General features: G+C 61.4%; 175 protein-coding genes, 2 tRNA genes and 1 riboswitch (1 of these 178 cut by a window edge). Of the genes, 81 read left to right on the top strand and 96 right to left on the bottom strand.

What is annotated here, in order from left to right; genetic code table 11:
* The first annotated feature begins 264 nt into the window (after positions 1-264).
* Positions 265-1,614, top strand: a complete 1,350-nt coding sequence (locus tag ACU680_RS13265; protein ID WP_448179653.1) for an MATE family efflux transporter — start codon at positions 265-267, stop codon at positions 1,612-1,614.
* Here ACU680_RS13265 and ACU680_RS13260 read toward each other — a convergent pair.
* From ACU680_RS13260 to ACU680_RS13230, 7 genes are all read right to left on the bottom strand, one after another.
* Positions 1,608-2,483 carry an alpha/beta hydrolase gene (locus ACU680_RS13260; protein WP_448179652.1) on the bottom strand — a complete coding sequence of 292 codons (876 nt, stop codon included), beginning with the start codon at positions 2,481-2,483 and terminating at the stop codon, positions 1,608-1,610. The two genes, ACU680_RS13265 and ACU680_RS13260, sit on opposite strands and share 7 nt — an antisense overlap.
* A gap of 12 nt (positions 2,484-2,495) precedes the next feature.
* A complete protein-coding gene (locus ACU680_RS13255; RefSeq protein WP_448179651.1) occupies positions 2,496-3,290 on the bottom strand; it encodes a DUF4123 domain-containing protein in 795 nt (264 codons plus the stop codon).
* Positions 3,287-4,624: a contractile injection system protein, VgrG/Pvc8 family gene (locus ACU680_RS13250; protein WP_448179650.1), complete on the bottom strand. Its 1,338-nt coding sequence runs from the start codon at positions 4,622-4,624 to the stop codon at positions 3,287-3,289. Before ACU680_RS13250 ends, ACU680_RS13255 begins: the two co-directional genes overlap by 4 nt.
* Positions 4,625-4,854: 230 nt before the next feature.
* Positions 4,855-6,768: an arginine decarboxylase gene (gene speA / locus ACU680_RS13245; protein WP_007963030.1), complete on the bottom strand. Its 1,914-nt coding sequence runs from the start codon at positions 6,766-6,768 to the stop codon at positions 4,855-4,857.
* 219 nt (positions 6,769-6,987) lie between these two features.
* Positions 6,988-7,359, bottom strand: coding sequence for a translation initiation factor Sui1 (locus tag ACU680_RS13240; protein ID WP_007914613.1), 372 nt, complete (start codon positions 7,357-7,359; stop codon positions 6,988-6,990).
* 316 nt (positions 7,360-7,675) lie between these two features.
* Complete coding sequence (locus ACU680_RS13235; RefSeq protein ID WP_448179649.1) at positions 7,676-8,233, bottom strand: NUDIX hydrolase; 558 nt, start codon at positions 8,231-8,233, stop codon at positions 7,676-7,678.
* A gap of 3 nt (positions 8,234-8,236) precedes the next feature.
* Positions 8,237-9,304 carry a DUF2333 family protein gene (locus tag ACU680_RS13230; protein ID WP_007963034.1) on the bottom strand — a complete coding sequence of 356 codons (1,068 nt, stop codon included), beginning with the start codon at positions 9,302-9,304 and terminating at the stop codon, positions 8,237-8,239.
* Positions 9,305-9,730: 426 nt separating this feature from the next.
* On the opposite strand from ACU680_RS13230, the gene gcbA reads away from it, so the two are divergent.
* The 12 genes from gcbA (at position 9,731) to ACU680_RS13170 (ending at position 25,967) form a co-directional block, all read left to right on the top strand.
* The gene (gcbA, locus tag ACU680_RS13225) at positions 9,731-11,401 is read left to right on the top strand and encodes a diguanylate cyclase GcbA (protein WP_400760394.1); all 1,671 of its coding nucleotides are present in this window, start codon (positions 9,731-9,733) and stop codon (positions 11,399-11,401) included.
* 51 nt (positions 11,402-11,452) lie between these two features.
* Positions 11,453-13,399, top strand: coding sequence for a methyl-accepting chemotaxis protein (locus ACU680_RS13220; protein WP_448179648.1), 1,947 nt, complete (start codon positions 11,453-11,455; stop codon positions 13,397-13,399).
* A gap of 262 nt (positions 13,400-13,661) precedes the next feature.
* A complete protein-coding gene (gene aroQ, locus ACU680_RS13215; protein WP_025111759.1) occupies positions 13,662-14,114 on the top strand; it encodes a type II 3-dehydroquinate dehydratase in 453 nt (150 codons plus the stop codon).
* Positions 14,115-14,162: 48 nt separating this feature from the next.
* Positions 14,163-14,624 (top strand): acetyl-CoA carboxylase biotin carboxyl carrier protein, encoded by a 462-nt coding sequence (gene accB / locus ACU680_RS13210; RefSeq protein WP_027613594.1) that lies wholly within the window; start codon positions 14,163-14,165, stop codon positions 14,622-14,624.
* Between the two features lie 17 nt (positions 14,625-14,641).
* Positions 14,642-16,000: an acetyl-CoA carboxylase biotin carboxylase subunit gene (accC, locus tag ACU680_RS13205; protein WP_007961940.1), complete on the top strand. Its 1,359-nt coding sequence runs from the start codon at positions 14,642-14,644 to the stop codon at positions 15,998-16,000.
* 236 nt (positions 16,001-16,236) lie between these two features.
* Positions 16,237-17,115, top strand: a complete 879-nt coding sequence (gene prmA / locus ACU680_RS13200; RefSeq protein ID WP_027613592.1) for a 50S ribosomal protein L11 methyltransferase — start codon at positions 16,237-16,239, stop codon at positions 17,113-17,115.
* A 30-nt stretch (positions 17,116-17,145) separates the two neighbouring features.
* Entirely contained in the window at positions 17,146-18,438 is a 1,293-nt protein-coding gene (locus tag ACU680_RS13195; protein WP_448179647.1) for a DUF3426 domain-containing protein, read from the top strand.
* Between the two features lie 185 nt (positions 18,439-18,623).
* On the top strand, positions 18,624-19,634 hold the full coding sequence (dusB, locus tag ACU680_RS13190; RefSeq protein WP_400760381.1) for a tRNA dihydrouridine synthase DusB: 1,011 nt from the start codon (positions 18,624-18,626) through the stop codon (positions 19,632-19,634).
* The gene (gene fis, locus ACU680_RS13185; RefSeq protein WP_003221275.1) at positions 19,631-19,951 is read left to right on the top strand and encodes a DNA-binding transcriptional regulator Fis; all 321 of its coding nucleotides are present in this window, start codon (positions 19,631-19,633) and stop codon (positions 19,949-19,951) included. Before dusB ends, fis begins: the two co-directional genes overlap by 4 nt.
* Before the next feature lie 82 nt (positions 19,952-20,033).
* Complete coding sequence (purH, locus tag ACU680_RS13180) at positions 20,034-21,641, top strand: bifunctional phosphoribosylaminoimidazolecarboxamide formyltransferase/IMP cyclohydrolase (protein ID WP_448179646.1); 1,608 nt, start codon at positions 20,034-20,036, stop codon at positions 21,639-21,641.
* Between the two features lie 156 nt (positions 21,642-21,797).
* Positions 21,798-23,093: a phosphoribosylamine--glycine ligase gene (purD, locus tag ACU680_RS13175; protein WP_448179645.1), complete on the top strand. Its 1,296-nt coding sequence runs from the start codon at positions 21,798-21,800 to the stop codon at positions 23,091-23,093.
* Positions 23,094-23,192: 99 nt separating this feature from the next.
* Positions 23,193-25,967 carry a hybrid sensor histidine kinase/response regulator gene (locus ACU680_RS13170; RefSeq protein ID WP_448179644.1) on the top strand — a complete coding sequence of 925 codons (2,775 nt, stop codon included), beginning with the start codon at positions 23,193-23,195 and terminating at the stop codon, positions 25,965-25,967.
* 21 nt (positions 25,968-25,988) lie between these two features.
* Here the strand turns inward: ACU680_RS13170 and ACU680_RS13165 are convergent, their stop codons facing one another.
* Together ACU680_RS13165 and ACU680_RS13160 are read right to left on the bottom strand one after the other, a co-directional pair.
* Positions 25,989-26,714: a hypothetical protein gene (locus ACU680_RS13165; RefSeq protein WP_448179643.1), complete on the bottom strand. Its 726-nt coding sequence runs from the start codon at positions 26,712-26,714 to the stop codon at positions 25,989-25,991.
* 57 nt (positions 26,715-26,771) lie between these two features.
* Positions 26,772-27,563 carry a hypothetical protein gene (locus ACU680_RS13160; RefSeq protein WP_367082888.1) on the bottom strand — a complete coding sequence of 264 codons (792 nt, stop codon included), beginning with the start codon at positions 27,561-27,563 and terminating at the stop codon, positions 26,772-26,774.
* A 256-nt stretch (positions 27,564-27,819) separates the two neighbouring features.
* On the opposite strand from ACU680_RS13160, the gene ACU680_RS13155 reads away from it, so the two are divergent.
* Positions 27,820-28,416 carry a MarC family protein gene (locus ACU680_RS13155; protein ID WP_007961956.1) on the top strand — a complete coding sequence of 199 codons (597 nt, stop codon included), beginning with the start codon at positions 27,820-27,822 and terminating at the stop codon, positions 28,414-28,416.
* A gap of 99 nt (positions 28,417-28,515) precedes the next feature.
* On the opposite strand, the gene ACU680_RS13150 is transcribed toward ACU680_RS13155, so the two are convergent.
* The 6 genes from ACU680_RS13150 to ACU680_RS13125 all read right to left on the bottom strand — a co-directional run bounded on the left by ACU680_RS13150 (position 28,516) and on the right by ACU680_RS13125 (position 41,123).
* On the bottom strand, positions 28,516-35,571 hold the full coding sequence (locus tag ACU680_RS13150) for a TcdA/TcdB pore-forming domain-containing protein (protein WP_448179642.1): 7,056 nt from the start codon (positions 35,569-35,571) through the stop codon (positions 28,516-28,518).
* A gap of 406 nt (positions 35,572-35,977) precedes the next feature.
* Positions 35,978-37,678 (bottom strand): precorrin-3B C(17)-methyltransferase, encoded by a 1,701-nt coding sequence (gene cobJ / locus ACU680_RS13145; protein ID WP_448179641.1) that lies wholly within the window; start codon positions 37,676-37,678, stop codon positions 35,978-35,980.
* Positions 37,678-38,409, bottom strand: a complete 732-nt coding sequence (locus ACU680_RS13140; RefSeq protein WP_027613582.1) for a precorrin-2 C(20)-methyltransferase — start codon at positions 38,407-38,409, stop codon at positions 37,678-37,680. Before ACU680_RS13140 ends, cobJ begins: the two co-directional genes overlap by 1 nt.
* Positions 38,409-39,035: a precorrin-8X methylmutase gene (locus ACU680_RS13135; protein WP_102899398.1), complete on the bottom strand. Its 627-nt coding sequence runs from the start codon at positions 39,033-39,035 to the stop codon at positions 38,409-38,411. Before ACU680_RS13135 ends, ACU680_RS13140 begins: the two co-directional genes overlap by 1 nt.
* On the bottom strand, positions 39,028-40,326 hold the full coding sequence (gene cobG / locus ACU680_RS13130; protein ID WP_448179657.1) for a precorrin-3B synthase: 1,299 nt from the start codon (positions 40,324-40,326) through the stop codon (positions 39,028-39,030). Before cobG ends, ACU680_RS13135 begins: the two co-directional genes overlap by 8 nt.
* A 158-nt stretch (positions 40,327-40,484) precedes the next feature.
* A complete protein-coding gene (locus ACU680_RS13125) occupies positions 40,485-41,123 on the bottom strand; it encodes a hypothetical protein (protein ID WP_448179640.1) in 639 nt (212 codons plus the stop codon).
* Positions 41,124-41,389: 266 nt separating this feature from the next.
* Here ACU680_RS13125 and cbiE point away from each other — a divergent pair, with 266 nt between their 5' ends.
* The 25 genes from cbiE (at position 41,390) to ACU680_RS13000 (ending at position 67,285) form a co-directional block, all read left to right on the top strand.
* A complete protein-coding gene (cbiE, locus tag ACU680_RS13120; RefSeq protein ID WP_448179639.1) occupies positions 41,390-42,601 on the top strand; it encodes a precorrin-6y C5,15-methyltransferase (decarboxylating) subunit CbiE in 1,212 nt (403 codons plus the stop codon).
* Positions 42,594-43,691: a cobalt-precorrin-5B (C(1))-methyltransferase gene (locus ACU680_RS13115; protein ID WP_448179638.1), complete on the top strand. Its 1,098-nt coding sequence runs from the start codon at positions 42,594-42,596 to the stop codon at positions 43,689-43,691. The genes cbiE and ACU680_RS13115 overlap by 8 nt, the downstream gene beginning before the upstream one ends.
* On the top strand, positions 43,688-44,416 hold the full coding sequence (locus tag ACU680_RS13110) for a cobalt-precorrin-6A reductase (protein WP_448179637.1): 729 nt from the start codon (positions 43,688-43,690) through the stop codon (positions 44,414-44,416). The genes ACU680_RS13115 and ACU680_RS13110 overlap by 4 nt, the downstream gene beginning before the upstream one ends.
* Positions 44,417-44,671: 255 nt before the next feature.
* Positions 44,672-44,962 (top strand): addiction module antidote protein, encoded by a 291-nt coding sequence (locus ACU680_RS13105; protein WP_003221244.1) that lies wholly within the window; start codon positions 44,672-44,674, stop codon positions 44,960-44,962.
* 97 nt (positions 44,963-45,059) lie between these two features.
* On the top strand, positions 45,060-45,458 hold the full coding sequence (locus tag ACU680_RS13100; RefSeq protein ID WP_448179636.1) for a DUF2946 domain-containing protein: 399 nt from the start codon (positions 45,060-45,062) through the stop codon (positions 45,456-45,458).
* A 48-nt stretch (positions 45,459-45,506) separates the two neighbouring features.
* Positions 45,507-45,986 (top strand): copper chaperone PCu(A)C, encoded by a 480-nt coding sequence (locus tag ACU680_RS13095; protein WP_448179635.1) that lies wholly within the window; start codon positions 45,507-45,509, stop codon positions 45,984-45,986.
* Between the two features lie 21 nt (positions 45,987-46,007).
* Entirely contained in the window at positions 46,008-46,454 is a 447-nt protein-coding gene (locus tag ACU680_RS13090; RefSeq protein ID WP_448179634.1) for a DUF2946 domain-containing protein, read from the top strand.
* Positions 46,455-46,539: 85 nt separating this feature from the next.
* Positions 46,540-48,660 carry a TonB-dependent copper receptor gene (locus ACU680_RS13085; protein WP_448179633.1) on the top strand — a complete coding sequence of 707 codons (2,121 nt, stop codon included), beginning with the start codon at positions 46,540-46,542 and terminating at the stop codon, positions 48,658-48,660.
* 210 nt (positions 48,661-48,870) lie between these two features.
* Positions 48,871-50,244, top strand: coding sequence for a PepSY-associated TM helix domain-containing protein (locus ACU680_RS13080; protein WP_448179632.1), 1,374 nt, complete (start codon positions 48,871-48,873; stop codon positions 50,242-50,244).
* Between the two features lie 156 nt (positions 50,245-50,400).
* Positions 50,401-52,524 (top strand): TonB-dependent receptor, encoded by a 2,124-nt coding sequence (locus ACU680_RS13075; protein WP_448179631.1) that lies wholly within the window; start codon positions 50,401-50,403, stop codon positions 52,522-52,524.
* A 117-nt stretch (positions 52,525-52,641) separates the two neighbouring features.
* Positions 52,642-53,430: an ABC transporter ATP-binding protein gene (locus ACU680_RS13070; RefSeq protein ID WP_448179630.1), complete on the top strand. Its 789-nt coding sequence runs from the start codon at positions 52,642-52,644 to the stop codon at positions 53,428-53,430.
* Complete coding sequence (locus tag ACU680_RS13065; protein ID WP_448179629.1) at positions 53,427-54,374, top strand: ABC transporter substrate-binding protein; 948 nt, start codon at positions 53,427-53,429, stop codon at positions 54,372-54,374. Before ACU680_RS13070 ends, ACU680_RS13065 begins: the two co-directional genes overlap by 4 nt.
* Positions 54,371-55,381: a FecCD family ABC transporter permease gene (locus ACU680_RS13060; RefSeq protein ID WP_448179628.1), complete on the top strand. Its 1,011-nt coding sequence runs from the start codon at positions 54,371-54,373 to the stop codon at positions 55,379-55,381. Before ACU680_RS13065 ends, ACU680_RS13060 begins: the two co-directional genes overlap by 4 nt.
* Before the next feature lie 312 nt (positions 55,382-55,693).
* Positions 55,694-56,959, top strand: coding sequence for an urea ABC transporter substrate-binding protein (urtA, locus tag ACU680_RS13055; RefSeq protein ID WP_027613564.1), 1,266 nt, complete (start codon positions 55,694-55,696; stop codon positions 56,957-56,959).
* 209 nt (positions 56,960-57,168) lie between these two features.
* Positions 57,169-58,671 carry an urea ABC transporter permease subunit UrtB gene (gene urtB, locus ACU680_RS13050; protein ID WP_448179627.1) on the top strand — a complete coding sequence of 501 codons (1,503 nt, stop codon included), beginning with the start codon at positions 57,169-57,171 and terminating at the stop codon, positions 58,669-58,671.
* A complete protein-coding gene (gene urtC / locus ACU680_RS13045; RefSeq protein ID WP_448179626.1) occupies positions 58,671-59,750 on the top strand; it encodes an urea ABC transporter permease subunit UrtC in 1,080 nt (359 codons plus the stop codon). Before urtB ends, urtC begins: the two co-directional genes overlap by 1 nt.
* Entirely contained in the window at positions 59,747-60,616 is an 870-nt protein-coding gene (gene urtD, locus ACU680_RS13040; protein ID WP_400760322.1) for an urea ABC transporter ATP-binding protein UrtD, read from the top strand. The genes urtC and urtD overlap by 4 nt, the downstream gene beginning before the upstream one ends.
* Before the next feature lie 120 nt (positions 60,617-60,736).
* Positions 60,737-61,435 carry an urea ABC transporter ATP-binding subunit UrtE gene (gene urtE / locus ACU680_RS13035; protein WP_448179625.1) on the top strand — a complete coding sequence of 233 codons (699 nt, stop codon included), beginning with the start codon at positions 60,737-60,739 and terminating at the stop codon, positions 61,433-61,435.
* A gap of 30 nt (positions 61,436-61,465) precedes the next feature.
* Positions 61,466-62,305: an urease accessory protein UreD gene (locus ACU680_RS13030; protein ID WP_448179624.1), complete on the top strand. Its 840-nt coding sequence runs from the start codon at positions 61,466-61,468 to the stop codon at positions 62,303-62,305.
* Between the two features lie 140 nt (positions 62,306-62,445).
* On the top strand, positions 62,446-62,748 hold the full coding sequence (gene ureA, locus ACU680_RS13025) for an urease subunit gamma (RefSeq protein ID WP_003221215.1): 303 nt from the start codon (positions 62,446-62,448) through the stop codon (positions 62,746-62,748).
* A gap of 9 nt (positions 62,749-62,757) precedes the next feature.
* Positions 62,758-63,291: a GNAT family N-acetyltransferase gene (locus tag ACU680_RS13020; protein ID WP_047600616.1), complete on the top strand. Its 534-nt coding sequence runs from the start codon at positions 62,758-62,760 to the stop codon at positions 63,289-63,291.
* A gap of 6 nt (positions 63,292-63,297) precedes the next feature.
* Positions 63,298-63,834, top strand: a complete 537-nt coding sequence (locus ACU680_RS13015; RefSeq protein ID WP_367082861.1) for a GNAT family N-acetyltransferase — start codon at positions 63,298-63,300, stop codon at positions 63,832-63,834.
* Positions 63,831-64,139: an urease subunit beta gene (locus tag ACU680_RS13010; RefSeq protein WP_400760311.1), complete on the top strand. Its 309-nt coding sequence runs from the start codon at positions 63,831-63,833 to the stop codon at positions 64,137-64,139. The genes ACU680_RS13015 and ACU680_RS13010 overlap by 4 nt, the downstream gene beginning before the upstream one ends.
* 170 nt (positions 64,140-64,309) lie before the next feature.
* Entirely contained in the window at positions 64,310-66,010 is a 1,701-nt protein-coding gene (gene ureC, locus ACU680_RS13005; protein ID WP_448179623.1) for an urease subunit alpha, read from the top strand.
* 147 nt (positions 66,011-66,157) lie between these two features.
* On the top strand, positions 66,158-67,285 hold the full coding sequence (locus ACU680_RS13000; RefSeq protein WP_448179622.1) for an ATP-binding protein: 1,128 nt from the start codon (positions 66,158-66,160) through the stop codon (positions 67,283-67,285).
* A 138-nt stretch (positions 67,286-67,423) separates the two neighbouring features.
* Here the strand turns inward: ACU680_RS13000 and ACU680_RS12995 are convergent, their stop codons facing one another.
* Both ACU680_RS12995 and ACU680_RS12990 read right to left on the bottom strand, forming a co-directional pair.
* Positions 67,424-67,729 (bottom strand): chaperone modulator CbpM, encoded by a 306-nt coding sequence (locus ACU680_RS12995; RefSeq protein WP_003221201.1) that lies wholly within the window; start codon positions 67,727-67,729, stop codon positions 67,424-67,426.
* A 23-nt stretch (positions 67,730-67,752) separates the two neighbouring features.
* Entirely contained in the window at positions 67,753-68,703 is a 951-nt protein-coding gene (locus ACU680_RS12990) for a DnaJ C-terminal domain-containing protein (protein ID WP_448179621.1), read from the bottom strand.
* Between the two features lie 291 nt (positions 68,704-68,994).
* Between ACU680_RS12990 and ACU680_RS12985 the strand changes: the two genes are divergently transcribed.
* Positions 68,995-70,269, top strand: coding sequence for an Hsp70 family protein (locus tag ACU680_RS12985; protein WP_098966982.1), 1,275 nt, complete (start codon positions 68,995-68,997; stop codon positions 70,267-70,269).
* Positions 70,270-70,418: 149 nt separating this feature from the next.
* Here the strand turns inward: ACU680_RS12985 and ACU680_RS12980 are convergent, their stop codons facing one another.
* The 3 genes from ACU680_RS12980 to ACU680_RS12970 all read right to left on the bottom strand — a co-directional run bounded on the left by ACU680_RS12980 (position 70,419) and on the right by ACU680_RS12970 (position 72,793).
* On the bottom strand, positions 70,419-71,432 hold the full coding sequence (locus ACU680_RS12980) for an AI-2E family transporter (protein ID WP_027613551.1): 1,014 nt from the start codon (positions 71,430-71,432) through the stop codon (positions 70,419-70,421).
* A gap of 197 nt (positions 71,433-71,629) precedes the next feature.
* Complete coding sequence (locus ACU680_RS12975; RefSeq protein ID WP_007966973.1) at positions 71,630-71,935, bottom strand: PsiF family protein; 306 nt, start codon at positions 71,933-71,935, stop codon at positions 71,630-71,632.
* Between the two features lie 63 nt (positions 71,936-71,998).
* Complete coding sequence (locus tag ACU680_RS12970; RefSeq protein ID WP_448179620.1) at positions 71,999-72,793, bottom strand: AraC family transcriptional regulator; 795 nt, start codon at positions 72,791-72,793, stop codon at positions 71,999-72,001.
* Positions 72,794-72,889: 96 nt separating this feature from the next.
* On the opposite strand from ACU680_RS12970, the gene ACU680_RS12965 reads away from it, so the two are divergent.
* Positions 72,890-73,777 carry a DMT family transporter gene (locus tag ACU680_RS12965; RefSeq protein WP_003221189.1) on the top strand — a complete coding sequence of 296 codons (888 nt, stop codon included), beginning with the start codon at positions 72,890-72,892 and terminating at the stop codon, positions 73,775-73,777.
* Between the two features lie 113 nt (positions 73,778-73,890).
* Here ACU680_RS12965 and ACU680_RS12960 read toward each other — a convergent pair whose 3' ends face one another.
* From ACU680_RS12960 to ACU680_RS12950, 3 genes are all read right to left on the bottom strand, one after another.
* A complete protein-coding gene (locus tag ACU680_RS12960) occupies positions 73,891-74,781 on the bottom strand; it encodes an alpha/beta fold hydrolase (RefSeq protein WP_448179619.1) in 891 nt (296 codons plus the stop codon).
* A gap of 91 nt (positions 74,782-74,872) precedes the next feature.
* Entirely contained in the window at positions 74,873-75,178 is a 306-nt protein-coding gene (locus tag ACU680_RS12955) for a DMT family transporter (RefSeq protein ID WP_448179618.1), read from the bottom strand.
* Positions 75,179-75,817, bottom strand: coding sequence for an FMN-dependent NADH-azoreductase (locus ACU680_RS12950; protein WP_448179617.1), 639 nt, complete (start codon positions 75,815-75,817; stop codon positions 75,179-75,181). It lies immediately after the preceding gene.
* Positions 75,818-75,926: 109 nt separating this feature from the next.
* Between ACU680_RS12950 and ACU680_RS12945 the strand changes: the two genes are divergently transcribed.
* On the top strand, positions 75,927-76,883 hold the full coding sequence (locus ACU680_RS12945; protein ID WP_448179616.1) for a LysR substrate-binding domain-containing protein: 957 nt from the start codon (positions 75,927-75,929) through the stop codon (positions 76,881-76,883).
* A 94-nt stretch (positions 76,884-76,977) separates the two neighbouring features.
* Positions 76,978-77,511, top strand: a complete 534-nt coding sequence (locus ACU680_RS12940; protein WP_448179615.1) for a ferritin-like domain-containing protein — start codon at positions 76,978-76,980, stop codon at positions 77,509-77,511.
* A gap of 174 nt (positions 77,512-77,685) precedes the next feature.
* Here the strand turns inward: ACU680_RS12940 and ACU680_RS12935 are convergent, their stop codons facing one another.
* The gene (locus ACU680_RS12935; RefSeq protein ID WP_448179614.1) at positions 77,686-79,761 is read right to left on the bottom strand and encodes an AsmA family protein; all 2,076 of its coding nucleotides are present in this window, start codon (positions 79,759-79,761) and stop codon (positions 77,686-77,688) included.
* 385 nt (positions 79,762-80,146) lie between these two features.
* Here ACU680_RS12935 and ACU680_RS12930 point away from each other — a divergent pair, with 385 nt between their 5' ends.
* The 7 genes from ACU680_RS12930 to ACU680_RS12900 all read left to right on the top strand — a co-directional run bounded on the left by ACU680_RS12930 (position 80,147) and on the right by ACU680_RS12900 (position 85,534).
* Positions 80,147-80,653, top strand: a complete 507-nt coding sequence (locus tag ACU680_RS12930; protein ID WP_448179613.1) for a hypothetical protein — start codon at positions 80,147-80,149, stop codon at positions 80,651-80,653.
* A 175-nt stretch (positions 80,654-80,828) separates the two neighbouring features.
* Entirely contained in the window at positions 80,829-81,461 is a 633-nt protein-coding gene (locus ACU680_RS12925; RefSeq protein ID WP_007966952.1) for a TetR family transcriptional regulator, read from the top strand.
* Between the two features lie 245 nt (positions 81,462-81,706).
* Positions 81,707-82,207 (top strand): urease accessory protein UreE, encoded by a 501-nt coding sequence (gene ureE, locus ACU680_RS12920; RefSeq protein WP_448179612.1) that lies wholly within the window; start codon positions 81,707-81,709, stop codon positions 82,205-82,207.
* On the top strand, positions 82,204-82,878 hold the full coding sequence (locus ACU680_RS12915) for an urease accessory protein UreF (protein WP_448179611.1): 675 nt from the start codon (positions 82,204-82,206) through the stop codon (positions 82,876-82,878). Before ureE ends, ACU680_RS12915 begins: the two co-directional genes overlap by 4 nt.
* Before the next feature lie 23 nt (positions 82,879-82,901).
* A complete protein-coding gene (ureG, locus tag ACU680_RS12910; protein WP_448179610.1) occupies positions 82,902-83,516 on the top strand; it encodes an urease accessory protein UreG in 615 nt (204 codons plus the stop codon).
* A gap of 27 nt (positions 83,517-83,543) precedes the next feature.
* Positions 83,544-84,116: a HupE/UreJ family protein gene (locus ACU680_RS12905; protein ID WP_448179609.1), complete on the top strand. Its 573-nt coding sequence runs from the start codon at positions 83,544-83,546 to the stop codon at positions 84,114-84,116.
* A 284-nt stretch (positions 84,117-84,400) separates the two neighbouring features.
* A complete protein-coding gene (locus tag ACU680_RS12900; protein ID WP_448179608.1) occupies positions 84,401-85,534 on the top strand; it encodes an AGE family epimerase/isomerase in 1,134 nt (377 codons plus the stop codon).
* Between the two features lie 130 nt (positions 85,535-85,664).
* On the opposite strand, the gene ACU680_RS12895 is transcribed toward ACU680_RS12900, so the two are convergent.
* The 9 genes from ACU680_RS12895 to amaB form a co-directional block, all read right to left on the bottom strand.
* Positions 85,665-86,570 (bottom strand): cation diffusion facilitator family transporter, encoded by a 906-nt coding sequence (locus ACU680_RS12895; RefSeq protein ID WP_448179607.1) that lies wholly within the window; start codon positions 86,568-86,570, stop codon positions 85,665-85,667.
* Between the two features lie 198 nt (positions 86,571-86,768).
* On the bottom strand, positions 86,769-87,533 hold the full coding sequence (locus tag ACU680_RS12890) for an SDR family oxidoreductase (RefSeq protein WP_027613536.1): 765 nt from the start codon (positions 87,531-87,533) through the stop codon (positions 86,769-86,771).
* A 945-nt stretch (positions 87,534-88,478) separates the two neighbouring features.
* Positions 88,479-89,195, bottom strand: a complete 717-nt coding sequence (locus ACU680_RS12885; protein WP_007967489.1) for an ABC transporter ATP-binding protein — start codon at positions 89,193-89,195, stop codon at positions 88,479-88,481.
* Positions 89,192-90,064, bottom strand: a complete 873-nt coding sequence (locus tag ACU680_RS12880) for an ABC transporter ATP-binding protein (protein ID WP_007967487.1) — start codon at positions 90,062-90,064, stop codon at positions 89,192-89,194. The genes ACU680_RS12885 and ACU680_RS12880 overlap by 4 nt, the downstream gene beginning before the upstream one ends.
* Positions 90,061-91,362, bottom strand: a complete 1,302-nt coding sequence (gene livM, locus ACU680_RS12875; protein WP_003221162.1) for a high-affinity branched-chain amino acid ABC transporter permease LivM — start codon at positions 91,360-91,362, stop codon at positions 90,061-90,063. Before livM ends, ACU680_RS12880 begins: the two co-directional genes overlap by 4 nt.
* Before the next feature lie 3 nt (positions 91,363-91,365).
* Complete coding sequence (locus ACU680_RS12870; protein WP_027613532.1) at positions 91,366-92,280, bottom strand: ABC transporter permease subunit; 915 nt, start codon at positions 92,278-92,280, stop codon at positions 91,366-91,368.
* A gap of 242 nt (positions 92,281-92,522) precedes the next feature.
* A complete protein-coding gene (locus tag ACU680_RS12865; RefSeq protein WP_041065631.1) occupies positions 92,523-93,656 on the bottom strand; it encodes an ABC transporter substrate-binding protein in 1,134 nt (377 codons plus the stop codon).
* A gap of 368 nt (positions 93,657-94,024) precedes the next feature.
* Positions 94,025-95,308 carry an L-pipecolate oxidase gene (gene amaA / locus ACU680_RS12860; protein WP_400760266.1) on the bottom strand — a complete coding sequence of 428 codons (1,284 nt, stop codon included), beginning with the start codon at positions 95,306-95,308 and terminating at the stop codon, positions 94,025-94,027.
* Positions 95,309-95,451: 143 nt separating this feature from the next.
* On the bottom strand, positions 95,452-96,942 hold the full coding sequence (gene amaB, locus ACU680_RS12855; RefSeq protein WP_448179606.1) for an L-piperidine-6-carboxylate dehydrogenase: 1,491 nt from the start codon (positions 96,940-96,942) through the stop codon (positions 95,452-95,454).
* A gap of 165 nt (positions 96,943-97,107) precedes the next feature.
* On the opposite strand from amaB, the gene ACU680_RS12850 reads away from it, so the two are divergent.
* The 3 genes from ACU680_RS12850 (at position 97,108) to nadE (ending at position 100,330) form a co-directional block, all read left to right on the top strand.
* Positions 97,108-98,010 carry a LysR family transcriptional regulator gene (locus ACU680_RS12850; RefSeq protein WP_169842525.1) on the top strand — a complete coding sequence of 301 codons (903 nt, stop codon included), beginning with the start codon at positions 97,108-97,110 and terminating at the stop codon, positions 98,008-98,010.
* Positions 98,011-98,274: 264 nt separating this feature from the next.
* Positions 98,275-99,498, top strand: coding sequence for a nicotinate phosphoribosyltransferase (pncB, locus tag ACU680_RS12845; RefSeq protein ID WP_003221154.1), 1,224 nt, complete (start codon positions 98,275-98,277; stop codon positions 99,496-99,498).
* Positions 99,499-99,502: 4 nt separating this feature from the next.
* A complete protein-coding gene (gene nadE / locus ACU680_RS12840) occupies positions 99,503-100,330 on the top strand; it encodes an NAD(+) synthase (protein ID WP_367082822.1) in 828 nt (275 codons plus the stop codon).
* 166 nt (positions 100,331-100,496) lie between these two features.
* On the opposite strand, the gene azu is transcribed toward nadE, so the two are convergent.
* Positions 100,497-100,943 (bottom strand): azurin, encoded by a 447-nt coding sequence (azu, locus tag ACU680_RS12835; RefSeq protein WP_448179605.1) that lies wholly within the window; start codon positions 100,941-100,943, stop codon positions 100,497-100,499.
* A 339-nt stretch (positions 100,944-101,282) separates the two neighbouring features.
* Between azu and ACU680_RS12830 the strand changes: the two genes are divergently transcribed.
* Positions 101,283-101,870, top strand: coding sequence for a cytokinin riboside 5'-monophosphate phosphoribohydrolase (locus ACU680_RS12830; RefSeq protein ID WP_448179604.1), 588 nt, complete (start codon positions 101,283-101,285; stop codon positions 101,868-101,870).
* Between the two features lie 68 nt (positions 101,871-101,938).
* Positions 101,939-102,124, top strand: a complete 186-nt coding sequence (locus ACU680_RS12825; RefSeq protein WP_007967464.1) for a hypothetical protein — start codon at positions 101,939-101,941, stop codon at positions 102,122-102,124.
* 154 nt (positions 102,125-102,278) lie between these two features.
* On the opposite strand, the gene ACU680_RS12820 is transcribed toward ACU680_RS12825, so the two are convergent.
* The 11 genes from ACU680_RS12820 to rnr all read right to left on the bottom strand — a co-directional run bounded on the left by ACU680_RS12820 (position 102,279) and on the right by rnr (position 119,175).
* Positions 102,279-103,169, bottom strand: coding sequence for a transglutaminase family protein (locus ACU680_RS12820; protein ID WP_448179603.1), 891 nt, complete (start codon positions 103,167-103,169; stop codon positions 102,279-102,281).
* Complete coding sequence (locus ACU680_RS12815; protein WP_448179602.1) at positions 103,169-105,655, bottom strand: circularly permuted type 2 ATP-grasp protein; 2,487 nt, start codon at positions 105,653-105,655, stop codon at positions 103,169-103,171. The genes ACU680_RS12820 and ACU680_RS12815 overlap by 1 nt, the downstream gene beginning before the upstream one ends.
* Before the next feature lie 88 nt (positions 105,656-105,743).
* Positions 105,744-109,019: a transglutaminase family protein gene (locus ACU680_RS12810; protein ID WP_448179601.1), complete on the bottom strand. Its 3,276-nt coding sequence runs from the start codon at positions 109,017-109,019 to the stop codon at positions 105,744-105,746.
* Positions 109,020-109,383: 364 nt separating this feature from the next.
* Positions 109,384-111,687 (bottom strand): YgiQ family radical SAM protein, encoded by a 2,304-nt coding sequence (locus ACU680_RS12805; protein ID WP_007967456.1) that lies wholly within the window; start codon positions 111,685-111,687, stop codon positions 109,384-109,386.
* A 203-nt stretch (positions 111,688-111,890) separates the two neighbouring features.
* On the bottom strand, positions 111,891-113,288 hold the full coding sequence (gene dnaB / locus ACU680_RS12800) for a replicative DNA helicase (protein WP_007967455.1): 1,398 nt from the start codon (positions 113,286-113,288) through the stop codon (positions 111,891-111,893).
* A gap of 120 nt (positions 113,289-113,408) precedes the next feature.
* On the bottom strand, positions 113,409-113,855 hold the full coding sequence (gene rplI, locus ACU680_RS12795; protein WP_003221136.1) for a 50S ribosomal protein L9: 447 nt from the start codon (positions 113,853-113,855) through the stop codon (positions 113,409-113,411).
* Between the two features lie 19 nt (positions 113,856-113,874).
* Entirely contained in the window at positions 113,875-114,768 is an 894-nt protein-coding gene (locus ACU680_RS12790) for a hypothetical protein (protein WP_367082813.1), read from the bottom strand.
* A gap of 36 nt (positions 114,769-114,804) precedes the next feature.
* On the bottom strand, positions 114,805-115,035 hold the full coding sequence (gene rpsR / locus ACU680_RS12785; protein WP_002551829.1) for a 30S ribosomal protein S18: 231 nt from the start codon (positions 115,033-115,035) through the stop codon (positions 114,805-114,807).
* Positions 115,036-115,063: 28 nt separating this feature from the next.
* The gene (gene rpsF / locus ACU680_RS12780) at positions 115,064-115,486 is read right to left on the bottom strand and encodes a 30S ribosomal protein S6 (protein ID WP_003221133.1); all 423 of its coding nucleotides are present in this window, start codon (positions 115,484-115,486) and stop codon (positions 115,064-115,066) included.
* A 297-nt stretch (positions 115,487-115,783) separates the two neighbouring features.
* Positions 115,784-116,548, bottom strand: coding sequence for a 23S rRNA (guanosine(2251)-2'-O)-methyltransferase RlmB (gene rlmB / locus ACU680_RS12775; protein ID WP_448179600.1), 765 nt, complete (start codon positions 116,546-116,548; stop codon positions 115,784-115,786).
* Positions 116,545-119,175, bottom strand: coding sequence for a ribonuclease R (gene rnr / locus ACU680_RS12770; protein WP_448179599.1), 2,631 nt, complete (start codon positions 119,173-119,175; stop codon positions 116,545-116,547). The genes rlmB and rnr overlap by 4 nt, the downstream gene beginning before the upstream one ends.
* Positions 119,176-119,400: 225 nt before the next feature.
* Between rnr and ACU680_RS12765 the strand changes: the two genes are divergently transcribed.
* The 4 genes from ACU680_RS12765 (at position 119,401) to ACU680_RS12750 (ending at position 122,657) form a co-directional block, all read left to right on the top strand.
* Positions 119,401-119,487 (top strand) — tRNA-Leu (locus ACU680_RS12765).
* Positions 119,488-119,667: 180 nt separating this feature from the next.
* A tRNA-Leu gene (locus ACU680_RS12760) sits at positions 119,668-119,754 on the top strand.
* 327 nt (positions 119,755-120,081) lie between these two features.
* Positions 120,082-121,092, top strand: coding sequence for an extracellular solute-binding protein (locus ACU680_RS12755; RefSeq protein ID WP_367082810.1), 1,011 nt, complete (start codon positions 120,082-120,084; stop codon positions 121,090-121,092).
* Positions 121,092-122,657 carry an ABC transporter permease gene (locus tag ACU680_RS12750; protein WP_367082808.1) on the top strand — a complete coding sequence of 522 codons (1,566 nt, stop codon included), beginning with the start codon at positions 121,092-121,094 and terminating at the stop codon, positions 122,655-122,657. The genes ACU680_RS12755 and ACU680_RS12750 overlap by 1 nt, the downstream gene beginning before the upstream one ends.
* 79 nt (positions 122,658-122,736) lie before the next feature.
* Here the strand turns inward: ACU680_RS12750 and ACU680_RS12745 are convergent, their stop codons facing one another.
* The 12 genes from ACU680_RS12745 to ACU680_RS12690 form a co-directional block, all read right to left on the bottom strand.
* Positions 122,737-124,671, bottom strand: coding sequence for a methyl-accepting chemotaxis protein (locus ACU680_RS12745; RefSeq protein ID WP_007967441.1), 1,935 nt, complete (start codon positions 124,669-124,671; stop codon positions 122,737-122,739).
* Between the two features lie 136 nt (positions 124,672-124,807).
* Positions 124,808-126,100: an adenylosuccinate synthase gene (locus tag ACU680_RS12740; RefSeq protein ID WP_367082805.1), complete on the bottom strand. Its 1,293-nt coding sequence runs from the start codon at positions 126,098-126,100 to the stop codon at positions 124,808-124,810.
* Between the two features lie 54 nt (positions 126,101-126,154).
* Positions 126,155-127,342 (bottom strand): ATP phosphoribosyltransferase regulatory subunit, encoded by a 1,188-nt coding sequence (locus ACU680_RS12735; RefSeq protein WP_103522565.1) that lies wholly within the window; start codon positions 127,340-127,342, stop codon positions 126,155-126,157.
* 313 nt (positions 127,343-127,655) lie between these two features.
* Entirely contained in the window at positions 127,656-128,525 is an 870-nt protein-coding gene (gene hflC / locus ACU680_RS12730; RefSeq protein WP_007967437.1) for a protease modulator HflC, read from the bottom strand.
* On the bottom strand, positions 128,525-129,700 hold the full coding sequence (gene hflK / locus ACU680_RS12725; protein ID WP_108592146.1) for an FtsH protease activity modulator HflK: 1,176 nt from the start codon (positions 129,698-129,700) through the stop codon (positions 128,525-128,527). Before hflK ends, hflC begins: the two co-directional genes overlap by 1 nt.
* Before the next feature lie 96 nt (positions 129,701-129,796).
* Positions 129,797-131,098, bottom strand: a complete 1,302-nt coding sequence (gene hflX / locus ACU680_RS12720) for a ribosome rescue GTPase HflX (RefSeq protein WP_003221114.1) — start codon at positions 131,096-131,098, stop codon at positions 129,797-129,799.
* Positions 131,099-131,110: 12 nt separating this feature from the next.
* The gene (gene hfq, locus ACU680_RS12715; protein WP_003221112.1) at positions 131,111-131,371 is read right to left on the bottom strand and encodes an RNA chaperone Hfq; all 261 of its coding nucleotides are present in this window, start codon (positions 131,369-131,371) and stop codon (positions 131,111-131,113) included.
* Between the two features lie 94 nt (positions 131,372-131,465).
* The gene (gene miaA, locus ACU680_RS12710) at positions 131,466-132,437 is read right to left on the bottom strand and encodes a tRNA (adenosine(37)-N6)-dimethylallyltransferase MiaA (protein ID WP_367082803.1); all 972 of its coding nucleotides are present in this window, start codon (positions 132,435-132,437) and stop codon (positions 131,466-131,468) included.
* Positions 132,437-134,335: a DNA mismatch repair endonuclease MutL gene (gene mutL / locus ACU680_RS12705; RefSeq protein ID WP_225138893.1), complete on the bottom strand. Its 1,899-nt coding sequence runs from the start codon at positions 134,333-134,335 to the stop codon at positions 132,437-132,439. Before mutL ends, miaA begins: the two co-directional genes overlap by 1 nt.
* A gap of 5 nt (positions 134,336-134,340) precedes the next feature.
* Positions 134,341-135,720 carry an N-acetylmuramoyl-L-alanine amidase gene (locus tag ACU680_RS12700; protein ID WP_371260346.1) on the bottom strand — a complete coding sequence of 460 codons (1,380 nt, stop codon included), beginning with the start codon at positions 135,718-135,720 and terminating at the stop codon, positions 134,341-134,343.
* A 51-nt stretch (positions 135,721-135,771) separates the two neighbouring features.
* Entirely contained in the window at positions 135,772-136,242 is a 471-nt protein-coding gene (gene tsaE, locus ACU680_RS12695) for a tRNA (adenosine(37)-N6)-threonylcarbamoyltransferase complex ATPase subunit type 1 TsaE (protein WP_007967425.1), read from the bottom strand.
* Positions 136,230-137,738 carry an NAD(P)H-hydrate dehydratase gene (locus ACU680_RS12690; RefSeq protein WP_367082801.1) on the bottom strand — a complete coding sequence of 503 codons (1,509 nt, stop codon included), beginning with the start codon at positions 137,736-137,738 and terminating at the stop codon, positions 136,230-136,232. Before ACU680_RS12690 ends, tsaE begins: the two co-directional genes overlap by 13 nt.
* Positions 137,739-137,801: 63 nt before the next feature.
* Between ACU680_RS12690 and queG the strand changes: the two genes are divergently transcribed.
* On the top strand, positions 137,802-138,866 hold the full coding sequence (gene queG, locus ACU680_RS12685; RefSeq protein WP_367082799.1) for a tRNA epoxyqueuosine(34) reductase QueG: 1,065 nt from the start codon (positions 137,802-137,804) through the stop codon (positions 138,864-138,866).
* 105 nt (positions 138,867-138,971) lie between these two features.
* Here queG and ACU680_RS12680 read toward each other — a convergent pair whose 3' ends face one another.
* Both ACU680_RS12680 and orn read right to left on the bottom strand, forming a co-directional pair.
* Complete coding sequence (locus ACU680_RS12680; protein WP_047290974.1) at positions 138,972-139,583, bottom strand: trimeric intracellular cation channel family protein; 612 nt, start codon at positions 139,581-139,583, stop codon at positions 138,972-138,974.
* A gap of 187 nt (positions 139,584-139,770) precedes the next feature.
* Positions 139,771-140,313 carry an oligoribonuclease gene (gene orn, locus ACU680_RS12675; RefSeq protein ID WP_003221098.1) on the bottom strand — a complete coding sequence of 181 codons (543 nt, stop codon included), beginning with the start codon at positions 140,311-140,313 and terminating at the stop codon, positions 139,771-139,773.
* 107 nt (positions 140,314-140,420) lie between these two features.
* Here orn and rsgA point away from each other — a divergent pair, with 107 nt between their 5' ends.
* From rsgA to ACU680_RS12655, 4 genes are all read left to right on the top strand, one after another.
* The gene (gene rsgA, locus ACU680_RS12670; protein WP_448179598.1) at positions 140,421-141,452 is read left to right on the top strand and encodes a small ribosomal subunit biogenesis GTPase RsgA; all 1,032 of its coding nucleotides are present in this window, start codon (positions 140,421-140,423) and stop codon (positions 141,450-141,452) included.
* Between the two features lie 212 nt (positions 141,453-141,664).
* A complete protein-coding gene (locus ACU680_RS12665; protein WP_448179597.1) occupies positions 141,665-142,072 on the top strand; it encodes a TIR domain-containing protein in 408 nt (135 codons plus the stop codon).
* Positions 142,073-142,074: 2 nt separating this feature from the next.
* Positions 142,075-143,034: a caspase family protein gene (locus tag ACU680_RS12660; protein ID WP_448179596.1), complete on the top strand. Its 960-nt coding sequence runs from the start codon at positions 142,075-142,077 to the stop codon at positions 143,032-143,034.
* Entirely contained in the window at positions 143,034-143,519 is a 486-nt protein-coding gene (locus tag ACU680_RS12655; protein WP_007967414.1) for a toll/interleukin-1 receptor domain-containing protein, read from the top strand. Before ACU680_RS12660 ends, ACU680_RS12655 begins: the two co-directional genes overlap by 1 nt.
* Before the next feature lie 52 nt (positions 143,520-143,571).
* Here ACU680_RS12655 and motB read toward each other — a convergent pair whose 3' ends face one another.
* Together motB and motA are read right to left on the bottom strand one after the other, a co-directional pair.
* Positions 143,572-144,648, bottom strand: a complete 1,077-nt coding sequence (gene motB, locus ACU680_RS12650) for a flagellar motor protein MotB (RefSeq protein WP_367082792.1) — start codon at positions 144,646-144,648, stop codon at positions 143,572-143,574.
* Positions 144,649-144,651: 3 nt separating this feature from the next.
* Positions 144,652-145,503 (bottom strand): flagellar motor stator protein MotA, encoded by an 852-nt coding sequence (gene motA, locus ACU680_RS12645; RefSeq protein WP_007952169.1) that lies wholly within the window; start codon positions 145,501-145,503, stop codon positions 144,652-144,654.
* 166 nt (positions 145,504-145,669) lie between these two features.
* On the opposite strand from motA, the gene ACU680_RS12640 reads away from it, so the two are divergent.
* The 4 genes from ACU680_RS12640 to ACU680_RS12625 all read left to right on the top strand — a co-directional run bounded on the left by ACU680_RS12640 (position 145,670) and on the right by ACU680_RS12625 (position 150,839).
* Positions 145,670-147,208, top strand: coding sequence for an HDOD domain-containing protein (locus ACU680_RS12640; protein WP_448179595.1), 1,539 nt, complete (start codon positions 145,670-145,672; stop codon positions 147,206-147,208).
* A gap of 42 nt (positions 147,209-147,250) precedes the next feature.
* Positions 147,251-148,084, top strand: a complete 834-nt coding sequence (locus tag ACU680_RS12635) for a rhodanese-like domain-containing protein (RefSeq protein WP_448179594.1) — start codon at positions 147,251-147,253, stop codon at positions 148,082-148,084.
* A complete protein-coding gene (gene asd / locus ACU680_RS12630) occupies positions 148,084-148,944 on the top strand; it encodes an archaetidylserine decarboxylase (RefSeq protein ID WP_007967409.1) in 861 nt (286 codons plus the stop codon). Before ACU680_RS12635 ends, asd begins: the two co-directional genes overlap by 1 nt.
* Before the next feature lie 140 nt (positions 148,945-149,084).
* A complete protein-coding gene (locus ACU680_RS12625) occupies positions 149,085-150,839 on the top strand; it encodes a cyclic-di-GMP receptor FimW-related protein (RefSeq protein WP_448179593.1) in 1,755 nt (584 codons plus the stop codon).
* Between the two features lie 135 nt (positions 150,840-150,974).
* Here the strand turns inward: ACU680_RS12625 and serB are convergent, their stop codons facing one another.
* Positions 150,975-152,189: a phosphoserine phosphatase SerB gene (gene serB / locus ACU680_RS12620; RefSeq protein ID WP_007967407.1), complete on the bottom strand. Its 1,215-nt coding sequence runs from the start codon at positions 152,187-152,189 to the stop codon at positions 150,975-150,977.
* Positions 152,190-152,323: 134 nt separating this feature from the next.
* Between serB and ACU680_RS12615 the strand changes: the two genes are divergently transcribed.
* Positions 152,324-153,838: an AhpA/YtjB family protein gene (locus ACU680_RS12615; RefSeq protein WP_007967406.1), complete on the top strand. Its 1,515-nt coding sequence runs from the start codon at positions 152,324-152,326 to the stop codon at positions 153,836-153,838.
* A gap of 393 nt (positions 153,839-154,231) precedes the next feature.
* Here ACU680_RS12615 and ACU680_RS12610 read toward each other — a convergent pair whose 3' ends face one another.
* The 9 genes from ACU680_RS12610 to ACU680_RS12570 all read right to left on the bottom strand — a co-directional run bounded on the left by ACU680_RS12610 (position 154,232) and on the right by ACU680_RS12570 (position 163,685).
* Entirely contained in the window at positions 154,232-154,942 is a 711-nt protein-coding gene (locus ACU680_RS12610; RefSeq protein ID WP_123585498.1) for a PqiC family protein, read from the bottom strand.
* Positions 154,943-155,128: 186 nt separating this feature from the next.
* Positions 155,129-157,393: a DNA topoisomerase IV subunit A gene (gene parC, locus ACU680_RS12605; protein ID WP_096794754.1), complete on the bottom strand. Its 2,265-nt coding sequence runs from the start codon at positions 157,391-157,393 to the stop codon at positions 155,129-155,131.
* 7 nt (positions 157,394-157,400) lie between these two features.
* A complete protein-coding gene (locus tag ACU680_RS12600) occupies positions 157,401-157,925 on the bottom strand; it encodes a retropepsin-like aspartic protease family protein (protein ID WP_007967403.1) in 525 nt (174 codons plus the stop codon).
* Entirely contained in the window at positions 157,922-158,911 is a 990-nt protein-coding gene (locus tag ACU680_RS12595) for an esterase-like activity of phytase family protein (RefSeq protein WP_448179592.1), read from the bottom strand. The genes ACU680_RS12600 and ACU680_RS12595 overlap by 4 nt, the downstream gene beginning before the upstream one ends.
* Positions 158,911-160,818 (bottom strand): DNA topoisomerase IV subunit B, encoded by a 1,908-nt coding sequence (gene parE, locus ACU680_RS12590; protein ID WP_448179591.1) that lies wholly within the window; start codon positions 160,816-160,818, stop codon positions 158,911-158,913. Before parE ends, ACU680_RS12595 begins: the two co-directional genes overlap by 1 nt.
* Before the next feature lie 41 nt (positions 160,819-160,859).
* Entirely contained in the window at positions 160,860-161,468 is a 609-nt protein-coding gene (locus tag ACU680_RS12585; protein WP_367082781.1) for a YqiA/YcfP family alpha/beta fold hydrolase, read from the bottom strand.
* Between the two features lie 241 nt (positions 161,469-161,709).
* Positions 161,710-162,525, bottom strand: a complete 816-nt coding sequence (cpdA, locus tag ACU680_RS12580; protein ID WP_448179590.1) for a 3',5'-cyclic-AMP phosphodiesterase — start codon at positions 162,523-162,525, stop codon at positions 161,710-161,712.
* Positions 162,526-162,624: 99 nt separating this feature from the next.
* Entirely contained in the window at positions 162,625-163,077 is a 453-nt protein-coding gene (locus ACU680_RS12575; RefSeq protein ID WP_007967395.1) for a DUF1249 domain-containing protein, read from the bottom strand.
* Positions 163,068-163,685: an NUDIX domain-containing protein gene (locus ACU680_RS12570; RefSeq protein WP_027611392.1), complete on the bottom strand. Its 618-nt coding sequence runs from the start codon at positions 163,683-163,685 to the stop codon at positions 163,068-163,070. Before ACU680_RS12570 ends, ACU680_RS12575 begins: the two co-directional genes overlap by 10 nt.
* A 229-nt stretch (positions 163,686-163,914) precedes the next feature.
* Between ACU680_RS12570 and ACU680_RS12565 the strand changes: the two genes are divergently transcribed.
* Positions 163,915-164,661, top strand: coding sequence for an RsiV family protein (locus ACU680_RS12565; protein WP_448179589.1), 747 nt, complete (start codon positions 163,915-163,917; stop codon positions 164,659-164,661).
* Here ACU680_RS12565 and cytX read toward each other — a convergent pair.
* Together cytX and thiC are read right to left on the bottom strand one after the other, a co-directional pair.
* Positions 164,630-165,922 carry a putative hydroxymethylpyrimidine transporter CytX gene (cytX, locus tag ACU680_RS12560; RefSeq protein ID WP_448179588.1) on the bottom strand — a complete coding sequence of 431 codons (1,293 nt, stop codon included), beginning with the start codon at positions 165,920-165,922 and terminating at the stop codon, positions 164,630-164,632. The genes ACU680_RS12565 and cytX overlap by 32 nt on opposite strands.
* Before the next feature lie 220 nt (positions 165,923-166,142).
* The gene (gene thiC, locus ACU680_RS12555) at positions 166,143-168,032 is read right to left on the bottom strand and encodes a phosphomethylpyrimidine synthase ThiC (RefSeq protein ID WP_448179587.1); all 1,890 of its coding nucleotides are present in this window, start codon (positions 168,030-168,032) and stop codon (positions 166,143-166,145) included.
* Between the two features lie 146 nt (positions 168,033-168,178).
* Positions 168,179-168,284: riboswitch (TPP riboswitch) on the bottom strand.
* A 206-nt stretch (positions 168,285-168,490) separates the two neighbouring features.
* Here thiC and ACU680_RS12550 point away from each other — a divergent pair.
* A complete protein-coding gene (locus ACU680_RS12550) occupies positions 168,491-169,924 on the top strand; it encodes a TolC family outer membrane protein (protein ID WP_448179586.1) in 1,434 nt (477 codons plus the stop codon).
* Positions 169,925-170,071: 147 nt separating this feature from the next.
* Here the strand turns inward: ACU680_RS12550 and waaA are convergent, their stop codons facing one another.
* Both waaA and ACU680_RS12540 read right to left on the bottom strand, forming a co-directional pair.
* Positions 170,072-171,346 (bottom strand): lipid IV(A) 3-deoxy-D-manno-octulosonic acid transferase, encoded by a 1,275-nt coding sequence (gene waaA, locus ACU680_RS12545; RefSeq protein ID WP_448179585.1) that lies wholly within the window; start codon positions 171,344-171,346, stop codon positions 170,072-170,074.
* 11 nt (positions 171,347-171,357) lie between these two features.
* The gene (locus ACU680_RS12540) at positions 171,358-172,260 is read right to left on the bottom strand and encodes a LysR family transcriptional regulator (RefSeq protein ID WP_448179584.1); all 903 of its coding nucleotides are present in this window, start codon (positions 172,258-172,260) and stop codon (positions 171,358-171,360) included.
* A gap of 102 nt (positions 172,261-172,362) precedes the next feature.
* On the opposite strand from ACU680_RS12540, the gene ACU680_RS12535 reads away from it, so the two are divergent.
* From ACU680_RS12535 to ACU680_RS12520, 4 genes are all read left to right on the top strand, one after another.
* The gene (locus ACU680_RS12535) at positions 172,363-172,695 is read left to right on the top strand and encodes a DMT family transporter (protein ID WP_003221050.1); all 333 of its coding nucleotides are present in this window, start codon (positions 172,363-172,365) and stop codon (positions 172,693-172,695) included.
* 146 nt (positions 172,696-172,841) lie between these two features.
* Positions 172,842-174,017 (top strand): NAD(P)/FAD-dependent oxidoreductase, encoded by a 1,176-nt coding sequence (locus tag ACU680_RS12530; RefSeq protein WP_448179583.1) that lies wholly within the window; start codon positions 172,842-172,844, stop codon positions 174,015-174,017.
* A complete protein-coding gene (locus tag ACU680_RS12525; protein ID WP_448179582.1) occupies positions 174,014-174,826 on the top strand; it encodes an aldo/keto reductase in 813 nt (270 codons plus the stop codon). Before ACU680_RS12530 ends, ACU680_RS12525 begins: the two co-directional genes overlap by 4 nt.
* Positions 174,827-174,857: 31 nt before the next feature.
* Positions 174,858-175,826 carry a hypothetical protein gene (locus ACU680_RS12520; protein ID WP_007967378.1) on the top strand — a complete coding sequence of 323 codons (969 nt, stop codon included), beginning with the start codon at positions 174,858-174,860 and terminating at the stop codon, positions 175,824-175,826.
* An 85-nt stretch (positions 175,827-175,911) separates the two neighbouring features.
* Here the strand turns inward: ACU680_RS12520 and hldE are convergent, their stop codons facing one another.
* The 4 genes from hldE to msbA all read right to left on the bottom strand — a co-directional run bounded on the left by hldE (position 175,912) and on the right by msbA (position 180,718).
* Positions 175,912-177,333, bottom strand: a complete 1,422-nt coding sequence (hldE, locus tag ACU680_RS12515) for a bifunctional D-glycero-beta-D-manno-heptose-7-phosphate kinase/D-glycero-beta-D-manno-heptose 1-phosphate adenylyltransferase HldE (protein WP_007967376.1) — start codon at positions 177,331-177,333, stop codon at positions 175,912-175,914.
* A 102-nt stretch (positions 177,334-177,435) separates the two neighbouring features.
* On the bottom strand, positions 177,436-178,047 hold the full coding sequence (cysC, locus tag ACU680_RS12510; protein ID WP_448179581.1) for an adenylyl-sulfate kinase: 612 nt from the start codon (positions 178,045-178,047) through the stop codon (positions 177,436-177,438).
* Positions 178,040-178,744: a sulfotransferase family 2 domain-containing protein gene (locus tag ACU680_RS12505; protein ID WP_448179580.1), complete on the bottom strand. Its 705-nt coding sequence runs from the start codon at positions 178,742-178,744 to the stop codon at positions 178,040-178,042. The genes cysC and ACU680_RS12505 overlap by 8 nt, the downstream gene beginning before the upstream one ends.
* Before the next feature lie 171 nt (positions 178,745-178,915).
* On the bottom strand, positions 178,916-180,718 hold the full coding sequence (gene msbA, locus ACU680_RS12500) for a lipid A export permease/ATP-binding protein MsbA (protein WP_007967369.1): 1,803 nt from the start codon (positions 180,716-180,718) through the stop codon (positions 178,916-178,918).
* Positions 180,719-180,871: 153 nt separating this feature from the next.
* Between msbA and ACU680_RS12495 the strand changes: the two genes are divergently transcribed.
* Together ACU680_RS12495 and ACU680_RS12490 are read left to right on the top strand one after the other, a co-directional pair.
* Entirely contained in the window at positions 180,872-182,734 is a 1,863-nt protein-coding gene (locus ACU680_RS12495) for an O-antigen ligase family protein (RefSeq protein ID WP_448179579.1), read from the top strand.
* On the top strand, positions 182,734-183,951 hold the full coding sequence (locus ACU680_RS12490; RefSeq protein ID WP_367082762.1) for an acyltransferase family protein: 1,218 nt from the start codon (positions 182,734-182,736) through the stop codon (positions 183,949-183,951). Before ACU680_RS12495 ends, ACU680_RS12490 begins: the two co-directional genes overlap by 1 nt.
* 18 nt (positions 183,952-183,969) lie before the next feature.
* On the opposite strand, the gene ACU680_RS12485 is transcribed toward ACU680_RS12490, so the two are convergent.
* The 17 genes from ACU680_RS12485 to ACU680_RS12405 form a co-directional block, all read right to left on the bottom strand.
* The gene (locus tag ACU680_RS12485; RefSeq protein WP_424798764.1) at positions 183,970-184,854 is read right to left on the bottom strand and encodes a glycosyltransferase; all 885 of its coding nucleotides are present in this window, start codon (positions 184,852-184,854) and stop codon (positions 183,970-183,972) included.
* Positions 184,855-184,886: 32 nt separating this feature from the next.
* Complete coding sequence (locus tag ACU680_RS12480; protein ID WP_367082761.1) at positions 184,887-186,041, bottom strand: glycosyltransferase family 4 protein; 1,155 nt, start codon at positions 186,039-186,041, stop codon at positions 184,887-184,889.
* A complete protein-coding gene (locus ACU680_RS12475) occupies positions 186,038-187,474 on the bottom strand; it encodes a PIG-L deacetylase family protein (protein ID WP_448179578.1) in 1,437 nt (478 codons plus the stop codon). The genes ACU680_RS12480 and ACU680_RS12475 overlap by 4 nt, the downstream gene beginning before the upstream one ends.
* Positions 187,475-187,482: 8 nt before the next feature.
* Positions 187,483-188,379: an antimicrobial resistance protein Mig-14 gene (locus ACU680_RS12470; RefSeq protein WP_367082758.1), complete on the bottom strand. Its 897-nt coding sequence runs from the start codon at positions 188,377-188,379 to the stop codon at positions 187,483-187,485.
* Positions 188,379-189,509, bottom strand: coding sequence for a glycosyltransferase (locus ACU680_RS12465; protein WP_367082756.1), 1,131 nt, complete (start codon positions 189,507-189,509; stop codon positions 188,379-188,381). The genes ACU680_RS12470 and ACU680_RS12465 overlap by 1 nt, the downstream gene beginning before the upstream one ends.
* Entirely contained in the window at positions 189,493-191,250 is a 1,758-nt protein-coding gene (locus ACU680_RS12460) for a carbamoyltransferase family protein (RefSeq protein ID WP_007967355.1), read from the bottom strand. The genes ACU680_RS12465 and ACU680_RS12460 overlap by 17 nt, the downstream gene beginning before the upstream one ends.
* A 225-nt stretch (positions 191,251-191,475) precedes the next feature.
* Positions 191,476-192,330, bottom strand: coding sequence for a DUF3800 domain-containing protein (locus ACU680_RS12455; RefSeq protein ID WP_448179577.1), 855 nt, complete (start codon positions 192,328-192,330; stop codon positions 191,476-191,478).
* A 5-nt stretch (positions 192,331-192,335) separates the two neighbouring features.
* Positions 192,336-192,671, bottom strand: a complete 336-nt coding sequence (locus ACU680_RS12450) for a YceK/YidQ family lipoprotein (RefSeq protein WP_448179576.1) — start codon at positions 192,669-192,671, stop codon at positions 192,336-192,338.
* A 213-nt stretch (positions 192,672-192,884) separates the two neighbouring features.
* Positions 192,885-194,336, bottom strand: a complete 1,452-nt coding sequence (locus ACU680_RS12445; protein WP_448179575.1) for a lipopolysaccharide kinase InaA family protein — start codon at positions 194,334-194,336, stop codon at positions 192,885-192,887.
* Complete coding sequence (locus ACU680_RS12440; RefSeq protein WP_448179574.1) at positions 194,336-195,088, bottom strand: lipopolysaccharide kinase InaA family protein; 753 nt, start codon at positions 195,086-195,088, stop codon at positions 194,336-194,338. The genes ACU680_RS12445 and ACU680_RS12440 overlap by 1 nt, the downstream gene beginning before the upstream one ends.
* Positions 195,085-195,819, bottom strand: a complete 735-nt coding sequence (locus ACU680_RS12435; RefSeq protein ID WP_448179573.1) for a lipopolysaccharide kinase InaA family protein — start codon at positions 195,817-195,819, stop codon at positions 195,085-195,087. The genes ACU680_RS12440 and ACU680_RS12435 overlap by 4 nt, the downstream gene beginning before the upstream one ends.
* Positions 195,819-196,625 carry a lipopolysaccharide core heptose(I) kinase RfaP gene (gene rfaP, locus ACU680_RS12430; protein WP_448179572.1) on the bottom strand — a complete coding sequence of 269 codons (807 nt, stop codon included), beginning with the start codon at positions 196,623-196,625 and terminating at the stop codon, positions 195,819-195,821. The genes ACU680_RS12435 and rfaP overlap by 1 nt, the downstream gene beginning before the upstream one ends.
* Complete coding sequence (locus tag ACU680_RS12425; RefSeq protein ID WP_047600757.1) at positions 196,626-197,747, bottom strand: glycosyltransferase family 4 protein; 1,122 nt, start codon at positions 197,745-197,747, stop codon at positions 196,626-196,628. It lies immediately after the preceding gene.
* Positions 197,747-198,808 (bottom strand): lipopolysaccharide heptosyltransferase I, encoded by a 1,062-nt coding sequence (gene waaC / locus ACU680_RS12420; protein ID WP_329698901.1) that lies wholly within the window; start codon positions 198,806-198,808, stop codon positions 197,747-197,749. The genes ACU680_RS12425 and waaC overlap by 1 nt, the downstream gene beginning before the upstream one ends.
* A gap of 1 nt (position 198,809) precedes the next feature.
* Positions 198,810-199,844, bottom strand: a complete 1,035-nt coding sequence (waaF, locus tag ACU680_RS12415) for a lipopolysaccharide heptosyltransferase II (RefSeq protein ID WP_448179571.1) — start codon at positions 199,842-199,844, stop codon at positions 198,810-198,812.
* A 295-nt stretch (positions 199,845-200,139) separates the two neighbouring features.
* The gene (gene glnE / locus ACU680_RS12410) at positions 200,140-203,079 is read right to left on the bottom strand and encodes a bifunctional [glutamate--ammonia ligase]-adenylyl-L-tyrosine phosphorylase/[glutamate--ammonia-ligase] adenylyltransferase (protein ID WP_448179570.1); all 2,940 of its coding nucleotides are present in this window, start codon (positions 203,077-203,079) and stop codon (positions 200,140-200,142) included.
* The gene (locus ACU680_RS12405) at positions 203,076-203,201 is read right to left on the bottom strand and encodes a hypothetical protein (RefSeq protein WP_256198919.1); all 126 of its coding nucleotides are present in this window, start codon (positions 203,199-203,201) and stop codon (positions 203,076-203,078) included. Before ACU680_RS12405 ends, glnE begins: the two co-directional genes overlap by 4 nt.
* Positions 203,202-203,463: 262 nt before the next feature.
* Here ACU680_RS12405 and aceE point away from each other — a divergent pair, with 262 nt between their 5' ends.
* The 4 genes from aceE to ACU680_RS12385 form a co-directional block, all read left to right on the top strand.
* Positions 203,464-206,109 carry a pyruvate dehydrogenase (acetyl-transferring), homodimeric type gene (gene aceE, locus ACU680_RS12400; protein ID WP_003220999.1) on the top strand — a complete coding sequence of 882 codons (2,646 nt, stop codon included), beginning with the start codon at positions 203,464-203,466 and terminating at the stop codon, positions 206,107-206,109.
* An 11-nt stretch (positions 206,110-206,120) separates the two neighbouring features.
* Positions 206,121-208,088, top strand: coding sequence for a dihydrolipoyllysine-residue acetyltransferase (aceF, locus tag ACU680_RS12395; RefSeq protein WP_367082742.1), 1,968 nt, complete (start codon positions 206,121-206,123; stop codon positions 208,086-208,088).
* 280 nt (positions 208,089-208,368) lie between these two features.
* A complete protein-coding gene (locus ACU680_RS12390) occupies positions 208,369-209,766 on the top strand; it encodes an alkaline phosphatase D family protein (protein ID WP_448179569.1) in 1,398 nt (465 codons plus the stop codon).
* Positions 209,767-210,019: 253 nt separating this feature from the next.
* Positions 210,020-210,282 carry the 5' portion of a putative bifunctional diguanylate cyclase/phosphodiesterase gene (locus ACU680_RS12385; RefSeq protein ID WP_448179568.1) on the top strand. 2,434 nt of this gene lie beyond the right edge of the window, so only the first 263 of its 2,697 coding nucleotides appear in the window; the start codon lies at positions 210,020-210,022; the stop codon falls past the right edge of the window.

Below are 210,282 nucleotides of genomic sequence, written 5' to 3'. Positions count from 1 at the left end.
CGATGAATTCCTTATTGGCGCTTTGGGTAGAAGGGGCGGGACGAGAAGTCTCCCACGGTCTGTACTGGTCAGAGTCAGAATCGAGTCTGTAGTCCCGCCCACCCCTTCAAGTCTAAACATACAAGCGGGCTTGCTCGCGAAGGCGTCAGATCAGCCAAAACTGCTCTGAATGACACACCGCTGTCGCGAGCAGGCTCACTCCCACATTGGTTGCATCGCAGGCCGCACGAATCGCTACAATCCCCGCTCCCCCAAGGAGCCCGCATGTCCAACCTGATTGCCGACTGGCGCGACCGTCCGACTCACCGCAAGGTCTGGGCGCTCGCCGCGCCGATGATTCTTTCGAATATTTCCGTGCCGCTGGTGGCGCTGGTCGACAGCACCGTCATCGGTCACCTGCCCCACGCCCATCAATTGGGCGCGGTGGCGGTCGGCGCCAGCCTCTATACCTTTCTCGCCTGGGCCATGGGCTTTCTGCGCATGGGCACCACCGGGTTTGCCGCGCAGGCCGCCGGGCGCAGCGATGGCGCGGCGTTGCGGCAGATTCTGTTGCAGGGTTTGCTGCTGGCGCTGGGACTGGCGATCGTGTTCGGCACCCTCGGCGTGCCGTTGAGCGGCGTGGCCCTGCACTTCATGCAGCCCTCGGCCGAGCTCGATCAACTGACCCGCGAATTCTTCCACACCCGGTTATTCGGGCTGCCGGCAGCGTTAGCCAGTTACGCCCTGGTCGGCTGGTTTCTCGGCACCCAGAACGCCCGGGCGCCGCTGGCGATTCTGCTGAGCACCAACCTGATCAACATCGCTCTGAACCTGTGGTTCGTGATTGGCCTGGAATGGGGCGTGGTCGGCTCGGCCCGGGCCTCGGTGATCGCCGAGTGGAGCGGCGCCCTGCTCGGCCTGTGGCTGACCCGTGGCGCGTTGCGCGCCTATCCCGGGCACATCGTCTGGGGAGCGTTGAAGGTGTGGCGGAGCTGGCGCCCGTTGCTGGCGGTCAACCGCGATATTTTCATCCGCAGCCTGGCGCTGCAATCGGTGTTTTTCCTGATCACCGTGCAAGGTGCGCGCTTGGGCGATGCCACGGTGGCAGCCAACGCCCTGCTGCTCAACGGCTTGCTGTTGACCGCGCATGCACTGGACGGTCTGGCACATGCGGTTGAAGCGTTGTGCGGACACGCCATCGGCGCCCGCGACCGGCTCGCGCTGCGCCGTTCGCTGGTGGTGGCCGGCGGCTGGTCGTTGCTGGCCAGCCTCGGTTTTGCCGCGCTGTTTCTGTTAGGCGGGCATTTGTTTATTGAGATGCAGACCGACATCCAGAGCGTGCGCGACACCGCGTTCATCTATCTGCCGTATCTGGCGGTACTGCCGCTGATTGCGGTGTGGAGCTACTTGCTCGATGGCCTGTTCATCGGCGCCACCCGCGCCCGGGAGATGCGCAACGGCATGCTGCTGACCGTCGCCCTGCTGCTGCCGTTCGCCTGGGCATTGCAAGGGCTGGGCAATCATGGGCTGTGGATAACGTTCCTGCTGTTCATGGTCTTGCGCAGCCTGACCCTCGGCGCACTGGCCCTGTGGCTGCGGCGCAACGACGGCTGGTTCAGCGGCACCGCTCACTGAGCCGGCGTGTGTTTGACGAATGCGACGACTTGATCGAGTACCGGCGCCAAGCGCCGAAGCGGCCGCGACAGGGCCGCCACCAGCGTCACATGACTGGGCCGCGAGTAGTACAGATCCTGCACCGGCACACCGGCCTCGCGCAGTTTGCGCGCCAGGCCTGCGGTGTTGCGCGTCGGGTTGACCAGATTGTCCCTGGTCGCGGCGATCAGCAGCGCCGGAGGCTCGCCCTGCCTGACATGGTTGATCGGCTGCGATTGCGGCGGTGAGTCGGGCCAGAAAAACACAGGGCGCACCTGCGGATTCTCGATCGGCAGAAAATCATACGGCCCGGCCAGGCCGATCCAGCCGCTGAGGTCTTTGGGCGACATGCCCACCGCACCGAGCAGGCCAGGATCCAGCGCCAGCATCGCCGCGTTGTAAGCGCCGGAACTGTGGCCCATCAGGTACAACCGTTGCGGGTTGCCGGAGTATTCGCGGATATGCGCCCGGGTCCAGGCCACCGCCCGCACCGAGTCTTCAAGAAACAACGGATAGCGCACTTGCGGGTACAGCCGATAATCCGCCAGCACCGCGATAATCCCCCGCGACGCCAGCGCCTCGCCGACAAACGCGTAATCGCCGCGATCACCGCTGTTCCAGCTGCCGCCGTAGAAGAACACCACCACCGGCGCGCCCTCCAGCGAATGGCGTGGCACGTAGACGTCGAGCTTCTGTCGCGGATCATCGCCATAGGTTATTCCGACGGTTCTGTGGAACGTGTCGGCGGGGGTCAGTGCATTGAGCACCTTGACCGGAGAGCACCCGGTCAGCACCAGCAGCAGGAACCCGCCAAGCATTGCGCCGAACCGTTGCCACAGAGGGTTTGCCATAGATGCCGCACCTCAGGGTTGATCTGGCTGCCAGTGTTGTCGCACATGATCGAGGCGTTCCTGCTGGCTCAGCCCGTCCGGCACGCCGGGCAGTTGCGCCCGGGGATGCTGCAAGCGTAGCCACAACCAGCCATCCAGCACCGTGCGGTCGCTGAAATCCAGGCTCAGCCCCTCCTGCACATGGGAGGCCATGCGCGCGTAGTCGGTTCCCATTGATTGGCACCAGCGCCAGATGTGTTGTTCCAGCAGGCAGCTTTGCAAACGTTCGCGCTGACGATGGGTGAGGCTTTCGTCGATCCCCAGCGGCTCGACCACCCACTGCGGGTTGCGCAGTTGCTGCCAGCCCTGACTGCCGATGGCGAGGTCGGCCCAGGTGCCGCCGAACCAGCGCAGCAGGCGGATCGGCCCGAGCCAGCGACTCAAGTCGGCGGCATCGCAGGCATCGAAGAAATAACTCGCTGTCTGCTGGTTGTAGTAACCGAGCAAGGCGCGGTGATTGAGTCCGAACGAAACCGTCAGCATCCGCCGCAGGTGACGCAGCAGTATCGGTGGCGAGGCATCGCTGGCAAGCAGCAGACCACGCCAGGTCTGCGGATCGCGATGACACAGTGCAGCCAGTGCCGGGCTCTCGTGCAATTCGACCAACAGCGGCCCTTGATCGCTCACCGCCCGAAACTCGGTGCCCTCGAACAGCCGCGTGCAATGTACACCGGCGAAGCCCTGACGCAGTGTCGCCAGCGCCTGCTGTGTATCGGCGCCATCGAGCAACAGCCACTGTGCCTGCTGGGCAAACCCGACGCCGCTCAAGTGGCGGCGCCCTGATCCAGCGAGGCGACCAGCCGACAACTGCAGATCGACGCCGTGCAGTGGTTGTAACTGCCACCGCCGGGCATCAGGCACAACAGTAACAGCGGTTCGGCGGACTTGAGCCATTGCGCCAGACCTGCGCTCGGCAGCACGTCCGGCAGTGCCAATGCCTCTGCGCAGTCCTCGATCAGCACCGGTTCCTGCAGCACGCCACTGATCACTGGCTGATCCGGGTCGCCCTCATGAAAACTCACCACCACCTCGACACCTTCACGCAAGGATGCCAGCGACGCGTCGCTCAACGCCGCCGCGAGCGGTAGCCAACAGTGGCTGGCGGCAGCGCCTTCGCCCTGATAGACCCAGTCGAATTGCACGGCCACCGGCCGCTGATCGTCGGGCTGCGGTTCGTCGACCGTCACCACCCAGGCACGTTGCAGGCTGTGCATGCGCGGTCTGGCACAAGTGCTGGCCGGCATGGGCAGAGGCGCCTGGGCGCTGGCAACGATGCGGTTGCTGTAAGACGGCTCGCTGCCGGCGTCGGCACGATGTTCGATCCGGCTCAGCAACCAGCGGCGGTTGCACTCGGCCAGGGGATGCGCGGTCAGCGTCAGCCACTGTGCGCTGCGCAAGCTCGGCAGATCGCTGTGGCCATAAGCTTTGCGGGTGCCGACGGTCTGCACGTGCGCATCCGCGGCCTGCACCTCTATCTGCCAGCGTCTTACCGAAGGCGCGCTCGCGCCGGCGTCCACAGAGGCCACACCAGAAACCGGCAACCGTACCGGATCATCGGCGAAGACCAGACAGTGTCCGTTGGGACGATGTTCGAAGTAGTAATGAATCCGTGCCTGCGCGCACAGCCGCTGTACAAATTGCAGGTCCGATTCACGGTATTGCGTGCAAAAGGTCCGCACCGGGTAGTCGCCGTGCAAATCAAAGCGGCATTGCGTGCCAGTGATTCCATGCTCCTTGAGCACCTGCGCGAGGATCTGCGGCACACACTGACTGCTGAAAATCCGCTGACTGAAACGCAGTGCCAGACAACTCAGCTTCGGCTCCAGGGTCACCCGACACAATCGGCATCCCTCACCGTGCTCATGCTGGACCACACTCTGCAACTGTCCGCTCAAGCCATTTGGCAAGGGGCCGAACTGCAGGAACGCCGAGCGATACAGCAGACCGGCCAGATTCAATTGCGGATCATCGATCAACAGATCGATGGTAAAGACAAAGGGTTCGCTGATGCCCTCACTTCCGGTAAAGGCCAGCACCTCGAAGGGGTCGGGCAGCCCCGCTACATCGAGACGAAACGACGGCTCGTTGACTGATTCGAACATGGGCGGATCTCTACAGGAGGGGCGGCCGGGGATTCTCGCCGAGAGCCAGGGCCGAGTAGAGAGCTGAAGTACAACTTAGGAAATGACCTACGCGAAAAGCAGACCGTATGACTCTACGGACTGTGCCAGGCAGTCATTTCTCGGGAAATTTGGGAGATGTCCCACCGGGTCATCCGAATTTTCCACAGCCTGAGGGAAAATTTCAGACAACCCGGTGCAACAGACCTGACTCAGGAAGACAGGTAGGAGGAGCGGGTCAGACCCAGACGCAAGGCATCGAGGAACTGCGTGCGTTCGCTGGCACTGATGCGGGCACTGGCGCACTTGTCGCGGTAGTGGGTCATCAGTTCTTCCGGCGACAGGTGCACGTAACGCAGCATGTCTTCAATGGTGTCGTGGGTTTCGATACCGGCGTGGTACACGCTGCCATCGGCGTTCTGGTAGATGTTCACCGAGTCGGTGTCACCGAACAGGTTGTGCATGTCGCCGAGAATTTCCTGATAGGCGCCGACCAGGAACACGCCCAGCAGATAGTCTTCACCTTCATTCAGACCGTGTACCGGCAGGCTGGTCTCGATGCTCTGCTCGTCGACGTACTGGTTGATCTTGCCGTCGGAGTCGCAGGTCAGGTCTTGCAGCACGGCGCGACGCAGCGGCTCTTCGTCCAGACGATGCAGCGGGATGATCGGCAGCACCTGATCGATCGCCCAGGTGTCCGGCAGGCTCTGGAACACCGAGAAGTTGCAGATGTACTTGTCGGCCAGCTTGTCGTTGAGTTCGTCGAGCACCTGACGGTGCGAACGCTGACGCGCCTTCAACGAGTTGTGCAGGCGACGGCACACAGCGAAGTAGCACTGCTCGGCCAGGGCCTTTTCCGCCAGGGTCAGCTTGCCGTCGGCGTACTGCGAAGCCACGTCGCTCATGTAGTGCGTGGCGCGCCAGTAGGTTTCGGTGACCATTTCGATGTCGGTCGGGCCGAGCAGGTCCACCAGCCACTGCACGGTTTCCGGCAGCGCTTCCTTGTTTTCGATCTGCGGTACGTCGTCGTTGTGTTTCTCGACGTCGGTCACCTGCACCACCAGCATCGCGTGGTGTGCGGTCAGCGAGCGGCCGCTTTCGGAGAAGATGTGCGGATGCGGCAGGCTCTGCGCGTCGCAGAACTCCTTGAGCATGCCGACCACGACACCGGCGTAGTCGTCCATGTCATAGTTGATCGAACTGGCATTGCGCGAGTGGGTACCGTCGTAGTCGACACCCAGACCGCCGCCGACGTCGATGTGATCGACCGGCAGGCCCAGGTTGCGCAACTCGCCGTAGTAACGGATGGCTTCCTTGAAACCGTGCTGGTAGTCAGCCAGGTTGGCGATCTGCGAACCCATATGGAAGTGCAGCAGACGAATGCCCTGATCGAGGCCGGCGGCGCGGAAGCGCTCGACCACCGACAGCAGTTGCGCCGCCGACAGACCGAATTTGGATTTCTCGCCACCGGTGTCCGCCCACTTCGACGAGGCCAGCGACGACAGACGCACGCGCAGACCAACCTGCGGCTTGACCTTGAGCGAGGCGGCTTCTTCGATCACCAGACCGACTTCGGATTCTTTCTCGATGACGATGAACACGTTGTGGCCGAGCTTCTGCCCCATCAACGCCAGACGGATGAACTCGCGGTCCTTGTAACCGTTGCAGACGATGGTGCCGCCCTTCGGCGCCAGCGCCAGCACCGCCAGCAGCTCAGGCTTGGAGCCGGCTTCCAGACCGATGGAAACGTTCTGGGTGGCGATGATGTTTTCGATCACCGCCTCTTGCTGGTTGACCTTGATCGGGTACAGCGCGGTGTACTTGCTCTGGTATTCCAGGCGCTCGATGTTCGAGTCGAAAGCACCGGTCAGCTGACGGACACGGTCTTGCAGGATGTCGGGGAAACGCACCAGTAACGGCAAGGACAAGCCGCTCTTGCGCAGTTGGTCGACTTGTTCGAACAGGTCGATGGGCGAGCTGCTCGGGCCGTTCGGACGAACTTCGACGCGACCGGCGTCATTGATCGCGAAATACCCGGCCCCCCAATGGCGAATCCCGTAAACACTGCGGCTGTCCGCAACTGTCCATTGGCTGCCATCGTCTTTACGTGTGCGTCGTACGGACATCGAAGTCCCCTATAAAGAAGTCATAGTGCGTCGCCTGATCGCAGGCCGGCGCAGTCTAAAGAATGAAAATGACGGTTCGTCAGCGCGGCGGTAGACCGCGCTGACCGCGTGTAGTTTAGAAACCGGTCATGAACAGGCTCTGTGAAAACCATGGAGACGACGCCGGATCTGAACTGCTTCAGTGCCGGATCAAGCCGCAGATGGATTTCACAGAGGCTGCTAGCCGCCGGACTTCTTCGCTTTGAAACCGTGTTTGATCAGCTCTGCCAAGAGTAGCTCGACATGATCGCCCTGGATTTCGATGATCCCGTCCTTCAACGCCCCGCCGGTGCCGCAACGTTTCTTCAACGTTGTCGCCAATTCCTTGAGGGCGTCTTCGGCCAGTGGCACACCGGTGATGGTGGTCACCGTCTTGCCGCCACGGCCCTTGCTCTCGCGACGCACGCGGGCAATGCCGTCCCCGGCCGGGATCACGGTTTGTTTGCAGATACAGGCGTCCACCGGCTTGCTGCATTCCGGGCAATGACGACCTGCGTCGGTGGAAAATACCAGGCCACCAAGGGCGGCGAAGGATGCGGCTTTTTTGGCCACCGGCAATCCTCTTGGGAGGACAAAGACTGATCGCGACCTTGGGCAAGGTCATCGACCGCGAAGCCCCACTCAGGCAGGGGCAGCGCTACTGCACCGAAATCGTTGAACCGCTCGACTTCGACCTGTAGGAGCTGTCGAGTGAAACGAGGCTGCGATCTTTTGATCCTGGTCTTCAAAGATCAAAAGATCGCAGCCTTCGGCAGCTCCTACAGGCCCTTAATCGTTCAGGCCCACGTCAAACCATTCGGTGCAGCTTGAAAAGGTCGCGCAGTGTAACGGCAAAAAGCGCAATTGCTAAGAGCCAATCGGCGCCAATTTATGTGTTCTTTGCGACGTCGCTTTGCTGCGTCTTCAGATAGCGCTTCAAGGCTGCCAGAGAGTCCGGGCAATAAGGCTTTTGCTGGATTTCCAGCAATACCTGTTCGACCGGAATAAAGCGTGCTTCCAGCACTTCTTCCGGCTGCAGTTTCAGCGGGCCGTCCCACACCGCGGAAAACGCCGAGCACCACAGGCGATTGCCGGTGTCCTCGAAGAAGAAATGATCGTGGGCGGTCAGTTCCACCCCGCTCACGCCCAATTCCTCTTCCAGTTCGCGGGCCGCCGATTCGGCGTAGGTCTCATCGGCCTGCACCATGCCGCCGGCCGCCACATCCCAGTAACCGGGATAGATCGCCTTGCTGAGGGTGCGCCGGTGCACGCAGAGCTCACCGGCGCTGTTGAACAGCATGATGTAGGTGCCGCGACCGATCAGCCCGCGCTCGCGCAGATCGGCCCGCACCAGGGCGCCGAGCAGGTTGTCCTGCTCGTCGACCCAGGCGATCTGTTCAGCATCGGAGGCGGCGCGGTGCGCCGCCTCTTTGGCGCTATCGACCATGACTCAACCCTGATTGAGCAGTTGACGCAGATCGATCACCGCGGCGTTGGCCCGGGAAATGTAGTTGGCCATGACCAGCGAGTGGTTGGCCAGTACGCCGAAGCCGCTGCCATTGAGGATCATCGGGCTCCAGACCGGCTCCTGCGACGCTTCCAGCTCACGGATGATCTGACGCACGCTGACCGTGGCGTTCTTCTTCGCCAGCACATCGGCGAAGTCCACTTCGATGGCGCGCAACAGGTGCGACAGCGCCCAGGCCTGACCGCGTGCTTCGTAGAACACGTTGTCGATCTGCATCCACGGAGTCTCTACGACTTCCTCGTCAACTTGCGGTACTTCGCCAACCGCCGGCACTTCGGTTTTCAGCGCGGTGTTGAGTTTCACCCGGCCGACACTGGCGGACAGGCGTTGCGACAGCGAACCCAGACGGGTGCCGACATCGCCCAGCCAGTTGTTGAGGTTGTCGGCGCGGGCGTAGAACAAGGCGTTTTTCTGCGTTGGATCAGACAGACGCGCCTGATAACGGCTCAGGGAGTTGATGCCTTCCTGGTATTCCGATTCGCTCGACGGCAGGATCCAGCTCTTGTTGTCGAAGTTGAAACGCGGTTCGGCCTTGGCCAGATCAGCATCTTCAGCCGACTGCGACTGCGAGCGGGCGAAGTCTTTGCGCAGTGCCCGGGTCAGGTCACGCACCTGCACCAGCACGCCGTATTCCCAGCTTGGCGTGTTGTCCATCCACAGGCCAGGCGGGAAACGGTCGTTGGAAATGTAGCCGCCCGGTTTGTTCAGCAACGTACCGGCAACGGTCTTGAGGGTTTCGACCGTGGTGTAGCCGACGACCATTTGCTTGCCTTCTTTCTCGGCAGCCGCCTGGGCGTTTTGCGCCACCGGAAACAGCGCCGGCTCCTGGCTCCAGTACCAGCCCAGGCCGATGGTCACCAGCAGATAAATGCCGATCAGCGTGGCCAGCGCGCGGCTGAACAACAGCCCGCCCACATAGCTGCGGGTGGCCGACTTCGGCTCAGCGGCACGTTCAGGCGCGCTGCCCGCGCGGTTCTTCCAGTCCAGCATGGCGATATCCTTTCAATCACTTGGGTTCAACGGTTCGACCACAACCATACAACAACGTGCCAAGGCCGGCACCCGCCATTGAAGAGAAGCAGAAAATCCACCGAAGGCCCGACATCGAACTGCGAATTCTCTAGGGGTTTCCCTGATACACCGCTACCAATGTAGCCCCGAATCAGACATTTGCAGATCAGCGCGTGTGCGCAGCACAGCGTTGTGCACAAAGGCTTTTTCACCTATTGAGCAGCACGACACGCCCGGTTTTCGGGAGTCTCAGCGACGAACAGGTCCAATCCGAGACCACCCGGTCAGAAACTGAATTGTGCAGCGCCGCAGATTATTGATGCACGACACTCATATAAGGGAAAAGAGGTGCTAGCATAGAGCCACCAGTCGATCTCAGCATGCGCCCTAACTAGTAGTCAGGATATGACCGAGCCAGAAGACCCCAGCCGTGAGCGCCTCAAGCACCACTTTGCCCAGCGGGTAATTCATCAGGCACGTCAGATTCTTGAGATATGGCAGCGCCTGCAACGCAGTGAGTGGTCCACCGCCGACCTCGCCGAACTCAGCGAGGCCAACCTGCGCCTGCTGCGTTTTGCCGAGCGTTTCGAACAGCCCGAACACACGCAACTCGCGCGTCATATCGGCCAGTCGCTGGAAGCGGTGGACGCCAATCGCGGGCGCCTGAGCAGCGGCCTGATCACCGATCTCAATCGCTTGATGCAGCGCCTGTCGCGCACCGGTCTGCGCCATGGCGATCAACTCGACCAGACCTTCCTGCCGCCGCTGCGCAAACCGATCTACGTCATGTTGCAGGATCACGACCGCGCCGAGCGGCTGGCCAAGCAGCTGGAGTTTTTCGGCCTTACCGCGCAGGCACTGGACAGTGTCGCGGCATTTCGCTCCTCGATGGTCGAGCGCTTGCCCGCCGCGATCGTCATGGACGTGGACTTCAGCGGCGCAGGCGTCGGCTTGCAGCTGGCTGCCGAAGCCCAGGTCGGCCTGGAAGAACCGCTGCCGCTGCTGTTCTTCAGCCTGCACGAAACCGACACCCCGACCCGCCTCGCCGCCGTGCGCGCCGGCGGCCAGGAATTCCTCACCGGCACCCTCGAAGCGTCGAGCCTGCTGGAGAAGATCGAAGTCCTGACCTGCGTCGCCCAGTACGAACCTTATAAAGTGCTGATCATCGACGACTCCCGCGCCCAGGCCTTGCACACCGAGCGCCTGCTCAACAGCGCCGGAATCGTCACCCGCACGCTGATCGAACCGATCCAGGCAATGGCCGAACTGGCGGACTTCCAGCCGGATCTGATCATCCTCGACATGTACATGCCGGCCTGCACCGGTACCGAACTGGCCAAGGTCATCCGCCACAACGACCGCTACGTCAGCGTGCCGATCATTTACTTGTCGGCCGAGGACGATCTGGACAAGCAGCTCGACGCCATGAGCGAGGGCGGCGACGACTTCCTGACCAAACCGATCAAGCCGCGGCATCTGATTACGACTGTGCGCAACCGCGCCGCCCGTGCGCGCAACCTCAAGGCGCGGATGGTCCGCGACAGCCTCACCGGCCTGTACAACCACACGCACATCCTGCAATTGCTCGAAGACTGCTCGTTCCGCGCCCGCCGCGAGAACAAGCCGCTGAGCTTTGCCATGCTCGACATCGACCACTTCAAACGGGTCAACGACAGCCACGGCCATCCGATGGGCGACCGGGTGATCAAAAGCCTGGCGCTGTTCCTCAAGCAACGCCTGCGCAAGACCGACTTCATCGGTCGTTATGGTGGCGAAGAATTCGCCATCGTCATGCCCGACACTGATATAGAAGCGGCGCACAAAGTGCTCGACGAAATTCGCCAGCGCTTCGCCGAAATCCACTACCCGGCGCAGCCGCAGGATTTGTGGTGCACCTTCAGCGCCGGCGTGGTGGAAATGCACGATGATTCCGACAGCCTGATGATGGCCAGCCAGGCCGACGAGGCGCTGTACCGCGCCAAAGGTGCCGGACGCAACCGGGTGCAGACCGCGCGTGACTCAAAGCAAAGTGCCACTTTTTCATCGGAATCCACTGATTCGGTCATAACGCTGTAACAGAACCGCAATAAATTCAGGCGCTTACCATTTCTGCCGTTGGTAGCCGTCATGCGCCTGAAGTTGCTCACCAATCTCAATACTCTGCTGCTGGTCGCCGTTTGCGTGGCGCTCGGTGCGACGCTGTGGTGGTCGCAAAAAGCCCTGGAGCGCCCGTATCTGTTGATGGAGCGCTACCTCGGTCTGTCGCAGCAATTTCAGAATGACGTGGCACGCAATGTCGAGGACTACCTCGCCAGCGGCGACGCCCTGCGCCTGAGCAGCGCCAGCCAGGCCATCGACGGCCTGCAGAAGGAGCTCGGCGAACTGCCGCCGGCACTGGCCGAGACCCTGCGCCCGAGCCTGTCGAGCCTGGAAGAATTCAGCAAGACCGACCTGCTCGCGGCCGGCAAACTGGCCGGTGATCCGCAGGCATTGTTGCTGCAGGCCGAACGCGAGCTGAGCGCCAGCCTCGATCAACTGAGCACCTACGCCAACGGCAACGCGACGTACCTGACGCCGCTGCTCGCCGCCTCCCAGCATCTGGGCAAGCTGTCGCTGGCCCGCGACAAACTGGTCAGCAGCGGCCGCAGTGAACTGGCGGTCGACGTCGAGCGCGAAGTCGACAACATCCGCACCCAGGCTCAAGCCATCGACGCCCTGCCCCTGCTCGGCGTGGTCGCCACGAATGAATCCGGCAGTGATGATTTCGCCGCGATGATGGGCATCGAAAGCACAGAAAAAGCCGCCGCCGAAGACGCCGGGGTTGGCCTCAAGCGCGAACTCAACAGCCTGCTCGGTCGCTACCCGGCGGAGCTGGCACGTACCCGCGAGCAGATCCAGAAACGCACCGAGCTGAGCACCGCGACCCACCTGAAGATCGCTGCCGTGCAACAGGCGATCGCCGGACTGGAGCCGGTAGTGCGCGCGCAGCACGGGCAGATCCAGAGCGAAGTGCGCTTGATGCAAGGCGTGATGATCGGCCTGATTCTGCTGATCGCGCTGTTGATCGACACCTTGCAGCGGCGCCTGGCCCGGACCCTGACCAACCTTGCGCCGGCCCTGTCGACCTGGGCCGAAGGTGATTTCAGTCGCGACATTCAGTTGGGCAAGACCAACCGCGAACTGCATGACATCGAGGCTTCTCTGAACCGCCTGCGCGCGTATCTGGTGGATCTGGTCGGGACGATTCGCGGCAATGCCGAACAGGTCGCCGGCAGCAGCCGCACCCTGGCCGAACTGAGCAACGATCTGCACAGCGGTGCCGAACATCAGGCCGGCGACACTGCGCTGATCCGCGATTCACTGGGCGAACTGGAAGCCACCATTCAGCAGGTCGCTGGCGATGCACGGCAGGCCGCCGATGCCAGCCGCCATGCCGGGCTGGCCGTCGAGCACGGACAAACCGTGATCGGCCAGAGCCTCACCGGCCTGCACGCGCTGGTCGGCGAAGTGCAGGGCAACGCGCAGATGATCGAGCACCTGGCCGAAGAGTCGGCAACCATTGGTGGCGTGCTGACGGTGATCCGCTCGATTGCCGACCAGACCAACCTGCTGGCCCTGAACGCGGCGATCGAAGCGGCGCGGGCCGGGGAAATGGGCCGTGGTTTTGCAGTGGTGGCCGAAGAAGTGCGCTCACTGGCGCAACGCACGGCGGGCGCGACAGCGGAAATCCAGACGCTGATCGCCGGTCTGCAAAGCGCCGCCCGACAATCGGTCGAAGGCATGCGCGCGCAGGTCGAACACGCCGAAGCCACGGCCAATCAGGCACAAGCGGCGGACGGCGCGCTGGATAAAATCGTCGGCGCGATCCAGACCATTTCCGACACGGCGATCCGCATCGCTGATATCACCGCCCAGCAAAGCGGCGCGGTCAGCGAGATTCGCGATCACAGCGAGCGGATCCATCAACTGGGCGGCGATAACCTGCTGCGCATCGGCGAAGGTCGTGAACAGGGCGAGAACCTGCTGCTATTGGGCGGGCAACTGCATACCGCCGTGCAAGCCTTTCGCGTCTGATCAGGCCCCCTGTAGGAGCTGTCGAGTGAAACGAGGCTGCGATCTTTTGATCTTGCTTTTAAATACCAGGATCAAAAGATCGCAGCCTGCGGCAGCTCCTACACAGTTTGCCCTCAGTGACCGGATCAAATCACTCAGTCACAAATTTCGCGCAAACATCGGTCATCGTGCTGGCTATTGCAGAGAACTGGACAGTCACAAAGTCTTTGCGGCATAGTCGCCGGGTTCTGACGACTGCTCATTCATAACAAGGAACACGCAGATGGCAACGCTACTGGTGCTGCACGGCCCCAACCTGAACCTGCTCGGCACCCGCGAACCCGGCACCTACGGTTCAACGACCCTGGCGCAGATCAATCAGGATCTGGAGCGCCGCGCCCGTGAAGCCGGCCATCATCTGCTGCACCTGCAAAGCAACGCCGAGTACGAATTGATCGACCGCATCCACGCCGCTCGCGGTGAGGGCGTGGATTTCATTCTGATCAATCCAGCAGCTTTTACGCACACAAGCGTCGCATTACGTGACGCGCTGCTGGGAGTGAGCATCCCATTCATCGAAGTGCATTTGTCCAACGTGCACAAGCGCGAACCTTTCCGCCATCACTCTTACTTCTCCGATGTAGCGGTGGGAGTGATCTGCGGCCTTGGCGCCAGCGGTTACCGACTGGCCCTGGAGGCCGCACTAGAGCAGCTTGAAACACAGGCAACGACTTGAACCACAAGCGTTAAACGCCCCTGACCGACCCTTGGGAGTTGATGATTCATGGATATCCGTAAAGTTAAGAAACTGATCGAATTGCTGGAAGAGTCCGGCATCGACGAGCTCGAGATCAAGGAAGGCGAAGAGTCCGTACGCATCAGCCGTCACAGCAAGACCCCGGCTCAGCAGTATTACGCCCCGGCGCCGATGCAGGCTCCGGCCGCTGCACCTGCCGCTGCTGCGCCAGTGGCTGCTGCCGCTCCGGCTGCCGCTGCTGCTCCTGCACTGAACGGCACCGTGGCCCGCTCGCCAATGGTAGGCACCTTCTACCGTAAATCTTCGCCAACCTCGCCAGCCTTCGTTGAAGTCGGCCAGACCGTGAAGAAAGGCGACACCCTGTGCATCGTCGAAGCCATGAAGATGATGAACCACATCGAAGCTGAAACCAGCGGTGTGATCGAATCCATCCTCGTCGAAGACGGCCAGCCGGTTGAGTACGACCAACCGCTGTTCACCATCGTTTGAACTGCGGAGAGCCTTTGATGACTGCGAAGTTGGAAAAAGTTCTGATCGCTAACCGCGGTGAGATCGCCCTGCGGATTCTGCGTGCCTGCAAAGAGATGGGCATCAAGACCGTCGCCGTTTACTCCAAGGCCGACAAAGAGCTGATGCACCTGGGTCTGGCAGACGAATCCGTCTGCATCGGCCCGGCGTCCGCCGCTCAGTCCTACCTGCACATCCCGGCCATCATCGCTGCCGCTGAAGTGACTGGCGCTACCGCCATTCACCCAGGCTACGGTTTCCTCGCGGAAAACGCCGATTTCGCCGAGCAGGTCGAGAATTCCGGCTTCGCTTTCATCGGCCCGAAAGCCGAGACCATTCGCCTGATGGGCGACAAGGTATCGGCCAAGCACGCGATGATCGAAGCCGGTGTACCAACCGTTCCTGGTTCCGACGGCCCGCTGCCGGAAGACGAAGAAACGGCGCTGCGCATCGGTCGTGAAGTCGGCTACCCGGTGATCATCAAGGCCGCCGGCGGCGGTGGTGGTCGCGGCATGCGCGTGGTGCACAAGGAAGAAGACCTGATCGCCTCGGCGAAACTGACCCGCTCCGAAGCTGGCGCGGCGTTCGGCAACCCGATGGTCTATCTGGAAAAATTCCTGACCAACCCGCGTCACGTCGAAGTTCAGGTACTGTCCGACGGCCAGGGTCACGCCATCCATCTGGGCGACCGCGATTGCTCGCTGCAACGTCGTCACCAGAAGGTGCTTGAAGAAGCGCCGGCACCGGGCATCGACGAGCAGGCGCGCCAGGAAGTGCTGGCTCGTTGCGTCAAGGCGTGCATCGACATCGGCTACCGTGGCGCTGGTACCTTCGAGTTCCTGTACGAGAACGGTCGTTTCTACTTCATCGAAATGAACACCCGTGTTCAGGTGGAGCACCCGGTTTCGGAAATGGTCACCGGTATCGACATCGTCAAGGAGATGCTCAGCATCGCCGCTGGCAACAAGCTGTCGTTCACGCAGGATGACGTGGTGATCCGCGGTCACTCGCTGGAGTGCCGGATCAACGCCGAAGACCCGAAAACCTTCATGCCGAGCCCGGGCACGGTCAAGCATTTCCACGCCCCAGGCGGCAACGGCGTTCGCGTCGATTCGCACCTGTACAGCGGTTATGCAGTTCCGCCGAACTACGACTCGCTGATCGGCAAGCTGATCACTTACGGCGCCACCCGCGACGAAGCCATGGCGCGCATGCGTAATGCCCTGGACGAGATCGTGGTTGACGGGATCAAGACCAACATCCCGCTGCACCGTGATCTGACCCGCGACGAAGGCTTCTGCAAAGGGGGCGTGAACATTCACTACCTCGAGCACAAGCTGGCTGGCGAGAAGCACTAAGCTTCAAGTCCGCACCTGACAAGGCCGCCTTCGGGCGGCTTTGTTGTTTCTGCAGCAAAGTCAAAAGATCGCAGCCTGCGGCAGCTCCTACACTGGAATGCGTTCCTGTAGGAGCTGCCGCAGGCTGCGATCTTTTGCTTTTCAACCAAGTTCGTCTTCTGCTGCGCGCTCGCGTAAACTTGCGCGCTTCTCGCTGGCCGCTAGGCTGCAATCATATTTTTTCAAAGGTGCCCGCCATGCCTTGGCTGCAAGTACGTCTCGCCATCAGCCCGGAACAAGCCGAAACCTACGAAGACGCTTTCCTTGAAGTCGGCGCCGTTTCGGTGACCTTCATGGACGCCGAAGATCAGCCAATCTTCGAGCCGGAACTCAACACCACCCCACTGTGGGCGCACACGCACCTGCTGGCCCTGTTTGAGGGCGGCACCGAGCCTGCGCCGGTGCTCGCGCATCTGGAACTGCTGACCGGCAGTCCGCTGCCCGAGCATCACAGCGAAGTCATCGAAGACCAGGACTGGGAACGCAGCTGGATGGACGGTTTCCAGCCAATGCGTTTCGGCCAGCGCCTGTGGATCGTGCCGAGCTGGCACGCCGCGCCCGAGCCTGACGCGGTCAATTTGCTGCTGGATCCGGGCCTGGCGTTCGGCACTGGCACCCACCCGACCACCGCCCTGTGCCTGGAATGGCTCGACGGTCAGGACCTGAAAGACTGCAACGTGCTGGACTTCGGCTGCGGCTCGGGGATTCTGGCGATCGCCGCCCTGCTGCTCGGCGCCAAAGAAGCGGTCGGCACCGACATCGATGTGCAGGCGCTGGAAGCCTCGCGTGACAACGCCGGGCGCAACAACATTGCCGATGAGCTGTTCCCGCTGTACCTGCCGGAAGATCTGCCGCAGGTCAAAGCCGACGTGCTGGTCGCCAACATTCTGGCCGGCCCGCTGGTTTCCCTGGCGCCGCAATTGTCCGGCCTGGTGAAAACCGGCGGTCGCCTGGCGCTGTCAGGCATCCTCGCCGAACAAGGTGAAGAAGTCGCCGCCGCCTATGCGCAGGACTTTGATCTCGACCCAATCGCCAATCGCGATGGCTGGGTGCGTATCACCGGCCGTCGGCGCTAGAATGACCGCCTGCATAAACCGGATCGCCGCATGACCGACAGCTTCGTCACCCAGTGCCCGCATTGCCAAACCAGCTTCCGCGTCAGCCATGCCCAATTGAGCGTGGCCCGTGGGGTGGTTCGTTGTGGCTCCTGCCTGCAAGTGTTCAACGCCGCCAAACAGCTGCTGGAACAACATGCCGGCAAGGAAGCGGTGACGCCGGTGGCCCCAGCCATCGTCCAGCCAGCACAGGCTCAACCTGTGGTCAGCGAGCCACCGCCGGTGGTTGAAGCACCGGCCAGCGTCGAACCGACCGCACCGCGCGCCATCAGCCAGAAGCAATGGAGCGCCAGCGAGCTGGATCTGGACAGTCTTGATCTGGACGAAGAACTGGCCCGCCTCGAACAACGGGAAATCCAGCCGACCACCGAATTCGGTCGCCAGCGCGAAGAGTCTCTGAGCGCGCGTCGCGACAGCCAGGAAGCCGATGAATCGGAGTGGCGCGACAGCCTGTTCAGCGCCCGCGACGATGAGCACCTGCCCGAGCCCGAAGATGAAGTCGAGCCAGATGCCGTCGAACCTGAACCGCTGAAAACCGTGCGCACCGAGCCTTCGCTGTCGCTGGAGCCGGTGGATCTGGACGACGAGCCGCCGATCCCGCAACTGCGCCTGCACGACCCGATCGATCCGAATGCCCGTCGTGAACGCCTGTCCGCCAACGTCGAACCCGACGAAGATGACCTGCCCTCGGTCGAACCGCTGCGCAAAAAACGCGAGCGTGCCGAACCAGGCGTGCGCGCCGAAGTACTGCAGGATCTGACCGACGATCCGCTGCAACTGGACTGGCAGAAGCGCCGCTCGCCCTGGGGCCGACGCCTGCTCTGGGGCTTGCTGGTGCTGTTGGCCGCCGCCGGTCTGGCAGGTCAGTACATTGCCTATCATTTCGACGAACTGGCGCGCCAGGATCAGTACCGCCCATGGTTTCAGCAGTTCTGTCCGCAGATCGGCTGCACAGTGCCGTCCAAGGTCGACATCGGCAAAATCAAAAGCAGCAATCTGGTGGTGCGCAGCCATCCGGAATTCAGCGGGGCGCTGGTGGTGGATGCGATCATCTACAACCGCGCGACGTTCTCCCAGCCATTTCCGTTGCTGGAGCTACGCTTCGCTGACCTCAACGGTCATCTGATCGCCAGTCGTCGCTTCAAACCCGGCGAATACCTCAACGGCGACCTTGAGGGCATGGCGGAAATGCCGCCGCAGACGCCGATCCACATCGCGCTGGATATCCTCGATCCAGGACCCAAAGCGGTGAATTACAGCCTGAGTTTCCACTCGCCCGAGTGAATCGCTTCACCGCTTCAGGTTTGACGGCAGTTTTCTGACTGCGCCCGCGGCAACCAAACCGCTGGCAATAACAGAATAACTGTTCAGATTTTGTTCAATTCAGCCTTTATCCAGTCATCGAGAGCGGGTATCATGCCAACCCTTTTTCGAACTCTCATGATCCGGCCCCACTTCAGGGAAGTCCTATGTCGGCGGTACGCATCGGCCCATATACATTGCAGAACGGTTTGATTCTCGCCCCGATGGCGGGGGTCACCGACCAGCCCTTTCGTCAGCTGTGCAAGCGTTTGGGCGCAGGGCTTGTAGTCTCGGAAATGGTCACCAGTGACATGAGCCTGTGGAATACCCGCAAGTCGCGCATGCGCATGATCCACGAAGGCGATCCCGAGCCACGCTCGGTGCAGATTGCCGGTGGCGATGCGCAGATGCTGGCGGACGCGGCACGGGCCAACGTCGAACTGGGCGCACAGATTATTGATATCAACATGGGTTGCCCGGCAAAGAAGGTCTGCAACAAGGCCGCCGGCTCCGCGTTATTGAAAGACGAAGCACTGGTGACCGAGATCCTGCAGGCCGTCGTCGCTGCAGTGGATGTGCCGGTGACCCTGAAGATCCGCACCGGTTGGGATCGCGACAACAAGAACGGCCTGACCGTGGCGAAGATCGCCGAGCAGGCCGGGATCACCGCGCTGGCCGTGCATGGCCGCACGCGCGCCGATCTGTACACCGGCGAAGCCGAGTACGACACGATTGCCGCAATCAAGCAGGCGGTGTCGATGCCGGTGTTTGCCAATGGCGATATCGATTCGCCGGAAAAGGCCCGTTACGTGCTCGACGCGACCGGTGCCGATGGCCTGCTGATAGGCCGGGCTGCCCAGGGGCGGCCATGGATTTTTCGCGAGATCGAACACTTCCTGCGTACCGGCGAGAAATTGCCGGCGCCGGAGCTGATCGAAGTGGAACGCATCCTGCTGGAGCATCTGGCCGCACTTCACGCCTTCTATGGGGACGTGATGGGCGTGCGCATTGCCCGCAAGCATGTGGGCTGGTATCTCGCAACCTTGCCGGGCGCCAGGGAGTTTCGCGCCCACTTCAATCGTTTGGATGGTACGGAAACACAATGCGCCAACGTTCGGGAGTTCTTCGCCGAGCGTTACAAGAGCCTGACAGGGGACGAAGAAGGGGTGGCCGCATGACGATGATGACCGAGACTTTAGTGAGTGGAACAGCACCCGTGAGCGACAACGTGAATTTGAAACAGCACCTCAATACCCCGAGCGAAGAAGGTCAGACCCTTCGCGGGAGTGTCGAGAAGGCGCTGCACAATTATTTCGCCCACCTTGAGGGCGCGTCCGTCACGGATGTGTACAACCTGGTGCTCTCCGAAGTCGAGGCTCCCCTGCTCGAAAGCGTGATGAACTACGTCAAGGGCAACCAGACCAAGGCCAGTGAGCTGCTGGGACTCAACCGCGGCACGCTGCGCAAGAAACTCAAGCAGTACGATCTGCTGTAAGCATTCAATCAAACCAGAAAGGCGCCCGCGTAAAACCGGTCGCCTTTTTTGCTGACTTCCTTTGCTTTTGATGGAAATTGAGATGACCGACCAGACTACCCGCCTGCCGATCCGCCGCGCCTTGATCAGCGTTTCCGACAAGACCGGGATCCTCGAATTCGCCAAGGAGCTTGAAGCCCTCGGCGTCGAGATCCTCTCCACCGGCGGGACGTTCAAGCTGCTGCGCGACAACGGTGTTGCCGCAGTGGAAGTCGCGGATTACACCGGTTTCGCGGAAATGATGGACGGTCGGGTGAAAACCCTGCACCCGAAAATCCACGGCGGGATCCTCGGTCGTCGCGGTATCGACGACGCCATCATGAACGAGCACGGCATCAAGCCGATCGACCTGGTTGCGGTCAACCTGTACCCGTTCGAAGCCACCATCAACAAGCCAGGCTGCGACCTGCCGACCGCGATCGAGAACATCGACATCGGCGGCCCGACCATGGTCCGTTCGGCAGCGAAAAACCATAAAGACGTAGCGATCGTGGTGAATGCCAGCGATTACGCCAGCGTTCTGCAAAACCTCAAAGCCGGCGGCCTGACCTACGCTCAGCGTTTCGACCTGATGCTCAAGGCCTTCGAACACACCGCCGCCTACGACGGCATGATCGCCAACTACATGGGCACCGTGAATCAGGCTGCCGACGTGCTGAGCACCGAAGGTCGCAGCGAATTTCCGCGCACCTTCAACAGCCAGTTCATCAAGGCTCAGGAAATGCGCTACGGCGAGAACCCGCACCAGAGCGCGGCGTTCTACGTGGAAGCCAAGCCGGCCGAAGTCGGCATCGCCACCGCGACCCAACTGCAAGGCAAAGAGCTGTCGTACAACAACGTGGCCGACACCGACGCCGCGCTGGAATGCGTGAAGAGCTTCGTCAAGCCGGCCTGCGTGATCGTCAAGCACGCCAACCCGTGCGGCGTGGCCGTAAGCCCGGACGCCGAGGGCGGCATTCGTCAGGCCTACGAACTGGCCTACGCCACCGACACCGAATCGGCTTTCGGCGGCATCATCGCCTTCAACCGTGAACTGGATGCCGAGACTGCCAAGGCGATCGTCGAGCGTCAGTTCGTGGAAGTGATCATTGCCCCAAGCGTCAGCGCAGAAGCTCGCGCCATCGTCGCCGCCAAAGCCAACGTGCGCCTGCTGGCGTGCGGCGAGTGGTCGGCGGATCGCGTTCCGGCCTGGGACTACAAGCGCGTCAACGGTGGCCTGCTGGTGCAGAGCCGCGACATCGGCATGATCGGCGCCGACGACCTGAAAGTGGTGACCAAGCGCGCACCGACCGAACAGGAAATCCACGACCTGATCTTCGCCTGGAAAGTCGCCAAGTACGTCAAGTCCAACGCCATCGTCTACGCCAAGAACCGTCAGACCATCGGTGTCGGCGCCGGCCAGATGAGCCGCGTAAACTCCGCGCGTATCGCCGCGATCAAGGCTGAGCACGCCGGTCTGCAAGTGGCCGGTTCGGTGATGGCCTCGGACGCGTTCTTCCCGTTCCGCGACGGCCTGGACAACGCGGCCAAGGTCGGTATCACGGCGGTGATCCAGCCGGGCGGCTCAATGCGTGACGCTGAAGTGATTGCTGCAGCCGACGAGGCTGGCATCGCGATGGTCTTTACGGGCATGCGCCACTTCCGTCACTGATTCCACTCGATCCAAATGTGGGAGCTGGCTTGCCAGCGATAGCATCCCCTCGGTCCAACTGATGAACCGAGTCGCCTGCATCGCTGGCAAGCCAGCTCCCACAGAAAAGCGCCCTTGCAGCGCTCAACAGAATTAGCGTCATCCGAGGTTTTTGAAATGAATGTTTTGATCATTGGCAGCGGTGGCCGTGAACACGCCCTGGCTTGGAAAGTGGCTCAGGATCCGCGCGTACAGAAGGTTTTCGTCGCACCGGGCAACGCCGGTACCGCGATTGAAGCCAAGTGCGAGAACGTCGCCATCGACGTGCTGGCCCTTGAGCAACTGGCCGACTTTGCCGAGAAAAACGTTTCCCTGACCATCGTCGGCCCGGAAGTGCCGCTGGTGGCTGGCGTGGTCGATCTGTTCCGCTCCCGTGGCCTGGACTGCTTCGGCCCGACCGCCGGCGCTGCACAGCTGGAAGGCTCGAAAGCCTTCACCAAGGATTTCCTCGCGCGTCACAAGATCCCGACCGCCGACTACCAGAACTTCACTGAAATTGAGCCGGCCCTGGCTTATCTGCGTGAAAAAGGCGCACCGATCGTGATCAAGGCCGACGGCCTGGCCGCCGGTAAAGGCGTGATCGTTGCCATGACCCTGACCGAAGCCGAAGACGCCGTGCGCGACATGCTCGCCGGCAATGCGTTCGGCGATGCCGGTTCGCGCGTGGTCATCGAAGAATTCCTCGACGGCGAAGAAGCCTCGTTCATCGTCATGGTCGACGGCAAGAACGTCCTGCCGATGGCCACCAGCCAGGATCACAAACGTGTTGGCGACGGCGACAGTGGCCCGAACACCGGCGGCATGGGTGCCTACTCCCCTGCCCCGGTGGTCACCGCCGACGTGCACCAGCGCGTGATGGACCAGGTGATCTGGCCGACCGTGCGCGGCATGGCCGAAGAAGGCAACGTCTACACCGGCTTCCTGTACGCCGGTCTGATGATCGACAAGGCCGGTAACCCGAAAGTCATCGAGTTCAACTGCCGCTTCGGTGACCCGGAGACCCAACCGGTGATGCTGCGTCTGCAGTCGAGCCTGGTGCTGCTGGTCGAAGCCGCTCTGGCGCAAGCGCTGGACAAGGTGGAAGCCCAGTGGGATCCACGCCCGAGCGTCGGCATCGTGCTGGCCGCCGGCGGCTACCCGGGCGACTACGCCAAGGGCGCGGTGATCAACGGTCTGGACGCAGCCGCAGGCCTGGAAGGCAAAGTCTTCCACGCCGGTACTGCCCTGAAGGATGGCAAGGTGGTGACGGCCGGTGGTCGCGTACTCTGCGCCACCGCCATGGGCGCCAGCGTCAGCGAAGCGCAGCAGCAAGCTTACAAGCTGGCCGCCGCCATCGACTGGGAAGGCTGCTTCTACCGCAAGGACATTGGCTACCGCGCCATTGCCCGTGAACGTGGCGAAACCCAGGAATAAGCTGTCCTTCAAGTCCGGCGCGGGATGCCGTCCCTCGCCGGGCTGTTCCGCCGCCGCGCATCGTTATATTCTGGCATCAACCTACGAAGGGATTTCGCCGTGCGCTGGCTCAGGATTGCCATAAGCTTCACCGTCACGTTGCTGACCTTGCTCTGCATGCTTCCGGCTCTGGCCGCGCAAGGCAGTGGCTGGTCGGTATTGCTTGACGACCAGGGCAATCTGCAACTGAGCGACATCCGCTCGGCACGCTACACCAATCAATTCAGCCCTATCGAACTTGATCGCCTCACGGCGGCCGAGCCCGATGGTGCACTCTGGCTGCGCTTCAAACTGGCCCCGGGCAAGCACGAGCAGGTGCTGCGAATCTTCGCCCCGGACCTGTCCAACCTCAGCCTCTACGTGCTGGACGGCGACAAGCTGATCGAGCAACGCACCTCCGGCACCCGCCAGCCGCAGGTCGAACGGCCGCTCCCAAGCAGCGACTTCCTGCTGCCACTGCCGCAAAGTGACAAATCCCTCGACGTCTATCTGCGGATGGTTTCCGACCATCAGCTACGCCCGCACATCACCCTGCAATCGGCGGTGATGAGTGCCGCCAACCAGAACCAGACGCTGATCTTCGGCCTGCTGTTCGGCTGCCTCGGCATGTTGCTGCTGCACAATCTTGTGCGCTACGCCTACTCCCGCTCGCGCAGCAGCCTGTGGCTGGCGGTCTGCGAAGGCCTGCTGGGCCTGAGCCTGTTGCTGTTGCTCAACCTCGCCGGCCCGTGGTTGCCGAACTGGCACGCGATCCAGACCCCGGGCGCCTATCTGGCGTTGCTGCTGACCGCTCCGGCCGGGCTGATGTTCGCCCTGCGCTTCTTCGCCCCGCTCGGCCCGCACCCGCTGAACAAACTGTTGCTGGGCGACATTCTGTTCATCGTGATCTGCAGCCTGCTGCTGTTGTTCGTCAACACCCTGCCGCTGAACATCATCACCTACGCGCTGGTGGCGCTGGCCGGTCTGAGCATGCTGTTGGTCGGCTTCTATCACTGGCAAAAAGGTTATCGTCCGGCGCGGCTGTTCGTTGCCGGGATGGTGGTGTTCAACATCGGCACGCTGATCATTTTGCCGGCCCTGCTGGGGCTGACCCTGGTGGCGCCGCAAGGCCTGATCATGACCCTGATGGGTTTCATCTGCATCAGTGGCCTGCTGATGAGCATTGCCTTGGGTGAACGCCAGCGCAGCATCACCGAAAGCCGGTTCAGCATCAGCCGCGATCTTGCCGCGAGCAATGCCGAGATCAACGCCAAGGCCGAATTCCTCGCCAAGATCAGCCACGAAATCCGCACTCCGATGAACGGCGTGCTGGGCATGACCGAACTGCTGCTGGGTACGCCACTGTCGGTCAAGCAACGCGATTACGTGCAAACCATCCACAGCGCCGGCAACGAATTGCTGACATTGATCAACGAGATCCTCGACATCTCCAAGCTCGAGTCCGGGCAGATCGAACTGGACGATGTGCAGTTCGACCTCAACGCGCTGATCGACGACTGCCTGAGCATCTACCGGGCCAAGGCCGAACAGCAGAACGTCGAGCTGATCAGCTTCATTCAGCCGCAGGTGCCGCGCGTCATCAGCGGCGACCCGACCCGCTTGCGCCAGACCCTGCTGAGCCTGCTGGAAAACGCCCTGAAGAAAACCGACGAAGGCGAAGTGTTGATCGTCGTCGCCCTCGACGAGCGCAGCGTCAAACCGCGCCTGCGCATCGCCGTGCAGGACAGCGGCCAGCCGATGGAGGCGGAAGAGCGCGATGCGTTGCTGCACGCCGAACTGCACAGCAAACACTTCCTCTCGGCCAACCGTCTGGGCGGCAATCTCGGGCTGGTGATTGCCCGGCAACTGATCCGCCTGATGCACGGCGAGTTCGGGATCAAGAGCGGCACCAGTCAGGGCAGCACCTTGTGGCTGACCTTGCCACTGGACCCGGATCGCCTCGAACACCCGACCTCCGACCTCGACGGCCCGCTGCAAGGTGCGCGGGTGCTGGTGGTGGACGACAACGACACCTGCCGCAAGGTGCTGGTGCAGCAATGCAGCGCCTGGGGCCTGAACGTCAGCGCCGTACCATCGGGCAAGGAAGCGCTGGCGCTGCTGCGCACCAAGGCGCACCTGCGCGACTACTTCGATGTGGTGCTGCTGGACCAGAACATGCCCGGCATGACCGGCATGCAACTGGCGGCCAAGATCAAGGAAGACCCGAGCCTCAATCACGACATCCTGTTGATCATGCTCACCGGCATCAGCAACGCGCCGAGCAAGATCATCGCGCGCAATTCGGGGATCAAACGCATCCTCGCCAAACCGGTGGCCGGCTACACGCTCAAGACCACCCTCGCCGATGAGCTGAACCAGCGCAACAAGGGTCAGGTGGTGTTTCAGCCACAAGTGCTCACACCGGCCACGGCAGCCAAGGTGCCGAGCGACTTCCGCATCCTCGTCGCTGAGGACAACACGATTTCGACCAAAGTGATTCGTGGCATGCTCGGCAAACTCAACCTGCAACCGGACACCGCCAGCAACGGCGAAGAAGCCCTGCAGGCGATGAAGGCCCAGCGTTACGATCTGGTGCTGATGGACTGCGAAATGCCGATCCTCGACGGCTTCTCGGCGACCCAGCAATTGCGTGCCTGGGAAGTCAGCAATCAGCGCATCCGCACACCGATCGTCGCGCTGACCGCGCACATCCTCGCCGAACACAAGGAACGTGCGCGCCAGGCCGGAATGGACGGGCACATGGCCAAACCGGTGGAACTGTCGCAACTGCGCGAGCTGATCGAACATTGGGTAGCCCAGCGCGATCAGCAGAACCGCACGGCCTCGACCTTCTGAGAAGGCCTGCCCGGTTGCGCCTCAATCGGCTGCGCAAAGCTGCCTGACTGCCCCTTCATCGGGCAACGTCAACCGCACAACGTTGTCCTTCAACCTGTCCCTGATTTTCAGAGCAACGGCGGCGCGTGCCGGAGCATAGAGGGTCTCAGACAAGTAGGCGCCGGCGTAACGCATACACACGTCGCCGCGCACATCCTCGGCCTGAAACAGCTCGGCCAGGGGGTTGCCGCCAAGCACCCGATCAGTCGCAAGCTCAAGATAGACACTGGTCAAGGAGGTCGGCGTGTTCGCGACGACCACCAGCAGGCGCACAGCCGTGGCGGACGCAAGCCCATCTTCGGACTCGGACGCCAGGATGCTCTTCTGGATGTGCCTGCGCAGCAAAACCATGGCCGACTCGGTGCCGGACAGGCCTGCCAGACGTCGCAGCGCTACAGGTGCAGCGCCGCTGTTATCCACAGCGTCGCTGAACATCGCGGCGATGACCCAATCACCTAGCGACTCGACATTATCCTTTCCGATGGACCATTGCCGTCGAGTTCTGGAGTGGCGCAGCCAATAGTTATCCAGCAACTGCACATACGCGCCATACCAGTCGATCTCCGCCGTCTTTTCGATTTTTTTATTGGCCGCCAATTGCGCCAGCAACAGGCACTCGATCAAATCGTCATAGTGCGCCAGCTCATCCGTTGCCGGAATCAGCACTACGGCGCCGCCAACAATCAATACTGAATATTCGCCATTCATATCAACGCTCCCAATAACAAAAAAGGCAGCCGAACCCGGCTGCCTTTTTTTGATCAATCAAATTTCAATATCGACAATCTTGTCACTGTGAGCGATGAGTTTATTTTTAATATTTTCACGAACCAAGTCCGCTTTTAATGTGTTTTTGACAAATACCGTTTCGCCTCGATACAGGTTTACATTACGCACGTCGACGTCGACAAACAGCACTTTGGTAGACGTATTCTTGCGCTGGAAACGTACGGCGCCCAGGGCCATGATCGCCTCACCGTTGACTTCAACGCACGCACCCGCGGAAATTCCACCCACACCGTGTTGCAGCAGATTGCGCTCATAAACCGTCAGCGCAGCAGTATCACGCTTTTGCAGGGCGGCAATCGCATCTCCCGCCACCTTGAGCATCAACGCCGTAGCCGGGCCTGGCAGTGCAGCGCCGGCAATCACGGAGCCGAGAATTTCCAGTACCAGCTTATCCATACGCACGCTGGTGCCCGCGACGTCCAGGTTGCTGTAATACTTGGTGACTGGCGTCCAGCCGGCCTGGGTCATCACCTCACGAAAACGCAGATACCACTCCTTACCCTGCTCTTCGGCCGGGTATTGTTTGTTGGCTGCAAGCGTGGCAAAGAGGAAGGCGTTTTCCGCATCGGATCGGTTTTGGGCGCTGATTCCGCCCGCAAAGCCCAGCGAACCTTCTCCCACAACAGAACCCTTCGACGGTGCTTCTACGTCGTCCCCTACAGCCATCAGGGCGCGAGGACGAATAACCAACCGGTCGTCGATCTCACACTCTTCAATCGCTTTAACACAAGAAGCAATATAACTTTCACGAACAGCTTGATTATGCACAATAAAATCCTTATTAATTATCTGACAAGTTCCTCTTGAACTTGCGATAAAACAATAACCAAACAAACATACAACCACAAACCCGAATCTGTAACATCATATCCAAACAACAAAAACAACTAACAAACGACAACAACACAACGATCAAAATAAAATCCGGAAAAATGAGCTGCCGTGCGCAGCATCTTCTGCGCACACAAGCAACTAAGCGACTGATAGACTCGCTGCCACCCCTCTCCGGATGCGAGCCGCCCTCATGCTCCACGTGTTATTCAGCGTTTACCTGAAGATGCTGGTGCTCTACAGCCCGTTCTTCGTGTTGTCCTGCTTCATCAGCCTGACCCGTGGCTACTCGCGCAAGGAACAGCGGCGCCTGGCCTGGAAAGTGGCGATTGCCACGCTGGTCTCCAGCGTTCTGCTGTATCTGTTCGGACGGGTGATTTTCGATGTGTTCGGGATCACTGCGGACGCATTCCGCATCGGTGCCGGCAGCGTGCTGTTCATCTCGGCGCTAGGCATGGCCCAGGGTAAGCCGGTGGTGCAGAGTGACAACGTGCAGCAGGACGTAACGATCGTTCCGCTGACCATCCCGCTGACCGTCGGCCCCGGCACCATCGGTGCCCTGCTGGTGATGGGCGTCAGCCAGCCGCACTGGGACGACAAACTGACCGCGATCATGAGCATCACCCTGGCCAGTTTCACCGTCGGCGTGGTGCTGTATCTGTCCAATCACATCGAACGGGTTCTGGGCGATCAAGGCCTGCAGATCGTCAGCCGGCTGATGGGATTGTTCGTCTGTGCGCTGGCGGCGCAAATCATCTTTACCGGGATCAAGGGCTACCTGGTGTCCTGAGGGAAAGTCAGAAGGTGTAAACCTTATTCAGGACGAGACAGAATCAGGAAAAGGGCCTGTGCAGTAGTCTGCGCAGGCCTTTTCAGCTGCCCTTCTGTTTTACGCCGGCACAGCGCTCAGCAACTGCGCAAGCGTTGCACCACCGTCGGCATCATCGGCTCCGACGATTTCCCGCAGCCTCTGCACCAGACTCGATACCGCATGGGAACGCCCGCCCTCGAACCCGAGGAAGACGTCGCCACGCATCGCCGGATCCACCGAGCACACATCCCGCAGGATCAGGCTGTGCTGGCGATCCGGATCGACGATCAGCAAGTGCTCATCGACAAACGACAGTTGCAGTGTTTGCGGTGCGTCCAGCGCCCAGACCAACTTGCCGGGAATCGTCGGGACCTCGCCCAGCGGGTGACGGCAATCGACGATCACTGAATCCAGCCGCAGCCAGCAGGCCCTCGACAGGTGATACGTCACGCCGCCCTGCCCCAGGCGCAACACCAGACAGCTCACGTCATCCGCGATCAATGGCAACAGGTCTTCGACCTTGTTCTGGCCCTCGACCACCAGCACTTCGGCGTCGCGCCGCATGTATTCGAACGGGCCGATGCTTTGCTGACCGGGGTAGACGTGTACGCGGTGTGCCTGAAGCTCGTGCAACAGCACATGCCGATGACGGGTGCCGAGCAATTCGCAATCGTGCGGCAGGTCCTGGCCCGCTACCCGGATCAGTTGTGCATTCGCCACGTCGAACCATTGCAGGTTGCCCGCGCCGGACTCCACGACGATGTAAGGCTCATGCTCGGCGGTCTCCAGCAATGCCTGCAGAGACTGCGGCAAATGCGCCGCGTGCTCGCTTGCCCAGTGATGATCGACGCCAATGATCCGTTCAGCTTCCTGATATCGCAGCTTGAGTGACACGCCGTCGAACGAGGTCCCGCACAGACCGGAGCCGTCATTGCGCACGGCGCTGAACCGCCAGTCGTCCCACTCGGCCTGCGGTGCGGGCAGCACGTCGCTTGCCAGTAACTGTGCGCCGTCGCCGAACGCTGGCTCGAGTTGCCGGCTGTCGAAGAACCGCTGACTGCAAATCTCACCGCTGGCGACATCGAGCAGCCAGACCGCCTGGTTGTCCGGTGTGACCCCGAGCAGGCGCATTTCTTGTTCATGCCCGGGGTCACACAACAGCAGACGGTTATCCACATACCAGGCGCACAGGCTGCGATCACCGGCGGCGTTGCGCAGACCCAGAATGGCGAAACTGTTGACCGGGTACTTCGTCGCCAGCGATTCGAGTGCTTGCCACCAATGTGCACGTCCCTTGAGCCAGCGCTCACTCAAGCCACCCAGCAGCACTTCACCCTCTGCGCTCAGGTTGAAGAACAGACCGTCGTCGGTCAGGGCCAGATACCCGTCCTGTACCGGCACCACGTCATTGAGCCCATCAGGCTGCAGCCATTGATGCGTCCATTGCGCGGGCCAGCGCTCGCTGCCAGCGGGCCCGCGACGTTGCACCTTGCACAGTTTTTGCGCCCGCCGATCGTAGATGAAGAACAGCTCGTGCTCATCGTCGACCGGCAGCAGCAACAGTTCACCCAGATGCTTGATCGAATCGGCCCAGCCGCGGGTATGCCCGGACGAGGCAACCGGATGAATGCACAACAGGTCACGGCTGCGAATCCAGACCAGGTCGCGCTGGTCCGGATCGAACGCCCAGCAGACCGACACATAAGCGGCCGGCTGCCAGTCGACGGTGCTGACGCCTGCGCGCTCGGGCACTGGCGATAACTTGAAATATCGACCAAGCACCACCGACCAATCCGTCAAGGTCGGGTGGGCGAACACTCGGCGGCCCAGATCACGGTCAATCTCTCGGGTAACTGCCACCAGTTGCAGCAGGCCGTCATGGATGAGGTAGTTGAGCTGCGTGATTTGCTGATCGGGACCCAGCCATTGCTGTTCGATATGAAGCACGCCTTGGGCATCGACATCGATACGCCGAACGCTGCACTGCCCCTCCATCACCAGCAGCCGGTAACGGTATTTGAGCAGACCGCTGACAGCGTCGACCTGCCAGATATCGTAGTTGTGCACCTCGTAGAAAAACGCAGAATCGCCGACCACCGCCGCCAGCAGTGTTTCATCGGCCGCCAGTACCTCTTCACTGCGAATGTACAGAAAGCGATCACCGGCAGCGTCGTACCAGGCGGTGGTGTGACGCGGCTGCCCCTCGGGTTCGAAAGGAATCGGAAAGTGATGAACCGGTGTGTACGGCAGCACCAGCCGATGCTCCCGCGCCAGCATCTGGTAATGCGTGAGCAACGACTGCTCGTTCTCTCCGACTGGCGCGCTCTGCCCGACAATGTCCAGTCGCCTGTCACTGCGGTTGACCTTGAACAATTGCTGCCCATTCAGCTGGAGCATGACCTCATGCCGTCCTTTGCCGTCGAACGTCACCTGCACGCCAGCCACAGAAAGAACCCCGCCGACGCCGATCCGCACATCGCTCTCGGTGGCCCAGGTGGCTAGCAGATTCCAGCGGCACAGCTGCAGGCTGGGCGACTGCAACTGGATATTGACCCCGCGATTGAGGATCAGTGAACAGGCGCCGCCCGCACCTTCGATGCGGTACGACACCTTGTCGTGCCAGACGGGGGGCATTATTGGCACCGCCAGCGCACGTTCTCGGGCATCCAGCCGTACCTCGATCACGGTTGGCCGATACGACGGTGCCAGACGGTTGACGATGTAGTGCACGGGAAAGGAATAGAACGAAAACAGAAACCGCCACTGGCCAGCCGCATCCTTCTTCTCCAGCTTGCGGGCTGTATCGAAGCCGGTGTCGTGACGCAGTGTCGAGAATGGCAGCGCCTTGTATTCGTAACCGTAATACGTGGTCGGCGTGCACGGCAGGACAACCAGTTGCATGGGCGGTGGGTCAAAACGGATGTAACCGGGCAGACCCAGTTCACGCCGCAGATCGAGCGCTTGTTGATCATCCGGATTGAAGTCCGGCACCCCGAAATGATCGCGCAGCCGATACACCTTCGGACTGTCGAGCACCATCCTGGCGCGAGTGAAGTCCAGGCCATGGACGACCAGCGAGGGGTGAGCGACCCACGCCCCAAGCCCATCGTCATACCGATAACCGACACCCCGACAGGCCCGCTCCAGATCATCGAAAAACAGCCCGACCTCCTGCGCCTGCTCGGCGATCCTGGCAAACCCCTGGGCCAGGGCCGCCACCCCCACGGCCAATCCGCCCAGAATCACTCCGGCCCCGCCGAGCACGGCTGCCGCAGTCGCCGCGCCCGCCGTGGCGGCTCCCAGGCCACCGGCGGTCAACGCCAGACTGGCGGAGTCGAAGGCCAATTGGGTACCGAACTGCGCGCGCTCGATCTCATTGTCCGCGGTCGCCAATTGATAGATGTCGAAGCCGACATTGGCCAGCCCCAGCACCGCGCCCACGCCTTCGTTGGCAACATGTCCCAGCGCCTCGCCCACCACCGGCGCACAGGTACGGGCGATGATCTTCTCTTCATTGAGTGCGGTTTTGATCAGACTGATCAGGCCGGTGACGTCCGTGACATTGCCATGCACCAGTTGTGCGTAATTGACGTAAGCGTGCAACCGCACGGCGGTGGTCAAGGTACGGTCATCTCCCTCTCGTCCACGCAGGACGTTCATCAGTGCCTGAATCGTGAAACCGGTATTGAGGGTGTGAACGGCACCCGCCTCTGCCATCTGCGGCGCGGCTCGAGTGCCAAGTGCCGAAAACTGCTCCGACAGGTAATTTCTGATGCGCAGCAGACGATGATCGGTGCTGACCACCTGCACCACATGCTCGGCCTGCGACGGATCGATCAGATTGATCCGGTACTCGCCGGTGGGCGTTATCTCCAGGGTTTCGAAGACCGGCACCAGCGGTTTTGCCGAAGCATGCAAGGCCTGTAAAGCGTCAGTCGCCAGGGCAATCTGATGTCCCCACCAGTGACTGTCCAGCTCGCGCAGGCTGCGTCCCAGATGCGGATTGCTGACCAGCGAATGGCCGCGGGCACTGCTCAGGCGCCGACGGATCGGCCGTTGCGTCTGTTCCGACAGGACATTGTCGGACTCCAGCAGTTGCCCGACATGAAATCCGCCAGACAGGTTCAGAGCCGATATCTTTTGCCCCTGCAGCTCGATCAGATCAAACGTCGGGCGGGCGGCGTCGCCGTAGGCCGCATAGTATTTCGCCATGCCCTGCTTCTGGAACAGGTCGGTCAGTGCCCGCTGGAACTGGTCCGTCTGGCTGAACTCGAACACGCCGAAATTGGGATCATAGAAGTGATAGGTGGCGTGTTCACCCTTGAAGGTTTTCGCCACCAGCATGGCGTGGTTGTCCGAATTGAGCATCAGCGTGCGCGAGCTGGCGAACCCTTCCAGCGTTGCGCCAAGCTGCTGCAGTTCGACACGCCCCAGCGGCTTGCCGATGTCGTGCAATTGCACGTCGCGCAATTCCTCGAGTGCTTCCAGAAATACCATTGAATCGGGTTGATGCGGCTCGGCAGTGGTCAGGAAAAATCGCTCGCGCAAACGTCGCGACGCTGCATCGCCGTGCTCCAGAGCAGCGCTCATGATCAGCGCCAGCGGGTAACAGCGGCCACCGGGATCACCCGGCCCCTGGAGCAACAGATCCTGCGGCACCAGCTTGACGTCACTGGCCTCGATTTGCCCCAGTACCTGACCCAGCCGCAGGATCACCTGCTCACGATGCTCACGGGTGGCGATGGTCTGGATATGGGCAACATGACGCCCCCATTGAAACAGCGTATGCGCCTGCGACAGCGCGGCTCGCTTCAACGTCAACGCGCTGTCCGACGACACCATCGGTTGGTCGACATGGCTGGCGAGACCGGCCATGAATTGCGGCGCCCGATGCTGATACAGATGGCGTTCAATGGCCGCATAACGCACCGACGCTCCCACCTCGGCAACGCTGTTGGCGAGGTTTTCGAGTTCGGCGGCAAGTTGCGTGAAGCTTGAGTTATCCAGTGAACGTGCGCCGAGCAGCTGTCCCAACACCACCCGTTGCAAAGGGCTGACCTGAAAGAACTGCAGCGAACCCTCGGCAATACCGCTTAGCAGCTCATCCAGCGCCAGTCCCTGAATCCGCGTATCGCTGAGCGACGCCGGAGCTTGCAAGTTGACAGGCTGGGCCTTGATGGCCTGACGTTCATCGAAACCCAGCCCCGGCCCTGCGGGAAAAATCAGCGGACCGTTATGACCTTGCCTCATCGCCGCCAGGAACGGTGCACCGAGTCGGTCGATCATTCCTTGCAAGACCTCCGTCAGCAGCACCGGCCGCCCCTCGATGATCGGCCAACCCTCTTCGAACGTCACAGTCTGCTGCTTGAGCAAGGCTGCAACATCACCGTTGTAACGGACACTGAAGCGTCCTTGTCGCCAACGCTGCTGCTCGTCGATGACCCATTGTTCGTCAGCGCTGTCGTTGTCTTTCCAAGAGTGATCCTGCTCCTCCTCGGTCTTGTCATTGATCATCCAGAGCGGTTCTATGGCAGTCTCGAGGCGCACGGTCTCATCTTCACGCGGGACGAAGTTGTGCCGCTCATAATCGCGCATGCCAGCACGCATCGCGGTCGGGCCAGTCAGAAAAATCGTCCATTCGCTCTGCGGACGGATGCCGTCTTCAAAATGCCCGGCGACCGCCAGAATCAGTTCGTTAGCCGTAGCACCTTCGATCGAAGACAGAGCAGAAATGGGGCCGCAGTTTTCCTCGAATACCTCGCGCGCAAGCGTCGACATGCCGTGGAAATCGCTCAGCGCAACACCGCGCGTGGCCGCCAGTCGAGCCGTCAGGTCGATGAAGTCATAGTTGAAGCGAAACCGGTCGATCACGCTTTTGAGCATCGGCGATCGGGCATGGGCCATCAGAAAGGAATTGCTCAGAGAGCCCTGCACAGCAACTGCTCGCAAGTCCTGGGGGCGCACGAGCAACTCGGCTGGCGCCTGGAACACTTCATTCAGCGCCGGTTGCTGCCGGGCAAACGTCTCAAGCGCGGCGCGGTGTTGCTCGGGAATGCTTGCCAGATAATCAGTGTACTGGTGGCGCAGCGCCTCGCGTGCAGGCATCCAGTGCCGATTGTGATCGAGCAGCAGTTGCAGAACGCCAACGCGTGCCCGGGGGTCAAACCCGCTGATATCAACGCCGCCCAGGGTCTTGACCAGTGGCGGCAGATTATCAACATCGGCATAACCGCCGCCCTCATCGTACAGGGCCTCGGCGCGCACCACATCGGAAGCAGCGGCCAGATTGCCGCGCAACCGGATTTCGCGCTCGTAGATATCCTGCAACTGCAGCGGAGTATCCAGGGCGCTCAAATCGCGCAACTGCAGGTCGCCTCCTGCGAGCTCGAGCAGACTGCGGCGGTTTTGCTCGATCAACGTCTCCAGTTGTGCGGCGTCCTGCCCATAGGCGCGAGCCAACAGATCGATCCGTGCTTCATCGGCTGAAAGTCCCTGCGCCAATGCGGCATCGATGTGCATGGACATCTGTTGTTTAAGGACGATGGCCCGTTCTTCGTACAGCGTGCTCAGCTGGTCTGTGGAAACACTGTCGCTGCCATCCTGTTGCAGGGCGTCAGCCTTGGCCGCCTCGACGATCAGCTTGTTGGTTTGCCAGGCCAACAACGCGTCGCTGTCATACCAGAGATGCAGACTGTAACCTTGCCCGTTCAGCACCTGTTTCCAGAGGTTGAGGTAGTCACGCTGTATCTCGCCCACTCCACCACCGAGCCAGATAAAGTGCAGATTCCTGGGCACGGCAGTCGGGGTGCTCTTCGCGTAAGCCAAACTGTTTTGCAACCGGGTTTCGAAGGCTTGAATGCTGTCATAGATACGCAATAACCGTGCAGGCTGGCTATCAGGCTGGTGTTCACGTGGGGCACCAATCAACTGGCCGATCGACTGTTTGAGCAGTGCCAAGGGCTCGATCAGTCGTGGTGAATCGAGTAAGCCGATACAGGCAAAGTAATAACGCAACACTGACTGATAAGAATCACTATTGCGGTGCGCCGACATGGCCTGTTCCAGATCAGCCTGTTTGAACAAGTTGATGAATTTGACAAAACCGCTGGCGTCTTGAGGTCTTCGATCCTGCATGAAAGTTGCTCCTTTGCCCTGACCATTAACGAGTGCCCGCTGGCACCTGCATGGAGAGCAAACTAACTTCTGACAAATCGGAGCTCAAACTTCAAAACTTTCAACACATGTCAAAATCGACCACTAAAAAGCAACTGATAGCGCATGTAACAGCAACCAGTTATTTCGATAATCAATGTACAAATCAAACATACCTGAGCAGAACGCGACATTATCAGAACTGGAAATTCAGGTCTGTTTATCAGCATTCAAGATAAGTCGAACAGAATGTAACCAACGAGAATATTCCCACGCAAAAGCGGAGCCGATCCTACAAGTCCCGTTGAACAATATGACGCGGTCAGATCCGGAAACAATCGCGCGGAAAAATGCGCATGGCGAGAGAGGTTTCTCTCTCGCCACTCCTTCATGCCTGCGGTTTTTCGCCGTACCAGCGCGGCGTGTAGACCCACTCGCCACCTTCAGCCTTGGGAAAGGTGCACGTCGTCGAAGAACCAACCAGCACCATGGTGCGCATGTCCACCTGATCCGGGGTCAGTTGCCCCAGTGTCGTCACGCGCAGGGTCTGCCCCGGACGACCGATGTCGCGCCCCAACACCACGGGCGTCGCCGCAGTGCGATGTTGCGCGACGATTTCCAGCGCGCGCCCCAATTGCCAGGGACGCGCGCGGGAGATCGGGTTGTAGAAGGCCAGCGCCAGATCGGCCCCGGCCGCCAGCTCCAGACGTTTCTCGATGATCGACCACGGTTTGAGGTTGTCCGACAGCGACATCACGCAGAAGTCATGCCCCAGCGGTGCACCCGCTTGCGCAGCCGTGGCGAGCGAAGCGGACACCCCCGGCAGGATTTCCAGCTCGACGCTGTGCCAGGCTGGATCGGTCGACTCGTGCAATGCTTCGAGCACCGCTGCGGCCATGGCGAACACGCCGGGGTCGCCGGACGAGACCACGATCACCGAACGGCCCTCGGCCGCCAGCCGGAAGGCGTGGCGGGCACGCTGCATTTCTTCGCGATTGTCGGTGCAGTGCTGCACCTGATCATCGCGAAACGGGCCGGCCATGCGCACATAGGTTTCATAACCGAGCACATCGGTGGCCCGCGCCAGTTCCGCCTTGACCGCAGGCACCATCAATTCGGCAGCGCCAGGGCCGAGGCCGATCACCGCAAGGCGCCCACGTTGACGACCGATCTGCGCGACGTCCAGCGGCTGTTCGGCGCGCGCAATCACCAAGCCGTTGGCACTGCTGATCGAGGCCTGCGGCAGTGCCTGACGAGCCAACTCATTGAGGTCTTTTTGCGCCGCGACAAAGCGCAGCGGCACACCCAGTTCGAGGGCGGCTTCACGCAATTTTGCCGACGCCATTTCAGTATCAGCCGCCAGCAGACAGGCCAGCGACTGCTGCGCAACCCCGGCCTGCTGCAACGCGGCGCGCACGGCATGCGGCAGTTCGTCCGACTGCGCACTCACCGCCACGGCGACGCTGCGCGGATAGATCAGCAACTCGTTGGCGCTTGCAACACGCTCGGCACTGCCGACATGAATCGAGCGCTGCGCCTGCGGGTCTTGCGGCAACTGCGCCTGCGCAAGCCACGGCGCGGCACCTTCGATGCGCACGCTGTGCCCGGCCAGCAGATCGGACACGAAACGCTTGCCCAGCTCCAGATCAGCCAGCGCATAGCCGTTGGGTGGATTGAGCAGACAAGTGCCAAAGCGCAATTCGCCACTGGTGGTGATCGCCGCCGCGACTTGCAATGCGGCACCGATTTCCCGGGCCATGACGTTCACCCCGCCGAGGCCGCCGAGCAGCGGCACCACGGCGCTGCCGTCTTCGGCCACGGCGAGCACCGCAGGCTCGGCACCCTTCTCCAGCAGCACCGGCGCCAGGGTGCGGATGACAATGCCGGCCGCGCACAGGGCAATGATCGGCGTGTCCTGCTGATACAACTCACGCAGCGTCGCGCCGAACTCCTGATAGGTGCAGTCGGCGCCTTCAACGCGTCCGGCGAGGCCGTGGATCTGCGCCGTCGGATACAGCTGCTGGATCCGCCGCGCGGTGGCAAGCGCGCCCTGTCCGAGGATGACAATGGCCGGTGTGGATGGCGTCATCAACCTTGCCACCGTTCGCCCGGGACGATGATCAGCGAGAAGTACGGCGAGGACATCGGCTCGACCTGATCCAGCGGCACTATCTTCTGATTGGCCATGGTCGCGCGTTCGACGTACAGCGCCCGCTCGGCCAGACCGAGCTCTTCGAGCACCGCACGAACTTTGGGAAAGTTGCGCCCCAGCTTCATGATCACCGCCGCATCGGCGTCGGCCAGGCGTCGCTTCAGATCCTCGTGCGGCAGCACGCCGGAAAGCACCGACAGGCTCTGGTTGCGATACACCAGCGGCGCGCCGAGCACCGAGGCGCCGCCAAGCATCGAGCACACGCCCGGCACCACTTCGGCTTCATAGCGCGTGGACAACCGATCGTGCAGATACATATAGGAGCCGTAAAAGAACGGGTCGCCTTCGCAGATCACCGCCACATCACGGCCGGCGTCCAGATGCGCAGCCACGGTCTCGGCGGCTTCATCGTAGAAATCGCTGATCACTTGCTCGTAGGACAGCGGCGCCGGCAGCACTTCGGTGGTCACCGGGTACACCAGCGGCAGCAGATTCTGCGCGTCCTGCAGGTGCGCTTCGATGATGCCGAACGCGTTGCCCTTCTTGCCCTTGGCGACAAAGTACGCCACCACCGGCGACTCACGCAGCAGGCGCAGGGCTTTCACGGTAATCAGTTCCGGATCACCCGGGCCGACACCCAGGCCGATCAAACGTCCTTTGGCCTGCATTATTCGATCTCCGTGGCGAGGGCGTTCACGGCCGCAGCGGCCATGGCGCTGCCGCCGAGCCGACCTTGCATGATCACGAACGGTACGCCGCGACTGTCAGCCGCCAGCGCCGCTTTCGATTCGGCGGCGCCGACGAAGCCCACCGGGAAGCCTAGGATAAGCGCCGGTTTCGGTGCGCCGGCGTCGAGCATTTCCAGCAGATAAAACAGTGCGGTCGGCGCGTTGCCGATCACCACCACGCTGCCTTCCAAATGCGGACGCCACAGCTCCAGCGCCGCCGCCGAGCGGGTGTTGCCCAACTCACGGGCCAGCTCCGGCACGCTGTCGTCGCGCAGGGTGCAGATCACTTGATTGTTCGCCGGCAGACGGGCACGGGTCACGCCTTCGGAAACCATCCGCGCATCACACAGGATCGGCGCGCCGGCTGCCAGTGCATCGCGCCCGGCCTTGCCGGCACCTTCGGAGAATTGCAGACCGTCAATGGCCTCGACCATGCCGCAGGCGTGGATCACCCGCACCGCGAGTTTTTCCAGATCGGCCGGGATGCGCGCCAGATTGGCCTCGCTGCGAATGATCGCGAAGGAGTTGCGATAGATCTCCTGACCGTCGCGGATGTAATCAAGCATCAAGGGGGCTCCGTGAGCGGGCGTCGAGCAGGGTCGCGGCCGCTTCAATAGTAAGGTTGCGTGCGTGCAGCGCGCCGAAACCCGGCAGCGCTGCATCGCGAAAATAGAGGTCGTAATGACCGGGGCTGACCGCCAGCAATGTCGCCGGGGTGCGATGGGCTGCAGCGCAAGAGCGCGGGCAACCGGACAGGTGCACGTTCTGCGCCTGTGGCAACAGCGTCGCCAGCCGCCGGGCGTCGTGTTTGGTATCGGCCAGGCCTTTGCCGCAGCCACTGGAGCCGGTGCAGGCGATCAGCCGGGACAGCGGCTCGCTGACGTCGGTCAGCCAGTGCAATGGCGTCAGATTTTTCAGAACTTGCGCCGCGTCGGTGGGCTTCACGTTCGGCAACAGCAGACTTTGCCAAGGGGTGAAACGCAGGGTGCCGTCACCGTACTCGCGGGCCAGTCGGGCCGCGCCACGCAGCATGGCCGGATCGAGACGGCCGAGCGCCGGTACCGCGCCGACATACACCCTGTCGTCAGCATTTTGCCGGTGAACACCGATGTGCAGCGCATCCGCCAGCGGCGGGCGCTGTCGAGCAACGGCAGCTTTGATCGCTACGCGTTCGCGCAACTGTTCGAGAAAAGCCAGCCGCGGCAGCTCATCGAGCAAATGGCGCATGCGCGTCTGCTCCGGTCGAGCCCGCTCAAGGAACAACTCCAGCACCGCGACCACCAGCCCATGGCCGTGTTCCACGGTCACGGCACCGGCCGCACGATCGGTCGGGCAGCCGGCCAGACCGAACGCCAACAAGACTTCATCGTCACGTTCGAACGCCGACAGCCACAGATCATGCGGATGCTCGAGCATTGCCAACGCCTCCCCGCCGTCGAGTTGCACGGCGAACTTGGCGCTCAACTCGTGAAAGCGCGGATGCGTCTGCAGGGTCGCCAGAATCTGTTCGGCCAGTGGCCGGGTATCGAACAACAGTTGCCTATCGATCCCGGCACTCGGGCTGAGCATCAGATTGCGTACATCGTCACCCGCTGCAGTTTGCGGCCCCAGACCGGCGGCCAGCAAACTGTCGATCAATGCCGCTGACTGCTCGCCGATGCCGCGAATCTGCAGATTGGCGCGGTTGGTCGCCTCGATCGCGCCACTGGCAAAACGCTCGGCAGCATCAGCCACCGCGTCAGCCTGATCAGCAGTGATCGAGCCACCATTGAGCTTGATCCGGCAAATGCCGCCGTCCAGCGCCTGGACAATACGCAGCAACCCCGGACAAGCCGAGGGACGCAAAGCGGTGGACAGAGGACGTTCGTTCAAGGGATGACCGGCTGGCTGGCAGCGCTGTGGTGGGCGAAAGGTCGCCATTATGCCTGCTTTGCCCGAGCGCATGAAAATGCCTGCCGGTCGGAAACTACGCTGATGGCACTTTTTCAACGTAAAAGTGCTTCATCGCACGGAGTTCAAAGTTCGTAGTCTTCAAAATCGAATGCAACCCCCTCCAGGGCTTTCTGCACACTGAGGCGGCGGGCATCCATGACACGGCGGCTGATCACCACCTTGCGCACCATTACATCCAGTTGAGTCATGACTTGCGAAACATCCCAGAAAAAATACTCAGTATTCATACTCGATTTAATAAAGCGGATATTGGTGACGAGCAACTCCATATCGCCGTTGGGGTTATAGCTGACCGGCATGATCTTGAAATCAAATAGCTTGCCACTGAGGCCTTTGACTTTTTTCAAAAGTTCCACGTCCCTTTCCAGCGCAACCAGTCCACGGTCAACCCCGTCCACTTGATCACGACTGAGCAATGGCGATGCAACTTCCTCCCAGAGCCTGCGCACATTGCCATTGAACTGCGGCTGCACATGCTCTATCGGCCGATGATCGCGATTCCAGCCATGTGACCACAGGAGATCGGCGAAGTAATCGATCCAGCGTCCCGGTTGCGTCTCACTTTTGTAAGTGATATCTGCCTGGCGTTGTGCCAGATAAATACAGTTCAAGGCGAATTGGTAATCCTCGCGAGACTGTCCCTGAGTTCCGGCCAGCAATATGTCGCCGACTAAAGTCGCGTTATGTTTTATGTCATCCATGTTTTCCAACCTTATTGCAGGTGGACGCCAACAAGGCGTCCGTCAATTAGTTACCGAACACTTACGCACGGCTTACAAGTTTTTTCAGCTATAACTTTTCAAACTTGATAAAAACAAAATAACAAAGGAGCTCAATTCGCCAACCCGTTTTGAAACACATAACATTTCAACCGTTGCCAGCGTCTGCGACAAGGCGTCAGCGCCAGACAACAGAAGCCGCGCTATCATGCGCCGCTTTAGCGGGCACGAGCGATGTGAGGAACGGCATGACACCCTGGCTGACGGTAGTGGGAATCGGTGAAGAAGGCTTCAAGGGCCTGGGCAAAAATGCCCGGCGCGCCCTGATGGGCGCCTCGCGGATCATCGGCGGTCAGCGGCAACTGGACTTGCTGCCGGTGTGCATTCGCGGCGAACGCACTTTGTGGCCAAGCCCGTTTTCCCTCGCGCCGGTTTTGCAGCAACGCGGCGAAACCGTGTGCGTGCTGGCCAGTGGTGATCCGATGTTCTACGGCGTCGGTGCCAGCCTCGCGCGGCAGGTGCCGAGTGCCGAGATGCTGATCCTGCCCGCGCCATCCTCCTGTTCGCTGGCAGCCGCCCGCCTCGGCTGGCCGTTGCAGGATGTAGTGACATTGTCGCTGGTCGCGCGACCTTTGGCGGCACTCAATGCGCAGCTGTTCAGCGGGGTGCGCCTGTTGCTGTTGAGCAATGACCGGCAAAGTCCGGCGGCAGTCGCGGCGCTGCTGCGTGAGCGCGGTTTTGGCGGCAGTCGCCTGAGCGTTCTGGAGCACTTGGGGGGCGATGCCGAGCGGCGCATCGACGGTACAGCCGATGACTGGAGCGATCCAACGATTGCCGATCTGAATGTGATCGCCATCGAATGCCTGGGCGATGCGCAGGCACCACGCCTGTCGCGTCTTGCCGGGCTGCCCGACTCGGCATTCCAGCACGACGGTCAACTGACCAAACGCGATGTCCGCGCCATCACCCTCGCCCGCCTCGCACCGATCCCCGGCGAATTGCTGTGGGATGTCGGCGGCGGTTGCGGCTCGATCGGCATCGAATGGATGCGCACACACCCCAGCTGTCGGGCCATCGCCATCGAGGCGGATGAGGGCCGACAGGCGTTGATCGAACACAACCGCGACGCATTGGGCGTACCCGGCCTGCAACTGGTGCGGGGTCGCGCGCCACAAGCCCTCGCCGACCTCGAGCGCCCGGACGCGATCTTCATCGGCGGCGGCGTGACTCGCGAAGGCGTGTTCGAAACCTGCTGGGAACAACTCAAACCCGGAGGCCGCATGGTCGCCAACGCCGTGACCCTGCAAAGCGAAGTCACGCTGATGCACTGGCGCGAACGCCACGGCGGCGAACTGACGCGCATCCATGTCGCTCAGGCGCAACCACTGGGCGAGTTCGACACCTGGCGACAGGCGCTGCCGATCACCCTGCTGGATCTGGTCAAACCCCTCGATGCGTGACGAAACCGCCGAACAACCCGCCCCGCTGCGCAGCGGTCTGACCACTGGCAGCTGCGCCACTGCCACCAGCCTCGCCGCCGCGCGACTGCTGCTGGGCGGCACGTCGGCGGACGCCGTGCAGATCGTCCTGCCCAAGGGTAAGCAGGTGCAGATGCGTCTGGAATTCTGCCGCTTGACCGAGGATGGTGCCGAAGCCGGGACGATCAAGGACGCCGGCGACGACCCGGACGTGACCCACGGTGCGCTGCTCTATTCCCGCGTGCGCTTGCAGGCCGAACCGGGGATTCGCTTCATCGCAGGCGCAGGCGTCGGCACTGTCACCCGCCCGGGGCTGGTGCTCGGCGTCGGTGAGCCGGCGATCAATCCGGTGCCGCGAAAGATGATCAGCGACCACCTCAACCTGCTCGCCGCCGAAAGCGGATATGCCGGCGGTTTCGAGGTGACGGTCAACGTCGAGGGCGGCGAGGCGCTGGCGCTTAAAACCATGAATCCGCGTCTGGGCATTCTCGGCGGGCTGTCGATCCTCGGCACCAGCGGCATCGTCCGGCCGTTTTCCTGCGCGGCCTACATCGCCTCGATTCACCAAGGTATCGACGTGGCGAAAACCAACGGTTATCTGCACATTGCCGCGTGCACCGGCAATGCCAGCGAAGACACCATGCGCCGGGTCTACGACCTGCCGGAAATCGCCTTGATCGAAATGGGCGATTTTGTCGGCGCGGTGCTCAAGCACCTGCGCAAAGTGCCTGTGGATAAACTCAGCCTGTGTGGCGGCTTCGGCAAGATCAGCAAACTGGCGGCCGGGCACATGGATCTGCACTCACGGCATTCCAGTATCGACCTGCCGCAACTGGCTGAATGGGCAGCAGCGATTGGCGCCGATCAGGCGTTGCAGCAAAGCATTCGTGAAGCGAATACCAGTCAGCAGGCCTTGGCGATGGCCAGCGCGGCGGGCGTCGCCCTCGGCGATGAAGTCTGCCGCCATGCGCTGAATTTCGCCCGCAGCGTGGTGCCGGCGCAGGTAAAGGTCGAGGTGTTTGCGATTGATCGCCAGGGCGGCATTGTCGGCCATGCCGGAGGTTTTGCATGAAGCGGATCTTGTTGCTCGGCGGCGTCACTGAGGCGCTGGCCATCGCTCGCACGCTGGGGCCAGAACATATTTACAGTCTGGCCGGCGTGGGCCGGGTGCCGACCGACCTGACCTGCCAGGTGCGCGTCGGCGGCTACGGCGGGGCCGAAGGTCTGGCGCAATTCATTCGCGCTGAAGGCATCGAACTGCTACTCGACGCGACCCACCCTTACGCCGCACAAATCAGCCACAACGCCGCCCGCGCCGCGCAACTCGACGGCATTCCCTGCTGGGCCTTGCGCCGCCCCGCATGGCAGCCGCAGCCGGGCGACGACTGGCGAGAGGTCAGCGACTGGGCCGAACTGACCGCAGCCCTCAAACCGTTCCGCCGCCCGCTGTTCACCCTCGGCCGCGAACCGCTGCAACACCTCGACGAAATCCCTGCCAACCAGTTCTGGACCCTGCGCGCCCTCGACGTCTACCCCGGCAACGAACGCTGCGAAGTGATCGGCGCTCGAGGGCCATTTCTGCTTGAAGATGAACGCGCACTGTTCGAACGCCGGCAGATCGATGTGCTGATCAGCAAGAACAGCGGCAGCACCGCGACCGAGCCGAAGCTGGAAGTGGCGCGGGAGTTGGGGGTGCCGGTGATGGTGTTGAAGCGGCCGGAGTTGGCGGGGGTTGATCGGGAGTTTGTGACGACGGCTGAAGTCCTCGCTGCCCTTGCCTCCTTCACTCGACTTTAACCAAGCGCAGATCTCGAGTACGCCTTCGCGGGCAAGCCCGCTCCCACAGTGGTCGGCGGCGACCGCATAGTTTGTGTATGCCACGGATCCTGTGGGAGCGGGCTTGCCCGCGAAGGCGCCGGTACTGTAATCCTCTCTCCAGCGCCCTACAGCTAAACCGGATGCTACGTACAACCACTTAAAGAACCACTGACTGTCTGCACTAAATGCCTGGTTTTATGCTCACCGCTTTTGAGCCCAAAGGTGAACATTGCGATGACCGAAAAATTCACCCGTTTCGACGCCGCCGAATACCTCAAAACTCCCGAAGATATGGCGGCGTATCTGGACGCCTGCTTTGATGATGATGAAGGCGATGGCGTGCTCATCCGTGCAGCATTGAATGACATAGCCCGAGCTCAGGGCATGACACAGGTGGCACGTGATGCCGGCCTGGGTCGTGAAAGTCTCTATAAAGCGCTGAGCAGCACGGGTAACCCCGAATTCGCAACTATCATGAAGGTCATGAAGGCTTTGGGTTTGAGATTGCACGCCGTCGCGGTTTGATTGATCTGCGACACCAAACCGCACGACGCCTTTTTACTTATCGGCCCTGATCAGGCTAAATAGCCGCGCCTGATCGCCCACCCAACGGATCTGTCCCATGAACCGACACCGGCTCGCATTTGCCTGGATCGCCTGCTTCGCAGTGCTGTTCAACATGCTCGCCATGCCGATGACCGGGGCGATGGCGCAGGCGGCCAATTCACCGGCCGAACAGTTGCTGTGGAGCAGTTTCTGCACCGGCAGCGGGACGAAAATGGTGGCGATCAACATCGGCACCCCGGAGCAGAAAGCCCCGTCCAACGACAGCCATTCCAACATGCAGCATTGCTGGTGCTGCTCGGGTTCAGCGCCGCTGGTGGCGTTGCCGGGCCATACACCGCAGCTGTATTTCGCCCGCTACGCAAGCAATCGCAGCGTGGCGCCGCCCTCGTTGCAGACACCGACACCGCGCCAGCAATGGCCGAGCCTCAATCCCCGCGCCTCGCCTCTGGTTTGATTTGTTCTCGCAATTGACCTGCGTATCAAATCGTTCTGGAGAACTGCCATGTTGAACAAACTCTTTGTCATCGCTGCGCTGTTGCTGCCGGCGTGCTTCGCCCATGCCCACGAATACAAGGCCGGCGAGCTGGAAATCGCTCACCCGTGGTCGCAGGAGCTGCCGCCCAACGCGCCGACCGTTGCGGCTTATTTCGTGATCAGCAATCCCGGCAAGACCGACGACCGCCTGCTCAGCGTCGATTCGCCGATCACCGACCAAGCGCAACTGCATGAGCATGTGATGCAGGGCGACCTGATGAAAATGCAGCAGGTGCCCAACGTGGTGATTCCGGCCGGCGGCAAGGTGACGTTCGCGCCGATGGCCTATCACGTGATGCTGCTCAACCCGAAAGACCGCAGCCTGCTCAGCGACGGCAAACGCTTCCCGCTGGCCCTGCATTTCGAGAAGGCCGGTGACGTGACCGTCGAAGTCGCGGTGCAGAAGAAACCACCTCAAGACACCCAGGCACACGATCACGCCCAGTAACCGATCCGGCTGACCACGCCCGTGCGCCCGCAACGTGCCGGGGCCTCCCGCCTGCATCGCCAGAGCCAGACTCTGACCCGCGGTAGCTGGATCGCCCTGTTCGCCATGTTGATGATCTTCATCGGCCCGCTGATTTCTCAGTCGATGCCGATGGATCAGCACGTCTCGACTTCCATGCCGATGAGCATGGACATGGCGATGGACATGCCGGGCATGGATCATGCCGCGCACGGTGCACCATCGGCTGCCGAACACTGCCCGCCGCAATCCTCGCACCACGCCCTGTGGGAAAAATGCGGTTATTGCAGCCTGCTGTTCAATTGCCCGGCGCTGACCGGTGGCGGCACGTTCGCCACGTTCAGCATTGCCCACGTCAACACCTTCACCCCGCCCTCCCCGCGTCTGGGCCATGCCCGGCAGACCTTCTTCCCCGGCGCCCGCACCCGCGCCCCGCCCGTCAACGCGTAAACACCGCACCTTTGATTGCACACGGTTGAGAAGACAGCTTCAGGCTGCCGGCCGTGTCGTTTACGACTGTTTGATGGAAATTGTCATGTCCAGGTTTTCTGCTGTTCCACGCTCGGGTTCTGCCCAGGCGTCTTTCGCGCTGAGCGCATCGCGCATTGGTTTCTCGCACGCTACTGCCGTCCTTTGCGGCGTCCTGCTGTCGCCGCTGGTGCTGGCCGACGACCACGCCGGTCACGTTGATGAACTCAGTCCGACGGTGATCACTGCCATCGCTCCCAGCTCGCCACTGACGATCGTCACCAATCCCAAGGACCCACGCCAACCGGTGCCGGCCAGCGATGGCGGCGATTACCTGAAGACCATTCCCGGCTTCGCCCTGGTACGCAATGGCGGCACCAATGGCGATCCGGTGCTGCGCGGGATGTTCGGTTCGCGACTGAACATTCTCACCAACGGCAGCATGCTGCTCGGCGCCTGCCCGGGACGGATGGACGCGCCGACCTCGTACATCTCGCCGGAAACCTACGACAAACTCACGGTGATCAAAGGCCCGCAAACCGTACTTTGGGGGCCAGGCGCATCGGCCGGCACGATTCTCTTCGACCGTGAACCGGAAAGCTTCGGCGAACTCGGCACGCGGGTGAATGCCAGCGTGCTGGCCGGCTCCAACGGCCGCTTCGACAAGGTTGTCGACGCCGCTGCCGGTGGACCATTGGGCTACGTGCGGGTGATCGGCAATACCGCGCACTCCGACGACTATCGCGACGGCAACAACGACACCGTGCCGTCGCGCTACGACAAGTGGAACGGTGACATCGCCGTCGGCTGGACCCCGGACGCCGACACCCTGATTGAACTCACCGCCGGCAAGGGCGATGGCGAAGCGCGCTACGCCGGACGCGGCATGGACGGTTCGCAGTTCCTGCGCGAAAGCCTCGGGCTACGCTTCGAAAAATCCAACATCACCGACGTGCTGGAGAAACTCGAAGCGCAGGTCTACTACAACTACGCCGACCACGTGATGGACAACTACACCCTGCGCACACCGTCCGGCACCGGGATGATGGCCGGGCCCATGGCCTCCAACGTCGACCGGCGCACCCTCGGCGCGCGGATCAAGGCCACCTGGCGCTGGGCCGACATCCAGCTGATCACCGGTCTCGACGCGCAGACCAACGAGCATCGTCAGCGCAGCGGCATGGGCATCGACACCTATAAGGATCAGCCGTACACCAAGGACGCCGATTTCCATAACTACGGTGTGTTCAGCGAAATGACCTGGTACGCCGCCGACCGTGACCGACTGATCACCGGCGCCCGGCTCGACCGTGCCTCGGCCAGGGACTACCGGCAGAGCATTGGTTCGGGAATGATGAGCAGGCCAAATCCGACCGCCGACGAGACCCGCGCCGACACTCTGCCAAGCGGCTTCGTGCGTTACGAGCATGACCTCGCTGACAGCCCGGCAACGCTGTACGCCGGCCTCGGTCACGCGCAGCGCTTCCCGGATTACTGGGAGCTGTTTTCACCGAAGTCCGGCCCGGCCGGCTCGCTGAATGCGTTCGACTCGATCAAACCGGAGAAGACTACCCAGTTCGACTTCGGCGTGAACTACAAGACTGCCGAACTCGAAGCCTGGGCCTCGGGCTACATCGGTGTGGTGCGCGACTACATCCTGTTCGACTACACACCGACGATGATGGGCATGAGCACTTCGCGCGCGGAAAACATCGACGCGCGGATCATGGGTGGCGAGCTCGGTGCCGCCTACAAACTCACCGATAACTGGAAAGCCGACGCGACCCTGGCTTACGCCTGGGGCAAGAACAGCAGCGACGGCAAAGCCCTGCCGCAAATGCCGCCGCTGGATGCGCGCTTCGGCCTGACCTACAGCGAAGACAACTGGAGCGCCGGGGCGCTGTGGCGCGTGGTCGCGGCGCAAAACCGCATCGACCAGAACAAAGGCAACGTGGTCGGCAAGGACTACGACAAGAGCGGCGGCTTTGGCGTGTTCTCGCTCAACGGCGCCTACCGGATCAACAAAAACTGGAAGGTCAGCACCGGCGTCGACAACTTGTTCGGCAAGGCTTACGCCGAGCACTTGAACCTGGCCGGTAACGCCGGCTTCGGCTACCCGGCCAACGACCCGCAAGCGATCAATGAGCCGGGGCGCACGCTCTGGACCAAGGTCGATATGAGTTTCTAGAACACCGCGATTTTCCCGGTGTGAACACTGCCCTTGTGGCGAGGGAGCTTGTCGAGTCGTCGCACCGTCCCGCCGGGGCGCGCAGCGGCCCTTCTCTTTAGCTGAAAGAGTATGGGCCTGCTTCGCAGTCCAGCGGGAGCAAGCTCCCTCGCCACAGGTGTGCATGTCAGGCAAAACACTAAAAGATCCAAGCCAAGCGGAGCAAACGTGATGCAAAAGCCCAAACCGAATTTCTACAACCTGGCCTGGCGCTGGCATTTCTATGCCGGATTATTCGTCGCGCCGTTCATGGTGATGCTGGCCCTGACCGGCATCGTCTACCTGTTCAAACCGCAACTCGATTCGCTGATGTACAGCAGCCTGCTCAAGGTTCCGGCCGGGCATCACACGGTGCCGGCCGATGACCTGTTGCAACGGGTCAAGAACGCCTATCCACAAGGTCAGATCACCCAGTACCTGCCGCCGGCCAACGCCGAACGCAGCGCACAATTTGTCGTCAAGAATGCAGATCGCGAACTCAACGTGTTCATCGATCCGTACCACGGCGACATCCTCGGCGAGCAGGATGCCAAGCAGAATCTGCAAGCCATCGCCCGCGCCATTCACGGCGAGTTGATGATCGGCACGCTCGGTGACCGCCTGATCGAACTCGCCGCCGGTTGGGGCGTGGTGCTGGTGGTGTCGGGGGTGTTCCTGTGGTGGCCGCGCGGTCAGGCCGCCGGGATTTTGTGGCCACGGCTGAACAGTCGTGGTCGGGTGTTATGGCGAGATCTGCACGCGGTCACCGGGTTCTGGGGCGCCGCATTGCTGCTGGTGATGCTGCTCAGCGGCATGACCTGGACCGGCTTCTGGGGCAAGCAGTACGCCCAGGTCTGGAACGTATTCCCGGCTGCGATGTGGAACAGCGTGCCGACCTCCGACGTCGAGGCCGGCAGCCTCAACAACGCCGCGCGCCAGACCGTGCCATGGGCGATGGAAAACACGCCGATGCCGATGTCCGGCGACCACGCCGAACACATGGCTCACGGCGGCATGCAGCACGGTCCCGCCGCGCCTGCCATCAGCCTGCAGGATGTGCAGAACATCGCCGTCGAGCGCAAGGTCGAACCCGGCTACAGCATCACCTTGCCGACCACCGCGACCGGTGTGTTCACCATCGCCGTGTTCGCCGACGACCCGCGCAACGACGCGACCCTGCATGTCGATCAGTACACCGGCAAGGTCCTCGCCGATGTGCGTTTCGAGCAGTACGGCGCGGTGGCGCGGGCCACGGAAATCGGTGTGATGCTGCACGAAGGCAAGATGTTCGGCGCCTTCAATCAGATCATCGTGCTGCTGATCTGCCTGATGATTCTGCTCAGCGCCGTCAGCGGTGTGGTGATCTGGTGGAAGCGTCGCCCGCAGGGCAAGTTCGGCGTACCGCCGCTGCGTCATGACCTGCCGAAATGGAAAACCGGCGTGGCGATCATGCTGGTGCTGGCGGTGATTTTTCCGCTGGTGGGCGCTTCGCTGGTGCTGGTCTGGCTGCTTGATCGGCTGCTGTTGTCGCGTCTGGGCCGCCAAGCTGAATCTGCCTCAACTTGATCGTGAAGCAGGCGAGATGCGCGTTTCAGACAGATCTTTAAACTGCCGGGACTTAAACTCCGGCATTTTTTAGTGTTACTGTATAACGCAAATTTGCCGCTCTGCCCGCAACCACACGTTGCGGGCTTTCTTTTGAAGAAGTGATTCACCGTCCCGATGAACAAGTACCTCTTGTCCAGCCTCTGCCTGCTTGCCCTGAACAATGCCAACGCCGATGGCCAACCGTTGACGCTGCCCACCGGCACCATCTCCGCGCCTGCAGTTGACGAAGAAAGTGTCAGCCTGACCACGCCGACCTCCGCCGGCTCGCGCCTGAACCTGACGGCCATGGAAACTCCGGCCAGCGTCGAAAGCCTCAGCGGCGAGCAGGTGCGTGCCCGTGGCGATCGCAGCGTGCAGGACGCGGTGTCGCGCAGCACCGGCATCAGCCGCACCGGCACCCCAGGCGATGGCGGCACCTCGTTGCAGGCACGCGGTTTTACCGGGCAGAGTTCGGTAATGCAGTTGTATGACGGCAACCGCATGTACACCGGCATGGGCACCGTGACCTTTCCGGTCGACACCTGGTCGGTGCAGCGCGTCGACGTGCTGCGCGGCCCGGCCTCGGTGCTGTACGGCGAAGGCGCGACCGGCGCGGTGGTCAACGTGATTCCGAAGAAGCCGTTCGAGGGCGAAATCGAAAACCACCTGCGCCTCGGCTACGGTTCCTACGACAGCCAGCAGCAGGCGTTCGACAGCGGCGGTTCGCTGAGCGACACCCTGAGCTATCGCCTCAATCTCAATCGTCTGCGCAGCAACGGCTGGATCGATCGCGGTGACTCATCAAGCGACTTCATCAGCGCCGCGCTGCGCTGGCAGGCCACCGACGATCTGGCGTTCACCCTCGCCCACGACTACGGCGACCAGCGTCCGCAGAACTACTTCGGCACGCCACTGATCAACGGCCGATTGCGCGACAGTCTGCGCAACAAGAACTACAACGTGCGTGACGATCAGCAGCACTACAACGATCAGTGGACGCGCCTGACCACCGATTGGCAGATCAACGACGCCGTCAGTGCCAGCAACGAGCTGTACTACCTCAAGGCCCAGCGCCGCTGGCAGAACGCCGAAAACTACAACTTCGACCGCGACAGCCAGCAACTCAGCCGCAGTGGCTACTTCGGCATCGGCCACCAGCAGGAGCAGGTCGGCGACCGCCAGACCTTCACCTTCAAGCACTCGCTGTTCGGCCTCGACAGCCAGACCGTGACCGGCGTCGATTACAACCGCATCCGCTTCCAGCTCAACAGCAACTCGCCGTTCAACGATGTGCTACCGAATGGTCAGGCGCTGGATCTGTATCACCCGCAACCGGGCTATTTCGAAAGCGCCAACCCGTACCGCGACCAGTTCGACAGCACCACCAAACAGATGTCAGTGTTCGCTGAAAACCGCACGCAACTGAGCGAACGCTGGTCGCTGGTGACCGGCGTGCGCCGTGATTATGTGCATGTGGATCGCAACAACCTGGTCGATGACAGCCAGAGCGACAAGACCCTGACCGGCAACAACTGGAAGGCCGGACTGCTGTTTGCCCTGACGCCGCAGACCTCGTTTTACGGCCAAGTCGCGACCAGTACCGATGGCATCGGCGGCTTGATTTCCCTGAGTCCGAGCCAGCAGCAATACGACCTCTCGACCGCTCGCCAGACCGAGGTCGGCATGAAGCAGTTGTTCTGGGATCAGCGTGGCGAGTTCACCCTGTCGGCCTATCGCATCGTCAAAAAGAAGCTGCTGACCGACGATCCGGGCAACCCGACGCTCAAGCAGCAAGTCGGCCAGCAATCGTCCAATGGTCTGGAAGCCAGCCTCGACCTGCAACTGCCGCACGCCTGGCAACTGCAGGCCAACGCGGCGATTGTGAAGGCCAAGTACGATGACTTCTCCGAAGTGGTCAACGGGCAGACGCTGTCGTACAACGGTAATCGCCCGGTAGATGTGCCGCGTCGAACCGCCAATCTGTGGCTGAACAAAAACCTCAGCGATGATCTGAAGGCCGGCGCCGGCGTGCGTTATGTCGACGCGCGCTATGCCGACATGGCTAATCGTAATGAGCTTCCGAGTTACACCGTGGTCGATGCGACGCTGTCGTGGCAGGCCCTGCGCAACACCACGCTCGGTCTGCAGGTGAACAATCTGTTTGACCGCCGGTACGCGCAAAGCCAATACAATGAGGGCCAGCAATGGATTCTCGGCGAGCCGAGATCGTTCTTCGTCACCGCTGATTACACTTTCTAACCCAACCCCTGTAGGAGCTGCCGCAGGCTGCGATCTTTTGATCTTGATCTTTAAAAGCAACAGCAAAAGATCGCAGCCTTCGGCAGCTCCTACAGGGGCAAGCATCATGAGCATTTGATGACCTCGCTCACCCTCACCCACCTCGCCTGGACACCTCTGGGCCACGGCCACTGCCATCACCAGTTCCAACTGCGTGACGCCTCGTTGCAGGTGGCCGCCGGTGAGTTTGTCGGGCTGATCGGCCCGAACGGCAGCGGCAAGACCAGCCTGCTGCGCTGCGCATATCGCTTCAGTCAACCGGAAAGCGGTGAGGTCAGACTCGATCACCACAATGTGTGGAAACAGTCCTCACGCTGGTGCGCACAACGCATCGCCGTGGTCCTGCAGGAATTCCCCGATGCCTTTGGCCTGACCGTCGAGGAAGTGGTCGCCATGGGCCGCACGCCGCACAAAGGCCTGTTCGATGGCGACACGCTGGAAGATCGCAATCTGGCGACGCAAGCGCTCAAATCCGTCGGCCTCGACGGCTTCGAAGACCACGCGTTCGCCACCCTCTCCGGCGGTGAAAAACAGCGGGTGATCCTCGCCCGCGCCCTGGCCCAGCAACCGCAACTGCTGATCCTCGACGAACCGACCAACCACCTCGACCCGCGCTATCAGCTCGAACTGCTGCAACTGGTCAAACGCCTGCAGATCGGCACCCTCGCCAGCATCCACGACCTGAACCTGGCCGCCGCATTCTGTGACCGACTGTACGTGATCAACCACGGGCGCATCGTCGCCAGCGGCACGCCGCAAGATGTACTGACCACCGAGCTGTTGCGCGACGTGTTCGGCGTCGAGGCGTTGATCGACTCCCACCCTCTTCACGGCTACCCGCGAATCACCTGGATAACCCGACCATGACTGTGCGTTCCCTGCTTTGTGTCGCTCTTTTGTTGTGCAGTGCCCAGGCCTTCGCCGAAGCCACGAAATACCCGTTGACCATCCACAGCTGCAACCGCGAAGTGACCTTCAACGAAGCGCCGAAACACGCGGTCAGCCACGACATCAACATGACCCAGATGATGCTCGCCCTCGGCCTCAAATCGCGCATGGCCGGTTACAGCGGCGTCAGCGGCTGGAAGTCGGTGACGCCCGAGATGCAGTCGTTGCTCGACGGCTTGCCGGAGCTGGCTGCGAAATATCCATCGGTGGAAACCCTGCTCAACGCCAACGTCGATTTTTTCTTCGCCGGCTGGGATTACGGCATGCGCGTCGGTGGCGACCTCACGCCGCAGACCCTGCAACCGCTGGGCATCAACGTGTATGAGCTGACCGAATCCTGCGCCTTCGTGATGAAGCGTCCGGCGGCGACGCTGGACGACACCTACAACGACCTGCGCAATCTGGGGAAGATTTTCGACGTGCAGGATCGCGCCAACGCACTGATCGCCGACATGCAGAATCAGGTCGCCGAGATCCGCAAAGACCTGCCCGCCGACAAGCCGCGCGTGTTTCTCTACGACAGCGGCGAAGACCGCGCCATGACTTCCGGGCGTCTCGGCATGCCGCAGGCGCTGATTGATGCTGCAGGCGGGCGCAACATTCTCGACGACGTCGACGCGAGCTGGACGAGGGTCAACTGGGAGACCGTGGTCGAACGCAACCCGCAGGTGATCGTGATCGTCGACTACAGCGAAATCACTGCCGAGCAGAAGATCGAATTTCTGCTGAAAAACAAGGCGCTGCAATCGGTGGACGCGATCAAGAACCAGCGCTTCATCGTCATCCCTTACGTGCAGGCCACGCCGGGGATCGATAACGTGCTGGCGGTGGAAACCCTGGCCAAGGGGTTCCACGGCGAATGATCGACCGTCGCTACACCCTGCTGCTGATTGCCCTCGGTGCCGTGTTGCTGGTGTCGTGCGTGGTGTCGCTGGGCTTTGGTCCGGCGCGGGTGCCGGTGGACGTGGTGTGGCGGATTCTGCTGCACAAGTTGTTCGGCCTCGGCGTACCGGATTGGAGCGCTGGCCAGGAACACATCGTCTGGCTGATTCGCGTGCCGCGCATGTTGCTCGGTGCGCTGGTCGGGGCCGGGCTGGCATTGATCGGCGCGGTGTTGCAAGCGGTGACGCGCAATCCTCTTGCCGATCCGCACCTGCTCGGCGTCACCTCCGGCGCGACGTTGGGCGCGGTGATCGTGGTGCTGCACATCGGTGAGATCGTCGGCCTGCTGACCTTGCCGATTGCCGCGTTCATCGGTGCGCTGCTGAGCATGTTTCTCGTGCTGGGGATTGCCAACCGCCAGGGTCGCCTCGACAGCGATCGCCTGCTGCTGTGCGGCGTGGCAGTGTCGTTCGTGATGATGGCGATCGCCAACCTGCTGCTGTTCATGGGCGACCACCGCGCCAGTTCGGCGGTGATGTTCTGGATGCTCGGCGGCCTCGGTCTGGCGCGCTGGGAGCTGCTGACGATACCCGCGCTGAGCGTGCTGCTTGGCCTGGTTTTGCTGTTGGGCATGGCCCGGCCGCTGAACGCACTGATGGCCGGCGAACAGACCGCCGTGACCCTCGGCCTGAATGCCCGGGCGGTGCGCCTGCGGGTGTTTGTGATCGCCTCGTTGATGACCGGGGTGCTGGTGTCGATCAGTGGCTCAATCGGTTTCGTCGGGCTGATGGTGCCGCACATCGCCCGGCGTCTGGTCGGTGCCGAACACCGGCGATTGCTGCCGGCCTGCGTACTGCTCGGCAGCCTGTTCCTGGTGTGGGTCGATGTCGCCGCACGCACGATGATCGCCCCGGAAGACCTGCCCATCGGCGTCGCCACCGCAGCCATCGGCGGCCTCTTTTTCATAGGCCTGATGCGCCGCCGCTGACACAACACAATCCCCCTGTAGGAGCTGCCGAAGGCTGCGATCTCTTGATCTTGCTTTCGATCATTAAAAACCAAAGTCAAAAGATCGCAGCCTGCGGCAGCTCCTACAGGAATTGTGGGCGCCCCAATCTGGCGCGGTTGTCTGCACCAACGCTATGTGCGCGTGCCTTTGTGGTGCACCCCGCCAACGCACAACCGCTCTAAACCGACATTTCCCTGCCCGATCCCGACCGGGCACAGCCCTTGCAAAACACCCTTCAGTCGTCCGCATCTGCCAACCATAAAAAACTTTAACGTCCATGGAGATCGCACAATGAAGCGTCGCAGTTTGATCAAGGCTTTCACTCTCACGGCATCCATTGCCGCGATGGGCATGACCTGGACTGTCCAGGCTGCCGAGACCATCAAGGTCGGGATTCTGCATTCGTTGTCCGGGACCATGGCGATCTCCGAAACGTCGCTCAAAGACATGGCGCTGATGACCATCGACGAGATCAACGCCAAGGGCGGGGTCAACGGCAAGATGCTCGAACCGGTGGTGGTCGACCCGGCGTCGAACTGGCCGCTGTTCGCCGAAAAGGGTCGGCAGCTACTGACTCAGGACAAGGTCGCGGTGGTATTCGGTTGCTGGACCTCGGTGTCGCGCAAATCGGTGCTGCCGGTGTTCGAAGAACTCAACGGCCTGCTGTTCTACCCGGTGCAATACGAAGGCGAAGAGATGTCGCCGAACGTGTTCTACACCGGCGCCGCGCCGAACCAGCAAGCGATCCCGGCGGTGGAATACCTGATGAGCGAAGAAGGCGGCAGCGCCAAGCGCTTCTTCCTGCTCGGCACCGACTACGTCTACCCGCGCACCACCAACAAGATCCTGCGCTCGTTCCTGCACTCCAAAGGCGTGGCCGACAAGGACATCGAAGAGGTCTACACCCCGTTCGGTCACAGCGACTATCAAACCATCGTCGCCAACATCAAGAAATTCTCCGCCGGCGGCAAGACTGCGGTGATTTCCACGGTCAACGGCGACTCCAACGTGCCCTTCTACAAAGAGCTGGCCAACCAGGGCCTGAAGGCTACCGACGTACCGGTGGTGGCGTTCTCGGTGGGTGAAGAAGAGCTGCGCGGCATCGACACCAAACCGCTGGTGGGCAACCTTGCGGCGTGGAACTACTTCGAGTCCGTGGAGAACCCGGTGAACAAGAAGTTCGTCGCTGACTGGAAGGCTTACGCGAAGAAACACAACCTGCCGGGCGCCGACAAAGCGGTGACCAACGACCCGATGGAAGCCACTTACGTCGGCATCCACATGTGGGCGCAAGCAGCAGAAAAAGCCAAGTCCACCGACGTCGACAAGGTCCGCGAAGCACTGGCCGGCCAGACCTTCGCCGCGCCGTCCGGCTACACCCTGACCATGGACAAGACCAATCACCACCTGCACAAACCGGTGATGATCGGCGAGATCCAGAACGACGGTCAGTTCAATGTGGTCTGGCAGACAGAAGGCCCGATCCGCGCCCAGCCTTGGAGTCCGTTTATCGATGGCAACGACAAGAAGCCGGATTATGCGGTGAAGAGCAACTGAGCCATTGGGCTTGACGATTAATCAAGCCCGGTAACTGCCTGTTGAAATGGTTTTCTGTGGCGAGGGAGCTTGCTCCCGCTGGGTTGCGAAGCAGCCCCAAAACCGTCGACTGCGGTGTATCAGGTTACGACTGCTACGCAGCCGAGCGGGAGCAAGCTCCCTCGCCACAAAAGCCAGTCCTCACATAAAGTTCGCGCAAGGCCAAGCATATGCCCACCGCCCTTTTTCGCTTCATCCTGGCCCTGGCACTGCTGTTGCCGATGACTGCCTTTGCCGGCGACGCCGAAGACTTCGTCGCCGCCAACCCGGTGCAACAAGCCAAATTGCTCGAAGCCTGGGCCGCGCAGCCCGAGCCTGCCCGCATCGAGCTGATCAACACCCTGCAACAAGGCGAACTGACCGTCGACGGACAACCCAAAACCCTGCGCCTGAACAACCGCCTGCGGGGTCTGATCGACACCGCTCTGGCCAGCCACCAATTGCTCGCCGCCGACGCCAAAACCCGTCTGACTGCTGCGCAGCAATTGCAGAAAAGCGCGAAACCCGCGCAGCTGAAATTCCTCGACCAGCAACTGGCTGGCGAAAAAGACGAGAACGTCCACGCCGCACTGAGCCTGGCGCTGGCCAACCTGCAGCTGGTGGACAGCGACCCAGCGGTGCGTCTGGCCGCCGTGCGCCTGCTCGGTGAAACCGGCGATCCGCTGGCCCGCACCCGCCTGGAAGGACTGCTCGAACCCGGCGTTGAAAGCGATGCCGGCGTGCGCACCGCCGCCGAAACCAGCCTGGCTCAGGTCAAGCGCAAACTGCTGATCGGCGAAGTACTCGGTCAAGCCTTCAGCGGCATGTCGCTCGGCTCGATTCTGTTGCTCGCGGCCCTCGGTCTGGCGATCACCTTCGGCCTGCTCGGGGTGATCAACATGGCCCACGGCGAGATGTTGATGCTCGGCGCCTACTCGACCTACGTGGTGCAGCTGATGTTTCAGCGCTACGCACCGCAAGCCATCGAGTTCTATCCGCTGATCGCGCTGCCGGTGGCGTTCTTTGTCACAGCGGCGATCGGCATGGCGCTGGAACGCACGGTGATTCGTCATCTCTACGGCCGACCGCTGGAAACCCTGCTCGCCACCTGGGGCATCAGCCTGATGCTGATCCAGTTGGTGCGCCTGCTGTTCGGTGCGCAGAACGTCGAAGTGGCGAACCCGGCGTGGCTGTCCGGCGGCATTCAGGTGCTGCCCAATCTGGTGCTGCCGTATAACCGCATCGTGATCATCGCCTTCGCACTGTTTGTCGTGGTGTTGACCTGGCTGCTGCTGAACAAGACCCGCCTCGGCCTTAACGTGCGTGCGGTCACGCAGAACCGCAACATGGCCGCCTGCTGCGGCGTGCCCACCGGGCGCGTCGACATGCTCGCGTTCGGCCTCGGCTCGGGCATCGCCGGCCTCGGTGGCGTGGCGCTGAGCCAGATCGGCAACGTCGGCCCGGACCTCGGCCAGAGCTACATCATCGACTCGTTCCTGGTGGTGGTGCTCGGTGGCGTCGGTCAACTCGCCGGCAGCGTGCTCGCTGCGTTCGGGCTGGGCATCGCCAACAAGATTCTCGAACCGCAGATCGGTGCGGTACTGGGCAAGATCCTGATCCTCGCGCTGATCATTCTGTTCATCCAGAAACGTCCGCAAGGCCTCTTCGCACTAAAAGGACGGGTGATCGACTGATGAACCAGCCTCTACTTGTCACGGCCACGCAAAAGGCCGGCCCGAAACTCACCCTCGCCATCGGCGCGGTGATCCTCGCGCTGCTGATCGCCCTGCCGCTGCTCTCGCTGCTGGCGCCGGACAACGCGCTGCATGTGTCGGCGTATACGCTGACGCTGGTCGGCAAAATCCTCTGTTACGCCATCGTCGCCCTGGCGCTGGATCTGGTCTGGGGTTACGCCGGGCTGCTGTCGCTGGGTCACGGCCTGTTCTTCGCCCTCGGCGGTTATGCGATGGGCATGTACCTGATGCGTCAGGCCGCCGGCGATGGCTTGCCGGCGTTCATGACTTTTCTGTCTTGGACGGAGTTGCCGTGGTACTGGAGCGGCACCAGCAGTTTTATCTGGTCGATGTGTCTGGTGGTGCTGGCGCCGGGTCTGCTGGCGCTGGTGTTCGGCTTCTTCGCCTTTCGCTCGCGGATCAAGGGCGTGTATTTCTCGATCATGACCCAGGCCCTGACCTTCGCCGGCATGCTCCTGTTTTTCCGCAACGAGACCGGGTTTGGCGGCAACAACGGCTTCACCAATTTCCGCACGATTCTCGGTTTCGGCATCACTGAACCGGGTACTCGCGCGGTGCTGTTTCTGGCTACGGTGTTGCTGCTGGTGGCGAGCCTGTTCATCGGCTGGCGTCTGGCACAGAGCAAGTTCGGCCGGGTGCTGACGGCGCTGCGCGATGCGGAAAACCGCCTGATGTTCTGCGGTTACGACCCGCGTGGTTTCAAGCTGTTCGTCTGGGTCTTGAGCGCGGTGCTGTGTGGTCTGGCCGGGGCGTTGTATGTGCCGCAGGTCGGCATTATCAACCCCAGCGAAATGTCGCCGACCAACTCCATCGAAGCGGCGGTGTGGGTGGCTCTTGGCGGCCGTGGCACGTTGGTCGGGCCGCTGCTCGGCGCCGGTGTGGTCAACGGCATGAAGAGCTGGTTCACCGTGGCTTTCCCCGAATACTGGCTGTTCTTTCTCGGCGCGCTGTTCATCGTCGTGACGTTGTATCTGCCCAAAGGCGTGATCGGCCTGCTGAAGAAACGAGGTGAACAATGAGAGTCACTGCGAGTGCTGAATTCATGCTCGAACCGGCGTTTTTCCCCGTAGAACCGAACAAGGACGAAGGCACCAGCCGCGACTCGATCGGCCTCGGCCAACGCGCCGGCCCGGGCCTCGACATCCGCCACGGCACGATCCTGACTCTGGAAGACATCAGCGTCAGCTTCGACGGCTTCCGCGCCCTGAACAATCTGAACCTGTACATCGGCGTCGGCGAACTGCGCTGCATCATCGGCCCCAACGGCGCGGGCAAAACCACGCTGATGGACGTGATCACCGGCAAGACCCGCCCCAGCCACGGCAAGGCCTGGTTCGGCGAAACCCTCGACCTGACGCAGATGAGCGAAGTGCAGATTGCCCAGGCCGGGATCGGGCGCAAGTTCCAGAAGCCGACGGTGTTCGAAGCCCTCAGCGTGTTCGAAAACCTGGAGCTGGCGCAAAAAACCGACAAATCGGTGTGGGCCAGTTTGCGCGCACGCCTGAGCGGTGAGCAGCGTGATCGCATCAGCGAAGTGCTGGAGACCATTCGCCTGACGACGTCGGTCAATCGCCCAGCGGGCCTGTTGTCCCATGGGCAGAAGCAGTTTCTGGAGATCGGCATGCTGCTGATGCAGGACCCGCAACTGCTGCTGCTCGACGAACCGGTGGCGGGCATGACCGATGCCGAAACCGAATTCACCGCCGAGCTGTTCAAGTCGCTGGCCGGCAAACATTCGCTGATGGTGGTGGAGCACGACATGGGCTTCGTCGGCTCGATTGCCGACCACGTGACGGTGCTGCATCAGGGCAGCGTGCTGGCCGAAGGCTCGCTGGAGCAGGTGCAGGAAAACGAGCGGGTGATCGAGGTCTACCTCGGCCGCTGACGATCCATCCCCTGTAGGAGCTGCCGAAGGCTGCGATCTTTTGATCTTGTTTTTAAGATCAAGATCAAAAGATCGCAGCCTTCGGCAGCTCCTACACAGGGATTTGAGGAGATTTTGAGAATGCTGCAAGTCGACAAGCTGCACCAGTACTACGGCGGTAGCCACATCCTGCGCGGCCTGAGCTTTGACGTAAACGTCGGCGAAGTCACCTGCCTGCTCGGGCGCAACGGCGTGGGCAAGACCACCCTGCTCAAGTGCCTGATGGGCCTGCTGCCGGCCAGGGAAGGGGCGGTGAACTGGGAGGGCAAAGCGATCACCACGTTCAAGCCGCACCAGCGCGTACACGCCGGGATCGCCTATGTGCCGCAGGGCCGGGAAATCTTCGGCCGGCTCACGGTGGAAGAGAATCTGCTGATGGGTTTGTCGCGGTTTCCCGGCAGCGAAGCGAAAGAAGTCCCAAGTTTCATCTACGAATTGTTCCCGGTGCTGCTACAAATGAAGCAGCGCCGCGGCGGCGACCTGTCCGGCGGTCAGCAACAGCAGCTCGCAATCGGGCGCGCATTGGCCAGTCGTCCGCGTTTGCTGATCCTCGACGAACCCACCGAAGGCATCCAGCCCTCGGTGATCAAGGAGATCGGCGCGGTGATCAAGACCCTCGCGGCGCGCGGCGACATGGCGATTTTGCTGGTGGAACAGTTCTACGATTTCGCTGCGGAGCTGGCCGATCAGTACCTGGTGATGTCCCGGGGCGAGATCGTGCAGCAGGGTCGCGGTGAAAATATGGAGGCCGAGGGTGTACGAGGTCTGGTAACAATTTAATCTGTAGCTTCCTAACGATAATTACAAACCATGAACTTAGCGCTTCCCACTGCCCTGTTTACCCCGAGCTGGCACGCCGAGCTGGAGCTGGCCTACGCCCGCTTCGGCGAATGCACGCGCCCGGTTCAACGCCGGCATCTCGGCCCGCTGCGCGTGCAAAAGCATCTGTATGCCGAAGGCCCCGAGGTCTGCCAGCACATCATCGTCCACCCGCCGGGCGGGATCGCCGGCGGTGACCGGTTGAACATCAGCGCGCGCGTCGAACAGGACGCCTGGGCGCAGATCACCAGTCCTGGCGCGGCCAAGTGGTATCGCGCAGCGGGGCCGGCGTATCAGCAACTCGATCTGAAAATCGCGGCCGGCGCGACGCTGGAATGGCTGCCGCAGGAAACCATCGTCTACAGCGCCGCTCAGGCTGAACTCAGCACCTCGATCGAACTTGAAGGCGATGCGCGGCTGTTCTACTGGGACGTGGTGGCGCTGGGCCGACCGGCCAGTGGCGAGCGCTTCGACCTCGGACACTTTCAGGCGCATCTGGATATCCGCCGTGACGGGCGATTGCTCTGGCATGAGCGCCAGCGCATCAGCGGCAATGATGGTTTGCTCGATTCGCCAATCGGGCTGGATGGCAAACCGGTGTTCGCCACGCTGCTGGTCACCGGCGAGATTGATGCCGAGCTGCTGGAGCGGTGTCGTTCGCTGGGCCATGAGGTGCGCGGTGATCTGACCCAATTGCCGGGGCTTTTGGTCGCCCGTTGCCTGGCGAGCGAGGCACTACTGGCCCGCGCCTGGCTGATCGACCTGTGGCGCCTGCTGCGCCCGGCCCTGCTCGGCCGCGAAGCCCAGCCACCCCGAATCTGGAACACCTGAAATGCATTCCCCTGTAGGAGCTGCCGCAGGCTGCGATCTTTTGATGTTGATTTTTTACAGCAAGATCAAAAGATCGCAGCCTGCGGCAGCTCCTACAGGGTGTACGACTTAACTTTCTTCTGCCGAGACCTGAAAGACAAATGGACCTGACCCCACGCGAAAAAGACAAGCTGTTGATCTTCACCGCCGGCCTCGTCGCCGAGCGCCGACTGGCCCGTGGCGTGAAGCTCAACTACCCGGAAGCGATGGCCTACATCTCCGCCGCCCTGCTCGAAGGCGCCCGAGACGGCCAGACCGTGGCCGAGCTGATGCACTACGGCACTACCCTGCTGAGCCGTGAACAGGTGATGGAAGGCATCCCGGAAATGATCCCGGAGATCCAGGTCGAAGCCACGTTCCCCGACGGCACCAAACTGGTCACCGTCCACCAGCCAATCGTCTGAGGCCGCGCCATGACTTACACCATTCGCGATGCCCTGCATGCCGACCTGCCGGCGATCCGCGACATCTACAACGACGCGGTGCTCAACACCACGGCGATCTGGAACGAATCGGCGGTCGACCTCGGCAACCGCCAGGCGTGGTTCAGCGCCCGTCAGGCCCAGGCCTACCCGATTCTGGTGATCGTCGACGCCGACAACGTGGTGCTCGGCTACGCTTCCTTTGGCGACTGGCGGCCGTTCGACGGCTTCCGCCATACCGTCGAGCACTCGGTCTACGTGCGCAGCGACCAGCGCGGCAATGGCCTTGGCCCGCAATTGATGAGCGTGCTGATCGAGCGGGCCAAAGCCTGCGACAAGCACGTGATGGTCGCCGCCATCGAAAGTGGCAACGCCGCTTCCATTCGTCTGCATGAACGCGCCGGTTTCAGCATCACCGGGCAGATGCCGCAAGTCGGCACCAAGTTCGGTCGCTGGCTCGATCTGACCTTCATGCAACTGACCCTCAATCCTGGCGCCCAGCCGCCGGTCGCCAACAAGGAGTGACACGCGATGAACCCCGCCCAACTGCGACGCGTCAATGCGGAAAGTTTTGCGCACTATCGTCAGGGCCTGATTGATCTGCTGCTCGACGCCGTGGGTTATGGCGCCAGCGTCGGTTTCATGGCCGACCTCGATGCCGCGCAAGCCCGCGCCTATTTCGATGAAGTGCAGCAACAAGTGAACAAGGGCAACGTGTTGCTCTGGGTGGTGGTCAAGGATGAAGAGGTGCAGGCCAGCGTGCAGTTGGGTCTGTGCCAGAAGGCCAACGGCCTCAATCGTGCCGAGGTGCAAAAACTGCTGGTGCGCGAACAGGCGCGCCGACGCGGCCTCGGCCAGCAATTGATGAATGCGCTGGAACTTGAAGCAGCCAAGCACAAACGCGGCATGCTCTACCTCGACACCGAGGCCGGTTCGCCCGCCGAAGATTTCTACAAGGCCCTGGGTTACACCCGCGCCGGCGAAATTCCCGACTACGCCTGCGACCCGCATGGCACGTATCGACCGACAGCCCTCTACTACAAGATTCTGCAAGGAGCCCGGCCATGATTCCCGGCCAGTACCAGATTCAGCCTGGCGACATCGAACTGAATGTCGGCCGCCGCACCCTCAGCCTGAAAGTCGCCAACAGCGGCGACCGGCCGATCCAGGTCGGTTCGCACTATCACTTTTTCGAAACCAACGATGCGCTGACCTTCGATCGCGCGGCCAGCCGTGGCATGCGCCTGAACATCCCGGCCGGCACCGCCGTGCGCTTCGAACCGGGGCAGAGCCGCGAAATCGAGCTGGTGGAATACGCCGGGCATCGGCGGGTGTTCGGCTTTGCCGGGCGGGTGATGGGTGAGCTCGACTGACATGCGCACAATCCTGTGGCGAGGGAGCTTGCTCCCGCTCGAGTGCGTAGCACTCGCCAACCCGGGGAACGCGGTGTGTCTGTAAGAAATCATTGGCAGGTTTTGGGGCTGCTGCGCAGCCCAGCGGGAGCAAGCTCCCTCGCCACAATAAATTTTTGCAAGGAATTGAAATGAAGATTTCCCGGCAAGCCTACGCCGACATGTTCGGCCCCACCGTCGGCGACAAGGTGCGCCTGGCGGACACCGAGTTGTGGATCGAAGTCGAAAAGGACTTCACCACCTACGGCGAAGAAGTGAAGTTCGGCGGTGGCAAAGTCATTCGCGACGGCCAGGGCCAGAGCCAGTTGCTCGCCGCCGAAGTGGTCGACACGCTGATCACCAATGCGCTGATCATCGACCACTGGGGCATCGTCAAAGCCGACGTCGGCCTCAAGGACGGGCGCATCGCCGCGATCGGCAAGGCCGGCAACCCGGACGTGCAACCGAACGTGACCATCGCCATCGGCGCCAGCACCGAGGTCATCGCCGGTGAGGGCATGATCCTCACCGCCGGCGGCATCGACACGCACATCCATTTCATCTGCCCGCAGCAGATCGAAGAAGCACTGATGAGCGGCGTCACCACCATGATCGGCGGCGGCACCGGTCCGGCCACCGGCACCAACGCCACCACCTGCACCTCCGGCCCGTGGCACCTGGCGCGCATGCTCCAGGCCGCCGACGCGTTCCCGATGAACATCGGTCTCACTGGCAAGGGCAACGCCAGCCTGCCGGAGCCGTTGATCGAACAGGTCAAGGCCGGCGCCATCGGCCTCAAGCTGCACGAGGACTGGGGCACCACCCCGGCGAGCATCGACAACTGCCTGAGCGTCGCCGACCAGTACGACGTGCAAGTGGCGATCCACACCGACACCCTCAACGAATCGGGTTTCGTCGAAACCACCCTCGGCGCGTTCAAGGGCCGCACCATCCACACCTACCACACCGAGGGTGCCGGCGGCGGCCACGCGCCGGACATCATCAAGGCCTGCGGTTTCCCTAACGTGCTGCCGAGCTCGACCAACCCGACCCGACCGTTCACCCGCAACACCATCGACGAACACCTCGACATGCTGATGGTCTGCCACCACCTCGACCCAAGCATCGCCGAGGACGTGGCGTTCGCCGAAAGCCGTATCCGCCGCGAAACGATCGCCGCCGAAGACATCCTTCACGACCTCGGCGCGTTCTCGATGATCAGCTCCGACAGCCAGGCTATGGGCCGTGTCGGCGAAGTCATCACGCGCACCTGGCAGACCGCCGACAAGATGAAAAAGCAGCGCGGCCCGCTGCCCCAGGACGGCGCAGGCAACGACAACTTCCGCGCCAAGCGCTACATCGCCAAATACACGATCAACCCGGCGATCACCCATGGCATCAGCCATGAAGTGGGTTCGATCGAAGTCGGCAAATGGGCCGATCTGGTGCTCTGGCGTCCGGCGTTTTTCGGTGTGAAACCAACGCTGATCCTCAAGGGCGGAGCAATCGCTGCCAGCCTGATGGGCGACGCCAACGCTTCGATTCCAACCCCGCAACCGGTGCACTACCGCCCGATGTTCGCCAGCTACGGCGGCTCGCTGCACGCCACCAGCCTGACCTTCATCAGTCAGGCCGCGCAGGAGGCCGGGTTGCCTGAAGCGCTGGGTTTGAAGAAGAAAATCGGCGTGGTCAAAGGCTGCCGCGACGTGCAGAAAACCGACCTGATCCACAACGATTATCTGCCGAGCATCGACGTCGATCCGCAGACCTATCAGGTCAAGGCCGACGGTGTGTTGCTGTGGTGTGAACCGGCCGAGACCCTGCCGATGGCCCAGCGTTACTTCCTGTTCTGACGCACGGTAAAAGGCCCCGGGGTTGTGTCTTGCGCACGCTCCCGGGGCCTTTTTCATGGTGCTGGAAAAGCACCGTGCAAACGGTCGTGTATTTCCCGCCAAAGGGACTAATATTCGATTCGCTCCGCCTTTTTTCAGGAACTGCCCATGCGTCTTTCCGAGTTCATCGTGGCCAATATCGACCCTATCGTCGATGAGTGGGAACAGTTCGCCGCGACCATCACGCCGGCCGCCGACTATCTGGATTCCACTGCGCTGCGCGATCACGCCAGCGAGATTCTGCGGGCCGCCGCCCGCGACATGAACAAACCGCAAAGCCCCGCCGAACAGGCTGCCAAAGCCAAGGGCGAAGGCCCGGAAAAGACCCCGAGCCTGGACGAGGCCGGCGCCAGCCATGGCGAACTGCGCCACACCGTCGGTTTTGACCTGGTGCAGATGACCAGCGAATTCCGCCATTTGCGCGCCTGCGTGATTCGCCTGTGGGCCAACAGCCTTGAATCGCCGGACATGACCTATTTCCAGGACATGATCCGCTTCAATGAGGCCATCGACGAAGCCCTCGCCGAATCCACTGCGGCTTACGCCGAGCAGGTCAACCGCTCGCGGGACATTTTCCTCGCCATTCTTGGCCATGACCTGCGCGCGCCGCTGCAGGCGGTGAGCATGTCCACCGAACTGCTGCTGCGCAAATCCAGTCTTGAGGGCGATGCATTGGCCTGTGCTCTGCATATCAAGCGTGGCGCGCGGCACATGGCGGCGATGGTCAGTGATCTGCTGGAACTGGTGCGCAGTCGTCTGGGCCGTAGCCTGCCGATCGAGCCCGCCCCGATGGATCTGGCCGTTGCAGCGCGAGCGGCAATTGCCGAAGCCTGCGCCGGTCATCCGCAATCCGATCCCAGGCTCACGGTGCATGGTGACACCCGCGGGGTGTGGGACGCCGGGCGAATCGACCAGTTACTGCAGAACCTGATCGGCAATGCCTTGCAGCACGGTGCCAGCCAGCGTGACGTGACGCTCGATCTGCGTGGCGAGGGCGACTGTGTGTGCCTGTCGGTGCACAACTACGGCACACCGATTTCCGAAGAGGCTATCGGCACCATTTTCGACCCGTTGGTACGCAGCGCCGACGAAGAACTCGGGCAGCCGTCGACCAGCCTCGGATTGGGCTTGTTCATTGTCAAGGAAGTGGTGACCGCCCATGGCGGGACGATCGATGTCAGCTCGAGTGAGGCTGACGGGACGCTGTTCAGTGTGGTGTTGCCCAGAACGGTTTAAGCAGGGAAATCTACGGAGTATTCATCGCTGGCAAGCCAGCTCCCACAGGTCCGGCGTCGAATACAAACTTTGTGTACGACAGGGTTCCTTGTGGGAGCTGGCTTGCCAGCGATGAGGCCGGCCAATACCACCGATAACCTATTCGACCACCAGCCGCCCCAAGCGCTGCCTGAGCATGCGGTTCTCCGCCCGCAGCTCATGCACTTCCTCCAGCAGATTCAGTGCCAGCGCGACGCCCTCCCACTCCAGCTCCAGCTCGCGCCGCAACTTCGCGGCGCGCTTGGCCAGGCTCAGCTCGTAGTCGGTGAACCGCCATTCCCGGGGCTGCGCGCCCTGAGGTTCGAGGATGCCGTGTTCGACGATTTCGATCACGTAGACGTCCGACAGATCGGCCGCCTCACAGAATTCTGCCATGTCCAGTTGAACGATCAGGGGGCTGCTCATGATGGGCTACTCCGTCGTCGGGTTCAGAAGTTCTCTCGCGGGTTGAACGCGGCTTTCTTCGCCAGTTCCTGCCACAGCGCCTTGACCTCGTCGTCGGAGGTTTTCGGCATCACGGCCTTGAGCTGCACGAACAGGTAACCGCGCTCACCGGCCTTGTTTTTCAGACCATGACCCTTGGCGCGCATGCGCTGGCCGTTCTGGCTGCCGGCCGGAACCTTGAGGTTGATCTTGCCGGTCAGGGTCGGCACGGCGACTTCAGCGCCCAGCGCCAGCTCCCACGGTGCCAATGGCAAGGTGATGATCAGATTTTCGCCTTCGACATCGAATTTCGGGTGCGGCGCAAAGCGAATGGTCAGGTACAGATCGCCATTGGCCCCGCCACCGATGCCCGGTGCGCCCTGGCCTTTGAGGCGGATGCGCTCGCCGTCGGTCACGCCCGCCGGGATCTTCACGTTCAGGCTCTTGCTGGTGTTGCTGACGTGCTGACCGTTGGCGTTGTATTGCGGGACCTGAAAGCTGACCTTCTTCGATTCATTCGAGAGCGTTTCCTCGAGGAAGATCGGCAGTTCCATTTCCACGTCTTGCCCTCGGCGCCCTGCACTGCGTGATTGCCGACCCTCGCCGCCACCGAAACCGGGGCCGCGATTGCCGAAGATCGAACTGAAGAAGTCCGAGAAATCGCCGGTGTCGCCACCGCCGCCACCAAAGCCGCCACGGCTCTGCCAGCCCGGTGGGCCCTGGAACGGCTGACCGTGCTGGCCATAGCGGCGCAGGTCGTCGTATTCGGCGCGTTTGTCGGCGCTTTTCAGCGCTTCATAGGCTTCCGAGGCGTCCTTGAACTTGGCCTCGGCGTCTTTTTCCTTGCTGACATCGGGGTGGTATTTGCGCGCCAGCTTGCGATAGGCAGCCTTGATCGCCTTGTCGTCCGCTGTCGGCTCCACGCCGAGTATCTTGTAATAGTCTTTGAAGTCCATCGAAGGAATCACCATCCGTTATCGATTTCGCGCCGAGGCCAGCATGCGCTCATTCGCGCGTGCCGGGTTGACCGATCTCAACTTTGTGACCGGGTGGCGCAGCAGAAGTTTATCGGCAGTGGACGACGGTTCTTGCGACCGCCGGTATGTCTGCCGGCCCATGCCAGCAAGTTTGGGGCGAAGCTGCGACTTTCAAGAAGCTTAGTCGTGAAATAGCAGATGACCGGCCTTCGAATCTGCCGCGCACTGACATACACTGCGCGGCCGTTTTTTGACCGGAACCCGAAAGACATGAACAACGCCTCTCCAGCCCGTGCCTGCGGCATCGACTTCGGCACCTCCAACTCCACCGTCGGCTGGCTGCGCCCCGGCATGGAAACGATGATCGCGCTGGAAGACGACAAGATCACCCTGCCGTCGGTGGTGTTCTTCAACATCGAAGAGCGCCGTCCGGTGTACGGTCGCCTGGCCCTGCACGAATACCTGGAAGGCTACGAAGGCCGGTTGATGCGCTCGCTCAAGAGCCTGCTCGGTTCCAAGCTGATCAAGCACGACACCAGCGTGCTCGGCACCGCGATGCCGTTCAAGGACTTGCTGGGGCTGTTCATCGGTCAGCTCAAGAGCCGCGCAGAAACCGCCGCCGGTCGGGAATTCGAACAAGTGGTGCTGGGCCGCCCGGTGTTCTTCGTCGATGACGACCCGCTGGCCGACCAGGAAGCCGAAGACACGTTGGTGGAAGTGGCGCGCAAACTCGGCTTCAAAGACGTGTCGTTCCAGTACGAACCGATCGCTGCGGCATTCGACTACGAGTCGACCATCGAAAAAGAAGAGCTGGTGCTGATCGTCGACATCGGCGGTGGTACGTCCGACTTCTCGCTGGTGCGCCTGTCGCCCGAGCGTCGCGGCATGGACAACCGCCACGATGACATCCTCGCCACCGGCGGCGTGCACATCGGCGGGACCGACTTCGACAAACAGCTGAGCCTGCAAGGCCTGATGCCGCTGTTCGGCTACGGCAGCCGGATGAAGAGCGGCGCCTACATGCCGACCAGCCACCACATGAACCTGGCGACCTGGCACACCATCAACTCGGTGTACTCGCAGAAATCCACCCTGGCGCTGGGTAGCATGCGCTACGACATCGAAGACACCGGCGGTATCGACCGTCTGTTCAAGCTGATCGAGCAGCGCGCCGGGCACTGGCTGGCGATGGAAGTCGAAGAAACCAAGATCCAGCTGACCCACGCCGACAGCCGCCACGTGCCGCTGGACCGTATCGAGCCGGGCCTGAGCGTGGAACTGAGCCGCGCCCTGTTCGAATCGTCGATCGACGCCCTGCTTGAACGCGTGCGCGGCAGCGTCACGCAGCTGTTGAACGATGCCAACGTGTCGGTGGCTCAGGTCGATACGGTGTTCTTCACCGGTGGTTCGAGCGGCATTCCGGCGCTGCGCAACAGTGTTTCGGCGATGCTGCCGAATGCACGGCATGTGGAAGGGAATATCTTTGGCAGCATTGGCAGCGGTCTGGCGATTGAGGCGATGAAGCGTTACGGCTCGATGGCCTGATCACACAACCTGTAATGGTCTGATCACACACCTTGTGGCGAGGGAGCTTGCTCCCGCTGGACTGCGCAGCAGGCCCAGGCTTTTGATTCAAGGAGCGGGGGCGCTTCGCGCCCCAGCGGGAGCAAGCTCCCTCGCCACAGTGGATCGCCCTACACCATCCCGCCCAGCTTCAACTCACTCTTCAGATACGCGTAGTAAATCGGCCCCGCCACCACTCCCGGCAGGCCGAACGCGGCTTCGAACACCAGCATCGCCAGCAGCAATTCCCACGACTTGGCACTGATCTGCCCGCCGACGATGCGCGCGTTGAGGAAGTATTCGAGCTTGTGGATAAAGATCAGGTAACCCAGCGCCGCCACCGCCACCCAGATCGACAGCGACAGGCCGACGATGGTGATCAAGGTGTTCGACATCAGGTTGCCGATCACCGGCAGCAGGCCGAGCAGGAAGGTAAGGACGATCAGGGTCTTGGTCAGCGGCAGCTTGATGCCGAACAGCGGCAGGACCACCACCAGGAAAATCGCGGTAAAGAACGTGTTCAGCAGAGAAATCTTGATCTGCGCGAAGACGATGTTGCGAAAAGCTTGAACCACCAGGTGCAGACGGTCGAACAGGGCGGCGGCCAGCGGTTTGCGCTTGGTCAGGTCCGGTACTCGCTGCAGGGCAATGATCGCGCCGAGGACCATGCCGATCAGCAGGGTGACGAACATGTGCGCCGCGTCCTTGCCTACCAGTTGCAGCTCGGACAGATGCTTGCTCGCCCATTCGCCGATGGCCACGCGAAATTCCGCAGCGCTGGCCGGCAGGTAGGCATCAAGGAACGGCGGCAGTTGCCCGCGCGCGCGGTCCACCACACCCATGAATTTGTCGAGCGAGGCGCCGGGGTTTTCCGCTTCGTGCAGCAGGAAACTGATGGCGCCGGCAAAGATCAGCGCCAGCACACTGACCACCAGCGTGCCCAGCAGCGCCACCGCCAGCCAGCGCGCACGCCGGCCTTCGATCAGCCGTTGCAGTTGCGGGGTGAGCATGTTGACCAGCTCGAACACCAGCAGACCGGCCAGCAGGCTGGGCAACAAGCGCAGCGGCAACGCCAGCAGCAGACCGCCACAAATGATGATGCAACTGACCCAGAACACAACATGACGCTCAGAAAACGTTGGCATACAGCCTCAAAACGAACGGCGTAAAAGGATTGGCAGTCTGCCAGCGATCCGGGGAGAGCACTAGGGATATGCAGGGGCTATTGTCGCGCTCAATGGCCCCTTCGCGAGCAAGCTCGCTCCCACATTGGAATGCGCACTCCTGTGGGAGCGAGCTTGCTCGCGAAGACGCCAGCCCGCTCACCACAAGACTCAAGTGCTTACTTTTTCTTCAGGCAATCACTCATGAAGGTCTTGCGCGCATCGCCGGTCAGCGCCTTGGTTTTCGCGTCGGCGTTGCAGGTTTTCATTTTTTCCTGCTGCGGGGTCAGCACTTTTCCGTCATTGGCGGCCGGTGCAGCCTTGAGACAGGTGCTCATGAAAGTCTTGCGCTCGTCGCCCTTGAGGCTTTTGGCGGTAGCGTCAGCATTGCAGGTGGTCATTTTGTTCTGTTGCGCCGTGGCGGCGAAACCCTGGGAACACAGGAGCAGACCGATCATCAACAAAGGCACACGCAACATCTTCATGGAGTTTTCTCCTTGTCGCCGCATCGATGGATGCGACCTCCGCTGAAGTGTAGCCAAATCTTGTTACACCTTCCTGCCTTCCAGGTGGCTACGTCGGTATTGTTCCGGCGTACACCCGGCCTGCCGGGCAAACATGGCAATGAACGCCGAGCCGCTGCTGTAGCCGAGATCGAAGGCGATTTCCTGCACGCTGCGGGTACCTTCCAGCGCCTCGATGGCCGCGAGATAACGCAGGCGCTGACGCCATTCGCCGAAACTCAGTCCCAGTTCGCGCACGAACTGCCGGGCCAGCGTGCGTTCACTGACGTGTACCTGCGCCGCCCAGTGGGCCAGCGGCTGGTTGTTCCCTGGATCGGCCTGCAAGGCGTCGAGAATCGCCAGCAAGCCGGGATTGCTTGCGTACGGCAGATAACACTCATGCACCGGCGCCTGTTGCAGTTGATCGACCAGCACCTGGGCCAGACGCTGGTCAGCGTCGAGTTCGGGGATTTTCACGTCGCGGGCGGCGAAGTCCTTGAGAATCGCCTTGAGGATGTCGCTGATCGCCAGGGTGCAAGCGCGCGTCGGCAGATCGGCGCAGACCTTCGGATCAAGGCACACCGCACGATAGTTGACCGGCTGATGGCTGTAGAAACTGTGCTCGACCTGCGGCGGCACCCACACCGCGTAGTGCGGCGGCGACATGAAGCGACTGCCGTCGACGTCCATGTGCAGCACACCGTGGGCCGCGTACTCCAGCGTGCCCCACGGATGGCGGTGCGGCGCGGCGTATTCATGGGCGTTGAAGTCGGCATAGCGGAAGTACACCGCTGACGGCAGTTCGCTGAAATCCAGCAAATCGATGTGTTTACTGTTCATGCTGTCCGGTTGCAGAGGCAGGTTGTCCGGTTCGCAGTATAGGCCTGCATCCAGACAAGGGATAATCAGCGTTCATCAACGTTCTGGTTTTAACCCATGCAATACGCGTTTCCCCTGCTGGCGATTTTCATCTGGGCCGGCAATACCGTGATCAACAAACTGGCGGTCGGGGCGATCTTCCCCGCCGAGATCGGTTTCTACCGCTGGCTGCTCGCCGGCCTGTTGTTCACGCCTTTCATGCTCAAAGCGGTGATCGCGCACTGGCCGCAGATCCGCCCCAACCTGGGCAAGATCTTCATCCTCGGCGTGCTGGGCATGGCGGTCTATCAAAGCCTGGCCTACTTCGCCGCGACCCTGACCACCGCGACCAACATGGGCATCATCCTGTCGCTGATGCCACTGATGTCGCTGGCCATGGCGATCATCAGTCTCGGCCAGCGCCTGACCGCCGGGGCCTTGTTCGGCGCAGTGCTGTCGTTCGCCGGGGTGCTGGTGGTGGTGTCGTCCGGCAGCCTCGGCGCGCTGCTGCAACACGGGGTGAACCTGGGTGACGCGATGATGCTGATCGCCACCCTGGCCTACGCGATCTACAGCACCCTGCTGAAAAAATGGCAGCTGCGTTTGCCGCCGCTGGTGTTGCTGTACCTGCAGGTGCTGGTGGCGATTGTGGTGCTGTTTCCGCTGTACGCCGCCTCGCCGAAAACCGGCTTCACCGCGCAGAACATTCCGCTGGTGCTGTACGCGTGCCTGCTGGCGTCAATGCTTGCGCCGCTGGCGTGGATGCAGGCGGTGCAGCGTCTGGGGCCGAGCCGCACCACGTTGTTCTTTAACTTGCTGCCGCTGATCACCGCGCTGATTGCGGCGGTGGTGTTGAAGGAGCAGTTGGCGATGTATCACCTGGTGGGTGGGGTGTTGACGTTGGGTGGGGTGATTTTGTCTGAGCGCTGGACCACGGTGCTGGGCCGCCGGATCAGCGTTGCCTGACAAATTCCTGTGGCGAGGGAGCTTGCTCCCGCTGGGGCGCGAAGCGGCCCCTTTTAAAGCCGGGGCCTGCTGCGCAGTCCAGCGGGAGCAAGCTCCCTCGCCACAAGAGCAGGTTAAACGCCAGCAGCCTTGAGTCGCGCCGCATGCTCGACAAACAGCCGCACCGGATCCGCCCCTTTGCCCACCAGCCCCAGCGACTGATTGACGATGTCGAAGTGATCCAGCGGATAGTCATCGCCAATTACCGTGCCGAGGTGCGAGCTGTAGCGCCCGACCATCCCGTCACACTGCCCTGGCTCGCGCACGAAGGTTTTCGCGAACAAGCGGCAGCTGCGGTTGGTGCCGTCGAACAGGTTGCCACCGCGATCGGACTTGCCCGGTTGCAACGTCCCCGACCACGAGTAATAGCGCACGCCGTCGACCTCCTCCGGCCCGTGTCCGCCCCAGGTTTCGGGCAGGCCCTGTGGATAACGCTGATTGAACAGCGCCACCCCTTCGCTGGTGAGCGATTGATGCGAGGCGTGGATATCCACCGGCAGTTTCGGCCCGTGGTAACCGGTTTCCAGCAATGCCATCAGCCAGCCGACAACCCGCAGCAGCGCTTCGAGCAGACGCCCCTTGGCAGTGTTCGCCGGGTAGTGTTGCTGCAGATAGTCGGCCAGTTCCGAACCATGATTGGGCCCGGCCACGGACGTCACCGAAGCGACCAGATCCGGCCGTTTCGCGGCGGCATAACGCGCGGTCAGCGAGCCCTGGCTGTGGCCGAACAGATTGACCCTGGCAGCGCCGGTCTCGCGCAGAATCTCGTCGATGCGCGCCAGCAACTGCTCGCCACGCACCTCGGTGGAATTGAGCGGCGACACCTGCACCGCAATTACTGTCGCCCCGCCACGACGCAACGCCTTGATGATCCCGTACCAGTACGGATACAGCAGCAGCCGGATAAACCCGAGCATGCCCGGCACCAGCACCAGTGGATAACGTGTCGCCGAACCTTGTGACATGGGCAAACATCCTTGTGGTCGCTGAGTGGATGCCAGACGTGCAAAACGCCCGCCAAGCCTCCTCCCTGATGATGACAACTGCACCATCAGCCTACTTCAGGCCCACCACCCCCGCCACAATCAGCCCCACCGACAGCAGTTTGACCAGAGTCAGGCTCTCGCCGAGCAGGGCAAAACCGAGACACACCGTGCCCAGCGAGCCGATGGCCGTCCAGATCGGGTAGGCGATGCTCACCGGCAACTCGCGCAGCGCCAACGTCAGGAAGTAGATTCCGCCAATCGCCGCCACCACCGTGATCAGCGACGGCCACAGGCGGGTGAAGCCTTCGGCGTACTTCATGCCCATGGCGAAGGTCACCTCAAACCCGGCGGCGATCAGCAAGAACAGCCAGGCCATCTAGAACGCCCGGGCGAGGTCGAGCAAACGCTGCTCGGCCTCGGCCACCGACACTGCAAAGGTGCGCTCGGCAGACTCTTCGCCCTCGGCCGCGACCACGGTGACGTCGTTGATGCCGATGAACCCCAACGCCGTACGCAGCCATGGATCGGCGTGGTTCAGGGCCTCCAGCTCACCTCCCGGACCGAAGCCGAAACCGCCGCGACTGGTGACGATCAGCGCTTTCTTGCCCTGCAGCAGCGGGGTGTATTGGGCCACGCCGTTGTCCAGGGTGTGGTCGAATGTCAGGCCCAGACGCACAATCTGATCGACCCAGGCCTTGAGGCCGCTGGGCACGCTGAAGTTGTACATCGGCGTGGAAATCAGCAGCAGATCGTGTTCGAACAACTCGCCGACCAACTGATCGCTAAGCGCCAGATCGGCCTGCATCGACAGTGGACGCGCCTCGGGTTCAGGATGAAACGCAGCCGCGACAAAGGCTTCATTGACCGGCGGGATCAAGACGCGCCCGACTTCGCGGCGGGTGACCTGCGCCTGGGGATGGCGCACTTGCCAGGCGCTGAGAAAGCTTTCTGCCAGGCGCCGTGAATGCGAACGATCACCCCGTGGGCTGGCATGGATCGCAAGAATTTTGCTCATCTGTATTTCCTCCGGACTAGAATCAAACGGCTTGTGGCTTGCAGCTTGAAACGCGTGGCCGCGTCCATTCAAATGAGCAAAAATCAGTCGGGATGAATTCATTTCATCCATGGAGTTCTCAATGTTCGCCTCGTTGCCGCTGACCGCCCTGCGCGCCTTCGAATCCGCTTCGCGCCTGCTGAGCTTCAAGGCCGCCGCCGAGGAATTGTCGGTCACACCGACGGCGATTTCTCATCAGATTCGCGCGCTGGAAGACTGGCTCGGCGTGGCGCTGTTCGAACGCTTGCCACGTCAGGTGCGCCTGACGGAAGGTGGCGAGCGGCTGTTTCGCAGCCTGCACGGCGCGCTGCTGGAAGTGGCGCAAAGCGTCGACACCCTGCGTCCGCAACGCAGTGGCGCCAGCCTGACGTTATCGACCACCGCCGCGTTTGCCGCGCTGTGGCTGGTGCCGCGCCTCGGGCGTTTTTATGCGCAACACCCGAACATCAACGTGCGCCTCGATACCCACTGCGAAGTCATCGACCTGCATCAGGACGCCAGCGTCGATCTGGTGCTGCGCTACAGCCTCGACGATTACCCCAATCTCTACGGTCTGTGCCTGTTCGATGAGTCCTTCGGTGTATATGGCTCGCCGGAGCAGGTGGCGCTGGCCGCCCGACGCACGCCGGCGCTGATCAGCGTGCGCTGGCACAACTCGAAGCTATATGCCCACGGCTGGGAAGCCTGGTGCGCCCGCTCCGGCGAGTCGTGGCTGAATCAGCATCCGGCGATCCGTGAATACGACGAGGAACATTACGCCCTGCAAGCGGCGATTGCCGGGCAAGGTCTGGTGCTGGCGAGCAATATTCTGGTGTCGCAAAGCGTCGCCAGCGGGTTGCTGGTGCCGTACAAAGGGCAGGTGCAGGTCGATGGTGCCGGGTACAGCGCTTTGTGTGTGCCAGGGCGCGAGCGGCATCCGCCGGTGCGGGCGTTTTTTGCCTGGTTACAGGAGGAGGCCGTGTTGTCGGGGCTCACGCCAAGATCGCAGCCTTCGGCAGCGCCTGCAGGGGGGACGCTGGAAATCTGATAAAACTTTTTCGATCGCGCAGGACTCACAACCAGGGTATGCGATCACGCCTGAAGAGCGTGGCGCCCATTGGATTAGCCTCCTGGAGATCGAAATGAGCGATGACCTGCATTTGTCTGATGTTCAAACCCTGCGCGCACGCGCACGGCAACACGTCGAGAACGGCGCGGTAACCGAGGGATACAGCGCCGACCGTGACGAGGTGCTGCGCCTGCTCAATGAGTCGCTGGCCACCGAACTGGTCTGCGTGCTGCGTTACAAACGTCACTACTTCATGGCCAACGGCGTGAAGGCTCACGTGGCCGCCGAAGAATTCCTCGAACATGCAACCCAGGAAGCACAACACGCCGACCGTCTGGCCGAGCGCATCGTGCAACTGGGTGGCGAACCGGAGTTCAATCCGGACCTGCTGTCGAAAATGTCCCACGCCCAGTACGTGGCCGGGAACACCTTGAAGGAAATGGTCTACGAAGACCTGGTGGCCGAACGGATCGCCATCGACAGCTACCGCGAAATCATTCAGTACATCGGCGAAAAAGACCCGACTACCCGGCGCATCTTCGAAGACATCCTCGCCCAGGAAGAAGAGCATGCGGATGATATGGCCGACATTTTGAAAGACTTGTAAGCCTTCCAAAACCGCCTTCGCGAGCAAGCTCGCTCCCACACTGGAATCCATTTCAAATGTGGGAGCGATCCTGCTCGCGAAGGGGCCGCAACAGAAGCAAAAAGATCGCAGCCTGCGGCAGCTCATACAATCCACTGTAGGAGCTGCCGCAGGCTGCGATCTTTTGCTCTTGCCTTACTTGGTTGGCTTGACGGTCACGGGCGCCTTGCCCGCCTTCATCTGCTCAAGCAGCGGCGCGCACTGATTAGGCTCCCCACCGCTCGGCGCCACCAGCGCCAGCAGCCCCGCCGCGGGTGCGGCAATCACGCCCAGCGCGACCATCCCCGCCCCACGCAGCATCAACGGCACGGCCTTCACGCCAGCATCCGGCTTGATGAACTTGCCGCGCACGTACAACGGTGAACGCAGCGAAATCAGGCGCCAGCCCTTGGATTCCGGCGTTACGGTCAGGTCCAGTTGCTCGGTGGCCATGTTCGCCGTGCCGTCGATGTAGATGATGGCGTTCTCGGTGTCGAACACAAACAGCCGCGTGGTCGCCAGGCCAGTCTTGATGTCGAAGTCCGCCGCCGCGCAGTTGATCTTCACTTCCTTGTCGCCAAAGATCTTGCCGACCACATAGTTGCCGACGTTGAGACCGGCCAGTTCCATCAGCTCACGGCTGATCGCACCGTCGTTGATCAGCATCTTCAACTGGCCATTGGCGCCGCCGAGCAGCTTGGCCACCGAGTTGCCGCGACCGCTGATGTCGGCGTCGCCATTGAGTTCACCGAAGCTGGTTTTCATCGGCTCGAAGGTCGGGAACAACTGCTTGAGCTTGAAGCCGCGCGCGGTCAGTTTCGCCCGGCCTTCCAGCGGTTCGGCGCGACCATTGAGGCGGATCTGCGCGTCCAGATTGCCACCCGCCACACCGAAGCGCAGCGGCTCAAGGCTGAGTTCGCCATCGTTGAGTTTCAGGTGGGTATAGAGGTCGGTAAACGGCAGCTTCTCGCTGTGGACGATGCGCTTGCCGGTGAACTCGACGTCAGCGTCCATGGCGCGCCAGCGGTCGGTCTTGAACTCTTCCACCGGCAGCACTTTGTCCGTCGGTTGTTTGCTCTCGCCGCCGCGGGCCTTTTGCTTGTCATTGGAGTCGGCGCCAATCAGCGGCGCGAGGTCGGCGAACAGCAGTTGATTGGACAGCAGCGCACCGCTGAGCTTGGGCCGTGGCTGGCTGGCAACGTAGGTCAGATCACCATGAATATCGCTGCTGCCGATCTTGCCGTTGAACTGCTCGTAGGTGAATTTCGCCCCGGCGGCGTCATGCAATTTGGCGATCAAGTGACCGTCGGTGGAATACGGCGGCGTATCCGGCAGGGTCACGCCGGTCAGCGGATAGAGGTTGCCGAGGCTGGCGCCGGCCAGTTTCAGGCGCAGGTCGAGGGCACCGAGGTTGAGCGGGTCAGTGAGGGTGCCGGCCAGTTCGATGCTGGTGGCGCCGATCTTCGCCTGGGCCTGCAGCGGAAACGGTTTGTTCGCGTCCTGCAACGCCAGCAGCCCGCCGATCTTGCCCTGACCGGTGAGATTCTGGCCGTGGTACTGGCCTTTGACCTTCAGCGCAAATGCATAGTCCTGCGGCGCGGCGCCCTTGTCCTGGGCAGTCTTCGCGGCTTTGTCACCGACGATATCGCTGAACGGAATCGGCTTGCCCAGCGGATCAATCACCACGTCGAGGTTGGTTTTCAGCGTCTGGTCATCCAGGGTGACGTGGCCCTTGTCGAAGCCGATCGCCCCGATGTCCACCACCCAGTTTGACGGTTCGGCATTCGGGTCTTTCGGGTCGAACTTGAACGTCCAGTTGGCGCGGCCATCGGCCAGGCGTTGCAATTGCGCGTTGGGTTCGGTCAGGTCGATACGCGGGATCGTCACCCGTTGCGCCAGCAGGGCCAGCGGCGAGATGCGCAGTTCCACGCGTTTGAGCGTGACCATCTGCGGCTGCTTCGACCAGTCCGGGTTGCCCAGCGTCAGGTCCTCAGCCACCACGTGCGGCCACGGCACCCAGGCGCGCCAACCGCCCTCTTCCGGCTCGCGCTGCCAGATCACCGCGAGGTTGCCATTGATGGCGAACGGTCGATGCAGTTCTTCCGAGACTTTGGCGTTGAGCGGCGGTTTGATCCGGTTCCAGTCGAAGAACACGATGATCAGAACCAGTACCGCCAGCAGCAGTACGAGGATGGCGAGGGTCCAACTGAAGATTTTTCCGGTGCGCGTCATGCACAAAACTCCTGATGACGACCGCACGCCGACTTCGCGACGTACAGCTGAAACGGCGGGCCAAAGCGGCCCTCATGAAATCTACGACTGGCAAACAGTGCGCAGGTTTAATCGGAATATAGATTCCGCGGCAAAAAATCGCCCGAATGCTGACCGATTGGTCGAACAGCGTTACCGCTGCCCGCACATTTGCGAGGCGCGAGTGAGTCGAAAATACCCACTGCAGTGCAAAACCACCGTCCGCAAACGCCCGAGCTAGAGCGCCTCGGCAGAACAATCAATTCTGTTGATTATTACCATTGCGTTTATGAACTTTTATATCGACTTATCGAGAGTAGCATTGGCTTCGTACCCACTTTATCGCCCTCCCAAGGAGCAACCCATCATGAAACGCCAATTACTGCTCAGCCTTACCCTGTCGATGCTAGCCAGCACTGCTTTCGCCCTGCCCGCTGCCGATCAGGCTACCCCACAAGTGAAAGCCAGCCACTCGGTGTTCAGCCAGACTGTTGCTGCGGACGGCGGCGACCGTACTCCACAAGGTCAGACACTGGCTGAAAACGGCCGTAATCGTCTGGAAGAAAAAGGCCTGGTACAAGATGGCTACGACAAGACCCCACAAGGTCAAGCTGTAGCAAAAGGCGGCCGTGATCGCCTGGAAGAGAAAGGTCTGGTGCAAGACGGCTATGACAAGACGCCACAAGGTCAGACTCTGGCATCCGATGGCGGCGACCGCACTCCACAGGGCCAAACCCTCGCTGAAGGTGGCGGTGACCGTACCCCACAAGGTCAGACCCTCGCCGAAGACGGTTTCGATAAAACCCCACTGGGCCAGGCCGTTGCCGAAGGCGGTGGTGACCGTGTGATCGAACGCAACAGCGCTTTGAGCTAAGCCCATGGCGGCCTGGAAAAAAAGCCCAATCAGCGGATTGGGCTTTTGATTTTTTCAGCACTGCAATCCGCAAAAACCCGTTTCCCCGCTCACCTCCCTCCCCCTGCCGTTCGACGCCGGCAAAGCCGATTTGCTAGAGTGCGGCGCTTGTCCTGCCTAAGAAAACGCCTTTGCGATGCTGCCCCGCGCCGAACAGAAACAACAGACCCGCAACGCCCTGATGGACGCTGCCCGCCATTTGATGGAAAGCGGCCGAGGATTCGGCAGCCTGAGCCTGCGCGAAGTGACCAAGACCGCCGGCATCGTGCCCACCGGTTTCTACCGGCATTTCGCCGACATGGACGAACTCGGTCTGGTGCTGGTCAGTGAAGTCGGCCAGACCTTCCGCGAAACCATCCGCCTGGTCCGCCACAACGAATTCGTCATGGGCGGCATCATCGATGCCTCGGTGCGGATCTTCCTCGACGTGGTCAGCGCCAACCGTTCGCAATTCCTGTTTCTGGCGCGCGAGCAGTACGGCGGCTCGCTGCCGGTGCGTCAGGCGATTGGCCGTCTGCGCGAAAACATCAGCGCCGACCTTGCGGCCGACCTGACGCTGATGCCCAAGCTGCAACATCTGGATGCGGCCGGCCTGAGCGTGATCGCCGACCTGATCGTCAAGTCGGTATTCGCCACCCTGCCGGACATTATCGACCCACCCGCCGAAGCCTTGCCGGAGCATCTGACGCCACAGGCGAAGATCACTCAGCAGCTACGCTTCATCTTTATCGGCCTCAAGCACTGGCAAGGGCTGGGCAGTACCGAGTAAAAAACAAAAGATCGCAGCCTTCGGCAGCTCCTACACCCATTCCCTGTAGGAGCTGCCGAAGGCTGCGATCTTTTTTATGAGCCACAAATTGGTGCATGTAAAAATCTTCACGCACCAAAACCTTCCAAAATTCTGCAACATCTTGAAACATCCTCTACGCTCCGACAGGGATTTCCTACATCTGGTCCGGTTGGCAAGCCCCTTGCTCTAGCCCTATCTACAAGTCCACTGCTGGAAGCTTTCCGATGCTGGTGATTCATCGCAGAATCGACCCTCAACCTGTCTGGTCCGCCGAGTTGCACCTGACCTTCGAAGCGCGGAGCAAAAGCCGTCTGCGCTGTTTCAGTGCCGATGGCGAAGACGTCGGGTTGTTTCTGGAGCGCGGTCAGGCACCGTTATATGACGGCGAATGCCTGCAGGCCGAGGACGGCCGCATCGTCCGCGTCTGCGCCCGCCCCGAGCAACTGCTGCATGTCACCTGCGCCAATGCTTTCGAACTGACCCGCGCCGCCTATCATCTGGGTAACCGCCACGTCGCCTTGCAAGTCGGCGATGGCTGGCTGCGCCTGCTCGACGACTATGTGCTCAAGGCCATGCTCGAACAGCTTGGCGCACAGGTCGAGGCGATTGAAGCGCCGTTCCAGCCGGAACACGGGGCCTACGGCGGCGGCCATCATCATTCGCGGCATGGCGACGAAGATTTCAACTACGCGCCCAAACTCCATCAGTTCGGCGTACACCTGTGAATCCGGCCTGGGCGCTGTTGCGCCTGGCCAGTCCGCAACTGCCGATTGGCGGCTACAGCTATTCGCAAGGCCTGGAAATGGCGGTGGATAACGGCCGCGTGAACAACCCGGACAGCGCCCGCCGCTGGATCAGCGATCAGTTGCTGCTCAACCTCGCGCGCTTCGAAGCGCCGCTGCTGCTTGCCCATTGTCAGGCCGCTGCCGAGGAAAACTGGCCCGAGTTGGCGCGCATCTGCGAAACCCACCGGGCCAGCCGCGAGACCCGCGAGTTGCATCTGGAGAGCCGGCAGATGGGTTACTCGCTGCAGCAGTTGCTCAACGGTCTGCCGGAACTCGACGCGCCGGCCCGCAGTTTTCTTGAACAATGCGCCGAACCACACCTGGCCCTCGGCTGGGCACTCGCCGCCCGCGCCTGGCACATCAACCCGCAGGATGCGCTCGCCGCGTGGCTGTGGAGCTGGCTGGAAAACCAGCTCGCGGTATTGATGAAAACCCTGCCGCTGGGCCAGCAAGCCGCCCAGCGCCTGACCAGCGAACTGCTGCCGCTGCTGCAACAGGCGCAGCAGGACGCCACCCGCATCCATCCCGAACACATCGGCAGTGCCGCGTTCGGCCTGTCCCTGGCGTGCATGGCCCATGAGCGCCAGTACAGCCGTCTGTTTCGCTCTTAGAGCCTGTCATTTTGGAGAAGCACATGAACACACAACCCCTGCGCGTCGGCATCGGCGGCCCGGTCGGTTCCGGCAAGACCGCATTGACCCTGGCCCTGTGCCTGGCCCTGCGTGATCGCTACAACCTGGCTGTCGTCACCAACGACATCTACACCCGCGAAGACGCCGACTTTCTAGTGCGCAACCAAGCGCTGGCACCCGAGCGAATCATCGGCGTGGAAACCGGTGGCTGCCCGCACACGGCAATCCGCGAAGACGCCTCGATCAACCTCGAAGCGGTCGATCAACTGAACCGGCGCTTTCCGGGGCTGGACCTGATTCTGGTGGAATCCGGTGGCGACAACCTGTCGGCGACCTTCAGCCCCGAACTGTCGGACCTGACCATCTACGTGATCGACGTCTCCGCCGGCGACAAGCTGCCACGCAAGGGCGGGCCGGGGATCTGCAAGTCCGACCTGCTGGTGATCAACAAGATCGACCTGGCGCCGCTGGTCGGCGCCTCACTGGAGATGATGGATAGCGATACCAAACGCATGCGCAACGGCAAGCCATTCGTCTTCAGCAACCAGAAAACCGGTCAGGGCCTGGAAGAGATCATCGCCTTCATCGAACGCCAGGGCCTGCTGAACGCCGCCTGACTTTTTGACCAACAAGGAAGCTTATCCATGACACTCAAACGCATTCTCGGCGCCGTGGCGCTGCTGCTGACCCCGGCCCTCGCTTTCGCCCACCCGGGCCACGGCGACAGTGGGCTGGTCGCCGGTATCAGCCACCCGATCGGTGGCCTCGACCATTTGCTGGCGATGGTCGCGGTCGGCCTGTGGGCCGCGCAGCAACAAGGCGCGGCGCGCTGGGCGCTACCGTGCACGTTTGTCGGCACCATGCTGATCGGCGGCATGCTCGGCTTTGAAGGGCTGGAGCTGCCGGCGCTGGAAAGCGGGATTGCAGCTTCGGTACTGGCGCTGGGTCTGGCGGTGGCGCTGGCGGTGCGTCCGCCGCTGGTGATGGCGGTGGCCGCAACGGCGCTGTTTGCGCTGTTCCACGGTGTGGCCCATGGTCTGGAATTGCCGGACATGAGCAGCCCTTGGGCATATGCCGCCGGTTTTGTCGCGGCGACGGCGGTGCTGCATGCTGCGGGTTATGGCTTGGTGCGCGCGTTGCCTCAGGCTGCTGCGCCGCTGGTGCGAGTGGCAGGTGCTGCTTCGGCGGTGACTGGCGCGTGGTTGCTGGCTGGCTGATCTCTATCGCCTGAACCGGCCCCATCGCTGGCAAGCCAGCTCCCACAATTGGAATGCATCCTCCTGTAGGAGCTGCCGCAGGCTGCGATCTTTTGACTTTGGCGGTTACAAGCCAGATCAAAAGATCGCAGCCTGCGGCAGCTCCTACAGAATCAAGCCGCGAACCCGGTTCAACTTTGGGAACGAGCTTGCTCGCGAAGGCGGTCTGACAGACACCGCGTCTCTAAAGGACGCGGCTCTGCTACCATGTCGCGCAATCGCCCCAGCCGTGACGACGTCCGCCAATGCCCCATGCTTCCCGCTCCACCTCCCTGCCCGAATTGACCGCCCTGTTCAGCGACGTGCAACAGCACTTTCTGAACGTGATCGTGCCGCTCTGGCAAGGCCCGGGCTGGAATGCCGACATGGCGCTGCCCTATGAGGCACTCGACGCGGCGCATCAACCCTTGCCACCGCAACGCTATCGGGCGATGGCCTGCGCACGGCAGCTGTACCTGTTTTCCAGCCTGATCGGGGTTGTGGATAACGCCGACGTACGCGCCGCCGCGCTGTTCCGCTCGCTGCAACGGCATTTCCACGATGCCGAGCATGGTGGCTGGTTCTACAGCATCGACGCGCAAGGCAAGCCGCTGGATCAGCGCAAAGACCTCTACACCCACGCCTTCATCCTGTTCGCCTGCGCCCATTACTGGGCCAAGTCCCGGGAGCCGCTGGTGGAATCCACGCTCAACGCCGCACTGGAAATCATCGGTCGGCGTTTCGCCACCGGCGACGGGCTGTACGAAGCCTGCCTGGACCGCGACTGGATCACCCTGCAAACCGGCCCGCTGCAAAACCCGCTGATGCACCTGGCCGAAGCGTTCCTCGCCACCTTGGCGGTACGTGAAGACGCGGCGACGCAGCAAGCGCTGGTCGAGTTATGCACAGCCATGCACAAGCAGTTCGTCGATCCGCAACACGGGGTGTTGATGGAGAAACCGCTGGGGGCTGTGGATAACTGGTACGAACCGGGGCATCAGTTCGAGTGGTATTTCCTGCTTGAGTCTTCAGCCCTGCTGCGCGGCTCGAAACTGCACGCTGCGCTGGAGCGGGCGTTCGCTTTCACTGAGCAATTCGGGGTTGAACAGCCGTCCGGCGCCGTGCGGGCGATGCTCGATCTGCAACTGGACGGTCGCCCGAAGGATTCGACGCAACGGATCTGGGCGCAAGCGGAATACTTGCGCGCCCTGACCTTGCGCCCGGACAGCGAAGCCGCAGTGCTGCGCCAGTTGCAGGCGCTGCAGCAGCGGTTTCTGCATGCGGGCGGGTGGCATGAATGCCGGGATGAGCTGGGAGAGGTCAGCCGCAAGGACATGCCTTCGACGACGCCTTATCACTTGGCGACGTGCTACAGCGGGCTGGCTGAATACCTGAACTGATTGACTGAACTTATCCTGTGGCGAGGGAGCTTGCTCCCGCTTGAGTGCGCAGCACTTACAAAAATCCGGGGCCGCTTCGCAGCCCAGCGCGAGCAAGCTCGCTCGCCACAGGAAATTCAGCAGCCCAGAATCAGGCAATCCACTTCTTGTCACCGGTAAAGCTGATGGTCAACCAGCGCGCCGCATCCGGCTCACCTAACTGCGCCGAAATCTCCTCACGCAACGCATCCAGTTGCCCAACGCTCTGCAACCGGTAATCCGCCGGCAACACCACATGAATCTCGATGAACCGCGCCCGCCCATGCTTCTGCACGTAGGTCACGTAGTCGTCGAAACCATGCTCGACCTTTGCCGCTTCCATGACCTGACGCACCAGATCATTCAGGGTGTCCGGGGCAATACCCAGTACATCACGCAGCGCCGGGCCAAGGATCTTGAACGCCGGCGGCAACATGGTCAGGGCCAGCACGATCAGGATCAGCGGGTCGACAAACTTCGCCCACTCGTCAAAGCCCTGGGCCTTGAGCAGCAACGCGGCGAGAAAACTGATCAACAGGCCGACCGAAAGCATCGCGTCCACCAGCCAGCTGATGTTGTCGAACTGGATCAGGCTGGACTTGAGCTTGCGATTGCGCCGACGCACGTAGAAGAAATAGGCGAACTCAACGACGGTGAACACCGCCGCATAAATGATCACCAGCCCCAGCTCGATCTCGCGGCCACCGTTGATGATGCCGAACACGCCGTTGAGAAACGCATAGATGGCGATCAACAGCAGGAAGCTGCCTTCGATCAGCAGCACCATCGGCTCCAGATGCCAGAAGCCGAACTGAAAACGGTGATTGCTTTCTTTGGCGATCAGCCGCGCGGTGATCAGCATCAGCACTTTGATGAACGTTGCGATCAGCGAGAAAAAACCATCGAAAAGGATGGATTGCGAACCTGAAACAAAACCGGTGACGATCCCGGCAATCGACACCGCGAACATCAGGATGGTCGATTGTTTGAGCAGTGACTGCTCACCTCGGTTACTCACGTAGCCTCCTCTAAAAACCTTTGAACCGCGGGGTGCGGTGGGGTTTGTCGGAGTTGAGTTTACCTTATCGCCGGTTATGCCCGGTTTTGTGGCGAGGGAGCTTGCTCCCGCCGGGGTGCGGAGCGCCCCCGCTCTTCAGTTCAAAAAAGCGGGCCTGCTGCGCAGTCCAGCGGGAGCAAGCTCCCTCGCCACAGGGTCTTACGCCTTGTTACGCTCGATGGCAAAACCGGCCCAGGTCTGGCTCACCGGCATCAGCTCCAGGCTGTTGATGTTGATGTGCGCCGGGGCATTAAGCACCCAGAAAATGGTCTCGGCGATGTCCTGCGGCTGGATCGGCTCGGCACCGGCATAAGTGGCGTTGTAACGCTCTTGGTCACCGGCAAAGCGCACCAGCGAGAACTCGCTTTCGCACAGGCCCGGCTCGATGTTGCTGACGCGCACGCCGGTGCCCTGCAGGTCGCAACGCAGGTTCAGCGAGAACTGCTTGACGAACGCCTTGGTCGCGCCATACACGTGGCTTCCCGGATACGGGTAGTTGCCGGCAATGGAGCCGAGGTTGACGATGCCGGCGCCACGGCCGTGAGCGATCAACCGTGGCAACAGCAGGCGGGTGCTGTACATCAGGCCTTTGACGTTGGTGTCGACCATGGTGTCCCAGTCGTCGAGGTCGCATTTCGGTGCAGGGTCGACGCCCAGCGCCAGCCCGGCGTTGTTGATCAGGCCGCGCAGTTTGGCGAACGACGGCGGCAGATTGGCAATTGCCTCTTCCATCGCCTTGCGGTCACGCACGTCGAGTACCAGACCATGCACTTCGGTCTGCTTCGACAGTTCGGCGCACAGCGCGTCGAGACGTTCTGCACGACGGCCGGTCAACACCAGTTTCCAGCCAGCCTCGGCAAAACGACGGGCGCAGGCTTCACCAAAACCGGAGGTTGCGCCGGTAATAAACAGGGTGTTGGACATCGTGTTCTCCTTGCGTCGGCCACGAGTGCGGCCATTGGAATAGAAAATCAGCAGCCAGCATGCCCGGCCCGGCACGGACGAGCAACATCAACCCATGTAGGAGCTGCCGCAGGTTCGGGCCGCGTTCGGACGATCTTTTGACTTTTAGGGACAAGATCAAAAGATCGCAGCCTGCGGCAGCTCCTACATAAGCGCACTCCAGATCAAAAATTGATCAACCGTTGCTACGCCATGTGGGGCGTGGCCTGTAGCCATGTGCACGCACGTTATCCACAGTCCCTTCCACAGTTTCCGGGGGCAAGTGGAAACGCGCAAAGCCGCGCCACACAAGGCTTTGCGCAGGAAATAGAAAGTTTTTTGCTTGACCCTGAAGCGGCTGTTGTGCCGGAGATGGCATTTTGCACGACCTACCGGTCAGAGCAGTGATTGCGCGAGGCCAGTAATTACGGCCCTCAGCGCGGTCTTTCCAGAGTTTAATCACAGACTTATCCACAGGCTTGTTCACACCAATTTGTCACTGCAGTGCAGCCTAGAAAAAGGTTGACAACAGCGTCTTCAGCCTCCGCAAAAATGCCTGATCAATAATCAACCACCGGCCTGCAAGCCACGGTTAACAAGGGCTGCAGCCAGCTACTCCCACGTTATTCACAGCCAGCTCCACAGCAAACGGGGACAAGTCAAAACTGTGGAAAAACAGCCATTTGCAGCGTCTATATGTCGCGCTTTGGCAGCTATGGGAATTTGTTTTCCACAATTCTGCCGAAGGTCACAATTTTACCTGTGGGAGCTGGCTTGCCAGCGATGGCGGAGTCACTGCCAACATCATTGCTGAATGGCAAACCGCTTTCGCTGGCAAGCCAGCTCCCACAGGGGCCTTGGTGAATTTGAGGAATGAAAAAGCCCCGGTACTTTCGTCGCGGGGCTTTGTGGACAACTCAGGAAGAATCAGTGCCCGCCCAGATAAGCGTTACGCACCTCCTCATTCACCAGCAGCTCTTTACCGGTACCGGTCAGGCGAATCTCGCCATTGACCATCACGTACGCCCGGTCTGACAGTTTCAGCGCATGGTTGGCGTTCTGCTCGACGAGGAAAATGGTCATGCCGGTTTTCGCCAGTTCCCGCAGGGTGGCGAAGATCTGTTTCACCACGATCGGTGCCAACCCCAGGCTTGGCTCATCGAGCAGCAGCAATTTCGGCCGACTCATCAGGGCGCGGGCAATGGCGAGCATTTGCTGCTCGCCGCCGGACATGGTCATCGCCCGCTGGGTACGGCGCTCTTCGAGCCGCGGGAACAGCTCGAACATGCGCTGCATGTCCTCCTTGGCGTACTTGTCGCCAATCGGGATGGTGCCCATCAGCAGGTTTTCCTCGACGGTCATGTCGGGAAACACTCGCCGCCCTTCCGGCGACTGCGCAATGCCGTTGGAGGCGATGTAGTGCGAGGACTTGTGGGTAATGTCGACACCTTGATAGAGGATCTGCCCGCCCGCCGCCCGTGGCTGGCCGAAGATCGACATCAGCAGCGTCGATTTACCCGCGCCGTTGGAACCGATCAGGCTGACGGTCTCGCCTTCGTTGATCTCAAGCGACACGCCTTTGAGGGCCTGAATCGGGCCGTAGAACACGTCCAGATCTTTGAGTTCGAGGATCGGTTTGCTCATACCAGCTCCTCTTCGTCGGCGCCCAGGTAGGCGGCAATCACTTTCGGATCGTTGCGGATCGCCTCAGGCCCGCCCTCGGCGATGACAATGCCGTGGTCCAGCACCACGATGTGGTCGGAAATGCTCATCACCATGCCCATGTCGTGTTCGATCAGCACCACGGTCAGATCGTGCTCGTCGCGCAGCAGCCGGATCATCGCGCTCAGCGCTTCGGTTTCCTGAGGGTTGAGGCCGGCGGCCGGTTCGTCGAGGCAGATGATCTGCGGGCGGGTGCACATGGCCCGGGCGATCTCCAGACGACGTTGCTGACCGTAGGACAGCTCACCGGCCAGACGATTGGCGCAGTCCACCAGATCCACCACTTCGAGCCAGTAGAACGCGCAATCCAGCGCATCGCTTTCCGCTTTGCGGTAGCCCTTGGTGTTGAGGATGCCGGCCAGCATGTTGCGGTTGACCCACATGTGCTGCGCCACCAGCAGGTTTTCCAGCACCGACATTTCCTTGAACAGACGAATGTTCTGGAAGGTTCGGGCCAGGCCTGCGCGGTTCACCAGATGCGTGCCGCCGAACATCTTGTAGTACAGGCGACTGAGGAAGCTTTTCGGCGACACGAAGTCGGTCGGTTTGAACGACTCGCCCAGCAATTGAATGACGTTGGTCTGCTGGCCGCGCACGTTGAGTTCGATCTTGCCGCCGGATGCCTTGTAGAACCCGGTCAGGCAGTTGAACACCGTGGTCTTGCCGGCGCCGTTCGGCCCGATCAGGGCGAAGATCGAGTTGCGTTTGACCTTGAGGCTGACATCGCTCAGAGCCTTGATGCCACCGAAGTGCATCATCAGTTTTTCCACAGAGAGTACGACTTCACTCATGGCGCAGTCCTCTCATAGTGAATGGCACCTTTGCGTGGAGTGACCCCGGTACGGCTGATGCGAATCAGCCCGCGTGGTCGCCAGATCATCATCAACACCATCAGGATGCCGAACAGCAGCACGCGGTATTCGGCGAAGCCGCGCAGCAATTCCGGAGCTACCGTCAGCACGAACGCCGCGATCACCACGCCGATGGTCGAGCCCATGCCGCCGAGCACGACGATGGCGAGGATCAGCGCCGATTCGAAGAAGGTGAACGAGGTCGGGTTGACGAAGCCCTGGTAGGTGGCGAAAAACACCCCGGCCAGGCCCGCGGTCGACGCACCGATGGTGAACGCCGAGAGCTTGACCAACACGTGGTTCAGGCCCATCGAGCGGCAAGCGATTTCATCTTCGCGCAGGGCTTCCCAGGCGCGGCCCACCGGCATTTTCACCAGACGATGCTTGATGTACAGCACGGCCAGCACCACCAGGAACAACACCGCGTAGATGAAGTAATACTTCACGTCCGGGTTGTAGGCGATGCCGAAGAACTCATGGAACGGCACCCCGCCATCCTTGGCCCGCTTGCCGAATTCCAGGCCGAAGAACGTCGGCAGTGGCGCCGGCATCCCGTTCGGACCGCCGGTCAGCGACAGCCAGTTATTGAGGATCAGGCGGATGATTTCACCGAAGCCCAGGGTCACGATCGCCAGATAGTCACCGTGCAGACGCAGAACCGGGAAGCCGAGGATGCAGCCGGCCAGGCCAGCGGTGATCGCCGCCAGTGGCAGCACGGTCCAGAAGCCCAGCCCGAGGTATTGATAACCCAGCGCCAGACCGTAGGCGCCGATGGCGTAGAACGCCACGTAACCGAGGTCGAGCAGGCCGGCCAGACCGACCACGATGTTCAGCCCCAGCCCCAGCAGCACGTAGATCAACCCGAGGATGACCACGCCCAGCAGGTACGAGTTGGAGACAAACGGCACGATGACCGCGAGCACAATCAGCAGCGGGATGATCCAGCGCAGCGAGGATTTATGGTCGGCAGGCAGCACGTGCACACCGGAACCGGTGCTCTCGAAGCCGTCGAGAATCTTCAGGCCCCTGGGCGTCTGCAGAAACAGGCTCAAGGCAAAGCGGCCGATCATCACAATGCCGATAAGCCACGCGACGCGGGTCGGCTCAAGATTGAAGCTGTAGCCTTCGAGCACGACGCCGACAATCGGGCCGAACACGATCAGGGCAATGAGGCCGGCCAGAATCGCCTCAACCAGACTTTTTTTGATATCGATGGATTTTTGGGTGGTTGAAGACATCGCTTACACCTTCGACACAAGAGGACGGCCCAACAGGCCCTGAGGCCGGAAGACCAGAACAAGTACGAGCAGCGAGAAGCTGAACACGTCTTTGTAGTCGGAGTTGACCAGGCCCGAGAACAGCGACTCGGAGATCCCGAGAATGATCCCGCCGAGCATCGCGCCGGGCAGTGAGCCGATCCCGCCAAGCACGGCGGCGGTGAACGCCTTGATGCCGATGACGAAGCCTGCGTAGAAGTCGAACGTGCCGTAGTTCATGGTGATCAGCACGCCGGCCAGCGCCGCCATCGCTGCACCGATGATGAACACGTAGGAAATCACCCGGTCGGTGTTGATCCCGAGGATCGAAGCCATCTTGCGGTCTTGCTGGGTGGCGCGGCACATGCGGCCGAGCTTGGTGTACTTGATCACGTAGGTCAGCAGGCCCATGCCGACAAATGCGGCGACCAGAATGAAGATCTTGGTGTAGGTCAGTTGGACGAAACCGCTGCCAACGTCGATACGCCAGGCACCGGTGAGCAGCGTCGGAACACCCTGTTGGCGGGCGCCCTGGCTGATCTGGGCATAGTTTTGCAGGATCAGCGAGATACCGATGGCACTGATCAACGGTGCCAGTCGGGTGGAGTTGCGCAGAGGTTTGTAGGCGACGCGTTCGATTACCCAGCCATAAACGCCAGTGACGACGATGGTGAAGACCAGCGTGCCGAGCATCAACAGCGGGAAGGATTCGATACCGAAATAAGCCAGCAGAGCCAGACTGATTGCCGCGAGGTACGCGGAAATCATGTAAACCTCGCCGTGGGCGAAGTTGATCATGCCGATGATGCCGTAGACCATTGTGTAGCCGATGGCGATCAGGCCATAGACCGACCCGAGGGTCAGGCCGTTGACCAGTTGCTGCAGGAAAATACCATCCATAACGCAATCTCACGCAATGAGAACCTGCCCACCGGAGCGGGCGGTTCTTCCAGGGAAAATACAGATTTACGTCGGAGCAATGTCAGAGCGCGATCAGCCCATCCCCACCCAGGCTCCTGTGGGAGCTGGCTTGCCAGCGATAGCGGTGGATCAGCCAACCTGTGTGTCGACTGACCTGACGCCATCGCGGGCAAGCCCGCTCCCACAGGTATTGGTGGGGGTTAAGCGAATCGCGTCAGCCCTTACTTCTGTTTTTCCAGCTGATGGTATTTGCCGCTCGCGTCCCACTGGTAAACCACGTAGTCGGACACTTTCAGGTCGCCCTTCTTGTCCCAGGCTTTCTCGCCCATGACGGTTTTCACCGGGTTGGCCTTGAGCCACTCGGCGGCTTTTTCGCCACTGTTGGACTTGGCGCCGTTGAAGGCGGCCGCCAGGGTCTGAACCGACGCGTAGGCGTACAGGGTGTAGCCCTCAGGCTCGGTGCCGGCCTTGCGGAACGCATCCACTACCGTCTTGCTGTCTGGCAGCAGGCGTGGGTCCGCGCCGAAGGTCATCAGCACGCCGTCAACGTATTGCGGGCCACCGGCGGTGGTCACCAGTTCGTCAGTGACGATGCCGTCATCAGACATGAACTTGACGTCTTTCAGGCCTTCGGTACGCAGTTGCTTGACCAGCGGGCCGGCTTCCGGGTGCAGGCCGCCGAAGTAGACCACGTCGGCACCGGCTGCACGAATCTTGGTGACCACGGCGCTGAAGTCTTTCTCGCCGCGGGTCAGGCCTTCATACAGCACCGGCTTCACGCCACGTTTTTCCAGTTGAGCCTTGGTCGCATCGGCCAGGCCCTGACCGTAGGTGTCCTTGTCGTGCAGCACGGCGACTTTCTTGCCCTTGAGCACGTCGACGATGTAATCGCCCGCGACGATGCCTTGCTGGTCATCACGCCCGCACATACGGAACATGGCGCTCAGGCCGCGCTCGGTCACCTGCGGGTTGGTGGAACCCGGGGTGATCGCGATAACGCCGGCTTCGTCGTAGATTTCCGAGGCTGGAATGGTGGAAGAGGAGCAGAAGTGCCCGACCACGCCGGCGACTTTCTGGTTGACCAGGTCCTTGGCGACTGTCACTGCCTGCTTCGGTTCGCAGGCGTCATCGCCCTTGACCAGTACGATTTTCTCGCCATTGACGCCGCCCGCCGCATTGACCGCGTCCGCCGCTGCCTGTGCACCCTTCATGTACTGCTCGCCAAATGCCGCGTTGGCGCCAGTCATTGGACCCGCTACACCGATTTTCACATCAGCTTGAGCAAACGCAGAAACACCCAGCGCAGTAGCTACTGCGAGGGCCAGAAAGCCTTTCTTGTAAAACGTCTGGGACATGAGGTGGTGCTCCAAGGTTTTTTTTAGTTGGCACTGCGACTTCACTTCACTGAATGCTCTGAGCAAGCGCCGTGCCATCGGTTTTTTATTCTTCAAAAAGTCGCTGCTTTCTTGTTATTTCGACTGTTTCGTTCCCATTTTCATTGGGCGTGCAACCGTCTAAACCGCGGAAGGTGAAACCTTTTTAAACCTCAGGCGCAACCCGCTTGCGCCATCATTGCAACCGCGGCACCAAACGATGTGCAACCAGCCTGTAACAGCTCGCGTCACCGAACTGCACACTGCTGGTGCGGGACTGCTACAACCCGCACCATTACAGGCTAGTCGCTGCATCGAAAAGCGCCGCTTCCGGCAACATATTTCAACACTCAAATGACGATGCGCAGGCACTGGCCCGCGTGATACAGCGAGAACCCGGCCTCGTACAGGCAACTGCGCAGGCCGACGCCGGCCAGGGGCTGCATCGGTGCGAAGGGGATCGGCAGGGCTTGAGGATTTCCGTTACACAGATAGTCGGCGAAGGCTTTGCCGACCACGGTGCCGGTGGTCACGCCACGACCGTTGTAACCGGTGACCGCCACCAGTCCGGGTGCCGGCTCGAACAGTCGCATCAAATGATCGGGGGTGAAGGCGATGCGCCCGGTCCAGGTGCATTCCCATTCCACCGGTTTCAGGTTGGGGAAGTAATGCTGCTGCACCCGGTCGGCCCAGGCCTTGAGGAACCACGTCGGCTTCTGGTTGCCGTTGCCCAGACTGCCGAGCAACAGGCGGCCGTCCTTGTCGCGACGGATGCTGCTCAGCACCTGCCGCGTGTCCCACGAGCCCTGCCCGCCGGGGAGGATTTCATGGGCGGCGTCTTCGGTCAGCGGCACCGAGGCGACCTGATAGTAGTAACCGGGGAAGAAGTTGCGCTTGAGTTCGGTCCAGTCGCCCTCGGTGTAAGCGTTGGAGGCGATCACCACTTGTTCGGCGAGCACCGAACCCTGCTCGGTCTGTACCGACCATTGCTGGCCCACGCGTTCGAGTCGGGTCACTGGCGAGTGATCGAACATCTGCCCGCCCAGGCCTTTCACCGCGTTGGCCAGTCCGGTGACATAAGCCATCGGATTGAGCGTACCCGCGCGGCGGTCGAGCAATGCGGCGGCGATCTTCTGGGTGCCGGTGGCTTGCTCGCAGGCCTTGCCGGTGAGCAACTCGACCGGCGCGCCGCGACGCTTCCATTGTTGCTCGCGACTGCGCAGATCCGCCTCGCCCTTGGCGTTGTGCGCCATGTGCAGGGTGCCTTCGCGGCGCAGCTGGCAATCGATGTTGTATTTATCCACAAGGCTGAACACCAGCGCCGGCGCCGCCCCGAGCATGCGGTTGAGCTGACTGCCGACGGCTTCGCCGAATCCGGCCTCGATCTCGTCCGGCGGGATCCACATGCCGGCGTTGACCAGCCCGACGTTGCGCCCGGAACCGCCATGCCCGGCGCGATGCGCTTCGAGCACGCAGACGCTTTTGCCTTTTTCCAACAGATGCAGCGCCGCCGACAACCCGGTAAACCCGGCGCCGATCACGCAGACATCGACTTTGACTTCGCCTCTGAGCGCGGTGTTATCCGGGCGCTGCGGCGTGAGTTTTTCCCACAGACATTCTTCGCGTAACGGCATTGCCAGACTCCAACAGAAACCTAACCAATTGCGTTGTGGGCACTAAAAAGATCGCAGCCTTCGGCAGCTCCTACAAAACCGCAGCCAACCGCAGCCCTGTAGGAGCTGCCGAAGGCTGCGATCTTTTCAGCTTTTGCTCAATTTCAGTCGAAGGTGATGCCCTGCGCCAGCGGCAATTCCAGCGAGTAGTTCACCGTGTTGGTCTGGCGACGCATGTAGGCGCGCCAGGCGTCGGAGCCCGATTCACGACCGCCACCGGTCTCTTTCTCGCCACCGAATGCGCCGCCGATTTCCGCGCCGCTCGGGCCGATGTTGACGTTGGCGATGCCGCAGTCGCTGCCGACCGCCGACATGAACTGCTCGGCCTCGCGCACGTCGGTGGTGAAGATGCACGACGACAGACCTTGCGGCACCGCGTTGTTCAGGCGCAGCGCTTCCTGGAAGTCGCTGTAGCCGACCACGTAGAGAATCGGGGCGAAGGTTTCGCTGCAGACCACGTCGCTCTGCTCCGGCATTTCGACGATGGCTGGCGACACGTAGTAGGCATTCGGGAATTGGTCTTCCAGTTGGCGCTTGCCGCCAAACACCCGACCGCCCTCGCTCAGCGCCTGCTCCAGCGCGTCCTGCATGTTTTCGAAGCTGTGTTTGTCGATCAGCGGGCCGACCAGATTGCCTTCCAGCGGGTTACCAATACGCACTTTCGAATAGGCGGCTTTGAGGCGGGTGACGATTTCTTCCTTCACCGACTCATGGGCAATCAAGCGACGCAACGTGGTGCAACGCTGCCCGGCGGTACCGACCGCACTGAACAGGATGGCGCGCACGGCCATGTCCAGATCGGCGCTCGGGCCGAGGATCATCGCGTTGTTGCCACCCAGCTCCAGAATGCTGCGGGCAAAACGCGCGGCGATTTTCGGCGCCACCTCGCGGCCCATGCGGGTGCTGCCGGTAGCACTGATCAGCGCCACACGCGGGTCGTCCACCAGCGCTTCGCCGGCGTCACGGCCACCGATGATCACCTGGCACAGGTGCGCCGGCGCATCGCTGAAATTCTTCACCACACGGTCGAACAGTGCCTGGCAGGCCAGTGCGGTCAGCGGCGTCTTCTCCGACGGTTTCCACACCACCGGGTTGCCGCAGACCAACGCCAGCGTGGTGTTCCACGCCCACACCGCGACCGGGAAGTTGAACGCACTGATCACGCCGACCACGCCCAGCGGATGCCAGGTTTCACGCATGTGGTGGCCCGGGCGCTCGGAGGCGATGGTCAAACCGTACAACTGGCGGGACAGGCCGACAGCGAAGTCGCAGATGTCGATCATCTCCTGCACTTCACCGAGGCCTTCCTGAGTGATCTTGCCCGCTTCCCACGACACCAGCTCGCCGAGGTCAGCCTTGTATTCGCGCAACACTTCGCCGAACTGACGCACCAGTTCGCCGCGACGCGGGGCCGGCACCTTGCGCCACTGCTCGAACGCATGATCTGCGCGACTGATGTGCTGCTCGACTTCGGCCGGGCCTTCCCAGTTCACGGCGGCGATGCGGCTGCCGTCGATGGGCGAATGCACCGACACTTTGCCGTTCTGGTACAGGGCCGGGTTCACACCAAGACGATCAAGCAATGCGGCAACCATGGGTCACTCCTCAAGCGAAAAACTGAATGTGTGCGGCCGAACGTTCACGACCGGGCAGGCCTTTAGTTGTAGCTTCCCGAGGGCAAGGCAACAAACGACCTTTACGCGAGATATCATTCCGTTTATTCATGCTGCGCCTAGAAAGACAAGAAAAAGGGATCACCCATGCTGAACAAACGCCACTTGCCGTCGATCACCGCGCTGCAGTGCTTCGAAGCCGTGACCCGGCACCTGAGCTTCACCCGGGCCGCCGAAGAACTGAACCTGACCCAGAGCGCGGTCAGCAAACAGGTCGCGCAGCTTGAGGAACTGTTGCAGCACTTGTTGTTTCGCCGGGTGCGTCGGCGTTTGCAGATGACCCCGGCCGGGGATTTGTACCTGGTGGAAGTCCGAAAAATCCTCACGCAGGTGGAAATGTCCACGCATTACCTGCGTTCCTACGGCGGCGAGACCGAAGTCCTGCGCGTCTCCACGCCCTCGACCTTCGGCGCGCGCTGGCTGGTGCCCCGTCTGAAGGGCTGGCGCCTGCGCCATCCGTCGATCCATCTGGACCTGTGCAACGAGCAGGAGGCCGATGACTTGCTGCAGGGGCGCAGCGATCTGGCGTTCTATTTCGGCCAAGGCTCACGTCCCGGCACCGAATGCCTGAAGCTGTTCGGCGAAGAACTGGTGCCGGTCTGCGCGCCGGGCAGCCTGCCGGATCAGCCGTTCACCGACCCGACGCAACTGACCGATCTGGTGCTGCTGCAAAATGCCTCGCGCCCACAGGCCTGGCATGACTGGTTCGACAGTCAGGGCTACCACACCGAACACAGCTATCACGGGCCGCGTTTCGAAACCTTTTATATGTGCATCCGCGCCGCCCAGGTCGGCTGCGGCGTGGCGCTGCTGCCACGGTTTCTGGTGGAAGAGGAATTGGCCGACGGCAAACTGGTCATTCCCTGGCAGCATGCAATGCCCAGCTCCGACGCCTATTACCTGGCCTACCCGGAACATGCGGCGGAAGTGCCGAAGGTGCGGGATTTTGTGAAGTGGATGCTGGAGCAGATCGATAGCCCGGATGCGTAACCGAGGCACGTTTGCTATCTCTGTGGCGAGGGAGCTTGCTCCCGCTCGGCGGCGCAGCCGTCGTAAGGCGACAGACGCGTTGTAACTGACATTATCGGGGATATCGACATCGGGGCGGCTTCGCCACCCAGCGGGAGCAAGCTCCCTCGCCACAGTTGCCTTCATTCAGCGCAAAAATTGCTGGCAATCCCCACCATTGATATGCGCCACTAGCGTCATTGATTGATCCCGCGCAACCGCGCGGTGCACCTGGAGACCCCGTTTATGAGCGAGAGTGTATTTGCCGATCGCATCGTGCAGAACCTGCTCGACACCGACTTCTACAAACTGACGATGATGCAGGCGGTGCTGCACAACTACCCCAACGTCGAAGTCGAATGGGAGTTCCGTTGCCGTAACAGCGAGGATCTGCGGCCGTATCTGGCCGAGATTCGCTACCAGATCGAGCGCCTGGCCGAGCTGAGCCTGAGTGCCGACCAGTTGAGTTTTCTCGAGCGCATCACCTTCCTCAAGCCGGATTTCCTGCGCTTTCTCGGCCTGTTCCGCTTCAATTTGCGTTACTTGCACACTGGCATCGAGAACGGCGAACTGTTCATCCGTCTGCGCGGCCCGTGGCTGCATGTGATTCTCTACGAGGTGCCGCTGCTGGCGATCGTCAGCGAAGTGCGCAACCGCTATCGCTACCGGGAAATCGAACTGGTGCAGGCGCGGGAACAGCTGTATCGCAAGTTCGACTGGCTCAGCGCCAACGCTTCGGCCGACGAACTGGCGCAGTTGCAGGTCGCCGATTTCGGCACCCGCCGGCGCTTTTCGTATCGCGTGCAGGAAGAAGTGGTCAACGTGCTCAAGCACGATTTCCCCGGGCGCTTCGTAGGCACCAGCAACGTGCACCTGTCCCGGGAGCTGGACATGAAACCGCTGGGCACCATGGCCCATGAATGGATCATGGCCCACCAGCAACTCGGCCCACGGCTGATCGACAGCCAGATCGCCGCCCTCGACTGCTGGGTGCGCGAGTACCGTGGTTTGCTCGGGATTGCGCTCACCGATTGCATCACCACCGACGCCTTCCTCGGCGATTTCGACCTGTTCTTCGCCAAGCTCTTCGATGGCCTGCGCCACGATTCCGGGGATCCGGTGCAGTGGGGTGAAAAGTGCATCGCCCACTACCACAAGCTCGGCATCGACCCGATGAGCAAGACCCTGGTGTTCTCCGACAGCCTGACCCTGCCCAAGTCGCTGGAGATCTTCCGCGCGCTGCACGGACGAATCAACGTCAGCTTTGGCATTGGTACCAACCTGACCTGTGACATTCCGGGTGTCGAACCGATGAGCATCGTGCTTAAAATGACCGCCTGCAACGGCCAGCCGGTGGCGAAGATCTCCGACGAGCCCGGCAAGACCCACTGCAAAGATCCGAATTTCGTCGCCTATTTGCGACACGTGTTCCAGGTTCCTGCCGATTCCAGTCTATCTAGCAAGGAGTGAATTCATGCAAGCCGTACAGCGTGAGATTGCTGAACAGCTCAAGGTGCAACCGCCATTCGCCGGGCATCAGGCCCTCGAAGCGGAAGTCGCCCGGCGCATCACCTTTATCCAGGATTGCCTGGTCAATTCCGGACTCAAGACCCTGGTGCTGGGCATCAGCGGCGGTGTCGACTCGCTGACCGCCGGCCTGCTGGCACAGCGCGCCATGCGTGAACTGCGCGAGCGCACCGGCGACAGCAGCTACAAGTTCATCGCCGTGCGCCTGCCGTACGAAACCCAGTTCGATGAGCACGATGCGCAAGCGTCGGTGGATTTCATCGCCCCGGACGAACGCCACACCGTGAACATCGGCCCGGCGGTCAAATCCCTGGCCAGTGAAGTGGCGGCATTCGAAGGCAAACATGCGGTGTCGGTGGATTTCGTGCTCGGCAACACCAAGGCGCGGATGCGCATGGTCGCCCAGTACACCATCGCCGGCGCGGCGCACGGTTTGGTGATCGGCACCGACCACGCGGCGGAAGCGGTGATGGGCTTCTTCACCAAATTCGGTGACGGCGCCTGCGACCTGGCCCCGCTCAGCGGTCTGGTGAAAAACCAGGTCCGGGCGATCGCCCGCAGCTTCGGCGCACCGGAATCGCTGGTGGAAAAAGTGCCGACCGCGGATCTGGAAGACCTGTCACCGGGCAAACCGGACGAAGCCTCCCACGGCGTCACCTACGCCGAGATCGACGCCTTCCTGCACGGCGAGCCGGTGCGCCAGGAAGCGTTCGACATCATCGTCAACACCTACAACAAAACCCATCACAAGCGCGTGATGCCGTTCGCCCCGTAAGTTGAAAGCCGCTGTAGGAGCTGTCGAGTGAAACGAGGCTGCGATCTTTTGATCTGGCTTTGAAGATCAAGATCAAAAGATCGTCCGATCGCGGCCCGAGCCTGCGGCAGCTCCTACAGAAACGAAAAAAGCGTCCCGAGGGACGCTTTTTTTATGCCTGCAGCCATTACTTCACAGCAATGGTGCCTTTCATCATCGAGATGTGGCCCGGGAACGAGCAGAAGAAGCCGTAATCGGTACCTGCGGCCAACTTCGATACGTCGATGGTCAGCGTGTCTTTTTCGCCAGCGCCGATGATCTTGGTGTGAGCGATAACGCGCTCGTCGCCGTCTTTCAAGTAGTTCTTGTCGATGCCCGCGGCCAGGCCGTCGGTGGCGATCGGCTGCATGTCAGCGGTTTTGCTGATCACCAGGTTATGGCCCATGACGTTCTTCGGCAGGCTGCCGGAGTGGGTCAGTTCGACGGTGAAGGTCTTGCAGCTCTTGTCGATTTCGATGGCTTTGGTGTTGAAGGACATCTGGTCGGTGGAATCAACGGTGGTTTTGCACTCGGCAGCCATCAATTGGCTGCTGGCCAGCGCCAGCAGGGATACCGCAACAACTTTGGAAAACATGGTGAATCTCCAAGGCAGGGTTAACAAAAACACTAATGGTGGAAAGACTGCCTGAAATCTTCGCAAGTTCCTATGACTTGAGTCAAAAATTGTATACAACTTTCAGGCTATGGCACTCATCGAAACAATCTACCGGCCAGATTCCCTGGCCGGGCCTATGATCGGCGCATCTACTGAACGGAGTTCGTGTCATGTTCTTTAACGGTCTGTTGTGCAGTTTGCTCGCCGCCTACGCCTGTGGCGCCAGCGGTACCTTTGAATCGCCAGAACGCGAAGCTTAGCCCTTGGATCAAGGCGTGCCAGCCATTACCCTGTGACGGATTGACCCAGGAGGAAGGCATGTCTCTCACATCCGTTTGTGTATTTTGCGGTGCCAACGCCGGCACTGACCCGGCTTACACCGAAGCCGCCCAAGCCCTTGGCCGGGCTCTCGCCGAGCGCCGGCTGACGCTGGTTTACGGCGGTGGTGCCGTGGGATTGATGGGCCTTGTCGCCGACGCCGCACTGGCCGCTGGCGGCGAAGTGATCGGGATCATTCCGCAAAGCCTGATGGACAAGGAGATCGGCCACAAAAGCCTGAGCCGTATCGAAGTCGTCGATGGCATGCACGCGCGCAAGGCACGCATGGCCGAGCTGAGCGATGCGTTCATTGCGTTGCCCGGCGGTCTTGGCACGCTGGAAGAGCTGTTCGAAGTCTGGACCTGGGGCCAGCTCGGCTACCACGGCAAGCCGCTGGGGTTGCTGGAAGTGAACGATTTTTACAGCAAACTCACTGCATTTCTCGACCATATCGTCGGCGAAGGCTTCGTTCGCGCGCCACACCGTGACATGCTGCAAGTGAGCGAATCGCCACAAATCCTGCTCGACGCCCTGGACCAGTGGCAGCCGACCGTCACGCCCAAGTGGGTCGACCAAAAACCCGGCTAACCGCCGGGCACCGATACAGGGCAGAATACGCGCCGCTCAACCTCACCTTCGACCCCAGAGGATCGCCCATGGCCAAACCCAACTACTCCTTCGCCAAACGTCAACGAGACCTGGAAAAGGAAAAGAAGAAAGAGGAAAAGCTTCAGCGCAAGAAACAGCAGGCTGAAGAAGCGGCACTGAACCCAGACGGGGAAGTGGCGACTGACGACGATGTTGATGTTGATGCACCGAAAGACCAGGCGCCTGACGCCTGAGCTGATTGCTGATTCGCTCCCTGCGGGAGCGATCTGTGGTGAGGGAGCTTGCTCCCGCTGGGTTGCGCAGCGACCTCAAATTGTTTTGCGACTGCTTCGCAGTCGAGCGGGAGCAAGCTCCCTCGCCACATTGGCTCCCGCCAGTGAAATTTCCTTATTCCAATGGCATCACCGTGACCCGCACTTCCGGATCATGCGAACCGCCCCCCAGAATCACCCCGCGCAACGGCGACACATCGGAAAAATCCCGGCCCCACGCCAGGGTGATGTGCTCCAGCGCCGGCTGCACATTGTTGGTCGGATCGAAATCCACCCAGCCCAGCACCGGACAAAACACTGACACCCAGGCATGCGACGCATCGGCGCCGATCAGGCGTGGCTGCCCCGGTGGCGGCTGGGTCAGCAGATAGCCACTGATGTAGCGCGCCGCCAGCCCCCGTGAACGCACGCAAGCGAGCATCAAATGCGCGAAGTCCTGACACACGCCGCGCCGGCGCTCCAGCACCTCGACCAGCGGCGTCGCCACCTGCGTCGCCTCGGCATCGAAGGTAAACTCGCTGAAAATCTTCTGCATCAAGGCCTGCACACCGAGCAGCAACGGGCGGCCCGGCGGAAAACAGCTCTCGGAAAACTCGACGAAGCTGCGTTTCAGATGCACGTAGGGTGACTGAAAGCGATAGCGACAAGCCTCCAGCATTTCTGCGGACAACGGCTGGCTGCTGTAGGTCAGCGCATTGCGCGTCTGCTCCCACGCTGGGGACAGACTGAAATCCGCCAGTGGCCGCGCCAGCACCTCGACCGTGAGCCGGGCGTTGACCTGCAACTCATCGTGCGGGCGCTCGAAGGCCAGTCGAGTCAGCGGATTGCCGAACACATCCAGTTCATCCCGCCGCGTGGTCGGCTCCGGGCTGATCAGCAATTGCTGCTCGGTGCAGCGCTGCCATGTGCATTCACGCGGCCACAGGTGCGCCAACTGCTGTGCCAGCGACACCGGGCTGTCGTAGTGGTAACAGGTGTCGTGAAAGATCTGGTAATGCGAGCTCATCAGACGGACACCGTGCGCTGGCTGACATCATCGACATGGGCAAAGTGGCGCAGCGCCAGACGATCCGATACTTGCCCGCTGGCCTCGGCAATCTCTTGCAGCAGATCCGCCAGACCATCGAGCGCAGCACGCACGCTGTTCTCCCCGAACAGCGGGTTCTCCAGACACCCCAGATCAAACCGCGCCAGACGCTCGACCAGTTGCGGCAACCCGGCCTCGCGAGGCACGCCGAAATCATCATTCAATCGCTTGAGCGTGCGGGTCACCAGTTTCAACTGAAACAGCACCGCATGCGGGTTCTGCTCGTCCAGCAGCAACAGGTCGAGCACCGGAATCAACTGCGCCACCGCCAGATACCGCGAACGGTAGGTGATGCTGCTGTTGCCCAGTTCCAGCAGCCATTCCAGCCCGGCCTGATCGAACGCCCCGGCGCCGCGCAGAAACGCCGCCAGACTGCTGCTGAGAAACTGCAACCGCTCGATGCGCCGGCCGATCATCAGAAAGCGCCAGCCCTCGTCGCGAGTCATGTCGTCGAGCGCGAAACCCGAGAGCGCCGCCAGCGACATCACCAGCCGATTGAGGAAATCCAGCAACTCGCCGAAGTCCGGCTCTTCGGTGTCCAGTTCCAGCGCCTCGCGCTGCAACTCGACCAACGCCTGCCAGTTCTCCCGCGAAAGCTTGCCGCGCACCTGCGAGGCCGCCCACTGCAGGCGCTGCAGGTTGGAGCGCAGGCTGAACGACCAGTCCTCGCCGAGCAGCGCCGCCAGCAGCCGCTCCGGCAACTCGCCCTCCTCCGGCAGCAAATTCAGCCGCTCGCCCAGCTCCACGGCGGCCTGCAAGGCTTGCGGGTCATCGCCATCGACATACCGCGCAAGCATGATCCGCAGCAGTCGCGCACTGTCGTCGCAACGCTCGCAGTAACGGCCGAACCAGAACAGGTTCTCCACCACCCGCGAGGGCAGGTACGGATCGCGGCGCACCAGATCGTGCAAGCCGACATTGCGCTGGGTTTTCCATTGCTCGCCACTCGGCGCACGCTCGCCCAACACCCAGGTGTCCTTGCTCGCACCACCGCGCTGCATCGACACCACTTCGGCATCAGCCTCGGCGGCGACCCGGGTCAGCCCACCGGGCAATATGCGATAACCGTCTCCAGCGGCCACCGCGTACACGCGCATGCCGATCGCTCGCGGTTGCAGTTGGCCGTCTTCAGCCTGCCAGACTGGCGCCTGGGACAGCTGCGCCAGTTCTTGTGCGACATAGGCGTATGGCCGCGCCTGCATCCGCTCGGCGAGCGCCTGACGCTGTTGTTCGCTCAGATCGCGGCCGAACACCGGGGCGAAGCTTTGTGAGGGGAACGCCGGTTTGATCAGCAGCTCCGGAAGCTTTTCCAGCGCTTGCGCCAATACCGGCGCCTCGCCGCACCACCAAGTGGCGATGGACGGCAGCAGCAGTTCTTCGCCGAACAGGTACTGATTGATCTTCGGCAAAAATCCGAGCAATCCCGGCGACTCCAGCACGCCGCTGCCCAAGGCATTGGCCACCAGTACCCGACCCTGACGCACCGCTTCCAGCAAGCCGGGCACACCGAGTGCCGAGTCGGTGCGCAACTCCAGCGGATCGCAGAAGTCATCGTCGAGCCGGCGCATGATCGCGTGCACCCGGCGCAGACCGCTGAGGGTTTTCAGGTACACCGTGGCGTCGCGCACCGTCAGGTCCCCGCCCTCCACCAGTGGATAACCGAGCTGGCGCGCCAGATACAAATGTTCGAAGTAGCTTTCGTTGAAGCGCCCCGGCGTGAGCAACACCACCAGCGGCGCATCGTCGTCACACGGCGCCTGTCGCGCGAGGGTTTCCTGAAGGGTGCGGAAGAATCCCGCCAGGTGCTGCACTTTCAGATCCCGGTACAGCTCGGGAAACGCCCGCGAAACAATGGTGCGGTTTTCCAGCGCATAACCCGCCCCCGACGGTGCCTGGGTACGATCGGCCGTGACCCACCAGCGCCCGTCCGGCGCCCGCGCCAGATCCACGGCATACAGATGCAGAAAGGCATCCTCCGGTGGCGCGATGCCCTGACAAGGCCAGAGAAAATTGTTGTGGCCGAACACCAGCTCCGCCGGCAACAGCCCTTCGCTGATCAGCCGCTGCGGCCCGTACAGATCGGCCAGTACCGCGTTGAGCAGGCGTGCTCGCTGGGCAATTCCCGCCGACAGTTGCTGCCACTCATCAGCACCAATCACGTGCGGCAGCAGGTCCAGTTCCCACGGACGGTCAGCGCCCTTGGGATCGGCATAGACGTTGTAGGTCACGCCGTTTTCCTGAATCTGCCGGGCCAGCAACGCCTGCCGCTGCACCAGTTGCGCCGGGGTGCTGCGCTGCAATTGATCGAACAGCCGCCGCCAGTGCGGGCGCACTTCCCCGCTGTCGTTCAGCAGTTCGTGATAAGTGCCCGCCGTCAGCGGGTAGCGGTCTAGCAGGTCAGGCATGGAAAGCTCGGCAGACAGCAGGGAACGGTCAGACTAACGCAGGCACATGACGTGCGGATATACGAAAAATCCGCATGTCGTGCAGGACTTAGAAACGTCGCAAATCGAGCGTCATCGGCAGCTCGTCGGAGATTGTCAGGTTCGGTATCGGAAGTTTCCCCGGTGTATGTCCGATGCGGAAAAACCGCGCCATGCGCCGGCTCTCCGCCTCGTTGGCATTGACCGGCAGCGTCTCGTAATTACGCCCACCCGGGTGTGCAACGTGGTACTGGCAACCGCCCAGCGAACGCTGCATCCAGGTGTCGAGCAGGTCGAACACCAGCGGCGCATGCACCGGGATGGTTGGTTGCAGGCAGTTGGCCGGTTGCCAGGCCCGAAAGCGCACGCCGGCGACGAACTCACCGATGCGCCCGGTCGGTTGCAGCGGCAGCGGAATGCCGTTGCAGGTCAGCAGATAGCGCTGCGGCGGCAAGCCGCTGAGCTTGATCTGCAAACGCTCCAGCGACGAATCGACATAACGCACCGTGCCACCCGCCGTACACTCCTCGCCCAGCACATGCCAAGGTTCCAGCGCCTGGCGCAGCTCCATCTCGATGCCGCTGACCGCGTAATCGCCGATCTTGGGAAAACGGAACTGCAGATGCGCAGCGAACCACTCGGCGCGCAATGGATAACCGGCGTTGTTCAGTTCAACGATAACGTCGGCGAAATCCTGCTCGATAAAGTGCGGCAGCATGAAGCGGTCGTGCAGCTCGGTGCCCCAGCGCGCCAGTTTCGGCGGCGCATATGGCTCGCGCCAGAATCGCGCAACGAGTGCACGCAGCAACAACTGCTGAGCCAGGCTCATCCGCGCATGCGGCGGCATTTCGAAGGCGCGCAGCTCCAGCAGGCCAAGGCGCCCGGTAGCGCCATCCGGCGAATACAGTTTGTCGATGCAGAACTCGGCGCGGTGAGTGTTGCCGGTGACGTCGATCAGCAAATTGCGCAGCAGTCGATCCACCAGCCACGGCGCGCACGCCTCGCCCGGTTCAGGCATCTGCGCGAAGGCGATTTCCAGTTCGTACAGGGCGTCGTTGCGCGCTTCATCGACCCGCGGCGCCTGCGAGGTCGGGCCGATGAACAAGCCGGAAAACAGGTAGGACAGCGACGGATGGTTGTGCCAGTAGCTGATCAGGCTGCGCAGCAGATCCGGGCGACGCAGAAACGGTGAGTCCGCCGGGGTCGCACCACCGAGGACGAAATGGTTGCCGCCGCCGGTGCCGGTGTGGCGCCCGTCGATCATAAATTTCTCGGTGGTCAGCCGCGTCTGTCGCGCCTGTTCATAGAGAAACTCGGTGCGTTCGACCAGCTCGTCCCAGGTCGCGGACGGCTGCACGTTGACCTCGATCACGCCCGGATCCGGGGTGATGCGGAAGTTGCTCAGGCGCGGATCGCTCGGCGGCTCGTAACCTTCCAGCAGCACCGGGCAATGCAGCTCTTCGGCGGTGGCTTCGATCGCCGCCACCAGTTCCAGATAGGCTTCGACCCGCTCCAGCGGCGGCATGAACAGATACAGACGCCCTTCGCGGGCCTCGGCACAGAAGGCGGTGCGGGTCAGCCAGTCGGCTGACTCGTCGATTGTCGGCGCACGTTCGTCGGCCGCGGCGGGTTCGGCATGACTGTTGAGCTGCGTGGTATCCGGCAGCTCGGGGAAGTCCTGATTCGGATCGTTGGGATGAATGAACGGATACTCCGCCGCCTTCACCCACGGCTGCGAGCCGAGCGGCAGGCGATAACCTAGCGGCGAATCCCCCGGCACCAGCCGGCAATGCTCGTCGCGCAGATACCAGCGCCCGCTCTGCCATTGATCACCTTTGGCCGTGCGCGCCAGCGGCAGTACCTGGCCGATCACTTTATCCAGACCTTGAGCGAAAACCTTGCGCAACCGCGCACGCTCCAGCGGTTCTTCAAGACGCGAGTCTTCGGCGCTGACGTTGCTCGGCAATGCGCCTTCGCGCCAGAGGTAATAGAAATTGTCTTCGTAGGCCGGGAACACGAAACGTGCCGGCAGTTTCAGGCGTTCGGCAACACTCGCGAGAAAACGCCCGGCCAGTTCGCCATCGGCACCGTAGTCCCGCTGCTCATCGGCGATCAGCGCGCTGTTGTGCCAGATCGGCACGCCATCGCGGCGCCAGTAGCAGTTGAGCGACCAACGCGGCAATTGCTCGCCCGGGTACCACTTGCCCTGACCGAAATGCACCAGACCTTTCGGCGCATAGTGCTGGCGCATGCGTTGGAACAGTTCGGCGGACAGTCGGCGCTTGTCCGGCCCCAACGCCGCAGTGTTCCATTCGGCGCCATCGGGGTCGTCGATGGAGACGAAGGTCGGCTCGCCGCCCATGGTCAGGCGCACATCGTCTTTGAGCAGATCGGCGTCGATCTGTCGCCCCAGCGCCTGAATCGCCAGCCACTGCTCATCGGTGTAGGGCTTGGTCACCCGTGGCGCTTCCCAGACGCGCTCCACCGACATTTCGTGGCTGAACTGGCATTCGCACGGCTCGACCTGGCCACTGATCGGCGCGGCCGAAGACGGATCGGGACTGCAGGCCAGCGGGATATGCCCTTCACCGGCGAACAGCCCGGACGTGGCATCCAGACCGATCCAGCCAGCACCGGGCAAGTACACCTCGCACCAGGCATGCAGGTCGGTGAAATCCACCTCGGTACCGGATGGGCCGTCGAGACTCTTCACATCAGCGGTCAGTTGAATCAGGTAGCCAGAGACAAACCGCGCGGCCAACCCGAGGTTACGCAGCAGTTGCACCAGCAGCCACGCCGAGTCGCGACAGGAGCCGGACGCATGTTCGAGGGTATGTTCCGGAGTCTGCACGCCCGGTTCCATGCGAATCAGGTAACGGATGTCTTCGCTGAGGCGCTGGTTGAGCATCACCAGGAAATCCACGGCGGGCAGTGGCGTGCGGTCGATCCCGTCCAGATAGGCTTTGAATGCCGGGGTCAGCGGCAGGGTTTCGAGGTACGGCGCCAGCTCCTTGCGCTCATCGGCGGCGTAGGTGAAGGGGATTTTCTCGGCGTAGGGTTCGAGGAAGAAGTCGAACGGATTGAACACCGCCATCTCGGCCAGCAGGTCGACTTCGATGCGCAACTCGTCGGTTTTCTCGGGGAATACCAGACGCGCGAGGTAGTTGCCCTGCGGGTCTTGCTGCCAGTTGATGAAATGCTGCTCGGGCGAGACTTTCAACGCATAGGAGAGAATCCGCGTACGGCTATGGGCGGCCGGGCGCAGGCGAACGATCTGCGGGCCGAGTTCGACAGCGCGGTCGTAGCGGTAATGCGTGACGTGATGCAATGCGACATGAATCGACACGGCGTGCCTCCTGCGAGCCTAAGCGTATTCGAAAGCGCGCAAGACTTATGCCATGCAGGGGCTTGGGCGCTTTCCCGGAATGCTCAGGGCAGTACAGCACCAAAATCGGGCGATGCGGGGAAATGGTTCGAGGAAGTTGCGCCTAAATGTGGCGGGCAGTGATTGATGAGGTGATTGATCTGGCCCCATCGCTGGCAAGCCAGCTCCCACAAGGTTCCTCGGTGGCCACAGTTTTGTGAGCGACAGATAAACCTGTGGGAGCTGGCTTGCCAGCGATGAGGGCAGTGACTTCAGCAAATTTCCTGACACCTGAAATGCAAAACGCCAACCCGAAGGTTGGCGTTCTGTTGAAACAAAAAGCGGTTTAGCGCGGTACGACCGGCTTGCGAGCCGGTTTAGGCCCCTTGCCCTTGGCTGCTTCCTTGCGCTCCTTGGCCGCCTGCTGGTTGCGGGCAAACGCCGCAGCCTTGGCTTGCTCACGCTTGTCCCAAGGATTGCCACCGTCGCTGGCACGCGGTGGCAGGCCATTGTGCTGAGTGAGAATCTTGGTGGTCTTCTCTTTCGCGACCTTGTGGCTGCCGGCCGGCGTCGAGTTTTTGCGTCGAGCGCTCTGGTAGCTGTCGGTGGCCGGCTGATGCAGCGGAATCAACTGATCCTTGCCTGGACCGATCAGATCACCACGACCCATGCGGATCAACGCTTCACGCAGCATCGGCCAGCCTTTCGGATCGTGATAACGCAGGAACGCCTTGTGCAGGCGGCGCTGCTCTTCGCTCTTGACGATGGTCACGCCGTCGCTCTTGTAGGTGACCTTGCGCAGCGGGTTCTTGCCCGAGTGGTACATCGCGGTGGCGGTGGCCATCGGCGACGGGTAGAACGCCTGCACCTGGTCGGCACGGAAGCCGTTGCCCTTGAGCCACAGCGCCAGGTTCATCATGTCTTCGTCGGTGGTGCCCGGATGCGCGGCGATGAAGTACGGGATCAGGTACTGCTCTTTGCCTGCTTCCTTGGTGTACTTCTCGAACATGCGCTTGAACTTGTCATAGCTGCCAATGCCCGGTTTCATCATCTGGTTGAGCGGACCTTCCTCGGTATGTTCCGGGGCGATCTTCAGGTACCCGCCGACGTGGTGGGTCACCAGTTCTTTGACGTACTCCGGCGACTCGACCGCGAGGTCGTAACGCAGGCCGGAGGCGATCAGAATCTTCTTCACACCCGGCAAGGCACGGGCGCTGCGGTACAGCTGAATCAGCGACGAGTGGTCGGTGTTCAGGTTCGGGCAGATGCCGGGGAACACGCAGGACGGCTTGCGGCACGCGGACTCGATTTCCGGGCTCTTGCAGGCGATGCGGTACATGTTCGCGGTCGGGCCGCCGAGGTCGGAGATGACGCCGGTGAAGCCCGGGACCTTGTCGCGGATCTCTTCGATTTCGCGAATGATCGATTCTTCGGAACGGTTCTGGATGATCCGGCCTTCGTGCTCGGTGATCGAGCAGAAGGTGCAGCCGCCGAAGCAGCCACGCATGATGTTCACCGAGAAACGGATCATGTCGTAGGCCGGGATCTTTTCCTTGCCGTACGCCGGGTGCGGAACCCGTGCGTAAGGCATGCCGAACACGTAGTCCATTTCTTCAGTGGTCATCGGAATCGGCGGCGGATTGAACCAGACGTCGATCTCGCCATGCTTCTGCACCAGCGCGCGGGCGTTGCCCGGGTTGGTTTCCAGGTGCAGCACGCGGTTGGCGTGGGCGTACAGGACCGGATCGTTACGCACCTTTTCCATCGACGGCAAGCGGATCACGGTCTTGTCGCGGGTCATGCGCGGGCTGGCCAGGATCTGTACGACCTTGGCTTCCTCGGGATCATCCACCGGCCCCTTCTCTTGCTCGATGGCGCAGGCCTGGGTGTCCTGAGTGTTTACGTACGGGTTGATGATCTTGTCGACCTTGCCCGGACGGTCGATGCGCGTGGAATCGACTTCGTACCAGCCCTGCGGCGTGTCACGACGGATGAACGCGGTACCGCGCACGTCGGTGATGTCTTCGATCTTGTGCCCGTAGGACAGACGCTGGGCCACTTCGACGATGGCGCGCTCGGCGTTGCCGTACAGCAGAATATCGGCGCTGGCGTCGATCAGGATCGAGTTGCGCACGCGATCCTGCCAGTAGTCGTAGTGGGCGATGCGGCGCAGCGAAGCTTCGATGCCGCCGAGGACGATCGGCACATGTTTGTAAGCTTCCTTGCAGCGCTGGCTGTAGACCAGGCTCGCGCGATCCGGACGTTTGCCCGCCATGCCACCCGGGGTGTAGGCGTCGTCGGAACGGATTTTCTTGTCCGCAGTGTAGCGGTTGATCATCGAGTCCATGTTGCCGGCCGCGACGCCGAAGAACAGGTTCGGCTCGCCGAGCTTCATGAAGTCATCTTTGGACTGCCAGTTCGGCTGGGCAATGATCCCGACGCGGAAGCCCTGGGACTCCAGCAGCCGGCCGATGATCGCCATGCCGAATGAGGGGTGATCGACGTAGGCATCACCGGTGACGATGATGATGTCGCAGGAATCCCAGCCGAGCTGATCCATCTCCTCCCTGCTCATCGGCAGGAATGGCGCTGGCCCGAAACATTCGGCCCAGTACTTTGGATAGTCAAATAACGGCTTGGCTGCTTGCATGTCGATAACCGGTGTTGGCTTTCATTGAATTTCGCGGGCGCGGAATATAGCACAAATTTTGACCAATTCCGACGGCTGTGGTCGGAAATTGTGCTTTACCTGTGGCGAGGGAGCTTGCTCCCGATCGGCTGCGCAGCAGTCGAATTCCGGGGGCTGCTGCGCAACCCGGCGGGAACAAGCGCCCTCGCCACAAGTGCTCGACGTTACTCGTCGTCGTCGAAGTTGTAACTGCCCGGCGCGAGGTTTTCGAAGCGGGTGTACTTACCGATAAAAGCCAGGCGGATAAAGCCGATCGGGCCGTTCCGCTGCTTGCCGATGATGATTTCGGCGATGCCCTTGTGCTCGGTTTCCGGGTGATACACCTCGTCCCGGTACACGAACATGATGACGTCGGCGTCCTGCTCGATCGCTCCGGATTCCCGCAAGTCGGAGTTCACCGGACGCTTGTTGGGACGTTGTTCCAGGGAACGGTTGAGCTGCGACAGCGCCACCACCGGGCAGTTGAATTCCTTGGCCAGGGCTTTGAGGGATCGCGAGATCTCGGAAATCTCGTTGGTCCGGTTGTCACCGCTGGATCCGGGGATCTGCATCAGCTGCAGGTAGTCGATCATGATCAGGCCGATGTCGCCGTGCTCGCGCACCAGGCGCCGGGTCCGCGCGCGCATTTCCGACGGGCTGATGCCGGCGGTATCATCGATGAACAGCTTGCGATCGTTGAGCAGGTTGACCGCCGAGGTCAGGCGCGGCCAGTCGTCGTCTTCGAGCTGGCCGGAACGCACCTTGGTCTGGTCGATACGACCGAGAGACGAAAGCATACGCATGATCAGCGATTCGCCTGGCATCTCGAGGGAGTACACCAGCACCGCCTTGTCGCTGCGCAGTACGGCGTTTTCCACCAGGTTCATCGCGAAGGTGGTTTTACCCATCGACGGACGGCCGGCGACGATGATCAGGTCGGACGGCTGCAGCCCGCTGGTCTTCTCGTCGAGGTCGGTATAACCGGTGGACAGACCGGTGATTGCGTCGGCGGTGTTGAACAGGGTGTCGATGCGGTCGATGGCCTTGGTCAGCAGGTCATTCACGCCCACCGGGCCGCCGGTTTTTGGCCGGGCCTCGGCAATCGCGAAGATCTGCCGCTCGGCTTCGTCGAGGATTTCCTCGGCGGTGCGACCTTCGGGGTTGAAAGCGCTGTCGGCAATTTCAGTGCTGATGCCGATCAACTGACGCAACGTCGCCCGCTGGCGAACGATCTGCGCATAGGCCTTGATGTTGGCGACGGACGGCGTGTTTTTCGCCAGCTCGCCGAGGTAACCGAGGCCGCCGACCTGGGACGTCTGACCTTCCTTGTCCAGTTGTTCGGCAAGGGTCACGACGTCGATCGGCATGTTCTGATCGGCCAGTTTGGCGATCGCACGGAAGATCAGACGGTGGTCATGTCGGTAGAAATCGCCGTCGGAGACTTGATCGAGCACGCGTTCCCAGGCGTTGTTGTCCAGCATCAGACCACCGAGTACGGCCTGTTCGGCCTCGATGGAATGCGGCGGCACTTTCAGCGCGGCGGTTTGCAGATCGTATTGCTCGGGAGCGGTGATTTCGTTCATGGCCACTTGGAGTCAGGTTTGAAAACGGGATTACCAGAAAGACAAAGGGCACGACCTGTAAACAGGATCGTGCCCGATGTTACCGGCAAGCACCCGAGGGTGCCAGCCGACAAGTATTGCTTAAGCTGCTACCACGACAACGCGTACGGTGGCTTCAACTTCGGCGTGCAGGTGCACAGCCACGTCGAATTCACCCACGTTGCGGATGGTGCCGTTCGGCAGACGAACTTCGCTCTTCTGCACTTCAACGCCGGAAGCGGTCAGTGCGTCAGCGATGTCGTGAGTACCGATCGAACCGAACAGCTTGCCTTCGTCGCCAGCGGTGGCAGTGATGGTCACTTCCAGCTCGGCCAGTTGGGCAGCACGGCTTTCAGCCGATGCTTTACGGTCTGCGGCAGCTTTTTCCAGCTCGGCACGACGCTCTTCGAACGCAGCCAGGTTGGCAGCGGTCGCAGCGGTAGCTTTGCCGAAAGGCAGCAGGTAGTTACGGCCGTAACCGGCCTTAACGTTTACTTTGTCGCCCAGGTTGCCCAGGTTGGCGATTTTTTCCAGAAGGATCAGTTGCATGTGGAAATCCTCTTAACTTTTAACCTTCACCGTTCGCGTTATCGGTGCCTTTCGACACGTGACGACCGCGAAAATCAATCAGGCTGTCGACAATGGCCAGAACCACGAGCAACGGATAGAGCAGCTGCATGAACAGCAGCAGTGTCACGTACAACCCCACCAGCCAGAAACCGGCCAGTCGCTTCTGCCCGACCAGCCCGTGAATCAGGGCGAGTCCAGCGAACACCAGCGGTACACTGCACAACGGCGTCAACATGGCCATCTGTGCACCGAGATTCGGGCCCAGAAGCATCAACGCCAGCAGCAACATCGCCGGCCCCAGCGGGATCCGGATGGCGCGAAACTCGCGACCAAAACCACCCGGGTTGTACAACAACGCCTGCCAATGCCGCCCGACAATCAGGCTCAGCACGCTGACGATCTGCAACAAAGCCGCAATCAGTCCGGTCAGGACTGGTGCAATCAGGGACGCGAAGCGCGCTTGCTCATCGACCGACAATTGCTTGTAGGTTTCACCAAGAAGCGCCGGCATGACCTTTATCAAGGCCTGCGCGAGCATCTCGATCTGGGCCGCAAACGCTGCCCCGAGCACCACTGAAAACACCACTCCCATCACTACGCTGACCAGCAGCGTGCGAACCCAGGATTCGCTTGCGCGCAACACCAACGCAAGCCCCGAAGATCCCAGCAGCACCAGAAGCGCCCGTGGATCATCGGCATACAGCCACCAGATCAATGCCGGCAGCAATCCCAGCGACAGAACGCCCAGGGCGTCCGTCAGTCCGCGCCGCAGAAGCACCAGGCTCCCGGCGGCAGCACCCAACCAATACAACAACGGCAATGTTGCACACCCGGCCACTACGAGAGTGGCCTGCATGCGGCCGCGCATGATGAACTCAGCTAAGGCGCGCATGCATTCAATCCTTTGCTACTTGTCGACTGCCCGGTCTCAGCGGCCGTGGCTGTCGGTGTAGGCCAGCAGGGCCAGGAAGCGGGCGCGCTTGATAGCGGTGGCCAGCTGACGCTGATAACGAGCTTTGGTACCGGTGATGCGGCTTGGAACGATTTTGCCGGTCTCGGATACGTAGGCTTTCAGAGTGTTGAGATCTTTGTAATCGATCTCTTTCACGTCTTCAGCGGTGAAGCGGCAGAATTTACGACGACGGAAGAAACGTGCCATTTGATAGGCTCCTTAAAAGGTCCGTGGATTACTCGTCAGCGTTATCGCTGTTGTCGCTGTCATCACCCTCAACGCCATCAGCGTCGGAGTGCTCAGGACGGTCGCGACGCTCACGGCGCTCACTGCGGTTTTCTTCAGCCTTGAGCATCTCGGACTGGCCGGTAACGGCTTCGTCGCGACGGATGACCAGGTTACGGATCACTGCATCGTTGTAGCGGAAGTTGTCTTCCAGCTCGGCCAGGGCCTTGCCAGTGCACTCAACGTTCAGCATCACGTAGTGAGCCTTGTGAACATTGTTGATTGCGTAGGCCAGTTGACGACGGCCCCAGTCTTCCAGACGGTGGATTTTGCCGCCGTCTTCTTCGATCAGCTTGGTGTAACGCTCAACCATGCCGCCGACTTGCTCGCTCTGGTCAGGGTGGACCAGAAAGATGATTTCGTAATGACGCATGAATGCTCCTTACGGGTTGTAGCCTGCCGCTCAAAAACGGTCAGACAAGGAGTGAATGACACTTATGGACTTGCTGGCGCGGGGCACATGCGTGCCTGCCGTCACAGCAAGGGGCGCAATTGTAGAGAAGGGACTGCGCAGGCGCAAGGCAATTGGTGATTATTTGAACAATCACCGGGAGACACCTGTAGGAGCTGCCGAAGGCTGCGATCTTTTGACTTTGATTTTTTAAAAAACAAGATCAAAAGATCGCAGCCTCGTTTTACTCGACAGCTCCTACAAGCCACACAGCGAGGTTTACTTCTTGGCGGCTGCCTTGGCCTTGGCACCGCGCTGGCGCTGCGCTTCGAACAGGCACACACCGGTGGCCACGGACACGTTGAGGCTGCTGACGCTACCGGCCATCGGCAGGTTCACCAGGTAGTCGCAGTGCTCGCGGGTCAGGCGACGCATGCCTTTGCCTTCAGCGCCCATGATCAGGATGGTCGGGCCGGTCAGGTCCTGCTCATAAATGCTGACCTCGGCCTCACCCGCCGTGCCGACCACCCACAGACCGCGCTGCTGAAGCTTTTCCAGAGTGCGTGCCAGGTTGGTCACCGCCACCAGCGGAATCACTTCCGCCGCGCCGCAGGCCACTTTACGCACCACCGGCGTCAGGGTTGCCGACTTGTCCTTGGGCACGATCACCGCCAGCGCGCCGGCAGCATCCGCCGAACGCAGACAGGCGCCGAGGTTGTGTGGGTCGGTCACGCCGTCGAGCACCAGCAACAGCGGTGCGCCTTCGGTACGGTCGAGCAGCTCGTCGAGCATCGCCTCGCCCCAGACCTGGCTCGGACTGACGTCCGCCACCACGCCCTGATGCACACCCTCAACCCAGGCATCCATTTCGCGGCGCTCGGCCTGACCGATCTGCACCCGATTTTCGTTGGCCAGCTCGATCAGGGCCTGCACGCGCGGATCGTTGCGGCTTTCGGCCAGCCAGATCTGCTTGACGCGTTTGGGGTGGTGACGCAACAACGCTTCTACCGCGTGAACGCCGTAGATTTTTTCCAACTGACTCATGACTTCGCCTTCGGTTTACGCGACCCGCCACTTTTGGCTGGAGCCGAACCCGCTTTTGGCGGGCCTTTACGGTGTTTGCTCGGTTTGGCTGGCTTGCCGCCGACGGCCTTATCAGACGCCGACCGTCCGGTCTTTCCCCCAGACGCCGCTTTACCACCGCTTTTGGCTTCGGCCAGCAAGGCCTTCTTCAATTCACGGCTTTTGCGCAGCTCGGCGTTTTTCGCCACAGCATCGCTCGGGCGATAGGCTTCGACAGCCTTCTCTTTGGCCGGACGACGGCTGGCGGTTTTTGCCGGAGCCTTGTCTTCCACAGCCTTGCTCGCAGGTGCTGCGGTATCGGCGCCACGCTTCTTGCGGCCAATCGGCGCGCTGATGGTTTTTTCAGCCATCTCGAAGTCGATCTTGCGCTCGTCGAGGTCGACGCGCATCACGCGCACTTCAACGGTATCGCCGAGACGGAAGCTGCGACCGGTGCGCTCGCCCGCCAGGCGGTGATGCACAGGGTCGAAGTGGTAGTAGTCGCCCGGCAGCGCGGTGACGTGCACCAGGCCTTCGACGTAGATATCGGTCAGCTCGACGAACAGGCCAAAACCGGTCACGGCGGTGATCACACCCGGGAACGACTCGCCGACGCGATCCTTCATGAACTCGCACTTGAGCCAGTTCACCACGTCGCGGGTGGCTTCGTCGGCACGGCGCTCGCTCATCGAGCACTGCTCGCCGAGTTGCTCCAGCGCCGCTTCGTCGTACGGATAGATGCGCGCTTTCGGAATGGTCATCGCCCCGGCACGACGAACGTGCGGAGTGTCCTGTTTCGAATGGATCACGCTGCGGATGGCGCGGTGCGTGAGCAGGTCCGGGTAACGACGGATCGGCGACGTGAAGTGGGTATAGGCTTCGTAATTCAGGCCGAAGTGGCCTTCGTTCTGGGCGCTGTACACCGCCTGGCTCAGGGAGCGCAGCATCACGGTCTGGATCAGATGGAAATCCGGACGGTCCTTGATGCTTGCCAGCAGAGCCTGATAGTCCTTCGGCGACGGGCCGTCCTTGCCTTTGTGCAGGGACAGGCCGAGTTCGCCGAGGAACGCGCGCAGCTTTTCCAGACGCTCCGGTGGCGGGCCGTCGTGGACGCGGTACAGCGCAGGGATTTCGTGCTTCTTGAGGAATTCGGCAGTGGCCACGTTGGCGGCCAGCATGCATTCCTCGATCAGCTTGTGCGCATCGTTGCGGGTGGTCGGACGGATTTCGGCAATCTTGCGCTCGGAACCGAAGATGATCCGGGTTTCCTGAGTTTCGAAATCGATCGCGCCACGCACGTGACGGGCCGCCAGCAACACCTTGTACAGCGCATACAGCTGCTTGAGGTGCGGCACCACGTCGGTGTATTCGCCGCGAAGCTTGCGTGCTTCGGTGGCTTTCGGGGTTTCCAGCATCGCGCTGACCTTGTTGTAGGTCAGACGGGCGTGGGAATGGATCACCGCTTCATAGAAGCAGTAGTCGGTCATTTCGCCAGACTTGGAGATGGTCATCTCGCAAACCATGGCCAGACGATCGACGTGCGGGTTCAGTGAGCACAGGCCGTTGGACAGCTGCTCAGGCAGCATCGGCACCACGCGCTCGGGGAAGTACACCGAGTTGCCGCGCACCTGGGCTTCATTGTCCAGGGCCGAACCGATCTTCACGTAGCTGGAAACGTCGGCGATCGCCACGTACAACTTCCAGCCGCCGGAGAACAGGCGCAGCTTGCCGGGCTTGGCTTCGCAGTAGACCGCGTCGTCGAAGTCGCGGGCATCTTCGCCGTCGATGGTGACGAACGGCAGATGGCGCAGGTCGACACGCTTCTCTTTGTCTTTCTCTTCGACTTCCGGCTTGAGCTTGGCGGCTTCTTTCAGAACAGCTTCAGGCCAGACGTGCGGAATGTCGTAGGTGCGCAGCGCGACATCGATTTCCATGCCCGGCGCCATGTAGTTGCCGACCACTTCGACCACATCGCCTTGCGGCTGGAAGCGCGGCGTCGGCCAGTGGGTGATTTTCACCTCGACAAACTGACCGATCTGCGCGTTGGCGTTGCGGCCTGGCGTAACCAGCACTTCCTGCTGGATCTTCGGGTTGTCGGCAACGACGAAACCGATACCGCCCTCTTCGAAGTAGCGACCGACGATGGTTTCGTGGGCACGGGACACCACTTCGACGATCACGCCTTCACGGCGGCCACGACGGTCGAGACCGGAAACACGGGCCAGCGCACGGTCGCCATCGAACACCAGACGCATCTGCGCCGGGCTCATGAACAGGTCATCGCTACCGTCGTCCGGCACCAGGAAGCCGAAACCGTCGCGGTGACCGCTGATGCGGCCGAGGATCAGGTCGAGCTTGTCCACCGGCGCATAGGTGCCACGGCGGGTGTAGATCAATTGAGCGTCGCGCTCCATGGCGCGCAGGCGGCGGCGCAGGGCTTCGATCTGGTCTTCTGTGGTCAGACCAAACTCTTCGACCAGTTGCTCGCGGGCAGCAGGCGAACCCCGATCGGCGAGATGCGCCAGGATCAGTTCGCGGCTGGGAATAGGGTTTTCATATTTTTCCGCTTCACGAGCGGCCTCGGGATCGAGGGACTGCCAATCGGCCATTAGAGAGTTTTCACCTTGTCTATATGCGGGTTAGTTTGGCATAGGCGCCATCAAACGGGAAATTTCCGACTCTATAAGGCCCTTCTGGAGCCTTGTATCGACGCCTGAAAGCTTTTTTGAACACCGCTGGTAAAAAAATTCATTTTTTTTGCTGACAGGGGTTTACAGTTAAAAAGGCGCTCCGTATAGTGCGCGCCATCGACGACGTACACACGTTGACGAGATGCCCAGGTGGTGAAATTGGTAGACACGCCAGCTTCAGGTGCTGGTGACCTTACGGTCGTGGAAGTTCGAGTCTTCTCCTGGGCACCAATTTCGAGTTTGAGACTAGATCAGTTTCAAGACTCACACAAAACCCGCGAAAGCGGGTTTTTTGCATTCTAGGAAACGGGTTTGTTAAAACTGATTAATTAAAATTAAATCAGGGGTTTACAGATCAAAAAGCGCTCCGTATAGTGCGCCACATCAACAGCGGCAACGCTCGCGATGAATGCCCAGATGGTGAAATTGGTAGACACGCCAGCTTCAGGTGCTGGTGACCTTACGGTCGTGGAAGTTCGAGTCTTCTTCTGGGCACCAATTCAAACTCAAGGTTACGACGTTGAGTTTCCCGAAAACCCGCGAAAGCGGGTTTTTGCGTTTCTGGCCTTTAAAAACCTGCAAGCCTCTGTGGCGAGGGAGCTTGCTCCCGCTGGGATGCGCAGCATTCCTCGCTTTGACTTCAGTCATGCCCCTCTCAGGATTAACGACTGCTACGCAGCCGAGCGGGAGCAAGCTCCCTCGCCACAAATGATCACCAGATCATGCTCTAGCAAACCTCCGCCCTCCCCGCAAGGCGCACTTGAGAAACAATATCGTTTATCATTGTTGCAAGTTTTTGCAATGCGACAGTGAGGAACCCTGCGAATGATGTTTCGAAATACCCTGCGCCGCGGCTTGACCTTCACCCTGCTCGGCCTGGCACTCGCCACTCCCCTCACCCAGGCAGCCGAGGCGGTTTCCCTGACGCTCTACAACGGTCAACACAAGGAAGTCGGCGACGCTATCGCCAAGGCTTTCGAGGCCAAGACCGGCATTCACGTCAACGTACGCAAGGGCAGCAGCAACCAGCTCGCCAGCCAGGTCATCGAAGAAGGCGACCGCTCCCCCGCCGACGTGATCTACACCGAAGAATCTCCGCCGCTGAACAACCTCGGCGAGCAAGGCCTGCTGGCCAAGACCGACGACGCCACGCTGGCCGTGCTGCCCAAGCAATACGTCGCCGGCAACGGCACCTGGATCGGTGTCACCGCGCGGGTTCGCGTGGTTGCCTACAACCCGAAACTGGTCGATGAGAAAGACCTGCCGAAGTCGGTGATGGAATTCTCCGATCCAAAGTGGCAAGGCAAAGTCGGTTTCGTCCCGACCAGCGGCGCATTCCAGGAACAGGCCGTGGCGATCATCAAAATGCACGGTCGCGACGCCGCCGAAGAATGGCTGACCGGCCTGCGCGCTTTCGGCAAGACCTACAGCAACAACATGGTCGCCCTCAAAGCCGTGGAAAACGGCGAAGTCGCCACCGTGCTGGTGAACAACTACTACTGGTTCGCCCTGCAGCGCGAGAAAGGCAAGCTCGACTCGAAACTGCATTACTTTACCGGCGGCGACGTCGGCGGACTGATCACCGTGTCCAGTGCTGCCGTCCTCAAATCCAGTAAACATCCAAAAGAAGCCCAACAATTCCTTGCCTACATGGCCAGCGAAGAAGGTCAGCGCGTGATCACTCAGACCACCGCCGAGTATCCACTGCACAAAGGCATGGAATCGGATCGCGGGCTCAAGCCGTTCAGCGAACTGCAAGCGCCGAACGTGACCCCGGCCGATCTGGGCAACGCCGAAGAAGCGCTGGAGCTGGAACGTGAAGTTGGCCTGAACTGATGGCCGCATCGTTATCCGCCCCCGCCGCGCGCGGGGGTTACGTACCACGACGCAAGCGCCCGTCGATCTGGCTGGTGCTGCCGGTGTTATTGCTGGTGGTCATGAGCCTGTTGCCACTGGCCTATGTCGGCCTGAAAGCCTGGCAGGCCGGCTGGGCGGAGGCGCTGCACTTGCTGTGGCGCCCGTATGTCTTCGGTCTGCTGCGCAACACATTGGCGCTGATGGTTGGTGTAACGCTGACCTGCGGCGTAATCGGCCTGTCGCTGGCGTGGCTGCTGGAGCGCAGCAATCTGCCGGGACGACGCCTGTGGGGCGTTATTCTGTGCCTGCCGTTTGCGGTGCCGGCGTTTGTTAGCAGCTTCACCTGGGTGTCGTTGAGCGCGCAGTTCGAAGGCCTCGGCGGGGCGATTCTGGTGATGAGCCTGTCGAAGTATCCGCTGATCTTTCTGCCGGTCGCGGCGACCCTGCGCAACCTCGATCCGTCCCTTGAAGAGTCGGCTCGCACCTTGGGACAGAATCGCTGGGGGGTGTTTTTCCGCGTCACCCTGCCGCTGCTCTGGCCGTCGCTGCTGGCTGGCTCGCTGCTGATTGCCCTGCACATGCTGGTCGAGTTCGGCGCACTGTCGATCATCGGCCTGCAAACCTTCACCACCGCGATCTATCAGCAATTCGAACTGGAATTCAGCAACGCCAACGCGGCGATGCTCTCGGCGGTGCTGCTCGCGCTGTGTCTGATGCTGTTGTGGCTGGAGCTGCGGGTGCGCGGCAAGGGTCGGCATGTGCGCACTGGCCAGGGCGCGGCACGTCAGGCCGAGCAAGTACGGTTGGGGCCGTGGGCGGTTGTCGGGCAGCTGTATTGCCTGTTGCTGGCGATTATCGGCAGCGGGATTCCGCTGGGCATGCTCGCGTACTGGCTGGCGGTCGGCTCTTCGGCAGCCTTCCCGGTCGCGGCGATCACCGAAGCCCTGCTGTCGTCGCTGGCCTTGTCGCTGGGTGGCGCGGCGCTGTGCCTGCTGCTGGCGGTGCCGGTCGGGCTGCTGGTGGTGCGTTACAAAGGTCAACTGGCGATCTGGGCCGAACGCTTGCCGTATCTGCTCCACGCCTTGCCGGGCCTGGTGATCGCGCTGACGCTGGTGTATTTCGCCCTGCACTACGTGCCGGCGCTGTACCAGACCTCGGCGTTGCTGCTGATCGCTTATGCGCTGCTGTTTCTGCCGTTGGCGCAGGCACCGATTCGCACGGCGCTGAACAAGGCGGCGCCGCAACTGGAAGAAGCGGCCCGCACGCTGGGGGCTTCGTCGTTCACAGCGTTTTGCCGGGTGACCCTGCCGATCATCTTCCCGGCACTGGGCGCGGCGTTTGCGCTGGTGTTTCTGGATGCGATGAAGGAACTGACGGCGACGCTGTTGCTGAGTCCGACCGGGCTGAACACGCTGGCGACGGAAGTGTGGGCGCATACCGCGAATGTCGAGTTTGCGGCGGCAGCGCCTTATGCGGCGCTGTTGATTGTGGTCTCCGGGCTGCCGGTGTATCTGCTGACGACGCGGATGTACCTGAGCCGCTAAAAGATCGCAGCCTGCGGCAGCTTCTACAGGGAAATGCAAATCCCTATGTAGGAGCTGCCGCAGGCTGCGATCTTTTGATTTAAGCCCTGAACTGCCCCAGACTCGCCTTCAACTGCGCCGCCAGCCCATCCAGCACCTTGCCACTGGCCGTGGTCTCCACCACCGCTTGCGCCGCTTTCTCGGCCTGGGCATGAATCGTCTCGACCCGCCCACGCACCGCTTGCGCGCCCTGCGCCTGATGCGCCGCCGCCTGCGTTGCCAGACCGATCGCCGCGTGCACCTGCTCGACCGAAGCCTGCACCGACTGCTGCAACCGCGCGCTGTCGCGTAACACCAGCAGACCTTCGCTGGCCTGACGCCCAGCTTGGCCGATCGCTTCTACCGCCTCACGTGCGCCTTGCTGCAACGCGACGATGTGCGCCTGAATGTCACCGGTCGAGCTTTGCGTCTTGCTTGCCAGCGCACGAACCTCATCAGCGACCACCGCAAATCCGCGCCCGGTTTCACCAGCCCGAGCCGCTTCGATCGCCGCGTTCAGGGCCAGCAGGTTGGTCTGCTCGGCGATGCCGTGAATCACCGTCAGCACCACTTCAATCTGTTCGCTCTGCTGCGCCAGTCGCTCGATGACTTTCGCCCCGGTGTCGACCTGCCCGGCCAGCGCCTCGATCAGGCTGCCGACCTTGGCCGAGGTGCGGGTGTTTTCGTCGGTAGCCTGGCGAATATCCACCACCTGCTTCAACGCCGCCTGCATGGCATGGCTTTCCGACTGTGCCTCATCAGCCATTTGCGACAACGCACGCAAACTTTCCGCAACCTCGTCGCGTTGCATCCCGGCCGCCGCATCGGCACCGGCATTGCGCAGGGTCATGGCGCCGATTTCCACGCCGGTACGCTGGGCCACGTCGCCCGCCTCGCGCACGATCGGCTGCAACTTATCCACAAAGCGATTGACCGCCGAGGCCATGTCGCCGATTTCGTCCTTACTGTTGATCTGCACGCGCTTGGTCAGATCGCCCTCACCTGCCGCCAGATCGTCCATCGCCGCGTTGAGCATCTTCAGGCGATTGACCACCCGGTGCCCGAGCACCACGGCCAGCAACAACAGCACGCCGCAGCCGACCAGCGCCAGGCCCATGCCGATGCGCCAGCGCAAGGTTGCGGCGGCGTCCTGCACGGTGCTGGTGGTGTTGGCTTTCATTTCGGCAGCGGTGGATTGCGCCGACTGCAGGCGCGCACGCATCGCGCTGGCGCTGTCAGCAGCAGCACCCTTGAGGCTGTCGCCGACCAGTTGATCACTGCTGGCGATCAGCGCCGAGAAGCGCTGGTCGAGCGCGGCCAGATCGGTGTCCACCGAAGCGGTCGAGACGCCCATCAACACCTTGCCGATTTCCACGCCGTTGGGATTGATCGAGGCTTCGAGGTAGTAAACCGACGGATCGTTTTTCGCCGCGTCCAGCACCTTGTCCAGCGCGCGCTCGCCCTGGCCTTTTTCCAGCAAGGCCTTGTTGATCGGATTTTCGCGGTTGAGGTAACGCGTCAGGTGTTGACCGGTGGCATCGTCGTAAACCACGAACAACACGTTGGGATTGCGCTGGGCGCGGCGGGCGAACTCCGACAGGGTCGGTACGTCGCTGTCCCACATGGCGCGCGGCGCCACCGAAGCGAGCAACTGGGCCATGTCATTGGCCGAGTCCTTGAGGTCCTTTTCCAGTGTCGTACGCAATTGCGCCTGCTCTTCCTTCAGGCGGGAAGACAGGCCGGCGGTCAGACGCTGCCGGGTACTTGAGGAAAGGTTATCGAGGCTTGAGGTGACTTCACGCCCGGCCTGCTCCAGCTCGCCGGAGAGCTTTTGGCTGTCAGCGCCCAGACGAGTGCCGAGATCGGCTTCCAGCGCCGTGACCGTGCTTCGTGTCAGGGCGACTGCCACCAGCACTTGCACCAAAAGGGCGATACCAAGGGTAACGAACACGGGCCGCAACAAACGGCTTTGTAACAGTGAGAGAACGGCCGACACTGTGAATCCCTCTACTTCTGACGCCATTAATTTGATGGCACTCTTGTAGGAAGATTTACAGCAAAGGTCATGCCGTCCAACAGGCATAAACGACAAAGGCCCCGATTAAGGGGCCTTTGTTTTTTACATCAACGACTTATCCAGCGAACGGATGGCGCAGAACGATGGTTTCGTTGCGATCCGGGCCCGTCGAAATAATGTCGATCGGCGCGCCGATCAACTCTTCAACGCGTTTGATGTAGGCACGAGCGTTAGCTGGCAGCTCTTCCAGGGTTTTGGCACCCACGGTCGATTCGGTCCAGCCCGGCACTTCTTCGTACACAGGCTGCAGGCCCACGTAGCTGTCAGCGTCGGTCGGCGCCACGGCATTGCCTTGCGCGTCCTTGTAGCCGGTGCAGATGTTGATGGTTTCCAGGCCATCGAGGACGTCCAGCTTGGTCAGGCAGATGCCCGAGATGCTGTTCACATCGATCGCGCGACGCAGGATAACGGCGTCGAACCAGCCGCAACGACGGGCACGGCCGGTGGTAGCGCCGAACTCGTGACCTTGCTTGGCCAGGTGCGCACCCACGTCGTCGAACAACTCAGTCGGGAATGGACCCGAACCGACGCGAGTGGTGTAAGCCTTGGTGATGCCCAGGATGTAGTCGAGGAACATCGGACCAACGCCCGAACCGGTCGCCACGCCACCTGCGGTGGTGTTGGAGCTGGTCACGTACGGGTAGGTACCGTGGTCGATGTCGAGCAACGAACCCTGGGCGCCTTCGAACATGATGTCTTTGCCGGCGCGACGCAGGTCGTGCAGCTCGGCAGTCACATCGAGCATAAGCGGCTTGAGCAGCTCGGCGTATTCCTTGCACTCGGCCAAGGTCTTTTCGAACTCGATGGCCGGCTCTTTGTAGTAACCGACCAGCATGAAGTTGTGGTAATCCACCAGTTCACGCAGCTTGTCTTCGAAGCGCGGCATGTTCAGCAGGTCGCCCACGCGCAGACCACGGCGTGCAACCTTGTCTTCATAAGCCGGGCCGATGCCGCGACCGGTAGTACCGATCTTCAGCTCGCCGCGGGCTTTTTCACGAGCCTGGTCCAGCGCCACGTGGAAGGACAGGATCAGCGGGCAGGACGGGCTGATACGCAGGCGCTCGCGCACCGGTACGCCTTTCTCTTCCAGCTTGGTGATCTCACGCAGCAGGGCGTCAGGTGCAACCACCACGCCGTTGCCGATCAGGCACTGCACGCCTTCGCGCAGCACGCCCGACGGGATCAGGTGCAAGACGGTTTTCTCGCCGTCGATCACCAGGGTGTGGCCAGCGTTGTGGCCACCTTGGTAGCGCACTACGGCGGCAGCATGTTCGGTCAGCAGATCAACGATCTTGCCTTTGCCCTCATCACCCCATTGGGTGCCCAGGACTACGACATTCTTACCCATAACACTTGTCCTCATTCGCGCAAACTTGGTGCCGGCGATGGCCGGCAGGAAAACTCAAGAAGCCAGTGGCGATACTTGCCAAAGCCCGTTCTGCTGAATCAATTGCCGGTCGCAGTCCGCATCACGGGCGGCGGCCAAAGGTTGTCCAGGCAACGCCTGAACGACACGCTGACCCTCACTGCGCAACTGGCAAACCTGCTGCCAGAGTGCCGCATCCGTACTGTCAGGCATCCAGATACCGCCAGACGGTAGCTCGATCTCAGCACGCCCCAGGGTCACCAGGGTTTTCAAATCGGTAGAGAAGCCGGTCGCCGGACGGGCGCGACCGAAGTCGGCACCGATGTCGTCGTAACGACCGCCCTGAGCGATGGACTGGCCCACGCCCGGGACAAACACCGCGAACACCACACCGGTGTGGTAGTGGTAGCCGCGCAGCTCGCCAAGGTCGAAGTACAGCGGCAGCTCCGGGAAACGCGCCGCCAGACGATCGGCGATCTCCAGCAAATCTTCCAGCGCCGCCAGCACCGGCGCCGGCGCATTGGCCAGACGCTCACGAGCGGCGGTCAGCACTTCACGGCCGCCACACAGGTCGACCAGCGCCCGCAGCATGCCGGACAGATCGGCCGGCAGGCCTTCGGTCAGGGTAATGACCTCGTCGATGGCCTTGCGTTGCAATGCATCGAACAACTGCTGCTCGACTTCACCGGACAGACCGGCGGCACGCGCCAGACCACGGTAGATGCCGACATGGCCAAGGTCCATATGCACATCCGGCACATCGGCCAGTTGCAGCATGGCCAGCATCAGGCTGATGACTTCCACGTCGCTGCTCGGGCTGGCATCGCCGTACAGCTCGGCACCCAACTGGATCGGGCTGCGCGAGGACGACAGTGCACGCGGCTGGGCATGCAGCACGCTGCCGGCGTAGCACAGACGGCTCGGACCTTCGCGACGCAGGGTGTGCGCATCGATGCGCGCCACTTGCGGCGTGATGTCGGCACGGAACCCCATCTGCCGACCCGACTGTGGGTCGATGACCTTGAAGGTACGCAGATCCAGGTCCTGGCCCGCACCGGTCAGCAGGGATTCCAGGTACTCGATATGGGGAGTCACGACAAACTCGTAACCCCAGCTCTGGAACAGATCCAACACCTGACGACGCGCGACTTCAATGCGCGCCGCTTCCGGTGGCAGTACTTCTTCGATGCCATCTGGCAGCAGCCAGCGGTCTACCGTTGCCATTACGCCATTCCCCTTTGATCCGGGCGGCCAGCCTGCGGGCGAGCCTTGAGTGAAGCAGAAAATGACCGATCCGTTCAAAACGCACGCGCATGAACGACGCGGCGAAAGGCCTGTTACCGGCTTCGCCCATCACTTTCCTCGAAAAACGCTCGGGCCATTCAACCCGATGCCTGCAACAAAAAACAGCAATCAAACGTGCAGACGCAAAAAAGCCGGGAATTTCCCGGCTGCCGCATCATACACACGTTTTCCCAAAGGATCACCCCGCCCGAGGTTTTAGCCGCCGGGCGGAGTAATTCAGGTCAACGTCGTATCAAGGCTTGGACTTTTCCAGGTAATGGAAGAAGTCGCTGCTTGGGTCGAGAACCATGACGTCGGATTTGTTCGCGAAGCTTTCACGGTAGGCACGCAGGCTACGGTAAAAACCGTAGAACTCCTGATCCTGACCGTAGGCCTTGGAGTAGATCGCAGCGGCCTGGGCATCACCGTCACCGCGAATCTCTTCGGATTCACGATAGGCTTCAGCCAGCAGCACGCGGCGTTGACGATCGGCGTCGGCACGGATGCCTTCGGCCAGTTCGTTACCCTTGGCGCGGTGCTCGCGAGCCTCACGCTCACGTTCGGTGCTCATACGCTCGAACACGCTGCGGTTCACTTCCTTCGGCAGATCGATGGCCTTGACCCGAACATCGACCACTTCGATACCCAGCTCTTTTTCCGCCATCTTGTTCAGCGACGCGGTGATATCAGCCATCAATGCGTCACGCTCACCCGACACCACTTCGTGCAGGGTGCGCTTGCCGAACTGGTCACGCAGACCGGATTCCAGACGACGGGACAGACGCTCGTCGGCGATTTGCTTGAGGCCAGAAGTCGCGGTGTAGAAGCGCTCGGCATCTTTCACCCGCCACTTGGCGTAGGCATCGACCATCACGGCTTTCTTTTCCAGGGTCAGGAAGCGTTGTGTCGGTGCATCCAGCGTCATCAGACGTGCGTCAAATTTACGCACCTGGTTAACGTAAGGCACTTTCACATGCAGGCCCGGCTGGACATCAGCCTGAACCACCCGACCGAACTGCAGCAGCACCGCACGCTCGGTCTGAGCGACGATGTAGAAGCAGTTCCAGCCCACCAGCACCACGACAACGCCAACGATCAGGGCGATCAGCGATTTATTGCTCATCAGCGGGTCTCCCTTGTACGTGTCTGCGGCAGGTCAGTGACATGCGGCGTGACGTCCGTGTTGTTGCTGGCGGCAGCCGAACCGGTGACCGGTGCATTGCTGCCCGAACTGTTCTGGATCATTTTGTCCAACGGCAGGTAAAGCAGGTTGCTCTGGCCATTCTTGTTACCGGTCACGAGTACCTTGCTGGTGTTGCTGAAGACTTCCTGCATGGTGTCCAGATACAGACGCTGGCGGGTGACTTCAGGGGCCTTGCGATACTCGGCGACCAGTTTGGTAAAGCGATCCGCCTCACCCTTGGCGCGCGAGACCGTCTCGTCGCGGTAACCGTTGGCATCCTCGAGGATGCGCTGGGCCTGACCACGGGCTTCCGGCACCACGCCGTTGGCGTAGGTTTCCGCCTGGTTGCGCGAACGCTGCTCGTCTTCACGGGCGCGGATCACGTCGTCGAAGGCTTCCTGCACTTCACGCGGTGCCGCTGCGCTCTGTACGTTGACCTGGGTGACGGTGATACCGGTGCGATAGGTATCGAGGAAACGTTGCAGACGCTCCTTGATTTCGCTGGCCATCAATTCACGACCTTCGGTCAGCACCTGGTCCATGGCGGTCGAACCCACCACGTGGCGCAGGGCGCTGTCTGTCGCATGCTGCAGGCTGATTTCCGGCTGATCGACGTTCAGCACGAAGTCCTGCAGGTTGCTGATCTTGTACTGCACGGTCAGCGGCACTTCGACGATGTTCTCGTCTTCGGTCAGCATCTGGCCCTGCTTGGTGTAGGCACGCTCACGCGTGACGTTTTCCATGTACTTCTTGTCGATCGGCGGGAAGTAGATGTTCAGGCCGGGGCCGACAGTCTCGTAGTACTTGCCGAAGCGCAGCACCACGGCTTGCTCCTGCTCGTCGACCACATAGACCGCGCTGTACAGCCAGACAGCCGCCAGCACCACGAGGCCGATGCCGAGCAGACCGCCGAAGCCGCCACCACTCCTGCCCGAACCACCGCCGTCATCACCACCGCGTTTCTTACCACCACCGAACAACCCGTTCAGGCTTTCCTGCAGCTTTCGGAAGGCCTCGTCGAGATCCGGTGGCCCCTTGCGGTCGCCGTTATTGCGGCGCTTGCCACCCCAAGGATCCTGATTATTCGAGTTGCCACCCGGCTCATTCCAAGCCATAGCGCTCTCCATCTGATAAAGCAAAGACGCACCCACGGCGCGCCGACCAATGCTACAGAATGCCTGCCGTTACGGCACAACCGCTTTGCCAGGCTTTTATTGCAAAGTGTGTTGCTCGATGAATTCCATCGGCTGCAATCCTTCGCGGCTTACCAGTCGATTCAACTCGACCCGGGGCAAACGAACGGCCAGCAGGCAGATGCCTTCTTCGTCATGCTCTTCTTTCTGTACCGCACCGAGTTCGAAGAACTGCGCACGCAGTCGAGCGAACCGTTGCGGCAAGCGCAATGTGCCCACAAACAAATCACTGCCCAGCAACTCGGCAATGGCTTGTTCGAGCAGTTCCAGACCCGTGCCATCACGCGCCGACAGCCAGACCCGCTGCGGTTTGCCGTCGGCATCGCGCTGGATCTGTGGCTCAACGCCTTCAAGCAAATCGAGTTTGTTGTATACCTCAAGGATCGGCAAGTCCTGGGCTCCGATCTCGCCCAGCACCACCATCACCTGCTCGATCTGCAGCATGCGATCCGGTTCGGCCGCATCGATCACGTGCAACAGCAGGTCGGAATTGCTCGACTCTTCGAGCGTAGACCGAAATGCCTCGACCAGCTTGTGCGGCAAGTGCCGAATGAAACCTACCGTGTCAGCCAGCACGATCGGCCCCAGATCGTCCAGTTCCAGGCGGCGCAGGGTCGGGTCCAGGGTGGCGAACAACTGGTCGGCCGCGTACACCTCGGATTTGGTCACGTTATTGAACAGCGTGGATTTGCCGGCGTTGGTATAGCCCACCAGAGACACGGTAGGGATATCCGCACGGGAACGGCCGCGTCGCGATTGCTCGCGCTGGCTGCGCACTTTTTCCAGACGGCCCTTGATCTGACGCAGACGAACCCGCAGCAGACGCCGGTCGGTTTCGAGCTGGGTTTCACCCGGGCCACGCATGCCGATACCGCCACCCTGACGCTCAAGGTGAGTCCAGCCGCGAACCAGGCGGGTGCTCATGTGATCAAGCTGGGCCAGTTCTACCTGGAGCTTGCCTTCATGGGTACGGGCGCGCTGGGCGAAGATATCGAGAATCAGGCCGGTACGGTCGATCACGCGACACTCGAAAACACGTTCGAGGTTACGTTCCTGACTGGGCGTGAGAATGTGATTGAAAATCACCAGATCGGCCTTTTCGGCATGGACCAGGTCGCGTAATTCCTCGACCTTGCCGCTGCCAATCAGGAATTTGGCGGTTGGCCGATGACGCGGTACGTTAAAAAACGCAACGGTCTCGGCGCCCGCCGAATTAGCCAATTCCTGAAACTCCTGCGGATCTTCGCGCGCCTCAGGGTCCTGACCTTCCAAGTGAACGAGGATGACTCGCTCACCACCACCGTGGCGCTCAAAGAACAAAGGAGACTCCTATCAGGCGTTACCTGGCTCAGCGTCACCTGCATCGGATTCGGTTGCGCTAGGCAGACGAATTGGACGTACTGGCACGACTGTCGAGATAGCGTGTTTGTAAACCATCTGGCTGACGGTGTTTTTCAGCAGGATAACGAACTGGTCGAACGACTCGATCGTGCCTTGCAGTTTGATACCGTTGACCAGGTAGATGGAAACCCCAACTTTCTCTTTACGTAAAGTATTCAAGTAAGGGTCTTGTAGCGAATGCCCTTTTGACATGTGCCGCACTCCTTTAAGGATTCAATAATAAAAATAGGTAATTCAGATGGCTTTGGCCGCCACACCCCCAAGGATAGACGGCAATTGCAAGGACTCAGCTCAATATGGAGATGGTCCCAAGGTATTTCAAGGCGCGTGGCAGATTGTCGCAATCAAGACTGTCCAGCCAGTGCAGTTCTTCCCAGCTGCGCAGCCAGGTGAACTGGCGCTTGGCCAATTGACGCGTGGCAATGATGCCGCGTTCCTGCATTTCAGCTAACGACAGCTTGCCATCCAGGTAGTCCCAGACTTGGCGGTAGCCTACCGCACGTATAGACGGCAACCCGGAATGCAGGTCACTTCTTTTACGCAGGGCTACGACCTCGTCGATGAACCCCTGTTCCAGCATATTTGTGAATCTTTGTTTAATGCGCTCGTGCAGTACCTGGCGATTTGCCGGAGCAATGGCCAAGTTCGCGACAGTATAGGGCAATTGTTGCCGTCCCGAAGCGGCTGCTTCAGTACTTTGCGCAGATTGTTGCTGACGCAGGGCAGTCATGCTCTGACCGCTGACCCGATAAACCTCCAGCGCCCGACTCAGGCGCTGCGGATCGTTCGGGTGAATCCGTGCTGCCGACACCGGGTCGATGATCGCCAATTGATCGTGCAGGGCTTGCCAGCCAAGGCGTGCAGCTTCTTCTTCGATCTGCGCACGGACCTCGGGATCCGCCGCCGGCATGTCCGCCAGGCCTTCAACCAACGCCTTGTAATAAAGCATGGTGCCGCCCACCAGCAGCGGAATTTTCCCGCGTGCGGTGATCTCGGCCATGGCTTGCAGGGCATCACGACGGAAATCTGCTGCCGAATAGGCTTCAGCCGGATCGAGAATGTCGATCAGCCGGTGCGGAAACTCGGCCAGCAGTTCTTTCGATGGCTTGGCGGTACCGATGTCCATGCCGCGATAGACCAGCGCCGAGTCGACGCTGATCAACTCGCACGGCAGCACCTTGGTCAGCTCGATGGCCAGGTCGGTCTTGCCCGCAGCGGTCGGGCCCATCAGAAAAATCGCTGGAGGAAGCTGGCTCATCAACGACCGCGCAGGAACAGTTTGTCCAGATCGTCCAGGCCCAATTGGGTCCAGGTCGGTCGGCCATGGTTGCATTGACCGCTGCGCTCGGTGTTTTCCATGTCACGCAGCAGACCATTCATTTCCGGCAGGGCCAGGCGCCGGTTGGCGCGGATCGCGCCGTGGCAGGCCATGGTGCCGAGCAGCTCGTTCAGGTGCGCCTGAATCCGGTCGCTGGTGCCGTATTCCATCAAGTCCGACAGCACGTCACCCACCAGCCGATTGGCCTCGGCCTGCTTGAGCAGGGCCGGAATCTGGCGGATTGCCAATGTTTCCGGGCCCAGACGCTGCAGCTCGAAGCCCAGACGCTGGAACCATGCGGCATGTTCTTCGGCGCAATCGGCTTCACGCTGACTGACCGCCAGTGACTCCGGCACCAGCAACGGCTGGCCACTGAGACCTTCGCTGGCCATGGCGATTTTCAGGCGTTCGTACATGATCCGCTCGTGCGCGGCGTGCATGTCCACCAGCACCAGCCCCTGAGCGTTCTCGGACAGAATGTAGATGCCCTTGAGCTGCGCCAGCGCGTAACCGAGCGGCGGAATATCTTCCTGACCGGCCGGCAACGCATTGGCATTCGCTTCAGGCAACGGTGCGAAGAACTCGCGGTAAGCGGCTTGCGCCTCGGCGGCCGGTACAGCCGATTGCGGACGCGGTGTGTACTGATACTGATAAGCGCCGCCAGCGCTGGCGCCCGACGAAGTATTGAACGCCGGTTGCGCCTGCGGCTGCTCCAGCAGCGCGTTGGCCGCCAGACGCATTTCGCCCTGCGGGCCGAACTCGCCGGCCTCAATACCCGTTGGACGCACGACGGCAGTGGTGACAGAACCGGCCAGCTGATCTTCCGGACGCACATCGCCCAACGCGCGGTGCAACGTGCCGTAAAGGAAGTCATGCACCATGCGCCCATCACGGAAGCGCACTTCGTGTTTGGTAGGGTGCACGTTGACGTCCACCGCCGCCGGATCGACCTCGAAAAACAGCGCAAAGGTCGGATGACGACCGTTGAACAGCACATCGCGATAAGCCTGACGCACCGCGTGGGCCACCAGCTTGTCGCGCACCGCCCGGCCGTTCACGAAGAAATACTGCAAGTCCGCCTGGCTGCGGTTGAAGGTCGGCAACCCGACCCAGCCCCACAGGTGCAGACCATTGCGTTCGATCTCGATCGGCAGCGCCTGTTCAAGGAAGCCCGAACCGCAGATCGCCGCCACACGCCGGGCACGGGCCGCGTCATCGTGAGCCTCGTGCAGGCTGAGGATGGTCTTGCCGTTGTGGCGTAGATGGAAAGCTACGTCGAAACGCGCCAGCGCCAGACGCTTGATCACTTCTTGCAGGTGATCGAATTCGGTTTTTTCGGTCTTGAGAAACTTGCGCCGCGCCGGGGTGTTGAAGAACAGATCGCGCACTTCCACCGACGTACCGACCGGATGCGCCGCCGGCTGCACCCGAGGCGCCATGTCGCGACCTTCGGTTTCGACCTGCCAGGCCTGATCGGCGTCGCGGGTGCGCGAGGTCAGGGTCAGGCGTGCCACGGAGCTGATCGACGCCAGTGCTTCACCACGAAAGCCCAGGCTCATCACCTGCTCGAGGTCTTCGAGATTGCGAATCTTGCTGGTGGCGTGACGGGCCAGCGCCAACGGCAGGTCGTCGGCGGAAATGCCGCTGCCGTCGTCACGTACCCGCAGCAGCTTGACGCCGCCCTGCTCGACATCGACGTCGATGCGTTTTGCGCCGGAGTCGAGACTGTTTTCCAGCAACTCCTTGATCACCGAGGCCGGGCGCTCGACCACCTCGCCGGCGGCGATCTGGTTCGCCAGCCGCGGGCTGAGCAGTTCGATGCGTGCGGCGTTCAACACCTGGTTCATTCTTTGGACGCCAGTTCGGTGCCGGGAATGGTCAGGTGCTGGCCAATCTTCAGCTCATCGCTGCTGAGGTTGTTGGCACTGCGCAGCGTCGCGGGGGACACCTGATAACGCACGGCGATCATCGCCAGCGTCTCGCCCGGACTCACGCGGTGATCGCGCGGCCCCTGGGCAATCTTGCCGGAGTCACGCAGCCAGGCAATATAAGTGCCCGGTGGCGGGTTCTGCTGGAAGAACTGGCGCACGCCGCTGCTGATCGAACGCGCCAGCGCCTGCTGGTGGCTCGATGCCGAAAGCTTGTTCGCTTCGTTGGCGTTGGAGATAAATCCGGTTTCGACGAGGATCGACGGGATGTCCGGCGACTTCAGCACCATGAACCCGGCCTGCTCCACGCGCTGTTTGTGCAACGGGGTCACGCGACCAATGTTGGTCAGGACTTTCTGGCCGACGTTGAGGCTGGAGGTCAGCGAGGCGGTCATCGACAGGTCGAGCAGCACGCCGGCCAGCATGCGGTCCTTGTCGTCGAGGCTGACGTTGCCGGCACCACCGATCAGGTCGGAACGGTTTTCGCTGTCGGCCAGCCAACGGGCAGTCTCCGATGTCGCGCCGCGATCAGACAGAGCAAACACCGAGGCGCCGAAAGCTGCTGCAGACGGCGCGGCGTCGGCATGGATCGAAACGAACAGATCGGCGCCCTTTTTGCGGGCGATTTCGGTACGGCCGCGCAACGGGATGAAGTAGTCACCGGTACGGGTCAGCTCGGCGCGGAAACCTTTCATGCCGTTGACCTGACGCTGCAGCTCGCGGGCGATCTGCAGTACCACGTCTTTCTCACGCTGGCCGCGCGAGCCGGACGCACCCGGGTCTTCACCACCGTGACCGGCGTCGATCACCACAATGATGTCGCGCTTGCCGGCCGGGGCCGGTGGCAACTTGATCGCCGGTTCCGAAGGCGTTACCGGCACTGCTGGCACGGTGGCGACTGACGGTGTCGGGGCAGGCGGCGGCGCGGCATCGGCCGGGTTGTCGAACAGATCGACTACCAGACGGTTGCCGTATTGCGCGTTCGGCGCCAGCGAGAAACTTTTCGGGGTGACGGCTTTTTTCAGGTCGATGACCACCCGCAGGTCGGTCGGCGTGCGCTGGGCCGAGCGCATTGCGGTGATTGGCGTGTTGGCGGTCGAGACCTTCAATGGCGCACCCAGAGTGGCGCCGTTGATGTCGATCACCAGCCGATCCGGTGCGGTCAGGGTGAAGACGCTGTGCTGCACCGGGCCGCTCAGGTCGAAGACCAGTCGCGTGTTGTCCGGCGCCCGCCACAGGCGCACGCTGTTGACCTTTGTCTCGGCCACAGCGTTGACGGTCACTGCCATCAACATCAGTCCAACGGCAGCCACCAACGCGCGAAAGCGCATACCTAACCCCATCATTTAATTGGATTCCAATGCCAAAGCGGCACACCAGGCCTCGCCACGCGAGCCCTGGGATAAAATTTTCAGCGAACGCCCGCTGTCTTGCGGGCTAATGGTAATGGTCAGGTCAGGCTTTGGCAAAAAGCCTGCACCTTTATCGGGCCACTCGATCAGGCACAGGGCGTCGTCTTCGAAATAGTCGCGGATGCCGAGGAACTCCAGCTCCTCCGGATCGACCAGGCGATACAGGTCGAAGTGGAAGGCGCGCACGTCGCCGATCTCGTAGGGCTCGACCAGGGTGAAGGTCGGACTTTTTACCGCGCCGACATGCCCCAGCCCACGGATGATGCCCCGCGACAGGGTGGTTTTGCCCATGCCCAGGTTACCTTCGAGAAAAATCAGGCCGTGGCCTTGGGTAACGCGAGCGATCCGTGCGCCAAAGTCGCTCATGGCCTGTTCATCGGCCAGGTACAGGGTTACTTCAGACACGGTGCATGCTCCTCCAACAACTGACGAATGACTGGAATCAGATCACTGGCCGCCAGTCCACGGCCGAATTTACCTTGTTGCGCGCCGGCATTGGCGTGCAGCCAGACTGCCAGGCAGGCGGCATCGAAGCCGTCCATGCCCTGAGCCAGCAAAGCGCCGACCAATCCCGCGAGCACATCGCCCAGGCCAGCAGTGGCCATGGCCGGATGGCCCTGATGACACAGCGCCAGACGCCCATCAGGATGAGCGATCAGGCTGCCGGCGCCTTTCAGCACGACGACAGCCGAGTATTTTTTGCTCAATGCCCGCGCGGCGGCCGGGCGATCTGCCTGCACCTCAGCGGTACTGACGCCCAACAGGCGCGCTGCTTCGCCCGGATGCGGCGTGATCACGCAATCCTTGGGCAGGCTGACAAAACCACTTGCCAGCAGATTCAACGCGTCGGCGTCCCATACCTGCGGCAGCGGCGCATTGGCGGCAGCGGACAACAGCGCCCGGCCCCAGCTCGCCTGCCCGAGACCCGGACCAACCACCAGCACGGAAGCCTTTTCCAGCAGCCCCATCAACTGATTGGCCGACGACGTGCCGAGCACCATGACTTCCGGCATCCGCGTCAGCGCTGCCGGGACATGTTCAGGCCGGGTCGCCAGCGAAACCATGCCCGCGCCGCTACGCAGCGCACTTTCACTACTGAGCAGAATCGCCCCGCCAAACCCCTGATCGCCGCCGATCAACAGCAAATGCCCGAAGCGTCCTTTGTGTGCAGCGGGCGCACGCGGGGCCAATCGTGGAAGATTAGCCGCCGTGAGACGCAGAGCGCTGACAGGAATGTCACGGTAGATGTCGGCGGCGGCTTGCAGATCGTTAAACACCAACGCCCCGACCTGATCCGCTGCCGCCCCGGTGAACAGGCCGAGCTTCAAGCCGATAAAGGTCACGGTAAGGTCGGCATGAACCGCAACGCCGAGGACATGCCCGGTATCGGCAGACAGTCCGGAAGGAATATCCACCGCCACCACCGGCTGGCCACTGGCATTGATCGCCTTGATCGCCTTGATCGCAGCGGCATACGGCTCACGGACATCGCCGGCCAGCCCGGTGCCGAGCAAGGCATCGACAATCACCCCGCGCAGCTCGCTTTGCACGGCCCAGCCCTGCACGGCGACGCCATCGCTGATGGCCTGCGCATAAGCCTGCGCCGCGTCGCCCTGCAAGCGTTGCGGATCACCGACGGCCAGCACCCGCACCGCCCAACCGGCCCGGTGCGCCAGTGCGGCGATCAGAAAACCATCACCGGCGTTGTTGCCATGCCCGGCAAGTACAGTCATTTCGTTCGCCGATGGCCACTGCCGCACCAAGGCGCGCCAGGTCGCGTGCGCGGCGCGCTGCATCAATTCGGAGCCCGGCGTGCCCGCAGCGATCAGCCGCGCATCGAGTGCTCGCACCTGCGCAGCGCCATACAGCGCGTCGGGTAATTGATCTTTCGTGTGCGGCATGCGTCTTCGGGCTCCGATGTCTGGCAGAATTATACGCACCTCAGCTCCGGTTTCTCTCGCCTCATGTCCGCCATCACCACAGATCTGCCCGCCCTCGCCCAATCGATCAAGGATTGGGGCCGCGAGCTGGGCTTCCAGCAAGTCGGCATCAGCGGTCTGGACCTGGCCGAGCATGAGCAGCACCTGGAGCGCTGGCTCGCCGCCGGCTACCACGGCGAAATGGATTACATGGGCGCTCACGGCAGCAAACGCTCGCATCCGGAGGAACTGGTCCCGGGTACGTTGCGCGTGGTTTCGCTGCGCATGGACTACCTGCCCGGCGACACGCAAATGGCGCAAATGCTGGCGCAACCGGAGAAAGCCTACGTGTCGCGTTATGCCTTGGGCCGCGATTACCACAAATTGATCCGTAAACGTGTGCAGCAATTGGCCGACAAGATTCAATCGGAGATCGGCCCGTTCGGTTTCCGTGCCTTCGTCGACAGCGCCCCGGTGCTGGAAAAAGCCATCGCCGAGCAGGCCGGGCTGGGCTGGATCGGCAAAAACACGCTGGTACTGAACCGCAAGGCCGGCAGTTATTTCTTCCTGAGCGAACTGTTTGTCGATCTGCCGCTGCCGGTGGACGAACCGCACAGCAGCGAACATTGCGGGCGCTGCACGGCATGTCTGGATATCTGCCCGACCAACGCCTTCGTAGGCCCGTATGTGCTGGACGCCCGACGCTGCATCTCGTACCTGACCATCGAGCTGAAAAACGCCATTCCCGAAGACCTGCGCCCGCTGATCGGCAACCGCGTGTTCGGCTGCGACGACTGTCAGATCGTCTGCCCGTGGAACCGTTTCGCCCGACCCTCCGGGGAAAGCGATTTCAAGCCACGGCACAATCTGGACAACGCCGAACTGGCCGAGCTGTTCCTGTGGGACGAGGACAAATTTCTCAGCAGCACCGAAGGCTCGCCGCTGCGCCGCGCCGGTTACGAACGCTGGCTGCGCAATCTGGCGGTCGGGCTGGGCAACGCGCCGTCGAGCATTCCGGTGCTGGAGGCCTTGAAGGCGCGCCGTGATTACCCGTCCGATCTAGTCCGCGAACACGTCGAGTGGGCGCTGAAACAACACGGTCAATTGTAGGAGCTGCCGCAGGCTCGGGCCGCGATCGGACGATCTTTTGACTTTGATATTTAAAAGACTAGATCAAAGGATCGCAGCCTGCGGCAGCTCCTACAGGGGAATGCATTAATGCTCGTCGTTGTAGACGAACTTGGGCATTTCCCAGTGGAAACGGATGGCCAGCAACCGCAACAGAAAACCGCCGAACAAGGTGATCAGAATCGCCTGCTCGCTCGGCACATTCAGGTACAGGCAGAGCATGTAGCACCACGCGGCGGCGAACGAGACGCTGGCGTACAGTTCGCGGCGGAAGATCAGTGGGATGTCGTTGCAGAAGATGTCGCGCAGGATGCCGCCGAACACTCCGGTGATTACACCGCTGACCGAGGCCACCAGCATGCCGTGGCCCATTTCCAGAGCGGTCATGCAGCCGATCAGGGTGAAGGCCACCAGGCCGACCGCATCGAGCACCAGAAACAGCGATCGCAGGTGGCGCATCCAGCGGGCAGTGAACACAGTGAGCATTGCGGCGGCCGAAGTCAGCACCAGATATTCCGGGTGCTTGACCCAGGTCAGCGGGTAATGCCCGAGCAGCACATCGCGTACCGAACCGCCGCCCAATGCCGTAACGCAGGCGATCAGCACCACGCCGAACCAGTCCATGCCCCGCCGTCCGGCAGACAGCGCGCCGGTCATGGCTTCAGCGGTAATGGCGATCAGATAGAGCATCAGCAACATGGCGGCGGTCCTGGCAGGAAGGCGCGCAGTCTAGCCATTTCAGCGCCGCACCAGAAGGGGGCGCAAATACGACGCCCCCTTGTAGGAGCTGCCGCAGGCTGCGATCTTTTGATGTTGTTTTTAAAAGCAACATCAAAAGATCGTCCGATCGCGGCCCGAGCCTGCGGCAGCTCCTACAGGGACAGCCTCAGAACTTGATGAAATGCTTGCGGTAGTGCTGCAGCTCGGCGATTGATTCGCGGATGTCGTCCAGCGCCAGGTGGGTGCTGCCCTTCTTGAAGCTGTCGCGCACGTCCGGTGCCCAGCGTGCGGCCAGCTCTTTGAGCGTCGACACGTCGAGGTTGCGGTAGTGGAAGTAGCTTTCCAGTGCCTTCATGTGGGTATAAAGGAAGCGACGATCCTGGCAGATGCTGTTGCCGCAGATCGGCGACTTGCCCTTCGGTACCCATTTCTCGAGGAAAGCGATGGTTTCGGCCTCGGCCTCGGCCATGCTGATACGGCTGTCACGCACGCGCTGGGTCAGGCCCGAGTTGCCGTGGGTGCGAGTGTTCCACTCGTCCATACGGGCGAGCACTTCGTCACTGTGGTGAATGGCGATCACCGGGCCTTCGGCCAGGGTGTTCAGGTCACTGTCGGTGACGATGGTGGCCATTTCGATGATGACGTCGTTTTCCGGATCCAGACCGGTCATTTCCAGGTCGATCCAGATCAGGTTCTGCGGGTTTTGCATATTCGGGCTCCTAGGCAATGCTGCGCAGTTTAGCCTAGGCCGGTGCCCGGGCGTGCTAAACTCGCGGCCGTTTTACCTAATCGCTGCATTCTTCAGACGGAACACCCATGGCCAAACGCCAACTCAATCGTCGTCAAAACTGGCGCATCGAAAAGATTCAGGGCGAGCGCGCCGCGCGCGCTGCCAAACGCGAGTCCTCGGCGGTCGAAGCCCTCGAGGGCGGCGATCTGGGCCCAGAGCAACACGGCCTGGTGATCGCCCACTTCGGTGTGCAGGTCGAGGTCGAGGCCGTGGACGGTGAACAGGCCGGCCAGGTTTTCCGTTGCCACCTGCGGGCCAACCTGCCGGCGCTGGTCACCGGTGATCGGGTGGTCTGGCGTGCCGGCAACCAGGGCATCGGGGTGATTGTTGCGCAACTGCCGCGCACCACCGAACTGTGCCGTCCGGACAGCCGTGGCCAGCTCAAGCCGGTGGCGGCCAACGTCGACATGATCGTCATCGTCTTCGCGCCACTGCCCGAGCCGCATGCCAACCTGATCGACCGCTATCTGGTCGCCGCCGAACACGCCGGCATCCGTCCGTTGCTGCTGCTGAACAAGTTCGACCTGATCGACGAGCAGAACGCTCCAGCGCTCAATGCCTTGCTGGCGGTGTACCGTACGCTGGGTTATCCGGTGCTGGAAGTCTCGGCGCATCACGGCAACGGCATGGAACTGTTGCAGAGGCAGCTCGACGGGCGCATCAGCGTGTTCGTCGGCCAGTCCGGTGTCGGTAAGTCATCCTTGGTCAACAGCTTGCTGCCGGAAGTCGAAACCCGTGTCGGCCCGCTGTCGGAGTTGTCCGGTCAGGGCACGCACACCACGACCACCGCGCGCCTGTTCCACTTCCCTGGCGGCGGCGAGCTGATCGACTCCCCGGGTATCCGTGAGTTCGGCCTGGGCCACGTCAGCCGCGCCGACGTCGAAGCCGGTTTCATCGAGTTCAACGACCTGCTCGGCACCTGCCGCTTCCGCGACTGCAAACACGATCGCGAACCGGGTTGCGCACTGCTCAAGGCCCTGGAAGACGGCCGCGTGCAGCAGCAACGCATGAACAGCTACCGCTCGATCATCGCCAGTCTGCCGGAAAACGGCTACTAAACATCGGCACCGGCTGCCCCTCGTCCGAGGGCTGCCGGATGTCGGACCCCGTCGGACACCTTCCCCGCCCGCTTAAACGTCAGACCCGCCTGACAGGCTCTTTCGTGCCTGCTTGCAGGACATTTCTGTTTTCCCGCTCAGACCTTGCGGGCGCCCTTCAGATGCCTAGATTGGGTTGTTCCTTCGCACCTTCGCGACCTTCGAGGAACCCCATGCAGACCTACCATTTGTTCATCAGCCATTCGTGGAACTACGCCCACGCCCACGACAATCTGGTACGCCTGCTCGGCGCCAGACCGGATTTCACTTTCAAGAATTTTTCCGTGCCGCCGCACAACCCGATCATGGGCGCGCAAACCGACAGGCAGCTCGAAGATGCCATCGAAAACAAGATCCGTCCGTGCTCGGCGGTGCTGATCATGGCCGGGATGTATTCGACCTACAGCAAGTGGATCAACAAGGAAATCGAGATCGCCAGGCGCATGGGCAAAGTGATCATCGCGATCAAGCCGTTCGGCGCCGAGCGTATTGCCACGGTAGTACGTGAGGCGGCACACGCCGAGTGCGCGTGGAACACCAACAGCATCATCAGTGCGATTCGCCTGCACACGGCGGTGTAACCATGCGCAAGGGACTGTTTATCGGCATCAACCACTACGATTGCGTGTCGCCCCTCAGTGGCTGTAACAACGACGCCATGGCCATGGCATCGGTGCTGGAGCGCCACGCCAACGGGCGACCGAACTTCAGCAGCAAAGTGCTGACTTCAGCCGAAGAAAAGCTCACGCTCGGCCACATGAAACAGCAGATCCAGAGCCTGTTCTCAGGCGACTGTGACGTGGCCCTGCTGTATTTCGCCGGCCATGGTCAGTTCGACACCAGCATCGACGAAGGACTCCTGATTCCCCAGGATTATCAGCCAGGCGGAGACGGCATCCGCATCAGCGACATTCTGGAGTGGGCGGACAAGGCCCCGCATATCAAGAACAAAATCATCATTCTCGATTGCTGCCAGGCCGGCGCAGCAGGCGCCATGCGTAATCTGCGGGGCGGCAGCAGTGTGATCGGCGAAGGCGTGACCATTCTCACGGCCTGCAAGAAAGAACAGTACGCCCTGGAAAGTCGCGGTCATGGCGTATTCACGGATCTGTTGCTGCAAGCGCTGCACGGTGGCGCTGCCAACGTACTCGGCAAGGTCACCCCCGGTAGCGTTTACTCGTTTGTCGACAATGCGCTGGGGGCCTGGGAACAGCGTCCGGTATTCAAGACCAACGTCTCGCAGTTTGTGCCGCTGCGCGAGGTCGCGCCGCTGATCGTCGAGGAAACCCTGCGCAAGCTCAAGGACTGGTTCCCCGAGCCGAGTTTCGTTTTCAGGCTCGATCCCAGCTACGAGCCCACCGAAGCGCTGTTCGACCCCGAGCACGGCGACATCTTCAAGCAACTGCAAATGTGCAACCGCCACAGCCTGATCGAACCGGTGGATGCCGAGCACATGTACTACGCCGCGCTCCACTCCACCGGCTGCCGCCTCACCGCCCTCGGCGCCTATTACCGCGAACTCGCCATAAAAGGACACTTCTGATGCCCGTATTCATCAGCTACCGCCATATAGATCGCCCGCAGGCCATGGCGATCAATGCCCAATTGATGCAGGCCAATATCAAAACTTACCTCGATGTGCTCGACCCGGAATCGCAGACCACCGACGACATCACCGGGGTGATCACGCGCAATATCACCGAATGCACGCACCTGCTGGCGGTGGTGTCGGAGAAGACCGCGTTGTCGTGGTGGGTGCCGTTCGAAATCGGCGAAGCGACGATCAGCAACCGGCGGATCTGCTCGTTCCGCACCGGGCAGGCAAAGCTGCCGGAGTATCTGGACAAGTGGCCGAAACTGAGCACGGCCAGTGATCTGAATTTCTTCATCGATGCCTATCGCGAAGAGGTCTCGAGCAAGCGCTCGATAGCGCTGGATTCGAGCAACGAATCCTTCAGCGGCACCTATAAGCGCAACGCCGATCTTTTCCACGAACAACTGAAAAACCGGATTCGGCGCGGTTTCTGAGGCCAATCGACAGCCACAAAAAAGCCGACATCACTGTCGGCTTTTTTGTTGGTCACTGCTTCGGCGCGGGGGCCGGTGCAGCGGCGGGCGGAGCTGTTGGCGCTGGCGCCGCAGCCCCCGGCGCGGCCGGTTTCGGTGCGGCGTCGTCGAACAGGTTCAAACGTTCGCGCAACTCATGGGCCGGCACCGGTTGCTGATCCGCCGGCAGCGCGTTCGGATCGACCGGCGTCGCCGGAGCGGCGCCGTTCTGACCTTCGGCGGCAGGCTTGGCCGCATCGGCACCTTGCGAACCTTCGATGGCGGCCTGGGCCTTTTTGGTCAGGACCACAATGTCGATGCGCCGGTTGACCGGGTTGAACGGGTTTTCCTTGTCGAACAGCGCCGACGAGGCATAACCGACCACCCGCGCCACTTGCCCGTCCGGATAGCTGCCGGCCACCAGTGCCCGCCGCGCAGCGTTGGCACGGTTGGCCGAGAGTTCCCAGTTGCCGAAATCGCCGGTGCCGGTGTACGGCTTGGCGTCGGTATGGCCGCTGATGCTGATCTTGTTCGGCACCGCTTTGATGGTGTCGGCCATGGCCAGCAGGATGTCTTCGAAGTACGGCTTCAGACGCGCGGACCCGGAGTCGAACATCGGCCGGTTTTCGGCGTCCATGATCTGGATGCGCAAGCCGTTCGGGGTGATCTCGAACAGGATCTGATCCTTGAACTTCTGCAGCTGCGGGTTCTCGTCGACCTTGTTCTGCAGTTCTTGCAGCAACAGCTCCAGGCGTTCTTTCTCGACCTGCTCGGCCATGCCTTCGACCTGCTCGGTGTCGACCGTGACCTTGTCCGGTTGCGGCTGGGACTTCACCTCAGGGTTGAGGGTGTTTTCCGGCGCCAGGGTCGGCGTGCCGCCCAGATCGATGATGTACGGCGTGCCGCTTTCGGAGAAGCCGACCGGATCCTTGAAGTAACCGGCGATAGCGATCTTCTGCTCAGGCGTTGCAGTGGACAGCAGCCACAACACCAGGAAGAACGCCATCATCGCCGTGGCGAAGTCGGCGAAGGCGATTTTCCACGCCCCGCCGTGATGCCCACCGGCTATGCGCTTGACGCGCTTGATGATTATCGGCTGATTATTTTCCATGGCTTAGCGACCGCGAACGGCTTGTTCCAGCTCGGCAAAGCTTGGACGGTGCGCCGGGTACAGCACCTTGCGCCCGAATTCCACCGCCAGCGATGGAGGCATGCCGGAAGCCGAAGCCACCAGCGAGGCCTTGATGGCTTCGTAGACGTTCAGTTCTTCCTTGGCATCGTGGGCCAGGGAATGTGCCAGCGGCCCGAAGAAACCGTAGGCCGCGAGAATACCGAAGAAGGTACCGACCAGTGCCGCACCCACGTGCAGACCGATGGATTTCTGATCGCCTTCACCCAGCGATGCCATGGTCACCACGATACCCAGTACCGCCGCGACGATACCGAAACCGGGCATGGCGTCGGCGATGCCGTTCACCGCATGGGACGGGTGCTCGAGGTCTTCCTTGAGGCTGTAGAGTTCCATGTCGAACAGGCCTTCCAGCTCATGCGGAGCCATGTTGCCGGAGGACATGATGCGCAAGTAATCGCAGATGAACGCGGTCATGCGCTCGTCTTTGAGCACGGCCGGGTACTTGGCGAAGATCGGGCTCGCGGCGGCGTCTTCGATGTCGCCTTCGATGGCCATCATGCCTTCGCGGCGGCTCTTGTTGAGGATCTCGTAGATCAGGCCGAGCACTTCCAGATAGAACGTGTGGCTGAAGCGCGAGCTGAACATGCTCAGGGATTTCTTGAGCACGTGCATCGTCATGTAACCGGGGTTGGCCTGCAGGAATGCACCGAGGGCCGCACCACCGATGATCATCACCTCGAAGGGCTGGATCAGGGCGGCAATTTTGCCGTGGGAGAGCACGTATCCGCCGAGCACGCTCGCGAATACGACGATGATGCCGATAATTTTAGCCATAGGTAGAAAGTACTTATTTAAGTCGGGTTCAAGGTCATATTCGGAAGTTAAAAAATCTCTTCTTCTACTTATCGGCAAAACTGCGCCAGACTATAGCCAGTTCAGGCGAAAAGCCAATTTAGCCCATGCCGGGCGCGTCTACAGTCAGTGAAGATCTCGTCCAGACATGGCTAATGAAACGAACGTCCCACACGCAAAACCGACCACGCTCGAGGGCTGGGTCAAACTGCTCGATGGCGTGCGCCTGCCTGTGCCGCAAGAGGCGCACGACAAGGTGTGCCGGGCCATCCGTGACAACCGCAGCTCGCTGCGCGACATCGCCGACTTGATGCAGGACAGCCCGGCGCTGGCCTTGAGCATCATCCGTGAGGCCAATCGTCACACCCTCGGCACGATGACCGCGCCGGCAGAAAACCTTGAAGTCGCGATCAACCGTCTGGGCCTGGCACGGACTGAAGAATTGCTCGCGCGTCTGCCCGTCGAACCGCAGATGCAGATCCCCAAGGCGCTGCGCCAACTGCAAATGATCAGCCAGCACGCGACGCAACAGGCCAACGGTTTTTTCGCCAGTCGCCTGGCGCGGCTGTGGCAGGACATTCACTGGGGCAGCCTGCTGTTTCTCTCGCCGCTGTGGCCGCTGGCGCTGACGTTTCCCGAGTTGCTCGAAGAGTGGGAGCTGCGGGTTATCCACAAGGGCGAATCGGCGCGCACGGTCGAGAAGCAACTGTTTGGCGTACGCCTGCTGAAGATCGCCGAGGCGCTGGTGCAAGTCTGGCACCTGCCGATCTGGGTGCAGCAGGGCTATAAGCTGCTGCTCAGCGAACAGCGCGAACTGGTGAAAGTACTGCGCATCGCCCGCGACAGTGAACATCCGTTGCGCCAGCAGAATCGCCTCGACGACGATCCGACCCTGCGCCGCTGGCTCAACCAACCGGCCAACACCGTGTTGCTGGCCAACGGTCTGGCGCTGTCGGCGCAACAGGCCTGGGACAGCCCGCACAGTGAACGCTGGCAGTACCTGACCAGCCTTTATCTGCAGATCTCGATGGACGAAGTGCAGCAGCAGTTGCACCAGCAAGCCGCCAACAGTGCGCGCCAGCATGCCATGCCCGATCTGTGGCACCCGGCCGTTTCCTTATTATGGCCGTGGGGCACCCATCGCTTGCCGGCCGGGATGCTGCCGGCGGCGGCGCCGAATGCCGAGGACCTGACTCAATGGCGCCGGCAATGCGCCGAACTGCTGGCCGAGCCGAGCCGCTTCACCAATGCCATGAGCCTGACCGTCGCCGCCCGTGATGCGCTGGTCGCCAGCGGCATGCGTCGGGTGATGCTTCTGATGGCCGACCGCACGCAATCGAATCTGCGCGTGCACCAGACCTTCGGCCTGCCGAAGGAAGCCGCCGCGCTGAACTTCGTCGTCAGTCAGAGCAAAGTCTTGCAGCGCCTGCTCGCACAACAGGCACAGGTGCGGATCAACCCCGAGAACAACGCACAGTTTTCCGCATTGTTGCCGCCGGGCCTGCGTTCGCTGTTCCGGGGCGAGCATCTGTTCCTGCGCTCGCTGGTCAATAACGGTCGGGTGATCATGATCGTCGTGGCTGACCAGGGCGGTGGGCCGTTCGCCGACATCACCGTGCAGGCTTTCGGCAAAACCGCGCAGTGCATCGAAAAGGCCCTGCACAGCTTTAGCAGCCGTGGCCGATGAGGCTGCGCTACAATCCCCCCCTTTGTGCTCTGGAGACCTCACATGTCTGACTTCTCTGGCTTGGCGCTCGTCATCGAGCCGAGCGACCTGCTCCCGCGTCTCGATTCCCCTGAACTGATTCTGGTGGATCTGACCAGCCCTGCCCGTTATGCCGAAGGTCACCTTCCGGGCGCACGCTTTGTCGATCCCAAGCGCACCCAGCTCGGCCAGCCCCCGGCGCCGGGGCTGATGCCGCCCAAAGACAAGCTCGAAGAGTTGTTCGGTGAGCTGGGCCATCGCCCGGACGCGATCTACGTGGTCTACGACGACGAGGGCGGCGGCTGGGCCGGGCGCTTCATCTGGCTGCTCGACGTGATCGGTCACGACAAGTATCACTATCTCGACGGCGGTCTGCCGGCGTGGCTGGAAGCCGGCATGCCGATGTCGATCCAGATTCCTCCAGCGGTGGGTGGCCCGGTGGCGCTGACCCTGCACGAGGAGCCGACCGCCACTCGCGAATACCTGCAAAGCCGTCTCGGCGCCGCCGATCTGGCGATCTGGGATGCCCGTGGGCCGCTGGAATACTCGGGCGAGAAGATACTGGCCGCCAAGGGTGGACACATCCCCGGCGCGGTGAACTTCGAATGGACCGCCGGCATGGACAAGGCGCGTCAGCTGCGGATTCGCACGGACATGCCGCAGATCCTCGAGGATCTCGGGATCACCAAGGACAAAGAAATCATTACCCACTGCCAGACCCATCACCGGTCGGGCTTCACTTATCTGGTGGCCAAGTCCCTCGGTTATCCGCGGGTCAAGGGCTACGCCGGTTCCTGGGGCGAATGGGGCAACCACCCTGACACGCCTGTCGAGATTCAAGGTTCTAAGGACAACTAATGAAAGAGCGTCTGTTTATCCTCAGCCAGTACCTGCTGCCTCATCACCTGCTGTCGCGCCTGGCCGGTTGCGTCGCCGAGTGCCGCGTGCGCTGGTTCAAGAATGCCTTCACCCAGTGGTTCGCCAAGCGTTATCAGGTGGACATGTCGCAAGCGCTGGTCGAAGACCTCACCGCCTACGAGCACTTCAACGCGTTCTTCACCCGAGCCCTGAAAGACGGCGCGCGGCCACTGGACCAGACACCAGGCGCGATCCTCAGCCCGGCCGACGGTGCAGTCAGCCAGCTCGGCCCGATCGAACACGGTCGCGTGTTCCAGGCCAAGGGCCACAGCTTCAGCGTGCTGGAACTGCTGGGCGGTGACACGGCGAATGCCGCGCCGTTCATGGGCGGCGACTTCGCCACCATTTACCTGTCGCCGAAGGATTACCACCGCGTGCACATGCCGCTGGCCGGCACCCTGCGCGAAATGGTCTATATCCCGGGCCGGATCTTCTCGGTCAACCAGACCACCGCTGAGAACGTTCCGGAGCTGTTCGCCCGCAACGAGCGCGTGGCGTGCATTTTCGACACCGAGCGCGGGCCAATGGCCGTGGTGCTGGTCGGCGCAATGATCGTCGCGTCGATTGAAACCGTGTGGGCTGGTCTGGTCACCCCACCGAAGCGCGAGCTGAAAACCTTCCGCTACGACGAAGCCGCCCGTGCGCCGATCCATCTGGAAAAAGGTGCTGAACTGGGGCGCTTCAAACTGGGTTCGACCGCGATCGTGCTGTTTGGTCCGGATCAGGTGAAATGGGCTGAAACACTGGTCGCCGGTTCGCCAGTGCAAATGGGCCAGGCCCTGGCATTGCCAAACGCCTGATACAAGGCGCCCCTGTAGGAGCTGCCGCAGGCTGCGATCTTTTGACTTTGTTTTTAAAAACCAGGATCAAAAGATCGCAGCCTGCGGCAGCTCCTACCGGTTGAAGGCCGACAGCTTCATTTGCTGCTATGGTTTTTGGCATGAGCCAGACCATCTCCCCACCGCTGCTGAGCGCCCCGACCCCGACGCAAACGCGCCTGTCGTTCTGCGAAGCCACCCCGCGCGACCTCAAACGCTGGATCGCCGGCCTGCCCAAGGCCAACATCGGCGAAACCGCCCGCCAGTTGTATCAGGGCCTGGGCGAACTCAACCAATTGCTCACCCCCAGCGACAATCGCCTGCAACTGCTGGAGTTGCTGCGCCCCGAGGTGTACTTCGTCTGCCAGCATCTGGAGCGGCACTTCCTGCATCAGGCGATCCTGCTCGACGATCGTTCGCGCAAGATCAGCAACCTGTGCCAGGCGCTGCAAAGTCAGTTGGCCATCGGTTACAAGCAGATCGTTCTGCGCATTGCCCCCAAGTATCACAAGGACCGAGCGGCGCTGGTCAGCCAGGCTCTGCAACGGGCCGCACACGCGCTCAAGGGGCAACTGCTGCGGGCCACGCAGCTTTACAGCCCTGCGCCCGAGCATCTGTGGTTCGAGCTGCATCAGCTGTATCGCGTGGCCTGCGCCTTGCAGCTGCAACAGCGCCGGGTACATGACGAACTGGCGAGCCTGAGCAGCGAACTGAGCCTGGAACAGACCTACATCGCCGCCCTGCTGCTGGGCAGCGCCCGTTGCAATCAATTGCGGCAGAACCAGATCGCCCGGCTGGCCGAAGTGCTGGAGCCGTGGAGTGCCCTGCTCAAATTGCATCCCGGCAGTCCGCAGGATGGACTGTTCGCCATCAGCGCCGAACTGGACGCCGGCCCGCGTTACCGCAGCATGTTTCGCAAAGAACAACAGGGTGCATTGCTCGGTTTCGATCCACAACCGCTGGTGAACGTGATCGAAGCGCATTTACTGCAGCAGGAGACGTCGACGCCGTTGCCGATCCCGGCAGGACTGAGCCTCGACACCCTGCAGCATCTGCACGCCAGTTGGGGCCAGGCTGCCGAACGCAGTTTTCAGCGCACTGCCGGCCAGGGCAGCCTGACCGTGTGCGTCGGCATGAGCGCCCTGCACTTCTATCTGGGCGGCGAACGCAGCTTCAGCGAGCTGCTGAAACATCCCGGCGCCCGCGCGGCCAACTTCAGCCGCGCGGTGGTCAAGGGTGAAAAGGACAGCTGGAGCCAGGCCTTCGACGCCGCACCGCAGTCTGCGGCAGACGAGTTGCTGCCCTACGAGGAAATCCAGTACGACCATCTGGGCGAAGACGAAAGCGACCCCGACAGCACGCCGAACTACCCGACCTACACGTTGCCGGTGATCAACCACAGCCCCGGTGGTTATTGCCTGGGCTGGCCAAGTGAGGTGCCGGCCGAGTTACAGGCCGGGGAAATGGTCGGGATTCAGGACAGTTCCAATCAGGGCTGGAGCATTGCGGTGGTGCGCTGGATTCGCCAGGTACGCGGCAGCGGGCCGCAAATGGGCATAGAACTGGTCGCGCCACACGCCGAACCCTGCGGCTTGCAACTGGTGCGCTCGCGAGATGATCACAGTCAGTATTTGCGCGGTCTGCTGCTACCGGAGATCAGCGCCATCGACTTGCCCGCGACCTTGCTCGCCCCGCGCCTGCCGTTTCAGGAAGGTAATAAGGTGCTGATCAACACCCACGGCGAAGAACACCGCGCCGGGCTGGATCGACGGGTGGCGAGTACGCACAGTTTCAATCAGTTTGCCTATCGCTCGCTGGAGGCCGCGCAGAATGGCGGGAGCGAGGAGAATTTCGATTCGTTGTGGAAATCGCTTTGAATCCTTAAAGATACTGTGGCGAGGGAGCTTGCTCCCGCTGGACTGCGCAGCAGTCCCATTCTCTTGAATTAAAGAGTGGGGCCGCTTCGCGCCCCAGCGGGAGCAAGCTCCCTCGCCACAGAGGCCGCCTCAGGCTCAGAGCTGCCCATCACGATCGCGGAAGCCCAGCAAATACAGCACGCCATCCAGCCCAAGGGTGGAAATCGCCTGCTTCGCCGACTGTTTGACCAGCGGCTTGGCGCGGAACGCAACACCCAGCCCGGCAATCGCCAGCATTGGCAGGTCATTCGCGCCGTCGCCCACGGCGATGGTCTGCTCCAGACGCAAGCCTTCCTTGTGCGCCAGCTCCTTCAGCAGATCCGCCTTACGCTGCGCATCGACGATCGGCTCGATGGCCACGCCGGTGCACTTGCCGTCGACCACTTCCAGTTCGTTGGCGAACACGTAGTCGATACCGAGTTTGGCCTGCAGCTGCTTGGCGAAGTAAGTGAAGCCGCCGGACAGGATTGCGGTCTTGTAGCCCAGACGCTTGAGTTCGGCGAACAGGGTTTCGGCGCCTTCGGTCAGGCGCAGCGAGGCGCCGATAGAGTCCAGCACGCTGACATCCAGGCCCTTGAGCAGCGCCAGACGTTCCTTGAAGCTGGCACGGAAATCCAGTTCGCCGGCCATGGCGCGCTCGGTGATGGCCGAAACTTGCTCGCCCACGCCGGCAGCCTTGGCCAGTTCGTCGATGACTTCGGCTTCGATCAGCGTGGAGTCCATGTCGAACACCGCCAGACGGCGGTTGCGGCGGAACAGCGAATCTTCCTGGAAGGCGATGTCGACGTTCAGCTCCTGCGCGACGCTGAGGAATTCGGCACGCAGCGCCTGCGGATCAGCCGCTTCGCCACGCACGGAGAACTCGATGCAGCCCTTGCCCTTGTCGGCTGGAGTGTCCAGCGGCATGCGACCCGACAGACGGTCGATATGGTCGATGTTCAGGCCATATTTGGCGGTGATCGAGCTGACCGCCTGCAATTGGCCGGCGGTCACTTTGCGGGTCAACAGGGTGACGATGTGGCGTTTCTTGCCCTGATTGCCCACCCATTGCTGGTAATCCTCTTCGGACACCGGGGTGAAGCGCACCTGCTGGTCGAGCTCGTAGCCCTTGAACAGGATGTCCTTGAGCACGGCTTTGCCTTGCTCGGAGTCGGGAATCTCGACCAGGATGCCGAACGACAGGGTGTCGTGGATCACCGCCTGACCAATGTCGAGAATGTTCACACCACCTTGTGCCAGAACGCCGGTAATGGCCGCAGTCAGACCCGGACGGTCGACTCCCGTGATGTTAATCAGGACGATTTCGCGCAACGCGCACCCCCGCAACTGGAAAAAAACCGCATTCTACCCACTTTCAGTGACCATCGGGCACCGCGAGCGCTTTGCCGGTCTAGGGCCTGTCGCTATACTGCGCGTCAACTTCACGGACAAAAGAGCCGAGCTCAGTGAACCGGCCCACGCCAGTTAAAACCGATAACTTCTTCCTGCTGATCTTCCGTGCACTGCGCCATCGCCGTGTACCGATTGCATTGCGCATTGCCAGCCATAACGTGATCCTGGTCGCTCTGGCCCTGGTGATCTATGCCGGGGTGATGGGCTTGCAGTTCAAGCAGGCCATGCACGAGCAGGCCGATGCGCTGGGCGAAAGCCTGACCACGCAGACCGCCACCTCCGCCACTGAACTGCTGGTGTCCAACGACATCCTCAGCCTCAACGTGCTGCTCAACAACCTGACCAAGAACAAACTGGTGGCCCACGCGGCTATCTATAGCGTGGACAACCGTATCCTCGCCGAATCCGGTCAGCGCCCCAAGCACAGCCTGCTGGGCGAAGCCGAGGGCATGTATGAGAGCAAGATCACTTTCCAGGACGTGACCGCCGGGCAACTGCGCATCAGCCTGGACATGGATCAGTTCCAGCAGCCGATGACCATCAGCCTGCAAAGCATGGGCATTCTCAGTGCGATTCTGTTGGCGCTGTCGCTGGCCCTGAGCCTGCGCATGGGGCGCTATCTGTCGACGCCGTTGCTGCAACTGCGCGTCTGGCTGCGCAACATCGACGAATACACCCCGGGCACCGACCGGCAGGACGAGATCGGCGATCTGGCGCGGCAACTGCACGCCAACTTCGCTCCGGAGCCGGCGCCAAAACCCGAGCCCGAGCCGGAACCCGAGTTCGAAGAAGAGGATGAGCCGGAGTTCGAAGTGCGCAATCTGCGTGACCCGAGCTTTGACGAAACCCGCCCGATGGCTGCGCAAAAACCTGCGCCGCGCCATGTGGTCAGCACCGTTGAAGACGATGAAGACGACGACGCGTTTGCCGATCTGCGCGACGAGTCGCTGGATGCAGCGCCGCAACCGGTCGCGCGCAAGGCCACACCAAGCGTACCGCAGCACAGCGCGGTGCTGGCGATCCAGCTGGGTTCGCAAGAACAACTGCGGCGCCTGCCGCGTGCCCGCCTGGAAGAGTTGCTGGAGCGCTATCGCGACTGCCTCGATCAGGCCGCTTCGCTGTATCAGGGCGAGATCGAAACCCTGAACGATGGCAGCACACTGATGCTGTTCCACACCGAAGACAGCGGTGACGACTACCTGACCAACGCCATCTGCTGCGGCGAGTTGCTGCGGGCGCTGGGCCATCAGTTGCAGATCGAAGTCGCCGACAGCGGCATCACCCTGCAATTGCAGTTGGGCCTGACCCTGGGCGACGAGCTGTTCGGCCTGAGCCAGATCGACCTGCTGCTGACCGATTCGGCTCAGGATGCGCTGGCCCTGTCGCAACACAGCCGCAACCTGCTGCTGGTCGAGCGCAAGATCGGTGACGACAACCTGATTCGCCAGCGTGCGCGGATCCGCCCGATCGCCAGCCCCGAGGGGGCTTGCTGTGTCGAGCGCTTGATGGAGCCTTATCCGTCGATGCTTGAGCGGCAACTGGCGCGGATGCATGAGCGTCGGGCGTAAGGCTTAGGCCAGATGCACAGAAGCCCGCAGACGAGTGATTGTCTGCGGGCTTTTTTGTGGGCGATTGAAAAGCCCCTCACCCTAGCCCTCTCCCAGAGGGAGAGGGGACTCATTGGGGGATATTCCAGAGTTACACCGACCTGCACGTCCTGCTTTGAATCCATAATCGCCAAACTCTTTCAGGTCGACGGATGACACCAGACGCCTCGGTCGCCTCTGCTCTACCGAAGCCATAATCGCCAAGACCTTTCAGGTCGACGTATGACGCCAGACACCTCGGTCAGTCCCCTCTCCCTCCGGGAGAGGGCTAGGGTGAGGGGCTTTTGATCTTGCCAAACCCCAGACACAACAAAGCCCGCACAAGGCGGGCTCTGGTTTGACGCTGATTCAGCCTTAGAAGCGGAACACTTCCATATCCGTGCGAATCGGCGAAGCCATCGGAATCTTTGGCTGCTTCTCTGCATCCGCCGCCGGCGCTGCCGGTTTAGGCGCTGCCTTACGCGGTGCTTCGGCCACCGGAGGCTGGTTGGCCAATGGCTTGAGCGCTACCGACAACTGCTCGGCCAGACGCTGCAGCAGAATCCCCTGCGCCTGCACCTGCGAAGCCGTGGTGCCGGCATGCAGCTCCTGCAGATGAACTATGCGGTTGTCGCGCACCTGCCCACGACGGTCGATCAGACGCCATTGCGCATCGAGGATCGCCGGTTGTTTCTCACCGGAGTCCAGACGCGTGATGGTCAGCAATACCTGCACATCCGGGGCAAATCCCAGAGTGGCGGGTGCCAATACCACACGCTGGCTGTCCAGATGGCCGGCCACCTGACGCATCAGCAATTGATCGATATCCGACGAAAGGCTGCCAGCCCAGCGACCGTCGGTCGAGGCTTGCAGGCTGCCGTCCGGTTGACGTTGCAGCAAGGTTTCACGTTGCAGGTAATCAGCAATGACTACCGGACCCAACAAAACCGCCATGCCTGCGCTTTGCGCAGGCTGAGCCGGACTTCCGCTGTCCAGCTGATACAGCGACACCGGCTGGTGAACGCTGCAGCCCGCCAGGCCCAAAACGCCAGCGAGCAGAAAAATAAGGGGGCGCAGAGCAGTCATCATCCCGTCCAGGTGGCCGCCACAAGGCTGACCACAGTGAAAATACTCAATAAATATGAAGAACGCTCGGCCACGCCGGCGCTTGGAAAGGGCATATCATCCGTGAATATGCGTTCCGACTCCAGCGCCAAAGCGTCGATCTACGCGTTAAATCGTAGATCGACGCCTCTAGATGGGCGTTTTCGCCTAATTGAGGTTTTCGACGAGCAGCGCATCGACCCGCTGGAAGCCACGTGGAAGCTTGTTGCCACGCCGTCCGCGCTCACCTTTGTAGTGCTCGAGGTCTTCAGCTTTCAGTTTATAGGGACGTTTGCCTGCTTGCAGGATCAACGTAGCCCCCGCGGGGATAACCGCAATGTCCGTGACAAACTCTTCACGGCTGGCGACACGGTCACCCGGCACACCGATGATCTTGTTGCCTTTGCCCTTCGCCAACTGCGGCAAATCGCTGATATTGAAGACCAGCATTCGCCCTTCGCTGGTCACGGCGGCAAGCAAGTCATTCTCGCGATCAGTCACCGGACGCGGCGCGATCACCTTGGCGTTGTTCGGCAAGCTCAACAGGGCTTTACCGGCCTTGTTCTTGGCTTGCAGGTCTTCGCCTTTGACCACGAAACCGTAACCGGCGTCGGAGGCGATCACGTACAGCGCATCGTCTTCCGGCATCAGCACGCATTCGAAAGTCGCGCCCGGTGGCGGGGTCAGACGCCCGGTCAACGGTTCGCCCTGGCCGCGCGCCGACGGCAAGGTATGGGCGGCAACCGAATAGCTGCGGCCAGTGGAGTCAATCACCACGGCAGACTGGTTGGAACGCCCCGCCGCCGAGGTCTTGAAGCCGTCACCCGCCTTGTACGACAGGCCGGTGGCATCGATGTCATGGCCCTTGGCCGAACGAATCCAGCCTTTTTCCGACAGCACGACGGTAACTTTCTCGTTCGGCAGCAGATCGTGTTCGGTCAGCGCTTTCGCTTCAGCGCGCTCGACGATCGGCGAACGACGGTCATCGCCGTAGGTTTCAGCGTCTTTCAGCAGCTCGGTGCGCACCAGTTTCTTCAGCTTGGCTTCGCTGCCCAGCAGGGCTTGCAGCTTGGCTTGCTCCTTGAGCAGTTCGTCCTGCTCGTCGCGCAGCTTCATCTCTTCCAGACGCGCCAACTGCCGCAGACGGGTGTCGAGGATGTAGTCGGCCTGAATCTCGCTGAGGGCGAAACGCTCGATCAGCTTGGCTTTCGGGTGCTCCTCGGTACGGATGATGTGAATCACTTCATCCAGGTTGAGGTAGGCGATCAACAAACCGTCCAACAGGTGCAGACGACGTTCGACCTTGTCGAGGCGGAATTGCAGACGGCGACGCACGGTCAGCACGCGGAATTCCAGCCATTCGACCAGCAAGGCGCGCAGGTTTTTCAGCTGCGGCTTGCCGTCCAGACCAATGATGTTGACGTTGACCCGGTAGGTCGACTCCAGCTCGGTGCTGGCGAACAGGTGCTGCATCAGCGCTTCGTGATCAACGCGGCTGTTGACCGGAATGATAACGATGCGGCACGGGTTTTCGTGGTCGGACTCGTCACGCAGGTCAGCGATCTGCGGTGCTTTCGACGGTTTGGCCTGCATCAGCGCGGCGATCTGCTCCAGCACCTTGGCCCCGGAGACCTGGTGCGGCAGGGCGGTGACGATGATGTCGCCGTCCTCGACGTGATACACGGCGCGCATGCGCACCGAGCCCTTGCCGGTTTCGTACATTTTCAGCAGGTCGGCGCGCGGCGTGATGATTTCCGCTTCGGTCGGGTAATCCGGACCTTGAATGTGCTCGCAGAGCTGCTCGACCGTGGCTTTCGGCTCATCGAGCAGACGCACGCAGGCGGTGGCGACTTCGCGCAGGTTGTGCGGCGGCACGTCGGTGGCCATACCGACAGCGATGCCGGTGGTGCCGTTGAGCAGGATGTTCGGCAAACGCGCCGGCAGAACCAAAGGTTCCTGCAAGGTACCGTCGAAGTTCGGCCCCCAGTCGGCGGTGCCCTGGCCCAGTTCGCTGAGCAGCACTTCGGAATAACGCGACAGACGGGCTTCGGTGTAACGCATGGCGGCGAAGGATTTCGGATCGTCCGGCGCACCCCAGTTGCCCTGGCCATCGACCAGTGTGTAGCGATAGCTGAACGGCTGGGCCATCAGCACCATCGCTTCGTAGCACGCTGAGTCGCCGTGCGGGTGGAACTTGCCGAGCACGTCACCGACGGTACGTGCCGATTTCTTGTGCTTGGAATCAGCGTCCAGCCCCAGCTCGCTCATGGCGTAGACGATACGCCGCTGTACCGGTTTCAGGCCGTCGCCGATATGCGGCAAGGCACGGTCCATGATCACGTACATGGAGTAGTTGAGGTAGGCATTTTCGGTGAAGTCAGCCAGCGAGCGGCGTTCTACACCGTCCAGGCTGAGATCAAGGGAGTCGCTCATGCGGGCCTCATCGGTTCGTTGTCTGGCGCAGCAGCATGGTGCCACCGCGCTGGGTAAATTCAAGTTTGTTCAGGGCGCTCATGCCGAGCAGCACCTGATCGCCATGCAGCCCCGGCGCCACCAGTGCGCGGACATCCCGCAGCACGATGTCGCCCAGTTGCAGGCGGTCGATCTTTGTCCGGTAACCCTGGCTCAGGCCGTTGGCCGTGCTCAGGGTCACACCGAAGCCTTCTTCCAGTTTCAAGCGTTTGGCCAGATCCGCCGGGATCGCCACATCGGTCGCGCCGGTGTCGAGCATGAACTCCACCGGCTCACCGTTGATCTGGCCGCTGGCGACAAAATGCCCTTGGGCGTTGCCGGCCAGCTTCACTTCGATCACGCCGTCATGCTGCTCGGAGCTGACCACGACATTCGGATTCTGCTGACGCTCTTCCCACTGGCCGAAAAACCGCGTGGCCAGAAACAGCCCCGCGCACCAGGCCAGAATCATCAGCACCCGGCCGGCGCGTTTACCCGGCGGTTGCTGATTCACGGCTTGGCGCTCCAGCCACCTTCAGGCGCGGCGAAGCGCCAGACGATCGGCCTTACCTCACCGTCGGCGCGGGGGCCGAAATTATTGTCGACGCCGACCCACGCACCCTCAGCGTCAACGATCAATGCCTCTTCCAACCCGAAGTTCTGCGCGTAACGGCGGTTGGCCTGCAACAGTTCAGCGGCGTACGACCAGCAGCGCTCGACCTTGGCAGTCTGCGCATCGCGCCGACAAATCTGGAAGGCGTTGCGTTCAAGGGTAAACAATTTGCCGTTGAACAACGAAAGGTCGGAAAAGTCGCGGTCGACCGCTTTGGCGTGCGGAAACTGCGGCGGCTGCATCTCCTTGCCGCCCTCGCTGAGCAGCACGCAACGACCGTCGCAATCCCACACCGTCTGCTGACGCTTGATCAGCAGCAAGCCGCGGTTTTGCCGTTCGCCGGCCAGCCACATCTGATCGCCCGCCGGGTTGATCGCCAGACCTTCGAAGATCGCGTTGAAATGCAGGAGCATGCCACTGGCCCGTGCTTCGCGAACCATCATCGGCGAAATCTTCAGCCAGTTGACCGGGCCGCTGACGGGCACCTGCAAGACCGCCGCGTGGCCCTCGCTGACAATGTAGCGATTGCCGGCGCTGTCGCAGCTGATGCCTTCGAAATCCAGGTCGCCACCGCGCACGAACGACGCGGCCCAATTGCGCGAGCGCAATCCCCACGGCAGACCGGTCTCCGGCACCGGGGGCACGTCGATGTGCAAGGCTTCGGCCTGCCAGACCCGATCGGCGGTATTGAGCCGATAGATCTGATCGTCATCGCGGTCCGACACCGTCCACAACTCGCTGCCACACAGGGCCAGTCCCGACAGGTTGCCGCCACGCATGCCTTCGACCGGGTGTTCGGAGAGCACACGCAGCTCCTGCAGCGGCTCGGCCGACACACTCATCGCACTCAGCAGCAACGCACCCGCCAAGGCCCAGCCAAACCGCATCAGGCCGTCACCTCGGCGAGGTTGCCCTTGGATTCGAGCCAGCTCTTGCGGTCACCGGCGCGTTTCTTCGCCAGCAGCATGTCCATCATTTCCGAGGTCTCGGCGAAATCATCGCCCAGCGTCAGTTGCACCAGACGTCGAGTGTTCGGGTCCATGGTGGTTTCACGCAATTGCGGCGGGTTCATTTCACCCAGACCTTTGAATCGGGTGACCTGCGGTTTGCCGCGTTTCTTCTCGGCCACCAGACGGTCGAGAATCCCGTCGCGCTCGGCTTCGTCGAGGGCGTAGTAGATCTCCTTGCCGAGGTCGATGCGGTACAGCGGCGGCATCGCCACGTAGACGTGACCGGCATCCACCAACGGGCGGAAATGCTGGACGAACAACGCGCAAAGCAAGGTCGCGATGTGCAGACCGTCTGAGTCGGCGTCGGCGAGGATGCAGATTTTGCCGTAACGCAGCTGGCTCATGTCTGCCGCACCCGGATCAACCCCGATGGCCACGGCGATGTTGTGCACTTCCTGGCTGGCCAGCACTTCGCTGCCGTCGACTTCCCAGGTGTTGAGGATCTTGCCGCGCAACGGCAGGATCGCCTGAAATTCCTTGTCCCGCGCTTGCTTGGCGGAACCACCGGCGGAATCACCTTCGACCAGGAACAGCTCGGAACGCATCGGGTCCTGCCCGGCGCAGTCAGCCAGTTTGCCCGGCAGCGCCGGCCCCTGGGTGACGCGCTTGCGTTCGACCTTTTTACTCGCCTTGAGGCGACGCCCGGCGTTGTTGATCGCCAGTTCGGCCAGCGCCAGACCGGTTTCCGGGTTGGCGTTGAGCCACAGGCTGAAGGCGTCCTTGACCACCCCGGAGACAAACGCCGCCGCTTCCCGGGACGACAGACGCTCTTTGGTCTGGCCGGAGAATTGCGGTTCCTGCATCTTCATCGACAGCACGAAAGCGATGCGCTCCCAGACGTCTTCCGGCGCCAGCTTCACGCCGCGCGGCAGCAGGCTGCGGAATTCGCAGAACTCGCGCATCGCATCCAGCAGGCCCTGACGCAAACCGTTGACGTGGGTACCACCCTGCGCCGTCGGGATCAGGTTGACGTAGCTTTCCTGCACCGCGTCGCCACCTTCCGGCAGCCACAGCAGCGCCCAGTCGACCGCTTCTTTATTACCGGCGAGGCTGCCGCAGAACGGCTCGTCCGGCAGGCGTTCGAATTCGCTGACCGCGTCTACCAGATACGAGCGCAGACCGTCTTCGTAATGCCACTCGACTTTCTCGCCGGTGCCTTTGTCTTCGAAACTGACCAGCAGCCCCGGGCACAACACAGCCTTGGCCTTGAGCACGTGCTTGAGGCGGCTGATGGAGAATTTCGGTGAATCGAAATATTTCGGATCCGGCGCGAAGTACACGCTGGTGCCGGTGTTGCGCTTGCCGACGGTGCCGACGATTTCCAGCTCGGTGGCCTTGAAGCCATCCTTGAAGGTCATCTGGTATTCGTTGCCGTCACGCTTCACGCGTACCCGGACTTCGGTCGACAAGGCGTTGACCACGGAAATACCCACCCCGTGCAGACCGCCGGAGAACTGGTAGTTCTTGTTGGAAAACTTGCCGCCCGCATGCAGTTTGGTGAGGATCAGCTCGACACCCGACACCCCCTCTTCCGGGTGAATGTCGACCGGCATGCCGCGACCGTCGTCGCTGACTTCCAGCGAGTGATCGGCGTGCAGAATGACCTGCACCGATTTGGCGTGGCCGGCCAGGGCTTCGTCGACACTGTTGTCGATGACTTCCTGGGCGAGGTGGTTCGGCCGACTGGTGTCGGTGTACATGCCGGGGCGTTTGCGCACCGGGTCGAGGCCCGAGAGGACTTCGATGGCGTCGGCGTTATAAGAGCTAGCGCTGGGAGTGGCCATAGGGTCTCGTCGTCAGTGATTCAATGAAAAGGGGCAAGACTTCACAGTGCGGTGAAATCGATTGCCTGATACAAATCGGCGCCAATGCCGGCAAAACTCAACAACGCCGGTAATTGTTCGGCAAAACCCTGGTAACCATGGTCGCCGCCGGCCTGAATGCGCAAGGCGCAGGCCCGGTAATACTGCTGGGCGAGGCGATAATCCAGTGTTTCATCGCCGGTCTGCAACCACACCTGATAACGCTGTGCATCCACGGGCGCCGGCACTTCCAGCTCGGCCAGGGCCGTCACATGGTCGTGGGTCAATTCCCAGGTTTCATCGGTATACAGGTTTTTCTGCGTGCCCAGGTAGCCGTCGAACATCCGGTGCGGGCTGACCGCCGGGTTGACCAGCAGGGCTTTCAAGCCGTGGCGCTCAGCCAGGTGAGTCGCATAGTAGCCGCCGAGGGAGCTTCCCACCAGCAACGGCCGGCCCAGCTCGGCAATCGCCTGCTGCAACTGACCGATGGCTTCACGCGGATGGTGGTGCAGCGCCGGGACACGCAATTGCTCGCTCAAACCCAGCCGCTCCATCACCGCGACCAGCTGACAGGCCTTTTTCGACGCCGGCGCGCTGTTGAAACCGTGGATATAGAGGATCGAACCGGACATTTGAGCTCCCTGAGTGTCGGCGAAAGATAGCGGAGTTTACAGGGAGAAAGCCCCTCACCCTAGCCCTCTCCCGGAGGGAGAGGGGACTGAATGGGGGATATTCAAGAGCTACACCGACTTGAGCGAGTTTCAGCGAATCCATAATCGACACATTCTTTCAGGTCGATGGATAACGCCAGACACCTCGGTCAGCTCCCTCTCCCTCCGGGAGAGGGCTGGGGTGAGGGGCTCTTGATCGAAATCAGTAACCTTCGGAGCCGTAATCGACGGTGAATTGGAAGTCGGTAACGCGCTCCACGCCTGTCTCCAGCCGCCCGTCCGGCAGCAGCCGCAACCAGCGATAGCCCGGTGCCTGCTCGCCGACCTTGAAGTCGTCACTGCCCGGCTCGAACTGAATGCAGGTCGAAGGCGAGGCCATCAGCCGTACGCCGTTGCGTTCGCGGTCGATTTCCTGATGCACATGCCCCCACAGCACTGCGCGGGCCTGGGGAAAACGATCGAGCACCTCGAAGAACGCTTCGGGGTTACGCAAACCGATCGGCTCCATCCATTGGCAATTAATCGACACCGGATGATGGTGGAAACACACCAGATGATGACGCTCCGGGGCTTCACTCAATGAACGCGCCAGCAGCTGCAGTTGATCGTCCTGCAGATAACCCGGCACAGAACCCGGCACCGCCGAGTCGAGCAGGGTCACACGCCAGTTGCCGATATCAACCACCGACTCCAGCAGTGCGCTTTGCACCGCGGCCTCAGCCATGATCAGTGGCTCATCGTGATTGCCGGGAATCCAGCGCGCCGGCGCATCGATCTGCGCACTCATCTGGCGAAACTGCTGGTACGACTCCAGCGTGCCGTCCTGGGATATATCACCGGTGGCGAGGATCAGATCGATCTGCGGCTGCTGCCCCAGCACCAACTCAATGACCTTTTGCAGGCTCTCGCGGGTGTTCATGCCCAGCAGCGTGCCGTCCGCCTCGGCGAACAGGTGACTGTCGGATAGCTGCACCAGCAACGCCGGATCGGCGGTGGTCAATGCGGATACGCTCGGCAAGGCGTTCTCCCAGGGCAAAAGCACGGAATCGGTTGAGTGCCGCAATTATGCTGGGGGATGACGCAAAGGGGAAACCGGCGAACCGGACGCAGTTCACAACTAGCGTACGACTTCGTACTCGTGCCCCAGGGCCAGACAATGGCTCAGCCATTCCCCCAGGAACAGATTGAGCTGGGCCTTTTCATCCGGCTGATGCATCGCGGCGTTCGGGTAAGGATAGATGCCGCGAAAGCGTCGTGCATGTTCGGCACTGATGACCTCGGCCATGCGCGCGTCGTGATAAACCTGCACTTCCAGTTGCGGTACCGGCAGCCACGGCAGACTGTGTTCCTGACGCACCTGCAACGTGGTGGTGTACGGGCAGGTCTGCAGCACTTCGAGGGCCAGCACGCCGAGCATCTGCTCGCCCTGGGTCACAGCGATCCGCCGCGCCTCGGGGTCGTTGCGCATGTCCGGCACCAGTCGCATCAGGCGCGCGTAGTTGGCCTCGCAGGCAGCTTGCAGCCCGGCGAGGTCGACTCGATAGCGATCGCGCAACTTGTTTACGACCATAACCCCCTCACTTCGGCGCGGTTCAGCGCCAGCCATTGCAAGGCGATGATGCTCGCCGCGTTGGCAATGCGTCCGTCACGGACGGCCTGCAAGGCATCTTCAAAGGCCCAGACCGTGACGCGGATGTCTTCTGCTTCTTCCTCCAGCCCATGCAGGCCGCCTACGCCTTCGGTGCTGCAGTGCCCCAGGTACAAATGCACGAATTCGTTGCTGCCGCCCGGCGACGGAAAATATTTGGTCATCGGCCACAGGGCCTTGATGTCCAGCCCAGCTTCCTCCTGCGCCTCGCGGTGAGCAACTTCTTCCGGCACTTCGGCCTTGTCGATCAGACCGGCGACCAGTTCAACCAGCCACGGGTTGTCGGTCTTGCCCATGGCACCGACGCGAAACTGCTCGAGCAGCACCACTTCATCGCGCTTTGGATCGTAAGGCAGCAGGCACACGGCATCGTGACGCACGAAGACTTCGCGGTTGATCTCGCGACTCATGCCGCCGGCGAACAGTTCATGGCGCAGGTGCAAACGGTCGAGCTTGTAGAAGCCCTCGTAGCAGCGCTCGCGCTTTACGACGTCGACGGTGGCCGGAGTGGCGTTGGCAAAATCTGTCATGAGCATCCTCTCTTGCTGCAAATCCAATACGAGGTTGCTTGTTGTGACTGGCGACCTCTACTTCGCGCCATCCTAACGCGCCCGCCATGATTGATGCAGCCCCTTTACCGTCAGCGGGATGGACGGTGGCGGCGAAACCCACTCTAATTAGCTTAGTGGCGAACTGACTGCTTCGGCGAGAGTCGAAGCGGATAACTTTTTGCCTTCCCCTGCTTCAGAAAGGACGCCCATGTCGCTTTTCAAAATTGCCTCCGTGGCCGCCATCGCCCTGACCCTGGGCGCCTGCGCCAACCTGTTCCAGCCCAACTACCGCACGCCGTTGGACACGACCCGCGATGCGTCGGAAACCCTGAAACCCGGCTGTTCCAACCCGGACTGCCCGCTGGTGAATATCGATACCGTGCACTTCGCGGCCGAGCCTGCGCTGGACGGCATTATCGAAAAACGTCTGCTGCAAATGACCCGCACCGAGCAGAACGCAGCGGTGGCGCCAACCCTGGCCGCCTATCGTGAGCAGTTCCTGCGTACCGCCGGCCCGCGCAACAGCAGCTATCTGCAGGCCAAGGTACGCGAGCAGCATGACGGCTTGGTGATCATCGAACTGTCGAGTTACCTCGACACCGGTGGCGCCCATGGCACGCCGGGTCGCGGTTTCATCAACTATTCGCGCCAGCAGCATAAAGTGCTGAACCTGTCGGACATGTTGCTGCCGGGTCAGGAAGAGGCGTTCTGGAAAGCGGCGCAAGTGGCGCATAACAGCTGGCTGATCAGCACCAAGCTCGATCAGGAAGCGGATTTCGTGAAGAGCTGGCCGTTCGTGAAAACCCCGAACGTGGCGCTGACCTACGGTGGGGTGATCCTCAAGTACGACGTGAGCACCATCGCGCCTTACGCGCTGGGCCACGTCGAACTGAAGATTCCTTACCCGCGTCTGAACGGCATTCTCAAGCCTGAGCTGTTTCCCGGCCGTAACTGAAGGCCCGGCCAAGCACCAACTGCAACAGCCCTGCCAGCACCAGTGCCGGCAGGGTCGCGCCGACATCCGGGTACAGATTCGCCAGCAAGTGGTAGGTGCTGATCCCGCCCAGCCACGCCAACAGCGCCGGCCAGCGCAACGCGGCCGAAACGATCTGGCCCCGGCGCTTGCGCAGGATGAAGTGATCCACCAGCACCACACCGAACAGCGGCGCGAACACCGAGCCGATCAGCAACAGGAAGTTCTGGTACTGCGCCAGTGGCGCCAATAGCGCGATCAGGGTGCAGAGCACACCGATGGCCAAGGCCAGATGCTCGACTTTCAAGCGCAACAGAATCCCGCTCGACACCGCTGCCGAATGAATGTCAGCAAAAGCGTTTTCCGACTCATCCAGCAGAATCAGCAACAGCGGAATCCCCAGACCGGCCCCGGCCAGTGCCAGCAGCAACGCATTGACCTCACCACTCGGCGCAAACGCCAGGGTGTAGGCCACACCGAGGCTCATCAACCAGAAATTGCCGATGAAGAAACCGATGGCGGTGCCGCCGAACACGTTCTTCGCACGCTTGCCGAAGCGCGAGTAATCGGCGATCAGCGGCAGCCACGACAACGGCATGGCGATGGCAATGTCGAAGCCCACGGCGAACGGCATCGAACCGTCCCCGGCACGCGCCCAGAGTGCCGCCAGATCAGCCTTGGCGAACAGATTCCAGGTCAGCCAGATGCACGCGGCGAGGATCAGCCAGATACCCCATTTACGCAGGATCTTGCGCACGAAGGTCAACGGCCCGCTGACCGCGAGCAGGGTCGCCAGCGCACCAAAGCACAAGGTCCACAGCATCGGGTTGGCCCACAGCGAGCCTTCGCTGAACGCGCGGGTACCGAGCAGGCTGGCGGCGTCGCGCATGACGATAATTTCGAACGAGCCCCAACCGATCAGTTGCAACAGGTTGAGCAGCGCCGGCAGGCTTGCGCCTTTGCTGCCGAGACTCAGTTTCAGCGCGGCCATCGACGACAGACCGGTGTCGCTGCCGATCACGCCAACGGCGGCCAACAGCAGCACGCCAACCAGCGTGCCGAGGAAAATCGCCAGCAGCGAACCGGAGAGGCCCAGACCGGGCGCGAGCAAGGCACCGGTCTGCAAGACCATCAGGCCGATGCCGAGGGAGAACCACAGGGAAAACAGATCGCGACCGCCGAATACTCGCTTGTCGGCGGGTACGGCGAGGTCAGGGGAATAAGTGCCGGGTTGAATGCTCAAGGGTGTTATCTCAGAGGGACATTTGTTGTTGTGTGTGATCGCACACCATGCCTGTGGCGAGGGAGCTTGCTCCCGCTGGTCTGCGCAGCAGACCCAAAACCGGCCAACGCGTTCTTTCAATCAGAACGCGTTGGCCGGATTTACGACTGCTTCGCAGCCGGGCGGGAGCAAGCTCCCTCGCCACAGAGGCTCCGGTCATCCCAGAGCCTTTCAGGTCAGATCAAACCTTCTTGTACAGCTGACTGCCTTCCTTCTTGAACCGCTCGGCCTGCTCCGCAAGGCCTTGGGCGACGTCCACGTCGACCGCGTCGATCCGCTGGTTGGCCGCGTATTCGCGGACTTCCTGGGTGATCTTCATCGAGCAGAATTTCGGTCCGCACATCGAGCAGAAGTGCGCGACTTTGGCCGAGTCCTTCGGCAGGGTTTCGTCGTGATACGAACGCGCGGTGTCCGGATCCAGACCGAGGTTGAACTGGTCTTCCCAACGGAATTCGAAACGCGCCTTGCTCAAGGCGTTGTCGCGAATCTGCGCGCCGGGATGCCCTTTGGCCAGGTCCGCTGCGTGGGCGGCGATCTTGTAGGTGATGATCCCGGTTTTCACGTCATCCTTGTTCGGCAAGCCGAGGTGCTCCTTCGGCGTCACGTAGCAGAGCATCGCGCAACCGAACCAGCCGATCATCGCCGCACCGATACCCGAGGTGATGTGGTCGTAGCCCGGCGCGATGTCGGTGGTCAGCGGGCCGAGGGTGTAGAACGGCGCCTCGTCGCAGCACTCCAGCTGCTTGTCCATGTTCTCTTTGATCAACTGCATAGGCACGTGGCCCGGGCCTTCGATCATGCACTGCACGTCGTGTTTCCAGGCAATCTTGGTCAGTTCGCCAAGGGTTTCCAGTTCGCCGAATTGCGCTTCGTCGTTGGCGTCGGCAATCGAGCCCGGACGCAGGCCGTCGCCCAGCGAGAAGCTGACGTCGTAGGCCTTCATGATTTCGCAGATTTCGTCGAAGTGGGTGTAGAGGAAGTTCTCTTTGTGGTGCGCCAGACACCACTTGGCCATGATCGAACCACCACGGGAAACGATGCCGGTCACGCGTTTGGCGGTCAACGGCACGTAGCGCAGCAGCACACCGGCGTGGATGGTGAAGTAGTCGACGCCCTGCTCGGCCTGCTCGATCAGCGTGTCGCGGAACAGCTCCCAGGTCAGGTCTTCAGCGACGCCGTTGACCTTCTCCAGCGCCTGATAGATCGGCACGGTACCGATCGGCACCGGCGAGTTGCGGATGATCCACTCGCGGGTTTCGTGAATGTGCTTGCCGGTGGACAAGTCCATCACGGTGTCCGAGCCCCAGCGAATGCCCCAGGTCAGTTTCGCCACTTCTTCTTCGATGGACGAACCCAGCGCGCTGTTGCCGATGTTGCCGTTGATCTTCACCAGGAAGTTACGGCCGATGATCATCGGTTCCAGTTCGACGTGGTTGATGTTGGCCGGAATGATCGCGCGGCCGCGGGCAATCTCTTCGCGGACGAACTCGGCGGTGATTTCTTTTGGAATGCTCGCGCCGAAGCTGTGGCCGGCGTGTTGCTGGGTCAACAGGCCGGCAGCACGGGCCTCTTGCAGCTTCATGTTTTCGCGGATGGCGACGTATTCCATCTCGGCGGTGATGATGCCTTTGCGCGCGTAGTGCATCTGGCTGACGTTGGCCCCGGCCTTGGCCCGGCGCGGGTTGTTGACGTGAGCGAAACGCAGTTTGGTCAGTTCAGGGTCGGCGAGGCGCTCCTGACCGAAGTTGGAACTCAGGCCTGGCAAACGCTCGGTGTCGCCACGGTCATCGATCCACGTCGAACGCACGTCGCCCAGCCCCTTGCGCACGTCGATCACCACGTTCGGATCGGTGTACGGGCCGGAGGTGTCGTAGACAGTGACCGGTGCGTTGATTTCGCCGCCGAAGTCGGTCGGCGTCACATCGAGGGTGATTTCGCGCATCGGCACGCGGATGTCCGGGCGCGAGCCCTGAACGTAGACTTTTTGCGAACGGGTGAACGGCTTGACCGATTGCTCGTCGACCTTGGCCGAGTCACTCAGGTTGATCGCGTTTTTTGCTTTTGTCGTCATCACGGGCTCTCCAGACAGCATCCAGGCAGTGGATTGTCGGAGCAGAACCTGAAAGGCACGGACGCACCAGGACTGGTGCTGTGCATCGTCGTCGAGCGTTCGATTGTCGAACAATTTCCCGGACGAAGCACAAGAGGACTCGCCGGGTGACGAGAAATCTTGTTCCCTACGCAGGCGCTAACCTGATCAGGTTCAACGGGATCCGAAATTATTCGATCTCAGCCTCATAGCAAGGCACCCCGACAAGAACCCGGCCAGTCTAGACACAACCGGCAAAGAACGCCAACACCGCGGCAAACACCATGATGAATGGCGCAATTAGCGGGACTTGCAGGATTGTTGCCGCACGATTGCGCAACTACACTCGCTGTGCCCTGCGCGCCTTGACGCTGCCGGGGCCGCGCCGTAGCCTTGGCGCGCACATTATTTCCGTAATATTTTTTGCTAGGGATCGCCTCATGCTGCGCAAACTTTCACTGGCTCTTGCCGTGTCTTGTGCGTCCAACGCAATGGCCTGGGCAGCAGAAGCGCCCTTGTCGACCAAGACCGATCTGGTCAGCGTCTATCAGGAAGCCGTCGACAACAACGCCGATCTGGCCGCCGCCCGCGCCCAGTACGGCGCCCAGAAAGAAGTGGTGCCGCAGGCCCGTTCCGGCTTGCTGCCGAACTTGTCTGGCGGCGCCGAAGTGGCGGATGTGCGCACCTCGATCGACCAGCCTTCGGCCATTGCCAATCGCAGCGCGCATTCCTATCAGGCGACCCTCGCCCAGCCCTTGTTCCGCGCTGACCGCTGGTTCCAGTACCAGGCTGCCAAGGACGTCAACGAACAAGCCGCGCTGCAACTCTCGGCCACCGAGCAGAATCTGATTCTGCAATCGGCCGAAAGCTACTTCAACGTGCTGCGCAGTCAGGACAACCTGGCCTCGACCAAGGCTGAAGAAGCCGCGTTCAAGCGTCAGCTCGACCAGTCCAACGAGCGCTTCGACGTCGGCCTGTCGGACAAGACCGACGTCCTGCAATCACAAGCCAGTTACGACACCGCGCGCGCCAACCGTATCGTTGCGCAGCGTCAGGTCGACGATGCGTTCGAAGCGCTGATCACCCTGACCAACCGTCAGTACAACTCGATTCAGGGCATCGTCCACACGCTGCCGATCCTGCCGCCGGTACCGAACGATGCCAAGGCCTGGGTCGACACCGCGGGCAAACAGAACCTCAATCTGCTGGCGAGCAACTTTGCGGTCAGTTCCGCCGAACAGACCCTCAAGCAGCGCAAGGCCGGCCACTTGCCGACCCTCGATGCCGTGGCCAAATACGAAAAGGGTGACAACGACGCCCTCGGCTTTGCCAACCCGAACGCCTTCGGTACGCCGTACAGTGGCAACGTCGATCAACGTACCCTGGCGCTGCAACTGAATATTCCGATCTACAGCGGCGGGCTGACCAGTTCGCAAGTGCGCCAGTCCTATGCGCAACTGGATCAGAGCGAGCAACAGCGCGAATCCCTGCGCCGGCAAGTGGTGGAAAACACCCGCAACCTGCACCGCGCGGTGAACACCGATGTCGAGCAGGTGCAGGCGCGCCGCCAGTCGATCATCTCCAACCAGAGCGCGGTGGAAGCCACGGAAATCGGCTATCAGGTGGGGACGCGCAACATCGTCGACGTGCTCGACGCCCAGCGTCAGCTGTACACCTCGGTGCGCAACTACAACAACACCCGTTACGACTACATCCTCGACAACCTGCGCCTGAAGCAGGCGGCGGGAACGTTGAATCCGGGTGACCTGGAAGATCTGCGGCGTTATCTGAAAGCCGACTACAACCCGGACAAGGATTTCCTGCCGCCGGATCTGGCCAAGGCAGCCGAAGCACAGCTCAAGGCACGCCCGTAAACAGCAAACAAGATACCTGTGGCGAGGGAGCTTGCTCCCGCTCGGCTGCGCAGCAGTCGTAAACTTGGCAACTCGATGTATCGGGGCCTGGGGCAGCTGCGCTGCCCAACGGGAGCAAGCTCCCTCGCCACAGAGGTTGAGTGCAAATCAGCGAATCAACTTGCCCAGCCCATCCAGCAACCGCTGCAACGCCCCCTGATTACGCCGCATCACCGCCAGCCCCGCCTCGGCCATGCGCTGGGCATCGCGAGGCAATTCGAACAAGCGCTGCACTTCCACCGCCAGCCCTTCGGCATCATCCACTTCGGCCAGCGCGCCGGCTTCGCGCAACTGCGCGGCGATGTCGAGGAAGTTGAACAGGTGCGGGCCGCTGAGTACCGGTTTGGCCAGGGCCGCCGGCTCCAACAGATTGTGCCCGCCGTTGGGCACCAGGCTGCCGCCGACGAAAGCACTGTCAGCCAGCGCATAGAGAAATAGCAGCTCGCCCATGGTGTCGCCGAGCAGCACTGAAGTGTCCGCTTCGACGTTGGCACCGGTGGAACGGCGCACCGTGGCAAAGCCTTCACGCTGGCACAACTCGAACACCGAGTTGAAGCGCTCGGGATGGCGCGGCACCAGGATCAGCAACGCATTCGGGTAGTTCGCCAACAGCCGGCGATGGGCGTCGAGCACCACTTCGTCTTCGCCTTCGTGGGTACTCGCAGCGATCCACACTGGGCGCTCCAGCGCCTGCCATTGGCCGCGCAACTCATGGGCGCGCTGCAGCAGTTGCGGGTCGATGGTCAGGTCGAACTTGATCGAGCCAGTGACCTCGACCGTCTGCGGACGCGCGCCGAGATCGCGGAAGCGCTGGGCTTCAGCCTCGGTCTGCACCGCAAAAAAACTCATCTCGGCGAGCATCGGCGCGGTCAGTTTGCTGAAGCGGCCATAACCTCTGGCGGAACGCTCGGACAGTCGGCCGTTTGCCAGCGCAACAGGAATACCGCGCTTGGCGCACTGGTGAATGTGGTTGGGCCACAGTTCGGTTTCCATGATCACGGCGAGTTTCGGTTTGGCGTGATCCAGAAAACGCGCTGCTGCGCACGGCAAGTCATAGGGCAGATAACAATGCTGGATGCGCGGCTCATTGGCGAACAGTGCCTGAATCCGTTCCGAACCGGTCGGGGTCATGCAAGTCACGGTGATCGGCAGCTGTGGATAACGTTGCAGCAAGGCGCGAATCATCGGCGCAGCAGCAATGCTTTCGCCAACCGACACCGCGTGCACCCAGATCCCGCCGGGCTGCAGTGACGGCATCCCGCAGGAAAAGCGCTCGCCAATCCGTTTGGCATATGCCGGGGCCTTGCGCGAGCGCAGCCACAGCCGAATCGCCACCAATGGCAGCCCCAGGTAAAACAGCGCGGTGTAGAGAGTTCTATTCATGGCGGCGGAGTTTATCGACTTTTGTCGCCAATCGCCCGCAAGTGCACGGCAAAACGTTCCGCCAGCCAGCGCGCCGCCGGCCCCAAAGGCTCATCCCGACGCCAGACCAGTTCCACCACCAGCGCCGGCGGGGTCCATTCGCTGTCCAGTTCGACCATCAACCCCTGATAGGCCGAGTACTGCACCACATGCCGGGGCAGCCAGGCCCAGCCCAGATCCCGCACCAGCCATTCGGCCATCACGTAGAAGCTGTCAGCGCGCCACACCTGCGGACTGGCCGCTTCGTTACCGGGATAGACGCTGGTTTGCGTCGACATCAACAGTTGTCGGTGTTGCGCCAGTTGCTGGCAGGTGACGTAGGACTGCGTCGCCAGCGGATGATTGATCCCGCAGACGGTGACCATTTCCACCCGGCCCAATACCCGACGCTCCAGCGCTTCGGGAATTTCATCGTGATAGAACAGCAGGCCGAGATCGGCGCGACGCTCCACCAGTTTGCGTGCGACTTCACCCTGGGCGGCGCTGGTCAGTTGCACTTCGAGGCTGGGAAACTGCCCGGCCAGCGCGTCGAAGCTTTCCACCAGTGCCTGATACGGCATCGCCTCATCCTGAGCCACCCGAAGCTGCGCCTCCTGGCCGCGCATCATCGCCATTGCCCGACCATTGAGGCGCTCACATTGGCGCAACACCTCCCGCGCCTCTTCGAGCAGCGCTTCACCGGCTTCGGTGAGCCGGGGCTGGCGACCACTGCTACGCTCGAACAGGCTGACGCCCAGATCATCCTCCAGCATGGCAATGGCGCTACTGATCGCCGACTGCGCCTTGCGTTGCTGGCGCGCCACAGCAGAAAACGAACGCTGTTCGGCGACGCTGACAAAAGCGCGCAGTTGTTCCAGATTCCACTGGGTGTTCATGCTGCAACCCATCTTCAAAACAGATAGGTAATGACTTTACCGCATCTGACGAGCGACTAGAATGCCGCCTCAGCAAGCAACGTTTTACATGAGGATCTACACATGAACGCCTACGCCTTTCTGGCTATCGCCATCTGCGCCGAAGTGATCGCCACGGTTTCGATGAAAGCGGTCAAAGGCCTGAGTACGCCGCTGCCGCTGATTCTGGTGATCGTCGGCTACGGCATCGCGTTCTGGATGCTGACCCTGGTGGTGCGCACGGTGCCGGTCGGCGTGGCGTACGCCGTGTGGGCGGGCATGGGCATCGTGATGGTCAGTGTCGCGGCGCTGTTCATTTATGGCCAGAAGCTGGATGTGCCGGCGATGCTCGGCATGGCGCTGATCGTGCTCGGCGTGGTGGTCATCCAGCTGTTCTCGAAAACCGCAGGGCACTGAAGAAAAAGATCGCAGCCTACGGCAGCTCCTACATTGGAATGTATATCCCTGTAGGAGCTGCCGCAGGCTGCGATCTTTTTTCGCCTCTGAGCTCCGATCCCCGAGTCTGTATACTGCGCCCTCGTCTTGAACACTGAGGTCGTTGCATGCCATCCGTTATTTCCACCGACGTTCTGATTGTCGGCGCTGGTGTCGCCGGCCTCTGGCTGAACGCGCGTCTGCGCCGCCAGGGTTTTTCGACCGTACTGGTGGAAAACGCCAGCCTCGGCGGCGGGCAGAGTGTGAAGTCCCAGGGCATCATCCATGGCGGCGCCAAATATGCGTTGCACGGTGCGCTGACCGGCGCCTCGGAAGCCATCGCCGACATGCCGCGCCGCTGGCGTGAAGCGCTGGCCGGCAACGGCGAACTGGACCTGTCCGGCGTACGCCTGTTGTCCGAAGCGCATTACCTGTGGTCGCCCGGCACCCTCGCCGGCAACCTCACCAGTTTCTTCGCCAGCAAGGCCGTGCGTGGCCGCGTCGATCAGGTCAAGGGCGATCAACTGCCGCCGGCCCTGCAAGACAAGCGCTTCAAGGGCAAGGTCTACCGCCTCGCCGAACTGGTGGTCGACGTGCCGAGCCTGATCCAGCGCCTGGCCGATCTGGCCGGTGACGGTCTGCTCGCCGGGCAAACCATCGAGCCGCTGCTGGAAGCGGGCGTGCTGGTCGGCCTGAGAGTCGACGGCCGCGAGATTCGCGCCCAGCGCATCGTTCTCAGTGCCGGTGCCGGCACTGCCCGGTTGCTGGAAGACCTGGGCCTGACTCATCCGCAAATGCAACGTCGGCCCCTGCACATGATCATCGCCAAAGGCCCCAGCCTGAAGCCGCTGTACGCCCACTGCCTGGGCGGCGGCACCAAGCCGCGCATTACCGTCACCACTCACCCGGCCGCCGACGGCAACTGGGTCTGGTATCTGGGCGGTGACATTGCCGAAAGCGACGGCGTGGCCCGCGAGCCAGCCGAGCAGATCGCCACCGCGCAGAAAGAACTCGGCCAGTTGCTGCCATGGATCGACCTGAGCCAGGTGCAATGGGCGACCTTGCGCGTGGATCGCGCCGAGCCGCTGCAAACCGGCCTGAGCCGGCCGGACAACGCCTTTCTCGCCGAGGAGGGTCGCCTGCTGGTCGGCTGGCCGACCAAACTGGCACTGGCGCCGGACTTCGCCGACCGGGTCATCGCTGCGCTGGAGCGCGACGGCATCCAGCCACAACCGACCGAACCACTGCCGGCATTGCCCAAACCACCGATGGGCGTACCGGCCTGGGAGCAACTGTTGCCATGAGCGTAGCGACCCTGCACGAACTGCATCGCCCCTTGGGCAGCACTGGCCTGATGGTTTCACCGCTGGGCCTGGGCACGGTCAAACTTGGCCGCGACCAAGGGGTGAAATACCCCAACGGTTTCCAGATTCCCGATGACGATGCCGCGCGCATGCTGCTCAGACAGGCACGCGAACTGGGCATTAACCTGATCGACACCGCCCCGGCCTACGGTCGCAGCGAAGAACGCCTCGGCCCGTTGCTGCGCGGCCAGCGACAGGACTGGGTGATCGTCAGCAAGGTCGGTGAAGAGTTTGCCGACGGCCTGTCGCGCCATGACTTCAGTGCGGCGCATACGCGGATGTCGGTGGAGCGCAGTCTGCAACGTCTTGAAACCGATTTTATCGATCTGGTGCTGGTGCACTCCGACGGCAACGACCTGGCGATTCTCAATGACAGCGAAGTCTATGCAACCCTCGCGGCGCTGAAGACCGAGGGCAAGATTCGCGGTTTCGGCTTCTCCGGCAAAACGGTCGAGGGCGGACTCAAGGCGCTGGAGCAAGGGGACTGCGCGATGGTCACCTACAATCTGAACGAACAGAACGAGAAGGCAGTCATTGACTATGCTGCTGCCCACGGCAAAGCCATTCTGGTGAAAAAAGCCCTGGCCAGCGGCCATGTATGCCTGAGTCCGGGCGTGGATCCGGTGCGCGCCAGCTTCGAGTTGTTGTTCCAGCAGCCCGGCGTGGCCAGTGCTATTGTCGGGACGATCAATCCGCTGCACCTCGCCCATAACGTTGCGACCGTTGCCCAGGTCCTTCGTGGTCACTGACGCCGCCCCGCGGCCTTAAGCAGGAGCCGACATGCCGCGCACGCTCATCAGAAAGAACCCGAGCAACTTCAAGACGCTGCCGCTGTTCGTCGAAGCCACGCCCGAAGGCCTGACCTACCAGAGCGTCGGCATGCCGCTGAATTTCGCCCAGACCCTGCAGCGGCGCAAACCTGTAAGTGTGGCGGATGCCGAGCGCTTTGCGGTGGAGCTGGCCAACCTTGGGGTCTCGGTGCGCCTGACCCTGCAGTGGCAGAATCGCGATTACTGGGTGCTGGTGCGCCAGCGTCGGCAGGATCGTGGAGACGTCGTGCTCAAGCTGATTTCCGGCTACGTACCTGCTCAAGAACTGAACATCCCGCTGCACACGGCGATTCAGGAAATTGCCGAAGAGTGTCTGCTGGAAACCCCGGAAGGCTGGCTCGGCGGACGCTTCAACGACACCTGGCTACCCGCGCCCTACTCCGCCGCCCTGCATTATCGCGAGGCCCTGCCGTTTCGCCTGACGCCGCAGTCCGGTTCCGCGCGGCCGGTGCGCTGCGCCAATCTGCAATTGCTCGAACGGCCACGGGCCTATGTGCACCTGCCCACCGCATCGCTGCAACTGATCTACGACTTGCGCCTGGAAGTGCCCAAGGAAGCCAAATCCCTGAGTCTGTTTCACGTCGATGAACGTCTGGAAGGTGATCAACTGGTGGCGCGACTGGACCGCAAACGCCCCGATCTGTACCTGATGCCATTGCAGGACGGCGAACCGCTGGCCGAGCTGTATACCTTGAAGAAAGGTCAGCTGTCTCCGGCAGGCACGCGCGGCCTGTATCTGGCCGAAAGTTTTGCCAGACAGGACGGCTGGCTGGTGCGCGAGGAGCGGATTCGCTGGAAGGACTGGTTACGCCAGCAGGGTCTGAACCCGCCGGAGAAACCTACTGGACTGGCGCGGTTGCGCGGCAAGGCGAAGCAACTGCTGAAGAAGATCGTACCGCGCAAGAAAGTCAGTTCCTGAAACGCAAAAGATCGCCGCCTGCGGCAGCTCCTGCACTGGAATGCATTCCAATGTAGGAGCTGCCGCAGGCGGCGATCTTTTGGCTTTATTGACCGCGGATTTTTTCCACGATCGCAGTGGTCGAGCTGTTTTCCACCAGACCGAGCACCTTCACCGTGCCGCCGTATGCCTTGACGATATCGGCACCAACAACCTGATCGATACCGTAATCACCGCCCTTGACCAGTACGTCCGGCTTGACCTCGCGCAGCAGGTTTTCCGGGGTGCCTTCCGGGAAACTGATCACCCAGTCCACCGCACCGAGGCCGGCGAGAACCGCCATGCGTCGGTCGACACTGTTGATCGGACGTCCCGGCCCCTTCAGGCGGCTGACCGAGGCGTCATCATTGATCGCCACGATCAGACGGTCGCCCTGGGCGCGTGCCTGCTCAAGGTAGGTCACGTGCCCGGCATGCAGAATGTCGAAGCAGCCGTTGGTGAAGACGATGCGCTCGTTGTGCGCGCGAGCATCGGCGACCGCCAGTACCAGTTGCTCCAGACCCAGGACACCACGCTCTGAACCCTCTTCGCGCTGGATCGCACGGCGCAGTTCCGGAGCGCTGATCGCTGCAGTACCGAGCTTGCCGACCACGATGCCCGCCGCCAGATTGGCCAGCGCCACCGCGTGCGGCAGTTCTTCACCGGCAGCGATCGCCGCCGCCAGGGTGGAAATCACCGTGTCGCCGGCACCGGTCACGTCGAACACTTCACGGGCACGGGCCGGCAAATGCAGCGCCGGATGCTCCGGACGCAGCAGGGTCATGCCGTGTTCACCACGGGTGACCAGCAACGCGCCGAGTTCGAGATCGTGCATCAAGGTCGCGCCCTTGCTCACCAACTCGTGCTCATCGGCGCAACCGCCGACGATGGCTTCGAATTCGCTGAGGTTCGGCGTGATCAGACTGGCGCCACGGTAGATCGAAAAATCCTTGCCCTTGGGATCGGCCAGCACCGGAATGCCTTTGGCCCGGGCCGCCTGAATCAGCGCCTGATGGTTTTTCAGCGCGCCTTTGCCGTAGTCGGACAGCACCAGCACCTTGATCCCTTCGAGCAGATCATCGACCTGCGAGGCCAGGGCCAGCGCATCGGTGGCAAACGGTTCTTCGAAGTCGATACGCAGCAATTGCTGGTGCCGGCTCATGACCCGCAGCTTGACGATGGTCGGCTGATGCGCAATGCGCTGGAACAGCGCGCGCACGCCCGCGCCCTTGAGACTGTTGCTCAGGCTGTCGGCGGCTTCGTCATCACCGGTCACACCGACCAGCGACGCCGGCGCACCCAGCGCGGCAATGTTCAAGGCAACGTTGGCAGCACCGCCCGGGCGGTCTTCGATTTGCTCGACTTTTACGACCGGAACCGGTGCCTCAGGGGAAATCCGTGAGGTTCCACCATGCCAGTAACGGTCGAGCATGACATCGCCGACCACCAAGACTGGGGCTTGATCGAATCGCGGCATGGACAACTTCATGGAGCAACCCACATACAAAATGAACAGGGGCGCGATATTAACACAGGGTTGGCGCAGGCTTGCGTGCAGCCTGCAACAGGATGAAACAGTCCGTAACTTTGATCATTTTTTGAGCACCAGTGCCGCCAGTTGTCCACAGCATTCGGACAATTTCAGCGCCTCGGTGTCGATCCGCCACTCGGCTGCCAATGGTGCTTCGTAGGGGCTGTCCACGCCGGTAAAGTGCTTGATCCGACCTTCCCTTACGGCCTGATACAAGCCTTTCGGATCACGCCGGGCGCAGACTTCCAGCGAAGTACTGACGTGCACTTCAATGAAATCACCTTGGGTAAACAGCCTGCGCGCAGCGTCGCGTTCGGCGCGGAACGGCGAAATGGCCGCAACGATCACAATCAGCCCGGCGTCGACCATCAACCGTGCCACCTCGGCCATGCGCCGGATGTTTTCCCGGCGGCAGATGTCGCTCATGCCCAGGTCGCGACACAGGCCATTGCGCACATTGTCGCCATCGAGCAGAAAGGTGTGCAGACCCGACGCATGCAGGTGCAGTTCGAGGGCATTGGCCAGGGTTGACTTGCCGGCGCCGGAAAACCCGGTCAACCACAGGCAACGCGGGCGTTGCGCCTTGAGCGCGGCCCGGGCCTGGTGCGAAAGCGCCAGACCGTAAGGCCGAATGGCGAGCGTCTGTAGCGGCAGTGACAGGGACTCATTCATAACCGAGCAACTCGTAATCACGCTGATAAACCCGACGCACCAGACGCCGGGTGCGCACCGAACAGAACTCGCGCGCCGGCGCCGATTGCCGTTCCCGCGAGCCGTTGACGTGAGGTAACTCGCCAGTCAGCCCCAACTGTTCGCAAACCAGACGAAAATCCCGCGTCAGGTGCTCCTGATAACCGATGAAGTCCAGCGCCAGATGCCCCAGCGAGTCCGTCAGAAAGTCGGTCTGCGCGGCAAAGTGCAATTGCCGGGCAATCGTTTCCGGATGCAGCCAGCGCGCGACAAAATCGTCGAAATCGCGGTACTGCCGCACCAGCCGTTGCGCCGGATGGTCACGGGCGCTCAACTCGTTGCCACGCAAAAAGGCGTAGGCCGAATAGGCACGTTCCAGCGGGTCGCGAACAAAAGCGAACTTGAAGGCGTTGGCGAACTGCTCGGGAAACTGCTCTTCATACCAGTACAACGGCAAGTGCCCGGGACGCCAGCCGTCGAACAGTGCCGTGCAAACGCTGCTGCCGGCGCATTTCGGGACATGGATAAACAGGCAGGAGCGCTGCTGGAAGGGCTGGGGAAACGTCAGGTTGGCTGACATCGACTTGTTCACCACCTGCCGATCGACTACTGACAGGCGCCCGAGCAGAAAGGCCCGCTGTGGCTTGGGCAGCAGTTTCCAGAGATAGCGTTGCAGCATGAAAGCACCCGCGCGACGGGGATGGCCCCCTCGATGAAAGTCAGAGTTCGTTGAGGAACCTTAACAAGCGCGATGCCCGGATTTATTCCGGTTTGGTCAAGAAGGGTAAAGGTCTGGATACAAACGACTGTGGGAGCGAGCAGGCTCGCTCCCACAGGGCAGGGCCTGGAATCAGGCGATATTTTCGGCCGGGGCATCCAGGCCCATGGCGTTGAGGCGCGCGTAGTAACCATTTTGCGCCAGCAACTGGTCGTGGGTGCCGCGCTCGACGATACGCCCCTGATCCATGACCAGAATCAGATCGGCCTTCTCGATGGTCGACAGACGGTGAGCGATCACCAGCGTGGTACGCCCCTTCATCACCTGATCCAGTGCCGCCTGAATGTGCCGTTCGGATTCGGTGTCGAGTGCCGAGGTGGCCTCGTCGAGAATCAGCAGCGGCGCATTCTTCAGCAGCGCACGGGCAATCGCCAGACGCTGGCGCTGGCCACCGGAAAGCAATACGCCGTTCTCGCCGACCTGAGTGTCCAGGCCTTGCGGCAGTTGCGAAATGAAGTCCATCGCGTAGGCATCACGCGCGGCTTTTTCAATGTCTTCACGCGGCGCACCGGCCAGATCGCCATAAGCGATGTTGTTGGCCACGGTATCGCTGAACAGGGTGACGTGTTGGGTCACCTGAGCGATGTGACGACGCAGGTTGAGCAGTTTGTACTGTTCGACTTCCACATCGTCGATGAGGATTTCGCCCTTGTCGTGGTGATAGAAACGCGGAATCAGGTTGGCCAGCGTCGACTTGCCGCTGCCCGAACGCCCGACCAGTGCGACCATCTGCCCCGGCTGGACCGAGAAGCTGATGTCGTCGAGTACCTGACGTTCGGTGCCAGGGTAGGTGAAGCTGAGGTTGCGCACGTCCAGACGGCCACTCACCGCATCGCGCTCGACGGTGCCGGTATCGACTTCCGGCTCGACGTCCAGTTGCTCGAAAATGCTCTCGGCACCGGCCACGCCTTTCTGAATGGTCGAGCTGACTTCGGACAATTGACGGATCGGCTTGGGCAGCAGGCCCGCCAGCGTGATGTAGGCGACCATGTCACCGGCCGAGGCGTCACCGCGCAGGTACAGCACCAGGAACATCAGCACGGCCATGGCGGTGTAGATCACCAGTTGCAGCATCGGCGTGTAGATCGCACCCGTGCGAGTCATGCGCAGTTGCTTGTCGGTGTTGCCCTGGCTGGCATCGAGGAAGCGCTTCTCTTCATAGGCCTCGCCACCGAAGCTGCGCACCACGCGATAACCCTGGATGGTTTCCGAGGCGACATGCGTGACATCGCCCATCGCCAGCTGGATCTTCTTGCTCTGCTTGCGGAATTTCTTGCTGGCGGTGCGCACCATTACGGCGATCAGCGGCAGGATCGCCACCATCACCAGGGTCAGCTTCCAGTTCATGAACAGCAACGAGGCAAACAGGAAGATCACCGTCATGCCTTCACGGATTACGACCTTGATCGCATCTGTTGCCGCCCCCGTGACCATGGTCACGTTGAAGGTGATACGCGAAATCAGATGACCGGAGTTATGCTTGTCGAAATAGCGGTTAGGCAGTACCAGCAGGTTGTTGAACAACTGCACGCGCAAGTCATGCACCAGCCCGAGGGAAACCTTGGCCAGGAAGTAGTTGCCCAGATAGGAGCCCAGCCCCTGCCACGCGGCGATCAGAATGATCAGCAACGGTACGGCCTGCAGCAGTTGCAGGTCGCGCAGGTACGGCACGGAGGGAAACAGCACCGCTTCAGGGTTGGACAGGCCATCGACAAAGTACTTGAGGATGTAGCCGAGCATTGGCTGAGTCGAGGCAAAAATCAGAAAGCCGACGATGCTGATCAGGAACAGACTGATGTACGGCCGGACATAGCCGAGCAGGCGGAAGTAGATTTTCAAGCTCGATGGGCTTGCGGCGGGACTGGAATCGGTCATATCACGCGAAAGTCGATAAAAAGGACGCTGACTTTAGCACAGCTTCTTCAGGGTTCTGGCAATCGGCGAAAGGCTGTTATTGTTATGCACCTCTTCTGCATCAAATAGCCATCACTCGAATGGTCGATCAACCTCAGGAATGAATCTCACAGCATGCAACTTCGCGGCTTCAGCAGTACGTCCAATCGGATTTTCGATTTCATTAGCCTGTGGATTCTTCCCACCGGTTATTTCCTGCTCCTGTGCGCGCTGTTCTTCTTGCCGGGTCGAAGTCTGCATCACAAGTTGTTCTATGGCCTGTTCAGCATTCCGACACTGATCGCCCTGTGCCTGCGCCCACGCGAACTCAAGGAGCTGCTGCGCGAGCCGATTTTCATCGCGGCCCTGCTGTTCGCCGCCTGGGCGTTGCTCAGCCTCGCCTGGGGGCCGGGCGGTGAGCCGCTCGGTGGAATGTTCAAGCCGCCACTGCATACCTTGCTGCTGTTTGCCGGCTGCTACCTGCTGGTACGCTACCGCAGCGACATCCTGCAACCTTTGCTGTTCGGCGCCGCATTGGTCGCGCTGATTGCTACCGGCGTTTTCCTGTTCATGTTCGCCCGGGTTTATGAGCCGGGGATGCGCCTGATCGGCGGCGGCGCCTTCGACAATCCGCTGCTCAGCTCGCACCTGTTCGGGTTCTTCAGTGCCTACTGGCTGAGCGTGACCATGACCTGCAAGCGTCGCCAGATGATGTGGCTCAGCGTGCCGGCGATGGCAATCATGTTCATGGCCGTGATCGGCACCGGTTCCCGGACACCGCTGGTGGCACTGACCATGGCTGCGATATGGCTGTGCTTCATTTGCTGGAACCGGCGCTCGGTGGGGTTACTGATCGCGCTGTCTCTGAGCGGCGTAACAGTCATTGCCCTGTTTTCGCAGATGATCACCGAACGTGGCGACTCCTATCGCCTGGAAATCTGGCAGAAGGTACTGCACATGATTGCCGATCATCCATGGATCGGTCATGGCTACAGCGCCACCCTTGCCGTGGACCCCGGTAATGGCGTCAGTTTTCAGGAACCGCACAGCTTTATCCTGGGCGTGCTGTATTACGTCGGCATCATCGGCTTGCTGCCCTGGTTGTTCTTCCTGCTGTGGGGCCTGCTGAGCAGTTGGCGCCAGCGTGTGCAGCCACTGCTGATCATCGCCTCGACCTGGCTGGTATTCGGTATCGGGGCCGGGCTGACCGAGGGCGGCGGAATCATCTCGCGGCCCAAGGAGCACTGGTTCCTGTTGTGGATCCCGCTGGCACTGATCGCAGCGTTGAGCATCAATCAACGCGCGCGGCGTCTGTTGGCCCAGCCGGTGCAAAAGCTGGCGACCGCTGACCTGGAGCACATGAGCAGCGCGGCCCAGATCATTGAAGAAGACGGCCTCGGCCCGAAAGTCTTGCGCCTGACCGACGGCAGCTTCCTCAAGCTGTTCCGCCGTCGCCGCTGGTACACCTCCGGCAGCTTCAATCCCTACTCCGAACGTTTCGCGGTCAACAGCGAACAGCTGCGCCAGATGGGCATTCCGACCCCGCAAATATTGAATCTTTACCGTCTGGACGATGGCAGCAGCGCCGTGCATTACGCACCGCTACCGGGGCACACGCTGCGTCAGGTGCTGCAAAGCATTACTGCCCCGGCAGTGCGCCAGGCGCTGGTGGAGCGTTTCGGCAAATTCATGGCGCAACTGCACGAGAAAGGCGTTTATTTCCGCTCGCTGCACCTGGGTAACGTACTGGTACTGGAAGACGGCGAGTTCGGCTTGATCGATCTCGCCGACCTGCGCATCTACCCTACCCCGCTCAGTCTTTCCCTGCGCCAACGCAATTTGCGTCATATGCAACGTTACACTGTCGACAAACGTTGGCTGTTCGAGGATCACCTCGATGCGTTGCTCCAGGGATACGCCGTGACGGCGTCCAAATCCGCGGTTGAAAATCTGCACAGGCAAGTGCTGGCCGGCAACGCCCCGGCCCGGGTTCAATGATGAACGAAACCAATCCTCTATTTGCACTGGCCGCCTATCTGCTGGCCATCGTGACTTCGGCCCTGCTGTTGCGCGCGGTACCGAAAATAGCCCGGTATCTGCAGCACTCCGGTGAAAGCCGCTATGCCAGCATCGACGGCCTGCGCGGCTATCTGGCGTTTGGCGTATTCGTGCACCACTCGATCATCACCTGGATTTTCCTGCGCACCGGTGTGATCGACTTCCCCCCGAGCAATTTCTATTCGATGCTCGGTCAGGGCAGCGTGGCGCTGTTCTTCATGATCACCGGATTTCTGTTCTGGAGCCGCTTGCTCGCGCAAGGCCGCAACCACGACTGGCTGGCGTTCGGCGTATCACGGGTTTTCCGCCTGTATCCGCTGTACCTGCCGTTGATGGTGCTGGTGTTCGTGTCGGTCTTCCACTTGCAGGACTGGCAACTGAAAGAACCCGGTCTGGAACTGTTCAAGCAGGTTCTCGCCTGGCTGACGTTCGACCGGCCGGACATCAACCAGTACCGTCACTCCGGCATGCTGATATCCAACGTCACGTGGACGCTGGCCTATGAGGTGTTTTTCTATCTGGCGCTGCCACTCGCCGGACTGGTGTTCATCTACCGCGGCAGCTGGTTGCAGGTGGTGCTGTGCCTGATCGGCATCTACGCGCTGTACCAGGTCATCGGCTGGGAGCATTCACTGAAAAAACACTTTCTGGCGAGTTTCCTCGGTGGCATCGCTGCCGCCTACTGGATTCGCCGACCGGCGCTCGTGGCGTGGAGCCAGTCGCGTCTGGCGAGCATCATCGCCGTGCTCGCGCTGGTGATTGCATTCACCGCGTTCAGTCGGGCATTCAAGACTGCACCGCTGTTTCTGCTGGGACTGTTTTTCGTGATCGTGGCGTCCGGCAATAATCTGTTCGGCGCGCTGAAACCACGCAGTATTCGCTGGCTCGGCGAGATCAGCTACAGCACCTACCTACTGCACGGTTTCGTGCTGTGGCTGATGGTGCAACGGCTGCCGCTGCTGCTGGATATCGATGCGCGGGAAACGGCGGTGTACCTGCCCCTGGTGGCCGTCTGCACGTGCTTGCTGATTCTGATCAGCAGCGCGACGTTTCTCTATATCGAGCAGCCGGGCATGGCTGCCGGCAAGAAGGTTGTGCATTGGCTGCGCCAGCGTCAGAAGGGCGAAAAGCGCCTGCCGGAGAAGGTCGCTCGCTGAGCGCGAGCGACTGTCGGCTCAGTCCTTTTCCAGTGGGGAAAAGAGCAAACGCCCCAGTCCGCGCCAGGTCTTCTTGTTCCAGGCCTTGAACGGGATCTGCGCCAGCAGCTCCCTTGCCAGCTTGCGATTGCGGTTGGCGGTCTTGAGGAACATCGAGTTCAGCGCCTTGAAGCGCACTTCGTCGTACAGCGGATGATCGCTGAACAGCGCATAGGTGCGCAGGATGTTCTCGATCATGAAGCGATGGTTCTTGTACGAGTTGGTGGCGTGTTTGCGGTAGCGCGCCATCACCACATTCAAACCGTCGATGAAGTAGCCAGCACGGGTCACCTTCAGTTCGATGTACAGGTCTTCAAGACGAATCGTCGGATCGAACCCTCCCACCTTCTCCAGCGCCTCGCGACGAATCATCAGCGTCGGCGCCGGCGGATACGGCTTGCGCTCGAGGAACATGTCGTCGAAATCCAGACGACGGAACGGCACGTCGCGGCGCTGACGCTTCTCTGGATAAAGACTGCCGTCGGCGTGCATCAGCTCGATATTGCCGGCGCAGATCCCGACTTCAGGCTTGCCGTCCATGTATGCCACCTGGGTGGCAATACGTTCGGGATACATGATGTCGTCGGAGCCGAACGGCACAATCAGGCTGCCCTTCGAACGGGCGATAGCGCCGTTGAGGGTATTGGTCAGGCCCTGATTCTGCTGCACACGGAAATCGAAGCCGTACTGCGCCTGCAGCGCGTTGATGCGCTCGACGCTGTCGTCCTTCGAACCGTCATCGACCACCAGCAACTCGATGTTCTTGTAGCTCTGGTTGAGGACGCTGAGGATGCTTTCCTCGATGTACGGGCCGTGGTTGTACGAGGCGATGATGACGGTGACGAGGGCGTTGGCTTCGCTCATGGCTTGTTCTTCGCTCACGGCTTTCTCTTCGCTCACGGCTGCTCCTTGCGGGCCTGCTCCAGGCCAGAGTCGATCAGGTCCAGGTATTCCTGACGGAACACCTCGATGTCGTGCTGTTCCTGCAGATAGCGATACGCCTGCTCGCCCTTGGCCTTGAGTTCGTCGTCCGACAGCGCGAGATAGTTATCCAGCGCGGCGACCAGACTCGGCACGTCCTTGGGCGTGATCGCCAAACCACCGGCACCTTCGATCAGCGGCAACATCGCCGGCACGTTCGAAGCGATCACCGGCAGGTGTCCGCTCATGCCTTCGAGCAAGGCCAGGCCCAGGCCTTCGGCCAGCGATGGCATGGTCCAGATGTCGAACGCACGCACGTACTGCAGCGCGTTTTCCTTGAAACCCAGCAGGTGCGCACGGCCGCTCAAACCCAGTTGCTCGATCTCGGCTGCCAGCGGCGCCTGTAAACGCCCGGCGCCAATGATCGCCAACTGCGTATTCGGGTACTTGTCCTTGAGTTGGGCGAAAGCCTGCAACAGGTAGGTGTGGCCCTTGACCGACACCAATCGCCCCAGCGCACCAATCAAGCGCACATGCGGATCGATGCCCAGCAGCTCACGCGCTTTCTCACGACTGTGCTGCAAGCCTTCCGCCTGCTCGATATCGATGGCATTGGTAATGGCATAGGTGTTCTGGTCGGTGAAGCCGCAATTGCAATCGAGCAAGTATTGTTTGACCGCTGGCGACACACCGACGAAGCGCCAGTGCCGATCGATCAGACGCTGGGTCTGACGACGGCGGTAGAAGCGATCGTACTCACCGAAACCGTGGGAGATGCCAATGCACAGCGGCACCTTCAACCAGCGGTTGAGCGCCAGCATCATGTTCACCGGTTTGAAGCGGTTGCAGATCACCACGTCGAACTTTTCCCGGCGGCAGAACTTGTACAGCTGCCACATCGCCCGCAGGCGCATACCCTTGAGCGACTTGTCGGAAAACTCGAAGTACACCGAATGGTCGGCCCGGCTTACCGGCTCGCCCGGCCCCGGTTTGCCGCGCAGGAAAGCCGCGGTGATCTCATAGCGATCGCTCGGCAGCGCCTTGACGATCTGCTCGGCGAGGTCGGCAAAGTCATGGGCTTTGACGTTGTAGTCGGGTTGCAGCTGCAACACCTTGGACCGTTGACTCATGACTCTCCCCGCTGGACGCCTGTCTCACCGTGCTTCAGTAGCCAGAACAACTCCTGGCGCCTGACCGCTTTTCGAAAAAATTCGTTTTCGCCGTACACCGACGCGGCCCGCCCGGCGAGCACACGCTGGATAATCCGGCGCAGACGCCGCTTGAACGGTGCCGGCGGCTGCAGGTCATGCATCATGCCCAGCGCCATGGCCTTGTCCCGTTGCAGCTCGATGGACAGTGGCAGGCACAGCGGCTGCATCGGCACCGCCGCATCGAAGGCCGGCGGCAAGGCAATGCCCTGCCCGGTGTTGCCCATCGGCCAGCGGTCGTTGTCATGCAAATGGTTGGCATAACCGAGCAGCGCCGGCTGCCAGTCGAGACCCTGGAGCGCCTGCAAAACCGCTTGCTGGGCGCAGATATGGTCAGGGTGCGGATCGAGGGTCGGATGCGGCAGCACGATCACCTCCGGACGGGCGCGCAGCAGCACTTCACGCAGGTCGGCCAGCAGGTTGTTCCAGGTCGGCGCACCATCGGCATCGCCCGGCAGAGTGAACGGATTCAACTGACGAAACAGGCGCGTGTCATTCAGATCCGCTTCGCGCGAGCCCACCGCCTGATTCGGCGCAGCCTGCATCGCCGCCAGTTGCAGGCAGAAGTAACCGAGTTGTACGCAGTGTTCCTGCGGCACACCGGCCCAACGCGGCACGGTAAGGCTGTCCCAGGCACGCAGACGGCCTTTGAGCCGCGCCGCCTCGACCTTGTTCATGCCCATCTGCTGATAGTGTTCGGCTTCGATCTCACCCGCAGTCAGGGTGACAATCCAGGCGTCATCGGCCTGACTGTACAAGCCATACGCCGCCAGTTCGGCATCGTCGGCGTGCGGTGCAATCACCATCACCCGCTGACGGCGGTAGTCCGGCTGCTCCAATGCCCACAGCAGCGGCTCACCGGTCACTCGGCAGAACCGCCCGCGCAGGCGCAACTGGCCTTGCGACAGAGCTTGCGCCTGACCGCTGAGGTTCAGGTAGCGCAGGCCATTGACCCCGCGCTCGAAGGTTTGCACATCCGGATGCGCCCCGCCGAGCAGTTCGACGCGCGGATCGAAAAAGCGTCCCAGCCAAGTGCTTTTGACTTTTACCGCGAGGATCAACGTCGCTTCGTCGACCAGCATCACGCCGTCATCCAGACGCAATTGCTCGCCGCTCAAATGCACCTTCGGCTGCGGTGTAAACGGTGGAAAACTGTACTGGTAATCGTCTTTCGGCGAATAGAACAAATGATCGGCAAACCACGCCTCGTGGGCGACCCACCCGACGAGCGCGAGCACCAGCGGTAACCACCACGCGACCAGCACCCCGAGCGCGATCAACACGATCAGGGCGATCAGCAAGGTGATGCGTTTATTGCGACGATGACGCTTGAGCAGTTGCTGTTTGCGGCTCATGGGCTGACTCATACGGTGAACACCGGCACAGGATTGCACCAGCGATCCTTGTATTCACGGTCGGCGCGACCGAAGGAAAACCGCAGCGGCTTGTTCAGCGCCCGCGCATGCTCCCAGGCACTTTGCGTATTGAGGAAGCTCAACACGCTGCCGGGGCTGAATTCGCGGGTTTCGGGATCGACGCCGCCGTTGATGTACTCGACGCTGATCCACTCCGGCGCTTCGACGCGGTACACCAGTTGAATGGCGATCGGCGCGTCGTTGAGGAAGATCACCGAACCGATCAGCAGCTCGCGCAGCAGCTCGATGACTTCGGCCATGCGCGCCGCGCCGGTGGCCGGGAAGCCCCAGCGGCGCTGGAACAGATCACAGTAGATCGCCGCCAGTTCGGCGCTGGAGAACTCGCCGACTGCACGCACCACGCCACCCGCCTCTTCCAGCAGGCGCAATTCGCGGCGCTGGTTATAGCGAAACTTCTTCGACAGCTCTTCGGGGGTGCGGGCCATGGCCAGTTGTTCGGTCTGCAACTTGAGGCCGCTGAAGCGGTTTTCGTTGAGCGCCGACAGATAGCGTGCGCGATGACGCAGCGGGGCCTGGGCATCGGCGGCGGCCGGCAGGATCAGCTCGGCATTGCCGAGGTCGAACAGGCCTTTCTTGCCATTGCGCTTGAGCACGTCTTTGGACAATGCCAGATCGCGGCCCCAGGTCGGGATCGCCGCTTTGACTTCGCCGTCCTGTTCCCATGCCAGATAACGCACCGGGATGCCGGCCAGATCCGCCAGACGTTCGACCACCATCGGATGCGTCGCGACGCTGCCGCCAAAACGCTGCCAGGCGGTGGCATAGGTGGAGGCGTCAACGGGCGACCAGCCACGTTCGCGCCAGCCTTGAAATCGGTTGAGCATCAGCCCCTCGGTGCCAGTTCGGTAACTTGCGGCAGACGCCAGAAGGTGTCGCGCACCGCACGGTCGGAGAAACGCTCACGCAGGCGATCGAGCATCAGCTCGGCGCACTGCCGGCGTTGCTGATCATCCATACCGGCCAAATGTTGCAGGCCTTGTGCAAGGTGTTCGGCATCGCCCAGCGGGAACAGAATGCCCACGCCTTCGACCACTTCCTTGGCCCCGCCACAGGCCGTGGCGAGCAACGGCACGCCGGCGGCCATGGCCTCCAGCAATACCATGCCGAACGGTTCGTGATCAGAGCTCAGGGCAAACACATCGAAGGCGCGGAAGTAGTTGCGCGCGTCCGGTACCTGACCGAGAAACAGCACCCGGTCACCGATACCCAGTTCCCGGGCCAGCTCCTTGAGGTCCTGCTCCAGACGGCCCTTGCCGAGAATCACCAGTTGGCTGCTGCCCGGCAAACCCGGCAACGCCGCGGCGAAACCGTGCAGCAAGGTGGCCTGATCCTTGTCCGGGTGCAGCCGTCCGACGTTGCCGACTATGAACGCATCCGCCGCCAGACCGAGGGTCTCGCGGGCTTCGCGGGCCGACACCTGACTGGCCTGCAAGGCCGGCACATCGATGCGGTTGTACAAGGTCTGGATGCGGGTCGACGGCCATTTCGGCAGACAGCGCCGCATGTCGTCGCGCACGGCATCGGAGACGCCGAGCAGACTCAGACGCTTGCGGAAAATGTGCGCGAACAGCTTGCGCGTGCCGCGTTTGTAATCGTCAAACGCGTGGTGCACGCCAATCACCGGCAGTGACGTGCCGAGCAAGGCGATGTAGATCGGCTTGAAGCGATGGGCGATGCAGAAACTGAAATTGCGTGAAGCGGCGATCTTGCGCAGATCGCCGATGGCGCCCAGCTTCAGGCCACGAATGGCCTTGGAGCTGTATTCCATGAACAACACTTCATCGGAAGCACACGCTGCGGCCACCTCGCTATCGGCGGCCCCGGTCAGAAAGACCGTGGTCACCCGATAACCGGTGCCCGCGAACAGGCTGGCGTACTGCCGTGCGCAGTCGAGGAACGGCCCGTCATAGCCGTGACAGAACTGCAGCACATGGCGTTCAGCCGAGCGAGTCATAAGCGTTTGCGCCCTCTTTGACCACCAGAATGTCTTCCATGATCAGGTACTGCAGATCGGAGCCGAAGAACATGTTCAGGGCGTCGGTCGGCGAGCAGATCATCGGTTCACCACGACGGTTCAGCGAGGTGTTCAGCGACACGCCGTTGCCGGTGAGGTTTTCCAGCGCCTTCATCATGTCGTAGTAGCGCGGGTTGTATTCGCGCTTCAGCACCTGGGCACGGGATGTACCGTCTTCGTGGACGACTTCCGGCACGCGGGTCTTCCACTCTTCCGCCACTTCGAAGGTGAAGGTCATGAACGGCGCCGGGTGATCGATCTTGATCATCTGCGGTGCAACGGTGTCGAGCATCGACGGGCAGAAAGGCCTCCAGCGCTCGCGGAACTTGATCTGGTGGTTGATGCGGTCAGCCACACCGGCCACGCTCGGGCAACCGATGATCGAACGACCGCCCAGTGCACGCGGACCGAACTCCATGCGGCCCTGGAACCAGGCCACCGGGTTGCCATCGACCATGATTTTGGCGATCTGCTCCGGCATGTTGTCGAGCTTGCGCCAGGTCGGCTTGTTCTCGTGACGGGCGCACGCGGCGATCACGTCTTCGTTGCTGTACGACGGGCCGAGGTAGACGTGTTCCATCTTCTCGACCGGCACGCCACGGGCGTGGGACACATAGGCTGCTGCGCCGACCGCGGTGCCGGCATCGCCGGACGCAGGCTGGACGAACAGTTCCTTGATGTCATCGCGGGCGATGATTTTCTGGTTCAGCTTGACGTTCAGCGCGCAGCCACCGGCGAAGGCCAGCTTGCCGGTTTCCTTGAGCACGTCGCCCAGGTAGTAATCGATCATCTGCAGCGCCAGTTTCTCGAACAGCGCTTGCATGCTCGCGGCGTAGTGGATGTACGGTTCGTCGGCGATGTCGCCTTCGCGCTTCGGCCCCAGCCATTCGATCAGCTTTGGCGAGAAGTAGAAGCCTTTGCCCTTCTCTTTGTAGCGACGCAGGCCGATCACGTTGGCGTAGTCAGTGTTGATCACCAACTCGCCGTTCTCGAACGAGGCCAGGCGCGAGAAATCGTATTTGCTGGCGTCGCCGTACGGCGCCATGCCCATGACCTTGAACTCACCGTCGAGCATCTCGAAACCGAGGAACTCGGTAATCGCGCCATACAGGCCGCCGAGGGAGTCGGGATCGAAGAATTCCTTGATCTTGTGGATCTTGCCGTTTTCGCCATAACCGAAGAAAGTCGTGGCGTACTCGCCCTTGCCGTCGATGCCGAGGATCGCGGTTTTCTCTTTGAAACCCGAGCAGTGGTAGGCGCTGGAGGCGTGAGCGAGGTGGTGCTCGACCGGCTCGATCTTGATCTTCTTCGGATCAAAACCCAGTTGCTCCAGGCACCAGACGATCTTGTTGCGATAGCGCTTGTAGCGACGGTTGCCCATCAAGATCGCATCGAGGGCGCGATCCGGTGCGTACCAGTAACGCTTGGCATAGTGCCAGCGGGCCTTGCCGAACAGGCTGATCGGGGCGAACGGAATCGCCACCACGTCAACGTCGGACGGCTTGATACCGGCCTGTTCCAGGCAGAACTTCGCCGATTCGTAGGGCATGCGGTTCTTTGCATGCTTATCGCGGACGAAGCGCTCTTCTTCAGCCGCCGCCACCAGCTTGCCGTCGATGTACAAGGCGGCTGAAGGGTCATGGCTAAGGGCGCCGGACAGGCCAAGAATCGTCAATGCCACAGGGTCTAGCCTCTTTAGTCTGCATTCAGGCGCGATGCGCCTCGAAAATTGATGTGCCCTCGCACCGGGCGAGAGACAGCTAAAGGGCGGGATTATAGCGTAAAAGCGCCGACAAGCCTCTAGCGGAACTGGCCAGCCTTCGCGTTGACACTCCCGAGCCTCTCAACATAGACTTCCGTGCAAATGGGCTGGGGGATCCCGGTCGGCGCTAATGCCTCGGTGAGATCACCGGGGCTTTTCGCTTTCTGGGGGAGGGAAAACCTTCAACCCCCAGTTCTCGAAACCTTTCCCAACTTTATTCCGCCCACCGCTGCAATAGAACTTGCGCCTGAGCACATCAAACGCGCGATTTTCCTGACCCGCCCTCAAAACACTCATGCCGATGGGCCTTGCAACAAGATCAGCCAGCTGCAATCCGGTGGAATTGACTTGTTTTGTGGCGAAGACGATGTCAAACGGCAGTTGAACCCCCAATCGGTTAGACCCGCCACAAACCCTGCGAAACTCCAGCTCAAGCTCGTTATCCTCCCGCTTGCCTCGCCGCTCGAAAATCATATGCGTTAACACTTTATGTTGATGCTTTTCCTGCAAAAACTCATGCAGCGTTTCCAGACAGAATCCGAGAGCCAAGTGGTAGGGGTTGTCAGCAGATGCCTGCTTTTCGCGCAGCAAGGCCTTGTCGATGACGCAACTGATCAGGACGAAATTGATGGCCTCGATAATGCCGGTCAATTCATCGAGAAAGGCATGCTTGTGCATTCTCGAAGTGAACAGGCTGGAGAATGCACCTTTCTCTTTTCGAATCTCGAGCTCATGCAGCACGATCAGATCGTGCCCCATATGGTTGAACTTGAATTTCTGGACGGCCGGAATGACCTTTTCGCAGTAATGCCTTTTGTGAAAGACGCAAAAAGCAAGCACGAATATAGGGTAATAGGGATCCAGCTTCTGCATCCCTTGATCACCGCTTTCATCAACATAGACGATGTAGTCGCTGTATCTCCCGGACGGATACAAGAGCGCTGCCGCTTCAACAATCGCTTGCGACTCGCTCTGGTTTTCAAACAGAGAAAATTGCAAAACAGTTACCCGCGATCTGTTCGCCAATAGATGCCGATATTGCCATCCACGACCTGTTGATAAATCGTATACGGCAACATCACCGTATCCAGCACCCCGGACAACGGCAGGTCCAGCAGCACGAACGGCAGCAGCACGCCGGTAGGGTCAGGTGGGGCATTCAGTACGCAGAAATCGAACGCCAACCCGCTGTAGATCCGTGGAATCGATTGGCAGTAGGTCTTTTGTTTGCGCAGGTCGCGGGCGACGTCGGCGTCCATTTGCATTACCGAAGCGGCGGTGCCGCAGCCGGATAAAAGCCATGCGCAGGTGCTGAGTGTTACGGCGTTTTTGATGGTCAAGTCTTGCCCTCCAAAGTGGTCAGGGCAAGCTAGCACCGGGGCTGGGGCGGGCACAGTTCATGGCTTCTGGAGAAGCTGTAGGACAAGTCAGTGGAGTTTGTCCGCTATTGCTCAACGGGAGTTTTTTGGGGATTGAACGCCCTATCGCGAGCAGGCTCACTCCTACAAGGGAATGCATTTCCATGTGGGAGCCAGCCTGCTGGCGAAGACGGCTCAGGCCGCGCTGGAGATGTCCTTGGGCAACCGCTGATCGATCACCTGATACAACGCGCTGCTCTCGGGCCAGTTGCGCATGAACCGCGCCCGATCCCGCGCATAGGCCGGCGCGAAACTTCCGACAGAGCCGTGCTGGCACATCGAATCCAGATCGATCAGCGCCCAGCGATCTTCCTGCCAGAACAGGTTATGGCCCTTGAAGTCGCCATGGCTGATGCGCTCGGCAATCAATCGTGCAAACAGTTGATCCAGCGCCAACAACTCGGATTCCGGCGCCGCACCGCTTTCAACATACGGCGCAAAGCGCTCGATGATGTCCGGCCCCGGCAGAAACTCGGTCACCAAGTAGGCGCGGCTGCGTAGCCACAAAAAGCGCTTTTCCAGCACCGCCAGCGGTTTCGGCGTGGCGATGCCGAGGAACGCCAGGCGATTGCCTTCACGCCACGAATGCCAGGCGCGGCTCGGGCGCCAGAAGCGCTTGAGCCAGTGCGCAAAGCCTTTGATGTTGTAGCGCTTGATCACCAGTGTGCGCCCGGCCACTTCGACTTTGCCGACGCTCGCCGCGCCGCCGGTCTTGTACAGATGGCCCTGATCGAGCAGCGCATCGGCCTGATCCAGTACCGGGAGCATCGCCGCTTCTTCCTCGCGACGGATCGCCCGCAAGCCAAACGCACCGCGCTGCACACTGAACAACGTGCACTCGCGGCCCACCTTGATCAGGTAATCCTTCAGCCGCCAGGCGCGCACCTTGGCGATCTGCTTCTGCAAGGCTTCCAGCGGCAACGCGTGCTCGCTGTTGCTCAGCAGGTAATACACCAGCAATTCTTCGGTGAACGGCTCCAGTGACTTGGGCAACTGGGCGAAAAACACCCCGAGGTTTTCCAGCACTTTCTGCCGTGACAAGGGCTGGCCAGCGGTCTCGGCGCAGATCCCGGCGCCATCGATCAGGTACAGCTGACCGCCCTGGCGCAGCAGGTTGTCCAGGTGCAGATCTTCCTGCCACAGGCCTTTGCCATGCAGTTGACCGATCGCACCCAGCGCCTCGGCGAGCACCGCCGATTGCTCGTCCGCCAGCACCGGCAGTGATTCGACTTTCTGCCAGGCATCACCGAGGCTTTCAGCACCTTCGAGGAACTCGAACAGCAGCCAGCCGCCCTCGCCATCCTTCAGGCCATCAGCCAACAACAGCGGCGTGGTCAGACCCTGTTCAGCGAGCAACTTGACGCCCGCCAGTTCGCGCTGAAAATGCCGCGCCGCCTTGCTGCCCACCAGCAATTTGGCCAGCACCGGCCGCCCGCGCCAGACCCCGGCACCGACATAGCGCTGCCCCGGCAGCACCCGCAGCAAGCTCAACAACTGCAAATCCGCAGGACCGGCCGCGTCGGCCAGGCTGATCGTCAGCGGCAGACTCGGCGTGCGCCCGGCATTTTTCAGTTCGGACAACTGCATCAACGGGTCTCCTTGCGACTGCGCCGTGCAGTCAAGCGCGTCACCCAGCTGTCGACCAGCGAACTATCGACTGGCTGATCGAGATAGGCCGCGAGCAACTCGCGCAATTGCGCCTCGCTCCATTCCGGCGCGCGACGCAGCAGCGGCTCCAAGTCCTTGACCCGGTCGCGCATGCCGAACAGCAAGGGCCGGGTCTTTTCCAGGTCGATCAACTGCGCCTTATACGCGTCGCCATCAGCCTGCAAAAAGATGTGTTTCGGATAAAAGCAGCCGTGCACCTGACGCACGCCGTGCAGCTGGCGCGCCAGCTGTCCACAGGCCTTGAGAATGGCCGAGTGCTGCGCGGCGGTCAGCTCGGACCAGCGCTGCAGCAGCGAGTCGAGATCATCCCAACCATCGAGGGCACGGGTCAGCAGGATCGCCCGGACATCGCCCTTGACCTTGCGCTCACCGAAGAACGCCGCCTGTAGCGCCGGAATCCCCAGCTTGTTGTAGCGGCTGATGTTACGAAACTCACGGGCGAAACTCGGCTCGCCAAACGGCGCATGCAGGGTGCGGGTCAGGTAGTTGCTCTGGCGCTTGAGGTAGTAGGCCTGCCCTTCCAGCTCCAGACGAAACACGCTGCTCCAGCCACCGCCATCGGTGTTCGGTTCGTCCACGGCTTCAAGCTGTTTGGCCCAGAGCGCGTCGAAAGTGCCGAGGCCATGACGCTCAAGCAGCGCCCGGTCTTCAGCAGCCAGGAAATCAGTCATTCGCGTCCCTCGAAAAATCTCACTACGTGGCGAATCCGTTTCTTGTCGGCGGCATTCAGCCGATCACGTCCGCGGTATTGCAGGTAGAAGCGCAGGCGCTGGGTGTTCGACAGGTGATATTTGGCCACCTTGTCGAGACAGGCCAGATCCTTGGTGATCCGGTACTTGAGCCAGAAGCCGCGCCAGAATTCGCCGTTCGGGCAGTCGATGAAATACAACTGCGCCTGATCGTCGATCAGCAGGTTGCGCCACTTCAGATCGTTATGGGTGAAACGGTGGTCATGCATGATCCGTGTGTAAGCGGCCAATTGCCGGCTGACACCATCGACCCAGGCGCGATCCTTGAGTTTCGGATCGCTGCGTTCGGCCAGCGCCGAGAGGTCTTCGGTGCGCGGCAGCTCGCGGGTAATCATCGCGCCACGGGCATAGGCCGCACCACGTCGCTCCAGCCCCCAGGCCACCACTTCGGCGGTGGGAATGCCCCACTTGGCGAAGCGCTTGAGGTTCTGCCACTCCATCTTCACCCGGGGCTTGCCCAGGTAACGGCGCAAGCCTTTACCGGCGCCGACGTAGCGTTTGACGTAGTAATTCACACCGTTGCGCTGCACGCGGATGACTTCGGACAGCGGATCACGGGTCAGACGTTCGCCCTGCAGGGCAAACACCGCTTCGAGGCTGCCGAAATCTTCGCTCAGTTCGCGGTATTGCGGTTCCAGAGTCCAACCCGCCATCAGAGCGCATCCCCGTAACGCTGTTTGCGCGCATAGAGCTTGTTGGCCTTGCCTTCGAGCCAGCTCAGCAGCGGCGCTTCTTCGGCGAGGATCTGCCGTAGCGGCTGCTGGAAGTAGCCTTTGAGGAAACGCAGTATGTCGCGTCGGGTCAGGCCGATGTCCAGCGCCGAAAAATACAGCGCGGCCAGATCCTTGTTGCGCCAGCGTTGAGTGATCCGAGGACGGGTCTGGGCGCGGTGCAGGTCGATTACCGAGAGTTTGAAATCGTCCGGGGTGATCGGCTTGTCGGTGTGCAGCAGGAAGTGGCAGATGTAGCAGTCGCGGTGGTTGACCCCGGCGCGGTGCATCATGCCGGTCATGCGCGCGACTTCAGCGATCAGCGCGTGCTTGAGTTTCGGCTGCGGCGGGTTCTTGACCCAATCGATGCTGAAATCTTCGAGGCTGATGGTCGGCGCCAGCTCTTCGGTGACGATGAATGAATGCTGATCGGCCGGGTTGCTGCCCTTCTCACCGTAAGCCACAGCGGTCATGGTCGGCACGCCGACTTCCTGCAGACGCTGGATTGCCTTCCATTCCTGTCCTGCGCCGAGCACCGGCAGCTTGGCAGTCAGCAGGTTCTTGAAGATCTCGCCCCAGCCGATGCCACGGTGGATCTTGACGAAAAATCCGTTGCCGTCGACTTCCGTGCGCAGCGTGCGTCGAGCTTCCAGCTCGCGATAGACCTCGCCCTGCAAGCCTTCGACTTCGGCGAACGGGTCGCGCCCGGCCCAAAGGCTCTTGAACGGTTCAGCCAGCATCAACTTCATTTAAGCGTGCTCCGCCAGAATCACATCGGCCGCGTGCTGCGGCATGCTGTAGAGGTCGGCCGTCTCGGCGAAGGCCAGACCATTGCGGCTCCAGGCCGCGCGTGCAGCGTCGTCATTCAACATGTCAGTCAGGTATTGCGTCAGTTGCGCCTGATCGAACGGTTCGTCCAGCACACGCCCGGCGTCCGCCTCGGCAATGTAATGGGCATAACCGCAGACCGCGCTGACCAGCACCGGCAACCCGGCGACCAGCGCTTCGAGCAGCACGGTGCCGGTGTTTTCGTTGTACGCCGGGTGGATCAGCAGATCGGCGCCGAGCAGGAAACGCGGGATATCGCTGCGGCCCTTGAGGAACGTCACGTTGTCGCCCAGGCCCAAAGTGGCACTCTGCATCTGGAACAATTTGGGGTCATCCTGGCCGATTACAAACAGCCGGGTGCGCTTCTTCAGCTCGGCGGGCAGTGCGGCCAGCGCCTTGAGGCTGCGATCGACGCCCTTGGTCTTGAACCCGGAGCCGATCTGCACCAGCAGCAGTTCGTCGTCCTTGAGGCTGAATTCGGCGCGGAAACCGGCGCGAATTTCGTCGGCATCCGCCGGCCGCCGACGATCCTGGGCGATGCCCGGCGGCAGCAGGTGGAAGCGCTCAAGCGGGGTGTCGTAATGTTTGATGAACAGCGGCTGCTGCACTTCGGAAATCATCAGCACTTCGGTTTTCGCGTCCTTGGCAAACACCGCGCGCTCGTACTCGGCGAAGTGCCGGTAGCGGCCCCAGCGGCGGTACAGCGAGTGGCGCAGGTTCTGCGCCTTGTCTTCGAAGCAGCCGTCGGCGGCGTAGTAGACGTCCAGCCCCGGCATCTTGTTGAAGCCGATCAGGCGGTCCACCGGACGCTTGGCCAGATCCGCTTCCATCCACGCCGTGAGTTTCTCATTACGACGGTGGTTGAAGAACGCCTTGACCGGCGCCACCAGCACTTCGAAACCGGGCGGCACGTCGCCTTCCCAGATCAGGGTGTAGACGCGAATCTGATGGCCGCGCTTCTGGCATTCGAGGGCGATGCGCATGAAATCGCGCTGCAAGCCACCGAACGGGAAATATTTGTACAGGACGAATGCCAATTGCATCAGCGCAGCTCCTCAGCCATTAACAACGTGCTCAGACGGCTGGCGACACGCTCGGGATTTACACGCGTGAAGCACAGAGGCTGCTCGCGCTTGAGGTCAAACTGACGGGCATCCTGCGCGGTCGGTTGATACGTACATTTCTTTTGCAGGCACGGGGCGCAGGGGAAATCACTGGCCATGTGAATCTGCACCTTGCCGTAGGCGCCGGTGAGGCCCGGATTGGTCGGGCCGAACAGGGAAATCGTCGGCACATCCAGCGCGGCGGCCAGATGACCGAGACCGGTGTCCACCGCGACGCAAGCCTGGGCGCCGGCCAGCACTTTGCCGACCCCGGCCAGATTCAGCTTCGGCAGCACTTCGGCGTGCTTGAAGCCAGCAGCGATACGCTCGGCGCGCGCCTTCTCCAGCGGGTTGCCCCACGGCAGTTTGACCCCGACGCCCAGATAGCCGACCCGCTCGGTCAGCTCGCGCCAGTAGGCTTCCGGCCAGTGCTTGGTGTCCCACGTGGTGCCGTGCAGGAACACCACGAACGCACTCTTGCGCGGCAATTCCACCAGACGCTCGACGTTGAGGCCGTAGTCGCCCAGCCCTTTGGGCAGGTCATAACCAAGGGCGATGGCGAACAACTGACGCACTCGCTCCACCGCATGCTGCCCACGGGCCACCGCCAGTTTGCGGTCGTAGAACCGCGCGGCGATCGGCTCACGCGCCGAGCCTTTGTCGAGGCCGGCCACCGGGGCTTTGACGTAGCGTGTCAGCCAGGCGCTTTTCAGCAGGCCCTGGGCGTCGATCACCAGGTCATATTTGTTCGCCCGAACGGACTGCTTGAAGCGCTTCCACTCGCCGCTCTTGATCGTCTGCCAGAGGTTCTTGCGCCAGCGGCGGATCGCCACCGGAATCACCTTGCCGACGGCCGGGTGCCAGGTCGGAATCTCGGCGAAGCCTTCTTCCACCACCCAGTCGAACTTGATTCCGGGAATGGCCCGGGCCGCGTCGGTCAGCGCCGGCAACGCGTGAATCACGTCGCCCAGCGATGAAGTCTTGATCAGCAATACCCGCAACTTAATGAACCTCGACCACAGTGCCCTGCAGTTTCTGCAAGGCATCGTTGACCGCGTCCGGCATCAGCTGGCGCAGGCAGTTGTAATGGCCGAACCGGCAGGTACGGTCGAAGCACGGGCTGCAATCCAGACCCAGCCGAACGATTTCCACATGCTCGGCCAGCGGCGGGGTGAAGCCCGGCGACGTCGAGCCGTAGACCGCCACCAACGGACGGTTCAGCGCCGCCGCGACGTGCATCAGGCCAGAGTCGTTGGACACCACCGAGTCGGCACAGGACATCAGGTCGATGGCCTCGGCCAGCGAGGTGCCGCCGCTGAGGTTGACCGATTCTTCACGCAGGCCGGGAATCAGCCGTGCGCGAATGTCTTCGCCCACCGCGTGATCGTTCTTCGAGCCGAACAGCCACACCTGCCAGCCTTCGCGAATCCGCGCTTCAGCGACCTTGGCGTAATGCTCGGACGGCCAGCGTTTGGATTCGCCGAACTCGGCGCCGGGGCACAGGGCCAACACCGGGCGGTCGAGGGTCAGGCCGAACTTGGCCAGCGCCGCTTCGCGGGTCACCGGATCAATTTGCAGGCTCGGACGCGGATACGGTTTCGGCAGCTCGGTGTTCGGCTCGTAAGCCAGCGCCATGAAGCGCTCGATCATCAGCGGATAACGTTCTTTATCCAGCGTGCGCACGTCATTGAGCAGACCGTAGCGGAATTCGCCACGCCAGCCGGTGCGTTGCTTGATGCCAGCGAAGAACGGCACCAGCGCCGACTTCAGTGAGTTCGGCAGCAGGATCGCCTGATCGTACTGGCCGGCCAGGGACTTGCCGATTCGCCGACGTGTCGCCAGCTCCAGCGCGCCATGGCCGAGCGGAAAGCTCAAGGCCTTGCGCACTTCGGGCATGCGTTCAAGGATCGGCCGGCTCCACTCGGGGGCCAGCACGTCGATTTCGCATTGCGGGTGGCGCTGCTTGAGACACTGAAACAGTGTCTGCGCCATCACCATGTCACCGACCCAACTGGGCCCAACGATCAGAATATTCATGTGGTTTCCATAAACGAACCGGGGAGGCCAATGCCTCCCCGCCTCGAGAATCCAGCACCCACCAGCACTGGCTGGAGGGTCATTTGGACGAGCCGGTAAAGACTCGTCAGATCAATTCGTACATTCAGCATAAACCTCTGTGGCGAGGGAGCTTGCTCCCGCTGGGCTGCGTAGCGGCCCCAAAACGTCACATCACTTTATACCTGACACACCGCGCCGCCTGACTGACGACTGCTTCGCAGCGGAGCGGGAGCAAGCTCCCTCGCCACAAGGGCTCGCCTCCATGCTCGATGAATCAGCTTAGCCCCAGCTCTTTCCAGATCCGCAATACCTGCCGGCGCTCCTCGACAAACTGGTCGCCTGCAATCACCCCGGCATCCTTCTGCAAGGCCTGCCGGTGGGCGGCGGAGCGATAGGCTTTATAGGCCTCGCGCAACAGGCTGGTATCTTCGGCAGGCATCAGCCCTTCGTGTTCCAGCTCTTCCAGAATGCGGATGTTATCGGTCCAGCGCAGCAATGGCGGGTGGCTGTGCGACCACGCCAGGGCCGCGTATTGCACCATAAATTCAATATCGACGATACCTCCGGCGTCCTGCTTGAGGTCGAACGGCGCCGTGGCCTCGAAGGCATTTGCCGCGGTACCGGCCGCCGTGCTCTTGCTGCCGAGGTTATCGCGCATCTTGGCGCGCATCTCGCTGACTTCATGCTGCAGCTTCGCCAGATCCCGCGCCTTGCCCAAAACCTGCGCGCGGACTTTCTCGAAGGCCTGACCGACATCCTGACTGCCGACCAGCACCCGCGCCCGCACCAGGGCCTGATGCTCCCAGGTCCAGGCTTCATTTTCCTGATAGCGCTCAAACGCCCCCAGCGAACTGACCAACAGCCCCGACGCACCGGACGGGCGCAAACGCATGTCCACTTCATACAACTGGCCGGAGTTGGTCTGCGCCGTCAGCAAGTGAATGATCCGCTGCCCCAACCGGGTGAAGAACTGCGCGCCATCGATCGGCTTCGGCCCGTCGGTTTCCGCCTGCGGATCGCCGTCATGGATGAACACCAGGTCGAGGTCCGAACCATGCCCCAGTTCCAGCCCGCCGACTTTGCCATAACCGACAATGATGAAGCCGGGATCGCACAGGCTGCCGTCAGTGCGCAGCGGCGTGCCGTACTTGGCCACTGTCTGACGCCAGGCCAGCGCCAGCACTTGCTCGAGAATCGCTTCGGCGAGCCAGGTCAGGTAATCGCTGACTTTCATCAGCGGCAGGCTGCCGGCGATTTCCGAGGCAGCGACGCGCAAACGGTGCGCCAGTTTGAAATGCCGCAGCGCTTCCATCTGTTGTTCGAGGTCGTCTTCGGGAATTCGCGTCAGGCGCTCGCGCAGCTCGGCGGCCAGTTCCGGCGCCAGTGGCGGCTTGAACAGCCGGCCTTCATTGAGCAACTCGTCGAGCAGCAGCGGGAAACGGGTGATCTGTTCGGCAATCCACGGACTGGCCGCACACAGCGTCAGCAAACGCCGCAGGGCGCCGGGGTTTTCCGTCAGCAAGACCAAATAAGCCGAACGCCGGGCGACCGCTTCGACCAGCGGCAGCACCCGCTCCAGCACCAGATCCGGGTTGTCATGCTCCACCGCTTGAGCCAACAGACGCGGAATAAACGCATCGAGACGCTCGCGACCCAGCCGCTGCATGGCGCGCAACTGCGGGCTGCCACGCAAACTCGCCAGTGCTTTCAGGGCCTTGGTCGCATCGGCAAAGCCACCCTCTTCGAGCTGTCGGCAAGCAGCCTCTTCGTCCTGCTCCTCTTCCCACAGCGGCAACCATTCACCGCCGACCACCACTTCACAGTCGGCGCCCTCCTCTTCATCGGGGTCGGCAATTACCTGCGCAAAGTGCCAGGCCACCCGACCGCGCCAGAACATCAGTTTTTCGTGGAAGGCCTGCCAATCGGCAAAACCGAGCATGAAGGCGATGCGCGCCTGATCCTGAGCGCCGTCCGGCAACATCTGGGTCTGGCGATCGGCAATCGCCTGGATCGCGTGCTCGGTGTAACGCAGGAATTCATAGCCTTCGCGCAGCTCGCTGATCACCGCCGGCGGCAGGTAGCCCTGGCCTTCCAGCGTGCTCAGCACCTTTAATAGAGGACGCTGCTGCAGGCTCAGATCGCGCCCGCCGTGGATCAGTTGAAAGGCCTGAGCGATGAACTCGACTTCGCGGATCCCGCCGGAACCGAGCTTGATGTTGTCGGCCATGCCCTTGCGCCGCACTTCCTGTTGGATCAACTGCTTCATGGTGCGAAGCGCTTCGATCGCCGAGAAGTCCAGATAACGCCGGTAAACGAACGGGCGCAGCATGTCGAGCAACTGCGCGCCGGCCGCTTGATCGCCGGCCACCACCCGCGCCTTGATCATCGCATAGCGTTCCCAGTCGCGGCCCTGATCCTGGTAATACTGCTCCAGTGCATTGAAGCTCAGCACCAGCGCGCCGGATGAACCGTACGGACGCAGGCGCATGTCGACGCGGAACACGAAGCCATCGACGGTCATCGGATCGAGGGCCTTGATCAGGCGCTGACCGAGACGAATGAAGAATTCCTGATTATCCAGCGCGCGTTTCACGCCGACGGTTTCGCCGCCCTCGGGGTAGGCGAAGATCAGGTCGATATCCGAAGACAGGTTCAGCTCGACCGCGCCGAGCTTGCCCATGCCGAGAATGACCATCTGCTGCGGCAAACCGCTGCGCCGGCCGGTCGGTGTGCCGAATTGCTGGCAATGGCGGCTGTACAGCCATTGGTAGGCCTGGTCGATGGTGGCGTCGGCCATGTCGGAAAGGTCGCGGCAGGTCTGCACCAGATCGGCCTGACGGTTGAGGTCACGCCAGATGATCCGCACTTGATGGCGGGCGCGCTGGCGGCGCAGGACGCGACCGAGTTCGTCTTCGCTTTGCGCGGTGTTCACGGCGGCGGCAATCTGCGCGCACAGCTCTCCTGGCGCGAACGGTCGGTCGAGTTCACCGGACTGCACCAGTGACAGCAACATCAAAGGGTCACGAACGCTCTGTTCAATGACGAAATCGCTGGCGGCACTGACGCGGGCGAATTGCGCCCAGCGTTCCGGCGTCCAGTTCGAGAAGCCGAGATCGTCTTCCAGCGCGGCGACGGCCGTACGGAACGACTGCTCGGATCGAGTGACCAACGGCAAGAGAATGGCGGGGAGTTCGGCAAGCACGGGCAGGGTCATGGTCTATCCTTGATCGGCGTGTAAATGGCCGCTTGTAGTGTTTGATGAAAACCCGCTACGCGAAGGACTGTCGAACAAAAGTTAGAAATAGCTGAAATTTCTTCTTCTTTGGCATCCAGCATCAAACTTTCACCTTTTTCGGATGGTAATCGACCAACCTTAACGATTATTCTCACAACGCAGTCGGAGGCCACAAGCCTTTCCTCTGTAGTTTTACTACTCGTCTATACAGGCGAAAGGCTGAAATGCTCAAAGATTTGTAGTAAAACTACACGCCGCCGGAACAACCTGTCGGCAATCCAAAAATTTTAAATCGTCTGCCCACAAGGCCAGTCGCAAACTCAGGCAACCGATTCTGGAAGCCTTTCCGCCCTGGAGCAAGCCATGCAAGACCTCGATCCCGTCGAAACCCAGGAATGGCTGGACGCCCTGGAATCGGTTCTCGACAAAGAAGGCGAAGACCGTGCTCACTATCTGATGACCCGTATGGGTGAACTGGCGACCCGCAGCGGTTCGCAGCTCCCTTACGCCATCACCACGCCTTACCGCAACACCATCCCGGTAACCCACGAAGCACGCATGCCTGGCGACCTGTTCATGGAACGCCGCATTCGCTCGCTGGTGCGCTGGAACGCGATGGCCATGGTAATGCGTACGAACCTGAAAGATTCTGACCTGGGTGGTCACATCTCCAGCTTCGCTTCCAGCGCGACCCTGTATGACATCGGCTTCAACTACTTCTTCCAGGCCCCGACCGACGAACACGGCGGCGACCTGATCTACTTCCAGGGCCACACCTCGCCAGGCGTTTACGCCCGCGCGTTCATGGAAGGCCGCATCACCGAAGACCAGATGAACAACTTCCGCCAGGAAGTCGACGGTCAGGGCCTGTCGTCCTACCCGCACCCTTGGCTGATGCCTGACTTCTGGCAGTTCCCGACTGTATCCATGGGTCTGGGTCCGATCCAGGCGATCTACCAGGCACGCTTCATGAAGTACCTGGAACACCGCGGTTTCATCCAGCCGGGCAAACAGAAAGTCTGGTGCTTCCTGGGCGACGGCGAGTGCGACGAGCCGGAATCCCTCGGCGCGATCTCCCTGGCCGGCCGCGAGAAGCTGGACAACCTGATCTTCGTCATCAACTGCAACCTGCAGCGCCTCGACGGCCCGGTTCGCGGCAACGGCAAGATCATCCAGGAACTCGAAGGCGTGTTCCGCGGTGCTCAGTGGAACGTGACCAAAGTCATCTGGGGCCGTTTCTGGGACCCACTGCTGGCCAAAGACGTCGACGGCATCCTGCAACGTCGCATGGACGAAGTCATCGACGGCGAGTACCAGAACTACAAAGCCAAAGACGGCGCGTTCGTTCGCGAGCACTTCTTCAACACGCCTGAACTCAAGGCGATGGTTGCCGATCTGTCCGACGACGAGATCTGGAAACTCAACCGTGGCGGCCACGACCCGTACAAGGTCTATGCGGCGTACCACGAAGCGGTCAACCACAAAGAACAACCAACCGTCATCCTGGCCAAGACCATCAAGGGTTATGGCACCGGTGCCGGCGAAGCGAAAAACACGGCGCACAACACCAAGAAAGTCGACGTCGACAGCCTGAAGTTGTTCCGCGATCGTTTCGACATCCCGGTCAAGGACGAAGAGCTGGAGAACCTGCCGTTCTTCAAGCCAGAGCCAAACAGCGCCGAAGCCCGCTACCTGAGCGAGCGTCGTGCAGCCCTGGGCGGTTTCGTACCGCAGCGCCGCGCGCAGAGCTTCAGCGTACCGACCCCGGACCTGGACACTCTGAAAGCCATCCTCGATGGTTCGGGCGACCGTGAAATTTCCACCACCATGGCCTTCGTGCGGATCCTCGCGCAACTGGTCAAGGACAAGGAAATCGGCCCGCGCATCGTGCCGATCATCCCGGACGAAGCCCGTACCTTCGGTATGGAAGGCATGTTCCGTCAGTTGGGCATCTACTCCTCCGTCGGCCAGCTCTACGAGCCAGTCGATAAAGACCAGGTGATGTTCTACAAGGAAGACCAGAAAGGTCAGATCCTTGAAGAAGGCATCAACGAAGCAGGCGCCATGAGCTCCTTCATCGCTGCCGGTACTTCGTATTCCAGCCACAACCAGCCGATGCTGCCGTTCTACATCTTCTACTCGATGTTCGGCTTCCAGCGTATCGGTGACCTGGCCTGGGCCGCTGGCGACAGCCGTACCCGTGGTTTCCTGATCGGCGGCACCGCCGGCCGTACCACCCTGAACGGTGAAGGCCTGCAGCACGAAGACGGTCACAGCCACCTGCTGGCCGCGACCATCCCGAACTGCCGCACCTACGATCCAACCTACGGCTACGAGCTGGCGGTGATCATTCAGGACGGCATGAAGAAGATGACCGAAGAACAACAGGACATCTTCTACTACATCACCGTGATGAACGAGTCGTACCAGCAGCCAGCCATGCCGGCCGGTGCCGAAGAAGGCATCAAGAAAGGCATGTACCTGCTCGAAGAAGACACCCGCGATGCAGCGCACCATGTACAGCTGATGGGCTCCGGCACCATCCTGCGTGAAGTGCGTGAAGCGGCGAAGATCCTGCGTGAAGAGTTCAACATCGGCGCTGACGTATGGAGCGTCACCAGCTTCAACGAACTGCGTCGCGACGGCCTGGCCGTAGAGCGCAGCAACCGTCTGAAGCCTGGCCAGAAGCCCAAGCAGAGCTATGTTGAAGAGTGCCTGAGCGGCCGTAAGGGGCCGGTCATTGCCTCTACCGACTACATGAAGCTGTTCGCCGAGCAGATCCGTCAGTGGGTACCGTCCAAGGAATTCAAAGTCCTGGGCACCGACGGTTTCGGCCGCAGCGACAGCCGCAAGAAACTGCGTCATTTCTTCGAAGTCGACCGTCATTTCGTGGTGTTGGCAGCCCTGGAAGCACTGGCTGACCGTGGTGATATCGAACCTAAAGTGGTGGCCGAGGCCATCGTCAAGTTCGGCATCGACCCGGAAAAACGCAACCCACTGGACTGCTGAGGAGACATTTTGTGAGCGAACTCATTCGCGTACCTGACATCGGCAGCGGTGAAGGTGAAGTAATTGAACTGTTTGTGAAGGTCGGCGACCGTATCGAAGCCGACCAGAGCATCCTGACCCTGGAATCGGACAAGGCCAGCATGGAAGTGCCGGCCCCGAAAGCCGGCGTCATCAAGAGCCTGAAAGTCAAGCTGGGCGACCGCCTGAAAGAAGGCGACGAACTGCTCGAGCTGGAAGTCGAGGGCGCCGCGCAAGCGGCTCCTGCGCCTGCCGCTGCACCGGCGGCAAAAGCTGAAGCCAAACCGGCTGCCGCGCCTGCTGCCGCTGCTCCTGCGCCAGCCGCTGCCCCTGCTGCCGCTTCGGTGCAGCAAGTGCACGTGCCGGACATCGGTTCGTCGGGCAAGGCGCAGATCATCGAGATCCAGGTCAAGGTCGGCGACACCGTCGAGGCTGATCAATCTTTGATCACCCTCGAATCCGACAAGGCCAGCATGGAAATCCCGTCGCCTGCCGCGGGCGTGGTCAAGGCCATCAGCGTCAAGCTCAACGACGAAGTCGGCACCGGCGACCTGATTCTGGATCTGGAAGTGGCGGGTGCTGCGGCCCCTGCCGCGGCCGCTCCGGCTCAGGCTGCTGCGCCGGCCGCTGCCGCTGCGCCTGCTCCTGCAGCAGCCCCGGCTGCTCCAGTTGCTGACAGCGTTCAGGACATCCACGTTCCGGACATCGGTTCGGCCGGCAAGGCCAAGATCATCGAAGTGTTGGTCAAGGCTGGCGACAGCGTTGAAGCCGACCAGTCGTTGATCACCCTGGAATCCGACAAGGCGAGCATGGAAATTCCATCGCCTGCCGCTGGCGTGGTGGAAAGCATTTCCATCAAGCTGGACGACGAAGTCGGTACCGGCGACCTGATCCTCAAGCTGAAAGTCAAAGGCGCGGCCCCTGCTGCTGCCCCGGCTCCGGCCGCTGCTGCTGCACCAAGCGCTCCGGCACCGGCCGCTGCTGCTCCGGCTGCCGCTGCACCTGCTGCTACCGCTCCGGTTGCTGCTCCGGCCAAGCCTGGCGCCAAAGTTCACGCCGGCCCTGCCGTGCGTCAACTGGCCCGCGAGTTCGGCGTCGAGCTGAGCGCTGTAGGCGCCAGCGGCCCACACGGTCGCATCCTCAAGGAAGACGTGCAGGTTTACGTCAAGGCGATGATGCAGAAGGCCAAGGAAGCGCCAGCTGCTGGCGGCGCAACCGGTGGCGCGGGTATCCCGCCGATTCCGGTCGTGGACTTCAGCCGCTTCGGTGAAATCGAAGAAGTGCCGATGACCCGCCTGATGCAGGTCGGCGCTGCCAACCTGCACCGCAGCTGGCTGAACGTGCCGCACGTGACGCAATTCGACTCGGCGGACATCACCGAGCTGGAAGCCTTCCGTGTTGCGCAGAAGGCCGTCGCCGAGAAGGCCGGCGTCAAGCTGACCATCCTGCCACTGCTGCTCAAGACCTGCGCGCACCTGCTCAAGGAACTGCCGGACTTCAACAGTTCGCTGGCGCCAAGCGGCAAGGCGATCATTCGCAAGAAGTACGTCAACATCGGTTTCGCGGTCGACACTCCGGATGGCCTGCTGGTCCCGGTGATCAAGAACGTCGACCAGAAGAGCCTGCTGCAACTGGCTGCAGAAGCGGCTTCGCTGGCTGAAAAAGCCCGCACCAAGAAGCTCTCTTCGGACGAGATGCAAGGCGCCTGCTTCACCATTTCCAGTCTTGGCCACATTGGCGGCACCGGCTTCACGCCGATCGTCAACGCGCCGGAAGTGGCGATCCTCGGTGTTTCCAAGGCAACCATCCAGCCAGTCTGGGACGGCAAAGCCTTCCAGCCGAAACTGATGCTGCCACTGTCGCTGTCCTACGATCACCGCGTGATCAACGGCGCTGCTGCTGCACGCTTCACCCAGCGTCTGGGCAGCCTGCTGGGCGACATCCGCACCATCCTGCTGTAAAGCAATCGGCCCTCCGGCAACGGAGGGCCGATCGCGTTCCACGTTTTCGAGCGCCACACGCTCGTACCTCAACCCCGTCAGTTTGACGGGGCTTTTTTTGCCCGCAGAAAAGTTACAACGCTTTTATTCCTACAACGTCGGTCTACTTAAGCCACGAGTCCAGTCCACTTTGCGCCGATATTTTTTATCTACCGGCAACTAACCTTGGCGCCACAAGTTGAACGAACAACTTGTTTAAAACCAACCGTCATTCAAGTAATCAATTCGAATGGATTCGAACATGTTAAAACCAACTGTCGGCCCGATTATTGGCCATGTAACAACTAATCATGCACGCATCTTCATGCGCGGCGACTCGCAAAACAATGCCACGGTATTTGCCGGCCTGCGTTATCGAAAACCGGGCAGCACACAATGGTCAAGGGGCCGCTTTGCCCGTTTGAGTGCATTACGCGATCTCTGCCACGTCTTCTCTTTGAATGACCTGGACAGTCATTGTGAGTACGAATACCAGACGGGCTGGTTCAGTCCCATGAGCCCGGTGCATACCGTCGAAAGCATCGCCGAATTGCCTTTGCAATGGCCGCGCGAGATCTACCGCTTTCGCACCCGTGCCAGCGACGCCGTGCAGCCACGCGCTTACATCATCGGCTCCTGTCGCTACCTGCGCATGACCGCCGGCATTGCTTCCCTGCCCCAATTTGGCGACCGCATATTCGCCTCGATCAATCAGTTGATCGAAGGCGCCGAGCCGCCGATCAGCGCCACCCTGATGACCGGAGACCAGATCTATGTCGACGACCTAAACCTGATTGCCCCGGATCGCGAATACCAGGACATCCTCGATAAATATCGCGCGGCGTTCTCGCAACCGAATATTCAGCGACTGATGTCCGGCACTTCGACTTACATGATCCTCGACGATCACGAAATTGAAGACAACTGGCCGGCTAACGCCAGCAAGTCCGATCATGAGTTATATCGCAATGCAATGGCGGCGTATGAGTTGTATCAAGCCAGTCATAGTCCGGCGCATGAACTAACCGTTGATGGCGAGATTAATCATTCGAAACTGGCGCATTACTGGTATCAGTTCAGCGATGGCGATATTGAATGGTTTGTCACTGATAGCCGTACTCGGCGCAACCTGGCTGCTGATGATCGACGCATCCTGGACAGCGAGCAGGAACAGGCCTTGGTCGCCTGGCTGAGTACCAGCAAGGCACGGGTCAAATTCGTGGTCACCAGCGTGATGTTTTACCCGGATCGCAAACTGCACGGCGACGATGCGTGGAAAGCCTTCCCGGAGCAGCGCCTGCGCCTGCTGGAAACCATCCGCACCCGACGCATCAAAAATGTCGTGTTTGTCTCGGGCGATGTGCATGGCTCGCTGACCTCGCGCCTGACGCATAGTGAAGACCCGGATTTCGAAGTCCACACCATCGTTTCCTCGCCGCTGTGCAACAGCAAGCTGTTGCCCTATGCCAAGGCGTCGACGTTCATCCTCGATCAACCGCTCGCGCGCACGGCCGCGGGCGATTATCAACATGAGTTGACCAGTGCGGTGGTCAGCGAGGACAACTTCGCACATGTGGTGGTTGAGACTGATCATATTTTGGTCAATTACCATGATCGGGATGGCAAGCAGCTGCAATCGATCAGCCTGAAATTACGTTGAAATCTTAAAAGATCGCAGCCTGCGGCAGCTCCTACATCGGTATGCATCCCCTGTAGGAGCTGCTGCAGGCTGCGATCTTTTGCTCTTTTCAATCACCCACTGGAGAAATGCCCCGAGCAGCCGACATATTCTTATAGCACTTGGCCTTCATCTCTCTTGTCAGTCGGTGCCGCAATGATGCAACCTTGCCGCAGGCAACAGTAAAGAGGGCGAGAGCCCGGCGCGTTCAGCATATTTCCAAGCGAGTTCCTTCATGAAGAGCCAACCCGATGCCGCCAGCCGTATGGCGGCCGAGGTAGTGACGCAGTTGCCTGTGCCCTCGCGGCTCGGCATGCTGCGTTTCGAGCGCTTGAATGAAGCCAGCTGGGCGATGCTGTTTCTTGACCCCAACTGCGAACGCCAGTTCGGCCAGCCGGCCGTCGAGCTCTGTGCACTGGTCGGTTCACCCTATGCCAGCCTGATGGAGCCCGAAGCGCGCTATCAGTTGCACGACGCCATCCAGCAACAACTGCGCGA

Source organism: Pseudomonas sp. LF020, assembly GCF_053456425.1.
Note: the sequence above shows the minus strand (reverse complement) of the source record. Positions and strands in the feature narration are given on the sequence as shown.

Excerpts from the sequence above, each read along its gene's own strand:
- ACU680_RS13265 (WP_448179653.1), top strand. The coding sequence starts at position 265 with ATGTCCAACCTGATTGCCGACTGGCGCGACCGTCCGACTCACCGCAAG.
- ACU680_RS13260 (WP_448179652.1), bottom strand. The coding sequence starts at position 2,483 with ATGGCAAACCCTCTGTGGCAACGGTTCGGCGCAATGCTTGGCGGGTTC.
- ACU680_RS13250 (WP_448179650.1), bottom strand. The coding sequence starts at position 4,624 with ATGTTCGAATCAGTCAACGAGCCGTCGTTTCGTCTCGATGTAGCGGGG.
- speA (WP_007963030.1), bottom strand. The coding sequence starts at position 6,768 with ATGTCCGTACGACGCACACGTAAAGACGATGGCAGCCAATGGACAGTT.
- ACU680_RS13235 (WP_448179649.1), bottom strand. The coding sequence starts at position 8,233 with ATGGTCGATAGCGCCAAAGAGGCGGCGCACCGCGCCGCCTCCGATGCT.
- ACU680_RS13230 (WP_007963034.1), bottom strand. The coding sequence starts at position 9,304 with ATGCTGGACTGGAAGAACCGCGCGGGCAGCGCGCCTGAACGTGCCGCT.
- gcbA (WP_400760394.1), top strand. The coding sequence starts at position 9,731 with ATGACCGAGCCAGAAGACCCCAGCCGTGAGCGCCTCAAGCACCACTTT.
- ACU680_RS13220 (WP_448179648.1), top strand. The coding sequence starts at position 11,453 with ATGCGCCTGAAGTTGCTCACCAATCTCAATACTCTGCTGCTGGTCGCC.
- aroQ (WP_025111759.1), top strand. The coding sequence starts at position 13,662 with ATGGCAACGCTACTGGTGCTGCACGGCCCCAACCTGAACCTGCTCGGC.
- accB (WP_027613594.1), top strand. The coding sequence starts at position 14,163 with ATGGATATCCGTAAAGTTAAGAAACTGATCGAATTGCTGGAAGAGTCC.
- accC (WP_007961940.1), top strand. The coding sequence starts at position 14,642 with ATGACTGCGAAGTTGGAAAAAGTTCTGATCGCTAACCGCGGTGAGATC.
- prmA (WP_027613592.1), top strand. The coding sequence starts at position 16,237 with ATGCCTTGGCTGCAAGTACGTCTCGCCATCAGCCCGGAACAAGCCGAA.
- ACU680_RS13195 (WP_448179647.1), top strand. The coding sequence starts at position 17,146 with ATGACCGACAGCTTCGTCACCCAGTGCCCGCATTGCCAAACCAGCTTC.
- dusB (WP_400760381.1), top strand. The coding sequence starts at position 18,624 with ATGTCGGCGGTACGCATCGGCCCATATACATTGCAGAACGGTTTGATT.
- fis (WP_003221275.1), top strand. The coding sequence starts at position 19,631 with ATGACGATGATGACCGAGACTTTAGTGAGTGGAACAGCACCCGTGAGC.
- purH (WP_448179646.1), top strand. The coding sequence starts at position 20,034 with ATGACCGACCAGACTACCCGCCTGCCGATCCGCCGCGCCTTGATCAGC.
- purD (WP_448179645.1), top strand. The coding sequence starts at position 21,798 with ATGAATGTTTTGATCATTGGCAGCGGTGGCCGTGAACACGCCCTGGCT.
- ACU680_RS13165 (WP_448179643.1), bottom strand. The coding sequence starts at position 26,714 with ATGAATGGCGAATATTCAGTATTGATTGTTGGCGGCGCCGTAGTGCTG.
- ACU680_RS13155 (WP_007961956.1), top strand. The coding sequence starts at position 27,820 with ATGCTCCACGTGTTATTCAGCGTTTACCTGAAGATGCTGGTGCTCTAC.
- ACU680_RS13150 (WP_448179642.1), bottom strand. The coding sequence starts at position 35,571 with ATGCAGGATCGAAGACCTCAAGACGCCAGCGGTTTTGTCAAATTCATC.
- cobJ (WP_448179641.1), bottom strand. The coding sequence starts at position 37,678 with ATGACGCCATCCACACCGGCCATTGTCATCCTCGGACAGGGCGCGCTT.
- ACU680_RS13140 (WP_027613582.1), bottom strand. The coding sequence starts at position 38,409 with ATGCAGGCCAAAGGACGTTTGATCGGCCTGGGTGTCGGCCCGGGTGAT.
- ACU680_RS13135 (WP_102899398.1), bottom strand. The coding sequence starts at position 39,035 with ATGCTTGATTACATCCGCGACGGTCAGGAGATCTATCGCAACTCCTTC.
- ACU680_RS13125 (WP_448179640.1), bottom strand. The coding sequence starts at position 41,123 with ATGGATGACATAAAACATAACGCGACTTTAGTCGGCGACATATTGCTG.
- cbiE (WP_448179639.1), top strand. The coding sequence starts at position 41,390 with ATGACACCCTGGCTGACGGTAGTGGGAATCGGTGAAGAAGGCTTCAAG.
- ACU680_RS13115 (WP_448179638.1), top strand. The coding sequence starts at position 42,594 with ATGCGTGACGAAACCGCCGAACAACCCGCCCCGCTGCGCAGCGGTCTG.
- ACU680_RS13110 (WP_448179637.1), top strand. The coding sequence starts at position 43,688 with ATGAAGCGGATCTTGTTGCTCGGCGGCGTCACTGAGGCGCTGGCCATC.
- ACU680_RS13105 (WP_003221244.1), top strand. The coding sequence starts at position 44,672 with ATGACCGAAAAATTCACCCGTTTCGACGCCGCCGAATACCTCAAAACT.
- ACU680_RS13100 (WP_448179636.1), top strand. The coding sequence starts at position 45,060 with ATGAACCGACACCGGCTCGCATTTGCCTGGATCGCCTGCTTCGCAGTG.
- ACU680_RS13095 (WP_448179635.1), top strand. The coding sequence starts at position 45,507 with ATGTTGAACAAACTCTTTGTCATCGCTGCGCTGTTGCTGCCGGCGTGC.
- ACU680_RS13085 (WP_448179633.1), top strand. The coding sequence starts at position 46,540 with ATGTCCAGGTTTTCTGCTGTTCCACGCTCGGGTTCTGCCCAGGCGTCT.
- ACU680_RS13080 (WP_448179632.1), top strand. The coding sequence starts at position 48,871 with ATGCAAAAGCCCAAACCGAATTTCTACAACCTGGCCTGGCGCTGGCAT.
- ACU680_RS13075 (WP_448179631.1), top strand. The coding sequence starts at position 50,401 with ATGAACAAGTACCTCTTGTCCAGCCTCTGCCTGCTTGCCCTGAACAAT.
- ACU680_RS13070 (WP_448179630.1), top strand. The coding sequence starts at position 52,642 with ATGACCTCGCTCACCCTCACCCACCTCGCCTGGACACCTCTGGGCCAC.
- ACU680_RS13065 (WP_448179629.1), top strand. The coding sequence starts at position 53,427 with ATGACTGTGCGTTCCCTGCTTTGTGTCGCTCTTTTGTTGTGCAGTGCC.
- ACU680_RS13060 (WP_448179628.1), top strand. The coding sequence starts at position 54,371 with ATGATCGACCGTCGCTACACCCTGCTGCTGATTGCCCTCGGTGCCGTG.
- urtA (WP_027613564.1), top strand. The coding sequence starts at position 55,694 with ATGAAGCGTCGCAGTTTGATCAAGGCTTTCACTCTCACGGCATCCATT.
- urtB (WP_448179627.1), top strand. The coding sequence starts at position 57,169 with ATGCCCACCGCCCTTTTTCGCTTCATCCTGGCCCTGGCACTGCTGTTG.
- urtC (WP_448179626.1), top strand. The coding sequence starts at position 58,671 with ATGAACCAGCCTCTACTTGTCACGGCCACGCAAAAGGCCGGCCCGAAA.
- urtD (WP_400760322.1), top strand. The coding sequence starts at position 59,747 with ATGAGAGTCACTGCGAGTGCTGAATTCATGCTCGAACCGGCGTTTTTC.
- urtE (WP_448179625.1), top strand. The coding sequence starts at position 60,737 with ATGCTGCAAGTCGACAAGCTGCACCAGTACTACGGCGGTAGCCACATC.
- ACU680_RS13030 (WP_448179624.1), top strand. The coding sequence starts at position 61,466 with ATGAACTTAGCGCTTCCCACTGCCCTGTTTACCCCGAGCTGGCACGCC.
- ureA (WP_003221215.1), top strand. The coding sequence starts at position 62,446 with ATGGACCTGACCCCACGCGAAAAAGACAAGCTGTTGATCTTCACCGCC.
- ACU680_RS13020 (WP_047600616.1), top strand. The coding sequence starts at position 62,758 with ATGACTTACACCATTCGCGATGCCCTGCATGCCGACCTGCCGGCGATC.
- ACU680_RS13015 (WP_367082861.1), top strand. The coding sequence starts at position 63,298 with ATGAACCCCGCCCAACTGCGACGCGTCAATGCGGAAAGTTTTGCGCAC.
- ACU680_RS13010 (WP_400760311.1), top strand. The coding sequence starts at position 63,831 with ATGATTCCCGGCCAGTACCAGATTCAGCCTGGCGACATCGAACTGAAT.
- ureC (WP_448179623.1), top strand. The coding sequence starts at position 64,310 with ATGAAGATTTCCCGGCAAGCCTACGCCGACATGTTCGGCCCCACCGTC.
- ACU680_RS13000 (WP_448179622.1), top strand. The coding sequence starts at position 66,158 with ATGCGTCTTTCCGAGTTCATCGTGGCCAATATCGACCCTATCGTCGAT.
- ACU680_RS12995 (WP_003221201.1), bottom strand. The coding sequence starts at position 67,729 with ATGAGCAGCCCCCTGATCGTTCAACTGGACATGGCAGAATTCTGTGAG.
- ACU680_RS12990 (WP_448179621.1), bottom strand. The coding sequence starts at position 68,703 with ATGGACTTCAAAGACTATTACAAGATACTCGGCGTGGAGCCGACAGCG.
- ACU680_RS12985 (WP_098966982.1), top strand. The coding sequence starts at position 68,995 with ATGAACAACGCCTCTCCAGCCCGTGCCTGCGGCATCGACTTCGGCACC.
- ACU680_RS12980 (WP_027613551.1), bottom strand. The coding sequence starts at position 71,432 with ATGCCAACGTTTTCTGAGCGTCATGTTGTGTTCTGGGTCAGTTGCATC.
- ACU680_RS12975 (WP_007966973.1), bottom strand. The coding sequence starts at position 71,935 with ATGAAGATGTTGCGTGTGCCTTTGTTGATGATCGGTCTGCTCCTGTGT.
- ACU680_RS12970 (WP_448179620.1), bottom strand. The coding sequence starts at position 72,793 with ATGAACAGTAAACACATCGATTTGCTGGATTTCAGCGAACTGCCGTCA.
- ACU680_RS12965 (WP_003221189.1), top strand. The coding sequence starts at position 72,890 with ATGCAATACGCGTTTCCCCTGCTGGCGATTTTCATCTGGGCCGGCAAT.
- ACU680_RS12960 (WP_448179619.1), bottom strand. The coding sequence starts at position 74,781 with ATGTCACAAGGTTCGGCGACACGTTATCCACTGGTGCTGGTGCCGGGC.
- ACU680_RS12955 (WP_448179618.1), bottom strand. The coding sequence starts at position 75,178 with ATGGCCTGGCTGTTCTTGCTGATCGCCGCCGGGTTTGAGGTGACCTTC.
- ACU680_RS12950 (WP_448179617.1), bottom strand. The coding sequence starts at position 75,817 with ATGAGCAAAATTCTTGCGATCCATGCCAGCCCACGGGGTGATCGTTCG.
- ACU680_RS12945 (WP_448179616.1), top strand. The coding sequence starts at position 75,927 with ATGGAGTTCTCAATGTTCGCCTCGTTGCCGCTGACCGCCCTGCGCGCC.
- ACU680_RS12940 (WP_448179615.1), top strand. The coding sequence starts at position 76,978 with ATGAGCGATGACCTGCATTTGTCTGATGTTCAAACCCTGCGCGCACGC.
- ACU680_RS12935 (WP_448179614.1), bottom strand. The coding sequence starts at position 79,761 with ATGACGCGCACCGGAAAAATCTTCAGTTGGACCCTCGCCATCCTCGTA.
- ACU680_RS12930 (WP_448179613.1), top strand. The coding sequence starts at position 80,147 with ATGAAACGCCAATTACTGCTCAGCCTTACCCTGTCGATGCTAGCCAGC.
- ACU680_RS12925 (WP_007966952.1), top strand. The coding sequence starts at position 80,829 with ATGCTGCCCCGCGCCGAACAGAAACAACAGACCCGCAACGCCCTGATG.
- ureE (WP_448179612.1), top strand. The coding sequence starts at position 81,707 with ATGCTGGTGATTCATCGCAGAATCGACCCTCAACCTGTCTGGTCCGCC.
- ureG (WP_448179610.1), top strand. The coding sequence starts at position 82,902 with ATGAACACACAACCCCTGCGCGTCGGCATCGGCGGCCCGGTCGGTTCC.
- ACU680_RS12905 (WP_448179609.1), top strand. The coding sequence starts at position 83,544 with ATGACACTCAAACGCATTCTCGGCGCCGTGGCGCTGCTGCTGACCCCG.
- ACU680_RS12900 (WP_448179608.1), top strand. The coding sequence starts at position 84,401 with ATGCCCCATGCTTCCCGCTCCACCTCCCTGCCCGAATTGACCGCCCTG.
- ACU680_RS12890 (WP_027613536.1), bottom strand. The coding sequence starts at position 87,533 with ATGTCCAACACCCTGTTTATTACCGGCGCAACCTCCGGTTTTGGTGAA.
- ACU680_RS12885 (WP_007967489.1), bottom strand. The coding sequence starts at position 89,195 with ATGAGCAAACCGATCCTCGAACTCAAAGATCTGGACGTGTTCTACGGC.
- ACU680_RS12880 (WP_007967487.1), bottom strand. The coding sequence starts at position 90,064 with ATGAGTGAAGTCGTACTCTCTGTGGAAAAACTGATGATGCACTTCGGT.
- livM (WP_003221162.1), bottom strand. The coding sequence starts at position 91,362 with ATGTCTTCAACCACCCAAAAATCCATCGATATCAAAAAAAGTCTGGTT.
- ACU680_RS12870 (WP_027613532.1), bottom strand. The coding sequence starts at position 92,280 with ATGGATGGTATTTTCCTGCAGCAACTGGTCAACGGCCTGACCCTCGGG.
- ACU680_RS12865 (WP_041065631.1), bottom strand. The coding sequence starts at position 93,656 with ATGTCCCAGACGTTTTACAAGAAAGGCTTTCTGGCCCTCGCAGTAGCT.
- amaA (WP_400760266.1), bottom strand. The coding sequence starts at position 95,308 with ATGCCGTTACGCGAAGAATGTCTGTGGGAAAAACTCACGCCGCAGCGC.
- amaB (WP_448179606.1), bottom strand. The coding sequence starts at position 96,942 with ATGGTTGCCGCATTGCTTGATCGTCTTGGTGTGAACCCGGCCCTGTAC.
- ACU680_RS12850 (WP_169842525.1), top strand. The coding sequence starts at position 97,108 with ATGCTGAACAAACGCCACTTGCCGTCGATCACCGCGCTGCAGTGCTTC.
- pncB (WP_003221154.1), top strand. The coding sequence starts at position 98,275 with ATGAGCGAGAGTGTATTTGCCGATCGCATCGTGCAGAACCTGCTCGAC.
- nadE (WP_367082822.1), top strand. The coding sequence starts at position 99,503 with ATGCAAGCCGTACAGCGTGAGATTGCTGAACAGCTCAAGGTGCAACCG.
- azu (WP_448179605.1), bottom strand. The coding sequence starts at position 100,943 with ATGTTTTCCAAAGTTGTTGCGGTATCCCTGCTGGCGCTGGCCAGCAGC.
- ACU680_RS12830 (WP_448179604.1), top strand. The coding sequence starts at position 101,283 with ATGTCTCTCACATCCGTTTGTGTATTTTGCGGTGCCAACGCCGGCACT.
- ACU680_RS12825 (WP_007967464.1), top strand. The coding sequence starts at position 101,939 with ATGGCCAAACCCAACTACTCCTTCGCCAAACGTCAACGAGACCTGGAA.
- ACU680_RS12820 (WP_448179603.1), bottom strand. The coding sequence starts at position 103,169 with ATGAGCTCGCATTACCAGATCTTTCACGACACCTGTTACCACTACGAC.
- ACU680_RS12815 (WP_448179602.1), bottom strand. The coding sequence starts at position 105,655 with ATGCCTGACCTGCTAGACCGCTACCCGCTGACGGCGGGCACTTATCAC.
- ACU680_RS12805 (WP_007967456.1), bottom strand. The coding sequence starts at position 111,687 with ATGCAAGCAGCCAAGCCGTTATTTGACTATCCAAAGTACTGGGCCGAA.
- dnaB (WP_007967455.1), bottom strand. The coding sequence starts at position 113,288 with ATGAACGAAATCACCGCTCCCGAGCAATACGATCTGCAAACCGCCGCG.
- rplI (WP_003221136.1), bottom strand. The coding sequence starts at position 113,855 with ATGCAACTGATCCTTCTGGAAAAAATCGCCAACCTGGGCAACCTGGGC.
- ACU680_RS12790 (WP_367082813.1), bottom strand. The coding sequence starts at position 114,768 with ATGCGCGCCTTAGCTGAGTTCATCATGCGCGGCCGCATGCAGGCCACT.
- rpsR (WP_002551829.1), bottom strand. The coding sequence starts at position 115,035 with ATGGCACGTTTCTTCCGTCGTCGTAAATTCTGCCGCTTCACCGCTGAA.
- rpsF (WP_003221133.1), bottom strand. The coding sequence starts at position 115,486 with ATGCGTCATTACGAAATCATCTTTCTGGTCCACCCTGACCAGAGCGAG.
- rlmB (WP_448179600.1), bottom strand. The coding sequence starts at position 116,548 with ATGAGTCAGTTGGAAAAAATCTACGGCGTTCACGCGGTAGAAGCGTTG.
- rnr (WP_448179599.1), bottom strand. The coding sequence starts at position 119,175 with ATGGCCGATTGGCAGTCCCTCGATCCCGAGGCCGCTCGTGAAGCGGAA.
- ACU680_RS12755 (WP_367082810.1), top strand. The coding sequence starts at position 120,082 with ATGATGTTTCGAAATACCCTGCGCCGCGGCTTGACCTTCACCCTGCTC.
- ACU680_RS12750 (WP_367082808.1), top strand. The coding sequence starts at position 121,092 with ATGGCCGCATCGTTATCCGCCCCCGCCGCGCGCGGGGGTTACGTACCA.
- ACU680_RS12740 (WP_367082805.1), bottom strand. The coding sequence starts at position 126,100 with ATGGGTAAGAATGTCGTAGTCCTGGGCACCCAATGGGGTGATGAGGGC.
- ACU680_RS12735 (WP_103522565.1), bottom strand. The coding sequence starts at position 127,342 with ATGGCAACGGTAGACCGCTGGCTGCTGCCAGATGGCATCGAAGAAGTA.
- hflC (WP_007967437.1), bottom strand. The coding sequence starts at position 128,525 with ATGAGCAATAAATCGCTGATCGCCCTGATCGTTGGCGTTGTCGTGGTG.
- hflK (WP_108592146.1), bottom strand. The coding sequence starts at position 129,700 with ATGGCTTGGAATGAGCCGGGTGGCAACTCGAATAATCAGGATCCTTGG.
- hfq (WP_003221112.1), bottom strand. The coding sequence starts at position 131,371 with ATGTCAAAAGGGCATTCGCTACAAGACCCTTACTTGAATACTTTACGT.
- miaA (WP_367082803.1), bottom strand. The coding sequence starts at position 132,437 with ATGAGCCAGCTTCCTCCAGCGATTTTTCTGATGGGCCCGACCGCTGCG.
- ACU680_RS12700 (WP_371260346.1), bottom strand. The coding sequence starts at position 135,720 with ATGTTGATGGCAGTGACCGTCAACGCTGTGGCCGAGACAAAGGTCAAC.
- ACU680_RS12690 (WP_367082801.1), bottom strand. The coding sequence starts at position 137,738 with ATGCCGCACACGAAAGATCAATTACCCGACGCGCTGTATGGCGCTGCG.
- queG (WP_367082799.1), top strand. The coding sequence starts at position 137,802 with ATGTCCGCCATCACCACAGATCTGCCCGCCCTCGCCCAATCGATCAAG.
- ACU680_RS12680 (WP_047290974.1), bottom strand. The coding sequence starts at position 139,583 with ATGTTGCTGATGCTCTATCTGATCGCCATTACCGCTGAAGCCATGACC.
- orn (WP_003221098.1), bottom strand. The coding sequence starts at position 140,313 with ATGCAAAACCCGCAGAACCTGATCTGGATCGACCTGGAAATGACCGGT.
- rsgA (WP_448179598.1), top strand. The coding sequence starts at position 140,421 with ATGGCCAAACGCCAACTCAATCGTCGTCAAAACTGGCGCATCGAAAAG.
- ACU680_RS12665 (WP_448179597.1), top strand. The coding sequence starts at position 141,665 with ATGCAGACCTACCATTTGTTCATCAGCCATTCGTGGAACTACGCCCAC.
- ACU680_RS12660 (WP_448179596.1), top strand. The coding sequence starts at position 142,075 with ATGCGCAAGGGACTGTTTATCGGCATCAACCACTACGATTGCGTGTCG.
- ACU680_RS12655 (WP_007967414.1), top strand. The coding sequence starts at position 143,034 with ATGCCCGTATTCATCAGCTACCGCCATATAGATCGCCCGCAGGCCATG.
- motB (WP_367082792.1), bottom strand. The coding sequence starts at position 144,648 with ATGGAAAATAATCAGCCGATAATCATCAAGCGCGTCAAGCGCATAGCC.
- motA (WP_007952169.1), bottom strand. The coding sequence starts at position 145,503 with ATGGCTAAAATTATCGGCATCATCGTCGTATTCGCGAGCGTGCTCGGC.
- ACU680_RS12640 (WP_448179595.1), top strand. The coding sequence starts at position 145,670 with ATGGCTAATGAAACGAACGTCCCACACGCAAAACCGACCACGCTCGAG.
- ACU680_RS12635 (WP_448179594.1), top strand. The coding sequence starts at position 147,251 with ATGTCTGACTTCTCTGGCTTGGCGCTCGTCATCGAGCCGAGCGACCTG.
- asd (WP_007967409.1), top strand. The coding sequence starts at position 148,084 with ATGAAAGAGCGTCTGTTTATCCTCAGCCAGTACCTGCTGCCTCATCAC.
- ACU680_RS12625 (WP_448179593.1), top strand. The coding sequence starts at position 149,085 with ATGAGCCAGACCATCTCCCCACCGCTGCTGAGCGCCCCGACCCCGACG.
- ACU680_RS12610 (WP_123585498.1), bottom strand. The coding sequence starts at position 154,942 with ATGACTGCTCTGCGCCCCCTTATTTTTCTGCTCGCTGGCGTTTTGGGC.
- parC (WP_096794754.1), bottom strand. The coding sequence starts at position 157,393 with ATGAGCGACTCCCTTGATCTCAGCCTGGACGGTGTAGAACGCCGCTCG.
- ACU680_RS12595 (WP_448179592.1), bottom strand. The coding sequence starts at position 158,911 with ATGCGGTTTGGCTGGGCCTTGGCGGGTGCGTTGCTGCTGAGTGCGATG.
- parE (WP_448179591.1), bottom strand. The coding sequence starts at position 160,818 with ATGGCCACTCCCAGCGCTAGCTCTTATAACGCCGACGCCATCGAAGTC.
- ACU680_RS12585 (WP_367082781.1), bottom strand. The coding sequence starts at position 161,468 with ATGTCCGGTTCGATCCTCTATATCCACGGTTTCAACAGCGCGCCGGCG.
- ACU680_RS12575 (WP_007967395.1), bottom strand. The coding sequence starts at position 163,077 with ATGGTCGTAAACAAGTTGCGCGATCGCTATCGAGTCGACCTCGCCGGG.
- ACU680_RS12570 (WP_027611392.1), bottom strand. The coding sequence starts at position 163,685 with ATGACAGATTTTGCCAACGCCACTCCGGCCACCGTCGACGTCGTAAAG.
- ACU680_RS12565 (WP_448179589.1), top strand. The coding sequence starts at position 163,915 with ATGTCGCTTTTCAAAATTGCCTCCGTGGCCGCCATCGCCCTGACCCTG.
- thiC (WP_448179587.1), bottom strand. The coding sequence starts at position 168,032 with ATGACGACAAAAGCAAAAAACGCGATCAACCTGAGTGACTCGGCCAAG.
- ACU680_RS12550 (WP_448179586.1), top strand. The coding sequence starts at position 168,491 with ATGCTGCGCAAACTTTCACTGGCTCTTGCCGTGTCTTGTGCGTCCAAC.
- waaA (WP_448179585.1), bottom strand. The coding sequence starts at position 171,346 with ATGAATAGAACTCTCTACACCGCGCTGTTTTACCTGGGGCTGCCATTG.
- ACU680_RS12540 (WP_448179584.1), bottom strand. The coding sequence starts at position 172,260 with ATGAACACCCAGTGGAATCTGGAACAACTGCGCGCTTTTGTCAGCGTC.
- ACU680_RS12535 (WP_003221050.1), top strand. The coding sequence starts at position 172,363 with ATGAACGCCTACGCCTTTCTGGCTATCGCCATCTGCGCCGAAGTGATC.
- ACU680_RS12530 (WP_448179583.1), top strand. The coding sequence starts at position 172,842 with ATGCCATCCGTTATTTCCACCGACGTTCTGATTGTCGGCGCTGGTGTC.
- ACU680_RS12525 (WP_448179582.1), top strand. The coding sequence starts at position 174,014 with ATGAGCGTAGCGACCCTGCACGAACTGCATCGCCCCTTGGGCAGCACT.
- ACU680_RS12520 (WP_007967378.1), top strand. The coding sequence starts at position 174,858 with ATGCCGCGCACGCTCATCAGAAAGAACCCGAGCAACTTCAAGACGCTG.
- hldE (WP_007967376.1), bottom strand. The coding sequence starts at position 177,333 with ATGAAGTTGTCCATGCCGCGATTCGATCAAGCCCCAGTCTTGGTGGTC.
- cysC (WP_448179581.1), bottom strand. The coding sequence starts at position 178,047 with ATGAATGAGTCCCTGTCACTGCCGCTACAGACGCTCGCCATTCGGCCT.
- ACU680_RS12505 (WP_448179580.1), bottom strand. The coding sequence starts at position 178,744 with ATGCTGCAACGCTATCTCTGGAAACTGCTGCCCAAGCCACAGCGGGCC.
- msbA (WP_007967369.1), bottom strand. The coding sequence starts at position 180,718 with ATGACCGATTCCAGTCCCGCCGCAAGCCCATCGAGCTTGAAAATCTAC.
- ACU680_RS12495 (WP_448179579.1), top strand. The coding sequence starts at position 180,872 with ATGCAACTTCGCGGCTTCAGCAGTACGTCCAATCGGATTTTCGATTTC.
- ACU680_RS12490 (WP_367082762.1), top strand. The coding sequence starts at position 182,734 with ATGAACGAAACCAATCCTCTATTTGCACTGGCCGCCTATCTGCTGGCC.
- ACU680_RS12485 (WP_424798764.1), bottom strand. The coding sequence starts at position 184,854 with ATGAGCGAAGCCAACGCCCTCGTCACCGTCATCATCGCCTCGTACAAC.
- ACU680_RS12480 (WP_367082761.1), bottom strand. The coding sequence starts at position 186,041 with ATGAGTCAACGGTCCAAGGTGTTGCAGCTGCAACCCGACTACAACGTC.
- ACU680_RS12475 (WP_448179578.1), bottom strand. The coding sequence starts at position 187,474 with ATGAGCCGCAAACAGCAACTGCTCAAGCGTCATCGTCGCAATAAACGC.
- ACU680_RS12470 (WP_367082758.1), bottom strand. The coding sequence starts at position 188,379 with ATGCTCAACCGATTTCAAGGCTGGCGCGAACGTGGCTGGTCGCCCGTT.
- ACU680_RS12465 (WP_367082756.1), bottom strand. The coding sequence starts at position 189,509 with ATGACTCGCTCGGCTGAACGCCATGTGCTGCAGTTCTGTCACGGCTAT.
- ACU680_RS12445 (WP_448179575.1), bottom strand. The coding sequence starts at position 194,336 with ATGCAGTTGTCCGAACTGAAAAATGCCGGGCGCACGCCGAGTCTGCCG.
- ACU680_RS12440 (WP_448179574.1), bottom strand. The coding sequence starts at position 195,088 with ATGACTGATTTCCTGGCTGCTGAAGACCGGGCGCTGCTTGAGCGTCAT.
- ACU680_RS12435 (WP_448179573.1), bottom strand. The coding sequence starts at position 195,819 with ATGGCGGGTTGGACTCTGGAACCGCAATACCGCGAACTGAGCGAAGAT.
- rfaP (WP_448179572.1), bottom strand. The coding sequence starts at position 196,625 with ATGAAGTTGATGCTGGCTGAACCGTTCAAGAGCCTTTGGGCCGGGCGC.
- ACU680_RS12425 (WP_047600757.1), bottom strand. The coding sequence starts at position 197,747 with ATGCAATTGGCATTCGTCCTGTACAAATATTTCCCGTTCGGTGGCTTG.
- waaF (WP_448179571.1), bottom strand. The coding sequence starts at position 199,844 with ATGAATATTCTGATCGTTGGGCCCAGTTGGGTCGGTGACATGGTGATG.
- glnE (WP_448179570.1), bottom strand. The coding sequence starts at position 203,079 with ATGACCCTGCCCGTGCTTGCCGAACTCCCCGCCATTCTCTTGCCGTTG.
- ACU680_RS12405 (WP_256198919.1), bottom strand. The coding sequence starts at position 203,201 with ATGCTGGATGCCAAAGAAGAAGAAATTTCAGCTATTTCTAACTTTTGT.
- aceE (WP_003220999.1), top strand. The coding sequence starts at position 203,464 with ATGCAAGACCTCGATCCCGTCGAAACCCAGGAATGGCTGGACGCCCTG.
- ACU680_RS12390 (WP_448179569.1), top strand. The coding sequence starts at position 208,369 with ATGTTAAAACCAACTGTCGGCCCGATTATTGGCCATGTAACAACTAAT.